Source organism: Billgrantia campisalis, assembly GCF_022341425.1.
Classification (GTDB): domain Bacteria; phylum Pseudomonadota; class Gammaproteobacteria; order Pseudomonadales; family Halomonadaceae; genus Halomonas; species Halomonas campisalis.
On record NZ_JABFUC010000001.1, the window covers coordinates 115,344 to 344,686 of the forward strand.

The 229,343-nt window shown below is 65.0% G+C and carries 211 protein-coding genes, 5 tRNA genes, 1 other RNA gene and 2 pseudogenes (2 of these 219 cut by a window edge); 69 read left to right on the top strand and 150 right to left on the bottom strand.

Going from position 1 to position 229,343, the window contains the following annotated elements; all coding sequences use genetic code 11:
* The 3 genes in view from fliP to fliR are tightly spaced (at most 42 nt apart) and all read left to right on the top strand, a layout consistent with a single transcriptional unit that may run on beyond the window.
* Positions 1-210: the 3' portion of a flagellar type III secretion system pore protein FliP gene (fliP, locus tag HOP52_RS00465; protein WP_238974856.1), read on the top strand. The gene continues 546 nt to the left of window position 1, outside the view; 210 of the gene's 756 nt are visible here — the last part of the coding sequence; its start codon lies off the left edge, out of view; it ends in the stop codon at positions 208-210.
* Between the two features lie 42 nt (positions 211-252).
* Positions 253-522, top strand: coding sequence for a flagellar biosynthesis protein FliQ (fliQ, locus tag HOP52_RS00470; RefSeq protein WP_238974858.1), 270 nt, complete (start codon positions 253-255; stop codon positions 520-522).
* 7 nt (positions 523-529) lie between these two features.
* Positions 530-1,324: a flagellar biosynthetic protein FliR gene (fliR, locus tag HOP52_RS00475; RefSeq protein ID WP_238974860.1), complete on the top strand. Its 795-nt coding sequence runs from the start codon at positions 530-532 to the stop codon at positions 1,322-1,324.
* A 141-nt stretch (positions 1,325-1,465) separates the two neighbouring features.
* Here fliR and flgL read toward each other — a convergent pair whose 3' ends face one another.
* The 11 genes from flgL to flgB all read right to left on the bottom strand — a co-directional run bounded on the left by flgL (position 1,466) and on the right by flgB (position 12,545).
* A complete protein-coding gene (gene flgL / locus HOP52_RS00480; protein WP_238974862.1) occupies positions 1,466-2,746 on the bottom strand; it encodes a flagellar hook-associated protein FlgL in 1,281 nt (426 codons plus the stop codon).
* Positions 2,747-2,766: 20 nt separating this feature from the next.
* Positions 2,767-4,713 carry a flagellar hook-associated protein FlgK gene (flgK, locus tag HOP52_RS00485; RefSeq protein WP_238974864.1) on the bottom strand — a complete coding sequence of 649 codons (1,947 nt, stop codon included), beginning with the start codon at positions 4,711-4,713 and terminating at the stop codon, positions 2,767-2,769.
* Between the two features lie 78 nt (positions 4,714-4,791).
* Positions 4,792-5,922 (bottom strand): flagellar assembly peptidoglycan hydrolase FlgJ, encoded by a 1,131-nt coding sequence (flgJ, locus tag HOP52_RS00490; protein ID WP_238974866.1) that lies wholly within the window; start codon positions 5,920-5,922, stop codon positions 4,792-4,794.
* Entirely contained in the window at positions 5,922-7,049 is a 1,128-nt protein-coding gene (locus HOP52_RS00495; RefSeq protein WP_422677671.1) for a flagellar basal body P-ring protein FlgI, read from the bottom strand. Before HOP52_RS00495 ends, flgJ begins: the two co-directional genes overlap by 1 nt.
* Before the next feature lie 26 nt (positions 7,050-7,075).
* On the bottom strand, positions 7,076-7,753 hold the full coding sequence (locus tag HOP52_RS00500) for a flagellar basal body L-ring protein FlgH (protein ID WP_422677672.1): 678 nt from the start codon (positions 7,751-7,753) through the stop codon (positions 7,076-7,078).
* Between the two features lie 17 nt (positions 7,754-7,770).
* Positions 7,771-8,553 (bottom strand): flagellar basal-body rod protein FlgG, encoded by a 783-nt coding sequence (flgG, locus tag HOP52_RS00505; RefSeq protein WP_238974868.1) that lies wholly within the window; start codon positions 8,551-8,553, stop codon positions 7,771-7,773.
* A gap of 26 nt (positions 8,554-8,579) precedes the next feature.
* The gene (locus HOP52_RS00510) at positions 8,580-9,335 is read right to left on the bottom strand and encodes a flagellar basal body rod protein FlgF (RefSeq protein ID WP_238974870.1); all 756 of its coding nucleotides are present in this window, start codon (positions 9,333-9,335) and stop codon (positions 8,580-8,582) included.
* Between the two features lie 125 nt (positions 9,336-9,460).
* Complete coding sequence (flgE, locus tag HOP52_RS00515; protein WP_238974872.1) at positions 9,461-10,969, bottom strand: flagellar hook protein FlgE; 1,509 nt, start codon at positions 10,967-10,969, stop codon at positions 9,461-9,463.
* Positions 10,970-10,997: 28 nt separating this feature from the next.
* A complete protein-coding gene (locus HOP52_RS00520) occupies positions 10,998-11,690 on the bottom strand; it encodes a flagellar hook assembly protein FlgD (protein WP_238974874.1) in 693 nt (230 codons plus the stop codon).
* A gap of 2 nt (positions 11,691-11,692) precedes the next feature.
* Positions 11,693-12,100 carry a flagellar basal body rod protein FlgC gene (gene flgC / locus HOP52_RS00525; RefSeq protein WP_238974876.1) on the bottom strand — a complete coding sequence of 136 codons (408 nt, stop codon included), beginning with the start codon at positions 12,098-12,100 and terminating at the stop codon, positions 11,693-11,695.
* Between the two features lie 31 nt (positions 12,101-12,131).
* Entirely contained in the window at positions 12,132-12,545 is a 414-nt protein-coding gene (flgB, locus tag HOP52_RS00530) for a flagellar basal body rod protein FlgB (protein WP_238974880.1), read from the bottom strand.
* 187 nt (positions 12,546-12,732) lie between these two features.
* Here flgB and flgA point away from each other — a divergent pair, with 187 nt between their 5' ends.
* From flgA to HOP52_RS00545, 3 genes are all read left to right on the top strand, one after another.
* Positions 12,733-13,440: a flagellar basal body P-ring formation chaperone FlgA gene (gene flgA / locus HOP52_RS00535; RefSeq protein ID WP_238974882.1), complete on the top strand. Its 708-nt coding sequence runs from the start codon at positions 12,733-12,735 to the stop codon at positions 13,438-13,440.
* 148 nt (positions 13,441-13,588) lie between these two features.
* Entirely contained in the window at positions 13,589-13,876 is a 288-nt protein-coding gene (flgM, locus tag HOP52_RS00540) for a flagellar biosynthesis anti-sigma factor FlgM (protein ID WP_238974884.1), read from the top strand.
* The gene (locus HOP52_RS00545; RefSeq protein WP_238974886.1) at positions 13,873-14,322 is read left to right on the top strand and encodes a flagella synthesis protein FlgN; all 450 of its coding nucleotides are present in this window, start codon (positions 13,873-13,875) and stop codon (positions 14,320-14,322) included. Before flgM ends, HOP52_RS00545 begins: the two co-directional genes overlap by 4 nt.
* Before the next feature lie 147 nt (positions 14,323-14,469).
* On the opposite strand, the gene HOP52_RS00550 is transcribed toward HOP52_RS00545, so the two are convergent.
* Complete coding sequence (locus HOP52_RS00550) at positions 14,470-16,479, bottom strand: sensor domain-containing diguanylate cyclase (protein WP_238974888.1); 2,010 nt, start codon at positions 16,477-16,479, stop codon at positions 14,470-14,472.
* Positions 16,480-16,873: 394 nt separating this feature from the next.
* Between HOP52_RS00550 and HOP52_RS00555 the strand changes: the two genes are divergently transcribed.
* A complete protein-coding gene (locus HOP52_RS00555) occupies positions 16,874-18,628 on the top strand; it encodes a diguanylate cyclase domain-containing protein (RefSeq protein ID WP_238974892.1) in 1,755 nt (584 codons plus the stop codon).
* Between the two features lie 165 nt (positions 18,629-18,793).
* Here HOP52_RS00555 and HOP52_RS00560 read toward each other — a convergent pair.
* A tRNA-Ala gene (locus tag HOP52_RS00560) sits at positions 18,794-18,869 on the bottom strand.
* Between the two features lie 256 nt (positions 18,870-19,125).
* Between HOP52_RS00560 and uvrY the strand changes: the two genes are divergently transcribed.
* From uvrY to nadB, 7 genes are all read left to right on the top strand, one after another.
* Complete coding sequence (gene uvrY / locus HOP52_RS00565) at positions 19,126-19,773, top strand: UvrY/SirA/GacA family response regulator transcription factor (RefSeq protein ID WP_238974893.1); 648 nt, start codon at positions 19,126-19,128, stop codon at positions 19,771-19,773.
* A gap of 50 nt (positions 19,774-19,823) precedes the next feature.
* Positions 19,824-21,638, top strand: coding sequence for an excinuclease ABC subunit UvrC (gene uvrC / locus HOP52_RS00570; protein WP_238974895.1), 1,815 nt, complete (start codon positions 19,824-19,826; stop codon positions 21,636-21,638).
* 69 nt (positions 21,639-21,707) lie between these two features.
* The gene (gene pgsA, locus HOP52_RS00575) at positions 21,708-22,256 is read left to right on the top strand and encodes a CDP-diacylglycerol--glycerol-3-phosphate 3-phosphatidyltransferase (protein WP_238974897.1); all 549 of its coding nucleotides are present in this window, start codon (positions 21,708-21,710) and stop codon (positions 22,254-22,256) included.
* 62 nt (positions 22,257-22,318) lie between these two features.
* A tRNA-Gly gene (locus HOP52_RS00580) sits at positions 22,319-22,393 on the top strand.
* Between the two features lie 112 nt (positions 22,394-22,505).
* Positions 22,506-22,579 (top strand) — tRNA-Cys (locus tag HOP52_RS00585).
* A gap of 34 nt (positions 22,580-22,613) precedes the next feature.
* Positions 22,614-22,700: transfer RNA gene (locus tag HOP52_RS00590), tRNA-Leu, on the top strand.
* Positions 22,701-22,784: 84 nt separating this feature from the next.
* Positions 22,785-24,374, top strand: coding sequence for an L-aspartate oxidase (nadB, locus tag HOP52_RS00595; protein ID WP_238974899.1), 1,590 nt, complete (start codon positions 22,785-22,787; stop codon positions 24,372-24,374).
* A 12-nt stretch (positions 24,375-24,386) separates the two neighbouring features.
* Here the strand turns inward: nadB and HOP52_RS00600 are convergent, their stop codons facing one another.
* Together HOP52_RS00600 and HOP52_RS00605 are read right to left on the bottom strand one after the other, a co-directional pair.
* On the bottom strand, positions 24,387-24,791 hold the full coding sequence (locus tag HOP52_RS00600; RefSeq protein ID WP_238974901.1) for a protein YgfX: 405 nt from the start codon (positions 24,789-24,791) through the stop codon (positions 24,387-24,389).
* Entirely contained in the window at positions 24,751-25,047 is a 297-nt protein-coding gene (locus tag HOP52_RS00605; RefSeq protein ID WP_238974903.1) for an FAD assembly factor SdhE, read from the bottom strand. The genes HOP52_RS00600 and HOP52_RS00605 overlap by 41 nt, the downstream gene beginning before the upstream one ends.
* Before the next feature lie 201 nt (positions 25,048-25,248).
* Between HOP52_RS00605 and HOP52_RS00610 the strand changes: the two genes are divergently transcribed.
* From HOP52_RS00610 to lapB, 3 genes are read left to right on the top strand one after another with little or no spacing between them, the layout of a single operon-like run.
* Complete coding sequence (locus HOP52_RS00610; RefSeq protein WP_238974905.1) at positions 25,249-25,545, top strand: integration host factor subunit beta; 297 nt, start codon at positions 25,249-25,251, stop codon at positions 25,543-25,545.
* Positions 25,546-25,574: 29 nt separating this feature from the next.
* The gene (locus HOP52_RS00615; RefSeq protein ID WP_238974907.1) at positions 25,575-25,880 is read left to right on the top strand and encodes a LapA family protein; all 306 of its coding nucleotides are present in this window, start codon (positions 25,575-25,577) and stop codon (positions 25,878-25,880) included.
* The gene (gene lapB / locus HOP52_RS00620; protein ID WP_238974909.1) at positions 25,881-27,068 is read left to right on the top strand and encodes a lipopolysaccharide assembly protein LapB; all 1,188 of its coding nucleotides are present in this window, start codon (positions 25,881-25,883) and stop codon (positions 27,066-27,068) included.
* Here the strand turns inward: lapB and pyrF are convergent, their stop codons facing one another.
* Positions 27,069-27,779 carry an orotidine-5'-phosphate decarboxylase gene (gene pyrF, locus HOP52_RS00625; protein ID WP_238975405.1) on the bottom strand — a complete coding sequence of 237 codons (711 nt, stop codon included), beginning with the start codon at positions 27,777-27,779 and terminating at the stop codon, positions 27,069-27,071.
* A gap of 163 nt (positions 27,780-27,942) precedes the next feature.
* On the opposite strand from pyrF, the gene cfa reads away from it, so the two are divergent.
* Together cfa and HOP52_RS00635 are read left to right on the top strand one after the other, a co-directional pair.
* Positions 27,943-29,094, top strand: coding sequence for a cyclopropane fatty acyl phospholipid synthase (cfa, locus tag HOP52_RS00630; RefSeq protein ID WP_238974911.1), 1,152 nt, complete (start codon positions 27,943-27,945; stop codon positions 29,092-29,094).
* 255 nt (positions 29,095-29,349) lie between these two features.
* On the top strand, positions 29,350-30,258 hold the full coding sequence (locus HOP52_RS00635; protein ID WP_238974914.1) for a GGDEF domain-containing protein: 909 nt from the start codon (positions 29,350-29,352) through the stop codon (positions 30,256-30,258).
* 15 nt (positions 30,259-30,273) lie between these two features.
* On the opposite strand, the gene HOP52_RS00640 is transcribed toward HOP52_RS00635, so the two are convergent.
* Complete coding sequence (locus HOP52_RS00640) at positions 30,274-30,888, bottom strand: hypothetical protein (RefSeq protein WP_238974916.1); 615 nt, start codon at positions 30,886-30,888, stop codon at positions 30,274-30,276.
* A gap of 145 nt (positions 30,889-31,033) precedes the next feature.
* Between HOP52_RS00640 and HOP52_RS00645 the strand changes: the two genes are divergently transcribed.
* Positions 31,034-32,221, top strand: a complete 1,188-nt coding sequence (locus HOP52_RS00645) for an amino acid aminotransferase (RefSeq protein ID WP_238974918.1) — start codon at positions 31,034-31,036, stop codon at positions 32,219-32,221.
* Between the two features lie 206 nt (positions 32,222-32,427).
* Complete coding sequence (locus HOP52_RS00650) at positions 32,428-33,957, top strand: NCS2 family permease (RefSeq protein ID WP_238974920.1); 1,530 nt, start codon at positions 32,428-32,430, stop codon at positions 33,955-33,957.
* 123 nt (positions 33,958-34,080) lie between these two features.
* Here the strand turns inward: HOP52_RS00650 and HOP52_RS00655 are convergent, their stop codons facing one another.
* The 22 genes from HOP52_RS00655 to leuC all read right to left on the bottom strand — a co-directional run bounded on the left by HOP52_RS00655 (position 34,081) and on the right by leuC (position 59,853).
* Positions 34,081-35,358, bottom strand: coding sequence for an MATE family efflux transporter (locus tag HOP52_RS00655; protein WP_238975408.1), 1,278 nt, complete (start codon positions 35,356-35,358; stop codon positions 34,081-34,083).
* Between the two features lie 321 nt (positions 35,359-35,679).
* Positions 35,680-36,264, bottom strand: a complete 585-nt coding sequence (locus HOP52_RS00660) for a YceI family protein (RefSeq protein ID WP_238974922.1) — start codon at positions 36,262-36,264, stop codon at positions 35,680-35,682.
* 75 nt (positions 36,265-36,339) lie between these two features.
* A complete protein-coding gene (locus HOP52_RS00665; RefSeq protein WP_238974924.1) occupies positions 36,340-36,894 on the bottom strand; it encodes a cytochrome b in 555 nt (184 codons plus the stop codon).
* 185 nt (positions 36,895-37,079) lie between these two features.
* Positions 37,080-38,276, bottom strand: coding sequence for an O-succinylhomoserine sulfhydrylase (locus tag HOP52_RS00670; protein ID WP_238974926.1), 1,197 nt, complete (start codon positions 38,274-38,276; stop codon positions 37,080-37,082).
* A 9-nt stretch (positions 38,277-38,285) separates the two neighbouring features.
* Positions 38,286-39,809, bottom strand: coding sequence for an amidophosphoribosyltransferase (gene purF / locus HOP52_RS00675; RefSeq protein ID WP_238974928.1), 1,524 nt, complete (start codon positions 39,807-39,809; stop codon positions 38,286-38,288).
* Between the two features lie 61 nt (positions 39,810-39,870).
* On the bottom strand, positions 39,871-40,443 hold the full coding sequence (locus HOP52_RS00680; protein WP_238974930.1) for a CvpA family protein: 573 nt from the start codon (positions 40,441-40,443) through the stop codon (positions 39,871-39,873).
* Between the two features lie 4 nt (positions 40,444-40,447).
* A complete protein-coding gene (locus HOP52_RS00685; protein WP_238974932.1) occupies positions 40,448-41,158 on the bottom strand; it encodes an SPOR domain-containing protein in 711 nt (236 codons plus the stop codon).
* Between the two features lie 90 nt (positions 41,159-41,248).
* A complete protein-coding gene (gene folC / locus HOP52_RS00690; protein ID WP_238974934.1) occupies positions 41,249-42,535 on the bottom strand; it encodes a bifunctional tetrahydrofolate synthase/dihydrofolate synthase in 1,287 nt (428 codons plus the stop codon).
* Positions 42,536-42,543: 8 nt separating this feature from the next.
* Positions 42,544-43,599, bottom strand: coding sequence for an acetyl-CoA carboxylase, carboxyltransferase subunit beta (accD, locus tag HOP52_RS00695; protein ID WP_238974936.1), 1,056 nt, complete (start codon positions 43,597-43,599; stop codon positions 42,544-42,546).
* A gap of 77 nt (positions 43,600-43,676) precedes the next feature.
* Positions 43,677-44,492, bottom strand: a complete 816-nt coding sequence (gene trpA, locus HOP52_RS00700) for a tryptophan synthase subunit alpha (RefSeq protein WP_238974937.1) — start codon at positions 44,490-44,492, stop codon at positions 43,677-43,679.
* A 9-nt stretch (positions 44,493-44,501) separates the two neighbouring features.
* Positions 44,502-45,716: a tryptophan synthase subunit beta gene (gene trpB, locus HOP52_RS00705; protein WP_238974939.1), complete on the bottom strand. Its 1,215-nt coding sequence runs from the start codon at positions 45,714-45,716 to the stop codon at positions 44,502-44,504.
* A gap of 81 nt (positions 45,717-45,797) precedes the next feature.
* Positions 45,798-46,448, bottom strand: a complete 651-nt coding sequence (locus HOP52_RS00710) for a phosphoribosylanthranilate isomerase (protein ID WP_238974941.1) — start codon at positions 46,446-46,448, stop codon at positions 45,798-45,800.
* A gap of 85 nt (positions 46,449-46,533) precedes the next feature.
* Complete coding sequence (locus HOP52_RS00715; RefSeq protein ID WP_238974943.1) at positions 46,534-47,574, bottom strand: phosphoenolpyruvate carboxykinase (ATP); 1,041 nt, start codon at positions 47,572-47,574, stop codon at positions 46,534-46,536.
* Positions 47,575-47,608: 34 nt separating this feature from the next.
* Positions 47,609-48,754 (bottom strand): PqqD family protein, encoded by a 1,146-nt coding sequence (locus HOP52_RS19685; protein ID WP_238974945.1) that lies wholly within the window; start codon positions 48,752-48,754, stop codon positions 47,609-47,611.
* 143 nt (positions 48,755-48,897) lie between these two features.
* The gene (locus HOP52_RS19750; RefSeq protein WP_422677674.1) at positions 48,898-49,071 is read right to left on the bottom strand and encodes a lasso RiPP family leader peptide-containing protein; all 174 of its coding nucleotides are present in this window, start codon (positions 49,069-49,071) and stop codon (positions 48,898-48,900) included.
* 134 nt (positions 49,072-49,205) lie between these two features.
* A complete protein-coding gene (locus HOP52_RS00725) occupies positions 49,206-51,074 on the bottom strand; it encodes an asparagine synthetase B family protein (protein ID WP_238974947.1) in 1,869 nt (622 codons plus the stop codon).
* Between the two features lie 240 nt (positions 51,075-51,314).
* Complete coding sequence (gene truA, locus HOP52_RS00730) at positions 51,315-52,229, bottom strand: tRNA pseudouridine(38-40) synthase TruA (RefSeq protein ID WP_238974949.1); 915 nt, start codon at positions 52,227-52,229, stop codon at positions 51,315-51,317.
* A 53-nt stretch (positions 52,230-52,282) separates the two neighbouring features.
* Positions 52,283-54,934 (bottom strand): FimV/HubP family polar landmark protein, encoded by a 2,652-nt coding sequence (locus tag HOP52_RS00735; RefSeq protein ID WP_238974951.1) that lies wholly within the window; start codon positions 54,932-54,934, stop codon positions 52,283-52,285.
* Between the two features lie 266 nt (positions 54,935-55,200).
* Positions 55,201-56,313, bottom strand: coding sequence for an aspartate-semialdehyde dehydrogenase (gene asd, locus HOP52_RS00740; protein ID WP_238974953.1), 1,113 nt, complete (start codon positions 56,311-56,313; stop codon positions 55,201-55,203).
* A 101-nt stretch (positions 56,314-56,414) separates the two neighbouring features.
* Positions 56,415-57,494: a 3-isopropylmalate dehydrogenase gene (gene leuB, locus HOP52_RS00745; protein WP_238974955.1), complete on the bottom strand. Its 1,080-nt coding sequence runs from the start codon at positions 57,492-57,494 to the stop codon at positions 56,415-56,417.
* Between the two features lie 250 nt (positions 57,495-57,744).
* On the bottom strand, positions 57,745-58,398 hold the full coding sequence (gene leuD / locus HOP52_RS00750) for a 3-isopropylmalate dehydratase small subunit (RefSeq protein WP_238974957.1): 654 nt from the start codon (positions 58,396-58,398) through the stop codon (positions 57,745-57,747).
* A 3-nt stretch (positions 58,399-58,401) separates the two neighbouring features.
* The gene (leuC, locus tag HOP52_RS00755) at positions 58,402-59,853 is read right to left on the bottom strand and encodes a 3-isopropylmalate dehydratase large subunit (protein WP_238974959.1); all 1,452 of its coding nucleotides are present in this window, start codon (positions 59,851-59,853) and stop codon (positions 58,402-58,404) included.
* Between the two features lie 303 nt (positions 59,854-60,156).
* Here leuC and HOP52_RS00760 point away from each other — a divergent pair, with 303 nt between their 5' ends.
* Together HOP52_RS00760 and HOP52_RS00765 are read left to right on the top strand one after the other, a co-directional pair.
* Entirely contained in the window at positions 60,157-61,065 is a 909-nt protein-coding gene (locus HOP52_RS00760; RefSeq protein ID WP_238974961.1) for a LysR family transcriptional regulator, read from the top strand.
* A gap of 48 nt (positions 61,066-61,113) precedes the next feature.
* On the top strand, positions 61,114-62,457 hold the full coding sequence (locus HOP52_RS00765) for a hypothetical protein (protein ID WP_238974963.1): 1,344 nt from the start codon (positions 61,114-61,116) through the stop codon (positions 62,455-62,457).
* On the opposite strand, the gene HOP52_RS00770 is transcribed toward HOP52_RS00765, so the two are convergent.
* The gene (locus HOP52_RS00770) at positions 62,439-62,954 is read right to left on the bottom strand and encodes a zinc ribbon-containing protein (protein ID WP_238974965.1); all 516 of its coding nucleotides are present in this window, start codon (positions 62,952-62,954) and stop codon (positions 62,439-62,441) included. The two genes, HOP52_RS00765 and HOP52_RS00770, sit on opposite strands and share 19 nt — an antisense overlap.
* Before the next feature lie 209 nt (positions 62,955-63,163).
* Here HOP52_RS00770 and leuS point away from each other — a divergent pair, with 209 nt between their 5' ends.
* The 8 genes from leuS to HOP52_RS00810 all read left to right on the top strand — a co-directional run bounded on the left by leuS (position 63,164) and on the right by HOP52_RS00810 (position 71,126).
* Positions 63,164-65,746 carry a leucine--tRNA ligase gene (gene leuS / locus HOP52_RS00775; RefSeq protein ID WP_238974966.1) on the top strand — a complete coding sequence of 861 codons (2,583 nt, stop codon included), beginning with the start codon at positions 63,164-63,166 and terminating at the stop codon, positions 65,744-65,746.
* Between the two features lie 26 nt (positions 65,747-65,772).
* Positions 65,773-66,255, top strand: coding sequence for an LPS-assembly lipoprotein LptE (locus HOP52_RS00780; protein ID WP_238974968.1), 483 nt, complete (start codon positions 65,773-65,775; stop codon positions 66,253-66,255).
* A gap of 57 nt (positions 66,256-66,312) precedes the next feature.
* Positions 66,313-67,371, top strand: coding sequence for a DNA polymerase III subunit delta (gene holA, locus HOP52_RS00785; RefSeq protein WP_238974970.1), 1,059 nt, complete (start codon positions 66,313-66,315; stop codon positions 67,369-67,371).
* A gap of 93 nt (positions 67,372-67,464) precedes the next feature.
* Positions 67,465-67,989, top strand: a complete 525-nt coding sequence (locus tag HOP52_RS00790) for a hypothetical protein (protein ID WP_238974972.1) — start codon at positions 67,465-67,467, stop codon at positions 67,987-67,989.
* A complete protein-coding gene (locus HOP52_RS00795; RefSeq protein ID WP_238974976.1) occupies positions 67,986-69,107 on the top strand; it encodes a GGDEF domain-containing protein in 1,122 nt (373 codons plus the stop codon). Before HOP52_RS00790 ends, HOP52_RS00795 begins: the two co-directional genes overlap by 4 nt.
* Positions 69,108-69,261: 154 nt before the next feature.
* Entirely contained in the window at positions 69,262-69,657 is a 396-nt protein-coding gene (locus HOP52_RS00800; protein ID WP_238974978.1) for a PA2779 family protein, read from the top strand.
* 76 nt (positions 69,658-69,733) lie between these two features.
* Positions 69,734-70,627 carry a PA2778 family cysteine peptidase gene (locus tag HOP52_RS00805; protein ID WP_238974980.1) on the top strand — a complete coding sequence of 298 codons (894 nt, stop codon included), beginning with the start codon at positions 69,734-69,736 and terminating at the stop codon, positions 70,625-70,627.
* A gap of 58 nt (positions 70,628-70,685) precedes the next feature.
* Complete coding sequence (locus tag HOP52_RS00810) at positions 70,686-71,126, top strand: DUF488 domain-containing protein (RefSeq protein WP_238974983.1); 441 nt, start codon at positions 70,686-70,688, stop codon at positions 71,124-71,126.
* On the opposite strand, the gene HOP52_RS00815 is transcribed toward HOP52_RS00810, so the two are convergent.
* On the bottom strand, positions 71,093-72,424 hold the full coding sequence (locus tag HOP52_RS00815) for an O-antigen ligase family protein (RefSeq protein WP_238974985.1): 1,332 nt from the start codon (positions 72,422-72,424) through the stop codon (positions 71,093-71,095). The genes HOP52_RS00810 and HOP52_RS00815 overlap by 34 nt on opposite strands.
* A 275-nt stretch (positions 72,425-72,699) precedes the next feature.
* Here HOP52_RS00815 and HOP52_RS00820 point away from each other — a divergent pair, with 275 nt between their 5' ends.
* The 4 genes from HOP52_RS00820 (at position 72,700) to HOP52_RS00835 (ending at position 76,959) form a co-directional block, all read left to right on the top strand.
* A complete protein-coding gene (locus HOP52_RS00820) occupies positions 72,700-74,718 on the top strand; it encodes a polysaccharide biosynthesis protein (protein ID WP_238974987.1) in 2,019 nt (672 codons plus the stop codon).
* A gap of 53 nt (positions 74,719-74,771) precedes the next feature.
* On the top strand, positions 74,772-76,058 hold the full coding sequence (tviB, locus tag HOP52_RS00825; RefSeq protein WP_238974989.1) for a Vi polysaccharide biosynthesis UDP-N-acetylglucosamine C-6 dehydrogenase TviB: 1,287 nt from the start codon (positions 74,772-74,774) through the stop codon (positions 76,056-76,058).
* A 94-nt stretch (positions 76,059-76,152) separates the two neighbouring features.
* Positions 76,153-76,662, top strand: coding sequence for a lasso peptide biosynthesis B2 protein (locus HOP52_RS00830; protein WP_238974991.1), 510 nt, complete (start codon positions 76,153-76,155; stop codon positions 76,660-76,662).
* A gap of 24 nt (positions 76,663-76,686) precedes the next feature.
* Positions 76,687-76,959 (top strand): PqqD family peptide modification chaperone, encoded by a 273-nt coding sequence (locus HOP52_RS00835; protein WP_238974995.1) that lies wholly within the window; start codon positions 76,687-76,689, stop codon positions 76,957-76,959.
* A 21-nt stretch (positions 76,960-76,980) separates the two neighbouring features.
* Here HOP52_RS00835 and HOP52_RS00840 read toward each other — a convergent pair whose 3' ends face one another.
* The 41 genes and pseudogenes from HOP52_RS00840 to HOP52_RS01025 all read right to left on the bottom strand — a co-directional run bounded on the left by HOP52_RS00840 (position 76,981) and on the right by HOP52_RS01025 (position 119,884).
* Entirely contained in the window at positions 76,981-78,801 is a 1,821-nt protein-coding gene (locus HOP52_RS00840; protein ID WP_238974997.1) for an ABC transporter ATP-binding protein, read from the bottom strand.
* A 22-nt stretch (positions 78,802-78,823) separates the two neighbouring features.
* A complete protein-coding gene (locus HOP52_RS00845) occupies positions 78,824-80,017 on the bottom strand; it encodes a nucleotidyltransferase family protein (protein ID WP_238974998.1) in 1,194 nt (397 codons plus the stop codon).
* A gap of 130 nt (positions 80,018-80,147) precedes the next feature.
* A complete protein-coding gene (locus HOP52_RS00850; protein ID WP_238975000.1) occupies positions 80,148-81,116 on the bottom strand; it encodes a D-2-hydroxyacid dehydrogenase in 969 nt (322 codons plus the stop codon).
* A 44-nt stretch (positions 81,117-81,160) separates the two neighbouring features.
* A complete protein-coding gene (locus HOP52_RS00855; protein ID WP_238975001.1) occupies positions 81,161-81,997 on the bottom strand; it encodes an aldolase/citrate lyase family protein in 837 nt (278 codons plus the stop codon).
* Positions 81,994-82,704 (bottom strand): sugar transferase, encoded by a 711-nt coding sequence (locus HOP52_RS00860; RefSeq protein ID WP_238975003.1) that lies wholly within the window; start codon positions 82,702-82,704, stop codon positions 81,994-81,996. The genes HOP52_RS00855 and HOP52_RS00860 overlap by 4 nt, the downstream gene beginning before the upstream one ends.
* Positions 82,650-83,807 carry a glycosyltransferase family 4 protein gene (locus HOP52_RS00865; protein ID WP_238975411.1) on the bottom strand — a complete coding sequence of 386 codons (1,158 nt, stop codon included), beginning with the start codon at positions 83,805-83,807 and terminating at the stop codon, positions 82,650-82,652. The genes HOP52_RS00860 and HOP52_RS00865 overlap by 55 nt, the downstream gene beginning before the upstream one ends.
* 12 nt (positions 83,808-83,819) lie before the next feature.
* A complete protein-coding gene (locus HOP52_RS00870; protein ID WP_238975005.1) occupies positions 83,820-85,058 on the bottom strand; it encodes a hypothetical protein in 1,239 nt (412 codons plus the stop codon).
* Complete coding sequence (locus HOP52_RS00875; protein WP_275298017.1) at positions 85,051-86,127, bottom strand: glycosyltransferase family 4 protein; 1,077 nt, start codon at positions 86,125-86,127, stop codon at positions 85,051-85,053. Before HOP52_RS00875 ends, HOP52_RS00870 begins: the two co-directional genes overlap by 8 nt.
* Positions 86,128-86,166: 39 nt before the next feature.
* The gene (locus tag HOP52_RS00880; protein ID WP_238975009.1) at positions 86,167-86,889 is read right to left on the bottom strand and encodes a hypothetical protein; all 723 of its coding nucleotides are present in this window, start codon (positions 86,887-86,889) and stop codon (positions 86,167-86,169) included.
* Positions 86,890-86,992: 103 nt separating this feature from the next.
* Positions 86,993-88,021 (bottom strand): glycosyltransferase family 2 protein, encoded by a 1,029-nt coding sequence (locus tag HOP52_RS00885; protein WP_238975011.1) that lies wholly within the window; start codon positions 88,019-88,021, stop codon positions 86,993-86,995.
* Between the two features lie 7 nt (positions 88,022-88,028).
* Positions 88,029-89,222 carry a glycosyltransferase gene (locus HOP52_RS00890; RefSeq protein ID WP_238975013.1) on the bottom strand — a complete coding sequence of 398 codons (1,194 nt, stop codon included), beginning with the start codon at positions 89,220-89,222 and terminating at the stop codon, positions 88,029-88,031.
* A gap of 137 nt (positions 89,223-89,359) precedes the next feature.
* Positions 89,360-89,479: pseudogene (locus tag HOP52_RS19755) on the bottom strand (IS30 family transposase); the annotation flags it as partial.
* Positions 89,480-89,499: 20 nt separating this feature from the next.
* Positions 89,500-89,721, bottom strand: a pseudogene (locus tag HOP52_RS19760) (helix-turn-helix domain-containing protein); the annotation flags it as partial.
* A gap of 174 nt (positions 89,722-89,895) precedes the next feature.
* Positions 89,896-90,906: a cyclase family protein gene (locus HOP52_RS00895; RefSeq protein ID WP_238975015.1), complete on the bottom strand. Its 1,011-nt coding sequence runs from the start codon at positions 90,904-90,906 to the stop codon at positions 89,896-89,898.
* Positions 90,903-92,267: a class-II fumarase/aspartase family protein gene (locus HOP52_RS00900; RefSeq protein ID WP_238975017.1), complete on the bottom strand. Its 1,365-nt coding sequence runs from the start codon at positions 92,265-92,267 to the stop codon at positions 90,903-90,905. Before HOP52_RS00900 ends, HOP52_RS00895 begins: the two co-directional genes overlap by 4 nt.
* Before the next feature lie 179 nt (positions 92,268-92,446).
* Entirely contained in the window at positions 92,447-93,286 is an 840-nt protein-coding gene (locus tag HOP52_RS00905; protein WP_238975019.1) for a hypothetical protein, read from the bottom strand.
* Positions 93,287-93,655: 369 nt separating this feature from the next.
* Complete coding sequence (locus HOP52_RS00910; protein WP_238975022.1) at positions 93,656-94,897, bottom strand: ATP-grasp domain-containing protein; 1,242 nt, start codon at positions 94,895-94,897, stop codon at positions 93,656-93,658.
* Complete coding sequence (locus HOP52_RS00915; RefSeq protein WP_238975023.1) at positions 94,894-95,862, bottom strand: 2-hydroxyacid dehydrogenase; 969 nt, start codon at positions 95,860-95,862, stop codon at positions 94,894-94,896. Before HOP52_RS00915 ends, HOP52_RS00910 begins: the two co-directional genes overlap by 4 nt.
* Complete coding sequence (locus HOP52_RS00920; RefSeq protein ID WP_238975025.1) at positions 95,862-96,749, bottom strand: hypothetical protein; 888 nt, start codon at positions 96,747-96,749, stop codon at positions 95,862-95,864. The genes HOP52_RS00915 and HOP52_RS00920 overlap by 1 nt, the downstream gene beginning before the upstream one ends.
* Positions 96,750-96,778: 29 nt before the next feature.
* A complete protein-coding gene (locus HOP52_RS00925) occupies positions 96,779-97,015 on the bottom strand; it encodes an MmgE/PrpD family protein (protein ID WP_238975027.1) in 237 nt (78 codons plus the stop codon).
* Entirely contained in the window at positions 96,991-97,311 is a 321-nt protein-coding gene (locus HOP52_RS19765; protein ID WP_422677675.1) for an MmgE/PrpD family protein, read from the bottom strand. Before HOP52_RS19765 ends, HOP52_RS00925 begins: the two co-directional genes overlap by 25 nt.
* A complete protein-coding gene (locus HOP52_RS00930) occupies positions 97,272-98,150 on the bottom strand; it encodes an MmgE/PrpD family protein (protein ID WP_238975029.1) in 879 nt (292 codons plus the stop codon). Before HOP52_RS00930 ends, HOP52_RS19765 begins: the two co-directional genes overlap by 40 nt.
* 2 nt (positions 98,151-98,152) lie before the next feature.
* A complete protein-coding gene (locus tag HOP52_RS00935) occupies positions 98,153-99,301 on the bottom strand; it encodes an HpcH/HpaI aldolase/citrate lyase family protein (protein WP_238975032.1) in 1,149 nt (382 codons plus the stop codon).
* Positions 99,298-100,389, bottom strand: a complete 1,092-nt coding sequence (locus HOP52_RS00940; protein WP_238975034.1) for a DegT/DnrJ/EryC1/StrS family aminotransferase — start codon at positions 100,387-100,389, stop codon at positions 99,298-99,300. The genes HOP52_RS00935 and HOP52_RS00940 overlap by 4 nt, the downstream gene beginning before the upstream one ends.
* Entirely contained in the window at positions 100,386-101,252 is an 867-nt protein-coding gene (gene rfbA, locus HOP52_RS00945) for a glucose-1-phosphate thymidylyltransferase RfbA (protein WP_238975036.1), read from the bottom strand. The genes HOP52_RS00940 and rfbA overlap by 4 nt, the downstream gene beginning before the upstream one ends.
* Entirely contained in the window at positions 101,249-102,055 is an 807-nt protein-coding gene (locus HOP52_RS00950) for a hypothetical protein (protein WP_238975038.1), read from the bottom strand. Before HOP52_RS00950 ends, rfbA begins: the two co-directional genes overlap by 4 nt.
* On the bottom strand, positions 102,052-103,119 hold the full coding sequence (gene rfbB, locus HOP52_RS00955; protein ID WP_238975040.1) for a dTDP-glucose 4,6-dehydratase: 1,068 nt from the start codon (positions 103,117-103,119) through the stop codon (positions 102,052-102,054). Before rfbB ends, HOP52_RS00950 begins: the two co-directional genes overlap by 4 nt.
* Before the next feature lie 16 nt (positions 103,120-103,135).
* On the bottom strand, positions 103,136-104,932 hold the full coding sequence (locus tag HOP52_RS00960; protein ID WP_238975042.1) for an ABC transporter ATP-binding protein: 1,797 nt from the start codon (positions 104,930-104,932) through the stop codon (positions 103,136-103,138).
* 198 nt (positions 104,933-105,130) lie between these two features.
* On the bottom strand, positions 105,131-107,404 hold the full coding sequence (locus tag HOP52_RS00965; RefSeq protein WP_238975045.1) for a polysaccharide biosynthesis tyrosine autokinase: 2,274 nt from the start codon (positions 107,402-107,404) through the stop codon (positions 105,131-105,133).
* Positions 107,405-107,443: 39 nt separating this feature from the next.
* Positions 107,444-107,881, bottom strand: a complete 438-nt coding sequence (locus HOP52_RS00970) for a low molecular weight protein-tyrosine-phosphatase (RefSeq protein WP_238975046.1) — start codon at positions 107,879-107,881, stop codon at positions 107,444-107,446.
* Positions 107,882-107,887: 6 nt separating this feature from the next.
* Positions 107,888-108,976 carry a polysaccharide export protein gene (locus HOP52_RS00975; RefSeq protein WP_238975048.1) on the bottom strand — a complete coding sequence of 363 codons (1,089 nt, stop codon included), beginning with the start codon at positions 108,974-108,976 and terminating at the stop codon, positions 107,888-107,890.
* Between the two features lie 497 nt (positions 108,977-109,473).
* A complete protein-coding gene (sthA, locus tag HOP52_RS00980) occupies positions 109,474-110,865 on the bottom strand; it encodes a Si-specific NAD(P)(+) transhydrogenase (protein WP_238975050.1) in 1,392 nt (463 codons plus the stop codon).
* Between the two features lie 128 nt (positions 110,866-110,993).
* Complete coding sequence (nqrM, locus tag HOP52_RS00985; RefSeq protein ID WP_238975052.1) at positions 110,994-111,251, bottom strand: (Na+)-NQR maturation NqrM; 258 nt, start codon at positions 111,249-111,251, stop codon at positions 110,994-110,996.
* 16 nt (positions 111,252-111,267) lie between these two features.
* Positions 111,268-112,065, bottom strand: a complete 798-nt coding sequence (locus tag HOP52_RS00990) for an FAD:protein FMN transferase (RefSeq protein WP_238975054.1) — start codon at positions 112,063-112,065, stop codon at positions 111,268-111,270.
* Positions 112,062-113,294 (bottom strand): NADH:ubiquinone reductase (Na(+)-transporting) subunit F, encoded by a 1,233-nt coding sequence (nqrF, locus tag HOP52_RS00995; protein ID WP_238975056.1) that lies wholly within the window; start codon positions 113,292-113,294, stop codon positions 112,062-112,064. Before nqrF ends, HOP52_RS00990 begins: the two co-directional genes overlap by 4 nt.
* 71 nt (positions 113,295-113,365) lie before the next feature.
* Positions 113,366-113,983, bottom strand: a complete 618-nt coding sequence (nqrE, locus tag HOP52_RS01000) for an NADH:ubiquinone reductase (Na(+)-transporting) subunit E (protein WP_238975058.1) — start codon at positions 113,981-113,983, stop codon at positions 113,366-113,368.
* A gap of 1 nt (position 113,984) precedes the next feature.
* Positions 113,985-114,653 carry an NADH:ubiquinone reductase (Na(+)-transporting) subunit D gene (locus tag HOP52_RS01005; protein WP_238975060.1) on the bottom strand — a complete coding sequence of 223 codons (669 nt, stop codon included), beginning with the start codon at positions 114,651-114,653 and terminating at the stop codon, positions 113,985-113,987.
* Between the two features lie 2 nt (positions 114,654-114,655).
* On the bottom strand, positions 114,656-115,474 hold the full coding sequence (locus HOP52_RS01010; RefSeq protein WP_238975061.1) for a Na(+)-translocating NADH-quinone reductase subunit C: 819 nt from the start codon (positions 115,472-115,474) through the stop codon (positions 114,656-114,658).
* Positions 115,474-116,697: an NADH:ubiquinone reductase (Na(+)-transporting) subunit B gene (locus HOP52_RS01015; RefSeq protein WP_238975412.1), complete on the bottom strand. Its 1,224-nt coding sequence runs from the start codon at positions 116,695-116,697 to the stop codon at positions 115,474-115,476. The genes HOP52_RS01010 and HOP52_RS01015 overlap by 1 nt, the downstream gene beginning before the upstream one ends.
* A gap of 4 nt (positions 116,698-116,701) precedes the next feature.
* Positions 116,702-118,051 carry a Na(+)-translocating NADH-quinone reductase subunit A gene (locus HOP52_RS01020; protein WP_238975062.1) on the bottom strand — a complete coding sequence of 450 codons (1,350 nt, stop codon included), beginning with the start codon at positions 118,049-118,051 and terminating at the stop codon, positions 116,702-116,704.
* 369 nt (positions 118,052-118,420) lie between these two features.
* Positions 118,421-119,884 (bottom strand): glyceraldehyde-3-phosphate dehydrogenase, encoded by a 1,464-nt coding sequence (locus tag HOP52_RS01025; protein WP_238975063.1) that lies wholly within the window; start codon positions 119,882-119,884, stop codon positions 118,421-118,423.
* 252 nt (positions 119,885-120,136) lie between these two features.
* On the opposite strand from HOP52_RS01025, the gene mfd reads away from it, so the two are divergent.
* Positions 120,137-123,586: a transcription-repair coupling factor gene (mfd, locus tag HOP52_RS01030; RefSeq protein ID WP_238975414.1), complete on the top strand. Its 3,450-nt coding sequence runs from the start codon at positions 120,137-120,139 to the stop codon at positions 123,584-123,586.
* Positions 123,587-123,801: 215 nt separating this feature from the next.
* Entirely contained in the window at positions 123,802-124,860 is a 1,059-nt protein-coding gene (locus HOP52_RS01035) for a L,D-transpeptidase family protein (RefSeq protein ID WP_238975416.1), read from the top strand.
* A gap of 116 nt (positions 124,861-124,976) precedes the next feature.
* Here HOP52_RS01035 and HOP52_RS01040 read toward each other — a convergent pair whose 3' ends face one another.
* The gene (locus tag HOP52_RS01040) at positions 124,977-125,240 is read right to left on the bottom strand and encodes an Lpp/OprI family alanine-zipper lipoprotein (RefSeq protein ID WP_238975064.1); all 264 of its coding nucleotides are present in this window, start codon (positions 125,238-125,240) and stop codon (positions 124,977-124,979) included.
* Between the two features lie 192 nt (positions 125,241-125,432).
* Positions 125,433-126,050 (bottom strand): L,D-transpeptidase family protein, encoded by a 618-nt coding sequence (locus HOP52_RS01045; RefSeq protein WP_238975065.1) that lies wholly within the window; start codon positions 126,048-126,050, stop codon positions 125,433-125,435.
* Between the two features lie 282 nt (positions 126,051-126,332).
* On the opposite strand from HOP52_RS01045, the gene HOP52_RS01050 reads away from it, so the two are divergent.
* A complete protein-coding gene (locus tag HOP52_RS01050) occupies positions 126,333-128,738 on the top strand; it encodes a phosphoketolase family protein (RefSeq protein WP_238975066.1) in 2,406 nt (801 codons plus the stop codon).
* 22 nt (positions 128,739-128,760) lie between these two features.
* On the opposite strand, the gene HOP52_RS01055 is transcribed toward HOP52_RS01050, so the two are convergent.
* The 11 genes from HOP52_RS01055 to HOP52_RS01105 all read right to left on the bottom strand — a co-directional run bounded on the left by HOP52_RS01055 (position 128,761) and on the right by HOP52_RS01105 (position 145,363).
* Positions 128,761-129,321: an ATPase, T2SS/T4P/T4SS family gene (locus HOP52_RS01055; protein ID WP_422677676.1), complete on the bottom strand. Its 561-nt coding sequence runs from the start codon at positions 129,319-129,321 to the stop codon at positions 128,761-128,763.
* Complete coding sequence (locus HOP52_RS01060; protein WP_238975067.1) at positions 129,275-130,018, bottom strand: ATPase, T2SS/T4P/T4SS family; 744 nt, start codon at positions 130,016-130,018, stop codon at positions 129,275-129,277. Before HOP52_RS01060 ends, HOP52_RS01055 begins: the two co-directional genes overlap by 47 nt.
* 221 nt (positions 130,019-130,239) lie before the next feature.
* Positions 130,240-130,671, bottom strand: a complete 432-nt coding sequence (locus HOP52_RS01065) for a hypothetical protein (protein WP_238975069.1) — start codon at positions 130,669-130,671, stop codon at positions 130,240-130,242.
* Between the two features lie 60 nt (positions 130,672-130,731).
* Positions 130,732-131,196 carry a 2-hydroxyacyl-CoA dehydratase gene (locus tag HOP52_RS01070; protein ID WP_238975071.1) on the bottom strand — a complete coding sequence of 155 codons (465 nt, stop codon included), beginning with the start codon at positions 131,194-131,196 and terminating at the stop codon, positions 130,732-130,734.
* A gap of 177 nt (positions 131,197-131,373) precedes the next feature.
* On the bottom strand, positions 131,374-134,637 hold the full coding sequence (locus HOP52_RS01075; protein ID WP_238975073.1) for an efflux RND transporter permease subunit: 3,264 nt from the start codon (positions 134,635-134,637) through the stop codon (positions 131,374-131,376).
* Complete coding sequence (locus HOP52_RS01080) at positions 134,634-135,770, bottom strand: efflux RND transporter periplasmic adaptor subunit (protein WP_238975076.1); 1,137 nt, start codon at positions 135,768-135,770, stop codon at positions 134,634-134,636. The genes HOP52_RS01075 and HOP52_RS01080 overlap by 4 nt, the downstream gene beginning before the upstream one ends.
* Positions 135,767-137,992 (bottom strand): TolC family protein, encoded by a 2,226-nt coding sequence (locus HOP52_RS01085; protein WP_238975079.1) that lies wholly within the window; start codon positions 137,990-137,992, stop codon positions 135,767-135,769. Before HOP52_RS01085 ends, HOP52_RS01080 begins: the two co-directional genes overlap by 4 nt.
* A gap of 302 nt (positions 137,993-138,294) precedes the next feature.
* Entirely contained in the window at positions 138,295-138,759 is a 465-nt protein-coding gene (locus HOP52_RS01090; RefSeq protein ID WP_238975081.1) for a DUF6586 family protein, read from the bottom strand.
* Positions 138,756-141,401: a type I DNA topoisomerase gene (topA, locus tag HOP52_RS01095; RefSeq protein WP_238975083.1), complete on the bottom strand. Its 2,646-nt coding sequence runs from the start codon at positions 141,399-141,401 to the stop codon at positions 138,756-138,758. The genes HOP52_RS01090 and topA overlap by 4 nt, the downstream gene beginning before the upstream one ends.
* A gap of 261 nt (positions 141,402-141,662) precedes the next feature.
* Positions 141,663-144,317 (bottom strand): DUF3141 domain-containing protein, encoded by a 2,655-nt coding sequence (locus HOP52_RS01100; RefSeq protein WP_238975085.1) that lies wholly within the window; start codon positions 144,315-144,317, stop codon positions 141,663-141,665.
* A gap of 158 nt (positions 144,318-144,475) precedes the next feature.
* Positions 144,476-145,363: an ATP-binding protein gene (locus tag HOP52_RS01105; protein ID WP_238975087.1), complete on the bottom strand. Its 888-nt coding sequence runs from the start codon at positions 145,361-145,363 to the stop codon at positions 144,476-144,478.
* A gap of 175 nt (positions 145,364-145,538) precedes the next feature.
* On the opposite strand from HOP52_RS01105, the gene HOP52_RS01110 reads away from it, so the two are divergent.
* Together HOP52_RS01110 and lipA are read left to right on the top strand one after the other, a co-directional pair.
* Entirely contained in the window at positions 145,539-146,528 is a 990-nt protein-coding gene (locus HOP52_RS01110) for a LysR family transcriptional regulator (protein ID WP_238975099.1), read from the top strand.
* A gap of 249 nt (positions 146,529-146,777) precedes the next feature.
* Complete coding sequence (gene lipA / locus HOP52_RS01115) at positions 146,778-147,833, top strand: lipoyl synthase (RefSeq protein ID WP_238975101.1); 1,056 nt, start codon at positions 146,778-146,780, stop codon at positions 147,831-147,833.
* Positions 147,834-147,853: 20 nt separating this feature from the next.
* On the opposite strand, the gene lipB is transcribed toward lipA, so the two are convergent.
* The 11 genes from lipB to HOP52_RS01170 all read right to left on the bottom strand — a co-directional run bounded on the left by lipB (position 147,854) and on the right by HOP52_RS01170 (position 158,355).
* Complete coding sequence (gene lipB, locus HOP52_RS01120; RefSeq protein ID WP_238975103.1) at positions 147,854-148,558, bottom strand: lipoyl(octanoyl) transferase LipB; 705 nt, start codon at positions 148,556-148,558, stop codon at positions 147,854-147,856.
* Positions 148,558-148,869 (bottom strand): HP0495 family protein, encoded by a 312-nt coding sequence (locus HOP52_RS01125; protein ID WP_238975105.1) that lies wholly within the window; start codon positions 148,867-148,869, stop codon positions 148,558-148,560. Before HOP52_RS01125 ends, lipB begins: the two co-directional genes overlap by 1 nt.
* A 111-nt stretch (positions 148,870-148,980) precedes the next feature.
* Positions 148,981-150,183, bottom strand: coding sequence for a D-alanyl-D-alanine carboxypeptidase family protein (locus tag HOP52_RS01130; RefSeq protein WP_238975107.1), 1,203 nt, complete (start codon positions 150,181-150,183; stop codon positions 148,981-148,983).
* A gap of 53 nt (positions 150,184-150,236) precedes the next feature.
* Positions 150,237-151,232, bottom strand: coding sequence for a septal ring lytic transglycosylase RlpA family protein (locus HOP52_RS01135; RefSeq protein ID WP_238975109.1), 996 nt, complete (start codon positions 151,230-151,232; stop codon positions 150,237-150,239).
* The gene (gene mltB / locus HOP52_RS01140) at positions 151,229-152,290 is read right to left on the bottom strand and encodes a lytic murein transglycosylase B (RefSeq protein WP_422677678.1); all 1,062 of its coding nucleotides are present in this window, start codon (positions 152,288-152,290) and stop codon (positions 151,229-151,231) included. The genes HOP52_RS01135 and mltB overlap by 4 nt, the downstream gene beginning before the upstream one ends.
* Before the next feature lie 52 nt (positions 152,291-152,342).
* On the bottom strand, positions 152,343-153,503 hold the full coding sequence (gene rodA, locus HOP52_RS01145) for a rod shape-determining protein RodA (protein WP_238975111.1): 1,161 nt from the start codon (positions 153,501-153,503) through the stop codon (positions 152,343-152,345).
* 3 nt (positions 153,504-153,506) lie between these two features.
* Entirely contained in the window at positions 153,507-155,414 is a 1,908-nt protein-coding gene (gene mrdA / locus HOP52_RS01150; RefSeq protein WP_238975113.1) for a penicillin-binding protein 2, read from the bottom strand.
* A 41-nt stretch (positions 155,415-155,455) separates the two neighbouring features.
* Positions 155,456-155,923 (bottom strand): 23S rRNA (pseudouridine(1915)-N(3))-methyltransferase RlmH, encoded by a 468-nt coding sequence (gene rlmH, locus HOP52_RS01155; protein WP_238975115.1) that lies wholly within the window; start codon positions 155,921-155,923, stop codon positions 155,456-155,458.
* Positions 155,920-156,282 carry a ribosome silencing factor gene (gene rsfS / locus HOP52_RS01160; protein WP_238975117.1) on the bottom strand — a complete coding sequence of 121 codons (363 nt, stop codon included), beginning with the start codon at positions 156,280-156,282 and terminating at the stop codon, positions 155,920-155,922. Before rsfS ends, rlmH begins: the two co-directional genes overlap by 4 nt.
* Before the next feature lie 67 nt (positions 156,283-156,349).
* Positions 156,350-156,979: a nicotinate-nucleotide adenylyltransferase gene (gene nadD, locus HOP52_RS01165; protein WP_238975422.1), complete on the bottom strand. Its 630-nt coding sequence runs from the start codon at positions 156,977-156,979 to the stop codon at positions 156,350-156,352.
* Between the two features lie 68 nt (positions 156,980-157,047).
* Positions 157,048-158,355, bottom strand: coding sequence for a glutamate-5-semialdehyde dehydrogenase (locus HOP52_RS01170; protein ID WP_238975119.1), 1,308 nt, complete (start codon positions 158,353-158,355; stop codon positions 157,048-157,050).
* A 90-nt stretch (positions 158,356-158,445) separates the two neighbouring features.
* Here HOP52_RS01170 and HOP52_RS01175 point away from each other — a divergent pair, with 90 nt between their 5' ends.
* The 3 genes from HOP52_RS01175 to HOP52_RS01185 are packed head-to-tail and all read left to right on the top strand — an operon-like array spanning position 158,446 to position 161,690.
* Entirely contained in the window at positions 158,446-159,333 is an 888-nt protein-coding gene (locus tag HOP52_RS01175; RefSeq protein ID WP_238975121.1) for a hypothetical protein, read from the top strand.
* Positions 159,320-160,255, top strand: a complete 936-nt coding sequence (locus tag HOP52_RS01180) for a GGDEF domain-containing protein (protein WP_238975123.1) — start codon at positions 159,320-159,322, stop codon at positions 160,253-160,255. Before HOP52_RS01175 ends, HOP52_RS01180 begins: the two co-directional genes overlap by 14 nt.
* A gap of 31 nt (positions 160,256-160,286) precedes the next feature.
* Positions 160,287-161,690, top strand: a complete 1,404-nt coding sequence (locus tag HOP52_RS01185; protein WP_238975126.1) for a bifunctional DedA family/phosphatase PAP2 family protein — start codon at positions 160,287-160,289, stop codon at positions 161,688-161,690.
* Positions 161,691-161,819: 129 nt separating this feature from the next.
* On the opposite strand, the gene HOP52_RS01190 is transcribed toward HOP52_RS01185, so the two are convergent.
* Positions 161,820-162,458 (bottom strand): flavin prenyltransferase UbiX, encoded by a 639-nt coding sequence (locus HOP52_RS01190; RefSeq protein WP_238975128.1) that lies wholly within the window; start codon positions 162,456-162,458, stop codon positions 161,820-161,822.
* A complete protein-coding gene (gene mpl, locus HOP52_RS01195) occupies positions 162,451-163,842 on the bottom strand; it encodes a UDP-N-acetylmuramate:L-alanyl-gamma-D-glutamyl-meso-diaminopimelate ligase (RefSeq protein ID WP_238975130.1) in 1,392 nt (463 codons plus the stop codon). Before mpl ends, HOP52_RS01190 begins: the two co-directional genes overlap by 8 nt.
* A 193-nt stretch (positions 163,843-164,035) precedes the next feature.
* Between mpl and HOP52_RS01200 the strand changes: the two genes are divergently transcribed.
* Positions 164,036-165,295: a 6-phosphofructokinase gene (locus tag HOP52_RS01200; protein ID WP_238975132.1), complete on the top strand. Its 1,260-nt coding sequence runs from the start codon at positions 164,036-164,038 to the stop codon at positions 165,293-165,295.
* A gap of 5 nt (positions 165,296-165,300) precedes the next feature.
* Here the strand turns inward: HOP52_RS01200 and HOP52_RS01205 are convergent, their stop codons facing one another.
* Complete coding sequence (locus HOP52_RS01205; RefSeq protein WP_238975134.1) at positions 165,301-167,028, bottom strand: bifunctional protein-serine/threonine kinase/phosphatase; 1,728 nt, start codon at positions 167,026-167,028, stop codon at positions 165,301-165,303.
* Between the two features lie 246 nt (positions 167,029-167,274).
* Between HOP52_RS01205 and ppa the strand changes: the two genes are divergently transcribed.
* The 8 genes from ppa (at position 167,275) to purH (ending at position 176,083) form a co-directional block, all read left to right on the top strand.
* Positions 167,275-167,805, top strand: coding sequence for an inorganic diphosphatase (gene ppa, locus HOP52_RS01210; protein WP_238975136.1), 531 nt, complete (start codon positions 167,275-167,277; stop codon positions 167,803-167,805).
* Between the two features lie 238 nt (positions 167,806-168,043).
* Positions 168,044-169,888 (top strand): protein-disulfide reductase DsbD, encoded by a 1,845-nt coding sequence (gene dsbD, locus HOP52_RS01215; protein WP_238975138.1) that lies wholly within the window; start codon positions 168,044-168,046, stop codon positions 169,886-169,888.
* A gap of 244 nt (positions 169,889-170,132) precedes the next feature.
* Positions 170,133-170,594, top strand: coding sequence for an acetyl-CoA carboxylase biotin carboxyl carrier protein (gene accB, locus HOP52_RS01220; protein WP_238975140.1), 462 nt, complete (start codon positions 170,133-170,135; stop codon positions 170,592-170,594).
* A gap of 29 nt (positions 170,595-170,623) precedes the next feature.
* Entirely contained in the window at positions 170,624-171,967 is a 1,344-nt protein-coding gene (gene accC, locus HOP52_RS01225; protein ID WP_238975142.1) for an acetyl-CoA carboxylase biotin carboxylase subunit, read from the top strand.
* Positions 171,968-172,053: 86 nt separating this feature from the next.
* Complete coding sequence (gene prmA, locus HOP52_RS01230) at positions 172,054-172,968, top strand: 50S ribosomal protein L11 methyltransferase (RefSeq protein WP_238975144.1); 915 nt, start codon at positions 172,054-172,056, stop codon at positions 172,966-172,968.
* A 76-nt stretch (positions 172,969-173,044) separates the two neighbouring features.
* Positions 173,045-174,100 carry a tRNA dihydrouridine synthase DusB gene (gene dusB, locus HOP52_RS01235; protein WP_238975146.1) on the top strand — a complete coding sequence of 352 codons (1,056 nt, stop codon included), beginning with the start codon at positions 173,045-173,047 and terminating at the stop codon, positions 174,098-174,100.
* A complete protein-coding gene (gene fis, locus HOP52_RS01240; protein ID WP_238975148.1) occupies positions 174,097-174,438 on the top strand; it encodes a DNA-binding transcriptional regulator Fis in 342 nt (113 codons plus the stop codon). Before dusB ends, fis begins: the two co-directional genes overlap by 4 nt.
* Positions 174,439-174,499: 61 nt before the next feature.
* Positions 174,500-176,083, top strand: a complete 1,584-nt coding sequence (gene purH / locus HOP52_RS01245; protein ID WP_238975150.1) for a bifunctional phosphoribosylaminoimidazolecarboxamide formyltransferase/IMP cyclohydrolase — start codon at positions 174,500-174,502, stop codon at positions 176,081-176,083.
* A 236-nt stretch (positions 176,084-176,319) separates the two neighbouring features.
* Here the strand turns inward: purH and HOP52_RS01250 are convergent, their stop codons facing one another.
* The 4 genes from HOP52_RS01250 to folE all read right to left on the bottom strand — a co-directional run bounded on the left by HOP52_RS01250 (position 176,320) and on the right by folE (position 179,316).
* Positions 176,320-177,777 (bottom strand): NAD-dependent succinate-semialdehyde dehydrogenase, encoded by a 1,458-nt coding sequence (locus HOP52_RS01250; RefSeq protein ID WP_238975152.1) that lies wholly within the window; start codon positions 177,775-177,777, stop codon positions 176,320-176,322.
* Between the two features lie 60 nt (positions 177,778-177,837).
* Entirely contained in the window at positions 177,838-178,158 is a 321-nt protein-coding gene (locus HOP52_RS01255; protein WP_238975155.1) for a hypothetical protein, read from the bottom strand.
* 112 nt (positions 178,159-178,270) lie between these two features.
* On the bottom strand, positions 178,271-178,681 hold the full coding sequence (gene folX / locus HOP52_RS01260) for a dihydroneopterin triphosphate 2'-epimerase (protein ID WP_238975158.1): 411 nt from the start codon (positions 178,679-178,681) through the stop codon (positions 178,271-178,273).
* 77 nt (positions 178,682-178,758) lie between these two features.
* Complete coding sequence (gene folE / locus HOP52_RS01265) at positions 178,759-179,316, bottom strand: GTP cyclohydrolase I FolE (protein ID WP_238975160.1); 558 nt, start codon at positions 179,314-179,316, stop codon at positions 178,759-178,761.
* 279 nt (positions 179,317-179,595) lie between these two features.
* Between folE and HOP52_RS01270 the strand changes: the two genes are divergently transcribed.
* Positions 179,596-180,159 carry a hypothetical protein gene (locus tag HOP52_RS01270; protein ID WP_238975163.1) on the top strand — a complete coding sequence of 188 codons (564 nt, stop codon included), beginning with the start codon at positions 179,596-179,598 and terminating at the stop codon, positions 180,157-180,159.
* A gap of 80 nt (positions 180,160-180,239) precedes the next feature.
* Here the strand turns inward: HOP52_RS01270 and HOP52_RS01275 are convergent, their stop codons facing one another.
* Positions 180,240-181,223 carry a serine/threonine protein kinase gene (locus tag HOP52_RS01275; protein ID WP_238975165.1) on the bottom strand — a complete coding sequence of 328 codons (984 nt, stop codon included), beginning with the start codon at positions 181,221-181,223 and terminating at the stop codon, positions 180,240-180,242.
* 45 nt (positions 181,224-181,268) lie between these two features.
* A complete protein-coding gene (locus HOP52_RS01280; protein ID WP_238975167.1) occupies positions 181,269-181,952 on the bottom strand; it encodes a ComF family protein in 684 nt (227 codons plus the stop codon).
* Between the two features lie 91 nt (positions 181,953-182,043).
* Between HOP52_RS01280 and bioB the strand changes: the two genes are divergently transcribed.
* The 7 genes from bioB to bioA all read left to right on the top strand — a co-directional run bounded on the left by bioB (position 182,044) and on the right by bioA (position 188,086).
* Positions 182,044-183,153, top strand: coding sequence for a biotin synthase BioB (bioB, locus tag HOP52_RS01285; protein WP_238975169.1), 1,110 nt, complete (start codon positions 182,044-182,046; stop codon positions 183,151-183,153).
* Between the two features lie 8 nt (positions 183,154-183,161).
* Complete coding sequence (gene bioF, locus HOP52_RS01290; RefSeq protein ID WP_238975171.1) at positions 183,162-184,325, top strand: 8-amino-7-oxononanoate synthase; 1,164 nt, start codon at positions 183,162-183,164, stop codon at positions 184,323-184,325.
* A complete protein-coding gene (locus HOP52_RS01295; RefSeq protein ID WP_238975173.1) occupies positions 184,322-185,056 on the top strand; it encodes an alpha/beta fold hydrolase in 735 nt (244 codons plus the stop codon). Before bioF ends, HOP52_RS01295 begins: the two co-directional genes overlap by 4 nt.
* The gene (locus HOP52_RS01300; RefSeq protein ID WP_238975176.1) at positions 185,053-185,844 is read left to right on the top strand and encodes a methyltransferase domain-containing protein; all 792 of its coding nucleotides are present in this window, start codon (positions 185,053-185,055) and stop codon (positions 185,842-185,844) included. The genes HOP52_RS01295 and HOP52_RS01300 overlap by 4 nt, the downstream gene beginning before the upstream one ends.
* 1 nt (position 185,845) lies before the next feature.
* Positions 185,846-186,547, top strand: a complete 702-nt coding sequence (gene bioD / locus HOP52_RS01305) for a dethiobiotin synthase (protein ID WP_238975178.1) — start codon at positions 185,846-185,848, stop codon at positions 186,545-186,547.
* Between the two features lie 44 nt (positions 186,548-186,591).
* Positions 186,592-186,676: transfer RNA gene (locus HOP52_RS01310), tRNA-Leu, on the top strand.
* 144 nt (positions 186,677-186,820) lie between these two features.
* Positions 186,821-188,086: an adenosylmethionine--8-amino-7-oxononanoate transaminase gene (gene bioA, locus HOP52_RS01315; RefSeq protein ID WP_238975181.1), complete on the top strand. Its 1,266-nt coding sequence runs from the start codon at positions 186,821-186,823 to the stop codon at positions 188,084-188,086.
* A gap of 77 nt (positions 188,087-188,163) precedes the next feature.
* On the opposite strand, the gene lpxC is transcribed toward bioA, so the two are convergent.
* The 17 genes from lpxC to rsmI all read right to left on the bottom strand — a co-directional run bounded on the left by lpxC (position 188,164) and on the right by rsmI (position 207,098).
* A complete protein-coding gene (gene lpxC, locus HOP52_RS01320; protein ID WP_238975183.1) occupies positions 188,164-189,075 on the bottom strand; it encodes a UDP-3-O-acyl-N-acetylglucosamine deacetylase in 912 nt (303 codons plus the stop codon).
* 111 nt (positions 189,076-189,186) lie between these two features.
* Positions 189,187-190,362: a cell division protein FtsZ gene (ftsZ, locus tag HOP52_RS01325; protein ID WP_238975185.1), complete on the bottom strand. Its 1,176-nt coding sequence runs from the start codon at positions 190,360-190,362 to the stop codon at positions 189,187-189,189.
* A gap of 33 nt (positions 190,363-190,395) precedes the next feature.
* A complete protein-coding gene (gene ftsA, locus HOP52_RS01330) occupies positions 190,396-191,679 on the bottom strand; it encodes a cell division protein FtsA (protein WP_238975187.1) in 1,284 nt (427 codons plus the stop codon).
* Between the two features lie 195 nt (positions 191,680-191,874).
* Complete coding sequence (locus HOP52_RS01335) at positions 191,875-192,591, bottom strand: cell division protein FtsQ/DivIB (RefSeq protein ID WP_238975190.1); 717 nt, start codon at positions 192,589-192,591, stop codon at positions 191,875-191,877.
* Positions 192,588-193,529: a D-alanine--D-alanine ligase gene (locus tag HOP52_RS01340; protein WP_238975192.1), complete on the bottom strand. Its 942-nt coding sequence runs from the start codon at positions 193,527-193,529 to the stop codon at positions 192,588-192,590. Before HOP52_RS01340 ends, HOP52_RS01335 begins: the two co-directional genes overlap by 4 nt.
* Positions 193,526-194,938: a UDP-N-acetylmuramate--L-alanine ligase gene (gene murC / locus HOP52_RS01345; RefSeq protein ID WP_238975424.1), complete on the bottom strand. Its 1,413-nt coding sequence runs from the start codon at positions 194,936-194,938 to the stop codon at positions 193,526-193,528. The genes HOP52_RS01340 and murC overlap by 4 nt, the downstream gene beginning before the upstream one ends.
* Positions 194,939-194,996: 58 nt before the next feature.
* Positions 194,997-196,052 carry an undecaprenyldiphospho-muramoylpentapeptide beta-N-acetylglucosaminyltransferase gene (murG, locus tag HOP52_RS01350; RefSeq protein ID WP_275298035.1) on the bottom strand — a complete coding sequence of 352 codons (1,056 nt, stop codon included), beginning with the start codon at positions 196,050-196,052 and terminating at the stop codon, positions 194,997-194,999.
* Positions 196,053-196,081: 29 nt separating this feature from the next.
* Entirely contained in the window at positions 196,082-197,296 is a 1,215-nt protein-coding gene (gene ftsW, locus HOP52_RS01355) for a putative lipid II flippase FtsW (RefSeq protein ID WP_238975199.1), read from the bottom strand.
* Positions 197,293-198,672 carry a UDP-N-acetylmuramoyl-L-alanine--D-glutamate ligase gene (murD, locus tag HOP52_RS01360; RefSeq protein ID WP_238975201.1) on the bottom strand — a complete coding sequence of 460 codons (1,380 nt, stop codon included), beginning with the start codon at positions 198,670-198,672 and terminating at the stop codon, positions 197,293-197,295. The genes ftsW and murD overlap by 4 nt, the downstream gene beginning before the upstream one ends.
* Positions 198,673-198,715: 43 nt before the next feature.
* The gene (mraY, locus tag HOP52_RS01365) at positions 198,716-199,798 is read right to left on the bottom strand and encodes a phospho-N-acetylmuramoyl-pentapeptide-transferase (RefSeq protein WP_238975203.1); all 1,083 of its coding nucleotides are present in this window, start codon (positions 199,796-199,798) and stop codon (positions 198,716-198,718) included.
* 9 nt (positions 199,799-199,807) lie between these two features.
* The gene (locus HOP52_RS01370) at positions 199,808-201,199 is read right to left on the bottom strand and encodes a UDP-N-acetylmuramoyl-tripeptide--D-alanyl-D-alanine ligase (protein WP_238975205.1); all 1,392 of its coding nucleotides are present in this window, start codon (positions 201,197-201,199) and stop codon (positions 199,808-199,810) included.
* Positions 201,196-202,707, bottom strand: a complete 1,512-nt coding sequence (locus tag HOP52_RS01375) for a UDP-N-acetylmuramoyl-L-alanyl-D-glutamate--2,6-diaminopimelate ligase (RefSeq protein ID WP_238975207.1) — start codon at positions 202,705-202,707, stop codon at positions 201,196-201,198. The genes HOP52_RS01370 and HOP52_RS01375 overlap by 4 nt, the downstream gene beginning before the upstream one ends.
* A 31-nt stretch (positions 202,708-202,738) precedes the next feature.
* Positions 202,739-204,391, bottom strand: coding sequence for a peptidoglycan D,D-transpeptidase FtsI family protein (locus HOP52_RS01380; RefSeq protein WP_422677679.1), 1,653 nt, complete (start codon positions 204,389-204,391; stop codon positions 202,739-202,741).
* Positions 204,392-204,444: 53 nt separating this feature from the next.
* Positions 204,445-204,774 carry a cell division protein FtsL gene (gene ftsL, locus HOP52_RS01385; RefSeq protein ID WP_238975211.1) on the bottom strand — a complete coding sequence of 110 codons (330 nt, stop codon included), beginning with the start codon at positions 204,772-204,774 and terminating at the stop codon, positions 204,445-204,447.
* Between the two features lie 8 nt (positions 204,775-204,782).
* The gene (gene rsmH, locus HOP52_RS01390; protein ID WP_238975213.1) at positions 204,783-205,739 is read right to left on the bottom strand and encodes a 16S rRNA (cytosine(1402)-N(4))-methyltransferase RsmH; all 957 of its coding nucleotides are present in this window, start codon (positions 205,737-205,739) and stop codon (positions 204,783-204,785) included.
* A gap of 80 nt (positions 205,740-205,819) precedes the next feature.
* Positions 205,820-206,187, bottom strand: an RNA gene (rnpB, locus tag HOP52_RS01395) — RNase P RNA component class A.
* Positions 206,188-206,240: 53 nt separating this feature from the next.
* Positions 206,241-207,098 carry a 16S rRNA (cytidine(1402)-2'-O)-methyltransferase gene (gene rsmI / locus HOP52_RS01400; RefSeq protein ID WP_238975215.1) on the bottom strand — a complete coding sequence of 286 codons (858 nt, stop codon included), beginning with the start codon at positions 207,096-207,098 and terminating at the stop codon, positions 206,241-206,243.
* 44 nt (positions 207,099-207,142) lie between these two features.
* Between rsmI and HOP52_RS01405 the strand changes: the two genes are divergently transcribed.
* The 4 genes from HOP52_RS01405 to HOP52_RS01420 are packed head-to-tail and all read left to right on the top strand — an operon-like array spanning position 207,143 to position 210,548.
* The gene (locus HOP52_RS01405) at positions 207,143-208,963 is read left to right on the top strand and encodes a penicillin-binding protein activator (protein ID WP_238975217.1); all 1,821 of its coding nucleotides are present in this window, start codon (positions 207,143-207,145) and stop codon (positions 208,961-208,963) included.
* Positions 208,947-209,315, top strand: coding sequence for a YraN family protein (locus tag HOP52_RS01410; protein ID WP_238975219.1), 369 nt, complete (start codon positions 208,947-208,949; stop codon positions 209,313-209,315). The genes HOP52_RS01405 and HOP52_RS01410 overlap by 17 nt, the downstream gene beginning before the upstream one ends.
* A gap of 55 nt (positions 209,316-209,370) precedes the next feature.
* Positions 209,371-209,964, top strand: coding sequence for a phosphoheptose isomerase (locus HOP52_RS01415; protein ID WP_238975221.1), 594 nt, complete (start codon positions 209,371-209,373; stop codon positions 209,962-209,964).
* Positions 209,965-209,969: 5 nt separating this feature from the next.
* Positions 209,970-210,548 carry a BON domain-containing protein gene (locus HOP52_RS01420; protein WP_238975223.1) on the top strand — a complete coding sequence of 193 codons (579 nt, stop codon included), beginning with the start codon at positions 209,970-209,972 and terminating at the stop codon, positions 210,546-210,548.
* An 87-nt stretch (positions 210,549-210,635) separates the two neighbouring features.
* Here the strand turns inward: HOP52_RS01420 and HOP52_RS01425 are convergent, their stop codons facing one another.
* The 8 genes from HOP52_RS01425 to zapE form a co-directional block, all read right to left on the bottom strand.
* Positions 210,636-211,115, bottom strand: a complete 480-nt coding sequence (locus HOP52_RS01425) for a ClpXP protease specificity-enhancing factor (RefSeq protein WP_238975225.1) — start codon at positions 211,113-211,115, stop codon at positions 210,636-210,638.
* 48 nt (positions 211,116-211,163) lie between these two features.
* Complete coding sequence (gene sspA / locus HOP52_RS01430) at positions 211,164-211,790, bottom strand: stringent starvation protein SspA (protein ID WP_238975227.1); 627 nt, start codon at positions 211,788-211,790, stop codon at positions 211,164-211,166.
* Between the two features lie 176 nt (positions 211,791-211,966).
* On the bottom strand, positions 211,967-212,734 hold the full coding sequence (locus HOP52_RS01435; RefSeq protein ID WP_238975229.1) for a cytochrome c1: 768 nt from the start codon (positions 212,732-212,734) through the stop codon (positions 211,967-211,969).
* A complete protein-coding gene (locus tag HOP52_RS01440; protein ID WP_238975231.1) occupies positions 212,734-213,993 on the bottom strand; it encodes a cytochrome b in 1,260 nt (419 codons plus the stop codon). Before HOP52_RS01440 ends, HOP52_RS01435 begins: the two co-directional genes overlap by 1 nt.
* On the bottom strand, positions 213,993-214,586 hold the full coding sequence (gene petA, locus HOP52_RS01445; protein WP_238975233.1) for a ubiquinol-cytochrome c reductase iron-sulfur subunit: 594 nt from the start codon (positions 214,584-214,586) through the stop codon (positions 213,993-213,995). Before petA ends, HOP52_RS01440 begins: the two co-directional genes overlap by 1 nt.
* 214 nt (positions 214,587-214,800) lie before the next feature.
* Entirely contained in the window at positions 214,801-215,190 is a 390-nt protein-coding gene (gene rpsI, locus HOP52_RS01450) for a 30S ribosomal protein S9 (protein ID WP_238975235.1), read from the bottom strand.
* A gap of 13 nt (positions 215,191-215,203) precedes the next feature.
* Positions 215,204-215,632 carry a 50S ribosomal protein L13 gene (rplM, locus tag HOP52_RS01455; RefSeq protein ID WP_238975237.1) on the bottom strand — a complete coding sequence of 143 codons (429 nt, stop codon included), beginning with the start codon at positions 215,630-215,632 and terminating at the stop codon, positions 215,204-215,206.
* A 150-nt stretch (positions 215,633-215,782) separates the two neighbouring features.
* Entirely contained in the window at positions 215,783-216,967 is a 1,185-nt protein-coding gene (gene zapE, locus HOP52_RS01460; RefSeq protein WP_238975239.1) for a cell division protein ZapE, read from the bottom strand.
* A gap of 209 nt (positions 216,968-217,176) precedes the next feature.
* On the opposite strand from zapE, the gene HOP52_RS01465 reads away from it, so the two are divergent.
* Positions 217,177-217,632 carry a Z-ring associated ZapG family protein gene (locus HOP52_RS01465; RefSeq protein WP_238975241.1) on the top strand — a complete coding sequence of 152 codons (456 nt, stop codon included), beginning with the start codon at positions 217,177-217,179 and terminating at the stop codon, positions 217,630-217,632.
* A gap of 28 nt (positions 217,633-217,660) precedes the next feature.
* Here the strand turns inward: HOP52_RS01465 and HOP52_RS01470 are convergent, their stop codons facing one another.
* On the bottom strand, positions 217,661-218,422 hold the full coding sequence (locus tag HOP52_RS01470) for a Nif3-like dinuclear metal center hexameric protein (protein ID WP_238975243.1): 762 nt from the start codon (positions 218,420-218,422) through the stop codon (positions 217,661-217,663).
* Between the two features lie 101 nt (positions 218,423-218,523).
* On the opposite strand from HOP52_RS01470, the gene HOP52_RS01475 reads away from it, so the two are divergent.
* Complete coding sequence (locus HOP52_RS01475; RefSeq protein ID WP_238975245.1) at positions 218,524-219,762, top strand: Do family serine endopeptidase; 1,239 nt, start codon at positions 218,524-218,526, stop codon at positions 219,760-219,762.
* Positions 219,763-219,863: 101 nt separating this feature from the next.
* Here HOP52_RS01475 and hisD read toward each other — a convergent pair whose 3' ends face one another.
* From hisD to HOP52_RS01520, 9 genes are all read right to left on the bottom strand, one after another.
* Positions 219,864-221,189 carry a histidinol dehydrogenase gene (gene hisD, locus HOP52_RS01480; RefSeq protein ID WP_238975247.1) on the bottom strand — a complete coding sequence of 442 codons (1,326 nt, stop codon included), beginning with the start codon at positions 221,187-221,189 and terminating at the stop codon, positions 219,864-219,866.
* A 58-nt stretch (positions 221,190-221,247) separates the two neighbouring features.
* Positions 221,248-221,910 carry an ATP phosphoribosyltransferase gene (gene hisG / locus HOP52_RS01485; RefSeq protein WP_238975249.1) on the bottom strand — a complete coding sequence of 221 codons (663 nt, stop codon included), beginning with the start codon at positions 221,908-221,910 and terminating at the stop codon, positions 221,248-221,250.
* Between the two features lie 46 nt (positions 221,911-221,956).
* Positions 221,957-223,219 carry a UDP-N-acetylglucosamine 1-carboxyvinyltransferase gene (murA, locus tag HOP52_RS01490; RefSeq protein WP_238975251.1) on the bottom strand — a complete coding sequence of 421 codons (1,263 nt, stop codon included), beginning with the start codon at positions 223,217-223,219 and terminating at the stop codon, positions 221,957-221,959.
* Positions 223,220-223,232: 13 nt separating this feature from the next.
* On the bottom strand, positions 223,233-223,502 hold the full coding sequence (locus HOP52_RS01495) for a BolA family protein (RefSeq protein ID WP_238975253.1): 270 nt from the start codon (positions 223,500-223,502) through the stop codon (positions 223,233-223,235).
* A gap of 127 nt (positions 223,503-223,629) precedes the next feature.
* On the bottom strand, positions 223,630-223,968 hold the full coding sequence (locus tag HOP52_RS01500; protein WP_238975255.1) for an STAS domain-containing protein: 339 nt from the start codon (positions 223,966-223,968) through the stop codon (positions 223,630-223,632).
* On the bottom strand, positions 223,965-224,618 hold the full coding sequence (locus tag HOP52_RS01505) for an MlaC/ttg2D family ABC transporter substrate-binding protein (protein ID WP_238975257.1): 654 nt from the start codon (positions 224,616-224,618) through the stop codon (positions 223,965-223,967). The genes HOP52_RS01500 and HOP52_RS01505 overlap by 4 nt, the downstream gene beginning before the upstream one ends.
* Positions 224,619-224,681: 63 nt before the next feature.
* Positions 224,682-225,146: an outer membrane lipid asymmetry maintenance protein MlaD gene (mlaD, locus tag HOP52_RS01510; RefSeq protein WP_238975259.1), complete on the bottom strand. Its 465-nt coding sequence runs from the start codon at positions 225,144-225,146 to the stop codon at positions 224,682-224,684.
* Between the two features lie 36 nt (positions 225,147-225,182).
* Positions 225,183-225,965, bottom strand: coding sequence for a lipid asymmetry maintenance ABC transporter permease subunit MlaE (gene mlaE, locus HOP52_RS01515; RefSeq protein ID WP_238975261.1), 783 nt, complete (start codon positions 225,963-225,965; stop codon positions 225,183-225,185).
* On the bottom strand, positions 225,962-226,774 hold the full coding sequence (locus tag HOP52_RS01520) for an ATP-binding cassette domain-containing protein (protein ID WP_238975263.1): 813 nt from the start codon (positions 226,772-226,774) through the stop codon (positions 225,962-225,964). Before HOP52_RS01520 ends, mlaE begins: the two co-directional genes overlap by 4 nt.
* A gap of 153 nt (positions 226,775-226,927) precedes the next feature.
* On the opposite strand from HOP52_RS01520, the gene HOP52_RS01525 reads away from it, so the two are divergent.
* The 3 genes in view from HOP52_RS01525 to HOP52_RS01535 are tightly spaced (at most 36 nt apart) and all read left to right on the top strand, a layout consistent with a single transcriptional unit that may run on beyond the window.
* Positions 226,928-227,878, top strand: a complete 951-nt coding sequence (locus HOP52_RS01525) for a calcium/sodium antiporter (protein ID WP_238975266.1) — start codon at positions 226,928-226,930, stop codon at positions 227,876-227,878.
* 27 nt (positions 227,879-227,905) lie between these two features.
* Positions 227,906-228,913, top strand: coding sequence for a KpsF/GutQ family sugar-phosphate isomerase (locus tag HOP52_RS01530; RefSeq protein ID WP_238975268.1), 1,008 nt, complete (start codon positions 227,906-227,908; stop codon positions 228,911-228,913).
* A gap of 36 nt (positions 228,914-228,949) precedes the next feature.
* Positions 228,950-229,343 carry the 5' portion of a KdsC family phosphatase gene (locus HOP52_RS01535; protein WP_238975270.1) on the top strand. Its footprint extends 164 nt past the window's final position, so 394 of the gene's 558 nt are visible here — the first part of the coding sequence; it begins with the start codon at positions 228,950-228,952; the stop codon falls past the right edge of the window.

A 229,343-nucleotide genomic window follows, 5' to 3' on the forward strand; every position in this document is an offset into this window, starting at 1 on the left:
AGCGAACTGAAGACCGCCTTTCAGATCGGCTTCACGATCTTCATCCCCTTTTTGATCATCGATCTGGTGGTAGCCAGCACCCTGATGTCGCTGGGCATGATGATGGTGCCGCCGGCCACTATCTCCCTGCCCTTCAAGCTGATGCTGTTCGTGCTGGTGGATGGCTGGCAGCTGATCATCGGCTCACTGGCCGAAAGTTTCTTTATCTAGCGATTGGATGCCGGGGCTTAGCGCCTCGGCAAGGAGGGAAGGATGACACCGGAAATGGTCATGGGCATCGCCTATCAGGGCATGCGCGTCACCCTCTTCCTGGCGGGCCCGCTGCTGATCACCGCCCTGCTGACCGGTCTGACCGTCAGTCTTTTCCAGGCTGCGACCCAGATCAACGAGATGACCCTCTCCTTCATCCCCAAGATCCTGGGGGTGTTTACCGTGCTGGTCTTCGCCGGTCCCTGGCTGCTCAAGCTGATCACCGACTTCACCCGCAACCTGTTTAGCAACATTCCCAACATGCTGATGTGAGGCACTGATGGTCGAGGTGACCTTCGCGCAGCTGCACGGCTGGCTGGTGGCGCTACTGTGGCCCTTCGTGCGCATCACCGCTTTTCTGGTCGCCTCGCCGCTGTGGGGGCACTCCAGCGTGCCCAATCAGGCCAAGATCGGCCTGGCCTTTCTGGTCACAGTGGTGATCGCCCCGGTGCTACCTCCGATGCCCGAGATTCCCATCGTTTCCTGGGCCGGCTTCGGTCTGGTGGTGGAGCAGATGCTGATCGGTATCGCCATCGGCCTGGTCATGCACGTGGTCTTTGCCGTGGTGCAGGCCGCCGGCGAGTTCATCGGGCTGCAGATGGGCCTGGCGTTCGCCACCTTCTTCGACGCCGGCAGCGGTACCAACACCGCCATCCTGTCGCGGATCTTCTTCATGATCACGCTGCTGATGTTTCTCGCCCTGGGCGGGCATCTGATGGTACTCGAGGCGCTGGTCACCAGCTTCTACGGCCTGCCGATCGGCATTGGAGCCTTCGATCCGGCCGCCTTCGAGATGCTGGTACGCTACGGCGGCACCATCTTCGTCTCCGGTATGTCGCTGGCGCTGCCGCTGGTGGGCTCGCTGCTGATCATCAACCTGGCGCTGGGGATTCTCAACCGCTCGGCGCCGCAGCTGACCGTCTTCAATATCGGCTTTCCCACCTCCCTGACCGTCGGCATCTTCCTGCTCGGGGTGCTGATGACCGATATGGGGCGTTTCCTCCAGCGCCTGTTCAGCAACGGCCTGAGCTTCATGCATCAACTCATCGAGGCGCTGGCACCCCTGGCGACCTGATTGGCCAGCCTCCAACAGGAACGTCAAAAATAAAAAACCGCCCTGGCAAGCCGGGGCGGGACAAAGGGTCCTGGTAGCACCAGGACCGGCAGGGAAGCGTTTCAGTCAACAAATCGGATAGAGATTAATCACAGAGATAAATCACATATAGTTGAACAGCGACAGCCCCTTGACGTCGACGAAGGCCTTTTGGGCCGCCTGGAGTCCTACCTGGCGCAGGCTGTATTCGGAGATCGCCTCGTTGTAATCCAGGTCGACCAAGTCTGACAGGGTGCGTTCATAGTTCATCATGCGATTACCGCCCACCGCATCGACCACGTCCAGCTCGTTGAGCCGCGCGCCCATGGAGGCACGCACGGTAAGCACGTTATCGAGGCTGTTATCGAGCTCGCGCATGACCGACGACAGGGTATTGCGGAAGTGGGCGCGGTTCTCGGGTTGACCCTGCTGATCCAGCTCCAGCACGTCGATGGCGTCCTTCAGCGATTTGAAGAGATCCTGGTTGGCGCCCTCGGCGTTGGCCGGGCGCAGCTGGATCTGATCGTCTTCCTCGGGCTCGCCCCGCAGGGTGATACTGATGCCACCGAAGCTGATGGTTTCACCAGACGTGTAAACCTCATCATATAAGTCACCGGGATTATTCGGATCCGCGACGCGCACTCGCATCTCACCGCCATCTTCTTCAAAACGAAGGGTGAAACTCTCACCAAATGCCGCGTTATCCGGATCAACGCGACTCGGGCCGCTAAAGGTCACAGAGCCTTCGTTTCGTAAATACCCCTCCTGGGTGCCGAGGCTGATATCGCCAGCCGCCGACTCACGCTCGGCCCGCGCCACATAGCCGGCCCCGCTGGGCACGCTCTGGAAGATGGTCTGACCGTTATCTGCCACCGGCATCAGCCGCGAGGCGTCGATACGCTGGGCGCGCACGTTGTCATCGCCGTTGTACTGCACCCCGGCCACACCGTCACCGCCGGTACGGGCGAAGGGGGGAGCATCGTCATTGTAGCCCCCAAACAGATAGCGGCCGTTGCCGTCGGTGGCATTGCCCTGGCCGATCAGCGTTTCGTAGATACCGCGCAGCTCCGAGGCCACCGATTGGCGATCCACGTCGCTGAGCGTATCGCTGGCCGCCTGGATCATCAGCGTCTTGGCACTGGTGACGGCATCGCTGACACTGTTGAGCACGCTTTCGGCCTGGGACAAGGTGTTTCGCGCCGAAACGCGAGCATCGGCATACTGCTGGGTCGCCGCCTTGGCCTGAGACACACCCACGGCCCTGGACGCCGCCTGGGGATCATCGGAAGGATTGACCACACGACGGCCGCTGGCAATCTGCTGGCTGACCTTGAGGAAGTCGCCCTGCTGGCGGTTCATGGATGTCATGCTCTGCTCGAACATGGTCACGGTGCTGATACGCATCGCTGGAGACTCCCTTCTAATCAGTTACGCAGGCCGAGGATGGTATCGAAGATGGTCGAGGCGGTGTCGATCACCCGGGCATTGGCCGCATAGAACTGCTGGTAGCGAATCAGGTTGGCCGCCTCCTCGTCCAGATTGACGCCGGATTCCGACTGCTGCACCGCTTTTAGCTGATCGGTCAGGCCCTGGCGCGCCTCCAGGTTGACCTGGACGATATTGGTGCGATTGCCTACGTCGCTGACCATAGCGCCGTAGAACTGGCTTAGCGTCGAGCGACCACCCACCGTTTGCACACTCTGAAGGTCCTGCATGGCCAAGGCGTTACGGTTATCGCCGGTGCCGGAAACCGCAAAAGATAGAGACACACTTGCAGTTTCCCCATCACCCGGCATGGCATTGACAACGAACTCGATGCCATCGAGGTTAATGGTATCTCCAACATTGATTTCGTCGCCAGCAGCATAAGCCTGACCGTTAACCGTGAACTCAGAAGGGTCAGGTGTGGAGACAAAAGTTTGGCCACCAGTGGTTTCAAGTGTAAATGTATGCTGAGCCAAGGCATCGCTTGGATCCAGAGAACTCAAAGCGCCCGCTTCGGCACGCAACCCGGAAACAGAGAGATCGCCAGATGATGCTACGAAGCTACCTGCCGCAATTTTATCCAGATCACTAATTTCTGAACTCATCCCCGCGGCGGCACGGCGCACCGGCTGCACCTCGAAGCGGTCGTTGTTGGCCAGGTTGCCGAGATCATCGAAGGTCAGGCTGATTCCGCCAAACGTCAGGGTGTTATCAGCCAGCTCTACCTTTCCCTGATATTCACGCCCGGTATCCTTACGGGTGATGGTAAAGGCAGTCTCGTCAGCCGGTGGCGCCGAATTGACCCGAATCTCGTAGTCGGTGGCCTGCAGCTGATCCAGGGTGGCGGGATCGAATTGCGTACTGTCAACGCTGGCGGTACCGGTATTGCGCTCGTTGAAGTAGGTCACCGGTTCACCCAGGCTGAACATGGCCTGGCCCTGCTCACCGTCCAGGTCGACCCCCAGTTGGTGCTGCTGGTTGAAGCTGGAGGCCAGCGACACGGCCAACTGACCGATCTGGTTCTGGGTCTTGTCCAGGGTCTCCGAGCGGAAGCTCATCAGCCCGCCCAGGGTGCCGCCCTTGATGGTGCTCTCGTCCAGGGCCGTCACATTGCCGTTACCGGAGGTACCTTCACGGTAACCGATCACGGTGCGCTGGGGATCGGTCGGTGACTGCATCGCTTCCAGCCGGTAGGCGTTGGTACCGGCGACCAGCGGCTGGCCGTTGGGCAGGCTGATATTGTAGGTCTTGCCATCCTGGATATTCAGGCGAACGTCCATGCGCTCGCTAAGCTCATGGACCAGCTGATCACGCTGGTTCAGCAGCCCGTTGGGCGCCTCGCCGTGCCGGGCCCTGGCCAGGGCAATCTCACGATTCAGACCCGCCAGCTGCTCGGTGGTGTTGTTGATCTGCTGAACTTCATCGGCAATCTGGCCGTTGATGCCGTTCTGCAGGTCCTGTAGGTAGCCATCGAAGGCACGGAACTGGGCCGTCATGGTATCGGCGGTTCCCAGCACCCCCTGGCGGGCGGCCGGGTCGGAGGGGGCGCCGGCCAGGTCTTCCAGAGACGAAAAGAAATTCTGCATCAGCGGCGCCAGGCCGGCCTCGCGGTCGGCGAGCAGGTTGTCGATCTGGCTGATCTGGTTCTCGTAGGTCTTCAGCGCACTGGAAGAGCTGGTCGCGGCATTGAGCTGCGACGCCACATAGTGGTTGAACTGGCGCTGGATGTCGTTGACACGAACGCCGCCATCGCCCCGCCCTTCACCGAGCACCGCAATCTCACGATTGTAGCCCGGCGTATAGACATTGCTGATGTTGTTGCTGGTGGTGTTCAGCGCATTCTGCGCGGCATTGAGACCACTCAGACCGATGGAAAACATGCTCATGTGTGTCGTTTCCTTTCGCCAATGGTCAATACATCGGCCTGAATCCCAAGAACTTTAGGCGCCCCGGTGCGATTTCTGTCAGTAGCGCAGGAAGACCAGCGAGTCGCTGCCCGTCTCGACCGGGCCCATGCTGTTCATGACCGCTATCAGCTTATCGGCATAGGCCGGGTCGGTGGCATAGCCGCCGGCCTGCAGCTCACGAGCGGCCTGCTCAGCGCTGCCCGCGGTGGTCACCGCCGCATAGCGGGGGTTATCGCCGATCAGCCGCGCATAGTCGGTGAAGGCCTCCTCGAAGGAGTCATAGACGCGGAAGGTGTCGACCAGGCGGGTGCGCTGGCCATTGAGGTATTCGTGAGTGACCACGTCGGTGGTCTTGCCGCGCCAGCTGCTGCCGGCCTTGATGCCGAACAAGTTGTGGCTGTTGCCGCCATCCTGGGTGGCAATCTCGTGGCGGCCCCAGCCGGTTTCCAGGGCGGCCTGGGCCAGGATCAGTTCGGCCGGCACGCCCGTGCGGCGGCTGGCGACCTGAGCGGGCTGCGCCAGGCGCTCCATAAAGCGCTCGATATGATCATGGCGCGCGGTATCCGGCCCCGAACGCGTCGTCGCATTCATTGACGCGCCGGGGGGGGATGAAGACCGCCCATCACCGCCCGATTTAGCCGAGGCCGTGGGCAGCTCGGCCATGAAGCCACCGAGGGCGGCAGCGTCGCTTCCCGTCAGCAGCTCGTCGAAGAAGCTCGCGGGCTGGGTCGGGCCAGCCTGGCCGAGCTCGTCCTGACCAGCCTCCTTTTCGCTAGCCTCCACTGGCTGCAGGGCATCCTTCAGCACCCTGGGGGTGCCGCGAGGAATTCCGGCAATCAGCTCATTGAGCTCGCTGTCGGCCACTGGGTCGGGGCGAGACGCGGCCGCCCCCTGCCCCTCCAGCTGGGCCACCAGATGATCGGCAAGGCCGATGCCGCGCCCGGCCATGGTCTGCGCCCACTGCTGGTCGAGCAGCGACTGGTAGAACTCCGTCTGCTGGCTGTCGAGCAGGCCAGTCGTCGGGATGGCATCGCGCATGCTCTTCAACATCATCTGCACGAACAGCGCCTCGAACTGCTGGGCGGTGTCCCGCAGGCCGGCCGACGGGTCCTGGCGAGCGGTGTGCTTGAGACGCTGCAGGCCCTGCATGTCCAGGGCAAACTGGCTGCTGAAGTCCTGGACGCTCATCAGATGATCTCCAAATCAGCGCGCAGCGATCCGGAAGCCTTGAGGGCTTCAAGTATCGCCATCAGGTCGCTGGGGGTGGCCCCCAGGGCGTTGAGCGCATTGACCACGTCCACCAGGTCGGCCCCTTCGACCACTCTGAGGAAGGCATCCTGCTCCTGGATCTCGATCTCGGTATCGGGCACCACCACGGTTTCCCCATCGCCGAAGGGCGGCGGCTGGCTGACCAGGAAGCGGGTATCGATCACGATGGACAGGTTGCCATGGGCCACGGCCGCCCGACGCAGCGTCACGGCGCTGTTCATCACCACCGAACCGGTGCGGGCGTTGAAGACGACCTTAGCGGGCGCATCCATGGGCGTGACCCGAATGTTCTCGACCTGGGCCATGAAATTGACCCGAGCGTTATCCGTGGCCGGCCCTTCCAGCGTGATCACGCGGCCGTTTCGCGCAGCGGCCACGGGCCTGCCGAACTCCTGGTTGATGGCGTTCACCACGCGCTGCGCCGTGCCGAAGTCGGACTCCTTGAGCTCGAGCTCGAGGAAACCACCGTTGGCGCCCAGATCCAGCGGGACTTCGCGCTCCACCATGGCACCCCCGGCGATTCGACCGCCCGCCTGCTGGTTGATCTGCACCGCGGCACCGCCGGCCTCCGCGCCCACGCCAGCCACCAGCAGGTTACCCTGGGCGATGGCATAGGTATCGCCGTCGGCGCCCTTTAGGGGGGTCATCAGCAGGGTGCCACCGCGCAGGCTGCGCGCATTGCCGATGGAGGACACATTGATGTCCAACCGCTGGCCGGGACGGGAGAACGGCGGCAAGTCAGCGGTAACCATTACCGCCGCCACATTGCGCAGTTGCATGTTGGTGCCGGGCGGAACCGTGATGCCCAGCTGAGAGAGCATATTGGTAAGGCTCTGGCCGGTGAACGGCGCCTGCATGGTCTGGTCGCCGGTGCCGTCCAGCCCCACCACCAGGCCGTAGCCCACCAGCACGTTGTCGCGCACGCCGGCGAAGTTGGCGATTTCACGGATACGCTCGGCCTGGGCGGGCAGCGCCAGCAGGCAGCTCAACACGACCACCAGCAGGGCAATGAGCGACCTGATCGAGAAAACCTTGGGGAACATCATGCGAGCGCCTCGATGACCGTCGACTATCAGTAGGGCGAAACGTTGAGGAAGAAACGCTGCAGCCAGCCCATGTGCTGCGCCTCGTTGATATAACCGTCTCCCACGTATTCGATGCGCGCATCGGCCACCGCCGTGGAAGGCACCGTGTTCTGCCCCGTAATAGTGCGGGGGTTGACCACGCCGGAGAAACGAATGAACTCGACCCCCTGATTGATGGCGATCTGCTTCTCGCCACGCACCCGCAGGTTGCCGTTGTGTATGACCTCGAGAACCGACACGGTAATGGTGCCCGACAAGGTATTGTTCGCCTGGGAGCTCCCTCCGCCGGAAAAGACGTTGTCTCCCGAGATGTCGAAGCCGAGATCCTCCAGAAAATCAATGGCATCGGGAATCTGTGCGACATCCAGGCTGCCAGAACCGCTGCGGTTGGCACTGCTCTGGGAGTTCTTGCTGGCGCTGACCTGCTCATCGAGCACGATGGTCAGGATATCGCCCACCATGCGCGGGCGACGATCCTCGAACAGCGGCTGCGAACCGCGGTGGGCCTGATAGATGGAGCCATTGGCCTGCCGGGGAGGTGGCTCGGCGATGCGAATCTGCTCCTGCTCGCCCACCACGGAGGCGCGCGGGATCTGCGCGCAGCCGCCCACCACCAGCAGGGCCAGAACGACCGCGCTACACCTGACTATCGAAATAGCTGCCACTTGATTCATCGCCCCAATCAGAGCTGGCTCAGCCGAGCCAGCATCTCGTCGCTGGTCTGCACGGCGCGGCTGTTGATCTCGTAGGCCCGCTGGGTCTGGATCATGCTGACCATCTCTTCCACCACGTTCACGTTCGAGGTCTCGACAAAGCCCTGAGAGAGTCGCCCCGCGCCGTCCATACCGGGAACCGCCTGGTTGGCAACGCCCGAGGAGGTGGTTTCCTTGTAGAGATTGCCGCCCATGGACTCAAGCCCGGTCGGATTGATGAAGGTGGTCAGGGTGATCTGGCCGATATCCTGAGCCTGAGCCACGCCGGGCTGCGTGATGGACACCGTGCCATCTTCACCGACGGTCACCGACAGGGCGGTTTCCGGAATGAAGATGGCCGGCTCAAGGGGGTAGCCGTTGGCGGTGACCATCTGGCCGTTTTCATCGATCTGGAAACTGCCGTCGCGGGTATAGGCGGAGGTGCCGTCCGGCATCTGAATCTCGAAGAAGCCGTTGCCGTTGATGGCCAGGTCGCGAGAGTTCTCGGTGCGCTCCAGGTTGCCCTGGGTATGCAGGCGTTCGGTGGCCACCGAACGCACCCCGGTGCCCACCTGCATGCCGGAAGGCAGGCGGTTCAGCGCATCGTTCTGGGCGCCCGGCTGACGCATGTTCTGGTAGAGCAGGTCTTCGAACACCGCCCGGGAGCGCTTGAAGCCGTTGGTGCTGACATTGGCCAGGTTGTTGGAGATCACATCCAGCTTGACCTGCTGGGACTCCAGGCCGGTCTTGGCCGTCCAAAGCGATTTGATCATGTCATGTTTCCTTGTCTGTCAGGCCATCAGCCCTGGATCGACAGCAGATTGTTGGCGCGCTGGGCGTTCTCGTCGGCGGTGCCGATCACTTTCATCTGCATCTCATAGCGGCGAGCCACATCGATCATCGACACCATGGCATCGATGGCCCCCACGTTGCTGCCTTCCAGGGCACCGGTCGCCACGCGGGCCTCTTCGTCGGCGGCCAACATCGCCACATTGCCTTCGGCATCGGGCCGCGGGCGAAACAGGCCGTCATCGCCGCGCACCAGATCCTCCTCGGGCGTGACCAGCTTGAGTCGCCCGACATCGGCAAGTGCGTCGGGCCCCTCCCCTTCGCCGATGGCGCTCAGGGTGCCGTCGGCGCCCATGAAGAGCTGCGAGCCCGGGGGCACCTGAATGGGGCCGCCATCGCCCATGACCGGGCGTCCGCCCACCATCAGCACGCCATCGCCGGCGATCTGCAGGTCGCCGCGCCGCGTGTAGGCTTCGGTGCCATCTTCGGTCTGCACCGCCAACCAGGCATTGCCCTGCATCGCCACGTCCAGCTCGCGACCGGTGGCGTTCATCGGCCCGGGGGTGAAATCGCTGCCCGGCGTGGTGCCCGCCACGGAGACGCGGGTGGGCAGGGCGCCGTCGCCCTGCACCGGCACCGCGCGCATGGCATGCAGCTGGGCGCGAAACCCGGCGGTGTCGAGGTTGGCCAGGTTGTGGCTGACCACCGCCTGCTGGTCCATGCTCTGCTTGGCGCCGCTCATGGCGGTATAGAGGATGCGATCCATCGTTGTGCCTGCTATCTGCTAACCAGGAAGAACGAACCCCGCTTGGGCGGTACCCAAACCGGGTGCCTGTCGTACAAGCCCGGGCTGGCGCTCCCAGCGGAGCGCCAGCCTGGAAGACGTCAGGCCTAGAGGTTGATCACGGTCTGCAGCAGCTCATCCTGGGTGCTGATGGAGCTGGAGTTGGCCTGATAGGCGCGCTGGGCAACGATCATATCCACCAGCTGCTTGGCCAGGTCCACGTTGGAGTTCTCCAGCACGCCGGACTCGATGGTGCCGAACACTCCTGTACCTGCCACGCCGAGGATCGGCAGCCCCGAGGCGTTCGTCTCACGCCAGGCGTTATCGCCTGCGGGTTGCAGCCCCTCCACATTGGCAAAGCTGGTCAGCACGACCTGACCGGCGTCGCGCCGCTCTTCATTGGTATAGTTGCGGATCACCCGGCCGTCGTCGGTCACCTCAATGCCGGCAAGGCTGCCCGAGCTATAGCCATCCTGGCTCAGGCTATTCTGAACAGAGTTATTGCTGAACTGAGTGGTGCCGGTCAAGATAAAATCGTGGTTGAGTGGATTGGCCCCCTCACCCACGGTGAAATTCAGCTCGGCTCGATCACGAGTCTGGGCAGCATCATCTACCGAGGCCTGTTCAAATGCAGTTTCTAGATCCGAACCAAGCGCTGAAGCATCAGCCACGTCGTAAATAGGATTTTCCCCGAAATCGAGCTGGTAGCCGGCTGCCGCAACACCCACAATATCATCGGCATTCCGTGCATTATTTCCATTTTCATCCAAATCGGAATACCTGGCAAGCTGCCCATTTTCGTTGAAACGCATCCAGAAGGCATTCTTCATGTCTTGTGCAGCACCGGCCTCCCCATCAAACTCAAGCTTTCCATCAACCGCCTGAAAAACTCGCCAGGCGTTTGTATCGTCATCAACCTTTTCAAAATAAACAGTTATATTCCGCGCATTACCCAACGAGTCGTAGGCAGTAAAGCTATTGGAAAAGTGGTAACTCACGTCCAGTTCAAGGGGCTCACCGTCAGCATCATAGTCACCATCATTGTCGACCGTTAGAGCATCACCGTTCTCATCCACTGCACCAAGAGAAATGGTTTGCAGTTGCTCGCCGGCCCTCGCACTGGAGTCGAGATTATAGGTGGCACTTACTTCTGTTGTAGCATTGGCTGGAATATCATCGGACGGCACCCGAATCGGCTGGGGGGCTCCACCCGCCACCACGGCAGAGAAGGGGTCGTTGGGATCGGTCAAGCCATAACCGGTCAGCCGCTGACCGCTAGCATTGACCATATAACCCTGATTATCGAGGTTGAACTGGCCGTTACGCGAGAACACGATCTCGCCACCGGGCTGCTCGAGGCGATAGAACCCTTCACCGGCAATGGCCAAGTCCAGGTTGCGGCCAGTGTTTTCCAGGTCGCCGGATTCGAAGTTCTGGGTCACAGCCGCGACGCGTGTGCCCAGACCAACCCGGCTATTGGCGCCGGCGAAGACGTCGGAAAAGGCCACGCCGCTGCTCTTGAAGCCCACCGTCTGGGAGTTGGCGATATTGTTGCTGACGACCTTCAAATTTTCGGACTGGGCGGCCAGGCCGCTAAGGGCTTGTGAAAAGCTCATTGAGTTATCCTCGTTCCCTGCTGCGCGATTACAGAATTTGTTTGATATCGTTGAGGCCAACCTGGCCATAGACGGCGCCGAGATCCAGGCGCACGTTCCCGTTACTATCCTTGGGCGTGACGCCACCCACCATGGCGTAGTTCAGCGCCTGGGCACTGATGGATTCACCATCGCGGTCGGTGGCCTCCAGCCTGACGCGATAGGAGCCGGGAGCGGCACTATCGCCCTCTGATGTCTTGCCGTCCCACTGGAACGACTCCACGCCAGCCTTCACGGAGCCAATATCGTAGCGGCTGACCACCTGGCCGCTCGCATTGGTAATCGTCACCCGCACGTTTTCGGCGGGCTTCTCCAGCTCGATACCGAAGGGCGTGGTGTGGGCCTGGCCGGCCTCACCCTGCTCGAGCAGCACGCGATCGCCTTTCACCAGCACGCCCTGCCCGATCAGGTGCGTGGCCTGCATAGCCTGGTTGGCATCCATCTGCGCCGTGATGCCCTTCAGGGTCTGATTGAGCTGCTCGATACCGCTGACCGTATTGATCTGGGCGATCTGTGAGGTCATCTCATGGTTTTCCAGGGGGTTGAGCGGATCCTGATTCTGGAGCTGCGTGGTCAACAGCAACAGGAAACTCTCTCTCAGCTCATCCGACTGGCTCTGGTTCAGCTTGGGTCCGCCGCCGTTGAGACTGGACAGCGCCGCGGGATCAATGCCTCCCACCATGATCAGCCCTCCCCTAGGGTCAGTGTCTTGAGCATCATCTGCTTGCTGGTGTTCATGACCTCGACGTTGGCCTGATAGGAGCGCGAGGCGGAGATCATATTGACCATTTCATGGACCGGCTCGACGTTGGGCATGGTCACGTAACCCTCCTCGTTGGCCAGCGGGTGTGCCGGGCGATACTCCAAGCGCATCGGCGAGGGGTCCTCGATGACCTCGCGCACCCCGACGCCGCCGATGCCGTGACCGCCCTGCAGGCGCGACTCGAACATGACCTGCTTGGCGCGATAGGCCTCCCCGTCCGGCCCGGCAACGCTGTCGGCGTTGGCCAGGTTGCTGGCGGTAACGTTCATGCGCTGCGACTGGGCGCTCATGGCCGAGCCGGAGATATCGAATACGGAAAACATCGACATGAATTAGCTCTCTCTGGTGACTCGCCCACGATCACTCGGGCTGCATGGCGCCTTTCAGCCCTTGAATGCGGCTGTTGAGGATGGTCAGTGCCGCCTGGTAGCGCACCGCGTTATCGGCGAACTGGGTACGCTCCCGATCCATGTCCACCGTATTGCCGTCCAGGCTCGGCTGGTCCGGCACCCGGTAGAGCAGGTCATGCCCCGGCGGCGCGAAGCCCTGGCCGGCCAGGTGCCGGTCGCTGGTTCGCGCCAGGGCCACGGCGCCGCCGGAAGCGCGGCCATGTTCCACCGCCTTCTTCAGCTCGCTGGCGAAATCCATGTCGCGCGCCTTGTAGTTCGGCGTGTCGGCATTGGCAATGTTGCTCGCCAGCACCTTGTGGCGCTCCTGGCGAAGCCCCAGTGCCTGCTGGTGGTAGTTGAAGGCGGACTCGAGCTGGTCGATCATCCCGGCGCTCCCGTGTGCGGAACCTGTAAAACGAATGCGGAACTTGTTGATGCTGAAGAATAGCCACGGAGGTGTCACCTCAATGGCAAGAACAGGAGGGTTTTCCGCGGCCATTTCTCATGTTTCACGCCCCGGGGCCGGGATAGAATCGTCTGACCCCCGTTACCAGCGGCATTGATCCACCCTCATGGCCTACTTCAGCCCCCAACGCCTGCCGATGCGCCTCAACGGATGCCTGCTTTCCCTCGCCCTGCTGCTGTCGAGCACGGCGATGGCGGACGATAACGCCGCACTGATGCAAGCGGTTCATGGCTTTCTGCATGATCGCGCCCAGGCTCTGGGCGATGAGATCATCGTCGAGCTTCACCCCCCGTCGGCCAGGCTTCCCGCCTGCGAGGCGCCGGAGCCTTTTCTGACCCGCGACGGCGAGCTGCCGCTGGGACGAGTCTCGGTGGGCGTGCGCTGCGGCAGCGATGGCAGGCAAGTGCGCTACCTGCAGGCCGAGATCGGGGTCATCGGCCACTACCCGGTACTCAACCGGGCCCTTGCCGCCGGCGAGAGCGTGCGGGAGAAAGACCTGGAACTGCGTGAGGGCAATCTGGCCGACCTGCCCAGCCGCGCCCTGCTGGACGGCGAGACGATCGTCGGCCAGGTCGCCACCCGCCCCCTGCGCGCCGGGGAACCGCTTCAGGAGCACCAGTTCCGGGCCCTGCCGCTGGTGGAGCGCAACCAGCGTGTCTCGATCGAGGCTCACGGCTCAGGCTTTCGAATCTCTCGCGAGGGCCAGGCGCTGGAGCCCGGCGGCCTTGGCGACAGGGTGCGGGTTCGGCTGAGTTCACGGGAGGTCATCACGGCGGAGGTCATCGGCGACGCCACGCTTGTCGTGGACTTCTAGCGCCAACTGCGGCAGCCTGAAGGGTGCGCCTGGAACGCGCCCGCATTCCAGTGTGCACAAGCTTTTGTGCATAAATTTGTGCCGTGCCGTAAAGTTCCGCCGTCAGCTGCCGATAGCATGAGAAAGCACCGGTCATGAGGCCCCCATCGTGAAGATCAACAGCCAGAACCCCCTGTCTCGCCCCACGCCGGCAACGCCGCGTGACGACACCCCCAAGGCGAAAGACAGCGACAAGGCGAACCAGCAGAGCGGCGGCCCCTCGGCAACGACGCACCTGCGCCAGGCCACTACCGATGCCTCACGCGATATCGATACCGTCAAGGTCGAGGAGATTCGCGACGCCATTCGCGAGGGACGCCTGGAGATTCACGCCGAGCGCATCGCCGATGCTCTGATCGAATCCCTTCAGCAAACGACAGGCAGCGACAACGCATGAGCCTCAGCCAACTGCTCACCGAACAGCAGCAACGCCTGGATGCACTGATCGCGCTACTTGAACGGGAACGCGCCCTGCTGACCTGCGCCAAGATTGACGGCGAGGCCCTCAAGGAGGTCGCCGAACGCAAGGGCGAGCGACTCGAGCAGTTGGAAGCCACGGAAACCCTGCGCCAATCCGTCCAGCGCCGCCTGGGCTATGCCGAGGGCCTTGAAGGCGCCAACCAGGCCGCCCGGGATGCCGGCTGCCAGCAGGAGTGGGCACAGACGCTTGAACGCACTCGAGAGGCACACCGCCTCAATACGCTCAACGGCCAGCTGCTCAGCCTGCGCATGTCCCAGAACAAGCGTCTGCTGGACTTCATCCATGACGCTGCCGAAAAGACTGTCTATCGCGCCAGCGGCCGTGTCGCCGCCCAGCCCGGACGCCTCAACACCTCGGTGTAGCCGCAACACCTCGACCGGGATACTGCCAGCGCTTCAGCTGCCCCTCGCCAACCGCCAACCCATCTCGACTACCACTGCCTGCCGACGCCGACCCTCGCCCAACGGGCTGACCGCCACGGGCAAGCCCTATCATCGTGATGCTTCGCCTCACAGGAACTCATCGAGCGAATGGTCGACCTCACCTCCCTCGCTGACCACCACCTCGTCACGCCCCGCCGACTTCGCTCGATAACAAGCGGCATCGGCGCGGGCAAGCACCGTCTCGATCGACAGGTCCCCCTCCTGCAGGGACGCCACACCGATACTCAAGGTAACGCGATACTCCCTGCCACCATGGGTGACACCGATCTCGGAAACCGCCTGACGCAGGGCTTCGGCAATCTTCGTTGCCTGGCGCAGCGTGCAGCTCGGCAGCAGAATCGCGAATTCATCTCCCCCCTGCCTCGCCACATGGTCGCTGCGACGCACCTCCCAGGCCACCACCTGGGCTATGCGCCGCAGCATCTCGTCGCCCAGGGCATGCCCGCCCTCGTCGTTGATGGGCTTGAAATGGTCGAGATCGAAGAGGATCAACACCGAAGGCGTGCCGGTCTTGGCATACTCGGCCAGGGCCTCTTCCAGGCGCCGCTCGAAGCCGCGCCGATTGAGCAGCCCCGTCAAGGGATCATGCTCCGCCTCCCAGCGCTGTAGCGCCTCCTGCTGACGACTCTCGGTGATGTCCTTGACCATACCGACAAAGCCCAGCGGCTGTTCGCTGCCCCGCACCTGGCTGGCATGCACTTCCAGCCACAGCGTCTCGTCACGCCCGTTGACAAAGCGCAGCTGGCGGACGAACTCGCTGCCTGTCGACAGGGTATGTCGCCACATGTCCTCGGCTCCCTGACGATCGGCGGAATGGATCCGCCCCCACCAGTCCCGGGCTCCGCTCACCCGACCAAGCCCCAGTAGCTCCAGCAGCGCCGGGTTCATGTAGGTCAGTCGCCCCTGCAGATCGGCGACGAACATGCCAAGCGGGGTGGAGCCCAGCACGGCATCGAGGAAGGCCTGGCGGTCCTTGAGATGCTCCAGCGCGGCGTGACGCTCATGCTCGAGGCGATTGAAGGTGTTGGCCACCTGCTGCAGCTCATCCATATGGGTCGACAGCGCCAAGTAGCGGCGCTCACCGGCAACCACTTCGCCGATCTGGCGCTCGAGCCGCTGCAGCGGCGCCAGCAACTTCTTGACCAGCCAGTACATGCTGGCCAGCAACAGCACCGCGACACCCAGCCAGGCCCACCACAACCTGGCCAGGAAACTGCCCAGCGGCTCATACACCTGAGACTTGGGGAGCACAGCCCCCACCACCCAGTCGGCCGGCCACACCTGCCGGTACGCGACCAGCGCCGGCTCGCCGTAGACGCCGCGAGCGACCGCCTCTCCCTGCCAGCCGCTTAGCGCAAGATCGAGCGTCACCAGGTCCTGCTGGTTCACCGCCTCAACCAGCTCTCGATCACGACGGGGATGAAACAGCAGCTCCCCGGACGCCGCGAACACCGATACATAGCCCACGTCACCGAGCCTGACGGCCTCCAGGCGTCGGAAAAGCCCTCCCTGGACCAGGTTGACCATGCCTCCCACCACGCCGCGAAATTCGCCGCGCTCACCGATTCGTGGCACCAGCATCAGCACCAGCGGCTCTCCGCTGGCCCGCCCCACGAAGGGGCGGCTGACATAGGGCCACGGCGAATGACGCACCATGCGAAAATATTCCGTCCCCGCCGTTTCCAGCCCCACCCGCCCTTCTACCATCGGCCAATCCGCCAGCACGCGACCATCGGGACCGGTCACCATGATGCCTTCAAACCACTCCAGCAGCGCCTGATTGTCTTCCAGCAGCGATTTCAGCTCCTCTGGCTCTCGCCCTTCCAACAGCGACGCCAAGCGCTCGAGAGAGGACAGCCGTCGATTCACATTGTCGGTGAGCCCATCGGCGATCAGCTGCGCATCGTAGCGAAGGTGCGCTACGCTGGCATCCTCAACCAACTCCTTGCCGAACAACCAGGCGAGCATCAACAGCAGCCCCACAATAGCCAGCCAGGTAGTGACCAACCCCACCAACAGTCGGCCCTGCAGCGAGCAGAGCCGTCGAATAGATGAGTTGAGCAGCGTGGATGCCATAGGGGACGGTATGCGCAATGCACTCCCTCTCAGATTGCGTGGCGACCGGTTGTAGCGATCGATGTTCTCGGCGCTGCGGCAAGCGCGACAGTGAAAGCGCCAAATGACCCACTCCAGTCAAGCAAAGCCGTGCCACAAGGGCGCCCGGAAGCCTGGGCAATGGCGCTTTAGGGGTTATATCGGCAGGACACACGCGGCCTTGAGGGTAAACTCTTGCCTGTCACCTGGAAAATGCCGGAAAACACCACCTGCTCAACGCCCGAAAAGAGGCAGGATTAGAATAAAAAAGCAAAGCACCCTAAAGTCATATTTGTCGCTGACGATAAGTTGAAGTGAATCCATCGGACAGCTTGTCGAAGGTGGAAACGATCAACAAGGCCTGATGCCGAGAGCGATGAACGAACACTCCCCACCCCCACCGCACGAACGGGTCAGCTCGCTGGCAACGCACCCCGCACGGCTCGTCCAGAAGGGCTTCGAGCAGGGGCAGACCGGCATGGTGATCACCGATGCCAAGGGACATATCGTGCTGGCCAATCCGGCATTCTGCCGCCTAACCGGCTGCGAACCGGCCACAGCCAGTGGCCAGCCGATCGAACACTTCTTCGCCTCGCTGCACGAACCGGCCAACTTGCCCGCTGCGACCAACCGCACCAACGCCTCCGCCGCAACGCCCTCCTGGCAGCAGGAGGTACTGTGTCGCCACCAGGAGGGCGAGTCGCAGCCTATCCTGATGACGGTTGATGCCCTGCTCGACGACAAGGGGCGCCCAAGCCATTACCTGCGCACATTCATCAACCTCGCCTCCCAGGACGGCAGCCGGATCGGGGGACGCCACTGGGTGCACGTCGACACCATGACGGGGCTACCCAACTGGCTGCTCCTGCGCGACCGACTCAACCATGCCCTGGCCCAGGCCGAGCGCGCCGATCAGGGCATGGCACTGCTGTTCATCGACATCGACCGCTTCAAGGCCATCAACGATACCGCCGGACACCTTGAAGGCGACCGCCTGCTCGGCGAACTGGCACGACGCTTGAATGGCTCGCTGCGCAGCAAGGACACCCTGGCCAGGCTGGGTGGGGATCAATTCGTCATTCTGCTCGAGAAGGACGCCACGGCCGACGCCGCCCAGGCCGTGGCGGAGCGCCTGCAGGAGGCCCTGGAGCCACCGTTTATCGCCAACGGACAGCGTCTGCTGCTGACTGCCTCGATCGGCATCGCGCTGTTCCCCAGCGATGCCCAGGACGAGGAGTCGCTGATCACCGGGGCACGCAGCGCCATGTACACGGCCCGCAAGCGGGGCCCCGGTCGACTGGCTTTCGTCAATCAGCGCCTGACCACGCAGCTCAAGGAGAAACATCGGCTGGAAAACCAGCTGAGCGAAGCCGCCCACCTGCCCGAGAAGTATTTCGACATTCACTACCAGCCGGAGCTGGCAACGACCAGCGGACGCTGCGTCGGCCTCAAGGCCGTGTTGCGCTGGCGTCAAACGCGTCGGGGGAAGCGCATGCCGGCGGATTTTCTGGATATCATGAACCGCCTGCGACTCGGCGTCCGCCTCGACCGCTGGGCCATTTCACGCATCATCGCCGACCGGCAGCGCTGGATTGCGGAGGGCCTGCCAAGCGGAAAGCTACCCGTCTCGGTTACGCTGAGCGAATCCCACCTGGCCCACGATACCTTTGACCGCCGGCCGCTGGATCACTTCCTGCGCAGCCAGGAAACGGCGCCACTGGAATGGCTGACACTGGAGGTGCCGGAGGGCGCCGTGACACAGCGCCTGGACGATGCCATCCACATGCTCAAGCGCATCGAGAAGCTGGGCGTACGCTTGGCGGTGAGCGGCCTTGGCACACAGCCGATTGACCTCGCGTGGCTCGCTCGCCTCCCTTTTCATCAAGCCAGACTCAGCGCAAGCCTCACCTCCCCCGCCAACGACAGCGAGCGCAACCTGGCCAAGGCGCTGTGCCATCTGCTCGATTCGCTGTGTATCGAACCGGTCATCACCGACATTGACGATGCCGCCAGCGCCGCCCTGGCGACCACTCTGCCCGCCGCCCGCGTACTGGGCGACCAGCTCTGCCCGGCACTGGCACCCGAGGCACTCGACAAGTGGCACGCCAGCCACCTTGCCGCCGAGCCGTAGCCTTGAGCGACGACCCACCATAGCCGCCATAGGCGACGTCGGGCGGTGGACTCGGGGCGCTACGCCGCCCATAGCAGCACTGCCTAAACACGCACACCATGGTACCGCACGCACGAAAAAGCCGCCTAGCGGGATGCGCTAAGCGGCTGATTCGATGTGTCTTGTTGGTGGAGCCTAGCGGGATCGAACCGCTGACCTCAACACTGCCAGTGTTGCGCTCTCCCAGCTGAGCTAAGGCCCCACGTGAACTCGCCTTGCGAGAACGAGGCGAATACTACCCAGCTGACGCAGGGCCGTCAACACCAGAAGGAAAAAACTTCTCATCCCGCGCCGGGCACGGCGCTAGATCTACCCAGGTCAATTTGCCTTGTTGACTGAGTGTGGCAAGCTTTGAACTTTGAAGCGCCACCGGCTCACCCCGTCTGGCCTGGGTTTTCAGAACAGTGGCCACGGAGCACCCTGTGGGATCCTTTCAGCAACGCCGAGGAACGTCAGCCTTGATCAAGGTTCTCATTGTCGACGACCATCAACTGGTCCGCACCAGCCTTGCCCGCCTGCTGGACAGCGAACAGGATATCGAGGTGGTCGGAGAGGCCGCCAGCGGTGAGCAAGCCATCACCCTGAGCCGCGCACTGAATCCAGACGTGGTGCTGATGGATCTGCGTATGCCCGGCATCGGTGGCCTGGAAGCGACCCGCAAGATCACCCGCACCAGCCCCGACGTGCGCGTTCTCGCCTTGACCGGATTCATGGAAGACAATTTTGCTCAGCGCCTGCTGGAAGCCGGGGCCAGCGGCTTCATCAGCAAGGACACTCAGCCTCCCGACATGGTCGATGCCATTCGCAGTGTCTTCGCCGGCCAGCGCTATATCGGCTCGGACATCGCCCAGCGCTTGGTGCTGTCGCGCTTCGAACCGGATGAAAATCCCTTCGACCAGCTGTCTCAGCGTGAACTGCAGGTGGCCATGATGATCGTCAACTGTCAGCGCGTCGCGGAAATTTCCGATCGCCTGTTCCTCAGCCCCAAGACCGTCAACACCTATCGGTATCGGATCTTCGAGAAGCTGGGGGTACAGACCGATGTGGAGCTCACCCACCTCGGCCTGCGCCACGGCCTGGTGGAGGGCTTCAGCACCGCCAACTGAGGCGCTCGATCTGGTACCCTGGGGCCCTACCGATCGCCACCCGACCCACCATGAGCTTCGATTCCCGGCAGTTCCTCGCCAACCTCACCCAGGCACCTGGCATCTACCGCATGCTCGATGCGCGGGGCGAGACCCTCTATGTGGGCAAGGCCAAGCGGCTGAAGGCTCGCCTGGCCAGCTACTTCCGCGGCACCCTGAATGCCAAGACCCAGGCCATGGTCGCCCGCATTGCCGACATCCAGGTCACGGTCACCCGTAGCGAGATCGAGGCGCTGCTGCTCGAGCAGACGCTGATCAAGGAACTGCGTCCGGCCTACAACATCCTGCTGCGCGACGACAAGTCCTACCCCTTCGTCTTCGTCTCCGACCGTCACCCCTACCCGGCGCTGGAGTACAAGCGAGCCAGGAAACGGCATGACGACGGGCGCTATCTGGGGCCCTACCCCAGCAGCGGCGCCGTGCGCGAGAGCCTCTCGCTGATGCAGAAGATCTTTCGTATCCGTAACTGCGAGGATAGCGTCTTCGCCCACCGCACACGCCCCTGCCTGCAGTACCAGATTCAGCGCTGCAGCGCCCCCTGCGTCGGCTACATCAGCGAAGCCGACTACCGCCGCGACCTGGAGCATGCCGTCATGTGTCTGGAAGGCCGCAGCGAGCAGGTGACCCGCGAGTTGACCGAGGCCATGGAGGCCGCCAGCCGCGACCTTGCCTTCGAGGATGCCGCGCGCCTGCGCGACCAGATCCAGCACCTGCGCCAGCTGCAGCAGCGCCAGTTCGTCGACACCGAAGGCGGCGATGCCGACATCTTCGCCCTGGCCAGCCGGCCAGGTGCGCTGTGCATTTCCGTGCTCGCCGTGCGCCAGGGACGACTGCTGGGAGCCCGGCACCATGCCCCGGAGAACGGACTCGACCTGGGCCCGGAAGCGCTGCTCGGCGACTTCATCAGCCAGTACTACCTGGGCCAGGGCCGCGTGATCCCCCAGGAAGTCATCACCAACCTGGCGCTTCCCGACAGCGATATCCTGGAGAGCGCCCTGAGCACCCGCGCGGAACGCCGCATCCGCTTGACCCACCGCGTTCGCGGTCATCGCAGCCAGTGGCTCGAGCTGGCCCGTACCAACGCCGAACAGCAGCTTGCCGGCCAGCTGGCCAGCCAGACCCAGCTGACACGACGCTTCGAGGCGCTGCGCACCGCCCTGAACCTGCCCGAAGCCCCCAACCGACTGGAGTGCTTCGACATCAGCCACAGCCATGGCGAAGCCACCGTGGCATCCTGCGTGGTCTTCGACCACGAGGGGCCGCGCAAATCCGACTATCGGCGCTTCAATATCGAGGGGGTGGCCGCCGGCGATGACTACGCCGCCATGCGCCAGGCCCTGGAACGCCGGTTTCGACGCCTGGCCGAGGGCGAGGGCCATGTGCCCGACATCCTGCTGGTGGACGGCGGCAAGGGGCAGCTTAACCTGGCCAGGGACATCCTCGCGGGACTCGAGCTGCCCGACATTCTGCTGCTGGGTGTCGCCAAGGGTGCCACCCGCAAGGCCGGGCTGGAGACCCTCTTCCTGGAAACCGTCGACCGACAGCTCGATCTGGACGCCACGTCGCCGGCGCTGCACCTGATTCAACACCTGCGCGACGAGGCCCACCGGTTTGCCATCACCGGCCACCGAACCCGGCGTGACAAGGCACGCCGCAGCTCGACCCTGGAGGGGGTTGCCGGCGTGGGCCCCAAGCGACGCCGCGAACTGCTGCGCTTCTTCGGCGGTCTGCAGGGGGTAAAACAGGCCAGCCGCGAGGAGCTCGCCCGTGTGCCGGGCATCAGCGCCACGCTCGCCGAGGCAATTCATCGCGCCCTGCATGGATGATGCCGTCACCTGCAGATAGAATAGTGCCCGTTACGGCATCCCAGACTTCCGGTAAGGACCCCGCCCATAATGAACATCCCCAACATCCTGACGCTGGCCAGAATCGCCTTCATCCCGCTGCTGGTGGTGTTCGTCTACCTCCCCTATACCTGGAGCATGCCCGTGGCGGCCGCCCTGTTTGCGCTGGCAGCGATGACCGACTGGCTGGACGGCTACCTGGCAAGACGCTGGGACCAGGCCACGCCCTTCGGCGCCTTCCTCGACCCGGTGGCCGACAAGCTGATGGTCGCCGTCGCCCTGGCACTGCTGATCGAGCGCTTCGACAGCGCCTGGCTGACGCTGCCGGCGCTGGTGATCATCGGCCGCGAGATCGTGATCTCCGCCCTGCGTGAGTGGATGGCCGAAATGGGCAAGCGTGGCAGCGTCGCCGTGTCCTGGCTGGGCAAGGTCAAGACCACCCTGCAGATGGTCGCCATTCTGCTACTGCTGGCCTTCGCCCCCGGCACCCCGCTGGCCATGGTGGGCGTGGCGACACTCTACGTGGCGGCGATCCTTACCTTCTGGTCCATGGCGCTTTATCTCCGCGCCGCCTGGCCGCACCTGAGTCGGTCGATGTAAGCCGGTGAACAACAAGCATTTGACAGCCGCGCATGCATCCGTATAATTCGCTCTCGAGTCGAGCGGGAATAGCTCAGTGGTAGAGCATCGCCTTGCCAAGGCGAGGGTCGGGAGTTCGAATCTCCTTTCCCGCTCCAGACTTGCAGAGTCAGATGCGTGACAGCGAGGGTCGCGAGCCGGTGCGCCGGTCCGATCGAATCTCCTTTCCCGCTCCAAGACTTGCATCGAGTCTGACCTACGACTCCTTGAGGCTGGATGGCAGAGTGGTTATGCAGCGGACTGCAACTCCGTGTACGCCGGTTCGATTCCGACTCCAGCCTCCACTATTCCCTTCAGCTCCCCGCTCGACACCGTGCCGCCCGGATGGCGAAATTGGTAGACGCAAGAGACTTAAAATCTCTCGGTGGCAACACCGTGCCGGTTCGAGCCCGGCTCCGGGCACCAGGCGCCTCGCCAGACTGATCTCCACCGGCTCGCCCGGTCTGCCACGCGGCGGGGCTGATGCAACGTGCTCCAGCGAGAACCCGCATGCTGCGAAGCGAACACGATGTTCTGGTGATCGGCGGCGGCGTGGCCGGGCTGACCCTGGCCCTGCATGCCGCAGAGTCGCGCCGCGTCACCCTGGTACGCCCCGCCAGCGATGACCAGGGGGCCAGTCGCTGGGCACAGGGCGGTATCGCCGCCGTACTCTCCCCCCAGGATGATTTCGATGCCCACGTGGCAGACACCCTGGTGGCCGGTGACGGCCTATGCGACGAGCGAGCCGTGCGCTTCACCGTCGAGCAGGGCCCTGCCGCGATCGAGTGGCTGCTGTCGCTGGGCGTTCCCTTCACCCGCGACCCCAGCCCCGATGCCGGCTACCCCTATCACCTGACACGAGAAGGCGGCCACGGCGCCCGGCGCATCATTCACGCCGAGGACGCCACCGGCCGCGCCGTGCTCGATACCCTGATGATTCATGCCCAGGCGCATCCGGCCATTACGCTGCGTGACGACCTCACCGCCATCGGCCTGATCGGCGACGCCCTCGGCCAGTGCCGCGGCGCTCGCTGCCTGGATGCCGACGCCCGGCCCGTCGAGCTGCTGGCCAGCGATACCGTACTGGCCACCGGCGGCGCCAGCGGACTCTATCGCCATACCACCAGCCCCCAGCCGGCCAGCGGCGAAGGCATGTTGATGGCCGCCGAGCTGGGTGCGGCACTGATGAACCTGGAGTTCCAGCAGTTTCACCCCACCTGCCTCTACGACCCGGAAGGCCCGCCTTTCCTGATCAGCGAAGCGGTGCGCGGCGAGGGAGGCAGGTTGCTCAATGCCCGAGGTGAGCGCTTCATGCCGGCGCTGGACCCCCGTGCCGAGCTTGCCCCGCGCGATATCGTCGCGCGCGCCATCGATGCCGAGATGCAGCGCACCGAGTGCGATCATGTCTACCTGGACATCCGCCACCTGGGCGACGCGGCCATCCGCCATCACTTCCCGACCATTCACGCCCACTGCGCCAGTCGCGGGCTGGATATCGTGGCGCAGCCCATTCCCGTGGTCCCCGCCGCCCACTACAGCTGCGGCGGCGTGGCCACCGACCTCGATGGCGCTTCGAGCGTGCCCCATCTCCACGCCGTTGGCGAAGTGGCCTGCACCGGGCTCCACGGCGCCAACCGCATGGCCAGCAACTCGCTGCTCGAATGCCTGGTATTCGCCCGCAGCTGCGCCGGGCGGCTCGCCGAGCGCCGTGAACCGGCCCAGGCCCCGCTCTCTCCCTGGCAGCCCGGGGCAAGCAGCGTGGACAGGGAACGACTCCGCGCGTGGCGACTGGGGATGCGCGACATCATGAGCGCGAGGGTCGCGATCGTGCGCCGGGATAGCGGCCTCGAGCAGGCGGCAGACGCGCTCGAGCAGCTGGCGAGCGAGGTGGCGCCGATGGTTCAGCAAGCCAGGCCCAGCGTCGCCCTGGCCAGCCTGTGGCACGCCCTGCGGCTGGCCAGGCTTACCGTGGCCAGCGCCCGCCACCGCCGGGAATCACGCGGACTGCACTACAACCCAGACTGCCCGCGGCATGACGACGGCAAGACTGCCCCAAAACCCTCGCGGATCCATCTTTCCAACCTTCCCGACGAAGCCTAGAGCCCCCCTTACTCAGCTATGCTGCACCAGCCAGCGCCGCAGCCGATGCAGCGCCTCGCGGCGGCTGCTGTCCGGCCACAGCCACAGGGTGCGCCCCTCGCCTCCCAGCTGCAGGGCGATCAGCCAGGGCCCCAGGTAGCGACAGTGCAGCACCACCTCGCGGCACTCACCCTCCGGCCAGGCGCGCCAGAACCAGCGCCCCTTTCCTTCCTGCTCGGGGACCAGCTGCAGCTCCCCACGCAGGGGACGATAGGCCAGATACCCCAGCATCAGCGCCACCCATGCCGCTGCCACCAGCGCCAACTGTGGAGAGCCGTAGCGCGCCAGCACGGCCAGCACGGCTACTCCCAGCAGGGCGTGGCTCCACCAGACCAGCCTAGACGGGACGACGGGTATCGTTATCGGGGTTGTCGGCATGGGCCTGAATCAGCTCCACGATGCGGCAAAATGCCGCGTCGGTCGGCGCCTCCCGGCGCATCAGCCAGGCGAACAGATCCTGATCCTCCTCCTTGATCAGCTCGCGATAAGCGGCCTGATCGACGTCGTCAAGGTCGTCATAGCAGTGCTCGAGAAAGGGAATCAGCAGCAGGTCAAGTTCCCACATGCCGCGGCGGGAGTGCCAGTAGAGCCGCTTGCGCAGGGCAGCGGCATCCGGGTTAGTCGCTTCGCTCAACGTCGGCCTCGAGTGTCCGGGTGAATGGACCGCCAGTATACCGGAGCCATCGATGCGGGGCAGCATACCGCCCCGCATTGCCCACACTGCTTGACCATGGTCGTAGTGCGTTGTTTTATCTCGATTTGAACAGTATGCTGAAGACAGAACAAGAATGCCGCCCATATCCACCCGGACCTGGGGACCGCCTGGAGATAGCCGATGACCAAATCCGAGTTGATCGAGCAGATCGCAATGCGACAGCCTGAGCTTTCGATCAAGGAGGTCGAATCCTCGGTTCGCCTCATTCTCGACGACATCACCGATACCCTTGCCGAAGGCGGTCGAGTGGAGATACGCGGCTTCGGCAGCTTCTCACTGCACTACCGGGAGCCCCGGGTCGGCCGCAACCCCAAGACCGGCGAGCCTGTCGCGCTGGAGGGCAAGTTCGTGCCACACTTCAAGCCCGGTAAGGAGCTGCGTGAGCAGGTCAATGCCAGCCGAGCGCTCGGCTACTAACGACTCCATCATTCACAAGGGATAGACACATGCGTTGGCTCAAAGGCCTGATCCTGGCCATCATACTGCTGGGGGTGCTGCTGGTCGGCATCCTGTTCGCCGTCAATAATCAGCACACGGTCCCCCTCAATCTGATCTGGGTCGAGCTGCCGCCAATCTCGCTCTCCGTGTGGCTGCTGGCATCGCTGGCCAGCGGCGTGGTGCTGGGCATGCTGGCCATGACCGGTGTATGGCTGAGGCTGCGCACCACGCTGTCACGCGCTCAGCGCTTGAATCGCCAGCAGCGCAAGGAGCTCGATCGACTCCGCGTTCAGGAGCTCAAGGAACTGCCGTAAATGCCCGATGCACTGCTGCTGACCCTGTTGGCGGCAGCCGTTGCCATCGGCTGGTGGCTAGGCCGCCGCGAACGACAGAGTCTTCGACATCCCGCGCGGCCCACTTCGCTGTCGCGGGATTATTTCGTCGGCCTGAACTATCTGCTCAACGAGCAGCCGGATCGCGCCATCGAAGCCTTCGTCTCGGCACTGGAGGTCAACAGCGAGACCATCGACACCCATATCACCCTGGGCAACCTGTTTCGCGCCCGCGGGGAAGCCGACCGGGCGGTCAAGATTCATCAGAACCTCCTGGCCCGCCCCACCCTGACCTCCGCGCAAAGCGATCAGGTCCAGCTCGAGCTGTCGCGGGACTTCCTGCATCTCGGCCTGCTCGACCGTGCCGAGCGGCTGCTCAAGCAGGTCATCCACGAAACGCACCATGACCCGACACGCCTGGCCGCCAAACGCCTGCTGGTGGACCTCTTCGATCGTGAAGGCGAGTGGCAGGCGGCCTTCGAGGTGGCCTACCCGGCCCTGGTTCGGCAGCACGAGGATATTCGCCGGGCCGCGGCCCACTGGCTGTGCGAACTGGCGCAGCAGGAGCGCCACTCGGCAAGCCCGGGGCTGGCCCGCAAGCACCTGCGCAAGGCGCTCTCCATCGACAAGCAGTGCGTTCGCGCCACCCTTCAGCTTGCCGAACTGGAGCAGGATACCGGCCACTACCGCGAGGCGATCCGCCTGTTGATGCGCATCCCCGATCAGGACAGGGACTTCGTGCCGACCCTGCTGACCCCGCTGCAGCACGCCTACGAGATGCTGGATGACGAAGCGGGGCTGGCCGACTGCCTGCAGCAGCTCCTGGATCGCGAGCCCTTCACCAGCCTGATCATCCGACTCGCCGAGGTACGCCGCAAGCGGGAGGGGCTCACGGCGGCCATCGACCTGGTCACCGAGCAGCTCGACCGCGAGCCCAACCTGGGGGCGCTGGACTATCTGCTGGACCTCTACCAGCACCAGCAACTCGAACAGGGCGAGCCGGACACCCGTATCCGGCTGCTCAAGCAGCATACCCATACCCTGCTCGCGGCCAGGCCCCGTCATCGCTGCAGGCGCTGCGGCTTTTCCGGCGAACCGCTCCACTGGCAGTGCCCACGCTGCCGCAGCTGGGGCACGACGCGGCCGATCACCGGCATTGAGGGGGAGTGATTATTCCGCTTGGTTTTTCCCTAGCTCTTGCTCGATGGCAGCTAGCGCCGCCATGGGATCCTTGGCCTGGGTCACCGGGCGCCCCACCACCAGATGGGTACTGCCGGCGTCCATCGCCTCGCGCGGGGTCATGATGCGCCGCTGATCCCCGGCCGCGGCAAAGCTCGGGCGAATCCCCGGGGTCACCTTGAGAAAGGCCTCCCCGCAAAGCTCGCGCAGCCGCGACGCTTCATGGGCCGAGCACACCACGCCGTCCATGCCGCTATCCAGGGCCAGCTGCGCCAGTCGCTCGACCTGAGTGGCCGGGTCCACGGTCACCCCCACCTCGGCGAGGTCCGCTGCCTCCATGCTGGTCAGTACCGTCACGGCGATCAGGTGAGTCGCCAGCGCATGACGCTCCAGGCGCTCACGGGCCGCCTCCATCATCCGCCGCCCGCCGCCGGCATGCACATTGACCATCCATACCCCCTGCTCGGCAGCGGCCTGCACCGCGCCCGCCACGGTGTTGGGAATATCGTGGAACTTGAGGTCGAGAAACACCTCGAAGCCGCGCCCATGGAGGGCCTCGACCACATCCGGTCCGCTGCGGGTGAACAGCTCCTTGCCTACCTTGAGCCGGCAACGGGCCGGATCCAGGCCGTCGGCCAGGCACAGGGCCGCGTCCAGGGAAGGATGGTCGAGGGCAATGATCAGCGGCGAGTCATGAGACACCATGCAAGCTCCAGTCGGCGATGGGATGAGATTGGCGCCACAGTATATCAGCCGCCCCGCTCATGCGTTGCCCGTGGCCTGGTCTATGCTCATCTTAACTAGGAACAAAATTCGCAGCCTCGGCGCGATACATGAGTAAAAACTGATGGACTGGGAGGTTTCCATGACCAGCGATCAACGCATCGGCCCTATCGCCCTGTCCAACATCCGCGCAAGAAGGGTACTCGACGCTCTCCTCGAAGGCTCCGGCGTCACCCTGAACGGCCCCGCCCCCTGGGACCCCCAGGTCTACCATCCCGACTTCTGCTCTCGGGTGCTTCGCCAGGGCAGCCTGGGTCTCGGAGAAGCGTACATGGACGGCTGGTGGGAGTGCGAACGCCTGGATGACATGACCTGCCGCCTACTGCTGCATGGTCTGGGAGAGCGCGCCCACACCCCCTCGGAGCGCATGATGTACCGGCTCCAGGCGGGGCTGATCAACCTGCAGAGCAAGGCCCGCGCCTATATCGTGGGCGAAACCCACTACGACCTTGGCAACGACCTCTTCGAGCGCATGCTCGACCCCACTCTCTGCTACTCCTGTGGCTACTGGAAGACGGCCAGCACCCTGCACGAGGCACAGCTGGCCAAGCTGGAGCTGGCCTGCCGCAAGCTCGAACTACGCCCGGGAATGCGCGTGCTGGATATCGGCTGCGGCTGGGGCAGCTTCGCCGAGCACGCCGCTCGTCACCACAACGTCAGCGTAACCGGCATCACCATTTCACGGGAACAGGCCGAGCTGGCACGCAAACGCTGCGCCAACCTGCCGGTGGCGATCGAGCTCAAGGACTACCGCGAGCTTGAAGGACGGTTCGATCGCATCGTCTCGATCGGCATGTTCGAGCACGTGGGGCATCGCAACTACCGCACCTACTTCGAAACGATAAGGCCACTGCTGGCCGAGGATGGTCTTCTGCTGCTGCACACCATCGGCTCCAACCGAACAGAGGTGAGCATCGACCCCTGGATCAATCGCTACATCTTCCCTAACGGCATGCTGCCCTCGATCAAGCAGATCGCCGATGCCAGCGAAGGCGTGCTGCTGATGGAAGACTGGCAGAATTTCGGGGCCGACTACGACACCACCCTGATGGCCTGGCTGCACAACGTCGATACCCACTGGCACGAGATCGCCAATCGCTACAGCGAGCGCACCCGACGCATGTTCCGCTACTATCTGTCGGTCTGCGCCGGCGCCTTTCGGGCCCGCGACCTGCAGCTGTGGCAAATCGTCTTCTCCCGGAGACGCCCGGGCCGCTATGACGCCCCTCGCTGATCCCGCTTTTGCCCCAGATCATGCCTTACAGGTTTTGTGGTCAATTTCTTACAGCGAAGGCACTCTATTTCACGATTCGATACATTGTATATTACTGCATTAGCCATAACATAAGCTGATCGTTTGCTTCCTCCAGGCTCGCCTCTCCGAAACGGCGCAGTTTCCCGACCGAACCAGGCCGCCGAACGCGAAGCCAACAGAATAATCAGCCCGGAACCACGGGCACATGCTTAGTAACACAACAGGAACACCCGCATGCCTGAGAACAATATCGTGCCGGGTGGGGGTCTGGATGAGTCGGCACACCTTCACGACTTTACCGAGCGACTGCCCGGCGTCATCTTCCAGTTCTACCGTGGCCACAACGGCCACATGCACTTCCCCTACCTGGCCGGCAGTGGCACCAGCCTGCTTGGCGTCGACCGCCGCCAGTTGGCCCACGACGCCCGCTACCTGCTGGACCGTCTGGACGAAGAGGACTTTCCGCGCCTGATGGCCGCCATCGAACGCTCCGCCCGCTACCGCTTGCCGATCGCCACCAAGTTTCGCTTTCGGCTGCCCGGTGGGCGCTGTCGCTGGGTCGCGCTGCGCGCCCAGCCTGAGGATGCCGACAGCGGCGTGCTCTGGCATGGACTGATGATCGACATCACCGAGCAGATGGCCGAGGAAGCGCGCCTGCGCAAACTCTCCGACACCGATCCCCTGACCGGGCTGCCGAACCGCCGCAAGCTGATCAACCGGCTCAATGAAGAGGTATCGCTGTGTAACCGCCACGGCACTCCCTTATCGTTCATGCTGCTCGACCTCGACCATTTCAAGCAGATCAACGATACCTGGGGCCACCTGCAGGGCGATCAGGTGCTGACCGAACTGGGCACCCTGTGTCGGCAAGTGCTGCGCGAGGAGGACACCGTCGGCCGCCTGGGCGGCGAAGAGTTCGCCGTGGTGCTGCCACTGACCCCCATGGTGCGCTGTCGGCCACTTGCCGAACGGCTACGCCAGCGGATCGAAGCGCACGACTTCGGCATCGAACCGGGGCAGATCACCGTTAGCATCGGCCTGGCCGAATACCGCCTGGGCGAGCCGCGCGATACGCTGATCGAGCGGGCCGACCGCAGCCTCTACGCCGCCAAGCATCAGGGCCGCAACCGGGTCGTGGCCTGACCCGAGCGGCATCGATCAGCGCAGTACACCGCGACGCTGCAGCAGCCGCATCAGGGCATGAACGGGCAGATAGAGCACCACCGGCCATGCCAGCATCAGGCCTACCAGATAGACCAGCGGATGGAGCATGTCCTGGGGCGACCCGAAGGGGCCGTGCACCCAGTTGATATTTCGCTCGGTCGCGGTGAACAGGAACGTCAGCGGCACCACCACCCAGGTCAGCACCGTCTGCCACAGCAGCGCACGGCGCACATAGCCAAGCCGCCATACCGCGAAACCGGCCACCAGCGGCAGCACCAGATGGTAGAACGAGAGCGCCTTGGCCAGCGTCGGGTGGTCGGGGTCGAACATATACTCGGTACCGCCGATGGGATGCACCCCGGTCAGCCAGGCGCCCAGCACATCCAGCCCCCACAGGGTCCCCACCAGCAGCACGGCCAGCAGCTGCATGGAGAGCAGCAACCGGTGCTCCCACCACAGCCCGACAAGGATCAGAAAGCTCGCCAGGTTACACAGCCAGAAATAGTTCTGGGCCCCCAGCATCACCGCAAAGGTCGGCGCCCACAGCACGATCCAGAGCGTGAACCCCAGCTTCAGCCATCGCGGCAGTGATACGTTCGACTCCCTCATGCGTGCTCTCCCGTGACGGTTCGCCTGTCACTGTAGCAAGTACTGTGGCAAGGCCGGCGAGTGGCAGTTCAGCGAGCGCAATGGCATCATGGGGGATGCTTGAGTATTCATTCTTGCCGCCAGAACCGACGAGGTTAGGAATTACATGTTCGAACACATTGAGCGGGTTCCCGGGGACGCCATCCTCGGTCTGATCGAGGCCTTCAAGAAGGACACCAATCCCCAGAAGGTCGATCTCGGCGTCGGCGTCTACAAGGACGCCCAGGGCAACACCCCGGTGATGCGCGCCGTCAAGGAAGCCGAGGCCCTGCTGCTCAAGAACGAGACCACCAAGACCTACATCGGCTCCCACGGGGCGCCGGCCTACGGCGAGGTAGTACTGCCCATGGTGCTGGGCGAGGACTCACCGGTCCTGACCGCCAAGCGTGCCAGCGCCACCCAGTCACCCGGCGGCACCGGCGCCCTGCGCCTGGCGGCCGACTTCATCGCCCACCAGCTGCCCGGCAAGGACATCTGGGTCTCCGACCCGACCTGGCCCAACCATCTGGGCATCTTCCCGGCCGCCGGCCTGACGCTGCACAAGTACCCCTATGTGGACGCCGACAACCGGCTGGACTTCGACGGTATGCTTGCGGCCCTGAAGCAGATCCCCGAAGGTGACGTGGTGCTGCTCCACGCCTGCTGCCACAACCCCACCGGCTTCGACCTCTCCCGGGAGCAGTGGCAACAGGTGCTCGAGGTGGTGCGTGAGCGCGGCCTGCTGCCGCTGATCGACTTCGCCTACCAGGGCTTCGGCGAGGGCCTGGACGAAGACGCCTACGGGGTCCGCCTGATGGCCGAGAGCCTCGACGAGGTGATCATCACCAGCTCCTGCTCGAAGAACTTCGGCATCTACTGCGAGCGGACCGGCTGTCTGATCATGGTGGCCAAGGACACCGAGCAGATGGAGAACGTGCGCTCCCAGATCGCCATCGTCGCCCGCGAGAACTACTCCAACCCGCCGGCCCACGGCGGCGCCATCGTCAGCGAGATCCTGCACTCCGCCGAGCTTGCCGCCGTGTGGCGGGAAGAGCTCACCGAGATGCGCGACCGCATCAATACGCTGCGTCGCGACTTCGTCGAGGCGCTCAAACCCTACGGCCTGGACCAGAAGTATGCCTGCGTCGCCGAGCAGCGCGGCATGTTCTCCTACACCGGCCTGACACCCGAGCAGGTCGACCGCCTGCGCGACGAGTTCGGCATCTACATGGTGCGCTCGGGCCGCGCCAACGTGGCCGGCTTCTCCCACGAGAACCTGCCCTACCTGGCCAAGGCGATCGCCGCCGTCAACTGATCGGCCATCCTTGCCAGACGCGATGCCCGGGCCCTGCCCGGGCATCGTCGTTTCGGGTAGAATGCCGCTCGATTTTCGATACTACAGCCGCCGGGGGCGCGGTGCGCCTCTGTGCGCGCAGGGCAACGCCAGACTTGACCGATCAGTCAGCTCAGGTCCAGACTGCTGGTTGCCTTGACGACAACCACACAACATAGAGGCTTACCATGGCGGCAACTCCCGACACCTCCCCCGTGCACTACCCCTGGTACAAGAAGGAGGATACCGACGCCTTCTTCGCGCTGTTCCAGAACAACATCGCCAACTTCGTGATCATCGCCATCACCATGCTGGGCATGGGCTTTCCCGCGTCCATCGTCTTCGGCCAGGTACTCCCTGGTGCGGCCGTGGCCGTCATGGTGGGCAACTTCTACTACGCCTGGAGCGCGGCGCGGCTCGCGCGCCGGGAAAACCGCACCGACGTCACCGCGCTTTCCTACGGGATCTCGACTCCGGTAATGTTCGTTTTCCTGTTCGGCGTGCTGCTGCCGGCCATGCAGCTCACCGGCGACGCCGAGCTGGCCTGGAAGGTGGCGGTGGCCGCCTGCTTCATCAGCGGTGCCATCGAGGCCGCCATCAGCCTGATCGGCCGCTGGGTCCAGCACCACCTGCCCCGGGCCGCGATGCTGGGGGCTGTGGCCGGTGTGGCGCTGACTTTCATCGCCGGCGAGATGCTCTTCAAGACCCTGGAAATCCCGGTCATCGGCCTGCTGGTGCTGGCGATCATCATCGTCGGCCTCGTGGGCCGGGTGGCAATGCCGTTTCGCATTCCCACCTCGCTGTTCGCCATCGTCATCGGCACCACCCTCGCCTACCTGATCGGCGCCACCGAAGATGGTCAGTTCAGCGACGCTTTCACCCACCTGGGCTTCTACCCGCTGCTGCCGACCCTGGCCTGGTTCGAGGGGCTTGGCCTGCTGCTTACCGGCATGCTGGCGGTACTCACCGTGGTGCTGCCGATCACCCTGTACAATGCCATCGAAACCATGAACAACGTCGAGGCCATGGAGGCCGCCGGTGACAAGTACGACGTCCGCGAGTGCCAGGCGGTGGACGGTGCCGGCACCATGATCGGCGCACTGTTCGGCGGCGTCTTCCCCACCACGGTGTACATCGCCACCGTCGGGGCCAAGTGGATGGGCGCCGGGCGCGGCTACAGCATCCTCAACGGCGCCGTCTATGCCATTGCCACCATGTTCGGGCTGATCGCCGCCCTGGCCGCCATCATCCCGGTCTCGGTGGTGGCGCCGATCCTGGTGTTCGTCGGCATGTCGATGATCGCCACCGCCTTCCAGAGCAACGACAGCCGCTACTACCCCGCCGTCGCGCTGGCCATGCTGCCCTATTTCGCCAACTACGTGATGACCCGCTTCAATCGCGGCGCCGGCGAGGTGGTCTCGGATATCTCCCCGGCCATCGTCTCGCTCGGCCAGGGCGCCATGTTCACCGCCATCCTGATCGGCGCCATGACAGTCTCGGTGATCGACCACCAGTTCCGCCGCGCCGCGGTCTTCGCCGCCGTGGCGGCCGGCTTCTCCTTCATCGGGCTGATGCACGCACCGGAGCTGGCCTTCCATGCCGCCGGAGACTACATGCTCGGCTACCTGGTGATGGGCGCTCTGTTCCTCTATTTCGCCTGGCAGCAGGAACGACTGGCCGCGCCGCGACCGGTCACCCCGCCCTCATCGGCCGATTAAGTCGTTCCGCTCGAGTACGCCAAGAGAGACAGGCCCTGCCAGGAAACTGAACTGCACCCCGACGCTTGGACCCACTATCCAAGCATCGGGGTGTTTCAATGAGCAAACTCTATAACGCGTGGTTCAAGCTGCTGGTTGCGCAGCGGCTCCAAGCTCTCGTCTGAGCAGCTGCCAGGCGGCCAGGCCCGCACAGAGATTGCCGAAGGCGGCACCGATGGCCAGGCCGGTCAAACCACCGAGCTGCGCGCCCAGCCAGAGGCACGGCAGATAGAAGAGAAACAGCCGCGCGCCGGACATCAGCATGGCGCGTAGCGGCCAGCCCAGCGCATTGCCGGCCGAGACCACCAGCATGCAGATCCCCAGCAAGGCATAGCTGGGCAGCAGGAACCGGATCAGCATCGTCAGCGCATCGCGCACCTCAGGGGTGCCGGACAGCACCAGCGCCACCCAAGGGGCGGCAAGGGCTATCACCACACCCAGCCCCAGCTGCCAGACCAGGACCACCCTGAGCGCGAGGCGCAGCAGCCGGCGAATCTGCTCCCAGTCGCCGGCCCCATGGCAGCGCCCCAGCCAGGGCGGCAGCGACATGGTCATGGCCAGCACCACCATCAGCGACAGGGTTTCCAGGCGGCTGGCGAGCCCCCAGGCCGCCACCTGCGCCTCACCCAGGCCCGCCACGACCGTGATCGCCAGCATCGCGGCCAGGGGCGGCATCAGCTGGCTGACCATGGCCGGCGCGGCGATGCCGACAAAGGGCCTTGCCGACTGTCTCAGCTCGGCACCCAGCCCCTCTCGGGCCAGCCAGTCGGTGTGGCGTAGCCGTCGGGCGAGCACCACCAGTCCGCAGCCGAAAGCGATCGCCGTGGCCCAGGCGGCCCCGGGCAGGCCCAGTCCCGACCAAGGGCCGACGCCGAAGATCAGCAGCGGGTCGAGCACCAGATTGACCAGGCTGGTCACCACCATCATCTTCCCCGGCAGGCGGGTATCGCCATAGGCGCGGAACAGGCTATAGCCGAAGTAGAGTGCCGCCCCCAGCCAGGCGGCCAGCAGCTGCGGCGCCCAGTAGCCGCGGATCAGCTCGCGAGTCGCCGCATCCGCTCCCAGGCTGTTGAACACCGGCTCCTGGATCGCCCACAGCAGCAGCGCCAGCAGGGCGATGGCGCCGGCCCCCGCCAGCAGCACCAGGCTACCCAGGCGCCTTGCCCGGGCCTGCTCCCCGGCGCCCAGGGCGCGGGAGATCAGCGCCGCGATGGCGATGCCGAGCCCCACCTGAATGCCGATGATCAGAAAGGAGAGCGGGAAGGTGAACGACTGGGCGGCCAGCGGCGCGGTGCCCAGCCGGGCGATAAAGGCGCTGTCCACCAGCTGGAAGCCGAGCAGCGCCAGCACCCCGATGGCCATGGGCCAGGTCTGACGCCACAGGGTCACGCCCAGCGGTGGGCTGTCGTTGAGTCGTCGGGTCACGGTCACTCCGTGGCGGGACAGGGGGCAGCCATTCTAGCCGGCCCCACCAGGCTATGTACGAAAAGTCGGCGAGCGAAGGTCAGGCAAGGCAAAAATCGGCGAAAAAGCGGAGTTTACGGGGTGTAAATGAGCATTTTGAGCCGATTTTTAACGCCGGATGGCCGAGCGCAGGCAGTTTGCGTGCAAAGCCGAACGTCGACACCCCCGGCAAGCCGGGGGTGTCGACACACTTCGGGTCTCAAACCAAGGCTTGCGGCCTTACTGGCGCACGCCCTCGAAGGTCACGTAGAGCTCGAGGTCATGCATCACCTCGGGGAAGTCGCTCATGTCGATACCGTAGTCGGCCAGGGCCAGGGTGGTGCTGCCCTCGAAGCCGGCACGATAGTTGCCCCAGGGGTCTTCGCCCTCGCCCATCAGGGTCACCGGCATCTCGATCTCGCGGGTCTCCCCCTTCAGGGTCAGGTCGCCGGTCAGCACGCCTTCACTGTCGCCGTTGGGCGTGAAACCGGTGGAGACGAAGGTGGCGGACGGATAGTCGCCGGCGCTGAGGAAGTCATCGCTGAGGAAGTGGCGGTCGCGCTCGGCGTGGTTGCTGTTGAGGCTGGTGACGTCGACTTCCATCTCGACGCTGGAGGCCTCGAGGTTGTCGGCAGCGTAGTAGAAGCGCCCTTCGAAGGACTCGAAGTTGCCCAGGATGTAGGAGTAGCCCAGGTGGTTGATCTTGAACTGGATAAAGGCGTGCTGGCCGTCGGTGTCCACCACATAGTCGGCGGCCTGGGCCTGGCTCACACCCACCAGGGCAGCGGTGCTCAGGGCGGTGGCGAGTGCGGTCTTCTTGAACATGGAGTTCTCCTTTCCAGATTGAGGTTCAGTGTTGTCAGTCGGGACTCGCTGAGCGAGCCGATGGGGCAGGCTCCCTCAGGAGCGACGGGAGCGCACCGGATTGAGCATACGCGTCAGGGTGTCGTGACGGTCGAGGAAGTGGTGCTTGAAGGCCGCCAGGGCATGGCCACCGGCCAGCAGTATCAGGGCCAGGGCGCTGTACCAGTGAATCTCCCCGGCGATGGACTCCTGGTTGGGCAGCCGGCTGATCAGCGCCGGCACCTCGAACCAGTCGAAGACGCTGATGCCGCGCCCCCGGGCGGTGGAGATCAGGTAGCCGCTGATCATGACCACCAGCAGCAGCCCATAGAGGGCGGTGTGGCCAAGATGCGCCGCCAGCCGCTCGAAGCGACTGCCCTGGACGGCAGGTGTCGGCTGCATGAAGCGCCACCCCAGGCGCAACAGGGTGGCGAACAGCAGCAGCATGCCGATGGAGCGGTGCCACCAGGGCGCCAGGTTGTACCAGGCGTGGAAGTAGCCGAGATCGACCATCCACCAGCCCAGCGCGAAGAGCCCGACGATGGTGACGGCGCTGAGCCAGTGCAGTGCGATACTGATCAGGCCCCAGCCGGAGCGGGTGTTACGCCACATGCGACATCCTCGTTCGAAAAAACGAATCGTTCGCAAGCTTACCCGAGGGTGACGCCGAGGTCCGCTGAAAAAATCTGCATATAACGTTCGGAAAAATCCCATGCTGCGGCGCAAGGCAGTGGGAACTAATTGAACATTTTGGAATATACAGATGGAGCCGGCCGGGGCAGCGCCCCAGCGCTGGCTCAGACCAAGGCGTCGAGGCCCCGGGCGAGATCGGTCCGAATGTCCTCCAGATTCTCCAGGCCAACGGCCACCCGAATCAGCCCCTCCGCGATCCCTGCCGCGGCTTTCTGCTCCTCGGAGAGACGCCCGTGGGTGGTGGTGGCCGGATGGGTGATGGTGGTCTTCACATCACCCAGGTTGCCGGTGATCGACAGCATGCGGGTGGCGTCGATCACCGACCAGGCGCCCTCGCGCCCCCCTTTGACTTCAAAGCCGAGCACCGCGCCGAAGGCGCCCTGCTGACGACTGGCCAGGGCGTGCTGGGGGTGATCGGCCAGGCCGCTGTAGTGCACCCGCTCGACCGCGGGGTGCGCCACCAGCCACTGCGCCAGCGCCAGCGCACTGGTGCAGTGGGCCTTCATGCGCAGGCTGAGAGTCTCAAGCCCCTTGGTGAAGACCCAGGCGTTGAAGGGGCTCAGGCAGGGACCGCAGGTACGCACCACTCCGAACACCTCCTCGAGCTCCTTGTCGCGGCCGACCACCGCGCCGCCGACCGCCCGGCCCTGGCCATCCAGGTATTTGGTGGCCGAATGAATCACCAGGTCGGCCCCCAGCGCGAGGGGTCGCTGTAGCGCCGGCGTCAAGAAGCAGTTGTCGATGGCCAGCAGAGCCTCATGACGGTGGGCGATCTCGGCCAGGGCGGCGATATCCACCACCTCGGACAGCGGGTTCGACGGCGTCTCAGCGAACAGCAGCCGGGTCGCCGGCGTGATCGCCGCCTCCCAGGCCGCGAGATCCGAGAGCTCGACATAGCGGGTGGTGATGCCCAGCTTGCCCAGATACTTGTCGAACAGGCTCACCGTGGAGCCGAACAGCGAGCGCGAGGCGACGATCTCGTCGCCGGCCGAGAGCAGCGCCAGGGCGGTGGCGAGGATGGCCGCCATGCCGGAGCTGGTGGCCACGCAGCGCTCGCCGCCTTCGAGTGCCGCCAGGCGGCGCTCGAAGGTGTGCACCGTGGGGTTGGTGAAGCGCGAATAGACGTTACCCGGCTCTTCGCCGCCGAACTTGCGCGCGGCCTCCGCGGCGCTGCCGTAGACGAAGCTCGAGGTGGGGAAGATCGGCTCGCCATGCTCCTGCTCATGGGTGCGGTCGTGCCCCGTGCGAATCGCCAGGGTATCCAGTCCCCAGGCCGCCTCCGGTCTCTGATCGTCGTGCATGGTCGGCCCTCAGTCGTCGATGTCGTCGTCCTGATTGTGCATCCCCACCAGGGCATGGTCACCGGCACTCTGCTGCTGCTTGGCCTCGTCGCTGCGCGACGCCTCCAGGTTGGCCAGGTAGCCGTCGTCGATATCGCCGGTGATGTACTGGCCGTCAAAGACCGAGCAGTCGAAGGCGTCCAGTGCCGGATTCACTTCACGGCAGGCGGCCTTCAGGTCCTCGAGGTCCTGGTAGAAGATGCGATCGGCGCCGATCAGCTCGCCCACCTCGGCCTCGCTGCGCCCATGGGCGATCAGCTCGATAGCCGCCGGCATGTCGATACCGTAGACGTTGGGGTAGCGCACCGGCGGCGCCGCCGAGGCGAAATAGACCTTGTTGGCACCGGCCTCGCGGGCCATCTGGATGATCTGCTTGCAGGTGGTGCCGCGCACGATGGAGTCATCCACCAGCAACACGTTCTTGCCCTTGAACTCGATGTCGATGGCGTTGAGCTTCTGACGCACCGACTTCTTGCGCTGGGTCTGGCCGGGCATGATGAAGGTGCGACCGATGTAGCGATTCTTCATGAAGCCCTCGCGATAGGTCACCCCGAGGTGCTGGGCAAGCTCCAGCGCCGAGGTGCGCGAGGTATCGGGAATTGGGATCACCACGTCGATATCGTGCTCCGGCCACTCGCTGCGGATGCGGTCGCCGAGTTTGCGGCCCATCTGCATGCGGGTGCCATAGACATAGGCGCCGTCGAGGATCGAGTCGGGCCGCGCCAGGTAGACGTGCTCGAAGATGCACGGCGCCAGGATCGGCCGGTCAGCACACTGCTGGGTGTGAATCTGGCCGTCCATGTCGACGAAGATCGCCTCGCCCGGCGCCAGGTCGCGATGCAGCTCGAAGCCACCCACGTCCAGTGCCACCGACTCGGAGGCGATCATCACGTCCTGACCCTGCCCCTCATCGCGGGTGCCGAACACCACCGGACGGATGCCGCTGGGGTCGCGGAAGGCCACCAGGCCCACGCCATTGATGATCGCCACCGCGGCATAGCCGCCGCGACAGCGACGATGCACCCGACGCACCGCATCGAAGATGTCGCCCGGCTCCAGGTGCGGCCCCTGCTTGCCCAGCTCGTGAGCGAAGACGTTGAGCAGCACCTCGGAATCGGAGCTGGTGTTGATATGGCGCAGATCGGAGGAGAACAGCTCCTGCTTGAGCTGGTCGGAGTTGGTCAGGTTGCCGTTGTGGGCAAGCGCGATGCCGTAGGGCGAGTTGACATAGAACGGCTGCGACTCCGCCTCGCTGGACGAACCCGCCGTCGGGTAGCGCACATGGCCGATGCCCAGATTGCCCTTGAGGCGGGCCATATGGCGAGTGTGGAAGACGTCACGCACCAGACCGTTGCTCTTGCGCAGCAAGAAGCGCCCCTCGTTCCAGGTCATCATACCGGCGGCATCCTGGCCGCGGTGCTGGAGCACCGTCAGGGCGTCATAGATCGCCTGGTTCACGGTCTGCTTGGCCAGTAGGCCCACGATACCGCACATTCCACCTTACCTCGCTTGCCTTGAGGAGACGCCACCGCGGGGTGGGTCCCGGATTGGTATGTCAGGGAGTTGTCGTCGACTCGCCGGCGCCATCGCCTTGGCGCTCGCTGCCGGGCAGCGAGATATCGCGCAGCGACTCGGGCAGTTCGGGAACCGTGCCTTCCCAGGTCTCGAGCTGGCTGACCGCCCAGTCGCGCAACTGCTCGAAGGTCGGCCTGAGCTCGGCGTCCTGCCAGGCCTCGAGCTGGGCCAGCGGCGTCAGGCTGATCAGTATGGTGGCCACCACCAGAATGGCCGCCCCACGGGCCACGCCGAAGCAGGCCCCGGCCACGCGGTTGAAGAAGCCCATGCCGACCCACTCCACCGCCGCATGCACCATGCGGATGACGATCCCGCACAGCAGCACCACGCCGAGAATCACCAGCACGAAGGCCAGCACCAGGCGCCCATCGGGGTTGTCGATGACCCCGCTGAGCATGTCGGCCACCGGCTCCGCCAGCAGCCGGGCCGCCAGCAGGGCGATGATCCAGGCCGCCAGCCCCAACCCCTCGCGGATCAGGCCGCGCATGAAGCCGGCCAGGGTGGAAACGGCCAGCACGGCGAGGAAGATCCAGTCGATCCAGGTCAAGGTCATGGCGTCACTCCCTCACCCTCACCAGCAGCCCCTGCAAGTTGGCCTCTTCCTTGAGCTCCGCCATGGCGCGCTCGCCGGCGTCCGAGCTCTCGTAGGGCCCCACGTAGACTGTGGTCAGGTTGTTGTCGCGCAGCCGACTATAGGCGCTGAAGCCCTGGTCGATCAGCTGCGCCTCGAGGCGCTCGGCGTTGGAGACTTCGCCGAAGCTGCCGACCTGCACGGCCCACTCGCCCGACGGCGCCGCCGCGGTAGGGGTCGGCGCCGACTCGGCGGGCGCGGAATCGGTCGCTCCCTGGCGATCCAGGCGCTCGGAGGCCGCCCGCGCCAGATCGGCGATCGGATCCTCGGCGGGCGGCTCGCTCGCCGGCGCCTCAGGCTCGGCGGGTACCGGCTCCCGGGCCGCCACATCGGGCTCAGCCTCGCGCTCCGGTCGAGCGAACATGGGCGCCACCTCGGGAATCGGCTGGACCGTCTCCGCGTCGGCGCCGGGCTCCTGCAGCGCCGTGCCCGGGGCTTCTGTCTGGCCCAGGCTGGCCGGCGGCTGGGGCTCGGGCACGTCACGGCGCTCGACCGGCACCGGCTGCTCGATGGTCAGCACCGGCTGGGGACGCTCGTCGCGGGGCGCCGGCTCATCGAACAGCATCGGCACGAAAATCACCGCCAGGGCGATCAGGATCACCGCCCCGCTGATTCGCTCGCGCATTCCATATTTCATCTTGCCCTCCTGCCCAGGCCCCGGGCGCTACCAGGCGGCTGTGGCTCGTCATTCAACAGTCAGACAGCCGTATCCCATTAGCCTATCCCGTCAGCCCGATGCCTGCTTCCACGCCAGTATGGCCGCCACGGTGAAAAAAGAGCCACACACCAGCACGCGATCCTCGGGCGCCAGCCGCGCCTCCAGCCATTCGGCGCCGGCCTGGGGCGAGTCGGCCCGGTGGACCACATCGCCCTGCCTCGCCGCGATCGGTTCGGCCAGCGCGGCGGCGCTGCGCGCCCGCTCGCCCTCCAGGCTCACCGTCACCCAGGCATCGGCGATCGGCGCCAGGGCCTCGATCACCCCCTCGGCATCCTTGTCACCGAGCATGCCCAGCAGCACCCAGGTACGCCCGGCGCATGGCCGCTCAAGCAGACGCTTGGCCAGGTAGCTCGCCGCGTGGGGATTGTGGCCGACGTCCAGACACCACTGCCCCAACCACTGCATGCGCCCCGGCAGCCGGACCTCGGCCAGCGCCCGCCGACAGGCCGCCGGCGCCAGCCCCACCCCGGCCAGGGCCAGCGCCTGCAGCGCCGTTGCGGCATTGTCCAGGGGCAGCCCGGGGTCGGGCAAGCCAGCCAGTGACAGGGGCTTGCCCTGCGGGCCCCGCCCCTGCCAGCACCAGCCCTCGGCACCGGGTTCACTGCGCTCAAAGGCTTCGTCCAGTGCGACCACCTCGGCACCGCGCTCGGCGGCCACCTCGCGCACGCTGATCGGCAGGTCCAGCCCCCCCAGCACCGCCGGTCGACCGCCACGCAGGATACCGGCCTTCTCGCGGCCGATCTGCATGAGGTCGTTGCCCAGGAAGGCCGCATGGTCCCGGGCGATGGTGGTGATCACCGCCACGTCCGGGTCGATGACGTTCACCGCATCCAGCCGCCCGCCGAGGCCGACCTCGAGGATGGCCAGGTCGGGCTGGCGCCGGGCGATGGCGTGCAGCGCCCCCAGGGTGCCGACCTCGAAATAGGTCAGGCTGACCGGCTCGCCATCGAGCCGCGCCGCTTCGACCGCCTCGAACCCGGCGATCAGCGTCGCGTCGTCGGCCTCTTGACCGTCCAGGCACAGCCGCTCGTTGTAGCGCAGCAGGTGCGGCGAGGTGTAGGTGGCGGTGGAAAGCCCATGCGCCCGTGCCAGCGCCTCGAGCATGGCCACGGTAGAGCCCTTGCCGTTGGTGCCGGCCACGGTGATCACCCGGGCCGCCGGGCGGCCATCGAGCAGGCCCATGCGGCGGGCGACCTCGGCCACCCGCTCGAGGCCCAGCTCGATACCCACCGGATGCGCCGCTTCGAGCCGGGCCAGCCAGGCACCCAGGCTGGCAGGGAGTGAGGGAGAGGTCACGGGCGGCGTCAGCGTGGCGTGTCGGAGCGCTCGGCGGCGTCATCCGACTGGGTCGCCTCGGCGTCGTCCGGCGCCGGGGCAGCGTCGCGCTCGGCGGGAGCGGGCTCTCGGGGCTCCGCCTCCGCCGGCTCTGCCGGGGCGGGTTCGGCCTGCTCGACGGCATCCACCAGGTCCGGCTGGAGGAGCCTCTCCTCATCCACGCCGCTGGGCGGCTGATGGGTCAGCTTGCGCAGCAGCCGGCCGAGTCGATCGCGCATCTCGCCACGCGACACGATCATGTCCACGCTACCGTGCTCGAGCAGGAACTCGCTGCGCTGAAAGCCCTCCGGCAGTTTCTCGCGCACGGTCTGCTCGATGACCCGGGGGCCGGCGAAGCCGATCAGGGCGTTGGGCTCGGCCACGTTGATGTCCCCGAGCATGGCCAGCGACGCCGAGACGCCGCCGAATACCGGATCGGTGAGCACCGATACATAGGGGACACCGGCCTCGCGCAGGCGCTCCAGCGCCGCCGCCGTCTTGGCCATCTGCATCAGCGAGAACAGCGCCTCCTGCATGCGCGCTCCGCCGGAGGCGGAGAAGCAGATCAGCGGGATCCGCTCTTCCCGGGCCAGGGTGGCGGCACGCACGAACTTTTCGCCCACCACGGCGCCCATGGAGCCGCCCATATAGGTGAACTCGAAGGCCACGACCACCACCGGCAGGCCGTCGAGGGTGCCGCGCATGGCCACCAGGGCATCCTTCTCGCCGGTCTCCTTCTGGGCCGCATGGAGGCGGTCCTTGTACTTCTTGGAGTCGCGGAACTTGAGGCGGTCGACGGGCTCCACCTCGGCGGCGAGCTCCTCGCGACCCTCCTTGTCGAGGAACCAGTCGAGACGCTTGCGGGCCGTCAGGCGCAGATGGTGGTCGCACTTGGGGCAGACGTTGTGGTGCTTCTCGAGCTCCGGGAGATAGAGCACTGCCTCGCACTTGGGACACTTGCGCCACAGGCCGTCGGGGACGCTGGCCCGGCGGTCCTTGCGCTGGATGCGGCCCATGGAGGGGACAATCTTGTCAAGCCAGCTCATGTCAGAAAGGCTTCCGTATGCTGTTGTGCCCGGCAGCGGCCGGGCATCATGAATCGAGTCGGGTCGCGAGGGTTATCTCAGCGCTTGCTCAGGGCATCCAGGGCGGTGCGCATCTCGCCCAGCACCGCCTTGAGCTCGCCGGCAATGACCTCCGGCGTCTCGGCGTTGGCGGCGATGCGGCTGACCAGGGCCGAACCGACGATCACGCCGTCGGCCACCTTGCCCACCTCGGCCGCCGAAGCGCCGTCGCGGATGCCGAACCCCACGCACAGCGGCAGCTCGGTCTGCTCGCGCAGCGGGGCCAGATGGCTGGCCACGTCCTCGGCGTTGAGGGTCGCCGCCCCGGTCACGCCCTTGAGCGCCACATAGTAGAGATAGCCCTCGCCGTGGGCGCATATTGTAGCGGCCCGTTCATGGGAAGTGGTAGGGGCGACGAGAAAGATCGAGGCTAAACCGCGGGCCTTGAGAATGGGGCCGAACTCATCGGCCTCCTCGGGGGGCATATCCACGGTGAGCACGCCGTCGATCCCCGCCTCGGCGGCCTGATCGGCGAAGGCCTCCAGGCCGATGCGCTCTACCGGGTTGAGGTAGCCCATCAGCACCACCGGAGTGTCGCGATCGCGGCTGCGGAACTCGCGGACCATCTCGAACAGGTGACTCAGGCGCGTGCCGTGCTTGAGCGCCCGCTCGCAGGCCTTCTGGATCACCGGACCGTCGGCCATGGGGTCGGAGAACGGCACGCCGAGCTCGATGATGTCCGCGCCGGCCTCCACCAGGGCATGCATGAAGCCCACGGTATGCTCAGGCGCCGGATCGCCGGCGGTGATGAAGGGGATCAGCGCCCGACGGCCCTCGGCCTTGAGCGTGGCAAAACGTTGGTCGATACGGTTCATTTGAGCCCCTTAGAATTCGATTCCGTCGATCTTGGCGACTGTCATGATGTCCTTGTCACCGCGCCCGGAAAGATTGACGACGATGTTCTGGTCGGCTCGCAGGGTGGGCGCCAGCACCTTGGCATAGGCCAGGGCGTGGGCGGACTCCAGCGCCGGCATGATGCCCTCGACGTGGGTCAGCTCGCGAAACGCCTCGAGCACGGCGTCGTCGTTGGCGGCCACGTAGTTGACCCGGCCCACGTCCTTCCACAGGGCGTGCTCCGGCCCCACGCCCGGGTAGTCCAGGCCGGCGGAGATCGAATGGGTGTCGGAGACCTGGCCGCCCTCGTCGGACATCAGGTAGGTGCGGTTACCGTGCAGCACCCCGCGCGGCGCACCGGAGGCCAGGGGCGCGGCGTGGCGCCCGGTCTCGACGCCGTCACCGCCGGCCTCGACGCCGTACATGGCGACCTCGTCGTCCTCGACGAAGGGGTAGAAGAGCCCCATGGCGTTGGAGCCGCCGCCCACGCAGGCGATCAGCGCATCGGGCAGCTTGCCGAACTCCTCCAGCGACTGGCGACGCGCCTCGCGGCCGACCACCGAATTGAAGTCGCGCACCAGCATCGGATAGGGGTGCGGGCCGGCCACGGTGCCGATGATGTAGAAGGTGTCGTCGACATTGGTGACCCAGTCGCGCAGGGCCTCGTTCATAGCATCCTTGAGGGTGCGGGTACCCGACTCCACCGGGATGACGTTGGCACCGAGCAGGCGCATACGATAGACGTTGAGCTTCTGGCGCTCGACGTCCGCGGCGCCCATATAGACGTCACACGCAAGCCCCAGGCGGGCCGCCACGGTGGCGGTGGCCACGCCGTGCTGGCCGGCGCCGGTCTCGGCGATCACCCGCGGCTTGCCGCTCTTCTTGGCCAGCAGCGCCTGACCGATGGTGTTGTTCACCTTGTGCGCGCCGGTGTGATTGAGGTCTTCGCGCTTGAGCCAGATCTGCGCCCCACCCAGCTGCTTCGACCATCGCTCGGCATGATAGAGCGGTGAAGGCCGGCCCACGTAATGGGCCAGGTCATAGTCGAATTCCGCCTGGAAGTCGGGATCGTCGCGAAGACTCAGGTAGGTCTTCTCCAGATCGTCCAGGGCGAAGCTCAGGGTCTCCGAAACGAACCGGCCGCCGTAGGGACCAAAATGGCCGCGGGCATCCGGCAGTCGGGTCAGGTCACTGAACTTGCTCACTAAGACACCTCGTCGGGTCGTCAGAAGGGACAGGGATGGATGAACATAGGGTAACCCGGGGGTGCGGTCGATACCGGCGGCTCAGCCACGCCCGGCATCGGCACCTCGCACCGCCGCGATAAAGGCCTCGAGCCGCTCGGCGTCCTTGCGGCCGGGAGCCGCCTCGACGCCGCCCGACACATCCACCGCAAAGGGGTGCACGGTGGCGATGGCATCGGCCACATTCTCCGAGCGCAGGCCCCCGGCAAGGATAACAGCTTTCGCCAGGTTTTCGGGGATTCGCGACCAGTCGAAGGTCTCACCGGTGCCGCCGGGAACCCCCGGCCGATAGGCATCCAGCAGCAGCGCCCCGGCGCCGCGATAGGCCTCGGCCGCGGCGTGCAGGTCGAGGCCCTCGCGCATGCGCAGCGCCTTGATCCAGGGACGCGAGAAGCCGGCACAGAAGGCCGGCGCTTCATCGCCGTGGAACTGCAACAGGTCGAGGTGGCGCGCGCAGCGCTCGATCAGCGCCGGCTCCTGGTCGACGAACAGCCCCACCCGGGTGACGAAGGCCGGCACCCGGGCGCTGAGCTCGGCCAGCCGCGCCTCGTCCACCGCGCGCTTGCTGCCCGGCCAGAGCACGAAGCCCAGGGCATCGGCACCGGCCGCCACCGCGGCATCGACATCCGCCTCGCGGGTCAGGCCACAGATCTTGATGCGGGTACGAGAGCAGGGAAAAGGCGTGTCGGCCAAGGAAACACTCCAGAGACATTGTCATACGGGTGGAAAAAACTAGCGAGGCCACCTGGCTCCAGGCCCTAGCGATCCCAGCAATATTTTACGGGTTCACCGTCGACGCATGAAGGTCCAAGCGAACGGCCTCATGCACCGCCGGCAAATGCGCATAGCCGCTAGGATACCATAAGCGCTTGATGGGAATGGATTGGGCGATACGGGCCAGGCGCTGGAAACGGCTTGCATGCAAGCGGCTTTCACCCTCCTCCGACGCCTCAGCGAATACGGGCCATTCGGCATGCGCATCGAAAAGGTGCACCAGGAAGGAGTGCCTGACCAGCTGGATCATGGCCTCCCCCGCCGCCACCGGATCGATTCGCACCGCGCCATCCGCCGCGTCGATATCGCCAGCCAAACGGCGCTCCAGCAGATAGATGCAGGCCACCGGCAGGGTCGCCGACGCTACCCTGCCGACCCGCCCCGCCGGCACGCTGAGCTTTGCAAAGGCCGGATGCACCAGGGGAAAAGTGTCCGTCTCACCGACAAATCGCCCCGCCTGCTCCGGCGTCAACTTCATCTGGGGGAAGCCATGTCGGCAAACAACGCTGCCATCGTGATAATGCAGCGCAGAAATATCATCGGCGAGCAGCGGGATCCCCGCCTCGACCAGCGAGGCTACCAGGGTACTCTTGCCCCCGGTGCGATCGGCGGCGAACAGCACCGCCCGGTCGTCAACGACCACCGCTCCGGCATGAATGGCCGCCACGCCCGACAGCTCGAGGTAGTAGGCCATCACATGCCCCAGCAGGCAGATCTCGACCATGTACTCGAGCGCTGGGGCGTGGAGCTCGCAGCGGATCTCCCCCGCGCTCAGCCAGAAGTCCGCGATCCGCGGAAAGCGCATCACAATACCGGCCGGTGCGGCATAAGCCTGCACGACCCTTTCCCCGAAGCGGTTCTTGTCGGGGCTCTGGTAGAGCGAGGTCTCTTCCAGCAGCGTTGGCGGCGGGGTCACATGCGTTAGATGAAAACGCAAGTCGGGCTGCATGTCCGAAGGCGCGGCGGTCATCGGGGTGCGGAAGGGGTAATCGGTTTCCAGACAGTAACCGAACAGGAGATGCCGATGGAAAGAAACGATCGCCACGCGCCACACTCCTTCGTCGCCGATACAAAATAGGTTAACGGTATATCAAGAGTCCGTTTTTCTCGAGTTCCGCCACGAAAACGGCAAGGTCATGGCCCAGGGTGGACGGGGCAATGTCGTAGCGCTCCAGCAGCGCTGCCTCGGCAGCCTCCAGGGTGCCGTGCTCTAGCACGTAGCGCCACATCTCGGCTGCCGAGCCCTCCAGGCGGAAGCAGGGAGCGGTATGGCCTGAATCCTCCGGCATCCTCGCCACCGCAACGGCCGAGTCGATCTCGGCCCAGAGGACGCGATCGGCTGGCCTGATCGGGCCCGGGCAATTGGGGAGCAGCATGACGTTTCCCTCGATACCGGCGACAGCGGGCTCACACCGCAATGTTTCCGCCGCAATACGCCGCTTGAGGCACAGGTGGGAGGGCATGAGATGCCAGCCAGCCTCAAAGCGCCGGGCATCGGCATTCCAGAACTTTGAGTCGGGCTCGCTCCAGGCGAAGGCAAAATAGGCGACAACCCCGATCCAGTACCCCTGCTCGCCCGTTCGCGACTGCTGCTGACTGCACCATTCGGCATAGCCCTCCCCATAGCGTCGCGGCCCCAAGTCGCGCAGGACCTCGGCACTCAAGCAGTCGATAACCCGCGCTTCACGAGACATCAGTGCTTCCCGAAAGCCCTCGGGAGCCAGCAAGGAGGCAAACACGACCTGATGCTTTCCCGCATGCTTCAGGTATTGCTGCAGCCTCAGCCCGGAAATGGCACAGTCGTCCACGATCACGATCGGAGCACTGGGTCGCTCACTCCGGAGCGTGCCGATATCCCGAAGCTGATCGGGCCGTAGGTCGAGCGCATAGGCCAGCATGCCCAGCACTATATGCCCCCCACGAGGGATGGTAGCGAAATGAAAGGAGCTTAGCTCCTCACGGCTGAAGCGCTGCCTGAGGCGCAGGGCCAAGCGCTCAGTCAGCTGCTCGGCATCTTGATAGTCGATATAGCGGTAATGCTCGGTTGCCTCGTCAAGCAAGGTTGCCAGGTTCTGCAGGCGCTCATGTTCAAAGGCAGAGAAGTTTCCGAAGGCAGCGATCAGCGGTACCGGGTGGCATCTGGCGACCTGCCTGACATTTGGCAACTTTCGCCATAGCGGATTGCTGGAAATCGTCGCCAACAAGGAAGAGAGCGCGGTTTCCACCGCGCTCTCCTGCATAAAAGACAGTAGATGTGAGATACGACCACCACCATCCCACAGCAGCACACTTCCAATGGATACCGGCGACATTATCCACCCATCCAAAAAGTAGTTATTATTTTCACTTTAGCTATAGACTATTAAGTTCAAAGGCCAGGATTATCCTCATGGCCTCCTGGATCGACACTCCCCTGCCTCAGGTCACCTCCTGGGTTAGTCAGTCCCACTTGGGTAATGTCACTGACGCTTCCCCACTGCTTTAGCTGTGGGGGTTCATAGTGACGGAGCGTTTCTTGCTGCCTTTCTTCATTACGGCTCATTTTCAATACTCCCGAATTCCGGCACACAATTAATTACAGTACCGCATCACAAGCATACAAACCTGGGGCCATAACGGCAAAATGATTTTCATAACCCATCAATCAAATGTTTCTCATGCTTCGACACGCAAGCCTCACCAGAATTCACGCAACCAAAGCTCTAACGAGAGAGTTGACCATAGGTCAAACATCTTCCTTTCCCCATTAACGTAGGCGTTGAAATCATGGAGCAGTCGATCACCATCAATATAGCCTAGGCTGGCGCAGCGGCTGTCCTTGATCAACGCCATGACATTTGTGTAAGCCTCCTTGCGCAAGGCACGCTCATACAAGGGCTCTGGTGACACCTTCCTTGCCGACTCAATGGCCTCAGAAGGCATGATGCCGCGCATGGCGCGCCGGGGCAGGCGCTTAAAATCGCTGCGCCGGGTAAGCTGATGCTGAGGGCACGCCAGCACGAAGCTCGCCAGCCGTCGATCGCTCCAGGGGTCCAGCACTGACATGCCGTGAGCAGCCGCAGCACGGGCATCGTTAATCAGCCCTCGAGTGACGAAGGAGGAAAAGACGAGCTCATAGCGCTGCCGGCCGGCAAGATGGACACTGTCCGGCAGCTCGCCGTGGATGGAGATCCCGGGTACGACCCCATGCTGGGTGAGAAACGCCTGCCGAACATGAGCAGCCCCCAGCGGCGAGGGGCTGGCCGCCCACCCCAAGCGCTGAGCCAGCTGCTTCACCGCCGCCAAGGGCGCGGCCGACTGCGGCAATGATGGCTTGAGTAGTGTCGCAACCAGCAAGCGCGCAGCCGAGCTCCGCGATGAACGGCGCAGCGAGCGCCACTCATCCAGCGCTTCTTGCCAGCGCCGCGCTGACACCAGCCCATGGAGCGCATTGACGTTGTCCCCGCACATCACGTCGCCACGATTTCCGGATATCATCGATCGCGCCCCATCCCGCCGTGCCGCTTCCAGGCTCTTATGAACGAATGCCTGGTACATGGTCATGAAGGGGTCGTCAGGATGTGGCACATGCAGAGCGAGATCATGCAGGGGGTATGTCAGTGAGGCATCGATCTCGGTGACGGGAATTTGATAGGCAGACGCTATACGATAAATATTGGCGCGCTCATCGCACTGCGGAAAATCGTTGAATGCCAAGCTATATGCTCGCAGTGTTGCAACGGGCTCGCCTTGCTGCCTAAGCCAGCCGGCCACGGAAGCCACCGAGCCAGAATCCATACCACCACTCAGGCTGATAGCAGCGGGAGAATCCATTGACTGTAGTCTACAGCGAACCGTTTCCAGTAGAATGTCGCGCAAATGCTCTACATAGTCGCCATCGTCGCGGTATATAAGCGTCTCACTTGGTACTGCCTGCCAGAATCGACGCCGCCGACACTGCCCTTGCAGGTTGACCGAAACGTGCTGTGCAGGCTCCAGTTCTTCTATACCGTCATAAAACGAGATGCCTGCCGGGGTTTGCATGCCCGCCAAGTGCCAGGCAACGGCTCGCTCATTGATCCGCTTAGGCACACGGCTTGCCGCCAGTAGCTGATGTGCTTCACTCGCGAACAGCAGGCAGTCGGGTTCAAGACGGTAGTAGAGTGTGCACATCCCCATGGCATCGCGTACAAGGTGCAGCTGCCGACGCTGACAATCCCACCAGGCGAACGCGAAATCGCCTAGCAGTTTATCCATCGCCTGCTCGCCACGCCGCTGCATGAGCGAAAGTATCGCGTCAGCATCGGAGTCTCTATCTGAGCACCGACCATCCAGCAGTTCCCGGCGATTATCGAGTCGCGCACAGGCCACCAGTGCATGGGCGCTATTTCCGGAGACGGCAAGTCCGTCGACTGACCTATCACGCCTACCGCTGTCACGTAACAAGCAGGCGATGCCCAGCGGGCCCTGGTAGTGGTAGCGAATGCCATCAGGGCTTAGGTGAGCCGCACGGGCTGCCATGGATTCAAGCACCAGCGGTGATACCGGCTGGCCATCGAAGCGCAAGATTCCGCAAATTCCGCTCACGACACGCTGAGCCTCCCGCCCTTCAAACGCCAAGGAGTCAGGCGATGAAGCCGCGGGTCGGGCTCAAGACCCCGCCTCCAGCGATGTTCAACGCCACTGCGACGCGCTGTCGACACTACACTCCGACCGACAGTCACTTACATAATGTAGCAGAAAACAACCTAGGAGTTACTTTTTGGGGGGGGCGGAGACGTGGCGTGCCAGGCTGATCCGCCGCGCTCAGTCGACGGACGCCGCCACCGGCCTACCCCGCCGGAACTCGACCATGGGGCAGTCGGGCAGCGCCCTCTCGCCGGTCCATTCGCCGAGAAACGCCAGCAGGTTCGGACCCAGCGGCTCGGCCGGCAGTCCCCAGGCCTCATCGTAGAGCGAATCAACGAAGTGCAGGCCGCAGGCCGGGGCGGTGACGTCGGCCAAGGTACGATCCTTCAGCGCCATCAGCTCGGCCAGATAGTCATCGCCGCGCTCGCCGCGTCCCACGGTGACCAGTGCACCGACGATATTGCGGATCATATGGTGCAGGAAGGCGTTGCCCTGGACATCGACCACGACCAGGGGGCCGTGGCGATGCACTTCGATGAAATGCAGATGGCGCCAAGGGGTCTTCGACTGGCAGCCGCCGGCGCGGAAGCTCGAGAAGTCGTGCTCACCCACCAGCGCCTGGGCGGCACGGTGCATGGCGTCGGCATCCAGCGGGTCGCGACACCAGGTGACGTTGGCGCGCTCCAACACCGGACGGCTGGGCTGGTTGAGGATCACATAGCGGTAGCGACGCGCCAGGGCCTTGAAGCGGGCGTGGAAGGTATCCGGCACCTCGTGCACCCAGCGCACGGCGACATCCCGCGGCAGATTGGCATTGACGCCGAACACCCAGGCCTTCTGGGAGCGCGGCACCGGCGGGTCGAAGTGGACGATCTGGCGAGTGGCGTGCACGCCGGAGTCGGTACGGCCGCTGGCATGTACCGTTATCGCGTGGTTGGCCACCTTCGCCAGGGCCGCTTCCAGCGCCCCCTGCACCGAAGGCGCATGCTTGAGCCGCTGCCAGCCGCAGTAGGCGCTACCGTCGTATTCCACGCTGAGGGCCAGGCGGCCGCTCAGCGGTCGGCGTTCATCGAGAGGTTGGAACAGGGTCATTCGGCCGTCAGCTTCGCTTGTATCGAGAGTGGGTCGTATCGGACTGGGCAGCTTCACAGCCGATAATGGTCGATCAGTTCCCGGGCCTGCATCCGCAGCCGGGGATCCTCGGCGCTGTCCAGCAACGGCTCGAGCAGCCTCCTGGCCCGCTCGGTCTCGCCAACCTCCAGCAGGCGGCGGGCCTCGTCGAGGTCGTCGAGGTGGCCAGGGCTGACGCGCAAGCCGTCATTATCCGGATCCAGAGGCGGAAAGGCCACCTCCTCCACGTCCCACTCTCCGTCGTCTGCCCCCTCGGGCACGCGGCCGGGAATATCTTGGCTTTCGCTTTTGATCTCAGGCTCCGGCACTGGCACATCCTCGGAGCCGCTGTCGCCGCTGGTGAACTCTATGCTGGGCTGCATCGGTGTCTCCTGACGTGCGGCGGGCTCAGGGTCCAGAGGCGGCGGCTGATAGTCGATTACCTCTGGGGCCGATTGCTGGCGGCCAAGCGGGGGCTGCTCCGCTTCCCCTTCGGCGGCCTCGCCACCCCGTACCCCCTCGCGGGTGGCGTACTCACCGGCCGTCTGGGCATCATCGGGCTCAGGCGTCTCCCCGTGATCGGCGTCTTTCTCGCCGTAAAGCGCCTCAGGTGGCTCCGGCGCCAGATGCTCACTCTCCCCCTCGACGGGGAAACGGGCGTGATCGCGCTCCAGCCCGGAAGAGGCCTGTGCCATGACATCCGCGGCATCGTGCGCCGGCTCATCGGCAATGGGGGGACCATCCTGGTCTGCGCTGCCCTGGCTTGCGCTACCCTCGTCTTCAGACTCTGGCCGGCGGCTTGCCATCAGGCGGTCGACCTCGGCGCGGATTGCCGGGTCGTGACTCTCGCGCAGCCGTTCGGCCTGGACCTGTGCCGCCTGCCAGTCTCCCTGCTCCTGGTAGGCAATCAGCAGCTTGAGCCGCAGATCCTCACGCCCCGGCTCCCTGGCCAGCCCGGCAAGCAGCACATCCCGAGCCTGATCATAGCGACCGTAGGCCATGAAGATATCCGCCTCGCTGATCGCCTCGGCGCGGGGCATGGCGCTCGAACCGGGTGCGGCGGCAATCATCCCGGGCACCACCGGCGGCTCGACTGTCGACGTCGAGGCGCTCGCAGACGAGACGCCAGGTGCCGCCTGGGTAGGCGCCGATACCGTGGTCGGCGTCGCCCCGTGCGCCCCATGCGGCATGGTCGCAAAATCGGCAGCGTGGTGGGTTTCACCATGACGGCGACGCCTGATCAGCAGCCACAGGCCTAGCAGACCCGCCACGCCGGCTGCACCAAGCACCAGGTTGCGATCCATCTGGGCCGGGTAGACGGCCCCCCACCAGGGCGCGTCGGCGTCGTCGGCCGGCGCACTGCCGGGCGGCACCACCCCGCCGGTGCCGGGCCCATCCTCTCCCGCGCCGCCGGCCAGCAGTGCCACCAGCTGGTCGCGCAGGATGTCCACCTCCTCACGCAGTCCACTCACCTGGTCCTGCAGTGCATCCCGCTCCTGCTGCACCGCCTCAAGCGCCTCGCGACTCTCCAGCCAGCGCCGTTCGAGACGCGCCAGCCGATGTGCTTCATCCGGCTCGATCAGCCCCTCGGCCCCCAGGGAGGCCAGCACCTCGGGGTCCAGTCCCACGCTGCCCGGCGCATCGCGCTCCGGGGCCGTCGTGTCGGCCACCACCGACTCGGCCGTCTCGGCGGCCACCTGAGCATCGGTGAGCAGCGTCAGACGCGGGGACTCCCCGCCGTTCGCTTCGGCGATCTCCGGATCCGCGCCGCCGGCAACCGGCGCATCGGCCTGGGTAGCGGCCCCAGTCGCGCGAGGTTCCGTCTCTATCGGTACGCTGGCCACGGCGGTTGGCGGCTCGGCACCGGTATCCAGCGGTACCCGGGCCGGGGCGCCGCTGCCGCGATTCGCCCAGGCCCGGTTCATGGCCTGCACGGTCGACGCCGCCTCCTCGGCGCTGCGCGCCGCGATAGCCTCACGCGAGGGCACCGTCAGGGTATGGCCGGCGCGCATGGCATTGATATTGCCGGAGGGGAAGACGTCCGGATTGGCCTGAACCAGCGCCACCATCATCTGGTCCATGCTGATCGAGCTGTCGGGTCGCAGGCGGCTGGCCACCGACCAGAGGGTATCGCCGCTGCCTACCCAGGCCTCGCCGCCACCCTGCCCCCTCGCCGTCGGGCGTTCCGCCGGACGTGCCGGCGCCGCCAGAGTCGGCGATGATGGCGGCGACGTAGCCTGCGACGCGGCGGCACGAGTGGCCGCCGCCGCGCCGGCCAGCACCGGCAGCTGATCATAGTTGGGGGGATCGAGCAGCAGCGTGACCTCTCGCAGCGACTGGCCGCCGGGCCAATCGAAACGCAGCATCAGATCCAGCCAGGGCTCGCGAATGGCGCGACTGCTGGTGAGATCGAGCATCAGTTGGCCTTGATGCTCACGGACCGCCAGCCCCACGCTGGCCGCCAGCGGCGTGCGGCTAAGGCCGGCCGCCTGGAACGCACCCGCCTCGGCCACCGAGACATTGAGCCGGTCCGGCTCCATCCCGGCAGTGTCGGTCAATGGAATGGTGGCACGCAGCGGCGCATTGAGCGACGAGTGCACCTCGACCTCCCCCAGCCCGAGCGACACTGCCTGCGGACTGACAGCAGACAGGGTAAGCAGCATGGTGAGTGTCAGCTTGCGTCTCATGGGGTTCCCTTGCGTTACCGGCGCACAGGCCGCCGATCATCGATTGATGTTGTCATAGTGTGCCGACGTAGGCCGTTACGAAATATGTACCACATCTGTCTGCTCCCCGCGCCCTACCGGGGTCAAACCCGAGGCATTTCGTTCAACGCCTGCCCCCGGTCCGGCCGGGCCCCGCACCGCTCGCACAAAGCGAAGCGGGGCACCTCCACCCTGGTGGAGATGCCCCGCTTCAGGTCAGCGCACCCCGGAAGGCACGCTTGGCACGCTTACTGCTCGCGCAGAATCTTCAGCATCCGCTTGAGGGGCTCGGCGGCGCCCCACAGCAGCTGGTCGCCGACGCTGAAGGCGGAGAGGTACTCGCCGCCCATGGCCAGCTTGCGCAGTCGACCCACCGGCACGTCCATGGTGCCGGTCACCGCGGCCGGGGTCAGGCCGGCGACGGTGGCTTCCTTGTCGTTGGGAATCACCTTGACCCAGTCGTTGTGCTTGGCGATGCGATCCTCGATCTCATCGAGGGGCACGTCCTGCTTGAGCTTGATGGTGAACGCCTGGCTATGGGAACGCATGGCGCCGATGCGCACGCAGAGGCCGTCGATGGGGATGGGATTGTCCTGCAGGCCGAGGATCTTGTTGGTCTCCACGGTGCCCTTCCACTCTTCCTTGCTCTGGCCGTTGTCGCGCTTGACGTCGATCCAGGGCAGCAGGCTGCCGGCCAGCGGCGCGGTGAAGTTCTCGGTCGGGAAGTCGCCCGAGCGCATCGCCGCGGTCACCTTGCGGTCGATGTCCAGGATAGCGCTGGATGGGTCGGCCAGCTCGGCGGCGGTGCTGTCGCGCAGCGCACCCATCTGGTTGAGCAGCTCACGCATGTGCTTGGCACCGGAGCCGGACGCCGCCTGATAGGTCATCGAGGTCATCCATTCGATCATGTCGGCCTCGAAGAGCCCGCCCAGGCCCATCAGCATCAGGCTGACGGTGCAGTTGCCGCCGACGAAGGTGCGGGCACCGCGCGCCAGCTGATCGTCGATCACCTTGCGGTTGACCGGGTCGAGGATGATGGTGGCCTCATCCTCCATGCGCAGGGTGCTGGCGGCATCGATCCAGTAGCCCTTCCAGCCGCTGGCGCGCAGATCGCCATAGACCTGCTTGGTGTAGTCGCCGCCCTGGCAGGTGATGACCACGTCGAGCACCTTGAGCGCTTCGATGTCGGTGGCATCCTTGAGCGGAGGCACTTCGACACCCACGTCGGGGCCCGGCTGGCCAGTCTGGGAAGTGGTGAAGAAGACCGGCTCGATGCCCTTGAAATCCCCATCTTCCAGCATGCGCTGCATCAGCACGGAACCAACCATGCCGCGCCAACCGACGAAACCGACTTTCAACATGTGAAGTCCTCCAGCAATCGAATGTGGGACATATTATACAGGAAGCAGGGCCGAGGGCCGAGGGACGAGGAATCTCGAACCTCGAACCTCGAACCTCGAACCTACTGAGCTTCGAAGGCGGCCAGCACGGCGTCGCCCATCTCGGCGGTGGAGACGGTGCGGGTGCCCTCTGAAGCAATATCGGCGGTGCGCAGGCCGTCGTCCAGCACCTTGCCGACCGCGGCTTCGATGCGGCTTGCCAGCGCCGGTTCGTCCAGGGAGTAGCGCAGCATCATGGCCACCGAGAGGATGGTCGCCAGGGGGTTGGCGATGCCCTGGCCGGCGATGTCCGGGGCGCTGCCGTGGCAGGGCTCGTACATGCCCTGGCCGCTCTCGTTGAGCGAGGCCGAGGGCAGCATGCCGATGGAACCGGTCAGCATGGCGGCGGCGTCGGAGAGGATATCGCCGAACATGTTGCCGGTGACCATGACGTCGAACTGCTTGGGCGCGCGCACCAGCTGCATGGCGGCGTTGTCGACGTACATATGGGAGAGCTCGACGTCCGGGTACTCCGGCGCCAGGCGCTCCATCACTTCGCGCCACAGAATGGTGACCTCGAGCACGTTGGCCTTGTCGACGCTGCACAGCTTCTTGCCGCGTTTCTGGGCCATCTCGAAGGCGACGCGGCCGATCCGCTCGATCTCGCTCTCGGAATACACGTAGGTATTGAAGCCGACCCGCTCGCCGTCGCGCTCCTCGATGCCGCGGGGCTGGCCGAAGTAGATGCCGCCGGTGAGCTCGCGCACGATCATGATGTCGAGCCCGGCCACCAGCTCGGGCTTGAGGCTGGAGGCGGAGGCCAGCTGCGGATAGGTGATCGCCGGACGCAGGTTGCCGAACAGGCCGAGGTTCTTGCGCAGGCCGAGCAGGCCCTTCTCGGGGCGCTTGCTGAGGTCCTCGAGCGTGTCCCACTTCGGCCCACCCACGGCGCCGAGCAGAATGGCGCGGGCGGCCTTGGCCTTGTCCAGGGTCTCGGCGGGCAGCGGCTCGCCATGGGCGTCATAGGCGCTGCCGCCGACCAGGCCCTCTTCCACTTCGACGTCGAGGCCCTGGGCCTGACAGGCGGCCAGGATGCGGCTGGCCTGGGCGGTGATCTCGGGGCCGATGCCGTCGCCCGGCAGTACCAGAATCTTCTGAGTCATCTTTTCATCAATCCTTGTCGAGTCTTGAGCCGAGACGAAGCGACCGACCATCCCGGCACCGGGGCTGATCCGGGGCAGGCCCTTCGCGGAGGCGCTGTGAACCCATCCCTGGGCGCTACATTTGCCTTCCCTGGCAAATGACCTCCGCTACGGGCCTCCCCCGGCGCCCCTCATGTCGTCAAACCGAACCTGCTCGCAGGCCTGCCGCCGGAACAGCCCCGCACCACCGACGGATGCAAAGTAAGAGCGGTCAGGCTTGAGCGGAATCGCGGAACAGCCAGGGGCGCGCGGCGCGGTGCTTGGCCTCGAAGGCGCGAATGGCGTCCTCGTCCTTCAACGTGATACCGATGTCGTCGAGCCCCTCGAGCAGGCAGTGCTTGCGGAAGGCGTCGACCTCGAACTCGAGGATCTCGCCGGAGGGCGTGATCACCCGCTGGTTCTCGAGGTCGACGTCCAGGGCGTAGCCCTCATTGGCCTCCACCTCGGCGAACAGACGGTCGACCGTCTCTTCGGGCAGGGTGATCAGCAGCAGGCCGTTCTTGAAGGCGTTGTTGTAGAAGATATCGGCGAAGCTCGGGGCGATCACCACCCGGAAGCCGAAGTCCTCCAGGGCCCAGGGGGCATGCTCGCGGGAGCTGCCGCAACCGAAGTTGCGCCGGGCCAGCAAGACGCTTGCGCCCTGATAGCGCGGCTGATTGAGCACGAAGTCGGGGTTCTTCGGGCGCTGGGAGCAATCCTGGCCGGGCTGCCCCTCATCCAGGTAGCGCAGTTCGTCGAACAGGTTGACGCCGAAGCCGGTGCGCTTGATCGACTTCAAGAACTGCTTGGGGATGATCAGGTCGGTGTCGACGTTGGCCCGGTCGAGTGGCGCCACGAGCCCTTCGGTGCGTTCGAATTTCTTCATGATTCAGGCCTCCTGTACCTGGGCATCGTCATTGGCGGCGAGCTGCCTCACGTCCACGAAGTGGCCGGCGATGGCGGCGGCGGCGGCCATGGCCGGGCTCACCAGATGGGTGCGCCCGCCATAGCCCTGGCGCCCCTCGAAGTTGCGGTTGGAGGTGGAGGCGCAGTGCTCGCCGGCACCCAGCTTGTCGGCGTTCATGGCCAGGCACATGGAGCAGCCCGGCTCACGCCATTCGAAGCCCGCCTCGATAAAGATCTTGTCGAGCCCTTCGGCCTCGGCCTGGCGTTTCACCAGACCCGAGCCCGGCACCACCATGGCGAGCGCGATGGAATCGGCGACCTTCTTGCCACGGGCGACCTTGGCCGCCTCGCGCAGATCCTCGATGCGCGAGTTGGTGCAGGAGCCGATGAACACCTTGTCGAGGCGGATATCGGTGATCTTCTGCCGGGGCGCGAGCCCCATGTACTCCAGCGCCCGGGTGTAGCCGCGCTGCACGGTCTCGTCGGGGGCCTCGGCGGGGTCGGGCACCTCGCCGGAGATCCCGGTGACCATCTCGGGGCTGGTGCCCCAGCTGACCTGCGGCTCGATCTCGGCAGCGTCCAGGGTCATCACCTTGTCGAACTGGGCATCGTCATCGGAGACCAGGCCGCGCCAGTCGGCCACGGCGGCGTCCCACTGCTCGGCGGTGGGCGCATAGGGGCGGTCGTGTAGGTAGTCGATGGTGGTCTCGTCCACGGCGATCAGGCCCACCCGGGCACCCGCCTCGATGGCCATGTTGCAGACCGTCATGCGACCTTCCATGGAGAGGTCACGGATGGCGCTGCCGGCGAATTCGATGGCATAGCCGGTGCCGCCGGCGGTGCCGATCTTGCCGATGATCGCCAGCACGATGTCCTTGGCGGTGACGCCGGTGCCCAGCTTGCCTTCGACGCGCACCTGCATGTTCTTCATCTTCTGGGCGAGCAGGCACTGGGTGGCCAGCACGTGCTCCACCTCGGAGGTGCCGATACCGTGGGCGAGCGCCGCAAAGGCCCCGTGGGTGGCGGTGTGGGAGTCGCCGCAGACCACCGTCATGCCCGGCAGGGTGGCGCCCTGCTCGGGGCCGACCACGTGGACGATGCCCTGGCGGGCGTCGTTGATCTTGAACTCCTCGATCCCGAAGGCTTCGCAGTTGTCGTCCAGGGTCTGGACCTGGATCAGCGACACCGGGTCCTTGATCCCGGCGTTGCCCTCGGCGCGCTCCTTGAGCGTGGTGGGCACGTTGTGATCCGGGGTCGCCAGGTTGGCATCCAGGCGCCACGGCTTGCGTCCGGCCAGGCGCAGCCCCTCGAAGGCCTGGGGCGAGGTCACTTCGTGGAGCAGCTGGCGGTCGATATAGATCAGCGCGGTGCCGTCGTCGCGCTCCTTGACGAGGTGCTGTGACCACAGCTTGTCGTAGAGTGTCTGGCCTGCCATATCGTTTCTCCCGGGCTCTTGGGCCCTTTGCGTGTCCGGTCTATCTCAGTGCCGCACTAGCATCGCGGCTTTCCCGGCGACAGGCCTATGAGGAGGCGCTGTGAATACTTCCCTGTACGCTACCGATTCCTTCCCTGGAATCGGACCTCCTCTTCGGCCTGTCCCCGGCGCCGCTTACTCATGCAGCGACTATCAATCGCGGCCCTTGGCCCTTGATGTCATCAAGTCTCACGCGGCTCGCCCATAAAATCAATTCATGTTATTTATCCATTGGATTCCAAATGGGAATAGATAGGAGCGCGCGTGGATACCCAGAGCCTGCAGGCCTTTCTCGCCGTGGCCGACAGCGGCAGTTTCTCGCGGGCCGCCGAGCAGCTGCACCTCACCCAGCCGGCGGTCAGCAAGCGCATCGCCGTGCTCGAGGAGCAGGTCGGCGCCCGGCTGTTCGACCGCATCGGCCGGCGCGTCGGCCTCACCGAGGCGGGACGCGTGCTGCTGCCGCGGGCGCGCCAGATCCTGGTGATGGTCGACGACAGCCGCCGGGCGCTGGGCAATCTCACCGGCAATGTCGGCGGTAGCCTGACACTGGCCACCAGCCACCATATCGGCCTGCACCGCCTGCCGCCGCTGCTCAAGGCCTACACCCGCGACCACCCGGAGGTGCGCCTGGATCTGCATTTCCTCGACTCCGAGCAGGCCTATCAGGGGGTCCTCGACGGCGAGCTGGAGCTAGCCGTGGTGACCCTCGCCCCCCGGCCGGACCCGCAGCTCGAGGCGGTGCCAGTATGGGTCGACCGGCTCTGCTTCGTCTGCGCGCCGGACCATCCCCTGGCCGCCCGCGGTCGGCTGGCCCTGCACGAGCTGTGCGCCTTCGACGCCGTACTGCCCGGCCCACTGACCTTCACCCGCACCCTGATCGAGGCGCGCTTCGCCGCGGCCGGGCTCTCGCTGCCGGTGGCGCTCTCCACCAACTACCTGGAGACGCTGAAGATGATGACCGCCATCGGGCTGGGGTGGAGCCTGCTGCCGGAGCGCCTGGTCGCCGGCGAGCTGCATGAACTGGACGTGGAGCATCCCCCCATTCATCGCCCGCTGGGCTACCTGGTCCACCACAGCCGTACCCTCTCCAACGCCGCCCGGGCCATGCTGGCACTACTCGACGAGGCGCGCGAGCCGGGGGCGAAGGCTCCATCCAGCGACGATATTGGTTAGACTGCTTATTTTGTCGTCCGCCGACCGCCCTGCTGGAGCCCACCTGCCGTGACACGATCCGACACCGACTCGCCAACGCCGCATCGCCGCCACGCTCTGGCCGGGGCGCTGCTGCTGCTGGGCCTGGTGGCACAGATCGCCGGTTTCGCCGGGGTGTCACTCCTGCCGCACCTGGTCGGCTACGCGCTATGGCTGGCCACGGCGCTGCTGTGGCGCGATATACCGCGCCGCACCCGCTGGCAGGCCGGGGCACTGGCCGGGATCGGGCTGGGGCTGCTGGTCATCGCCCAGCTGCGCTATGATGCCGCGATCGAATGGCCGGCGATCCTCGACGGCAACACCTATGTGGTGGCCATGCTGCTGGGGGTAAGCTTCATCGGCCTGATCGGCAACCGCAGCGGCTCCACGCGACCGCTGGGACGGGCGATAACCGGGATACGCGGCACGGCCGGTACCTGGCTGGGGGTGCACCTGCTGGGCACCATCCTGAATCTCTCGACGGTGTTCATGATCGGCGACCGGCTGGCCCGGCGCGCCCCACTGACCACGCCCCAACTGCTGGCGCTGAACCGCGGGCTCTCCAGCGCCGCGCTCTGGTCGCCCTTCTTCGCCTCCATGGGCGTGGTGATGACCCTGGCCCCGAGCATGCAGTACACCCAGGTGTTGGCCGCGGGGCTGCCGCTGGCACTGATCGCCGGCCTGCTCACCACGCTGGAGCTATCGCGCCGCTTCGATCTCAGTGAAACCGCCGGCTTTTCGCTGTCACCGCGCAGCCTGCTGATGCCGGTAATCATGGCCGCGCTGGTCATGCTGTTTCACTACCGCCTGACCCCGACGCTCTCCATCGTCAGCATCATCACCTTCCTGCTGCCGGCCGTGGCGCTGGTCAGCAACCTGCCGTCCGGACCGCGCTGGACCCTGCATCGGGTGCGTCAGCACACCCTGGTGCGCCTGCCCGCCATGCGCGGCGAGGTCGCCCTGTTTCTCTCGGCGGGGCTGCTGACCCTGGGATTATCGAACCTGATCGCCGCCGCCACCGGCAGTGAGTGGACGCTCTTCGCGCACTTCGGCGCCGGACAGGCGATTATCAGTTTCCTGGCCATCGTCGCCAGCGCCGTGGTGGGCCTGCACCCGATCATCGGCGTCTCGGTGCTCGCCTCGATGCTCGACCTCGCCCCCGACCGGCAGACGCTGTTCGCCTTCACGGCACTGGCCTCCTGGGCGGTGGGCACCTCGGTGGGGCCGCTGTCCGGCATCAACCTCTCGCTGCAGGGGCGCTACGGCATCAGCGGCTATCGCATGATGCGCCACAACCTGGGCTATGCGGCCGTGATGACCGCGCTGGTGGTGGTGGCGATCATGGTGCTGGAGGCCTACTCCGACACTCGATAGAAGTAGCGGTGCCCGCACTTGTGGCAGGGCTCGATGCGCGCCACCTGCTCGAGCTGGACCACGGCATCGCAGTGCACGCAGGCCATGCGCCCCGGCACCGCCATTTCGCCTTCGCAGTAGTCGGCGCGGGACGCTTCCAGGTCCTCTTCGAAGCGCAGCCGCTCGACCTTGCTGCGATCGGCGATGGAGAACAGCGCCTCCACCACCTTGCGCGACAGCTGATCCAGGTCGATGCCCAGCCAGGTGGCGACGCTGTGCCCGCCGGCATTCAGGTAGCGGCGCATGTCGACCAGGTCACGCTCCACCCAGGCACGCAGCAGGGACAGCTCGTCCTTGGTGAACTCCTCCAGCTCGGCCTCGAACTCCACGGCGTCGTCGAGTTCCTGCTGCAGGTTTTCCCAGGTCAGCTCCTTGGCGCCATCGCGCAGTCTGTCCAGCATGCGCTCGTAGCCTTCGCGCAGCCGGTGTTCGCGATGCGGGTCGGGACGTTCACTCATGGCGTTCTCCTTGCAACAAGCTTGCTCGCGGGACGGGCATGGCCGGCCCCGCCGGTCTGGGGTATCCTTGGGTACCATTTAGACGACATGTCGCCGTCAGTTCAACGTTTTATCGCTTTCAAGCGATCAACGACTGACGCCGGACGCCTCATTCGACCCGCGCAGCGTCCAAGTGCTGCGCCCGACGCTCAAGGTACTCTCGAAAACCGATGGACGCACAGTACAAGCCCTTCGATATCGAACGCGACGCCCAGCAGTACTGGGACAAGAATCAGTGCTTCAAGGCGGTGGAAGACGCCAGCCGCGAGAAGTTCTACTGCCTGTCGATGTTCCCCTACCCCAGCGGCAAGCTGCACATGGGGCATGTGCGCAACTACACCATCGGCGACGTGGTATCGCGCTATCAGCGCATGCAGGGCAAGAACGTCATGCAGCCCATGGGCTGGGACGCCTTCGGCATGCCGGCCGAGAACGCCGCCATCCAGAACCAGGTACCGCCGGCCAAGTGGACCTACGCCAACATCGACTACATGCGCGACCAGCTCAAGGCGCTGGGCTTCGCCTATGACTGGAGCCGCGAGTTCGCCACCTGCGACAGCGACTACTACCGCTGGGAGCAGTGGTTCTTCACCAAGCTGGTGGAGAAGGGCCTGGTCTACAAGAAGATGGCCACCGTCAACTGGGACCCCGTCGACCAGACGGTGCTGGCCAACGAGCAGGTGATCGAGGGGCGCGGCTGGCGCTCCGGCGCGCTGGTCGAGCGCAAGGAGATCCCGCTGTGGTTTCTCAAGATCACCGACTACGCCGAGGAACTGCTCGCCGACCTGGATAAGGTCGAGTGGCCCGAGCAGGTCAAGACCATGCAGCGCAACTGGATCGGCAAGTCGAAGGGCGTGGAGATGGACTTCGCGATCGCCGACCATAACGGCGAGGCCCTCGAGCCGCTGCGCATCTACACCACCCGCCCCGACACCCTGATGGGCGTGACCTACATGGCCGTCGCCGCCGGCCACCCGCTGGCCAGGGCCGCCGCCGAGGGCAATCCCGAACTCGCCGTCTTCTGCGAGGAGTGCGCCCACGGCGGCACCTCGGAGGCCGAGCTCGCCACCATGGAAAAGAAGGGCATGGATACCGGCTATCAGGCCATCCATCCCATCAGCGGGCGCCGCGTGCCGGTCTATGTCGCCAACTTCGTGCTCATGGAGTACGGCACCGGCGCGGTGATGGCGGTACCCGGCCATGACCAGCGGGACTGGGAGTTCGCCACCCAGTACGGCCTGCCCATCGAGGCGGTGATCGCCGACGAGAACGGCCAGGCGCCGGACCTCTCCGAGGGCGCCTACGTCGAGTACGGCACCCTGATCCACTCCGGCGAGTTCGACGGGCTCGACTTCCAGGCGGCCTTCGACGCCATTGCCGAGCGGTTGCGCCAGCAGGGCCATGGCGAGGTCAAGACCAACTTCCGCCTGCGCGACTGGGGCGTGGCCCGCCAGCGCTACTGGGGCGCGCCGATCCCGGTCAAGTACGGCCCGGAAGGCCAGACCGTGCCGCTGACCGACGAGGAGCTGCCGGTCGCCCTGCCCATGGAAGTGACCGTCGACGCCACCGGTTCGCCGCTCAAGAAGATGCCCGAGTTCTTCGAGCTGGGCGACGGCTGGACCCGCGAGACCGACACCTTCGACACCTTCATGGAGTCCTCCTGGTACTACGCGCGCTTCTGCTGCGCCGACAACCACGAAGCCATGCTCGACGAGCGCGCCGACTACTGGCTGCCGGTGGACCTGTACATCGGCGGCATCGAGCACGCCATCCTGCACCTGCTCTACGCGCGTTTCTTCCACAAGCTGATGCGCGACTTCGGCCTGGTCAACTCCGACGAGCCCTTCCAGCGCCTGCTCACCCAGGGCATGGTGATCGCCGAGACCTATTACCGCCCACAGCCGGGCGGTGGCAAGGAGTGGTTCAACCCGGCCGACGTCGAGGTCAAGCGCGACGACAAGGGGCGCCCGCTGAGCGCGGTGCTGATCACCGACGAGCAGCCGGTCGAGATGGGCGGCATCGAAAAGATGTCCAAGTCCAAGAACAACGGCGTCGACCCCCAGTCGATGATCGACCGCTTCGGCGCCGACACCGTGCGCCTGTTCATGATGTTCGCCGCCCCGCCGGAGCAGTCGCTGGAGTGGTCCGACGCCGGTGTGGAGGGCGCCCACCGCTTCCTCAAGCGCCTGTGGCGCCTGGTCAACGACCACCTGGCCGCCGGCGAGCCGGGCGAGCTCGACGTGGCCGCCCTGAGCGAGCCCCAGCGCGAGCTGCGTCGCAAGACCCACGAGACCATCAAGAAAGCCAGTGACGATATCGGGCGGCGCACCACCTTTAATACGGCCATCGCCGCGGTGATGGAGCTCTCCAACGCCCTGACCCGCTTCGACGACCCCTCGCCGCTGGGCCTGGCGGTGGCCCGCGAGGGGATCGAGGCCTGCGTGCTGCTGCTGGCGCCGATCACCCCCCACGCCTGCCACGCGCTGTGGCGCGAACTGGGTCACGCCGAACCGGCCATCGATGCCACCTGGCCCAGCGTCGACGAAGCCGCCCTGGCCCGCGACACCCTCGAGCTGGTGGTCCAGGTCAACGGCAAGCTGCGGGCGCGCCTCGAGGTCGCTGCGGATGCGCCCAAGGCCGATATCGAGGCCCAGGCACTCGCCGCCGAGAACGTCCAGCGCCACACCGAGGGCAAGACGGTGCGCAAGGTGATCGTGGTCCCCGGTAAGCTGGTCAATATCGTGGTGGCGTGAGTCCACCACGGCACAGGGAGCCACCCATGCAGCGACGCACCTTGCTTAGCCTGGGCCTGGCCGGCGCCGCCGGCCTCGCCCTCTCCGGCTGTGGCTTTCGGCTACGCGGCTTCGACACCCCCGACACGGGGCTCGAGGAACTCAGCCTGGCCGGCCCCGACAGCGAGCTGGCGCGGCGGGTCGCCGAGCGGTTGGAAGCCGCCGGCACCCGGGTGCATGACCAGGCCCCGCTGATACTCAACCTCGGCGCCGAATCCTTTGGCGAACGTCGGCTCAGCGTGCTCGACAGCGGCCCGCGTGAGATCGAAAGCATCCTGACGGTGCCCTTTTCGGTGCAGAGACGCACCGATGGCGCCTATCGGCTATCCCAGCAAACCCTCGAGGTCAGCAACCGCTTCACGATCAGCGACGCCAACCTGCTGGCCCAGGAAGAGATCCGCGAGGACGCCCGTGAGCGCCTGCGCCGCGAGGCCACCCGTCAGCTGCTCGACCGCCTGCGCTCTCTATAAAATAAACTCTCAATTCAAGGGCTTCCGGATCACCCCGATGGTAAGAGGACGTGCTCGTTGAAAGTCTTTCCCGACAAGCTGCCCGAAGCGCTGAGCCGTAAGCTGCCGCCGGTGGTGATCGTCGCCGGCGACGAGCCCCTGCAGCACATGGAGGCCTGCGACGCGGTGCGCGCAGCAGCCCGCGCCCAGGGCATCGAGGAGCGCGAAGTCCTCCACGTGGAGGCCAACTTTGCCTGGGGACGGCTGCGCGAGTCCGCGGCCAGCCTGTCGCTGTTCGCGTCAAGCAAGCTGATCGAGCTGCGCCTGGGCAGCAACAGCCTCGGCCAGGAAGGGGCCAAGGCGCTCAAGGAACATGCCGAGCAGCTGCAGGGCAGCGACGATGTGCTGCTGATCAGCATGGGCAAGCTCGACTACCGCCAGCAGAAGAGCGCCTGGTTCAAGGCATTGGACAAGGTCGGCCTGTTCGTCCCCGTCTGGCCGGTGGATATCGCGCGACTGGGCTTCTGGCTGCGGGACCGCGCCGGCCGCCACGGCCTCAACCTCGACCTCGACGCCGCCCGCCTGCTCGGCGAACGCACCGAGGGCAACCTGCTGGCCGCCGACCAGGAGCTACAGAAGCTGGCGCTGCTGCTGCCACCCGGTGCGCGGGTCGGCCCAGCGCAGATCGCCGGCGGCGTGGAGAGCAGCGCCCGCTACGATGTCTTCACCCTGATGGACGCCTGCCTCAAGGGCGAGCGGGCGCGAGTGTCGCGCATCATGGCCGGGCTGCGCGGCGAAGGGGTCGAGGCGCCGATCGTGCTCTGGGCGCTGGCCCGGGAGCTGCGCACCCTGCTCTCCCTGCACCAGCACCTGGACCAGGGCCAGAGCTTCGAGCACGCCTGCAAGGCCCAGAAACCGGCCATCTTCGACAAGCGCCGCCCCGCCTACCAGCAGGCCATCAACCGCCTGCCGCTCAAGCGGCTGCACAAGCTGCTGCTGTTTGCCCAGCGCCTGGACCTGGCGATCAAGGGCGCCAGTCCCCTCCCCGCCTGGGATGGCCTCCACGACTTGGCGCTCACCCTGGCCGGGGGCCGCGGGCTACTCGCCGAACTTCCCTCCTCATACCGAGTAGGGTGACTGCTCTGATATAAAGCGTTAACTCTGCGTCATATAATCGGCTTAGAATCCTGCCAATATCCCACTGAAGATCACAGCCCGGGAGTTACCCGCATGCGCCGCCTCTTTCGTCTAACGCCTTCACGGGCCGCCCTCTTGACCGGCCTGCTAGTGATGTTCGCCATGACGGCCGCCCAAGCTGCGGCTACCCCCAGCGCGCTCACCCCGTCACAGGATGACACGCCGATACTCACGCTACACAGCGACAACGAGCGCCGGTCGGTCAGCCGTGCCGAGATCGAGTCATCACCCCTCTACGAGGTGACGCTGCAGCACTTCGAAGGTATACAGGGGAGCTTCGCGGGCGTCTGGCTGGACGATTTTCTCGATGCCCAGGGCCTCGGCGACGCCGGCACGCTGCGGTTTATCGCTCATGACGACTATACCGTCTTTCTGAGCCCCGAAGACCGCGATGCGAGGCGTTACCTGCTCGCTACACGCTTGGATGGCGAACCGCTCACCCTCACGGAGTTCGGCCCCAGCATGCTGATCGTTCCCGCCGATGCCGAGGCCGTTGAAGCCGGCACGGCGAGTATGACCCACTGGATCTGGTCGATTCGAGACATCCTGGCCCAATGAGTGAACGCCAACACCTGGCCCTAAGGTGGCAGCTGGCCCTGGGGTTCACCCTGTTGGCGGGGGTCTGCGCCCTGGCGATCGGCCTCTACGTGGCCAATGCCCGCCAGCACGTGGGGGCCAACTACACGGCGCTGGTGGCCGACGTGGTGCGCGCTCAGCAGCACCCCGTATTGCTTCGAGATGCTCTGGACAGGCTGCACGAACCATCCCCACAGGCGCATCAAGAGCGCCTCGACAATCTGCTGTGGCGAATACCGCAGCATATTGAAGGCGTCACCCATGGCCTCGAAAGAAGCCAGCTTGATCCGGCCGACTATACGGCACCGCTCGACAGGTTGCGTGGCGTGAAAGAACAGCTGCCTGAACTGCAACGGCGAGTCGACGAGATGCTGGCCGGTGTCCCCCCGGACGAGCTGAGGCGACTCGGTTACCTCATCGAGAACGACCTGGCTCGTGCCTATAGCGAGCTCAATGAGCTCATCCACACCGCCGCCGGGGAACAGCGCCTCATCATGGAGCGCCTGACACTTGCCATCGGGGTGCTCGTACTGCTGTCCCTGCTGGTGGTCGGCGCGCTGATGCTCGCCCTGCTGCGCCTGAATCACCAGCGGGCCGCCGTGGCACGCCTCAGCCAGATGGATGAACTCACCCGGCTTGGCAACCGCCGCCACCTGCTGGAAGCCGCCGAGGTGCTGCACCAGCAGAGCCGCCGCAACGGCCAGCCGCTGAGCCTGGCACTGCTTGACCTGGACCACTTCAAGCGGCTCAACGATACCTACGGCCACCCCGCCGGCGACCGCGTGCTGGTAAGATTCGCCGAGGCACTGAGGGAAGAGACACGCCAAGCCGACGTTATCGCTCGCATGGGCGGGGAGGAGTTCTGCGTGCTGATGCCCGACACCCCCGCCAGCGGCGCCCTGGAGCTGGCCGAGCGAATCCGAAAGCGGATCGCCGCCCTCTCCCATCAGGAACTCGGCATACCGACCTCGATCAGCGTTAGCCTCGGCGTGGCCACAGGGGATGGCGAAAGTTCCAACTTCGACAGCCTCTACTCGCGCGCCGACCACGCCCTCTACCTGGCCAAGGCCAACGGCCGCAACTGTACGCAGGTGGGGTGAAGGGAAAATCGCCTGCAAGGGCATGAAATTTCACGCCATTTCCGCCTATACTGCATGGGCATCGTGAGCACACCTCCTTTCAGCTCGGGAAGGATACCGAGTGGGGATCATTCAGGAGCCGGAAGATCATTCGACCAAAGTAAGGAACCCAACGATGAAAAAGCTCTGCCGTATTCTCAGCCCGCTGCTAATTCTTGCCCTGGTGCTGGGCAGCCTGTCGGTGTCCGCCGCCCCGCTTGCACCGGGCAGCGATCTGATCTCCACCCAGGCAGCGCTCTCCGCCGAGCGTGCCGATAGCGACCGCGAGCGGATTCATGAGGTCCTGGCCCGTGACGACGTTCAGGCGCAGCTGGTGGCCCAGGGCGTGGACCTGGACGAAGTGGAGGCTCGCGTGGCGGCGTTGTCCGATGCGGAAGCCCGCCAGATGGCGGACCAGCTTGAAGAGATGCCCGCGGGAGCCAGCGTGGTCGGCGCCCTGTTTGCCGTCTTCGTGATCCTGCTGGTTACCGACATCCTCGGCCTGACCAACGTCTTCCCCTTTACGCGCTGAAGCCGTACGCATGCCTGATGCAATCCCTCAGCGCATCGCTCGACTTATCAACGCCCGCCTAGCGGGCGTTATCGCATTGGCGTTCGCTTTTCTACTGATAACCGGCTGTGCCACATCGCCAGCGTTAAGCGAAACCGCCCAGCAGCAGCTGCCGCGCCAGTCACAACTGAGCGATGTCCCCTTCCACGCCCAGCGCGACTACCAGTGCGGCCCGGCCTCCCTGGCCATGGTACTCCACGCCGACGGCGTCGACGTGGAGGTCGACACCCTGATCCCACAGGTCTTTCTGCCCGGGCGCGAGGGTAGCGTCCAGCCGGAAATGCTGGCCACCGTGCGGCGCCACGGCCGCATTCCCTTTGTGCTCGACACGAGCTTCGAGGCTCTGGTGACCGAGTTGGCCGCCGGTCGGCCGGTGGTGGTGATGCAGAACCTGTCGCTGCCCGCCTGGCCGCTGTGGCACTACGCCGTGGCGATCGGCTACGACCTCGACACCCGGGAGATGACCCTGCACAGCGGCGAGGAAGCGGCGCGCATCGAGTCCTTCCGCCGCTTCAATGCCACCTGGGCCCGCAGCGATCGCTGGGCCTTCGTGGCATTGCCACCGGGCGAGCTTCCCGAGGGAGTAGCGGAGGATCGCGCCCTGGAAGCAATCGCCGATTACGAGCAGGTTCAGGGAGCGGCAGCCGCCCTGCCCGCCTGGGAGGCCCTGGTTGGCCGCTTCCCCGATTCGGCCCTAGGGCACTTCGCGCTAGGCAACGCCCGCTACGAACTGGGAGACATCGAAGGCGCCATCGAAGCGTTCGAACATGCAACGGACATCCACCCCGACCTCGCCGTCGGCTGGCTGAATCTGGGGCTGGCACTGCAGGAACAGGGCCAACGGGACGCCGCGCAAGAGGCGCTGACACGCGCCGCTACCCTGCCGGGACGCTGGCAGGCTAAGGCCGAAGCCGCCTTGGGTGCACAATGAGCCGTGTCCGTTTATGGTAAGTCTCAAGCGCTAGAAGGAATGGGGAAAGGAGCAAACCATGGCTTACGATATCGTCCTGAAGCGGGTCTACAGCGAACCGAGCCCGGAGGATGGGGCCCGCGTACTGGTCGACCGCCTGTGGCCCCGCGGCAAGCCCCGCGAGAGCCTGGCGCTTACCGACTGGTACCGGGACGCCTCCCCATCGCCGCTGCTGCGACGCCAGTATCACCAGGGCGAGATCAGCGGCGCGGTGTTCGCCGCGCGCTATCGCGGCGAGCTGCGCGACGCCCCGGACAGTCTCCTGCCACTGATGCGCCACGCCCGCCGCGGCCGGCTGACGCTGCTCTCCGCCGCCCGCAATCTCGACGACTCCCACCTGCCGATCCTGCATGACATGTTGATTAAGGCCCTGCGCGAGGAGGACGCCGCCGATCTCGAGCCGGCCTCGCCGCCATGTTTTGGCCATCAGCTCGACGATTCCGGTGCGGCCCGTTCATGAGGGAGTGACAGCCGGCGCTCATGGGCCCGCAGCGCCACCCAGCAGGCCACGCAGAGCCCCAGATAACCGCTCAGTCCACGCACGTCGCGCAGCATCGACTGGGTCAGGCCAAAATCGATGAAGGCTACCGGCACCATCATGCCCGCCGCCGCCAGCACCTGAGTGCCCGGGTCCGCCCCGGGGCGGCGTAAACGTCGCCAGCACAGCCAAAGCGGCACACCGTAGAGCATCAATAGCCCGGTCAGCCCCACCACGCCTCGCCTCGCCATAGTATCGATCACATCGCTGTGCAACTGATCGTGTCGCTCCACCGCCGCTGGCAGCCTTCCTTCTAACACCAGGTCGTGGATGGCCATCTCCATCCGCCCTTCTCCCCAGCCCAGCCAGGGCCTTTCCCGAACCAGCAGGATGCCACCGCGCCACATCTCCAGGCGCGCGCCCACCGAATTCGCGCGCGTTTCTCCCTGCCAGTATTGCTGAACATTGGTCACTGCCTGCACTATTCGATGACTCACTCCGGTGTGGGGTACAGCCGCGGCCACCAGCAGCACCAGCACGACTAAACCCGCGAGCCCATAGCGCCAGCGCGACGGGACCAGGTCTCGCGCCGCGCGGTAGGCCAGCAGCAGCAGGAACGGCACCGCGATCCAGCCTCCTCGTGTGCCTGAGAGCAAAGAGCCCAGCATGCCGCTCACCGCAGCCAGTAACGCAGTCCCGAGCAGCACCCGGCTACGCGGATACCCGCGACGCAGGCACCAGAGCGCTGCCAGCAGCGAAAGCGTGCCCAGCAGCAGGGATAAATTGCCGAAGGGGATGGCGTTCATCGCATTGCTGGCCCGGGAACGTCCCAGCACCAGCCGCTCATAAAGCGCAATGCTGCCCGCTCCCAGAGCACCCGAGCACACCGCCCACCACAGCAGCCTCGGGCTGGGCGGGTAGCGAAGCAGCCATACCAGCAGCGCCGTCGCCAACAGCGGCCATAGCGGCAGCAGCACTCTCTGGTTACCCTCTCCCACCGGCCAGTGCCCGGTACGCCAAACATCCAGCAGCCAGAGTCCGCCATAGGCCAGCAACACCAGCACCAGCCAGGCATCGTCCCCCGCACGGAGCAGGCTACGGCGTGCCCTGCTTGTGCCATGGTCTTCGCCGGTCAGCCACAGGACACCGCTGCCTAGCACCATCACGGCCAACGCCAGCAACGGCACCACCGCATAGGCCATGTGAACCACGATCAGCAGTGCCACAAATGCGAACAGGAGCACCCCGTTGAGGCCTTGCCAAATCTCCCCATGCCGCATTAGCGACTCCTACAGTGTCAGCACTTTTTTATGAAAAGATATCAGGCTTTTCCTGAGATTTATCCCCTATCCATGTTATCTAAAGTCATTACGACAACGGCATAAAAACCATCTTGGTCAACACCTCAACATCTCTTACTATCAACTTATATCAATTACATAAAATTACACAGCTTTAACATATACGATCAATTACGGCAAAAATCAAGAATCCAGGAAAAGAAACAAACAGAACGGAAATCAATCCCTCTACATGGACTAATTGAGGAGAAAACATGGGACGGCTACTTGCGCAAGCCTTTCGCTTGAATCGCAGGATCAAGCGCATGATACAGATCATGGCCGACATATTTCTTCTATCGGCTAGTTTCATATTGGCCCTGATTCTAAAGACCGATAGTGTGTCAGCGCTGGCAGAACCTCAAGCCTGGCTCGCTCTGCTGCTGGCCCTTCCCATTACGCTATTAATTTTTATTCGTTTGGGTTTCTATCGCGCCGTCATCCGCTATATGAGCCTGCGCGCCCTACATACACTTGCATTCGGAATTGGCCTCTCAGTAATCCTGTTACTGATCGCCGGGCAGCTCACGGGCCTTAGTCTTGCGCCTTCATTCCTGGTCATCTATGGAATTCTTGCCATGCTAATGGTTGGCGGAGTACGCTTTTTATTGCGCAGTCTTTACCGCAATCAACTGATTCGTTACAAGACGCGGGTCATCATCTATGGGGCTGGCGCTGCAGGCTCTCAACTGGCCAACTCGCTACGGCAGGGCAGTGAATATGTACCCGTCGCCTTCGTTGACGACTGGCGTGGCATGCATGGCACTCAGGTGGAAGGACTGTGGGTCTATCCGACCAGCAAGCTGCCGGAGCTTATCGACAACTACGCAGCCGAACGCGTTCTGCTCGCCATGCCCAGCGTACCGCGCAGCCGACGCCGTGACATTCTCCAAGCGCTGGCCCCCCTGAACGTCCCCATTCTGACCGTTCCCGGCGCCGAGGATGTGGTCAGTGGACGCGCCCATATCCAGGATATCCGTGACGTGGCCGTCGAGGACCTGCTCGGCCGCGACCCGGTGCCGCCGCAGCAGGAGCTTCTGGATGCCAACATCCGGGACAAGGTGGTCATGGTCACCGGCGCCGGCGGCTCGATCGGCTCGGAGCTCTGCCGCCAGATCCTGCCGCTGCAACCCCGTCGCCTCCTGCTGGTGGACAACTGCGAATACTCGCTTTACACCATCGAAGCAGAGCTAAAGCAGCTTGCCACCCTGGAGGGCCTGCCCAGCGTCATCGAACCCTTGCTCGGTTCGGTGCAGCAAAGAGGCCAGCTAGAGAGTGCCATGCGCGCCTTCCGCGTGCAGACGCTCTATCACGCCGCCGCCTATAAGCACGTGCCCATGGTCGAGTACAACGTTCTCGAAGGCGTGCGCAACAATGTCTTCGGTACCCTGGAAACCGCCCGCGCCGCCCTATCGGCCGGCGTCGAGACCTTTGTGCTGATCTCCACCGACAAGGCGGTCCGCCCCACCAATGTAATGGGCACGACAAAACGCCTGGCAGAGCTGATCTGCCAGGCATTATCTCACACCCAATATGTAACACGTTTCTGCATGGTGCGTTTTGGCAACGTGCTGGGATCATCGGGCTCGGTCATTCCGCTTTTTCGAAAACAAATCGCTCAGGGCGGCCCCATAACCGTGACCCATGAGGCAATCACTCGCTACTTCATGACCATTCCCGAGGCCGCCACGCTGGTACTTCAGGCCGGCGCCATGGGCAAGGGTGGCGATGTCTTCGTTCTCGACATGGGCAGCCCGGTGAAGATAGCCGATCTGGCCCGAGAAATGGTACGACTTTCCGGCCTGAAAGTGAGGGATGATGCCAACCCAGAAGGGGATATCGAGATCCATTTCACCGGCCTGCGACCCGGGGAAAAGCTATATGAAGAGTTGCTGGTGGGTGAAAATGACACCGCCACCACGCATCCACGCATCCTTACCGCCCGCGAGAGTTGTTGGGAATGGCCACGCCTCGAGGCACTTCTCGATCGCCTCAAAGCGGCAACCGAAAGAGGCGATCTAGCCGAAATTCGCCAGATCATGCTCGAGGCCCCCACATCTTATGCACCACAAAGCCCTATCGTCGACCTGATCTGGCTCGAACATGACAAGAACCCGGTAACTGCTCTACAAGCCCCGGTCTCGCCCAATTTTCAGACACATTCCCACACCGAGTCCAAGGCACTGGAACGATTAAAAGCCGCCACGTTTTCTCTCTTAAAGGGGCCCCTCTAGGATCTTTTCCACGCAAGAATAACTCACGCGATTTCGGTTGAGGACGGGCACTGATGAGCATCAAACTCAGCGTTAAAAACGCCAAGGTGGCCATCATCGGCCTGGGGTATGTAGGCCTGCCGCTCGCCGTGGAGTTCGGCAAGCGCTACCCCACCCTAGGTTTCGATATCAATGCTCAGCGCATTGTCCAACTGCATGATGGCATCGATACCACCCTGGAAGTAGAATCCAGCCAACTACGCCAGGCCAGTCAGCTTCGCTTCACAAGCGACGTGGAAACACTGCGTGACTGCAATGTCTATATCGTCACCGTGCCTACCCCCATTGACCATCAGCACTGCCCGGACCTAACGCCTCTGATCAAGGCCAGCGAGACCATCGCGAGTGTGATATCCCGGGGGGATATCGTCATCTACGAATCAACGGTGTATCCAGGCGCCACTGAGGAAGAGTGCATTCCGGTGATCGAAGCGGCCACGGGCCTGACCTACAACGTCGACTTCTTTGCCGGCTACAGCCCCGAGCGCATCAACCCCGGCGACAAGGAACATCGGGTCACCGCTATCATAAAGGTGACCTCGGGGTCGACGCCCCAGGTGGCGGATTTTGTCGATGAACTCTATGCCTCGATCATCACCGCCGGCACCTTCAGGGCGAGTTCCATTCGTGTGGCCGAAGCGGCCAAGGTCATCGAGAATACCCAGCGGGATGTCAATATCGCCCTGATCAATGAGCTGGCGATGATATTCAATCGCCTGCATATCGATACCGAAGAGGTCCTGCAGGCAGCGGCGACCAAGTGGAACTTCCTTCCCTTCCGACCCGGCCTGGTGGGCGGCCACTGCATCGGTGTCGACCCTTACTACCTGACCCACAAGGCGCAGCAGGTCGGGTACCATCCAGAAGTAATCCTCTCGGGGCGGCGCATCAACGACGGCATGGGCGCCTATGTGGCCGGCCAGCTGGTCAAGCAGATGATCAAGCAGTGCATTCAGGTGCAGGCCGCCAGGGTGCTGCTGATGGGGTTGACCTTCAAGGAAAACTGCCCGGATCTGCGTAATACCCGGGTCATCGATATCATCCACGAATTGGCTGACTTCAATGTCACGGTAGATGTCTTCGACCCACACGCAGACAAGGACGAGGCTTTGCTGGCCTATGGTATCCGACCCCTGGACCAGCCCGACGAGGGCGTTTATGACGCCGTGATCCTGGCCGTGGCCCATCGTGAGTTTGCGGACCTTGGCACCGCGCGGATTCGCAGTTGGGGAAAACACCAGCATGTGCTCTATGATCTGAAGTACATGCTACGCAATGGCGATGCCGATTTGCGGCTATAACGCTAGCTGTTTCACCGCAGTTAGAGCGCTAGGAACGGAAGCTTGAGCGACGGGGCGCTACTTTGCCTATACTGCCTTAAGTGGTCAAAAAGCCATGAAACAAGCCAACAGCTCTGGACGAACCATGCACTCGGTTGTCAAATTCCGTCGGCTCACCGGGAACCGAAAACAGCTGCTAGGTGAGGCCGCTCTGCTGCTGCCGGCCGCGTGGTTTCTGGTCCGCGCCCTACCGTTTCGCTGGTGGTCGAGCCGCCTGGGCACCTCGGTCCCCGGAGAAGTCGACCCTGCCCAGGCCGCTTTCGATGCCCGTTCCCTTGATATTACCTGGGCGCTCAAGGCCATCAACCGCCGCGTCGGTGGTCGCTTTACCTGCCTGATGCTGGCCATGGCGGCGCAATGGATGCTGAATCGACGCGGCATTTCCAGCAGCCTGGTGTTGGGCACCTGCAACGAGCTCAACGACCGCCAGGAGCTGGACTTCAAGGCACACGCCTGGCTGCGGGTAGGAAGCCACACCGTGCTGGGCCAGCACGGTGGCCGGTTCACTGCCGTCACCAGCTTTATCAAAACACCCGGCCACAACGCCTCCGGCCACTCGCCATAACAACCTCACTCTGAAGGACCGACCATGAACCTGGACACCCGAGTCAAGCGCCAAGACGAGCCGCTCTCTTCCCACGTCGACGATGAGCTGGTCATTTTCAGCGCCAGAAAAGGCATGTACTACGGCACCCAGGCCGTTGGCAAGCGTATCTGGTCGCTGATCGAGCAGGAAACCACCATCGCCGAGATCCGTGATCAACTCCTGGAGGAGTTTGACATAGACCGCAATACCTGCGAGCGTGAATTGTTAGCCTTTCTCGGCCAGCTGCAGCAGGAGGATCTGATCAGAGTCAGTTAACGCCGCTGTTCAAGCACCCGCTCAGGCATCCACTTCCCGGTAATGGTGTGCCTGTCGGCTGAACAGATCACAGTACATGCCCTGCTGCCGGATCAGCTCGTCGTGAGTGCCCCGTTCTCGAATTACACCTTGGTCCAACACATAGATATAGTCCGCCATGCGCACCGTCGACAGCCGATGGCTGATCACCAGAGCGGCCCGATGATCGATGCGTTCACGGAAGTTATCGAACAGATCGAACTCCGCCCCCGGGTCCAGGGCGCTGGTCGGCTCGTCGAGAATGATCACGTTGGAACGATGCATAAAGGCCCGTGCCAGGGCGATCTTCTGCCACTGCCCGATGCTGATCTCCTGGCCACCGTCGAACATCCGGGTGAGAGGTGTGTCGTATCCCGAAGTGAGCTCCTGAATAAACGGATCGGCACCGGCCTTGACCGCCGCCGCCTCGACCGACGGCGTGTCGACCGGCTGGCGAATGTCTCCGAAGCGGATATTCTCCCGGGCCGTGGCAGCAAAACGACCATAGTCCTGGAAGATCACGCTGAACACACGGCGGTACTCTTCAAGGCCATACTCACGGATATCCACACCATCCAGGGTGATCCGCCCGGAGGTCGGATCGTAGAGGCGACATAGCAGCTTGATCAGCGAGGTCTTGCCGGAGCCGTTGGCACCCACCAGGGCCACAATCTGGCCGGGGCGGATACGCAGATTGATATCACGCAGCACCGGCTTGTCGGTCCCCGGATAGTGAAAACCGACCTGCTCGAAGCGGATCCCCTCATGCATTGGCTCCGGCACCGGCAGTGGGCGCACCGGCTCGGCGATTGCCGGGCGGATATCGAGAAACTCGAACAGCAGCCCCACGTACAAATGATCCTCATAGAACTGTGACAGCTGCCTTACCACCTCTTGCCCCATCGCCTGGGCGCGCTGGAAGATCAGCAGGAATAGCACCAGATCACCGACGCTGTTGTGCCCCAGCGAGGTCTGCCACGCCAGGTAGGCCAAGGCGCCAAAGAACGCGAGAGTGGCGATACTCGCCACGGCCAGCTCGACCTGTGTGCGCCTCTGAGTGATGCGCATGCGTTCACGGCGTATCACGCCACGCAGATCGGAATAGCTCTCGCGCAGGTAGTCCCCCAACTGGTTGAGGCGTAGCTCCTTGGCATTGATATCGGACGTCATCAACCAGTCGAGGTAGCCGGCCCGCCGCTCCATCTGCGTGCGGTGGCGCTGCCATTCATAGAGGTGGCGGGTAAAGTGCAAGCGCACCATTAACGCCGGCACGATGGCGATCAACAGTACCGGCAACAGTAGCCAGTTGATGGTGATGATCAACACCACGATGGCGGCCAGCATCAGGCCGTTCTTGATCAGCATCATCAGGTTGCCGACGACCTGCACCGGGCGCTGGTTACCCGCCTGGCGTGCCCGCTGCAGCGTGTCGTAGTAGCGTGGGCTTTCGTAGAAGGCCAGGTCGGCCCTCACCGCCCGGGCATGGATTTCCCGGTCGATATGGTCTGCCACCAGAAGCCCTTGCGCTTCCCTGGCCAGGCCCGACATGGCCCGCGACGCCAGATAGGCCAGGGTACACCCGCCGGTGAGGGCCACGTACCGCAGCACCGAGCGGATGCCTTCGACGGGCGCGTCGCTACCCAACTGCTGGGTGACCACATCCACCAGTTGCTTGAGCATAAACAGCACCGCCAACCCGAAGGCCACTTCAAGGGCCATCAGCAGGGCGCCGAGAATCGTCCACTTCCGGCTGCTTTCCCACAAGAGTGGCAGGATGCGGCGCAGGGTGTATAGCGGCGCAATGAGTGCTTGGACCCTTGACATGGCCATTCCTTTGCTTGTTTCGCTATGCCTTGGACAGACCAAGGCGGCGTATCGCTTCGCGAAATGGGCGAACAGGACGATATACCCATTGCCAGCGGTTCGGAAGTGGCCAATTTCGATAATCCGTATAGCTAGGGCGAAAGATTCGTACCCAACCAAAAAACTTCCAGCGCAACCAATGCCAGCGGTTCGCTTGCCAAGCGAAAGAAAAATCAGGAGTGGCTCTAGACCTACTCAACGCCTGCTCCACCGCATAGTCCCCCTGAAGTGCCGTCAGACAAGCCTCTAGCAACTGTCTACCCTGAGCCGACATCGGCTGACTGCCTGGGTTTGGAGACGCCAACGCTTCGTACAATTCCAGCGAGGCTTTGACAGTTTCAGTCAAGTTCCGCTTTTCTGCACAGGCATAGACATCATTCAAATCAAAAGAGGGATGCCGTTTAACCGCATCAAGATCCACCAGCCAGTGCAAATGCGACCAGTGGTGCTTGGTATGATGTAAACAAATATAGACAAACAGCTCAGCCGTAGGCATGACGGGAATTTCAATATCTTCAAATACAATGAATTCGGCAGTCGACAGTAGCTCTTCAGTTTTGTAAACCGTCCCGGTGTAATCAATGCGTTGATGAAATTCCACTACGACTCCCTGAGGTGTCATCAGGGTGATAACCCCTTGTACACGAGCCAAAAACTCTAGGCTGGTACGATCGGTTTCCAGCTGCTTGGGGTCACACGGGATATAGCCCTTCTTCAAGGCGGCCTCAAGCAGCTCGACCATTCGTTCATGAGGCACGAGGACATCAATATCACGGGAAAAACGCATCGCGGGCTCATCGTAGTAACGTGCTGCCAAACTGTGCCCCTTGAAGAAGATCGGGAGAATCCCAAGTGGCTCAGTAAGCTCTTTAACCAGTTTGCGCTGTGTGGAAGCGACCAAAAGGTAATGTTGCGCTACTGTCAGACACTGATACTTCATATCCTCAAATTCATTCGGCGAGATATTCTCCGGCGCAAGCTGCCACAGGTGCCGATAAACCAGCGGCAGCACGAAGCGCTGTCTCGCTTGATCCGTTAGCTTCGCCCAGTCGTCAATGCGGCTACATAAGGCCAACACAGCCTTCTCCTGCTCAATCGTAAGTTCCAGCCGAGACAGCAAAAGAAGAAGCTGAGATGAAGGATCAATTTGAGAGAATTCTTTGGAGATGGCCGACATACAGAGGCTTTCCTCACTTTACTTTCCTTGATGAAGCAGATGACTCAGAAAACTTTAGCAGGCGATATGGCATCGGATGTGTTCTGGTCGCCACCGTTAGAAATCGCGAAATCATGTAGAACAAGTCTGGCTAATACCCTGCCTTCACATCAATCTGGTTTGATATTGGCCTTCCTGCCATCTGGTCATGTAAAGACTGAAGGAACACGTCCAGCGCCCGCTTCAGATAGTGCGGCGTGGTGCCCGCAACATGCGGTGTGATCAACACATCCTCGCGCTGCCACAGCGGTGAATCTTTTGGCAGCGGCTGCTGCTCGAACACATCCAGCGCAGCCCCCTTGAGGGTGCCTGCATTCAGCGCCTTGAGCACCGCATCGCCCTTGACCACGCCCCCGCGGGAGATATCGATCAGCACCGCGCCGGGCTTGAGCCTGCCCAGCAGCTCGTCATTGACCAGCCCCCGGGTTTCCTCGGTCAGCGGCAGGCAGCAGATCAGGAAGTCCGTGCGGGCAAGCTCCGACTCGATCTCGGCCAAGGACACCACGCGGTCCACCTGCTCCACCGGGCGCAGGTTTCTCAGGGTGCCGGCCACCTGCATATCGAAGGCCTTGGCGCGCCGGGCCAGGCTCTGTCCGACATGCCCCAGGCCCAGCACGGTCAGCTGTTTGCCAGTGAGCCCATCCAGCCAGAGGTGCTGCCACTCGGCGTGACGAGCCTGCTGGTGAAAGCGTCCGAATTGCTTGGTGAAGTAGAGCATGGCCCCAATGGCATATTCGCTCATGGGCGCCCCGTGCACGCCACTACTCTTGGTCATAATCGGCCGGGTCTTGTCGAAATCCATGGCCCAGATCTTTTCCACGCCGGCGGAGAGAAAGTGAACCCAGCGGTAGTCGGTAAGCCGCCCCAGGGCCTGGGGTAGCCAGGGCAAGGTGGGCGCAATCACCACATCGAACACGGCCCCTTCCGGCACTGCCTCCGCGCTGCCGGCGAACTCAATGCTGGCCTGGGGTAGCGCCGCGCCCAGTTGGGCAACAACCCAGGCCTTCTGCTGCTCGAGCACATCGGCCTTCTGCAGGAACAGCAGACGGCGCACCTGCATGGGCTTTCTCTGCGTGGGCTGTATTGAAGGGCCACTGAGTATCGTCATGTATCCACTTCCCGACTTCCTAGACGGAAGGCGCTGCGTGCCAGCTGCTGCTGGTTGGCCAGCAGTTCCCCAGGCGTGGCCTGCCGCCAATGGGCCTCGGCCTCGCGCAGCCTGCCCAGCTCAGCGGGAAAGTCCAGCGACTCGAGCAATTGCTGAGCCGAACTGGCCCCCTGGTGAAAGGCGCGGGAAAGAATTACCCACTGCGAGCCCAGGCGTACATGTTCGCCGAGCACCGTTTCTGCGGGCAATTCGCCCTGGCCAATCCGTGCAATGCCCCCAACCCCCCAGCGAATGCCGGTTGACGTTAACAACTCTGCGGCAGGGTCTAGCAGTCGACCGGCCATTGGCTCGAACAGGAAATTGAGGCCCATGCCCAGGGAAAGATCGTTCAACCCGATATGCACCTCATCGCGGCCGGCCTGCAGCATCGGCAACCAGTGGGGCAGACGCACCAAGGCCTGCGGGGTTTCGGCTAGGAAGGTAACAGGAGCACGGCCATCAACCAGAGACAGAAAGCGCTCCACCTCGCGTCGGCTGGTGAACATCGGCAGCATCAGGCGCTGCGCCCCGCAGTCAAGCGCCGCCACGATTTCCTCGCTGCTATGGGGATTCAGCGGATTCAGACGCACCATGAGTTCAGCCTGGCGCAGCACTTTAGCTACCGCAGAGATCTCCTCCAATGAGTGGGCGGCCTGGTGGGTATCCAAATCCCTTTGGCGTTCCGCCTTGCCCAGTACTTCCTGGTCAAGGAAGATGCGCGCAACACCGTGATGCTCAATGAAAACCGCCACCTCCGGGCTGGCGGTGATCATCATGAAGTGGAGCTGACTCACGAATGCCCCTCCTCAACCTTTTCAGGCTCCGGCTCATGGCAAGCCAAGGCGGCGGTGACGTCTTCATCCAACGGAGGGCGACCGCCGAGGCTATCACGATAGGCGCGCCAGTTGAGCCCTTCCCCGCCGTAGATGCCGCTACCCAGCAGCACTACCTTTATAGTTTGCAGGATGATGCCCAGATCGTAGAGGAAGTGATGGTTCTCGACGTATTCGGCATCATAGGCCAGCTGCTGCAACCAGCCCAGGCTGCGCCGCCCACGCACCTGAGCCAGGCCGGTGAGCCCCGGGCGCACAGAGAAACGCTTCATATAGCCCGGTGGTACCACTTCCTTCTGCTCCATCAGCACCGGTCGCGGGCCGACCACACTCATGTCGCCTTTAAGGATATTGATCAACTGGGGCAGCTCATCGAGGCTCGTGGCACGAATAAATTGCCCGGTACGAGTGATACGAAGGTCGCACCCAGTACTGAGTACCTGCTCGGAGTGTTGGTCGATCTCGTCAGAAGCGCGATGAATCATGGTACGGAATTTGACGATGCGAAACGGACGTCCTCCCAGCCCGGCGCGTTGCTGCATGAAGAACACCGGGCCGCGGCTGTCGACCTTGATCCACAGCGCTATCGCCAGCAGCAGCGGCCCCAGGATAATCAGCGCCGCGGCGCTGGAGACGATATCGAAGAGGCGTTTGGCCAGGTTCTCCATGTTGTCAGCTCCATGGCGTCGAGAATCACACGATTAACCTTGTGTACATCGTAGTGGCGCTCCGCCAACTGCCAGGAGGCCTCGCCCATTGCCGCGATGTGCTCGGGCTCCTCCAGGAAGCGACGCATCGCCTCGGCCAGCGGCTGGCTGGTGCGCGGTGGCACCAGAAAGCCGTTGACCCCCTCCTCCACGGTTTCCCGACAGCCGGGGGCATCACTGGTGATGATGGCACGGCCCATACTCATGGCTTCTAGCACCGAACGCGGCGTGCCTTCCCGATAAGAGGGCAGTACAAAAACGGAGCACTCCTTGATCCACGGACGCACATCACTCACCCCACCGACGAACTCCACCACTCCCTCGGCCTTCCAGCGTTCCAGGTCCTCCGCCGCACAGGAGTGCGGCAAATTTGCGTCATGGGGGCCCACAGCGATAAAGTGCGCATCCGGGTAATCGGCCTGGACTTGGCGGGCCGCCTCGCAGAACTCGGCTATGCCCTTCTCGGTCAGCAGCCGGCCGATGAACAGGAAAATGGTTGCCTCTTTCGGCAGCGGCTCCCGAGCAAAGCGCTGCATATCGACACCCGAGCCATAGGTACGTACCGCCTTGCCTTGATCCTTGAGCATTCCTCGATCCATAAATTCCTGAAGATCATCGGGGTTCTGGAAGAACACCTTGCGGTTGCAGGCGATTCCTAGCCGATAGAGCACACCGATGATCTTCTGTAGCCGCCTATTGCGGGCATTCTCGGTAGTAAAGACATGTCCCAGGCCGGTGATCATGGAATAGATGCGCGGCACGCCGGCCAGACGCGCCGCCAAGCTGCCGTAGACCACCGGCTTGATGGTATAGCCGAACACCGCCCGAGGCCGCACTCGACGTAGCAGTGTGCGCAGTGCTAGCAGGTACTTCAGATCGTGCAGCGGATTGATGCCAGTACGCCCCATCTCCACCGGATAGATCGTAATCCCCAACTCCTTCACTTCAGGAAGATAATCGACCGTCGGCACCGCAGCGGCCACACTCAGACCGGCAGCGCGCATATCACGAATCAGGTCACCGCGATTAGCGATCAGGGAGCGGGCGTTCCCAGCGAAAATCATCACATCCAAGAGTCACTTCCTTCTGAATCGTATCCGAACACTATTGAACGAAGAAGCAGCCAGAATCACGAACAGACCCAACAGTTTCGTCTTGTGGCGTATCGCCGTACCGATATTAGTGACGCCAATGGCAAACACAACCGTGAGGGCACCAAATATGAACAGCAGCGCCACGCACTCCTCTCGCGACTTTAGCTGAGGCCAGCCACGGTAAACCCGCCAGGCTAGGAACCAATACAGCCCCGCTGAGACAAGACCCAGCAAGTGCCTTGGGCTGCGTATATCCCAGGGAAAGGGGGAAAAGTGAAAGTAGGCTATTCTCGCCGGTATCAGCCAGGGTTGCGTGTACGGATTGCCCTGGGCGACAAAGCCGGGATAAGCAGAACCGCCCGAGGGTTCTCGAGAGAAACGCCCTTCGATAGCACTGCCCAAACCACCCTCTTCCCCTTCACCACCAATCTCAATGCCCTTACCCAGGTAGACACCTTCACTGGCCATTACCATACCTAGTGAAAAAGCCAGCATGCCGATGGAGAGAAGCATCTTGAATGCATATAGCCGACTGACGAAGCGAGGACGATCGATAAATAAGTTGCGATAGAGAAAATAGACCAAATAAGCCGCTACGCCGATAAAGGCCGCCACCCAACCTGGATGGAAGAGCACGGCCACGCCAAACAGCAGCCCCCCCCACAACAAGCCCAAGGTGGATTTCCCGGCTACCCAACGGATATAGAAATAAAGCCCCATCAGAAAGAACATGATGGCGACCTCTTCGCGCATCGCGAGTATTGAATTGAACGCTGCAAAAGGATACAGCGCCATGATGATGGCAGCAAACACGGCGGCGCGCTTACCCCATAGCTGGTAGCAGATGATGCCTGTCACGACAACGACGACGTGCCCAAAGAAAAAGCTTGCTGAAATCAGGAAGAGCTCTGACTCTCCTACCGCCTTCTGGATGACCCCCCCCGACCAAGGGTAGAACCTGGAACTAAATAATGGAGCGCTATCTAAAAGAGAGGACCAATCACGAGATGCGTATTCGAAAGATATTCGCGTAAAACGGGATGCATCTTCAGTGGCGCCAGGTGGCCGGAAAATTCGCGCATAGTCCAGAAAAAAAAGAAACAGGCGGAACAAGTAAGCAAGAATCAGCGGCATCAGGAGCCAGCGATGGCGTGTGCCCATCCAAAGGCAATAGACACCGGTGAGAACGAACAGCAGAAAAACAAAGGTGACCTCAGGCATGAGCAGCCAACCTATGAGTCAAGCGTTCGTACAAGGCAAGGTGACCGTCAACCGCATTATCCACTGTGTAGTGGCCGGCATTCTCCAGGGCACTCTGGTGACAACTCAAGCGCAGAGCCTCATCGACAATCAGGCGTTTCAGCTTCTCAGCGTAATCGTCCAGTTCGACCTCAGCCACCAATCCGTTACCCACCTGCTGGACAATTTCCGCACAGCCACCGACATTCGTGACCAGCACCGGCAGCCCAGTCAAAGTAGCTTCGATCTGGGCAATAGGCAGGCCCTCCCATGCAGAGGACATGACAAAAAGGTCGGAATCATGAAGCAACTGTTTGACGTTATTGAAGTTACCGATAAAGGACACCTTATTATCTATACCAAGTGCGAGAACCATTTCCAGAAGCTCGTTTTTCTTGGCCCCCTCACCCGCCACTGTCAACGTAAAATCGAGATCAGGAAGCCTCGCCAAGGCGTTAAATAATAGTGAATGATTCTTCTGTTCACCAAGTGTGCCGACACAAACCAACTTGACTGATGAGCCGAACTTATAATCACGCTTCTTGATGATACGCGTCAATGATACACCATTATCGATTCTGATCACTTGCCTGCGAGTGACCTGGCTCAGGAGCGTCTCGCATGCCTGACAGATACCCACATACGCCTTGGTTCTAATATCCAGGAGCCGATAGAGCCAACGAGAAGTCTTAAGTTTTATATTATGATGGGTATACACATGGGGAACGCCAAGTTGGAGAAGTGAAAATACTGCGCCATAGTAAAGATGAGAGTGAATCACATCAGGCCTGAACCGACGCCGGAATCTCGCTAGGGCTAAACAACCTTTCAAGGGGTTTTTACGGCAGGCGCGCCCTAAGAAACCATAACCGACTCTATATTGATCCAACTCAGCAAGAAATGACGATTCGAACTCCGCATCACGACCCGATTCCGAGGCCCTGTCCAGGAACACAATGAAAAGGTTATTGCCACGCACGGCCATCTCCTTACAGAGATCCTTGACATAAACTTCAGCTCCCCCTGAAGCCGCAGAGGAGACAATATGCATTATATTCAAAATAATATTCTAAACAGCCAAAATAATTGATTATGCAAACGGTCGCCAATGTCGCTTTATCGATTCGACAAGAGCGTGAATTTGCGTGTTTAAGCTATCTGAGACTGAGTTGGGACAATGGTACTTAACGTCGAATATCTCTTCCCGATCATTTATTTTTATAATGATGTACGGAATATTGGCAATATCACATAACTCATACCTCACTGAATCTAACGCTTTCTGATCCACCAGTCGCTCAAGCACACCAGCAAAGCCAAGTGACTTTGCCTTTTCTTCCCATTTTTGAAAATCTCCTCTTCGATGAAGCTTTTCAACAACAACAAGTGGCGGCATATCAATAAACACAACGGCATTTGGCATTCCGCCAATGTCATCAAGCACTTTCAATAAAGTAGCAGGGTTTCTTTTCATATTAGGTGGTACCCAGTCACCTAGTTGGAAATAACCTTGATCACGCACATACCACGACTTTCGTCTTTTTAAAACATTGGTTTGTGCGGCAATAAAGGCTGAAATCAATTTCCTCCTGAATGAAAGCCCCGTGTAGTTTGACAAAAAAAAGAAGAACCGATGCACAAAAGCATAAACAAAGGCCGGTGAGAGTAATAATTTTGCATAAAACGACGCCCTTCCGGCCCCTGTAATAGCACCATGCGTAGATCGGCGGAAAAGTTTGTACCCATCCTCACTCAACGCTTTCGCAATGGAAGACTTACCAGAGGCGGGAGGAGCGGAAAATTCAACTAGCACTTACAAACCCCTCTGATAATTGTAATAAATTCCGAATAACGCATGTCATTAAAAATGATGATTGGTTAAAAACGGCGGAGCTTGATTTACCCAGACTACAAAGCTAGCGACCAAATATGCCCATTATCGAGGCTGCAGCAATATAAAATATAGCCGAAACTCTCCCAGAAATGGGCAAGGCACTATGACTTTCTCGGTAAAACACAACTTTATCTTTAAGAGGAATATTGCGTTCTTTTAAAATTCCAAAAATCCTCGTGCGATTGTCATGTTGCAGAATGGAAGAGAACTTTAACCCTGTGTATTCGTCTAATTCACGATAAGACTTAATTCTTGCTCTGATGGCTCTCATTCTATACTTGTAGCTTGTCTGATTCTTAAGAGTCCATGAACCTGGCAGCTTGGCACGATATAGCGACATGTTGCGGTCAATATATAGACCGCCTCCTCTCATTGACCCGAAGAAGAATAGATAAATATCACCTACTTCCAGGTAACTCCTGCCTTCACGAAATGCCCGTAAGGCAGTGAGAACTTTGCGACGAATCACAATTGATGCCGTCGGAATAAGCCCATAAGGTCTGAGCACGATTTGGTCAATAGGCACAATCGCACACGACATGTCTGCGTAGCGGCCAATCAGTGTAGTTGCACCATTCTTGGAATAGTCCACCTTGGTGGCACAGTGAAAACAGATATCAACACCGGGATGATCAAGCAATGCATCAATTTGGCGCTGAAGCTTTGAGGCATCCGTCCAGCAATCGTCCCCCTCACAGAGCGCAATAAAATCTCCCAGAGCCCGCTTGCGATTCATTCCACCAGGCTTATTTCCCTGTGAATATTGGTTTTCGACCTGCAATATCGGTTTGATGATATGCGGATAGCGCTCATGGTACGCCCGAATAATATTTGCAGTAGCGTCAGTGGAGGCGTCATCATGAACGAGTATCTCGAAAGGAAAGTTAGTTTCCTGGACAAGGAAGCCTTTTAGGGCAGTCTCGATATAGGCCTCATGATTGAAGGCAGTGCAACTGATGCTGACAAGCGGCTCGTCCGGCCCGCGATCCCACGCCGACATGATCTCAGCCTCGGAGCGTAACGCCATACTCTGCAGCTCGGTAACATCCATGTTTACCTCAATTCGACTCCAGCAACGCATCCCATCGTCCAGTCCCTGGGGCAGTATCAAAGCACCAAGCACGTTGGCTAGCCGCAGAAGACATACTTTTCCTCAGTACATCATCCTGTAATACTCGAAGCAGGGCGTTGGCCATGTCGCTTTCGACAGTAGTTGGTATTTTGGTTTCCATATCACAAGTTTCATCAAAAGCCGGCACCAGGAATCCAGCTGGGTATTGTTCGATGCACTGGGCCTTGCTGTGGAAATCCGTCTCCGGGGCCAGGATCTCCCTGGGGCCCACATCGCAGTCGCAAGCGACTGCTGGCGTGCCACAGGCGAGCGCCTCCCCAAGCGCATTACCAAAACCTTCAATGAGCGACGGAAACGCGAAGACGCTTGCAGAACTAATATATTTAAAAGGATTATTGCAGTAACCCATGAAGTGAATATCATCTGAGTATCCGGAACGACCAGCTAGATGCTTGAGATCTGCTTCCATTTCTCCACGACCAAGGATGACCAGTACGGCGTCAGGAATCTCGGCTTTAACAAGTGAAAATGCCTTGATGAGATGCCACTGCCCCTTGTCATAAGTCAGCCGGCCTGCGGTGATAATCACCGGCTTAGAGAAGACGCCATGCCACTCGTCCTCGATCAATTCCTGGCTTTTCTTTTGTATTTCTGCTACGTGAAAATAAGGATAAATCACTTCAATTTTGTTTGGATTAACACCATAATAATCAACAAGGTCTTTTCTCACCCCTTCACAAATTGCCACCACTTTATCAGCTCGGTTATAAACCTGATAAACTAACTGTTTCTGTAAAAAATGCTTAATGAAATTTGGAGATCGCCGCATATAGGTACGCACGGAAATAACACAAAATTCACCTTGGCGAGACAGTACATTGGTCAGGTTAGGATGGCCAATTAGGCTGATGCAGGCGACAGGCATTACTGTTTTCTTATAATGCCTGACTTTCATGACGGCTTGCCACAACATGTAGAGCCGCTGAATGATACCCGTGACTTTTGGCAACGCCAAATCTACCATAGTACCGGCATATTCGTAATCAGTTCTCAAAGTGTCGAAAGCTAAGACACTGACATCATAATTCTCGTGGAAATGCCGTGACAAGTGAGCCGCGACATTTTCAGCGCCGCCGTTATAGGTTTTTGGCGTCAAAATTGCCAAGGGTTTTTTGGGCATAAAATCACACAGAGACTCAGTGTAAAAAATGAGTTCAACTAAATTAAAAAATGAAGATCAACAAGCACTTATATCAACAGTGTTTTTGACCATTTTTTTCATAACAACATCTTGGGCCATCATCATTAGTCCTGAATTCAAGCAATAAGCGCAGCACCTGCGGTGTTCAGGGCTCCTGAGTATTCCCCCAAAAACACCTGTGCCGGCGTCCGATAACCGAGTCGCTTTCGAGGGCGGCCATTCAGCTTCCTGACCAACTAGCTTGACAGTGGGGGTTCGTCCACTTCCAGGAGGTGCGTCGCCGGTGATTACTGCGGGACTGCGCCTGCTCGGGATCCTCGGGATCGTAGCCACCAGAAGTGGCGTTGCGGCGAAGCTCACGGCTGATCGTGCTGCTGTGGATGCCCAGCTCTCTGCCGATTTGGCGCTGGCTCACACCCAAGTCATAACGGGCGTGGATCTGGTATCTTTGGGTCTGGATCAGCTGTCGGTATCCCATGCTCTGCTTCACTTTGGTCGGTAAAGCTGGAAGGGTACCGGCGCTGGCCCTCCTGCTTCTACCGGGTGGTCCAAAGCGCTGCGGTTATTCTATGAATCCAGGACCTCATGAATGAGGCGGGTTGATTACATTCAGTATTTGCCGTGACTGACATGATCATCATACTCAAATAAATTACACCGTGGCAATCGGCGTTACGGGTGACCCAACGGCGCCAGTCAAGCGCAAAGGCGGCGCGGTAAGCATGAAGCGCGAGCGCCCATTGGCCTTGAGCCACTGCGCGAGCTCGGCCAGGTGCCAGAGTTCGCCGAGGTGAATGCCTAACTTGAACAGGCAGTGCTCATGCAAGGGCAGCGTGGTCGTGCAGCAGTCGGGCACGGCCTTACCGACGTTCTCGACGGCTAGGTTATCGGATGCGATGGCGGCGATACCGGAGTCGCTGATCCACTGCAACAGACGCTTGTCGTGGCCATCCAGGACGGCGCAAGCTTCTTTCAGGGAGGCGTCGGGCTGCTTGTTCATTCTGAGGATCATGCGGTCCAGTCCGGTCCAGAGGCAGAGTACATCGCCCTTTTCCACCTGCACGCCGTCCGTCTCGAGGATACCCATCAACTCGTCATAGCCCACTTCACGGCGGGGAAACTCGCCGCAATGGCTGAACAGGTCGACCATCACACCTCGACCCTGCACCCCGTGGACGGCCATCTGCTCGATGCCCAGCGCGGCCGCAAAGGAGGTGTTGTCATCGGCAAGGGCAATATCACTGCCCGCCATAAAACCGTTGTAATACAAAGGCTCGGGATCGCCATCACCATCTGCGTCAAAGAGTGAACCGCGATGGGCCAGAGAATCCCACTGGGTGGAATACTGGGTGTGCAGCAATACGGCATCGTCCGACGCGATATCGGTGAGCTTGAGGTTTTTCTTGCGCCACTCGTAATTGTAATAGGGTTCGTCGTTACGGATCACAGGACGTAACTGGGGGGGAAAGCGAACGGGGCTCAGGAGGTTGCCCCCGGGGTAATCCAAAGGCAAGCTCAGGCAGAAGGTCTTGCCCACCCGTATCTCGACGGCGCCTTGCAATACCTTGGCTTCATCCATGAGGTTGAGGCGACCGATCTGGTCGTCCTCACCAAACTCCCCCCAGTTGGCCCCTTCAGGGCGGTTTCTCCAGCGCTTGCTCATGCCCTCTCCTTCATTGCTTCCCACTTGGCTAACACGGCATCCACCATGGCGCCGGCAGAACCGGTGTAGTTGGCGGGGTCCAGCAATACGTCCAACTGCTCCACCGTGACGTGTTCCATGATGGCCTGGTCCTCGATAAGTGTTTCCCGCAGGGTCTGGCCGGCATCGTTGGCGCGACCCGCGGCGGTAAAGACCAGATCGTGGGCCTGGTTACGGCCTATCAACGGGGCGATCCCCATCATTACGGCCTCGGCCATGAGCAAGCCACCTCCCAGATTCAGGTTGGCGCGCATCTGAGCGGCATCCACCTCCAGATCACCCAGTATGTCGAGGCTTTGGGAAAGGCTGCCAGAGGCCAGCATGAATGCCTCGGGAATGACCATCCATTCGATGGGCATGGCCCCCACTGCCCGCTCGTGCTCCTGGATCATGGCGGAGAACTGGGCCGCCGAGAATTCACGCATGCGATGGGCGATGGCGATGATGCGCGGGCAGGCGATAGGATTACGCTTCTGAGGCAGGGTGCTGCTGGCCCCACGCCCTGTCTGATAGGGTTCACGCACCTCATTGACCTCGGTACGCATCAAGGTGGCAATTTCTGTCGCCACCTTGCCCAGGGTGCTGGTGACCAACACCAACCAGTTCACCATCTCCGCCCAGCTGTCTCGTGCGGTGTGCCAGGTCACAGTGGGCGCTGCTAGGTCCAGCTCCGCCATCATCGCCCGCTGAACGGCCAGGCCATCCTTGCCGAGAGTGGCCAGCGTGCCCACAGCACCGGCACACTGCCCCACCAGCACACGCGTCTTCACCTCGGCAAGGCGCTCCTTGTGGCGCAGCATCTCATCCAGCCATACCGCAACCTTATAACCGAAGGTGATCGGCGCGGCCTGCTGCTGAAAGGTGCGCCCTGCCATCACGGTATTGCGATGCGTCTCGGCCAGTTTGGCCAAGGCCGCGATCAGGGCATTGAGATCCTGCTCCAGCAGCGCAATGCCCTCGCGCATCTGCAGCACCAGGCCGGTATCGAGGATGTCCTGGGTGGTGGAACCCCAGTGGACCCAGCGCCCCGATTCGGGATCGCAGGCCTTGGCTAACTGGTGCACCAACGGCATGATGGGAAAGCCAACTCGATTAAACTCAACCTTCATGGCCTGCAGATCGAGATTCTCCAACTTGGCCGCCTCGGCAATGGCATCCGCTGCCTGCTGAGGAATCACGCCGACACGGGCCTCTCCTTTGGCGAGAGCGACCTCGGCAGCCAGCCAGGCGTTGATGCGGCCCTCGTCAGAGAAGACGTTTGTCATGGCCGAGGTACCATACATGCCTTTATAATAAAAAGAGTCTAATATAGAGGAAGCCATACTGCCTCAACTAAAAATGATATAGCTAAAAATTTATACTCTCAGGAAACAATTAATCAATCAACTGAGAGATCTTGTATCTTCACAAGTATTTATTTCAGCGCACAACCTTAACTTTCTTACCAACTTAAGTGGTCAAATAGTACAGCTGAGGCAACGAACGGGCAGCGTCGATAGCATCAGCCGCCTAAAGCTGAGTTTTTTAGCCTCTCCCCTTGCGGGCTATTCCTCTGACTTTTGATAAACTCATACGCCTTCCACGCATTATCACGTGTGTTTTCTGCCGCATCGACTTCCAGGCAAGGTACCCCATGCTGTCGAGCTGCTTCAACAAAGTGCATTCGTTCAGATCGGTAGATTTCTATGTGGTCCTTAAGACTATTTTTGTCCAACCCCCAGTGACTGGGGATGACCTTCCCACACTTTTTACGCAGATCAATACGGGATAATATGGTATCCATGTCCCCTACGCAATGAACAATGATACTATTTTCAACGAGTTTTGAAAAAGCGCCGGGATCTGCGCGGTGCAGAATAAGCAACTCAGGAGCGAAATGCTGAAGCAGGCCAGAATCAACTAGTTTTACCCTATTGAAACTAAGCTTGGTAAGCCATACATGATTTGTAACTAACATGTATATGAAATAAAGATGGCGAAGCTTAGCATGTACTGTTCTTCGCTTATCCTCTGATATTGACTTCAACTTTAATTCAAGTAACTTTTCAAAGCTCGACGGCATTTCATCAAACCCAAGAATCCAGCCACGACCTGGCGGTTCAATGCGGGTGTACCCGTAAAGCAAATCAACGCCATTGTTACTCGTTCGCAAGATTTCTTGACAAATGGTCGATTTCCCCACACCTTGCGCCCCAAGAACATGGACCATAAGAGGTGGTGCCGCCTGGTGAGAGACGGTAGGCCTCTCCCTTGATTTAGCGGACCGGTATCGAACTACATCGAAGCCCATGGCATGGAAGCCCGAGCGCGATATTCGTTTTGCGTAGCTGATGAAATTCATTGGCGAGATTCCTAAGCCACTCAATCGTTTATTATCATTAAATGAATACGACCCATGAGTCTACAGAAAAGTGTATTAAAATCAGCCCAAGAAGCAGTCACCAGCACTCGCTTGATGAAACACCGACCATGTGTATCCACAGCATCGAAGCGATCATGGCGGAGGTAGTACGCTGACCGAGAGTCAATTGCCCCTTTTCTTTTACCTCTGGCATGCATAAAATATGCTGCAACACTTTAGGCTATCAAGTGGAAGCTGGAGGACAAGCGCCGGGACCCACTCCCTGCTTTACCGACCAAGACACAAAAATGCTGCACTTACTGCTTGAATTCAGGCTCAGAGTTACATACTTTCTTCCAGGCATATCTATTAATTAAAAACATCTCTTCTAAGTACATCTTCGCCGCATTTTGAAACTACCTTTAACCGTAAAAGAGTAGCACTTATCTTTAAATCAAGGTCGCTTGGTTCATTAAATTTAACTATCAAACCCATTACACGGTTCCGGCTGGCGAGGTCATCACAACTCATGGGCATACCCGGCGTCTTGTGTAGGAAGAAATCTTCGACAGTGCCATCTTCAAGCAGGCTCTCCATGCCTTCAACATGATCGAAGATTCCTCCTGTTCCGTAAAGATGAACGACTGAAACCTTTTCAAATGGCTCTTTCACGAAGGAAGTGTCGACCTCATTACCCAGATAAGAGTCTATAACCGCATCAATCAGGTCAAAACTTGTCAAAATCTTTATTTCTCTAAAAACGAGTCCTCCGCTCACTCTAGGCGCAAATTCAATCACCTTAATATTTTCGCCATCGATGTTGGCCTGCACTAGGATTGGTGTATTCTTTAGCCCAAAGCCTTGAGCGATTTTTTTGACAGCGTTATTGAAGTTAATCTTAGTGGACTCTGGCAGTATTTCTGGTCCGATTGACATGAATGACTGAAGTGCTTCACTCCCTTGTCTCGATGGCAAGCTTTTCCGCTTTATATGGATCTCTGACACTTCATCACTGCCAATAAAGAAATAGCCGCTCACCTCAAACCCATGGTTAAAATCTTCTACAATGGCCTTGCCTGCCCGGGAAAATTCACAAGCAGCCTTTAGCGCGGCCTTCAACTCCTTATCGTTATCTACCTTACGCACTCCTTTTGAGCCGTTGCAATCGCAGGGTTTTACGACTTTCGGGAAGTGCTCGCAGCAGGGGAAGGAGGAAACTTGATCCGCAGTGACGATATCATACGATGCAGTTGGGACACCCGCATGTAGCATCCCCGCTTTCATGAGAGCTTTGTCCGTTACCCTTAGTGACGTCTCATAGGAATAGGGTGCTGGCAAGCCCAGCTGCTCTGCCACGTAACAGGCAGTCACGTTGGCTTGATCCACGCAGCCAGATATCACTAGCGATGCATTTTCGTGCCTCGCTATATCAAGAACAGCGTCAAGGTCCAGTGTGCTTTCGCGGATGTGTCTATCTGCAGAAGGGGCAGCCGGTGGATTTTCATAGTAATCGACCAGAATGGTCTGATAGCCACGATCCCGAAGGTTTTCGATCAAAAACTTGTGGGGGATAGTTCCCCCAAGCACAATTGCAACAGGCTTATTCATCATTTAATTTCTTTCGCCGTCATTATTTCAAGGTTTCTGGCATCAAATAGCGCAATATTACTGAATGCCTTCCTGATTAATTCGCCAAACGTTTCAGCCGTGATACCACCAATATGTGGCGTCATCACGATATTATTCATGCCCTTGAAGGGATGGTCTGATGGCAGCGGCTCTTTAGCGAAGGCATCCAAACCCGCACCGGCAACGTGTCCTGATTGTAGTGCGCCCAGCAGGGCAGCTTCGTCTATCAATGCCCCCCGGGAAGTATTGATCACCACGGCCCCCGGTTTCATATCGGCCAACTCGGCCTCGCCGATAAGGTTGCGGGTATCTGCGGTTAGCGCACAGTGCAGGCTGATGATGTCTGAAGTGCTCAGCAGTTCTTGCAGGGGCAGGTAGCGTACACCGAGCCGCTGCTCCTGGTCGGCTGAGAGGCGATGGCGCTTGTGATAAACCGTATGAACACCAAACCCCTTGAGCATCTCGGCAACGTAGCTGCCGATGTTGCCCAGGCCAATCAGGCCAACCTGTTTGTCAAATAGATCATGGCACCTTATTCCCACGTCGTGTTTGACCCACTGCCCGCCGTGGGTCATGGCGTTGACCTCACCCAGTTTCCGCAGGGTGCCCAGCATTAGCATGGCGGTGTGTTCGGCCACGCTGCGGGAATTGACCCCTTCATTCACGTACAGCGGAATTCCCCGCTGGCGAATGGCGTCCAGATCCAGTGAATCGAGCCCCACCCCGGATCGCTGGATCATTTTCAGTCTCGGTGCTGCCTCGAGTACCTTGGCGTCAACGCGTGTACGCCCGCCCGCCAGCAGGTAATCCGCCTGGGGGGCCTGGCGAATCACCTCCTCCTGGCCCGGCTGGTCGAGGGCGAGCAATTCAAACCCCTCCGGCACCAGCCTCTTGACAAAGCTCAGGGGCTCTGGACGGTAATAATTGGTCAGCAGAATCTTCGGCATCAGCTTTCCTGGTCTGACCAGATAGCTTCCGGGTAGTACTGGTCGATCATCCGCTTGACCAGCAGCACCTGCTTGGCCCGCGCCCGTGCATCGGCCTCGGTCGTGTCCCAGCTATGGGTCTTGGCGACCGACCCGCCGGTTTTCAGATAGATGGGTGCGGCTACCCGGATCATCTCCGGTACTTCGTAGTGGCGGATAAAGCCCCCCGTGGACGCAGGATTTTCGGTATGGATGTCGAGGGGGATATCAATGGCCTGGCGCATGGCCGCGAGCATCTGCAGTTGGATATCGCGGACGGGGTTGAGGGAGTCGGCCCCAGTCTGCTCCAGCAGTTTGGCCGCGCAGGGGTTGCCGTGGCCGCAGTGGGCCGACACCTTGAACCGGCACTCCGTCGGGATTTCTCCGGCCTTTCTGGCCTCATTGAGCACCCAGAGGCAGCCTTCGTCGTAGACGAGAAATGAGCGACAGCCCAGTCTGGCGGCGCGCTTAACGTCTTCCAACGCCCGCACGATCTGCTCCTGGCCCCGCAGGCGGTACCCCATTCGCTGGCCTTCGGGGGTATTCACCGAGGCGCTGGTATCGGTAGTGGCCCGGGGGCCTATCGCCAGTATCAGTTCCACCTGGTACCGCTCGGCCATGGCAGCCATGGCCTGGATTTCTTCATTTGTCAGGGACATGATGCCTTTGGTCTGGGTCACCCGGTGTATAGGTAAACCGTATTTTTCCAGTTCAACCAGCAGCGCTTTCATGGCGCCGGGACCCTGGATGCCGGGCACTTCGAAGCGGTATTGGCCGCCGTCGGCGAAACGCTTGGTCGAGGTAGGCAGGTCGTAGCGATCCCCTTCGGGGAGTCCGAGGCGGGCAAGGAAGGCGCGGGTCTCTTTCATCGGTGGATTCCTTTTGCTGGGCAAAACACTTAAGGCGATTCGCGGCTCAAACGGGGCCACAGCGACGAGAGGTCGCCATCGAGCTGGTCGATCTGTTGCAAGAGGCTTCGGGCATGGGGCCGATCGTGACCGGCGAATGCCATCAATTCGATGAATTTGGCTTCCATTTCATCCGGGCTGAGTGGCGTCTCCGGCTCGCCCTTGGGCAGTTCTAATGTTGCCTCACGTTGGGTGCCGTCATTCAGGGTGATCTCCACCCGTGCCATGCGCTGTGCGGTACCCGCTGTGTCATGCCAGGATCTTCCACGACTCGCACCTTGCGGGTGAGGGCCTGGATAACGGGATTGGCCAGCCGCTCCTTGGAAAAGGCGGCCATACCCGCCTCCCCGGTGACCAAGGCTACGGCCACACTATAGGGAATACTCATTTTTCCCGATGCCGGGCTGGGTATGTCCCGGTGATCGTGAAGGTGAACCGCGTAACGGTGAGTGGTGACGGTAATGGCTTCCACCACCTCCGGTGTCAGCTTGTGCTCTGCCCGCAGGGCGAGGGTGGCTTCCATGGGGGCATGACAGTGGCGGCAGGCGGCGTAGGGTTTGATGTAGATCTCATGGGCCAATGCCCCCCGCTAGGCCACCGCTCCATCAGGGTTTCGCCGGGTATGCCAGTGATCATCTGCACGAAACCCAGTTCGCCCTCGAGCACATCTTCGGGGCCGTTGAGCCCGGTCTGGGCGATGGTAGCGGCGTTATAGCCCGCAAGGGCCGCCTGCCCGGTGTTGTAAGGCTTGAGCTGGGACGCCCCCCTGATCACCTTGAGGCTACCCGCCGCACCCGTGACAGCCGCACTGAAGGCGACCTTCATCTGCTCTCGGGACAAGCCCAAGAGAGTGGCCACGCCCATGGCGGCGCCGATCGTGCCGCACACCCCGGACGCATGGTAACCGCGCTCTTTCAGTTGTGGCTGAAGCCACCGCGCCATGCGCAAGGTGGACTCATAGCCGGTGAGGATTGCGCGCCATAGATCCATGCTGCAGAAGGAACGCCCGGGGGGCGGTGAACAAGCGGCAGCGAGGATGGCCGAGATCACCGGGGCGCCTGGGTGAACCATGCCGTGGCGCTCCCCATCGTCCAGCTCGGCGGCATGGGCGCTCATGCCGTTGCACAATGCCGCCGTGCGGGGATCGCTAGTGGCGGCCAGGCCAATAAGAGGGGCGGTGCCATGGCCCGTGTGGTGTGCCAGCAGGGCACGCAGCTCGCACTCCAGTAACCGTGCCCCGGCAAAGGTCACGCCCAGATAGTCGATGAGCCGCCCGCGGCAGAATGTGATGTCCTGAGCCTGGAGGGGCTGAATGGACGTAGCGTAAAGTTCATCGACAATGCGGTCGGTCAGGGTGGCCATGCTCAGTCTCCACTCTGAAACAACTTAAGGTATTCGTCTTCATCGGCGATGACGCCATAGGCACGGGCGCGCAACTCAACTCGGGTGGCCCAGCTGCGATGGGGTCCGATTTCATTCATCTTGTTGGCATTGCCGCTTTTGATTACTCCGCCTCCGGCATCCAGTATCTGCATGGCATCGTTGTATTCTTCCTCAGTAACAGCCTGCATGGCATTGACATATCGAAGGTGGGAGGGATGGATAACCGTCTTGCCAACGAAACCATTGGTCTTGTCTATCAGCAGCTCCCGTAATAGGCCATCAACAGCGTCATTAAGAATGGGCGTTTTGGTCATCAGTGATCCATGCAGGTTATGCTTGAGCAACTCATCCATGTCGTCTTGCTTGTAGGCCAGGAAATACTCCCAGACCGGAGCCGAAACGGTATAGCCATCTTCTACACGATTGAAGAAATTCAGAATCTCGGACAGAGCGTCGCGCACGGGAAGGATGTCGTAAATTGAGGAGTTGATGCTTCTTCGTACTCCAAATAGAGACGAGAAATCCGTACCGCCAACCCGAATGTTAAGAATGAGCGACTTGTGAGGATGCAGGATCTCTCTTAGGCGACACAGCTCTCCCGACCTGGTTTCTTGATAGGCGATGGCCTTGCCCTCCAGGATCGGCATGCCGTAAAGGGTAACGCCCAAGCGGTCGTTAATATCCTGCAACTTCTCCAGGTAAATGTGAGCATTGCTACTATAGAATTTGGGAAAAACAAAGCCACTGAGCACCTGCGCCTGTTCGGCGCCAATTTTCTCGGCAAAACGAATAAATTGTTCAGCGGTACGCACGCGTAGAAAAATCAAGGGCAAGTCATTCCAGGAAAGCTCGTCCGCTTCGACAGCGGCAGCCAGCCGTTCAAGATGTTGGAGTACATTTTGCTCAGCTTGTCCAACATCCTCTTCGCGGATGGCGTCTTCAAAGCACATCACCATCGACTTGAGTTCGGACAATGACTTGTCAAGCAACTTGTCGACGATAACCCGTGTACCGGGCATATAAAGCGTACCGCCCAAGCAGTATTGGAGAAAAGCCTTCTCTGTCCATTTATTGAATGCTGTCGGCGAATGACAAAACGGGAAGGTAGCATTGTGCTGATTATGCTTCATAGAGAATTACCGTCGAAAGAATCGAGAATAACGTTGACGATAGCGGATGCGGGAACCCCCGAGTAAAGCGGCAGGCAAAGAATCCGCTTGGCGATATCTTGCGAGACACAACATTCACCCGGACCATAAAGCTGCGTCGCATCCAAGGATGGCGAAAAATATCGTCTTGGCATTATACCCTGAGTGTTCAGCTGGGCGATGAGACTTGACACTTGCGTTTCGCTCTCCAGCACCACCGGCACGTAAGCGTAATTGTTGGTTACGAATGCTGCCCGTCGCTGGGCCACTACCCGATCCCCCATTGCGGTCATGTAGAGGTCCCATGCCACTTGGCGTGCCGCCATGTTCTCTTCTATCTCATCCAACACACAGAGCCCCATTGCCGCCTGGAACTCATTCATCTTGGCGTTGATACCGATCTCTTCGATGGTCTCAGGGCCGGTGATACCAAAATTGATCATCTGTCTGGCGCGCTCCAGGTCTCCCTTGCGCTTGAAGAAGATGGCGCCCCCCTCGATGGTGTGAAACAGTTTGGTAGCGTGAAAACTGAGCGTGGCGGCATCGCCGTGCTTGAGCAGGCTCTCCCCCTTGTAGGTCACGCCAAAAGCGTGAGACGCGTCGTAGACCACCTTCAAGCCGTGCCGGTGGCCAATCTCGTCGATGGCTTCCACCTCGCAGGCGTTGCCGAAGACATGCACGGGCACAATGGCCCGGGTGTGCGGGGTGATGGCGGCTTCGATCAGCGCCGGGTCCAGGCACCAGGTGCCCGCGTCGATATCCACGAACACCGGCTCCACCCCTTCCCACTTAAGCGAACTAGCGGTGGCCAAGAAGGTAAAGGGCGTGGTGATCGCCTCTACAGGTAGTGCCTGGCCACTGATTCCCAGCGCCCGGTAGGCAATCTGCAGCGCCAGGGTACCGTTGCAGACTAGCAGCAGATTCTCGACGCCCAAGTACTCCTCCAGACGACGCGTCAACTCCCTTACCAGCGGTCCGTCGTTGGTGAGCCACTGGCGTTCATAGATACCGTCGATATAGCGATCCAGCTTTTCCCGACTGGGCAGGTAGGGCTTGGTCACGGGAATCATGAGTCAACGATATCCAGCAGGTATTTGCCATAGCCGTTCTTGGCAAGCCGATCGCCGGCTTCGATCACCGCGTCGGTGGTCAACCAGCCGTTGCGCCAGGCGATCTCTTCCAGGCAGGCGATCTTGTAACCCTGGCGCTTCTCGATGGTTTCCACGAACTGGGCGGCTTCCAGAAGGCTTTCGTGGGTGCCCGTGTCAAGCCAGGCAAAGCCCCGGCCCAGCTGTTCCACGTTCAGATCACCCCGCTCAAGGTAGGCCTGGTTGATACTGGTGATTTCCAGCTCACCGCGGTGGGAGGGCTGCACCTGCTTGGCGATCTCGATGACATCGTTGTCGTAGAAGTAGAGGCCAGTCACGGCGTATTGAGACTTGGGTTTCGCCGGCTTCTCCTCGATTGAGATGACACGCTTTTGTTTATCGAACTCCACTACGCCAAAACGCTCGGGGTCTTTCACCTGGTAGCCGAATACCGTGGCCCCGCTAGGGCGCGCTGCCGCCTGCTTGAGCTTGGGCGAAAAGCCCTGTCCGTAAAAGATGTTGTCGCCGAGGACCAGGCAGACGCTGTCGTCACCGATGAACCGCTCGCCGACGATGAATGCCTGGGCCAGGCCGTCGGGGCTGGGCTGCTCAGCGTAGCTCAACGAGATGCCGAACTGGCTACCGTCGCCCAGCAGGCGCTCGAAGCTGATAAGATCCTGCGGCGTGGTGATCACCAGCACATCCCGCAAGCCCGCCAGCATCAACACCGAGAGCGGATAGTAGATCATCGGCTTGTCATAGATGGGTAACAGCTGCTTGGAAACGCCCATGGTGATCGGATAAAGGCGAGTGCCGGAGCCGCCGGCGAGGATGATGCCTTTCATATCGCTTGCTCTCCCTGAGCTCCCAGAAAATCGAATACCCGCTGCTCATTAGCGACCAAGCCGTCACTTGCTTCAAGCGTTAATGTAGGCACCCCCAATGAAGTCACTACTGCTATCCATCTTTTCTTAATTTGTTTGGATCGACTAATCATTTCAAATGCCTCTCTTTCACTCATATAAGAGAGCCAATCGTTTTGCGCCCCACTGGATTTCTCGGAGTTTCTTCGCTTGAGATTACTCATGATATAGTCTTCAGGCGCATCAACAAGAATGATGAGGCGTCTGTGCAGGAAAGACGATAACGCATCGACATTATCTTCGTGCCTCATCTCATACCACTGCAATAACTCTCGAGTAAAATTATGAGTAACTCCCTCATCAGAAAACATACCGCAGGATGCCAACAGTTTCTCTTTGGCTATTACATCCGCAGCCATTTCCTGAACAAAAAAATCATATAGCCTGACTTTTCGCCATAGCGGAATGTCGCGACACCATATATTTCCACTCTTCCACTTTAAAAGCACCTCAACAATGGGATTGTTGTCAACATTGCATTGAGTGAAAGACCCTTGACGTTTTGAATATGCTCTGGCACCACTCCGCGAGTGCCAATCCCTTTTTATTTTAGGAAATAGGGTACGATACAGATGTGTCTTTCCAACACCTGAAGGCCCTATCAACTCCACCAGCTTACCTGCTGTCGATGGCACATTTTTTCCCAGGTCTTTCATGGTCGGCACACGATGTATCTGGATACCACCCAGCGTCAGAAAGTTATTCACTTTCTCCACAAGACTCACTTCATGTCTCCTACCAGTTGTCCCAACCGCTCGCGTTGGTAGCTGCCATTCTTAACCCGGCGGCACCACGCCTGGTTTTCCAGGTACCACTGTACGGTCTTGCGGATGCCGGATTCGAAGGTTTCCTGTGGGCACCAGCCTAGTTCGCGGTCAATCTTGTCGGCGTCGATGGCGTAGCGCAGATCGTGGCCGGGGCGGTCGGGAACATACGTGATGAGCGATGAGTGAGGCGTGAGGTGTGAAGGTGTGAGCTCATCCAGCAATTCGCAGATGGTACGCACCACCTCAATATTCTGCTTCTCATTGTTGCCACCGATGTTGTACGTCTCCCCAACCCTGCCTGCGGTCACTACCTGGTAGAGCGCCCGGGCGTGGTCTTCCACATAGAGCCAGTCGCGGACCTGTTCCCCCTTGCCATACACCGGCAAGGCCTTGCCCTCCAGCGCGTTGAGGATCATCAGCGGGATCAGCTTCTCCGGGAAGTGGTAGGGTCCGTAGTTGTTCGAGCAGTTGGTGATCAGGGTGGGCAGGCCATAGGTGCGCTGCCAGGCCCGAACTAGGTGGTCAGCACTGGCCTTGCTGGCCGAATAGGGCGAGCTGGGGGCGTAGGCCGTCTGTTCGGTGAACAGTCCCTGCGGGCCCTCCAGGTCGCCGTAGACCTCGTCGGTGGAGATATGGTGCAGGCGGAATGCCTTGTGACGCTGGGCATCCAGGCCATTCCAGTAGCTCCGAGCCACTTCCAGTAGCGTATAGGTACCCACGATATTGGTCTGGATAAATTCCGCCGGGCCATCGATAGAGCGGTCCACATGGCTCTCGGCGGCCAAGTGCATCACCGCATCCGGTTGGTGCTCGTCAAACACGCGCTCCAGTTCGCTGCGATGGCAGATATCGGCCTGCTCGAAGGCGTAGCGAGGGTTACCCGCAACGGACTGCAGCGTCTCAAGGTTACCCGCATAGGTCAACTTGTCGACGTTGACCACGCTGTCGGCGGTTTGCTGGATAATATGGCGAATCACGGCCGAGCCGATGAACCCCGCGCCCCCTGTTACAAGTAGTTTCATCGCGGAGCTCCTTTCCTTACGCATGTTCCGCCATTCGCTGAAATATCTGATTGCTGGCCGCCAATTCTTCATAGGTACCTTGGTCCACGATCTTGCCGGCCTCCAGCAGGAAGATCCGATCGCACTGTTTAACCGTGGCGAGGCGGTGGGCGATCATGATGATGGTTTTCTTACCGGAAAAATCGTGGATGGCGTCCATCACCAGCTTTTCGGTGATGCCATCCAGAGAGCTCGTCGCTTCATCCAGGATCAGCACCTCTGCGTCGTCGTAAAGTGCTCGGGCAATGCCAATGCGCTGGCGCTGGCCCCCAGACAGTTGGATTCCACGCTCGCCCACACGTGTTTCCAGCCCATCGGGCAGGCGTTCGAGCAGTTCATCCAGGTGCGCCATCTGCGCGGCGCGCTGCACGCTCGCTTCATCGATCTCGCCAGGCGGAAGACCAAAGGCAATGTTTTCGCGGATACTTGCATCCGCCAGGAAGATGGCCTGGGGCACAAAGCCGAGGCTGTTTTGCCAAGCGCGCAGGCGCTCGCCGCTGAGCGATTCTCCGTCAACTTTTAGTGCACCCTGCTGTGGCGGCATTAGCCCGAGCAGCACGTCGATGGCCGTAGATTTACCCGAGCCCGAAGCCCCTACCAGACCAATCACATGATTTCGCGGTATCTCCAAGGTCAGCCCAGAAAGGGCTTTCTCATCCTTCCCGGGATACTGAAAGTGAATATTTTCCAGGGTAATGTTCTGCTGCAGTGAATATTTTCCAGCCTCAGCGGCTGGCTTAGCAGGTGTGACGTCGTGGCTAGCGATAAGGTCGGCTTCGAGGCTGTCGAAGGCGGCGATGTTGCCCTTGACCTTGGCCAGACTCGTGTAGATCTGCTGGAAAGCCGGCAGCAGTTTGAAGCCCGCCAGCGCATACACAGAAAGCACCGGCAGAATTTGACCAAGGTTCCCGTCATAAGTGGCGAGCAAATAGAGTATCAGGAAGATCACTGCGCCAAAGGCGAGCAGTTCCATGGCGAAGCGCGGTACCTCAGACAATCCGGACGTGACACCCTTGGCACGTCCAAGCTTCGCGCTGGCCTGAGCGAACCGCTGATTAAAATTCGCCTGGCGTCCCAGTAGCAGGGTGTCCTTGATGCCCCCAAACCCTTCGTTCATCAGCTTGAATCGCAACCGATTGGTCCTTGAGATTGCCTTACCGTTGCGAGCCAATTGTCGGCGAACGGTACGGAATAGCAAAAAATAAGCCGTGCCAAACAGGATTAAGCCAGTAATGGCTACCAGCGGGTTGAAAATAAAGATCGCCGTTACCATGACCAGCGCCATTACAGCCTTGGCATTCATCTTCATCAGCGGTTGGATGACACTGGTGGTGATACGATTTGTTTCCTGGGAAATCTTGCTGGTGAGTTGGCTGCTGCTTCCACCGGCATGGAACAGCCATGGCTGCTGCATGTAATGTCGATAGAGCCGGGTGGAAAGCTCCGCGCCGATCTGATGAGCGTATAGCGCTAGGCGCCAGGTAACATACATGGAGATCAGGGCCGCACCGGTGAGCACGACCAGCACGCCAATACCGAGCCACATAAGAAGCTGGCGCGGGGTTTCCAAGCCGCTGGCCTGGTAGAGCTGTGCCAATGTTCCCTCGCCTTCCAGGCGGCTGATGTCGCCCACCACGGCCATGAAGGGACCAATAGCGACCACGCCCGCAACCTGAGCAAAGGCCATCAAGATGACCAGCACCTGGAGGCTGAGAAGTTTCTTGCGCTGTTCGGAAGTTAGCAGGCGGTAGAGCTGTTTAAGGCGCTGAAACATAAAAATAGTACCAATTATTGGTGAAATTTTTTTAGGCTGCAGCACTCAAAATCTAATCGAACACCCGGAGAACTCTGAAGTTTTTCTCTTAAATATTTCAAGACTTGATAACCATATTCTTGATGTGAAAGCCTTCCCAATTGGCGTGGGAGTTCTTGCCAGGTGTTGCACTCGGTCATTGAGACTGACAAGTTTCCCTCAGCGATACTGATAGTGGTAGTGACCATAGTAGCTGGACGCAGTCGATGCTTTACGCTCTATCGCATTGAGAATTACACCCTGAACGTTCAACCCATTGCTTTCCAAACGCCGCTTGGCCGCCAGGATCTCGCGAACCGGATTTTTCTCGAAGCGTGCAACAAGCAGCGAGGTTTCGCAGTGCTTGCCGACCACGCAGGCGTCCGTTACGGCCAACACGGGGGGGGTGTCGAGGATGATCAGGTCATAGCGTTTGTCGAGCTGTACCAAGCCTTCAATGAATCGGGGTTGCATCAACAGCTCAGATGGGTTGGGTGGCACACTGCCCCGGGGAATCAGTGACAGGTTATCGATTCTGGTTTCTTTAATGATATCGTCCAGTTCCAACTGCTTGGCCAGATAGTCGGCAAGCCCCTGCTCGCCGCGCATGCGAAAGGCATGATGGATATGCCCCTTGCGCAGGTCCGCATCGATCAGCAGTACCTTCATGCCGGCCTGTGCCGCCACGGCCGCCAGATTAATGGAAACGAAGCTCTTGCCCACACCGGGGCTGGGACCGGAGATCATCAGGCGATGGTTGCGTCCCTCGAGCATGGCGAAATGCAGGCTGGTTCGCAGGCCTCGTATGGCCTCCACGGCGCTATCTGTCGGGTCACGCTCAGCCAGTACGCCGACCATAATATCCCGCCCCGAGTTGCGCCTGTTCTTCCAGCGCTTGACCCGCCGCGCCAGGCGCTGCTGCTGGCTCGACAGGGGAATCGTGGCATAGACGGGCATACCCGCTGATTCGATCTGATCCGGAGTTTCCACGCCGCGCTTAAACAGGGCGCGTAACAGCACGAGACCAACCGCCAAGGTTAGTCCCAGCAGAGTGGCTAACACCGTGATCCGCGTCCTCTGGGGGGCGATCATCCCCCGGATTTCGGCCCGGTCGATGATACGGATATTGCCGATGGTGCCCGCCTTGGCGACCTGAAGTTCCTGCACCTTGTTAAGCACATTGACATAGATCGCCTGGGTCACCTCGACATCCCGCGTCAGTCGCAGCACTTCCTGTTGAGCCGCCGGCAGTTCGTTGACCCGCTCGTTGAGCTGAGCTTTCTCTCCCTGCAAGTGGCGTTTCTGGCGCAGCAGGGCGCGGTAGCTGGGATGGCTGGGGGTATAGCGCTGGGCCATTTCGGCCTCCTGGAACTCCAGCTCGTTGATCCGGCGCTCGATGTCGATATAGCGCTGGACGGCCGCCTGCGCCTCGCTGGACAGATCGACGCTATCCAACTCCGCCCTGTAGCGGTTGAGGCGTTCTTCGGCGGCAGTCAACTGATGGCGGAGTTCCGGTGTTTGCTCTTCCAGAAATGCCAGGCTCTGCTCGGCCTGGGCCGATTGACGCTCGACATTCTGCGTCAGGAACGTATCGGCCACTGCGTCCAGGGAGCGCACGATCTCCTGGGTGTCAGGGCCTGTCATGGTGAGACGCAACACCCCGGTTGATGAACCACGCCCTCCGCCTACTTCGGTAATCTGCAGCCTGCCGCCCAGTGAACGGATATCCCCGTTACGATTGCGTTTCGCCAACCGGAACTGGGCGCCTGGCGCGACATTGAACTCGTCGATCAGTAGCTCTATTTCGCCATCGAGAAAGCTGTGATGCTGTCCGATATGGCCATCGCCAATGTGATGGTCATTGACCATGACACGGTAGCGATCTTCGTAATCTCGCTCAACGACCACGACATGGCCGCGCCGATGCTCTGCCAGCACGAAGCGCGCGACTTCGATGTTTTCGCCGCCCCATACATAGGGCTGGCGCTCCATGAAGGAGGGCTGCGGGATGCCACTACTCAGCACAAAGTCGCCGATATAGGGCAGCATGATCGGAAAATCTGGGCGCCGAATACCTTGACGCACGATATAGTCACCGATGATCGGCAACGTCATCGGGCGGATAATGTTCTCCTGGCCCAGTCGGTCGACGGCATGGCCAAGCACCATGCGCGACTGGAGGATCTGGATCTCTGCCGAGGTATTATTGAGATCACCAGCCCCGCCCAGGGCGTGGCTCAGATCGCCCAGCGGGCTAACGGTGGAGCGGCGTTCTACCTGTACAAGTGAATCCCCCTGGTAGATCGGGGTTGCCAGCTTGCCCTGCACGATGCCAAAGAGCATGAAGAGTACCGTGACGATGGCAATAAACCACTTGTGATCGAGCAGCACGCCAAACAGGCGGCCCAGGTCGATTACCTCTTCGGCGGGAGGCTGAGGGGCTGTATCAGACATAGGGGTATCATTGACCTCTAATGTATCGGCAGGAAGGCCCTACAACTTATCTATCCAGGTATGCGCTGCCTGCTTGATGAGCTCGTGTACGCGCCGGAAAACCGTGGGGTCTTGTCTATACGGGTCCGGAATGTCCACCCCGCAGCCATTTTCCAGCCAGTGTCCCAGGCGTAACGTCTTGCCTAGGGCTTCCGGCCACTGCTTGGCGATATCACGCCGCTGCTGGCTGCTCATTACCAGTACCAGATCCGCTTCGGCGAGCAGTTGGCTATCGAGCTGGCGTGCGCTATGCCGGCCGACATCTATGCCCTCGGCTTCAATCAGCTGGCGTGCCGTTAGGTCAACGCCTTCCCCTACACAGGCCGACAAACCCGCGGAGGCCACCCGGTGAGTCGGCAATCCATCTGCCAGCATCGCAGCGGCTACCGGGCTACGGCAGATATTGCCGCGGCAGACCACCAGTATGGTGTCGAACATCGGCGATTAAAGCTCCCCGATATCGGTTAATGACCGAGATAGTCTGCCCGGTAGGGCGAACGAGGGCAGCAATTGGCTGATCACGCTGTTCCAGCGGGATATCGGGGCCGTGGTGACGTAGATCACATCTTGCGGTTGGAGCGGGAAATGGGTGCCCATGGTCAGGGCCGTGGCGTTATTGACATCCAACTGATAGACAGTCGCTATCTTGTCACTCTCTTCCGGCTGAACGCGAATTACAAAGATACCCGAGGGCCTGGCGCGAATTTCATTGATCCCCCCCGCTCTTGCTAGCGCATCGGTGAGGGTGATTCGCTCGTTGCCAAGGTTCAGGTTGCCCGGCGAGCGCACCTGACCGAGCACCGCGACATTCTGGGTCACTCGGGTGGGTACATGTAGCACGTCGCCGTCGCGCAGTAGCCGGTTCTGGGTTTGATCGCCATCGCGCAGCAGAGCAAACAGCGACAACGTCTCCTTGCGGCCACCACGATTGAGAATCACGTTGTGCCAGTCGCCATTGTCGGAAGCCCCACCCACCTCGCTGATGGCATCGAGGACGGTCAAGGGCACACTGGTAATCGGCAGCGTCCGGGCAGAGCCGATTGCACCGCTCACATAGAGCTTCTGGGAGCGATAGGCCGCCACATTGACATCGAGCTGGGGGTTGGTAATGAAACCGGAGAGGCGGCGCGTCAGGAGGGTGCGGATCTCATCCGTTGTTCTATCCCCGACCTGCACGCGGCCAACATAAGGATAGAAGATGGTGCCATCCGGGCGCACGGTATTCCCCGCATCCACCGCACTGCGCTCGGCACCGGCTGGAATGGTCAACTCCGGATGGTCATAGACGATGATGCTCAGCACGTCACCGGGGCCGACCCGATACTCGTACTGTTCGATCTCGTTACGCAGGCTAGCGGGCATCAGGCTGGCCACCTCGCCATTGAATTCACGGCGATACTGTGCCACTAGCTGGGGTGTAATGGCCTGTATATCCACCAGATGATCAATATCCGGCGTCTCAGCGCTGTAAGTGATATGCCCCCCCGGTGCCATGACACAGCCGGATAGCGTGCCGACCAGCAGCATCACCATTATTCCGTTTTTTCCGTTTTTCCTGTGTAGATGTGACATTTTGTCATCCCTATCTCATGTCGTTGCATGAGACTTGTTATGATATTCCCAGAACGTTTTCCAACACTTTACTTACAACACTATTTTTTTCACGCTACCGCCCGGGAGTCGTTATTTGGCATTCTCCGGAGCCGATACCACTCGCCGTATACACTCGCCAAGCGCAAGTGAACACGATTTAAGAAAACATAAGACCTGTTTCCGACTACATAAGATTACATTGCATAGCGGTATCGTGCGCTCATCATTTTTCTCATGCTATTCTGTTTACAGCTTTCAAGAACTGCAAAAACAAATAGATCCAGCATTATCGGCTGCATTTTTTCTATTGACCGGCAATATCAGCGGGAAAACAAGAGATAGGGGAAGGCGTGGCGAATCAGGCACACGAAAAAGCCGGTCGAACGACCGGCGCAAGGTGAAATACCTAGTACTTTAACTCGTACTCTGGAAGGAGATCAGAACACCCGATTGAGGCCATTCTGCGCCGCCACGCGATAGGCCTCGGCCATGGTGGGGTAGTTGAAGGTGGTGTTGACGAAGTACTTGAGGGTATTGGCCTCGCCCTTCTGCTGCATGATCGCCTGGCCGATGTGGACGATCTCCGAGGCCTGGTCGCCGAAGCAGTGGATGCCGTAGATCTCCAGGGTGTCCTGGTGGAAGAGGATCTTGAGCATGCCTACGGTGTCACCGGTGATCTGGGCCCGGGCGGTGTCCTTGAAGAAGGCCTGGGCCACCTCATAGGGCACTTTGGCTTCGGTGAGCTCGCGCTCGGTGCGCCCGAAGGAGCTGATCTCGGGTATGGTGTAGATGCCGGTGGGCACCTCGCTAACGTAGCGGTAGTCGCGGTCGAGCAGCTCGTCGCAGGCGTTGAGGCCCTGGTCGTAAGCGGCGCTGGCCAGGCTGGGCCAGCCGATCACGTCGCCGGCAGCGTAGATGTGCGGGATAGCGGTGCGGTAGTGCTCATCGACCGAGAGCTGACCGCGGCTGTTGGCCTCCAGACCGATGTTTTCGAGCCCCAACTGGTCGGTGTTGCCGGTGCGGCCGTTGGCCCATAGGAAGGCGTCGGCGCGCAGCTTCTTGCCCGACTTGAGGTAGACCGTGACGCCGGACTCGTCGCCCTCGACGCGCTCATACTCCTCGTTGTGGCGGATCAGCACCCCATGCTTGCGCAGGTGGTAGGACAGCGCATCAGAAATCTCGTCATCGAGGAAGGAGAGCAGGCTGTCACGGTTGTTGATCAGGTCTACCTTGACCCCGAGCCCGGAGAAGATCGAGGCATATTCGCAGCCGATAACGCCCGCGCCAAAGATGATCAGGGTGCGCGGGGTATGGTTGAGGCTGAGGATGGTGTCGGAGCAGTAGATCCGCGGGTGGCGAAAGTTGATGTCCGCCGGGCGATAGGGGCGCGACCCCGTGGCCACGATGATCTTCTGGGCGACCAGCTCCTCGAGGCCCTCCTGGCGATCGCGGATCAGCAGGGTGTGCTCATCCTTGAAGCGCGCCACACCGCTGAACATATCGATACGGTTGCGGGCATAGAAGCGGGTGCGCATCTCCACCTGCTGGTCGATGGTGATACGGGAGCGCTCCATCACCTTGGGAAACGAGAACCAGCGCGGCTCGCCGATATCACGGAACATGCGGTTGGTATTGAAGGCCATGATCTGCTTGACCTGGTGGCGTAGCGCCTTGGAGGGGATGGTGCCCCAGTGGGTGCAGTTGCCGCCCACCATCGGCTGCTTCTCCACCACCGCGACTCGCTTGCCGTGCTTGGCGGCGTTGATGGCCGCACTTTCGCCGGCGGGCCCGGTTCCGATCACCACCACATCATAGTTGTGAACTGCCATGAACTCTTGCGTCTCCTTGTTCAAGATCAGTTACGAGGCGCGAAGGACGAGGTTTGAGGAACCCCACCTCTCTTGCTCCTCGCCACTTGCTCCTCGCCACTTGCTCGTCGCCCCTGCGCGCCAGCCCCTCAGCGCTTGGTGGCGTCGTAGCCGAGGTCGGCGCCGCGGCTCTCATCGCTCTTGCGACGGGCGCTGGTGTTGTTCTTGCGGTTCTCTTCCTCGCAGATTTCATCCTTGCCGCCGCACACCTCGCAGCCGTCCTTGAGGCCGAGGTTGTTAAGGCCCCCGCAGGAGCCGGCGATGGGCTTGCGCCCCATGATCACACCGACCGCCATGGCGGCCATGATCAGCAGCATAAAGCCGAGCACGATGAGAAAGGTAGTCATCTGGATCTCCTTGCGGCTAGTGTACGAGCCATGGCTCGAGGGCCGAAGTGTTATGAGTTTCAATACCTTGTGGGGTTTCGACAACGAGTCTCGCGGCACTATCCCGGCTCGGAAGCCCCTTGGCGGCCGTGACATTCACGCCGCCGCTGCCCGTGGCCAGCCACAGCGCCCGCTGCTGGGCCTCGCTGGCGCTTGACGCCACTACGCTGACGCCGAGGACTCGGTGGCCATTGAGCACCTCGCCGCCGCTGCGGATGGCCGGTCGCTGGACCAGCGCGGCATCGCGCAGCCGCACAAGCGGCGCCTCACCATTGCCCGGTAGGCCGACATGCTCGAGCGACAGCCGCCATTCGCGACCGGGCGGAGCGCCGCGGGCGCGTACCAACCCACCGACTTCGACCATAGCGTTGCCGATGTCGAACTCGGCCAGTCGTTCCGTCAAACGATCCACCGCCAAAGCATGCAGCAGCCGGACAAGCTCGTCCAAGAGCGGCTCGGGCGCTCTCGCAAGCCACCCCGGATAGGGTCCGAAGGCGGCTGTCAGTGTGGCCAGCAGCAGGTCACCCTGCCGCTGGATGTTGGCCAATTCACCTTGTATGCCGGCCTCCAGCGCCTCCCGCTGGCGCTCGCCGAGGTCGGCATACAGGGTGAGATGGTAGCCCGTTCCCAAAACACTACCCTGGAACTGGTGCTCCTGCAGCTGGTTGCGGCAGGCGCTGAGCAGCCCCATGGGCAGCAGCATCAGAGCCAACATGAACAGGGCCGGCCCGCGATGGGCCAGCCCTGGAAACCGCCTTGCGGCGAGGTGGATCATCCGCCGAAGTCGTCCAGCAGGATGTTCTCGGGTTCCACGCCCAGATCAATGAGCAGCTTGATCACCGAGGCGTTCATCATGGGCGGCCCGCACATGTAGTACTCACAGTCCTCGGGAGCCGGATGGTCCTTGAGGTAGTTTTCGTACAGCACGTTGTGGATGAAGCCGGTGGGGCCGGTCCAGTTATCTTCGGGCAGCGGGTCGGACAGTGCCAGATGCCACTCGAAGTTGTCATGCTCCTCGGCCAGCTTGTCGTACTCGTCATTGTAGAAGGTCTCACGCCAGGAGCGTGCGCCGTACCAGAACGAGATCTTGCGCTTGCTGTTGAGGCGCTTGAGCTGGTCGAAGATGTGGCTGCGCATCGGCGCCATGCCCGCACCACCGCCGACGAAGATCATCTCGGCATCGGTGTCCTTGGCGAAGAATTCGCCGAAGGGCCCCATTACCGTGACCTTGTCACCCGGCTTCAGGCTGAAGACGTAGGTGGACATCAGGCCCGGCGGGTGGTTGGTGTTGGGCGGCGGCGTGGCGATACGGATGTTGAACTTGAGGATGCCCTTCTCTTCCGGGTAGTTGGCCATGGAGTAGGCGCGGATGACTTCCTCATTGCTCTTGTGGGAGAGCTTGAACAGATCGAACTTCTCCCAGTCGCCCCGGTACTCCTCTTCGATATCGAAGTCGGAGAACTTGATGTCGTAGGGCGGTGCCACCAGCTGCACGTAGCCGCCGGCGCGGAACTCGACGTTCTCGCCTTCGGGCAGCTTGAGGTTGAGCTCCTTGATGAAGGTGGCGACGTTGGGGTTGGAGATGACCTCGCACTCCCACTTCTTGACGCCGAACACCTCTTCGGGGACCTCGACCTTCATGTCCTGCTTCACCGGCACCTGGCAAGAAAGACGCCAGCCGTCCTTCTTCTCGCGCATGGTGAAGTGGGACTCTTCGGTGGGCAGGATGGCGCCACCGCCCTCCTCCACGCGGCACTTGCACTGGGCGCAGGAACCGCCGCCGCCGCAGGCCGACGACAGGAAGATGCCGTTGGCGGCCAGGGTGTCGAGCAGCTTGCCCCCGGCCTGGGTGGTCAGGGTGTGCTCGGGGTCGCCGTTGACCTCGATGGTCACGTCCCCGGTGCTCACGAGCTTGCTGCGAGCGGCCAGGATCACCCCGGTCAGACCGATGACGATCAGGGTGAACATGAACACACCGAGCAAGATGACAGATGTTGCAACCATGTCGGTTTCCTATTTGCTGTGAGTAACCTGATTCCCGGCGGCGCCAAGCACCGCCGGAAACGCGCCTTGGCTCAGAGCTGAATGCCGGAGAAGGACATGAAGCCCAGCGACATCAGACCCACGGTGATGAAGGTGATGCCCAGGCCTTGCAGGCCACCGGGCACGTCGCTGTACTTGAGCTTCTCGCGCAGACCCGCCAGGGCGGTGATCGCCAGCGCCCAGCCAACCCCGGAGCCGAAGCCGTAGACCACCGACTCGCCGAAGTTGTAGTTACGCTCGACCATGAACAGCACACCGCCGAGGATGGCGCAGTTCACGGTGATCAGCGGCAGGAACACGCCCAGGGCGTTGTAGAGCACCGGCACATACTTGTCGAGGAACATCTCGAGGATCTGCACCAGGGCGGCGATAACGCCGATATAGCTCAGCAGGCCCAGGAAGGAGAGATCGACGTTCTCGGTACCGCCGATCCCGGTCCAGGTCAGCGCCCCTTCGGCCAGCAGGACGTTATAGATGACGTTGTTGACCGGCACCGCGATGGTCAACACCACGATGACCGCGATCCCCAGGCCGAAGGCCGCCGAGACCTTCTTGGAGACCGCCAGGAAGGTACACATGCCCAGGAAGAAGGCCAGGGCCAGATTTTCGACGAAGACCGAGGCAACGAACAGGCTGATATAGTGTTCCATGTTACACGGCCTCCTTGGGTTCGGTGTTGTGCTTCATCTTGAACTCGTTCTCTTCCACCTGCTCGGGGTGAGTTTCACGAATCACCCAGATCAGCAGACCGATAATGAAGAACGCCGACGGCGGCAGCAGCAGCAGGCCGTTGGGCACGTACCAGCCGCCGTCCTGCACCGGCTGCAGCACGGTGAAGCCGAACACGCTGCCGGAGCCGAACAGCTCGCGCACGAAGCCGACGATCATCAGCACCAAGCCGTAGCCCAGGCCGTTGCCGATGCCGTCGATGAACGACATCTTCGGCGTGTTCTGCATGGCGAAGCCTTCGGCGCGGCCCATGATGATGCAGTTGGTGATGATCAGACCGACGAACACCGAGAGCTGCTTGGACATCTCGTAGGCGAAGGCCTTGAGCACCTGATCGACCACGATCACCAGCGAGGCGATGATGGTCATCTGCACGATGATGCGGATCGAAGAGGGAATGTGGCGCCGAATCAGCGACACGAACAGGTTAGAGAAGGCGCAGACGAAGATGACCGCCAGGGTCATGACCAGCGAGACGCTCATGCTGGTGGTCACCGCCAGCGCCGAGCAGATGCCGAGCACCTGCAGGGCGATGGGGTTGTTCTTCGTCAGCGGCGCCGTGAGTACACTCTTGGGAGTTGCATCCGCCATGATCAGGCTCCTTCCGATTCGAGTTCGACGTCGGCTTCCTGAGCCTCTTCCGGGTCGATTCCTGCGCGGAATTTCGCCAGGTACTCACCGAAGCCTTCCGGGCTCAGCCAGAAATGCAGCATGTTGGTAACGCCGTTGGCGGTCAGCGTCGCACCGGAGAGGCCGTCGACCTCATGCTCGCCGGTACCGGTACCGCGGGCCACGCGAATCGCCGGGGTCAGGCTCTCTTGATCGGCGAAGATCTGCTTGCCTTCCCACTGAGCCTGCCAACGCGGGTTGTTGACCTCGGCCCCCAGGCCCGGCGTTTCGCTGTGCTCGTAGTAGGTGATACCCACGATGGTGTTGCCGTCGCCTTCGATGGCCATATAGCCGCGCATCAGGCCCCACAGTCCCTGGCCACGGATCGGCACGATGAGCTGCTCGGGGTTGTCGGGGTCATCCCCCACCAGATAGACGGTGGCAAAGTTCTCGACCCGAGACAGGCCGGCGATATCGCGTCCCCCGGACAGGGTGCGGCCGGTGGCCGGGTCGCGGGCGGCCTGGAAGTGGTCGAAGGTTTCCGGGTCGAACTCGTCGGTGTACTCGCCGGTGCGCATGTCGACCACGCGGGGCGTGATCTCGGCGAAGGCGGCTTCCACGTCGATGCCACGCTCATAGAGGCCGGCCACACGCAAGACGTTGGTCTTGCGGTCGAGCTCCTCGTTGAGCATCTGCATGGGACGCAGGGCCACCGCGGCGGTAGAGACGATGACCGAGCACACGATGCAGAGTGCAAAGGCCACCGTCAGGATCTTCTTAATGGAGTCGTTGCTCTGTGCCATCAGGCAGTCTCCTCGGCCGGGACACCGGTGCGCTGCAGGCGGCGCTTGATGTTGGCCTCAACAAAGAAGTGATCGATCAGCGGGGCAAACAGGTTGGCGAACAGGATCGCCAGCATCATGCCTTCCGGGAAGGCCGGGTTGACCACGCGGATCAGTACGACCAGGACCCCGATCAGGGCGCCGAAGAGCAGCCGTCCCTGGTTGGTCATGGAGGCCGACACCGGGTCGGTGGCCATGAACACCATGCCGAAGGCGAAGCCGCCGATCACCAGGTGCCAGTACCAGGGCATGGCGAACATCGGGTTGGTGTCGGAGCCGATCAGGTTGAACAGCGCGCTGGTGGCCACCATGCCCAGGAACACGCCGAGCATGATTCGCCAGGAGGCGATCTTGGTCCACAGCAGTACCGCCGCGCCGATCAGGATCGCCAGCGTCGAGGTCTCACCGATAGAGCCCGGCATAAAGCCGAGGAAGGCGTCCCACCAGCTGAGCTGGGCGGTCAGCGCGGCCATGCCCTCCTGATAAGCCAGCGACAGGGCGGTGGCGCCGGTGAAGCCGTCGGCCGCCACCCAGACCGCGTCGCCGGAGATCTGCGCCGGGTAGGCGAAGAAAAGGAAGGCGCGGCCGGTCAAGGCCGGGTTGAGGAAGTTCTTGCCGGTGCCGCCGAAGATCTCCTTGCCGATCACGATACCGAAGGTGATCCCCAGGGCCACCTGCCACAGCGGGATATCCACCGGCAGGATCAGCGCGAAGAGCACCGAGGAGACGAAGAAGCCTTCGTTGACCTCATGGCCGCGCTTGATCGCGAACAGCACTTCCCAGAAGCCGCCGACCACGAAGGTGACCAGATAGATGGGCAGGAAGTAGGTGGCGCCGAGCACGAAGTTGGCCCAGAGGCTGCCCGGGTCGTGACCGCTGGCGAGGGTCATCATGATCGCTTCGCGCCAGCCCGCCATGGAGGCGTAGCCGTCGGCGATGGCCATGTTGGCCTGCCAGCCGGCGTTCCACATGCCGAAGAACATCGCCGGGAAGGTGCACAGCCAGACGGTGATCATGATGCGCTTGAGATCGACCCCGTCGCGCACATGGGCGGTGGTCTTGGCCACGCTGGGCGGCGAGTAGAAGATGGTGTCGACCGCCTCATAGAGCGGGTACATCTTCTCGTACTTGCCGCCCTTGTGGAAATGCGGTTCGAGATTGTCGAGTGTCTGTCGGATACCCATCACATCAGGCCTCTTTCTCGATAAGGGTGAGGTTGTCACGCAGGATGGGACCGTATTCGTACTTGCCCGGGCACACATAGGTGCACAGCGCCAGGTCCTCTTCATCCAGCTCCAGGCACCCGAGCTGCATGGCCACCTCGATGTCGCCGACGATCAAGGAGCGCAGCAGCTGAGTGGGCAGGATGTCCAGCGGCATGACTTCCTCGTACATGCCCACCGGCACCATCGCCCGCTCGGAGCCGTTGGTCGAGGTGGTCGGCGCATAGTCCTTGAGCCCGGTAAGCTTCGACAGGTAGATGCCCATCACCGAGTGGCGGTTGGCGCCAGGCGAGAGCCAGGCCATCCACTCACGCTTGTTACCCTCTTCGAGCAGGGTGACCTGGTTGCCGAAGCGACCCAGGTAGCGCAGCGCGCCTTCACAGGTGAAGCCGGAGAACACCGAACCGGAGATCACCCGGGTATCGTTGGGCTCGATCACCTCGCCGTCGAGCAGCTCCTGGGTGCTGGCGCCGATGCGCGTGCGCAGCAGGCGCGGCTTCTCGGCGCGCGGACCACCCACGGCGACCACCCGGGACGTTTCGATCTTGCCTTCCACGAACAGCTTGCCGAAGGCGATCACGTCCTGGTAGCCGATGTGCCAGACACGCTTGTGCAGGGCGACCGGCGACAGGTAGTGGATGTGGGTCCCGACCAGACCGGCAGGATGCGGGCCGCCGAAGGTCTCGGTCTGCACGCCCTTGACCTCCCCGCCGGGGATCTTGGCGCCCGGTGCGGTACACAGGAACACCTTGCCCTGGGTCAGGCGGGCCAGCACCTTGAGCCCATCTTCGAAGGCATCGGCCTGCTCGTTGATGATGCTTGCCGGATCGGCGCACAGCGGATGGGTGTCGATGGCGGTGACGAAGATATCGGTGGGTTCGCTGTCGATGGCCGGGGTACGCGAATAGGGCCGCGTGCGCAGCGCGGTCCACATGCCGGATTCGACTAGCTGGTCGACCACCGCCTGGCGCTCCAGGCCCTCGAGCTTGTCACGCCCGTGGGTCTTGAACTCGACGGCTTCCTCTTGTTCGTCGACCTTGATCACCACCGACAGCAGCTTGCGCTTCTCGCCGCGGTTGATGGCCACCACCTCCCCGGCGGCCGGTGCCGTGAAGCGTACGCCTTCGATCTTCTTGTCGGTGAAGAGCAGCTGGCCTAGCTTTACCTTGTCCCCCTCCTGAACCTCCATGGTCGGCTTCATGCCAACGTAGTCGGTACCCAGGATGGCCACGTGACGCACCGGCCGCGCATCCTCGATGCGCTGCTCGGGCGCCCCCGTGATGGGGAGATCCAGGCCTTTCTTGACTTCGATCATAGTCTCGCCCAGTTGATGGATCGGATATACGAAGGAAAGGGGTTCGAATGGATTCGAATTCTTATTTGCGTCAGTACGTTACCAGTCAGGCCCGAGCAAGCTCGGACCACCCCGAAAAATCCACCGCATTATAATGACAAGCGCGACCAATGGCCACACGACCTATGGTCGCAAAACGTCTAGGGCGAGCGTGACGGCGCTCGGTCGCGAGGGTCGAAGAGGCGTTGAAAGCGGCTCCCCAGGCGGCCCGGCGAGCGCTTCGCGACAGCGCCCCCGCCCCCTTTAAGGGCGGTGCGCTATCGAGTGACATGATCTAGATCAGAAAATTCCCGACCCTGACGGTCGGGAATGGCGTAGCGGCGTGCTCGCTCAGGCCTGGGCCCGCGGCAGCTTGAGGAAGTGCACGTTGGAGATGTGCTGCAGGATGCGTACCACCTGGCAGCTATAGCCGAACTCGTTGTCGTACCAGACGTAGAGCACCGCGTGCTTGCCGTTGGCGATGGTCGCCTTGGCGTCGACGATACCGGCATGGCGATTGCCGACGAAATCGGACGACACCACCTCAGGAGAATCGACGTAGTCGATCTGCTTCTGGTAGGCGGAGTCGATCGACATGCGACGCAGGTAGTCGTTGAGCGACGCGGCGTCGGTCTCCGTCTCCAGGGTGAGGTTGAGGATCGCCATGGAGACGTTGGGGGTGGGCACGCGGATAGCGTTACCGGTCAGCTTGCCGCCGAGTTCGGGCAGCGCCTTGGCCACCGCCTTGGCGGCACCGGTCTCGGTGAGCACCATGTTGAGCGGCGCGCTGCGGCCACGGCGGTCGCCTTTGTGGTAGTTGTCGATCAGGTTCTGGTCGTTGGTATAGGCGTGCACCGTCTCCACGTGGCCATTGCTGATGCCATATTCGTCGTTGAGCACCTTGAGCACCGGCACGATGGCGTTGGTGGTGCAGGATGCCGCCGAGAGGATGGTGTCCTCGGCGGCGATATCACCGTCGTTGATACCAAAGACGATGTTCTTGATCTCGCCCTTGCCCGGCGCGGTGAGAATCGCCTTGGCAGCGCCCTTGCACTGCAGGTGCTGGCCCAGGCCGGCCTCATCGCGCCAGATACCGGTGTTGTCGACCACCACAGCGTTGTCGATCCCGTAGGCGGTATAGTCGACCTCGGCCGGAGAGTCGGCGTAGATCACCTGGATAACGTTGCCGTTGGCCGTCAGGGTGCGGGCCTCGACGTCCACCTGGATGGTGCCGTTGAAGGGGCCGTGGACCGAGTCGCGGCGCAGCAGGCTCGCCCGCTTCTCGAGATCCTTGGCGATGTCGCCACGGCCGCGTACAACGATGGCGCGCAGGCGCAGCAGGTTGCCGCCGCCGGCCTTCTCCACCAGCACTCGCGCCAGGATGCGGCCGATTCGCCCGAAGCCGTAGAGCACCACGTCCTGAGGCTCGCCGTTGGTGCCCTCCGGGTCGTGCCGGCCAACGATATCCGCAAGCTCTTTCTCGAGGAAGGCACGGGCATCCCCGCCGCCCTGCTTCTTGAACGCCACCCCCAGCTTGCCCACGTCGACGTGGGCGGGCCCCAGGTCGAGCTCGGTCATGGCCTTGACCAGCGGATAGGTGTCCTGCACGGAGAGCTCGGTTCCCTCGACCTTTCTGACGAAGCGGTGGTCCTTCAGGATGCGGATCACGCTGCGGTTGAACAGCGAACGCCCGTAGAGGGTGGTGACCACGTTGTTGCGACGGTAGAGCAGGCCGATCAGCGGGATCAGTTGTTCGGCGGTCGCCTGGTTGTCGTGCCATTCCTGGAAGACGGTATCGAGGGGTTGCTGACTCACGAGAGGCCTCTCTGGTGGTGATCGGGGATTCATGTGCATTATCCCGCCAGGCATTCGGCGGGGCAATCGCAGGATGGTCGCAGGCGCTGTAAGCGGATTACAGGACGCCGCTCTTGACTACAAGCATCGCGGCGGGCTGGTATGATGCTCTGCCAAGCGAGGCCGACCCCGCAGCCAGCCGTCACCCCTGCGCCGTGACCGAGACGACGGCCCGACCCTAGCGCCTACACCATGACCGTGCCTGACGACACCATGCCCAATTTCTCGCCGCTTGACCCACCGCGCCCCGAAGGGCTGCGTGACACCCGCTACTGGCTCAGCCCCCCCGGCAGTGCCGCCGCCCTGGCGCTGGCGCAGCTGGCCAACGACGCCCCGCTGCTGGTGATCACCCCCGACACCGCCGGCGCCCAGCGCCTGGAGAACGACCTGCGCTTCTTCGCAAGCGCCCCGGTGCTGCCCTTTCCCGACTGGGAGACGCTGCCCTATGACAGCTTCTCGCCGCACCAGGATATCGTCTCGGAGCGCCTGCGCACGCTGCGCCGGTTGCAGCTCGGTGAACACGGCATCGTGCTGGTACCCATCAACACCCTGATGCAGCGTCTGCCGCCGGTGGACTATATAGCCGGGCGCGTGATGACCCTGGAGGTTGGCCAGCGCCTGGATCGCGAGGGCTTCCGCGACAGCCTGTCGCGAGCCGGCTATCGCGCCGTGGAGACGGTCTATGAGCCCGGCGAGTACGCGCTGCGCGGCGCGCTGATCGATCTGTTCCCCATGGGCTCTGATCTGCCGCTGCGCATCGACTTGTTCGACGACGAGATCGACACCCTGCGCCACTTCGACCCCGACACCCAGCGCAGCCGCGACAAGGTCGAGCGGGTGGAGCTGCTGCCGGCCCACGAGTACTCGCTGTCGCGCGGCGCCATCGCCTGCTTCCGCGAAGGCTTCGAGACACTCTTCGACGTCGACCCGCGCCAGTGCCCGCTCTACGTCGACGCCCTGAAGGGCATTCCCTCCCCGGGCCTGGAGCAGTACCTGCCGCTGTTCTTCGAGCAGACGGCCACGCTGTTCGAGCATTTGGCCGAGGGCACTCGGGTGGCGCTGCTGCCCGGGGTCTTCGCCGCCGCCGAGCACCACTGGGCGGCCATCGAGAGCCGCTATGAAAACCTCGGCGTCGACCCCACCCGTCCGCTGCTGCCGCCGAGCCGCGCCTTCGTGCCGGTGGCCGAGGTGTTCGGCGCCATCAAGCGCCACCCGCGGGTCGAACTCACCGACGATGCCGAGCATCGCCACGCCCTGCCCCCCGCCGCCAAGGCGCCGCCGAGCGTGGCCATCAACGCCCGGGCCAAGGCGCCGCTGGCCGCCCTGGAGGCCTTTCTCAGCGCAAACGACGACACCCGGGTGCTGTTCGTCGCCGAGTCCCGCGGGCGGCGCGAGGCGCTGGAGGAGACCCTGGCACCGCTGCAGCTGAGCCTGCCCCACGTCGAGGGGTTCCGCGACTTTCTGGCCGCTGACGCGGCCATGGCGATCACCGAGGGGGAGATCGACGCCGGCCTCTGGCTGGAGAAACCCGACCTCGCAGTGATCAGCGAGACCGAGCTCTACGGCGAGGTGGTGCGCCAGAGTCGACGCCGCGAGAAGGCCACCGATGCCGACGAACTGGCGGTCCGCCACCTCGCCGAGCTGCGCCCCGGCGCCCCGGTGGTCCACCAGACCCACGGGGTGGGCCGCTACAAGGGGCTCGAGACACTCGAGGCCGGCGGCCAGGCGGCGGAGTTCGTGACCCTGGAGTACGCCGACGGCGCCCGACTCTATGTGCCGGTGGACAGCCTGCATCTGATCTCGCGCTATGCCGGCGCCGACGACGAGCTGGCGCCGCTGCATCGGCTGGGCTCCGAGCAGTGGGACAAGGCGAGACGCAAGGCGGCCGAGAAGATCCGCGACACCGCCGCCGAGCTGCTCGACATCTACGCCCGCCGCGAGGCCCGGGAGGGCTTCGCCTGTGCCCCGCCGGACGCCGAGTACGCGCGCTTCGCTGCCGCCTTCCCCTTCGAGGAGACTCCCGATCAGCGCAGCGCCATTGAGGCGGTGATCGGTGACATGACCGCCCCCCGTCCCATGGACCGAGTGGTGTGCGGGGACGTGGGCTTCGGCAAGACCGAGGTGGCCATGCGCGCCGCCTTCCTGGCGGTCCACTCGGGGCGCCAGGTGGTGGTGCTGGTCCCCACCACCCTGCTGGCCCGCCAGCACTTCGAGAATTTCCGCGACCGCTTCGCCGACACCGCGGTGCAGGTGGAGCTGATCTCGCGCTTCACCGCCGGCCAGGGCCAGGCCGCCTCGCTCAAGCGTATCGAGGCGGGCCAGGCGGATATCGTCATCGGCACCCACAAGCTGCTGTCGAAGTCCATGAAGCTGCCCAACATGGGCCTGCTGATCATCGACGAGGAGCACCGCTTCGGGGTCGCCCAGAAGGAGCGCCTCAAGAGCCTGCGCGCCGAGGTGGACATCCTGACGCTGACCGCCACGCCGATTCCGCGCACCCTGAACATGGCCATGAGCGGGATTCGCGATCTGTCGATCATCGCCACCCCGCCGGCGCGGCGCCTCTCGGTGAAGACCTTCGTCCAGCAGCGCGACGAATCGGTGATCAAGGAGGCGCTGCTGCGCGAGATCCTCCGCGGCGGCCAGGTCTACTTCCTGCACAACGAGGTCAAGACCATCGAGACCGCCGCCGAGACGGTGCGTGCGCTGGTGCCCGAGGCCCGGGTGGCGGTGGCCCACGGCCAGCTGCCCGAGCGCTCCCTGGAGCGGGTGATGTCGGACTTCTACCACAAGCGCTTCAACGTGCTGGTCTGCTCGACGATCATCGAGACCGGCATCGACGTGCCCAGCGCCAACACCATCATCATCGAGCGCGCCGACAAGTTCGGCCTGGCCCAGCTGCATCAGCTACGCGGCCGGGTGGGCCGCAGCCACCACCAGGCCTACGCCTATCTGCTCGCCCCGCCGCCGCGGGCCATGACCAAGGACGCCGTCAAGCGCCTGGAGGCGATCGCCGGGGCCGAGGACCTGGGTGCCGGCTTTACGCTGGCCAGCCACGACATGGAGATTCGCGGCGCCGGCGAGCTGCTCGGCGATGAGCAGAGCGGTCAGATGGAGGCGATCGGCTATGGGCTCTACATGCAGATGCTCGACCGGGCGGTGGCGGCGATTCGCCAGGGCAAGACGCCCAATATCGAGGCGCCACTGGACCAAGGCGTGGAAGTGAGCCTCAACCTGCCCGCGCTGATCCCCGACGACTACCTGCACGACGTCCAGCAGCGCCTGGTGATGTACAAGCGCATCGCCAGCGCGCAAGACGAGGCCGAACTCAAGGAGCTGCAGGTGGAACTGGTCGACCGCTTCGGCCTGCTGCCGGCCCCGGTCAAGACCCTGCTGCGCCAGACCAAACTGCGCCAGCGCGCCGAGCGGCTGGGCATCGTGCGGCTGGAGGCAGGGCCGGAGCGCGGCCGGGTGATTTTCGGCGGCCAGACCCACGTCGATCCCATGACCCTGGTCGAGCTGATCCAGCGCGCCCCGGAGCGCTACCGCCTTGACGGCGCCGACACCCTGCGCTTCGAGGCGGAGATGGCCAATGAGGAGGCGCGCTTCCAGGCGGTGGAGCAGCTGCTCGATGCGCTCAACCGCAAGGTGGAGGCGGCTTGATAGGGGCGAGGGGCGAGGGACGAGGGGCGAGGCAAAACCTGAGTCGCCACTGGAGTTTTATGGTGGCGAACCGCTGGGCCGTCGGGCACTCTATACTGACAGTATCGCGTTTCATCGCCACCGACCCCAAGGCGCCGGGCAAGGACCGCCACGCGCCAGACACCATGGTTGCGTCGACCCTCCGTCGACGACCCGCACGAGACGACATGACGTTGATGAACACCGCATCTCTGGCAAGACGCACCGCGCGCTGCGCCATCATCCTGGGGCTGGGCGCCCTGCTCTCCACCGCGGCACTGGCCAACGCTGAGGAACGGGAGTGGCCGCGCGGCCACTACCCGCTGCCCGAATACGGCAACGTGATCGGTGAGGTCTACACCGTCACCGTGGATGAGGGGCAGACCCTGATCGATATCGCGCGCCGGCACAACGTCGGCTATGAAGAGATTCGCATGGCCAACCCGGACATCAGCCTGTGGGCACCCTTCGAGGGCACCGAGGTGACGATACCCGCCCAGCATATCCTGCCCGATGCGCCGCGCGAGGGCATCGTGATCAACCTCTCGGAGCTGCGGCTCTACTACTATTCCGAACCCGGCGTCGTCGAGACCTACCCGATCAGTGTCGGCCGTGACGGCTTCGCCACCCCGGTGGGAATCACCAGGACCACGGTCAAGGTCAAGGACCCCGCCTGGTCACCCCCGCGCTCCATGCGTGAAGAAGCCGCCGCCCGGGGCGACCCGCCGCCCGCGGTGGTGCCGCCGGGCCCGGACAACCCCCTGGGGCGCCACGCCATCCTGCTCGGCCTGCCGAGCTACCTGATCCACGGCACCAACATGCCCGATGGCGTCGGCATGCGCGCCAGCCGCGGCTGCATCCGCATGTTCCCCGAGGACATCGAATCGCTCTACGAGCGGGTGCCCAGCGGCACCAAGGTCAATATCCTCGATCAACCCTTCAAGGCCGGCTGGTCGGAGGACGGCGTGCTCTACGCCCAGTCCTTCCCGCAGCTGGAGGAAAACCAGGGCGCCTTCGAACCGATCCTCAATGCCATCGAAGTGGTCACCAAGGCGTTCGGCGAGGAGCACCCCCCGGTGGACTACAAGCGGCTGCGCAGCCTGGTAGAGAACCCCGATGGCCTGGTGGTGTCGCTGCTGCGCGCCGCCGAGCCGGAGCCAGAGCCCCAGCCGACTCCGCAGAGCGACGGTCTCTATCAGGAACTGGTCGACCAGGACAGGCTCTACCAGGAGCTGGCCGCCACGCGGCTGCGGTGAACCCCCGGCCGGGCTCCCCGGCCCTAGACCACACAACGAGAAAACCCCGCCGTGGCGGGGTTTTCTCATGCAATCCTCTGCCATCGCCCGGAGGCGATGGCAGCGCGCCAGCAGAATTACTTCTGCATGGTGCGCTGGAACATGCGGTTCATTTCCTCACGGTTCTGCTCGGACATCTGCAGAGCCGCCTGGGCGTCACGCTGTGCCTGGTTGGCGGTGTTCTGCGCCTGCATGGCGATGCTGCGTGCCTCGGCAGCGTCGGCCTGAGCAGATTCAGCGGTCTGGCGCACTTCGTCCAGGGCCGCATTGGTGGCACAACCCGCCAGAATTGCCATGGAGGCAGCAGCGGCGGTCAGCTTCAGGGTGGTCTTCAGAGTCATGGTGTTCTCCTTGAGTCTTCCTTGGTACTACACGCCATTTCGCGTGCAGAGGCGTTGATGTTGCCTGAGGTCAGGCATCCTGCTCATGCAGGTTCTTGCAGCGACTGCTGCCAAGCACAGGAGTCAAACGCTGTTTTATAATAGCCAACGGCGCTTGTCCATAGCTCGAAACGTCCCTTGCGCAATTTGAGCCTAGCGGATCACGACACGTGTGCCAACATTGATTAGTTCGGCAAGCCGTTCGATCTGCTCGTTGGTCACCGCCACACAGCCCTGGGTCCAGTGAAAGCTGGCATGCACGTCGGGGTCGGCGCGACCCAGGCCATGGATGCCAATGGCCCCGCCCAGCGCGGTGGTCTGGGGCGGGTAGCCGTGACGGCGATAGTAGGCGAAATAGTCCTCGTAATCCTGCTCGGAGTAGAGCCCTGATTCCAGCGCCATCCGCGCATGAGCCGGCGTCGGGTAGTCGATGCCGATGAAGATATTCCAGTCGCTCTCCCAGTTGAACCGGTTGACGCGAAACTCGCCCAGCGGCGTCACATTGCTGCCGCGCAGGCGGGCCGTCTTGGCGCCGCCGCGCCCCAGCGAGACCGGTGCAAATCTCTCGACCAGGCGGTTGCCTTGGAAGACGCTGAGGGTGGCCTCGGCATCCTCGACCAGCACCCAGACCTCGTCGTCGTGGCGCGGCAGATGTGCCCGGCTCAGCAGGGTTTGAATCAGATCGGCCCGGGCATGCTCGCCTGCCGCTAGCAGCGCTAGCGGGGAAGAGAGAGCCAACAGACCGAAACGGCGGCGGGAAAGGGATGGCATCGTACTGTGACTCGAAAAAGAGAGTGAGAAGGAGTCATCGGAAATCTGGGTTGTTATAGCGCATCTACCCCACCCCTGTCAGTCGAAAACCGCAACGCACTGTCAACATTCCGCCCCCCTGTCCCCGGCACGCCTTGTCCCGCCCCCGCCAGGGAGCGCCCTCGAGGCGCTTTCAGCCGCGCCGCAGACGCTCGACATTGCGGACCTCGGCCCTTCCCCCCTAGGCTTGTGGCCATGCCCGGTTCGATTGTCGGACCCGATGCTGATCAAGGAGCTATCTGCATGTCACCGACCGACGACAAGCCATCGCCATCCCCTTCCGAGCGCCTCGCCGGCGACCCGGAGTTCAGCGCCTGGGCCGAGGGGCAAGGGGTGATCCGCCATGACGCGACGACACGGGAGCGCATCGCCGACCTGCTGCAGCGTCACGCCCCCGAGCCGCAGCGGCGCCGCGAGTGGCTGCAGCGCCTGCGCGCCGCCGATCAGCTGGCCAATATGGGCATGTGGCTGGTGGCCCATATGACCTATGCACGCCGCGTACGCCTGGACGGCGCGCCCCTGGGCGCCGAAGACTTCAAGCCCTCCCCCGAAGGCCATACCGGCGGTGCGCTGAACATGGTGCCCGCCTATGTGGGCTACCTGGTCGCCAATAGCCTGACCGGCATGACCCGTAGCTGGACCATGGGGCAAGGGCACTGCGTGGCCGCCGTTGACGCCCTCAACCTGCTGGTGGACAACATGGGACCGGGCCATGCCGAACGCTACGGCCTCGACGACACGGGCCTGACGCGACTGGTCAACGACTTCTACCACTGCGGTGTGGATGCCAGCGGCCGACCGCAATCCCCCCTCGGCAGCCATGTCAACGCCCACACCGCGGGTGGCACCGGCGAGGGGGGCTACCTCGGCTTTGCCGGCCTGCAGTACGTGCACATGCCGCTGCCCGGCCAGCATCTGGTGGCCTTTCTCAGCGACGGCGCCTTCGAGGAGCAGCGCGGCAGCGACTGGGCGGCGCGCTGGTGGCGCGCCGAGGACAGCGGCCCGGTGGTGCCGGTGATGATCGCCAACGGTCGGCGCATCGACCAGCGCACCACCATGAGCCAGTCCGGCGGCACCCGCTGGTTCGAGGAGCACCTCACCCTCAACGGCTTTACACCCCTGACCCTCGACGGACGCGACCCGGCGGCCTTCGTCTGGGGCATTCTCACCGCCGAGGCGCGGCTGGACGAGCAGGTGGAGGCGCTCACAGCCGGTCGCGACCGCTACCCGCTGCGCCTTCCCTACCTGATCGCCGACACAATCAAGGGCTTCGGCTTTCCCGGCGCCGGCACCAACGCCGCCCACAATCTACCGCTGGGGGGCAACCCGGCCCACGACGAAGACGCTCGCGCGGGTTTCCACGAAGGGGCTGCTGCCCTGCATGTGCCCCTGGAGACCCTGCAGACGGCGATCGAGCGGCTTAACAACCACGCAGAGAGCGGCCGCGTCAGGGAGCGCGATCATCCGCTGGCCGCCCCCCGGCCAACGCGACCCCAGCTGCCGCCCACCGCCGCCTACCCCCTCGGCGAGGCGGTCTCGCCCATGGCGGCCATCGACGACGCTTTCTGCGCGCTGGTGGCAGCCAACCCAGGGCTGCGCGTGCGAGTCGGCAACCCCGACGAGATGCGCAGCAACCGCCTCAACCACACCCTCGACCGGCTGTTGCACCGGGTTACCGACCCGGAGCCCGGCACCGCCGAGGCGCTGAACGGCAGCGTGATCACCGCGCTCAACGAGGAGGCGGTGGTCAGCGCGGCGCTGGCCAACAAGCAGGGGCTCAATCTGGTGGCCAGCTACGAGGCCTTCGCCGTCAAGATGCTCGGTGCCATGCGTCAGGAAATCCTGTTCGCCCGGCACCAGCAGGAAGTGGGGCGCGAGCCGGGCTGGCTGACGGTGCCGGTGCTGGCCAGCTCCCACACTTGGGAGAACGGCAAGAACGAGCAGTCCCACCAGGACCCCACCCTGTGCGAGGCGTGGATGGGCGAGATGGATGACGTGGCTCCCACCCTGTTCCCGGTCGACGCTCCCAGCGCCGCCCTGGCCCTGCTCGGCCTCTACGGCAGCCGCGGCCGCGTGGCGGTGATGGTGGTGCCGAAGAACCCGCTGCCGGTGGTGCTGACCGCCGACCAGGCCGCCAGGCTCGGTGAAGACGGCATCCTCTGCCTGCACGAGGCCCCCGCCGCCCGGGTCCAGCTGTTCGCCATCGGCGCCTATCAGCTAATCGAGATGCGCCGGGCGCTGGGCCGGCTGAGCGATGCGGGTGTCGCAACGAGCCTGTTCGTCATCCAGGAGCCCGGCAAGCTGCGTGAGGCCCGCGACGAACAGGAGGCCCAGGCCACCCTGAGCCAGTGTCGGCTGAGCACCCTGGTGCCCGAGGTGAGTGCCCGGGTCTTCCTCGGCCACTGCCGCCCCGAAGCACTATGCGGCGTGCTGCGCCCGCTGGATAGCGGCGCGGGGTCGCGCTTCCTGGGCTATCGCAACCGCGGCGGCACCCTGGACACCTTCGGTATGCTCTACGCCAATCGCGCCACCTGGGCCCATGTTTTGGAGGAAGCCTGCGAGGCGGCGGGGCTCGACCTGGAGACGCTGCTCGACGAGGCCGAACGACTGGCCCTGGCCGGCGAAGGCGATCCGGAAGCCCTGCGCTAGCGGCACCGCCCCAGCGCAGGGCTCAGGCTGCCAGGATGGCTCCCATGCGAAACACCTCGCGCAGCGTGGTGGTTCCCGCCTCGGCCTTGGCGATGCCCTCCGCGAACATCAACCGCTCGCCGCGCTCGAGCAGGGCACGGCGCAGCATGGCTTCATCGGCGTGATTAAGGATACGCGTGTGATCCTCGGGCTCGGGCTGCCAGATCTCGAATACCCCGGTCCGCCCCCGATAGCCCAGGCCATCGCAATGGGGACAGCCAACCGGCGCCCAGGCACGCTCGGGCACGGGCAGCCCGACCGCCTCCAGCCACTCAACATCGGTGGGCGCAACGTCACGCCGCTCGCGGCACTGCTCACAGAGGCGCCGCACCAGCCGCTGGGCCACCACCAGGCCCAGGTTGGTGCTGATCTGGGCATCCGTGACCCCCAGATGACGCAGCGCCGATACCACGCCTACCGCATCACGGCTGTGCAGGGTGCTCATCAGCGAACGCCCGCTGCTCGCCACGCCTACCGCCGCCTGAGCCGATGCGGGATCACGCAGCTCGCCGATCAACAGATAGTCCGGGTCGAGTCGCAGCATGGCCCGGATGCCGCCGGGGAAGTCGAGACCGTTGGCCGTGTCGACCTGCACCTGAGTTGATGCCGGCAAGCTCGTACTCCACCGGATCCTCCAGCGTCATGACATGGCTATCGGTCAACTTCAGCTGGTCGAGCAGGGTGTAGAGCGTGGTGGTCTTGCCGGCCCCAGTGGGCCCGGCCACCAGCAGCATGCCGGCGGTGGCGTCCATCCAACGACGAATTCCCTGGGCACCCTCGCGCCCGATGCCCAGCGACAGCGGATCGTCGAAGGCCCGTGGCCGCTCGAGAAATCGGACTGCCAGCTTCTCGCCGGCCACGCAGCTCACCGCCGAGACTCGCAGGTGGCTCTCGTCACCGCCTGCCTCGGAAAAGTCGTAGCTGAAGCTGCCCTCATCGGCGGTCAGCGCCCGCACCGGATTGAGCCCGGCTAGCACCTTGAACTGATTGGCCAGGCGCCCTCCAACGCCCCTGTCGATCCGCTGCGCGGTGAGCACCCGCCCGTCGATACGCAGCCGGATGCGCCACCCCCCCTCATCCGGGTCGAGGTGGATGTCCGTGGCCCGGGCCCGTCGCGCATCATCGAGCAGGGCATGGACTTCCAGGGTATCGTCCTCGGGCCCCGGCGGGGCCTCGAGCAGCGGTTGCAGGGACATCAACAGCTGCGGGTGCGTCCTGTCGAGTCGCTCATCGGCCGTCATGACCACCTCCGGAAGTCGACTGCGTCACGGTGACAATAGTTACAGGCTAAACGCTATCGGCGCTGAGCGCCGCAAAGGAGGCTTTGGCTGTTCCAGAACGCCTTCGCCCCGGCAGTGAGACTGCCGGGGCGAAGCAAGTGCACTGGCGGAGACCGGGCCAGCGATGGGTCTCGCAACCCGGGGGACAGGCGCCGCCCGGGCTCAGGGCCTGGGGGCCGACGTCACTCCTGGGTCTCCACGGTGAAGATACTCTGCAGCTTGTTCTTCTTGCCGTAGATATGCACCGTGGTCTCATCGAAGGGGAAGTGATCGCGATACTGGCTGTCGTTATTGAAGCGCGGCTTGTGGGCGTTGATCATCGCCGCCGCCAACCGCTCGCGATTGGCATGGCCGGCCAGGCCCACGGCGTACCACAGCTCCTCTCCCGGCTGCAGGAAGGCCTGCCACTTGTCATGCTCCCCATGGTGTTCCAACCCATAGCGCGCACTGCGGTGCTCACCGACGTAGAGCAACTCCTGAACGTCCATTTCCTCGGTCTCGGGATCCTTGGCGGCACGAAAGACACAGTAGATTCCGGATTCATCCGGCGTGTCATGCAGCTGCTCGCGGGTCCAGTAGCCCAGCATCTTGGGGGATAGAATCAGATCCGTCATGGCACGCTCCTTGGTTTCCTCGGACTTTTGACAACGATTACCCCCAGCTTATCGTAAAGTTCAGTAATCCTCGAGACGCTGAATGTCACGGGCGACCCGCCGAACCTCCGCCTCATGGCCGGCGGCCAGCGCCTCGAAGAACTGCTTCTCGTCGCGGCCACTGGCCAGCTCGCCGCGGTGGGCGTAGAGGTCCTGCAGCATGCGGTGGGCGGTCAGGGCCGTGGCCAGCACGCCCTGCACGCTGTCACCGTCACCGGCCTCGGGCAGTCGCTCGAGCACCGGCGGGTGGGGAAAATCGGCCGGGTCGTCGAACCAGGTCTCCAGCACGCTGCTGTGATCGCTGCCGTCGTCGAGATAGCCCTCGAGGTCGGCCTGCAGCTTGCGTTCGCGCTCGGCGAGATAGTCGAGGGCCATACGCACCCGGTCCTCGACGCCGCTGGCCGCCCTTTCGCCATAATAGTCGGCCATGCGGCGATGAAAATCGGCCGCCCAGCTCACCAGTTCCTTTACTTGATGAAAGCGCATCGTCGCTCCTCCCCGCCATGGACCCATCCGGATTCGCCGTCCCACCGCTCGGCTGTCATTGCCTACTCATAGCGTAGCCAAACCACGGGAGAGACGAGTTGATGCACATCAACGGACGGACAACATCCCGAAGCGCGAACTCCCGATCCTGCCCACAACCCCGTTCCCACGACAGGCTCAGGCAGAAGCGCTCGGCGTCCGGCCATCCTGGCGCTCAGCATCGCCGCCCTGGGTGGCCGAGTCACGGTCGTCCTGAAAGGGCACCCGCATCAGCAGCGAGTAGAGCACCGGCACCACGCACAGGGTGATCAACGCCGCGGCCAACAGGCCGAAGATGATGGTGATCGCCATGGGCGCCCACAAAAGCCCGCCTCCCAACCACAGCGGCAGCAGGCCGCCGCTGGTGGTCAGGGTCGACATCAGCACCGGACGCAGGCGCCGCCGCCCCGCCTCGAGGATCGCCTCCTGGGGCGAGTGCTGCTCGCGCTCCAGGTCGATGCGGTCGATCAGCACGATGGCGTTGTTGATCACGATGCCCGCCAGGGACACCACCCCGAGGAAGGTCATGATGCCGAAGTGGGAGCCGGTGATGGTCAGCCCGAAGATCACCCCGATCAGCGACATGGGGATGGTGGCCAGGATGATCAGCGGCCGGCGCAGGGAGTTGAACTGCACCACCAGCAATAGCAGGATCGCCATGGCGCCGATGGGCAGCTTTTCGGCAATGGAGTCGGTGGCCACGCGCGACGACTCCACCTCGCCGCCGAACTCGAAGAAGACGCCGTCCGGCCAGCTCGCCTGCTGTGCTTCGAGCCAGGGGCGCAGCTCGCCGGCCACCCCGGCGGCAGTGACGCCAGGGGCCAGCTCGGCCTCCACTGAAATGGTGCGGAAGCGGTCCCGGCGCAGGATCCGCGCCGGGCCCCAGTCGAGCGCCACCTCGGCCACCTGGGCGAGCGGCACCCCCGCGCCGCCGCCGGCGGGCAGCACGGTGAGGCCCTCCAGGTCATCCGGCGTGCGCGCCTCGCCGCGCTCGTTGCGCAGTTGGATCGGCACCAGGGTGTCGCCGTCGCGGAAGGTGCCCACGGTCATGCCGGAGAGCGCTGTCTGCAGGCTGAGCGCCACATCGCGCTCGGTGACCCCGGCGCGCAGCGCCCGGGCCGGGTCGACGTCGACGCGCAGCCGCTTGGTCCACTCGCCCCAGTCGTCGCGCACGTTGCGGGTGCCCGACACCTCGGCCACGCGCTGGCGAACCTCCTCGGCGATGCGCCGCAGGGTCGTCTCGTCGTCGCCGGAAAGGCGCACCGCGAGCGGCACCGTGACCGGCGGGCCGAAGCTGGTCGCCGCCACGCTGGCCTGCAGGTCGGGGAAGCGCTCGGCGAGCCAGCCGTCCAGGCGCGCGATCACCTCGTCCACCGCCTGCCAGCGGTTGGCCTGCAGCAGCAGGAAGGCGTACTCGGGGCTCGGCGGCTCGGGGGCGTGATTGATGATGTAGCGATCGCCCCCGAAGCCGATGAAGCTGCCCCAGCGCTCGACGCCGTCGCGGATCCAGTCGCCCGCCTCGTCGCGCTCGGCGGCAAGCTCCTCGGCGAGGAAGGCCTCGATCTCCTCCACCACCGCCCGGGTGCGCTCGATGGGCGCGGAGAAGGGCAGGCGCAGCTCGGCGGTGACGATGGTGCGCTCCGCCTGGGGAAAGAATATCTTGGGCAGGGGCCCGAAGCCCAGCCAGGCCAGCGCCAGCAGGCCGCCCACCGCGGCCAGGGTCAGGGTGCGGTGGCGCAATAGGGCCAGCAGCAGGCGACGGTAGCCAGCGTAGACCCGCTCGGCCAGGCGCGCCGAGAGCCCGGGGTGCGACTCGCCCTCCTTCTCCTTCTCCTTCTCCTTCTCCTCATCACCATCGCCGCTGCCGTTATCGCCCCGCCCGGCATCCACCAGCTTGTCGTCGTCCTGCTTGGCATCGTCCGGCGTGGCCTTGACCCGGATAAAGGCCACGCAGAGCAGCGGGATCATGGTCAGCGACAGCAGCCAGGAGGAGAGCAGCGTTATGGTGACCACCTGGAAGAGCGAGCGGGTGTACTCGCCCACGTCGGAGACAGCCAAAAACTGAGGCAGGAAGGCCGCCGCGGTGGTCAGCGAGGCGGTGAGCAGCGGGAAGCGCAGCTGCTTGGCCGAATCGAGCGCCGCCTGGCGCACCGTCTTGCCCTCCCGGGCCGCCACCTGGATCGACTCCACCATGACGATTGCGTTGTCCACCAGCATGCCCAGCGCAATGATCAGCGCCCCCAGCGAGACCTGGTCCAGGCCGATGTCGAAGAGTCCCATGAAGGCCAGGCAGGCGAGTATCGCCGAGGGCACCAGGCTCGCCACGATCAGCCCGGTGCGTAGCCCCAGGAAGAGCAGCATCACCAGGCAGACCAGCGCCACCGCCTGCAGCAGGTTGACCAGGAACTCGTTGATGCGCTCCTCGACCCGATCCGGCTGGTTGGCCAGCACCTCGAACTCGATGCCCAGGGGCAGCTCGCGCTCGAGCTGGGCGATGGCGCCTTCCACCTGTTCGCCCAGGTCGAGGATATTGCCCCCGTCGCGCATGGCGACGGCGATGGCCAGGCCCTGGACGCCGCTGGCGTGATAGCGGGTCATGGGCGGGTCGGCGTAGCCGTGGCGCACCTCCATCAGCGAGCCAAGCGGCACCAAGGCGCCGTCGGGCAACGGCAGCAGGGCGCGGCGAATGTCGTCGATATGGGTGAAGTTGCCGGTGGGCTCCAGTATCAGGCGCTCGTCGTCGGTGCGGATCGCCCCGCCGGGCAGCACGATATTGCGCGCCGCCAGCAGCTGGGCCAGCCCCTGGGGCGAGACGCCGAGCTCGGCCAGGCGCGCCTCGCTGTACTCCAGGAAGATGCGCTCCTCGGCGAAGCCGTGGATGTTGACCTTGGCCACGTCGTCGAGCATCAGCAGCCGGTCGCGGACGTCGTCGGCGACCGCCTTGAGCTCCGACTGGGCATAGCCCTCGCCGGTGAGCGAGAGCATGATGCCGAAGACGTCGCCGAACTCGTCGTTGATGATCGGCGCCAGCGCCTCTTCGGGCAGCTGGCGTCGGGCATCGTCGATCTTGCGGCGCAGCTTGTCCCAGCCGGCCCGGACATCCTTGACGTCGGGGCGCAGCTCCACCCGGATGATCGAGACGCCGGCCCGGGAGGTGCTCTCGACAAAGTCAAGCTCGGGCATCTCCATGATGGCGGTCTCCAGCGGGTCGGTGACCAGCTGTTCGACCCGCTCCGGCGTGGCGCCGGGCAGGTAAGTGACCACCTGGGCCACCCGCACGGTGACCGCCGGGTCCTCGGCCCGGGAGATGGAGAGGTAGCTGATCACCGCCCCCAGCAGCACCACCAGCAGGCCAGCGATGGTCACCCGGTTGTAGCGCAGGGCAGCCTCGGTCAGGGTCACGGTGCCTGCTCCCGGTGCTTGTCCATCAGCCGCACCCGCATGCCGTCATGCAGCCGGCTCATGCCGGCCACGATCAGCTGTTCGCCGGGCGCCAGGCCCGCCACCACCTCCAGGCGCTCACCGTGGCGCCCGCCCAGGGTCACGCTGTGACGACGCACCGTCGCCTCGCGACCGTTAGTGACGCCATCCTCCTGCGCCTCACTGGCGTCGTCTGCCTCGGCCACGTAGACAAAGTGACCATCGATATCCTGCTGCACCGCCGCCATGGGCACCCAAATTCCACTGCCAGGACCGTCCAGCGGCAGCGTCAGCTCCGCCGCCATGCCAGGGCGCAGCCGCTTACGTTCGTCGTCGCTCAGCTTGACCAGCCTGACTCTCAGCGGCCAGGTGGCCTGACGCGGATCCACCGGCAGGCCGATCTCGGTGATCTCCCCGGCCAGGGTGAGGTCGGCCAGCGGCAGCCTCACCTGTAGCGGCGCGCCGGCCACCAGCTTGCCCAGCAAGTCCTCGGAGAGGGCCGCGCGCACCTCCAGGTCGTTGCCGCAGGCCAGCACCAGTACCGGCTGGCCGGCGCCGACGTTTTCGCCAGCCTCGGCCAGGCGGCTGGCCACCCGGCAGTCGTCGGGCGCCTCCAGATGGGTGAAGCCCAACTGGCGCTCGGCCAGGGCCAAGGCGTCCCGGGCGCCGTCGCGCTGGGCGCGAGCCGCCTCCACCTGGGCCCGGGCGGCGTCGAGATCCCGGGCCGGGGCGCTGCCGGCCTCATAGAGGCGTCGGGCACGCTGCCACTCGGCCTCGGCGTTGGCCGCCGCCGCTTCACTGCCGGCCAGCGCCGAACGGGCCCGGTCGCGCTGCAGGCGCAGGTCGGTGGCCTCGAGGCGGGCCAGCGGCTGGCCGGCGGCGACCTCATCGCCGGGCGCCGCCGTCAGGGACTCGAGCCGCCCCGCCACCCGGAAGCTGAGGCGCCGGTTGGCGGCCGCCTCCAGGCGGCCCGGCAGCTCCCGTTCGGCCGCGGCCCCGCTGGCCTCCACGGTGAGGATGCGCACCGGCCGCAGCGGCGCCTCGTCCACCGGCTCGTCGGCACAGCCGGCCAGCAGCAGCACCAGCCCCGTCAACAGGGCTCCCCGCATGATCATCGCTCCTCTCCTCTGGATTCCCTCTCCGTGGCACCGACCAGCAGCCGGTCGCGGGCCTGGGACGCCATGGGGCCCGGCGTGATGCCCAGGGCACGCTGCAGGTGCACCAAGGCCTGCAGGGCCTGCCAGCGCGCCTCGGCGGCGGCCAGCCCCGCCTGGCGGGCGCTGGTGCGAGCGTCGAGCAGCGCCACCTGGGGCAGAGCCCCCTCCTGCCAGGCCACCTCAGCAAGCTCCAGCGCCTCTTCAGCGTGGCCTTGCGCCTCGTCGCGCAGGCCGATGCGCCGCCAGGCAGCGGCGAGCTCGACGCTGGCCGCCCGTAGCCGGGCCTCCAGGCCGAGGCGGGCGTCGGCGTCCTCCAGGGCCACCTGCTCCAGGCGTGCGGCAGCCCGGTCGCGTTCGATACTGCGCCGCCCCCCGCCATAGAGGGGCAGGCGCGCCGAGACACCGAGGCTCCACTGGTCGCGACCGGTCCTGGGCAGACGCACGCCAAGCGCTTCCACTTGACCCACAGGGCCCTGCACGGCCGGATTGGCAGACTCCCAGGGTGCCCGCTCGCCCTCCCCGCCCCGGGAGAACTCGGTGGTGTAGCGGGCCTCGAGACCCACCTCGGGCAGCCAGAAGGCGCGCCGCCGCGAGGTGAGCTCACGACTTGCCGCCTGGCGCAGCTCACTGAGCGCGGCGAGCTCGGCGGAGTCGTGCAGGGCGCTCTCCGCCAGCCGCTGCTGCCAGGCGGTAAGGCTCGCCGGGCTCGCCAGGACCGCGGCGAAGCGGGCGTCGCCGCCCAGCCATTCGGCGCTCGTCAGGTCCGGTTCGGCCGGCGACAGCGGCGCGGCGGGGTCGCGGCCGAGTCGGCGGTTCACGGCGATGCGCAGCCGCTCGCGATCCGCCACCAGCTGCTCCAGGCGTTCCCGGGCCTGGGCCAGTTCCGCCTCGAAGCGCGCCACCTCGCCGCGCCCCACGGCGCCGGCGGCCTCACCGCGCAGCGCCTGGTCGCGCTGAGCCCGGGCCAGTTCGAGGTCGGCTTCGAGCACCTCGCGGCTGGCATCGAGCCGCAGCAAGTCCAGGAACTCCCGTGACACCTCAAGGGCCAGGTCCAGGCTCTCCACCTCGAGCTCGGCGCGCCGGGCGCGGTCGAGACTGTCGGCGATGCCGATGGCGGCCAGGGCAGGTTCGGAGAACAGCAGCTGCTCGAGCACCACCCCGCCGCTGGCCAGTCGCTCCGGCTCCTGGCCAAGGGCCGCCCGGGCACGGCTCTCGTCGATCATCCGCCCGGTGGCTTCCAGGTAGAGGTTGGGGCGCAGCCGCGAGCTCGCCAGATCGCGGCTAAAGCTCTCCACGTCGACTTCCTGGCGTGCCGCCGCCAGACCCAGGTTGTCGGCCAGCGCCAGGGCCACCGCCTGATCCAAGCGCAGGCGCTCCCTTCCGGGGGCATCGGCGTCGACCTCGCCCAGCAGGCGTGAACGGCTGAGCAGCGCAAAGCTGGGCGACCCGTCGAGCCGGGCGGCGGTTTCGAGGTTGAGCCAGGAGCGGCCCAGGCCAGGACGCGCGCCGAGGGGTTCAGGCGAACGTCCGGCGGCAAGGTCATCCAGGCGCAACGCCAGGCGGCGCAGGTAGGCCTCATGATCCAGGGCCTGCGGTGAAGAGAGCAGCGCCCCACGGGCTACCTGACGGGCATCGGTCAGCGCCACGCTGGGCACGCCGGCATCGGCAAGCCCCGCCAAGAGCCGGCGCTGGGCCGCCTCATCGAGCTCGGGCTGGGCCAGCAGCAGGACGGCATCGGCCCCGCGCAGATCGGAATCGCCAGGATAGCGGGAGGGACCAACGGCCAGGGGCTTCAGGGTGATACCCCGGGCACTGGCCTGGGCGGTCAGCGCCTCGGCGGCGGACTCGACCGCACCGGCCGGGCCGAGCAGCAGCACCCGGGAGGCACCGTCAAGCGGCTCGAGCTCGAAGGGCTCCGTGGAAGCGAGAAACTCGGGCGTTTCCAGGGCCTTAAGGCCTGGAAGACGGACGCCGGCGCCGGGGGCTGCCGGCACGACCACGGGCGTGGACCGCCCGGCGGAAAGCCGCGCCAGCTCCTGGCGCAGGGCGGGCAGGTCGGCCTCGCCGCCCGGCAGCAGACGCGGGTCCAGGGCGAGCTGGGCTGCCTGGGCGGCGGCCGGGGCCAACATCAGCGCCAGCAGCGGGAGAATGAACAGGCGCGTCCATGCGGTAGCGTTCATATCGGTGGGCCGGTCGATGAGAGATGGCACCGAGTATAAACGACTGTTTGAAACTTGCCAGGTGCATTAGCACAGTGCTCGAAGCTGTTCCGTCGACAGGCCTTCAAGTGGGCGCTGTGAACCCATCCCTGGGCGCTACCGATGCCCTGCTGCGCTCTCGCGTCCCGCTCCGCTTGCAGTTCCGGTGCTGGCCATCCATGGCCAGCCCGTTCGGAGCAGTGCTCCTCACCCCTGGCATAGGACCCACTTTCCGGCCTGTCCCCGGAACTCCTCGCTTTGCAAGACTTGCAAGTAGTGGAGGCCTACCACTCCTGGCTGGTTTCGCGCAGGGCGGCGATCTCCGCCTTGGCCTCGCGCAGGCAGGCGTGCAGCTCATCCCCCAGGGCGGCGGCGCTGCCCACGGCGATAAGGCCGGCGCCGGCGCCGCTGCGACGTCGTGCCGCGCCGTCGCTAGCGTGCAGCGCCTCGAGCTTGCCGATCAGCCAGGAAAGCCAACTGCCCTGCCGAGCGGCCAGCTCACGCAGCCGCTGCAGCTCGGCCACCGACTCGCCCTCGGGACCGAGCAGCTCGCGCCAGTCATGCCGCTCCAGGGCGGCATGCTCGGTGACCTCGCGCAGCAGTGACTCCAGCGCCAGCTCGGTGAGCGCCAGGGCACCCTCCTCGGCGGCCATGCGCCGCGCCTCGGCGTGCTCGTCGCTGCCCGGCGCCACCTGCAGCAGCAGTTCGGCCTGATAGAGCAGCTGGTTGGTACGGGATCGCGGGGTCACTTGCGCTTATCCTCCACCTGCCACTTGCCGTTGTCGAAGATGGCCTTCCAGCCGGTGGCCTTGCCGCCCTCGTCGGTCATCACGTACTGGGACTTGGTCTTGCGCGAAAAGCGAATCTGCGCCGGCCGTCCGTCCGGGTCCTCGCTCGGCGCCTTGAGCAGGAAGCGGTACTTCTCCGGCAGCTCATCGGCATGGGCCTTGAGCTCGCGCACCAGGGGCGGGCGGGTCTCGCGGTTCTTGGGGAACTTGCTGGCGGCGAGGAACAGGCCGCTGGCGCCGTCGCGCAGCACATAGTGGTCCTCGACCTTCTGGCAGGCCAGCTCCGGCATGGGGATGGGGTCCATCTTGGGCGGCGCCACCTCGCCGCTCTTGAGCAGCTTGCGGGTGTTCTTGCACTCGCTGTTGGTGCAGCCGAAATACTTGCCGAAGCGACCGGACTTGAGCTGCATCTCGCTCCCGCACTTGTCGCACTCGATGGTGGGGCCGTCGTAGCCCTTGATGCGGAACCTGCCCTCCTCCACCTCATGACCGTCACAGTCGGGGCTGTTGCCGCAGATGTGCAGCTTGCGGGTCTCGTCGATCAGGTAGCTGTCCATGGCCGTGCCGCACTTGGGGCAGCGGTGCTTGGCACGCAGCGCCTCGGTCTCGGCCTCCTCGTCGGCGTCGGCGGCCACCGCCTCCTCGCCCGGCAGCAGGTCGATGGTGGTCTTGCAGCGCTCCTTGGGCGGCAGGTTGTAGCCCGAACACCCCAGAAAGACGCCGGTGGAGGCGGTGCGAACCTGCATCTTGCGCCCACAGGTGGGGCAATCGATGTCAGTGGGCACCGGCTGATTGGGGCGCATGCCCGCCTCGCTCTCGGCCTCCTCGAGCTCCTTTTTGAACTCGGCGTAGAAGGCATCGAGCAGCGCGCGCCAGTTGCGCTCACCTTCGGCCACCTCGTCGAGGCTGTCCTCCATGCGCGCGGTGAAGGAGAAGTCCATCAGGTCGGGGAAGGACTCCTTGAGGCGCTCGGTGACGATATCGCCGAGTTTCTCGGCGTAGAAGCGGCGGTTCTCCAGCTTGACGTAGCCGCGGTCCTGGATGGTGGAAATGATCGAGGCGTAGGTGGAGGGGCGGCCGATCCCGCGCTTCTCCAGCTCCTTGACCAGGCTCGCCTCGGTGTAGCGCGCCGGCGGCTTGGTGAAGTGCTGACGCGGGTCGAGGGCTTCGAGGTGCATGGGAGTGCCCTCGGCGAGATCCGGCAGCGCCTGGTCCTCGTTCTTGCCGGCCGGCTTCATCACCCGGGTGTAGCCGTCGAACTTGAGCACCCGCCCCTTGGCCCTGAGCTCGAAGCCGTTCGCCTCCACGGTCAGGGTACTGGACAGATACTCCGCCGGGGTCATCTGGCAGGCCACGAACTGGCGCCAGATCAGCTCGTAGAGCCGCTCGGTGTCGCGCTCCATGCCAGCCAGGTCGCCCGCCTTGCGCTGCACGTCGGTGGGGCGGATCGCCTCGTGGGCCTCCTGGGCGCCCTCCTTGCTCGAGTAGCGGTTGGGCGACTCCGGCAGGTAGCGGGGGCCGAACTCGCTACCGATATACTCCCGTGCGCTCTCCAGGGCATCATTGGAGAGGTTGGTGGAGTCGGTACGCATATAGGTGATATAGCCCGCCTCGTAGAGGCGCTGGGCGAGCGTCATGGTCTTCTTGACCGAGAAACCCAGCCGGCCGCTGGCGGCCTGCTGCAGTGTCGAGGTGATAAAGGGCGCACCGGGCTTGGAGCGGGTCGGCTTGTCCTCGCGAGAGGTGATCGCGAGCCGCGCCGTGCGCAGCGCCGCGATGCGCTCCAGGGTCTCGGCTTCGGAGGTGGGGCGGAAGGGCTTGCCGTCCTGGCGCACCAGCTCGAAGCGGATCGGCTGCGCCTCCCCGCTGCCCGCTTCCGGCTCCGGCATCAGCTCGGCGTGGACGTCCCAGAACTCTTCGGGCACGAAGGCGCGGATCTCGCGCTCGCGCTCGACGATCAGCCGCACCGCCACCGACTGGACGCGCCCGGCGGACAGCCCGCGGGCGATCTTGGCCCACAGCAGTGGCGAGAGCATGAAACCTACCACCCGGTCGAGGAAGCGCCGTGCCTGCTGCGCCTCGACCCGGGGAATATTGAGGCTGCCGGGCTCCTTGAAGGCCTCCTGGATGGCGTTCTTGGTGATCTCGTTGAACACCACTCGCTTGTAGCGCTCGCCGTCGCCGCCAATGGTCTCCTTGAGGTGCCAGGCGATCGCCTCCCCCTCGCGGTCAAGGTCGGTAGCGAGATAGACGGCATCGGCCTTCTCGGCGAGCTTCTTGAGCTCGGCGACCACCTTCTCCTTGCCGGGCAAGATCTCGTAGTGGGCCTCCCAGCCGTGTTCGGGGTCGATGCCCATGCGCCGAATGAGCTGCTCGCGAGACTTGCGCTTGCGGTATTCGGCCTTCTCGTCGGGGGACATCTTGCGTGTCGCCGCGGCCTGGCGCGCGCGCTCCTTGGGGTCGGAGGCTGCCTTGCCCGAGCCGCTGGTCGGCAGGTCACGGATATGACCCACGCTCGACTTCACGATGAATTCGTTGCCGAGGTACTTGTTGATCGTCTTGGCCTTGGCCGGCGACTCGACGATGACCAGTGACTTGCCCATAGTGCTCCACTTTCTGCACGGTACCGACCCGATGGCCGGCGCCTGACGGTTCTGTCCCGGCGCTCGCGCTGGGCGGCCTGCCGGGTGAAAAATCCGCTTACCCTACCCCAGCCTTCGCTGTCACGCCAGTCACGCCGGGACGGACGGCGCTACGCCGGTTCTCTGAACCTAGACGGCCGACCCCGCATCCGGCAAACCCCGGCCCCGAAAAGCAGACGCCTCCGGCGACGAATCGACGGAGGCGTGCAAAGGAGCGCGGGCTCAGCGTTTGCGCGGCTTGCGGGGAGTCTGCCCGGCCTTGCCGGTCCCGCGACGCTTGGGCTTATTCGCTGTTGCCTCGGGCTCGGCACTGCGCTCGGCGGCCGGCGCCATGGCTGTAGTGTCGCTGGCCTCAGGCTCGGACTTGGTGGCCGGGGCTTTGGCTTCGGGCTCTGCTGCCGGGGCCTTGGCTGTCGCGTCGCCGGCCTTGGCTTCGGGCTCGGCGGCCGGGGCCTTGGCAGCAGGATCGCTGGCCTTGGCTTCGGACTTGGCGGCCGGGGCCTTGGCAGACGCTTCCACAGACCGAGGGGCTTGCTGGGGCTCGGCATCGGCCCGATCGCGGGCGGGCGCCGGCGCATCAGCGAAGTGCTTCTCGACCTCGCTCAATGCCGCCGACTGGGCCTTGGCGTCGCTCTCGACCTCCGCCTGCAGTTCGGCCATGGCCTGGCGCTGGTCGGCGGGCTCGACGCGCTCCAGCGCCACCCCGAACAGCTCGCGAATGTGCCGGTAGCGGTCCTGGGCGTGCGGGGGCAGATCGCCGCTGGCGGCCAGGACGTGGTCGATGTGTTCCAGGTGGCCGCGGATGGCCTCGGCACTCTCGCCCTCGAGCAGTTCGGGGATCGCCGCCAGCGCCGCCTCGCGGTCGAGCTTTAGGATGAAGAACTGCTCGCGCACCAAGTGCTTGAAGTCAGCAAGGGTGCTGCCGGGCTCCAGCTCCGCCCGTGAAGCGCGCAGCCGCTTGAAGTTACGCTCATCGGTGGTGGGCGAGCCGCCCAGCACGTGGATGACCGCCCGCATCACCGCTTCATGGCTGCCACCCTCGGCCACCTGCTCACGCAGCCGGGCCTGGCGCTGTTCGATGAAGCGGCGATGCTCGGGCTCGCTGCCGGGCCGGCGGCGATGCACATGAGCGTCGCCGCCCAGTCCCACCATGGCCTGCAGCAGCGGCTGCCCGTAGAGGTCGAGGAACAGCCGCTCGGTGGCCTGGTCGCGCAGATCCCGCCAGGCATTCAGCCCGCGAGTAACCTGGTCAGACACGATACCCTCCATCAGGTGGTAGACATTGTCGTCGCCGACCGGGTGGCGGTTGCGGCGCACCCAATCGGCCAGCACCGGCAGCGGCACGGAGAGCGGATTGCGGTCGGAGAGCAGCTTGTAGCCCAGCCGGATCGGATGGGCGCGCCGAATCCATTTTGCCGCCTCGGGGGTGATAGCAGCGCGAACCCAGGGCTGCACGAACAGCCGGTAGAGCCCCAGGTTGATCTCCGAAATCCTCGCCACGGCGGCAAAACGAGTATCGTCCTCGGGACGATGGTCGATGACGTCACGGTTGAGCCCCTCGATGGAGCGCGGCTTGAACTCCAGCAGGTAGTCACGCTCGAGCAGCTCGGCGTCGCTGCGCTCGGCGGCCGAAGTCACGGTAGTCTCGTAGAGGCCGGGGGGCAGCACATCGATGTAGTCGATGTTGGCGGTAAACTCGGCGTGCTCCTTGCGCGACACGCTGCCCGACACGAAGATGCCCAAATGCCCGGTGGTGTCGTGGACGCAGTAGACGATGGTCTGATCGCTGGCAATGATGTCCTCGACCCCGTCGTAGAGGTCGCGCACCCAGCCCAGCGCCTGGGGCGGTGGGGTAATATCGTCACCCTGCGAGCAGAACACCACCACCGGCGAGCGGACATTGCGCAAATCGATGCGCCGCCCGTCGGAGGTGACCAGCTGCGCGGTGGAGAGACGATTGCCGACGAAGAGGTTGTCGACGATGTACTGGATCTCCTGGCCACCCAGCACCACGTGGCCGCCCCACCAGCGCTCGAACTCCAGGTAGCGCTCGGCCTCGCTGTCGACGTTGGCGAACAGCCGGTACTGCTTGCTCCAGTAGGTGTTGGCCGGGTTCAGGCGCTCGAAGTTCTGTACCAGCCAGGCGCCGTCGAACTCGCCATCGCCGATGTCGCTGAGCAGCGAGGTCATCCAGCTGCCGCCGCTCATGCCGCCGGCGTAGCGCATCGGCGCGCGGCCCCGCTCGCCGGCCCAATAGGAGAGCGGTGCGCCGGCGATCAGGATCGGCCCGAAGAGGTCGGGTTCCAGGGAGGCCGCCATCATGATCTGCCAGCCGGCCTGGCAGTTACCCACCACCATGGGTTTCTCCGACGAGTCCGGGTGGCGCTCGGCCACGCGGCGCAGGAAGGCGATCTCGGCCTCGACGACGTCCTCCACCGTCTGCCCCGGCTCGGGATAGGGCAGAAAGCCGATAAAGTAGCAGGGGTGACCGGCACGCAGCGCCACGCCGATCTCGCTGTCGGGCTTGAAGCCGCCAATCCCCGGGCCGTGGCCAGCGCGCGGATCCACCACCACGAAGGGTCGGGCCTGGAGATCGATCTCCACGCCCTGGGGCGGCAGGATGCGCATCAGCTCATAGTTCACCGGCCGCGGCAGCTCGCGCCCATCCATGACCACCTCGGCGTCGAAGCCCAGCACATTGGGCTTGGTCTTCTCGATGTGCTCGAGGTACTGGTTGCCACGCTGTCGCATCACATCCATGTAGAGCACGCTGCGCTCGACGGCGTCTCGCCAGTAGTCGAAGGCGGCACGGCCGAAACCGAAGGGATCCAGAAAACTCAGCGCCTCTGCGGGCGGTGTCGGCATCAGGGGTTTCATGTGTGGCTCCTTGGTTCGCTGGGCCGGGTTGCCGGCACCAGGAGGGAGAATCTATGCTGCATTGCAATATAGCAAGGATACGCCTAACGCCGCCAATGCGCAGCCGTTGCTGGCGATTTTTTTAAGCTCATCAAACTCAGTCTCATCGCACTTTGAGCTCATCGCACTTTGGCATGAGCCGTACCGCCGTCATGCCACTCCGCCAGGGCCCGGCGCAGGCGTCGCCTGGCCTCGGCGGCATCACGCCCCCATACCAGCAGCCGCGCCTCGCCGGCCTGCGACGACTGGTCGAGGCGCACTCCGGGGCCGCCGCTGATGCGGCCCGCGCCACCATGAAGCGGCACCAGCAGCGCCTGGCCGGGGCGCCCCGGGCCGTGCCCCATGGGGCCAACCCGCGGCCGCTTGAGCCGCTCACCGGCCACCAGGCGCAACTGCTCGACGGCCAGGTCGAGCCCTGTCAACGCCTCGGCGAGGCCTTCCTGGCCGGTCAGTCCGGGATGCATGCCGGCAAAGCCCAGCCGGCTGCCCTCGAGGGTAAAGCTGAGGGTTGCGAGCCCTACCAGCCCCACCGCCCGTGCGCCCTGCATCGCGAGCTGACCCAGATAGGCACGCTGCTCCGGGGTCAGGCGCTCACTGGGGGCTCGCCCCTGGCCGTCGGCAGCGACCTCGTGTTCGACCAGCGCCAGGGCGCGCTGCTCCCGGTCGACCAGCACTGGCAGCTGAAGCCGGGGCGAGGCGTCCGGGGCATCGCTCAGCGGCAGCTGCGCTTCGCGCATCAGCTGGCGGATGGCCGGGGCATCGCACATGGCCGCCACCAGCGACTCGCGCGGGCCGATGAAGATGAGTCCGGCACCCCGGCAGGCCTGCGCCAGGGCAAGCTGGGTCGGGGCAGTCGCCTCGCCGGGGTGCAACGCCTCGCAGCCGTACCGCTCGGCCCTGGCGATCAGGGCGTCCCCCAACTGACCGTCGCCGGGGTGCCAGGTGAGCGCCAGTTCCCGGCAGGCCTGCACGGCGCGCAGCGACGCCAGCCCCGTCGAGGCCATCATGATTCCCTGCCACGACCCCGCGTGTGCAGGGGGCGGGCCCGCGTCTTGCATGGGCTGTCTCCTGGATGGCCGCCAGTGGCGGACATGGCCGCTGCCGGCGGCCGGTGTTAGCATGAAAGGGAGTGCTGCGACCAGCTTTGCAGCCTGCCTGCGACTCTACCCAGCGGAACGACCGATGACCACGCCAAGGCTGCTCAATCGCCTGACCTTTCGCCAGCTGCAGGTCTTTCAGGCCGTGCATCGCCAGCAGTCCTACTCGCGGGCAGCCGAACAGCTGGGCCTGACCCAGCCGGCGGTCAGCGCCCAGATACGCCAGCTGGAACAGGCCCTCGGGCAGCCGCTGTTCAAGTATGCCGGCAAGACGCTGCACGTGTTGCCGGCGGCCGATGCCCTGGCCGCATCGACCCAGGCGATCTTTGGCCAGGTCTCGCGGCTGCAGATGGCCCTGTCGGACATGGCCGGCACCATCTCGGGAGAACTCAATCTGGCGGCGGTCTCCACCGCCCAGTACGTGGTACCCCATATGATCGCGCGTTTTCGCGCCCACTACCCCAACATTCAGGTGCGCCTGCAGGTATGCAATCGCAGCCAGGCCCTGGAACGGCTGGCGGCGCGTCGCGATGACCTGGTGATCATGGCCATGGTACCCGAGGACGATGACAACCTGGTGTTCATGCCGATCCTGGAGAACGAGCTGATCCCGGTGGTCTGGCCCGGCCATCCGCTGCTGGCCGAGCAGGCGCCGACCCTGGAGGATCTGGCCCAGCACTATCTGCTGATGCGAGAAGCGGGCTCGGGGGTGCGCACGGCCTTCGAACAGCTGGCCGCCGAGCAGGACGTGAGCCTGGCGCACACCATGGAGCTGGGCACCAACGAGGCGATCAAGCAGGGCGTGATGGCTCACCTCGGCGTAGCCATCCTGCCCCGGCTGGCGGTCAAGCTGGAGCTGGCCTCCGGCCTGCTCGACGAGTTGCCGCTGCCGGGCTTCCCGCTGCGCCGCTCCTGGTGCACCGTCTACCCCCGCGACCGCTTCCCGACCCCGGTCACCGAGCTCTTCCTGCGCTTCGTGCGCGATCGGCTCGGCGAGTTCAGCGCCCACTTCAAGGCCCCGGCGCGTCCCATCCCCGACCACGGGGTGGTGTGCCTGCCGATCTCGCCGTCCTGACCGCCGACGGCTGGCGGATCTGGCCAGGGCTATCGCAGTTACGTAAAGTGAGGCTTGCCACCAGCGCCCCTCTCTTTGTGTTACCCCGATAGCCCTGCGAACCAGCCCCCTGCCTGTCACCTGGCGATGCGACTGTGGTAGATTACGAGCCTGCGACCATCGTATCAATTTGCCTGCCCTGCGCCCCCGGAGCGTGCTCGCCTATCGCGCAGGGCCCTGGCAGCCGCCGAGTGGAGGGGCTCACACCCTATGAGCGACAGCACCTCAAAACGCATCCCCAGCGGTGAGAAATTCCGCAACGAGCACGGCATGGCCGTGATCAAGGATGGCATCAAACAGGGCAAGCAGGACGAGGAGCGTCCCGAGCCGGGACGCAAGCCGCAGTGGCTGCGCGCTCAGATCCCCGGTGGTGAGCGCTTCGAGGCGGTCAAGAAGAACGTCAGCACCCATCGCCTAAGCACCGTCTGCGCCGAGTCCCACTGCCCCAACATGGGTGAGTGCTGGAGCAACGGTACCGCCACCATCATGCTGATGGGCTCGGTGTGCACCCGCGCCTGTCGCTTCTGTGCCGTGGATACCGGCAATCCCAAGGGCTGGCTGGATAGCGAGGAGCCGGCCAATACCGCCAAGTCGGTGGAGTTGATGGGGCTGCGCTACGTGGTGCTGACCTCGGTGGACCGCGACGACCTCGACGACGGCGGTGCCGCCCACTATGCGGCCTGCATCCGCGCCATCAAGACGCACACCCCCGAGGTGGTGGTGGAGGCGCTGACCCCAGACTTCGACGGTGTGCACTCGGCCATCGAGCAGGTGGTCGACTCAGGCCTCGAGGTGTTCGCCCAGAACGTCGAAACCGTGGAGCGGTTGACCCAGCGGGTGCGCGACCCCCGCGCCGGCTATCACAAGACCCTGGACGTCCTGGCCCATGCCAAACGCCACAAGCCCCAGGTGCTGACCAAGACCAGCCTGATGCTGGGCCTAGGTGAAACCGAGGCGGAGATACTGGCCACCTTCGATGACCTGCGCGAGATCGGCGTGGACATCGTCACCCTCGGCCAGTACCTGCGCCCCACCCGCAACCATCTGCCGGTGGAGCGCTGGGTGACGCCCGCTGAATTCGAGCGGTATCGCCAGATCGGCCTGGAGAAGGGCTTCATGGAAGTCGCCTCGGGGCCGCTGGTGCGCTCCAGCTACCGCGCCGACCGGGTGTTCGAGAAGAACAACCTGGGCCTGGCCGCCCCCGCCGAGGTGCCCGGCCAGACGCCCGAAGACCCCAACCGGATCGACGCCATCAACGTGGGATAACAGGTACGAGGAACGAGGGGCTAGGAACGAGGGTTTCCTCGCTTACTCGTGTCCTCGGCCCTGACTATCTTCCTTCGCAGTTCCCGGGCCAGGCACTGGGCCAGGCGCTCGCCCATGGCCTCGACCGGGGGACAGTCGGCAACATGATCCGCCAGTCGCGTCATCGCCATGCCCGCATAGCCGCAGGGGTTGATGCGCTGGAAGGGGGACAGGTCACCGTCGACGTTGAGGGCCACCCCATGGAAGCTGCCGCCGCGGCGGATGCGCAGCCCCAGCGAGGCGATCTTGGCCTCGCCGACGTAGACGCCCGGTGCGTCGGGACGCGCCCGCGCCTCGACGCCCAGCTCGGCGAGCAGCGCGATCACCGCGTTCTCGAGCCCAGTCACCAGATCACGCACGCCCAGGCGCGAGCGGCGCACATCGATGAGCGGATAGAGCACCACCTGACCGGGACCATGATAGGTCACCTGGCCGCCGCGGTCGGTCTGCACCACCGGGATGTCGCCTGGCATCAGCAGGTGCTCGGGTTTGCCGGCCTGCCCCTGGGTAAATACCGGGTCATGCTCCACCAGCCAGAACTGATCCGGCGTTTCGGCGTCGCGCGAATCGGTGAGGTCACGCATCGCCTGCCACACCGGCGCATAGGGGCGACGGCCCAGGCGATGGAGCTCGATGGGCGGCAACGGCTGGGGCTGAGAAACCGGCTGAGCGGCGCTTGCCCCCATCACACCACCATATGCACGCGGCCGGTGGCCTTGAGCTCGTCGAACAGCGCCTTGAGCTGCGCCTCGCCGGTGGCGCGCAGCGTCAGGCGCACCGACAGGAAGCGGGCGTTCCGGCTTGCCACCACCTGCAGACTCGCGGCATCGAAGCCGGGATCGTGGCGGTTCACCACCTGGCAGACGACGGCGGTGAAATCCTCGGCCGCGTCGCCCACCACCTTGATCGGGTAGTCGCAGGGGAAGGTGATCTTGGGCGGCTTGCCACCGGCCGGCCGGCTCGGCTGGCGCAGGTCGCGCAGGGACTTGTCGGTCATGGGGATTCCAGCGGGTCGTGGATATCCGAGCATTTTACCAAACTTGCGCAAAGAGACTACCGAGGAGCAAGGGCATTCCTCGCCCCTCGCTCCTTATGACTGACCGAAGGTCTACCCAAACCAGCGACCGACCAGGTTGCTGAAGAAGCGCCGCACCTCGTCGAACAGGCGCTTGAACATGCCGCCCTCCTCGATCGCTTCCAGCGCCACCAGCGGCTGCTCGCCGACCACCTCGTCGCCGAGCAGCACTTCCAGGGTGCCCAGCCGCTCACCCGAGGCGATCGGCGCCGCGATATCGCCGCGGATGTCGAGCCGAGCGCTGAGCTCCTGGTTGCGGGCCCGCGGCACGGTCATGTGGACGTCTTCATCCACGCCGAGGCGCAGGTCGTTCTTCTCCCCGCCCCACACCCTCGGGGTGCTCAGCACGGAGCCCTGGTCGTAGAGCTTGAGCGTCTCGTAGTAGCGGAACCCGTAGCTGAGCAGCTTCTGGGTCTCCTGGGCCCTGGCCTCTTCGGAGCTGGTGCCCATCACCACCGAGATCAGACGCATGTCGTCACGCTTGGCCGAAGCGACCAGGCCATAGCCCGCCTCGGTGGTCCAGCCGGTCTTCAGACCATCAACGGTGGGGTCGCGCCACAGCAGGCGGTTGCGATTGGGCTGGCGGATGTCGCTGTAGGTGAAGTACTTCTCGGCATAGACGGCGTAATGCTCGGGATAGTCGTTGATGATGTAGCGCGACAGCAGGGCCATGTCGCGGGCCGAGGAGTACTGCTCGGGATGCGGCAGTCCGGTGGCATTGGTGAAGTTGGTGTTGTGCAGCCCAAGACGAGTGGCGTGCTGGTTCATCAGGTCGGCGAAGGGCGCCTCGCCGCCGGCCAGGTGCTCGGCCACCGCCACGCTGGCGTCGTTGCCCGAGGAGATGATGATGCCGTAGAGCAGGTCGCGGATCGACACTTCGGTATCGACCTCGATGAACATCTTGGAGCCGCCGGTCCGCCAGGCGTTCTCGCTGACCCGCACCATGTCATCCATGCTGATATTGCCCCGGTCGAGCTCGCGCTCCACCAGGTAGGCGGTCATCAGCTTGGTCAGACTGGCCGGCGGCAGGCGTTCATCGGCGTTGTGCTCGACCAGCACACGGCCACTGTCGGCATCCATGAGAAACCAGGATTTGGCGGCGATCTGCGGCGGCGCCGGGATCATGGTCTGCGGCGTGGGTACGCCCTGGGCCAGAGCCTGTGGAACCGCCAGCACCAGGCTCAACAGCATCACCGGCAGCAGCCGTGGGCGAAGATAACGGAACAGCACTCTCATGGGCATGGGTCTCACTGAAAACATCGAAAGGGTCAGGGGGATAGAGGGGCCGATCATTCGGCACCGTTGACGATAAAGGCCTGGCCGAAGCCCGCACGGCGCAGTTCATCGCGCAGCGGTTCGACCTGACCGGCATGGGCCAGGGGCCCAATCTGCACCCGATGCATGCCGGTGGCACTGGCCACCCGCACCGGATGGGACAGCTCGCTCTCGAGCCGCGCCTTGAGCGCCCGGGCGCTATCGGCCGAGCCCAGCGCGGCGATCTGCACGTATATGGGCGAGCCCTCCGCCGGGCGCTCCTGGACCGAAGCGCTCGCCGCGCTGCCGTTGGCGGACGCCGAAGGCCCCCCCGCCGTTGGTGCCGCGGCCAGCTCACGGGCCGAGGCCTCGGCGGCATCGGCGACGGTCTCAGCGCTGCGGGCGCCGCTTGCACGGCGCCCGCCGTCCTCGCCGTGCTCGGCCAGCCAGCGCTCGGCGTCGATCGCCTCCACCTTGACCCGCCCGGTACCGCGATCGAGGATATCCAGGCGCGCCGCGGCGGCGTAGGAGAGATCGATCTCACGGTCGTTGTGGAAGGGCCCCCGGTCGTTGACCCGCACGATCACCGAGCGGCCATTATCGAGGCTGGTCACCCGGGCATAGGTGGGCAGCGGCAGGGATCGATGGGCGGCGGTCATCTTGTACATGTCGTAGATCTCGCCGTTGGAGGTGGCGTAGCCGTGAAACTTCTCGCCGTACCAGGAGGCGGTACCCCTGCGCGCATAGCCTCGGGCATCCGGCAGCACCCGATAGGTCTTGCCCCATACCTCGTAGGTGGGCCGGTTGCCGCCGCGCGAGAGCGCCTCTACCCGGGGCACGGCATCGGGCACCCGGCTGACGTCGGGGGGATCCTCCGGGTAGGCGTCCCCGGACATGGCGTAGCGCTGCCCGCTGGGCGCCGCCGCCGGCGCCTTGGCGGTGTCGCGCCGGGTGTCCGTTGGCGAGCTACCGCCGCCGGCACAGCCGGCCAGCAGCGCTGCCACCATCAGGCCCGGCGCCCAGCCCTTCATGCGTCGTCTCCCGAAACGGCATCCGCCTCGAGGGGATGGTGGGCGAGCTCCCGCGTCGCCGCGATGGCCTCTGCCAGCTCGGTCACCGCCATCGCATAGAGATGGCTGTGGTTGTAGCGGGTGATGACATAGAAGTTGTGGTGCCCGACACGGTAGCGCCAGCTCTCCCCGGCGTAATCCAGCGCCAGGGGAATCACCGCGGCATCGGCGTCGAGTGCCTCCCGGGGATGGATTCCGGCGGCCGCCAGTTTCTCCACCGCCGCATAGGGCGACGACGTGCGGTTGAAGTCGATCTCATCGGGAGGGGCATCGGGGCCTTGCGCCTCGGCGTAGATCGGCGCCCCCGCCCGCCAGCCATGCTCGGCAAAGTAGTTGCCGACGCTGCCGATGGCATCCACCGGATTGGTCCATAGGTCGCGCAGGCCGTCGCCGTCGAAATCCACCGCATAGGCGCGATAACTGGTGGGAATGAACTGCGGATAGCCCATGGCGCCGGCATAGGAGCCCTTGAGCGTGCCGGGGTCGACCTCCTGCTCACGGGTGATCTCCAGGAAAGCCGCCAGCTCACCGCGGAAGAAGTCGCCGCGCACCGGATGGTGAAAGGCCAGGGTCGACAGCGAGTCGAGGACCCGGTGGCGCCCGGTGAAGCGGCCATAGCTGGTCTCGACCCCGATGATGGCGGCGATCATCTCCGGCGGTACGCCGTACTCGGCCTCGGCGCGGGCGAAGGCCTCGCGGTGGGTCTCGATGAAGGCCACGCCGCGCTCGACCCGCTCCGGCTGCAGGAATATCTCGCGGTATTCGTCCCAGCGCAGGCGGCGCTCTGCGGCACCCTCCATGGCATCGAGCACACTTTGCGCAAAGACCGCGTCGCGCATGGCGCTTTCCAGCCAGTCGCGGGCGATGCCGCGTTCGGCCAGCTCGTCGACCAGCTGCCGCGCCCCCTCATGGTCGGCGGGGTCGAAGTCGGCGGCACTGGCCAGCGCCGGCAAACACCACAGGGCCATCACGGCGGCACCCGTCAGGGCGCCCCTCTTCCACTTGCTGGCTGGCGTCATCCGCATGCCACTCCCTGACGTTACCCTCATCGAATTTGCTACCCCTGATCACCTAGCGCGGCAGCAGCCGACGATGACCATGAATCGACATGAGAATACCGAAACCCGCCAGCAAGGTCACGCTGGAGGTGCCCCCGTAGCTCACCAGCGGCAGGGGCACCCCGACCACCGGCAGGATGCCGCTGACCATGCCCACGTTGACGAACACATAGATGAAGAAGGTCAGGATGATGCTGCCGCCCAGCAGCCGGCCGAAGGAGTCGTGGGCGGCGGCCGCCAACCACAGGCCACGGATGACGATCAGCAGGAACAGCGTCAGCACCACCAGCATCCCCACCAGGCCAAACTCCTCCCCCAACACCGCGACGATGAAGTCGGTATGGCGCTCGGGCAGGAACTCCAGCTGCGACTGGGTCCCCTGCAGCCAGCCCTTGCCCCAGAGCCCGCCGCTGCCGATGGCGGTGGTCGACTGGATGATGTTCCAACCCGCCCCCAGGGGGTCGCTCTCGGGATTGAGGAAGGTCAGCACCCGCTGACGCTGATAGTTGTGCAGGTTCATCCACACCAGCGGCAGCGCCGCCGCCGCCAGCACGGCGAGAAAGGCGATGAAGCGCCAGGAGAGTCCCGCCAGCAGCACCACGAACACCGCCGCCGAGGCGACCAGTAGCGAAGTCCCGAGGTCCGGCTGGCGAGCGATCAGCAGCACCGGAACGCCGATCAGCGCCCCACATACCGCCAGGTCCCGCCAGCGTGGGGGAAGTTCCCGACGACTCAAATAGGCCGCCACCATCAACGGCATGGCCAGTTTCATCAGCTCCGAGGGCTGGAAGCGCAGCACGCCTGGAATGCTTAGCCAGCGCTTGGCGCCCATGCCCACGTCACCCACCAGCTCCACCGCCACCAGCATCAGCAGTCCGCCACCATAGACCAGCGGGGCCCAGCGCAGCAGCGTCGAAGGGGTAATCTGAGCGATCGCCAGCATCACCACCACGGCCACCAGGAAGCGTGACCCTTGGGCGATGACCGCCTCGATACGCTGCCCGCTGGCGCTGTAGAGCACCGCCAGCCCCGCCACCATCAGCACCAGCAGCATGAGCAGCAGCCAAGGGTCTAGGTGGCTGCGCTCCCAGACACTCTTGCGCCGCGACATGCCGCTCTCGGGTGGGCGCACCGGATAGCCGCGCAGGCCTCTTGCCAGATCCATCCATGCCATGGGTCAGTTACCTGCCACGCTGCCGGTGTCGTTGTCCATGGCCTCGCGCAGCTCCTCGACGTCTGGTGCCTCATCGTCAAGCAGCCAGCGATCGGTCATGGCACGGGCCAGGTGGGCGGCATGAGTGCTGCCGCCACCGGCGTTCTCGACGATCACCGACACGGCGATCTGCGGGTCCTCGAGGGGGGCGAAGGCCATGAACAGCGCATGGTCGCGCAGGCGCTCGGCGAGCTCGTCGGCGTTGTAGCGCTGATCCTGCCCCAGCGAGAAGACCTGGGCCGTGCCCGACTTGCCGGCCATGCGATATTCGAGGCCCGCGCCGGTTCGCCGAGCGGTGCCCTCGTGCCCGCTGAGCACCTTCTCCATGCCGGAGAAGACCCGGTCCCACCAGCCGTCATGTTCCACCACGATATCACGCTGGGTATCCGGCAGCGTCCCCTCGACCGGCTCATCGCCGATCCGGCTGGCCAGGCGAGGTTTGACCCACTCGCCACGGTTGGCCAGCACCGCGGTGGCGGTGGCCAGCTGCAGCGGGGTGACCTGCCAGTAGCCCTGGCCGATACCCACCGAGAGCGTCTCTCCCGGGTACCAGGGCTGGCCGAAGCGCCCGCGCTTCCACTCCCGCGACGGCATCAGCGCCGCGCTTTCGCCGAAGACGTCGTGGGCCACGCGCTGGCCGAAACCGAAGGCGCTCATGCTGCTGTGCACCCGATCGATGCCCAGCTCGTGAGCCAGGGAGTAGTAGTAGGTGTTATTTGACACCGCAATGGAGCGTTCCATGTCCACCCGACCATGCCCCCAGCGCAGCCAGTTGCGGTAGCGCCGAGAGTCGTTGGGCAGCTGATAGTAACCGGGATCATTGATGGCACGGTCCGGGGTGATGACGCCCTCGACAAGCCCCGCCATGGCCAAAAACGGCTTGATCGTCGAGCCTGGCGGATACTGGCCGCGGATCGCCCGGTTGAACAGCGGCAGGTCGATATCGTTCTGCAGCGCACGATAGGAGGCCACGTCGATGCCGGTGACGAACTGGTTGCTGTCGAAGCCCGGTGCGGAGACCATCGCCAGTATCTCGCCGGTCTTGGGGGCAATCGCCACGATGGAGCCGCGGCGGCCATCGAGCAGCTCATAGGCCAGGGTCTGCAGCTCCTTGTCCAGGGTCAGGGTCAGGTCCTGGCCCGGCACCGGATCGGTGCGACCCAGCTCGCGCAGCACCCGCCCCCGGGCGTTGGTCTCGACCTTGCGCAGCCCGGCCTGGCCGTGCAGGACATCCTCGTAGAAGCGTTCGACGCCGGTCTTGCCGATGAAGTGGGTGCCGGCATAGCGGCCGGTGTCCAGGCGCTGCAGCTCCTCGGCATTGATTCGCCCCACATAGCCCAGGGCGTGGGCCATGATCTCGGCGTCGGGGTAATAGCGCAGCAGCTGGGCCTCTACCTCGACCCCGGGCAGGCGATGCCGATTGACCGCCAGCCGAGCGATCTGCGTCTCGTCGAGGTCGCTCATCAGCAGCGCCGGCTGGAAGGGCCGCTGGCGCTGACGGGAACGCACGTGAAACGCCTCGCGCTCCTCGTCGGAGATCTCCAGCAGCTCCACCAGCAGGGCCAGGGTCGCATCCAGGTCGACCACCCGCTCGCGGATCAGGGTAAGGTTGTAGGTAGGCCGATTCTCGGCCAGCAATACGCCGTTGCGGTCGTGTATCAGCCCGCGGGTCGGCGGCAGCGGCTCGACCCGCACGCGGTTCTTCTCCGAGCGGGTACTGTAGACCTCATGCTGGACGACCTGCAGATAGACCAGCCGCCCCATCAACAGGCCGGTCAGGGTCACCACCAGCACCACCGCCAGCAGCGAGCGCATCCGGAAGATACGCAGCTCCTGCTGGGGGTTCTTGAGGGTGTCACGGCGATCGCGCATGCCGGCAAGAGCCTCGAAAAAGGGACACGAACAGGCGTCGGTCAGCGGTGATAGGGATGGCCCACCAGCAGGGTCCAGGCGCGATAGAGCTGCTCGGCCAGCATCACCCTGACCAGCGGATGCGGCAGCGTCAGCGGCGACAGCGACCAGCGCTGGTCGGCACCCGCGGAAAGCGCCGGGGCCAGCCCGTCCGGACCGCCCACCAGCAGCGCCACATCGCGCCCCGCGAGCCGCCAATCCTCGGCCTGCCGGGCCAACTGCTCGGTGCTCCAAGGCTTGCCGTGGACTTCCAGGGCCACGGTAATCTCGTCACCGCGCAGACGCTCACGAATGCGCTGCGCCTCGAGCGAGACGGCGCGCGCCACGTCGGCGTTCTTACCCCGCTGCCCGGGAGCGATCTCCTCGATCTCCAGGGCAAAGTCCCGGGGCAGCCGCTTGCGGTACTCCTCGACGCCTTCGTTCACCCAGGCGGGCATTCGCGTTCCCACCGCCAGCAGGCGAACCCTCATGCCCCGCCGCGCTCCTGTCCCATCTCGCCATCGCTGGGCAGGTCGGCCCACAGCCGCTCAAGGTCGTAGAGCTGGCGCGTCTCGGGCAGCATGATGTGTACCACCAGATCTCCCAGATCCACCAGCACCCAATCGGCGCCGGCCTCCCCCTCGACGCCAAGCGGCTGCAGCCCCTCGGCTTTCGCTACTTCGACAACATTGTTGGCCAGCGCCGCCACATGGCGGGTGGAGGTGCCGCTGGCCACGACCATCAGGTCGGTGACACTGGTCAGGCGCGACACGTCCAGCATCGCCACGTCCTTGGCCTTGAGCTGCTCCAGCGCGTCCACCACCAGAGTCCTGAGCGAATCGATGTGCATAGTCCCTCGTCAACGGGAAGTCATGGTCGGCAACCATTGTAACGCCTTGCGCCACGGCTGGCAGCGTTCAACGCTGTCGATAGAGGCCATCTCGCCGGATTCTCGCCTCCACCGCCTCGGGCAGCAGGTAGCGAACGCTGGCGCCACTCGCCAGTCGCCGCCGCACGGCGGTGGCGGAGATCGCCATCCGCGTCGGTAGCCGCAGCCGAAGCAGCCCGCCCGCCGGGCGCTGCATCAGGGACTCTACGCTATCGACCTCGCGCCCCTGAATCAGTTCGGCCAGGGCCGCGGATAGCGGGGCCTCGTGGTCGGGGCGGTCGATCACCACCAGATGGGCCAGCTCGAAGAGTCGCTGCGGGGAGCGCCAGTCGGCCAGGCGCAGGAAGGCATCATGGCCCAGCGCCATCACCAGACGCGCCTCCCGGCCATAGTCCCGGCGCAGGGCGGCCAGGGTATCGGCACTGTAGGAGGGGCCGTCGCGGCGGAGCTCACGAGGGTCGGCGACAAGCCCTGGCGTATCGCCGATGCCCGCCTCGAGCAGCGCCAGGCGCGTCTCGGGGGGAACCCAGGGCTCGCCGCGCAGCGGCGGCATGGCGGCCGGTATCATGTGCACCCGGTCCAGCGCCAGCGCCTCATGCAGCTCCACGGCGCTGCGCAGGTGCCCCAGGTGCACCGGGTCGAAGGTGCCGCCGAGCATGGCGATGCGCGCCACCGCGGCATGGCGCGGCGCGCCACCGACGGGCAGCGTGGGCGTCGCGCCTTCGCTCACCGGCGGACCTGGCCGTCGCCGTAGACCACGTACTTGCGGGTGGTGAGCCCCTCTAGGCCCACCGGCCCCCTGGCGTGGAGCTTGTCGGTGGAGATGCCGATCTCGGCGCCCAGGCCGTACTCGAAGCCGTCGGCGAAGCGGGTCGAGGCGTTGACCATCACCGAGCTGGAGTCGACCTCCGCCATGAAGCGCCGGGCCAGACCGTAGTGCTCGGTGACGATGGCATCGGTATGGTGCGAGCCGTAGCGCTCGATATGCTCGATCGCCGCCTCGATGCCGTCCACCACGCGAATCGCCAGCACCGGGGCCAGGTATTCGGTGGCCCAGTCCTCCTCGCTGGCCACGGCGGCCTGGGGCAGAATCACGCGGGTGCGCTCGCAGCCGCGCAGCTCGACGCCGTGGGCGGCATAGGCCTCGGCCAGGCGCGGCAGCAGCGTCTCCGCCACCGGGGCATCGATCAGCAGCGTTTCCATGGTGTTGCAGGTGCCATAGCGCTGGGTCTTGGCGTTCACGGCGATCATCAACGCCTTGTCCGGGTCGGCGCTGGCATCGATGTAGACATGGCAGACCCCGTCCAGGTGCTTGATCACCGGCACCCGCGCCTCGCGGCTGATGCGCTCGATCAGCGACTTGCCACCGCGGGGAATGATCACGTCGACGAACTCGGGCATGGCGATCAGCCGCCCCACGGCGGCGCGGTCGGTGGTCGCCACCACCTGCACCGCCGCCTCGGGCAGGCCGGCATCGCGCAGGCCGGCATCGATGCAGGCGGCAATGGCGGCGTTGGAGGCGCGCGCCTCCGAGCCGCCGCGCAGGATGGCGGCGTTGCCTGACTTGAGGCACAGGCTCGCCGCCTCCAGGGTAACGTTGGGGCGCGACTCGTAGATGATGCCGATCACTCCCAGCGGCACGCGCATCTGACCCACCTGGATGCCGCTGGGCCGCGCGCGCAGGCCGTCGATCTCGCCCACCGGATCCGGCAGCGTCGCCACCTGCTTGAGGCCCTCGATCATGGCGTCGAGGCGGCCCTCGTCGAGGGCCAGGCGATCGAGCAGCGCCGCGTCGAGGCCGCCTTCACGCCCCCGCTCCAGGTCGCGGGCATTGGCCGCCAGCACCTCCTGTCGCGCCTCATCGAGCCTTGCCGCCATGGCCAGCAAGGCCGCGTTCTTGTCGGCGGTGGCAGCACGCCGCATACGACTGGCGGCCTGGCGGGCGGCCTGACCGAGACGCGTCATGTAGGCCTCGACATCGCCGACAGCCTGATTTTCGGCGGAATCTTGAGTGTGAGTGAGGTGAGCAGACATGCGGTAATAATCTCCTTGGCCGCGGCGCCATAACGGCGCGGCGGGCATTATACTGGCGCGACTCCGAGTTGATCTCCATAGTAAGGCACCATGCAAAGCAAGTACAAAGTCGGGCGGATGCGCCTGAACCTGCTGGCGGCGGCACTGCTGCTGGCCATTCTGGCCTACCGTTCGGAGCTCGCCTCCAGCGCCCTGCTGCTGTGGCTGGCGGTGGCCTGGCTGACGGTGACGGCGGCACTGCTGGAATTCAGCCACCGCCGTCCGGCGTCGCTCCCGTGGCAGTTGCTCCCCAGCCTGCTGCTGGCCAGCCTGCTGTGGACGGATCCCCATCGCCATGCGCTGTGGATCTGGGTCTGGCCGGCACTCCTGATGCTTCCGCAGCCCGGTTGGATGCTGGGGCTCAGCGTGGCGCTGGCGGGGCTGACCTGGTGGTCGCTGTACGATCTCTGGGGCTTCGAGCAGGCGCTGCTCTCGGGGCTGGTGCTGCTGACGCTGATGCTGCTGGGGATGGCCCACAACCGCGAGTTCCAGCCGCTGCGGCTGGCCGCCCGCCAGCGGGCCAGGCTGATTCCCGGACTGGCGCTATGGTCGGCCCAGCAGCTCAGCGCTGACCTGCAGCGGGAGCGCGCCCGCTGCCAACGCGAGGGGGTCCATGGCGAGCTGCTGTTGCTCAGGACACCGCGCCATCTGCTGTGGTCTTCGGCCCAGGAGCTCTGCCGCCAGACACACGACTTCGAGAACTGCTATCGCCTCGACCATCACACCCTGGCAGCCCTGCTGCTGAGCCGGGACCGCGAGCAGGCTGCCGGGCGCCGTCAGGCGCTGCTGGAACGGTTGCGAGCACCGGCCAAGGCTCGCTTCGTCAGCCTCAATGCCGTCGGCCGCCTCGACGAGCAGCTGCACCGCCTCGAGCACCAGTCCCGCTCGCTGGATATCGAGCCTCCCAACGATACAGAGATCGGCCATGGCGGAGGATAATCAGTGGTCGGCCAGGCGCTTCGCCGCCGCCTACGCCGCCGGCGCCCTGCTGGTGGCCGGCTACGCCTTCTGGCACTACCTGATGGGCGACTACCAGCGCATCCTGGTGCCCGCCGTGTTGGCACTGCTGATGCTGTTCGCGTCCCTGCTGCGCCTGGCACTACCCGGCCGGACCAGGCTCTCGGCCTACCTGGTCTTGATTGCCGGCTACCTGATGCTCGGCCTGGAGCTGCCGAACATCGGGGACGCCGGAGCGCTGTGGATCGGCCTGGCACCGCTGCTGACCCTGCTGCTGCTGCCGCTGGCCTCGGCCATGCTGCTCAACGTGGTGATGGTGCCGATCTGGCTGGTGCTGCTGGGCGAGGGTCAGCTCGATACCGAATTGGCGCTGGGGTTTCTGGCCCTGATGGTGGTCGCCACCCTGATTCCCTGGGAGCAGCACCGCCAGCAGGCGCTGTTCGAAGCGACCGACCCGCGCGACCCCCACTGCAGCGCCCTCACCCAGGATGCCCTGCGTGAGCTGCTGGCCAGCGAGTTCCAGCGTACCGAGCTGCTCCATCAGCCGCTCGCCGCGCTGGTCATTCATCTGCCGCAGCTGGAAATGGCCGGCGAGCAGTTCGGCCCGCGGTCACGCCAGACGCTGATCGATGCCCTGTGTCGAGAAGCCAACCGCTGCTCCCGCCGCCACGACTTCCTCGGCCGTCAGGGCCCGGCCAGCTTCTGGCTGGTGCTGCCGGACACCAGCGAGAGCGGGGCGCAGCTGGTGCAGCAGCGCATCAAGCAGGCCGTGGAGCAGACGGTCCTGGTGGACACCGGGCCGCTGCAGGCGCCCATGACGCTGTGCCAGCGGCTGCCCGGCGAGACCTGGCCGCGCTTCGAGCAGCGCCTGCTGGCCGCGACCCGACGCCTCGCCGACGCCTGACATTTCCCTCGTCAGCCCAAGGAGCCGACGCTTGAGCCTGACCGACACCCTCTACCAGCTCACCCCCTCCCCCGGCGTGCTGCTGCTGATCATCGGCATCATCGCGCTGCTCGAGTCGCTGGCCGTGGTCGGCCTGCTGATTCCGGGCGTGGTGCTGATCACCGCGGCGGCCTCCCTGGCCGGCCACCAGGACCTGGCCATTCCCGCCGTGCTGCTGGCCGCCTTTGCGGGCGCGGTGATCGGTGATGGCCTGAGCTTCGCGCTGGGCTACACCCAGCGCGAGCGGGTGCCGCAGCTATGGCCGTTCCGGCAACACCCAGAGTGGCTGGCCCGAGGCGCCCGCTTCTTCCAGCGCTACGGCAGCCTATCGGTGTTCTTCGGTCGCTTCGTCGGTCCGGTGCGACCGGTGATCCCGCTGATCGCCGGCATGCTGCAGATGTCGCCGCGGGCCTTCACCTGGGCCAACGTCGCCTCGGCGCTACTGTGGGCGCCGGCCTATGTGCTGCCGGGCTATCTGCTGGGCCAGACCTGGCAGCAGTTGCTCGACCTGCCCCCCGGCCTCGAAGTCTGGCTGATCGGCCTGGGACTGCTGGTGATCGCCCTGGCGCTGGCCTTCTCCTGGCTGCGCTACCAGGTGACCCGCGCCGGCGCCACCTACCGCGGCCTGGCCCGGCTGGCCGGCCGCCATCCCGCCACCCGGCGCCTGTGGCTGGCGATGAGCCGAGGCGAGCGTAGCGAGGTGCCGCTGGCCTCCTGGCTGCTGCTGATCGTGGCGCTGGCGACGCTGTCCGGCTTGACGATCGCGGTGATTCGCCAGGATGGACCCTTCGCGATGGACCTGGTGGTCACCGGCCTGTTCGCCGAGCTGTCGGCCGGCTGGCTCGAGGCCATCGCCCAGGCGCTGGCACGAATCGGCGATACCTACGGCATTCTGGCGCTGATCCTGCCCTGGGCGCTGTGGCTGCTGGCCAGGCGTCGCCTGGACGCCCTCCTGCATCTCGGCGCGGGGCTGGGGGGCATCGCCCTGCTCAACACGCTGGGCAAGGCGCTGATCGGCCGCCCGCGCCCCGACACCCCGGACTACCTGACCGGCTCGCTGGCCTACCCCAGTGCCCACGCCTCCACGGCCGTGGTGCTCTACGGGCTGGCCGCCGCCTTTATCGCCCAGGAGCTCCCCCACCGTCAGCGCTTCTGGGCCTACTGGGCGGCCATCGCGGCGGCACTGCCCATGGCCCTGTCGCGCCTGGTGCTCGGCGTGCACTGGTTCAGCGATCTGATCGGCGGTGCGCTGCTCGGCCTGGTGGTCTGCGCCCTGGTGCGCCTGGCCTGGCTGCGCCGGGCGCGACCCAACCTGGCCCCCTGCCCCTGGGCGCCGCTGGCCGCCGCCTCGCTGGTGCTGGTCGCCGCCCGGGTGGCCTGGCTACCGCCTGTATAGGCACGAGGTACGAGGTACGAGGTACGAGGTACGAGGTACGAGGTACGAGGTACGAGGTACGAAGCCCTTGCGCCTTGTCTCTCCCGGGGGTTCCTCGCCCCTCGCCCCTCGCCCCCTCGCTCCTAGGCCCTACCCTTCCCCCCAGCGCGGCATCAGGCGGTGCTCGATGCCCAGCTGGTTGAGGATGCGCGCCACGATAAAGTCGACCAGATCCTCGACGCGACGGGGCCGGTGGTAGAAGCCCGGCGCGGCGGGCAGGATCACCGCGCCCAGCCGGCTCAGCGCCAGCATGTGCTCCAGGTGGATTGCCGAAAGCGGCGTCTCACGGGGCACCAGGATCAGCCGGCGGCGCTCCTTGAGCGCCACGTCGGCGGCCCGCTCGATCAGGTTGTTGCTGGCCCCGGTCGCCACCGCCGAGAGGGTACCGGTGGAGCAGGGGCAGATGACCATCGCCGAGGGCGCCCCGGAGCCGGAGGCCACCGGGGCCATCCAGTCCTCGCGCCCGAAGCAGCGGATCTGCCCCGGGGCGGCACCGCTGCGCTCGGCGAGCGCCTCGGCCAGGCGCTCGGGGCGCGCCGGCAGCGCGGCGTCGGTTTCGGTGGCCATCACCAGATGCGCGGCCTTGGAGATCATCACCCACACCTCATGGTCGGCCACCACCAGCGCCTTGATAAGGCGCAGGCCGTACTGGGCGCCCGAGGCACCGGTCAGCGCCACGGTGACCGGCTCGCGCCAGGCGGCAGGGGCTTGGTGCCGGCGATCAGCCATGGGCCACCTCCAGGGCGGCAATCAGCTTCTCATGGATGCCACCGAAGCTGCCGTTGGACATCACCACAATGCGATCGCCGGGCCGCGCCTCGGCGACCAGCGCCGCCACCAGGGCCTCCAGGTCCTCGATGAGCCGCGCCGGCACCGGACTCGCCTCGACCACCTGGGCAAGCGACCAGTCAAGCTCCGACGGCTGATACCAGAAGGCCGCATCGGCGGCGGCGACGCTCTCGGCCAGACGCGCGCTCAGGGTACCCAGACGCATGGTATTGGAGCGCGGCTCGATGACCGCCAGCAGCCGGCCCCGGGCGGTGGCCGCCCGCAGTCCCGAGAGGATCGCGGCGATCGCCGTGGGGTGATGGGCGAAGTCGTCGATCACCTGGATGCCGTTGATCTCACCGCGAACCTCCTGACGCCGGCGGGGGGTCTCGAAGCGTGCCAGGGCCGCACAGCCCCGCGCCAGGTCGACGCCGCAGAGATCCGCCGCCGCCAGCGCCGCCAGGGCGTTGCGCGCGTTGTAGCTGCCGGTCAGCGGCCAGTCGACCACGGCGTCCTCGTCGATGCGTTCATCGCCCTGCCCCTGCTGGTGAATCACCCGGAAGCGACTGGCGTCCTCGCGCTCCAGTTCGAACCGCCAGGGACTGGTCGGCTCGCTGCCGAAGCGCACCACCGGCGTCCAGCAGCCCTGGTCGAGCACCCGCGCCAGCGCCGGCTCGCCATCGGCCACCAGCAGCCTCCCCTTGCCCGGCACGGTGCGCACCAGGTGGTGGAACTGCCGCTCGATGGCGGCAAGGTCGGGGAAGATATCGGCATGGTCGAACTCGAGATTGCCGAGCACGGCGATCTCGGGGCGGTAGTGAACGAACTTGGAGCGCTTGTCGAAGAAGGCGGTGTCGTACTCGTCGGCCTCCACCACGAAGGGGGCCCCCTCGGCGCCGAGCCGCGCCGAGACACCGAAGTTGCGCGGCACCCCGCCGATCAGGAAACCCGGCGAGAGCCCGGCGGATTCGAGCAGCCAGGCGATAAGGCTCGCCGTGGTGGTCTTGCCGTGGGTGCCGGCGACGGCGATCACCCGCCGCCCGGGCAGCACCTGCTCGGCCAGCCACTGGGGGCCGGAGACATAGGCGAGCCCCTGGTCGAGCACCGCCTCTACCTCGGGGTTGCCGCGGGAGAGCGCATTGCCGATCACCACCAGGTCCGGGCGCGGGCTCAGGTTCTCGGCAGCATAGCCTTCGCACAGCGCGATGCCGGCCGCCTCGAGCTGGGTGCTCATGGGCGGGTAGACGCCCGCATCCGAGCCGCTGACCGTGAAGCCCCGCTCACGCGCCAGCAGCGCCAGGCTGCCCATGAAAGTGCCGCAGATACCGAGTATGTGAAGGTGCATGCCGTCCGACCTTGTCGCCAGGGAAGCTGGCGGGCCGTCGCCCGCCGTGGAAGGAAGCGGCAGACTAGCACGGCCGGGCAAGCCCCCTCCACTTGGGTGCAGGGTGCAGCGCTTTCGGCTAGACTATGGCGCCGTTTCACCGACCGTGAAAACCGCCCATTCCCCTGCACGCGACCCGGAGCAAGCAAGCCCCATGGCCCAGCATAACGCCTTCTATGCCCAGTCTGGCGGTGTCACCGCCGTGATCAATGCCAGCGCCTGCGGCGTGATCGAGGCCTGCCACCGACATTCCGACCGCATCGGCAAGGTCTATGCCGGACACAACGGCATCATCGGCGCCCTGACCGAGGATCTGATCGATGTCAGCCAGGAGTCCGAGGCGACCATCGCCGCCCTGCGCCACACCCCCGGCGGCGCCTTCGGCTCCTGTCGCTACAAGCTCAAGGACATCGAGACCCACCGTACCCAGTATGAGCGGTTGATCGAGGTGTTCCGCGCCCATGATATCCGCTACTTCTTCTATAACGGTGGCGGCGACAGCGCCGACACCTGCCTCAAGGTCTCGCAGCTCTCCGAGAAGCTGGGCTACCCGCTGACTGCCATTCACGTGCCCAAGACCGTCGACAATGACCTGCCGATCACCGACAACTCGCCGGGCTTTGGCAGCGTGGCCAAGTACATCGCCACCTCCACCCTGGAGGCGTCGCTGGACATCGCCTCCATGTGCGCCACCTCCACCAAGGTCTTCGTGCTGGAGGTGATGGGCCGCCACGCCGGCTGGATCGCCGCCGCCGGGGCACTCGCCGGCCAGGGCGAGGGCGAGCCGCCCCACCTGGTGATCTTCCCCGAGGTGGCCTTCAACCGCGAGGCGGTGATGGCCCGGGTCGAGGAAGCGGTCACGCAGTACGGCTACTGCGTCATCGTGGTATCGGAGGGCGCCCGCTACGAGGACGGCACCTTCCTGGCCGACTCCGGCAACACCGACGCCTTCGGCCACCGCCAGTTGGGCGGCGTGGCCCCGACGCTGGCCGGCATGGTCAAGCAGGACCTGGGCTACAAGTACCACTGGGCGGTGGCCGACTACCTGCAGCGCGCCGCCCGTCATCTGGCCTCCAAGACCGACGTCGACCAGGCCTACGCCGTGGGCGAGAAGGCGGTGGAGCTGGCGATCGCCGGCAAGAACGCCATGATGCCGGCGATCAAGCGCGTCAGCGACAGCCCCTATGAATGGACCATCGAGGCCGCTCCCCTGGCCGAGGTCGCCAACCGCGAGAAGTTCATGCCCCGCGAGTTCATTCGCGAGGACGGCTTCGGCATCACCGAGGCGTGCCGCCAGTACCTCTCGCCGCTGATCCAGGGCGAGGATTACCCGCCGTTCGAGAACGGACTCCCCAAGGTGGCCCGACTCGCCAAGCGGCGCGTCGAACGCAAGCTGCCAGAATTCAAGATTTAACGGGGCTATCTCAGCAACCAGGACAGCACCAGCAACAGCAGCAGGATCCCGGCCACGCCCTGCCAGAAGTTGGCCGGCTCCCGCAGCCGCCGCGCGCCGCCGGGCGGGTCCGCCTTCTGGCCGTCGTGATAGCGCAGCGCGTAGAGCAGCTCCGACATGCGCCGGAAGCGCAGCGAGCGCTGCGGGTCCAGGGCCCGACGCAGGGTGTCATCCAGCGACGGCGTCACCTCGGGGTTGAGGGTGCGCGCACTGCGGTAGCTCAGCTGCTCCAGATCGGTATGGCTGCGCAGCCGATTGGGCGTCAGGGCATAGGGCAGCTCCCCGGTCAGCAGCCAGTAGATGGTCGAGGCGAGCGAATACTGGTCGCTGCGTCGCCCCACGCTATCATCCAGCGCATACTCCGGCGCACTGTGCTCGCTGAGCCCCACCTGGCGCGCCAGCTCACGGGAGCGCCGATGGCCGTCCACGTCGCGCATATGGCAGGCGCTGAAATCGGTCAGCACCACTTGGCCGTGGGCGTCGATCAGCACGTTGTCGGGGTGGATGCGCTGGTGCAGCAGGTCCCGGTGGTGCAGCGCCTGCACCGCTTTGCCCAGCTGGACGGCGATATCCAGGCGTTGGGCCAGGTTTGCCTGGGGGTGCCGCCGCGCCCAGTCAGTGAGGGTCTCCCCCTCGACGTAGACCATCAGGTAGTAGAGGTAGCGACGCGGCCGCGAGGGCTCCATGACCCGCGCCACGAAGGGCGACTTGACCCGCTCCACCACCCACTGCTGAAGCAGGAAGTGCTCGAGATAGGCATTGCGGTTGGAGAGCTCGGGACTCGGCGCCTTCATCACCATTTCGCGCTCGGTACGGGTATCGCGAACGCGATAGACACGCGACTGGGCGGTGCGCGACAGCACCTCCTGGATCTCCAGCCCGTCGATGCGCTCCCCCGGCGAGAGCTCGGGGGGAATCGGCAGGTCACCGTAGATACGCCCGGGATGGTCATGCTCGGCCTCGGGCAGCTGGTCGATGCGCACCAGTTGGAAGCAGAACTGGTCCGCCCCGTAGCCGCGGGACTGGGCGCGCTCCCGCGCCGCCTGGGCAAGGCGCTCACAGGCCGCATCCAGGTCACTGGCATCCTGGCGAATCAGCTGCACATAGTCCGACGGCATCAGCGTCCCGCGCACCGCCTGGGTGGTAAACAGGAAGAGATCGCCCTGCTTGAGGGGCAGGTGCAGATAGTCGATGTCGATGCTGCCGTCGAGTCCCAGCGCCCGCGAAGGGTAGCGGTAGCCGCCCAGGTCGGTGATGTGGTCCCGGGAGAGCTGCTCGAACTCGGCGCCGCGCAGGCGAAACACCAGGGTATCGCCCATATGAAAGAGGTGGGCGTCATGGCCGCGGTAGACCATGGCCGACAGCGCGGCAACGTAGCTGCCGTTCTCGACGAAGTGGCTCTGGCTGTAGCACCAGCCGTTGAGCGAACGCAGCACGCGGGTCGCCGAGGTCTTGACGTCCCAGTGGTCCGGAGTCGAGAAGTAGTCGGCGAGAAAGCCGCGCACGCTGAGGTCGCCGGCCTGCTTGGCGATGGCGTTGCGCGAGCTGGTATCGCTGATCAGCGCGCAGGCGCCCTTGGCCGCCAACTGAGTGCCGTCATCGGGAATCCGCACCGACATGGAGCTGCGGTGGTGACGCCGGTCGGGTGCCACGAAGGCCTGACCAACGCTCAATGCCAGCTGGGAAGATGCCAAGACACGCTCCTTATGATTCCGCGGATTACCCCGCCCGCCGCAGCGCGGCCGGGCGCTCCCTCGCGCGGGCCATGATACACCCTTGGCGCGCGCCCAGCCTGTCAACCAAAGCCGCAGCCGCCCCTCACCTATCGCCGCTCACCTTTCACCCCTCACCTATGTCGCATTGGTAATCCCCAGGCCGGCTCCGTATAATTCTGGCCAATTTCCGGCCCACTCCCCTTTCGCCAACCGAAGGAAGCGACCATGAACTTCGACAAGATTCCCGCCGGCCAGGATCTGCCCAACGATGTCTATGTGGCGATCGAAATTCCCGCCAACCACTCGCCGATCAAGTACGAGATCGACAAGGACATGGGCACGCTGCTGGTCGACCGTTTCCTGGCCACGCCGATGTTCTACCCGGCCAACTACGGCTTCATCCCCCACACCCTGGCCGACGACGGCGATCCCCTGGACGCCCTGGTGGTCACCCCCTGCCCGGTACAGGCCGGCGCCATCATTCGCGCGCGTCCGGTAGGCATCCTCAACATGACCGATGAGGCCGGTGAGGACGCCAAGCTGGTCTGCGTGCCCTACGCCAAGCTGTCCAGCCTCTACGACGACGTCCACGAGATCACCGACCTGCCCGAGCTGCTGCGCCAGCAGATCGCCCACTTCTTCGAGAACTACAAGGATCTCGAGAAGGGCAAGTGGGTCAAGGTCGAATCCTGGGAGGGCGCCGAGGCGGCCCGCAAGGCCATCGAGAAGGCGGTCGCCGCCTACGAGAAGGCCTGAAGCACCGCACCCCCTGATAAACGCATCGCAAGACTGGCCGCCCCCGGGCGGCCAGTTTGCGTTGATGCCATGGCCGCTGACCGCCGGCGCGACAAAGCCGCGCACCCAGGGCACCGGGTGATCAACAGCGCCCTGCTTCTGGGGTATCCTTGAAAGCAACGTCCTCGTGCGCCACCCGCCGCTGAACTCGACCCGCCTCCGGGGGTCACAGGGGCGCACCGGTTCTGCTTCGAAAAGGATGACCGTCTTGACCGCTCGCCATCTCGCCCGCCTCTGCGCCCTGCTGCTGATTCTGCTGCCCCTGGCCGCTCACGCCCAGTGGTTCTCCTCCTCGAGCAACCAGAGCCAGTTCCTGCCGGTCATGGAGGCCTTCCAGCCAAGCGCCTGGCATGACGGCGACACCCTCTACATCGGCTTCGAGAACGCCGAGGGCTACTACCTCTATCGCCATCGCCTCGACGTGGAGGGCCTCGATGGCGAACTGGCGCTGGGCGAGCCGAGCATCCCGCCGGGTGAATTCAAGTCCGACGAGTTCCTGGGCGACGTCTACGTCTTCTACGACCGGGTGGTCTTCGAGGCGCCCATCGACAGCGGCGCCGCAGGCCCGCTGGACATCCGGGTCAGCTTCCAGGGCTGCGCCGATGCCGGACTCTGCTACCCGCCCGAACAGGTCGACCTGCAGGCCCCGGAGGGCGCCATGCCGGCGGCCTTCGTCGGTTGGCGCGACTCGGGCGACGGTGGCGAAGCGGGCGCCGCTGCCCCTCTGGCCCCGCAGAGCGAAGACGGCCGCTTCAACACCCTGATCCGCGAGGCCAGCCTGCCGCTGGCGCTGGGGCTGTTCTTTCTGGCCGGGTTGGGGCTGACCTTCACGCCCTGCGTGCTGCCGATGGTGCCGATTCTCTCCTCGATCATCGTCGGCCAGAATCCCAGCCGACCGCGCGCCTTCGTGCTCTCGCTCAGCTATGTGGCCGGCATGGCCCTGACCTACGCGGCCGTGGGGGTCCTGATGGGCCTGTTCGGCGCCGGGCTGAACCTGCAGGCCCACCTGCAGTCGCCGCCAGTGCTGATCGTCTTCGCCGTGCTCTTCGTGCTCTTCGCACTGGCCATGTTCGGCACCTTCAACCTGCAGCTCTCGCCGCGCCTGGCCGGGCGCGTGGACGCCTGGCAGGCCCGCGCCCAGCAGAGCGGGCCGGCTGGCCTGGCCCTGGCCGGCGCCCTCTCGGTGCTGGTGGTCTCACCCTGCGTCTCGGCGCCGCTGGCCGGCGCGCTGGTGTTCATCTCCACCACCGGGGACGCGGTGATGGGCGGCAGCGCCCTGCTGGCCCTGGGGCTGGGCATGGGCGTACCGCTGGTGCTGGTCGGCACCTACGGCACCACCGCCCTACCGCGCACCGGCGCCTGGATGAACGGCGTCAAGATCGCCTTCGGCATCCTGATGCTGGGCGTGGCAATCTGGCTGGTCGAGCGCCTGGTACCGGCACCGGTGGCGCTGCTGCTGTGGGCGGCACTGGCCATCGCTAGCGCCCTCGCGCTGGGTGCGCTGACGCTGAACCTGCCCCAGGGCTGGCCGCGGGTTCGTCAGGCCGCCGGCCTGCTACTGCTGGCCTGGGGTATCGCTCTGGTGATCGGCGCCGCCCGGGGCGCCCACGACCCGCTGCGCCCGCTCGCTCCCCCCCTCGCCCAGCAGGGCGGCGCGGAAAGCGTCGAGATCACCACCGTGACCCAGCTCGAGGAGCTGGAAACCGCGCTGCTCGCCAGCCGCGACCAGGACCGCCCCGCCTTCGTCCACTTCACTGCCGACTGGTGCATCTCCTGCAAGCAGATGGAGCGCAACGTCTACCCGGCCCCCGGCGTGGCCGAGCCGCTCTCCGAGTTCGCCCGCATCAATGTGGACGTGACCCAGAGCAACGCGGCGACCCGCGAGCTGCTCGACCACTTCGGGCTGTTCGGGCCACCCAGCCTGATGTTCTTCGAGGGCGACGAAGAGATTCGCGAGGCGCGCATTCAGGGAGAAGTGCGTGCCAGCGAATTTGCCGGCCATCTCACCGGCGTGCTCGACTGGCTGAACGACCGTCGCAGCTGAGCCGGCCCTTCAGCCGGCCCTCCCCGACCTCCGCCTGCCCCGCCATGGACGTTCGCCGGGTGTCCTCGAACAGCGTTCCCGGACCGCTGGACATAGCCGGCGATTTTAGGCAAACTCCGCCAACAGCGCGTATTAAAGGCCGATAGCGTCGGCAATGTTCACCATCTTGCCGGTATCTATCGCAATCAAAGCCGGGTTAACAGCACCCGGCGGCCGCCATCTACCCACCGATCGAGACACAGTCATGGATATCCGCAAGGTCAAGAAACTGATCGAGCTGCTAGAAGAATCCAACATCAGTGAAATCGAGATTCAGGAAGGCGAGGAGTCGGTGCGTATCAGCCGTCACCCCAACGGCGCCGGCTGGCAGCAGCCGCCGATGCCGCAGCCCCTGGCCATGGCCCAGCCCGCCGCGGCCGCTCCCAGTGCCCCGGCCCGCGAGCCGGCCGAAGAGGCACCCGCCGCCCACCAGGGGCATGCGGTCACCTCGCCGATGGTCGGCACCTTCTATCGCAGCCCCGCGCCCGGCTCCAAGCCGTTCGTGGAGGTGGGCTCCAGCGTCAAGAAGGGGGACACCATCTGCATCATCGAAGCCATGAAGATGATGAACCAGATCGAAGCCGATCGCGACGGCGTGATCGAGGCGATCCTGGTCGAGGACGGTGAGCCGGTCGAGTTCGACCAGCCGATGCTCGTCATCTCCTGATCTTTCCACTGATACTGGCGGACCCCATCATGCTGGACAAGGTTCTCATTGCCAATCGCGGCGAGATCGCCCTGCGCATCCTGCGCGCCTGCAAGGAACTGGGCATCAAGACGGTCGCGGTCCACTCCAAGGCCGACCGCGAGCTGATGCACGTGCGCCTGGCCGACGAGGCCGTGTGCATCGGGCCGGCACCCTCGGCCCAGTCCTACCTCAACATTCCGGCGCTGATCAGCGCCGCCGAAGTCACCGATTCCAGTGCCATCCATCCCGGCTACGGCTTTCTCTCCGAGAACGCCAACTTCGCCGAGCAGGTCGAGCGCTCTGGCTTCACCTTCATCGGCCCCCGCGCTGAGACCATCCGTCTGATGGGCGACAAGGTCAGCGCCATCGAGTCGATGAAAAAGGCCGGCGTGCCCACGGTGCCCGGTTCCGACGGCCCGCTGCCCGAGGATGACGAGGGCGAGATCGTCGCCATCGCCAAGCGCATCGGCTACCCGGTGATCATCAAGGCCGCCGCCGGCGGCGGCGGGCGCGGCATGCGGGTGGTGCACACCGAGGCCCACCTGCTCTCGGCGGTCACCGTGACCCGTACCGAGGCCCACTCGGCCTTCGGCGACGGCACCGTCTACATGGAGAAGTTCCTCGAGAACCCGCGCCACGTGGAGGTCCAGGTGCTGGCCGACGGTCAGGGCAACGCCATCCATCTCTATGACCGCGACTGCTCGCTGCAGCGCCGCCACCAGAAGGTGATCGAGGAGGCGCCAGCGCCGGGCATCGACCCCGCCGCCCGCGCCGAGGTGCTCGAGGCGTGCCGCCAGGCCTGCCTGACCATCAACTACCGGGGGGCCGGCACCTTCGAGTTCCTCTACGAAGATGGCCAGTTCTTCTTCATCGAGATGAACACCCGCGTCCAGGTGGAGCATCCGGTCACCGAGATGGTCACCGGCGTGGATATCGTCCGCGAACAGCTGCGCATTGCCTCTGGCCTGCCGCTGTCGGTCAGCCAGGACGAGGTAAAGCTCAACGGCCACTCCTTCGAGTGCCGGATCAACGCCGAGGATTCCCGCACCTTCATGCCCTCGCCGGGCAAGGTCACGCTCTACCACCCGCCGGGCGGGCTGGGCGTGCGCATGGACTCCCATCTCTACACCGGCTATACGGTGCCGCCCCACTACGACTCGCTGATCGGCAAGCTGATCACCTGGGGCGCCGACCGCGAGACCGCCCTGACGCGCATGCGCAACGCCTTGGACGAGCTGCTGGTGGAAGGCATCAAGACCAACACCGACCTGCACAAGGACCTGGTGCGCGACGGCTATTTCCGGCAGGGTGGCGTCAATATCCACTACCTGGAGAAGAAGCTGGCCTCCTGAGCCGCTGAGACACTGCACCCGAACGGGGCGGCCAAGGCCGCCCCGCTTGCGTTGTTCCCCCACCGTTGTCCCTATGCGAGGCCCCCATGCCCTGGCTGCAACTCAAGGCCCATATCGCCCCCGAGCAGGCCGAGATCCTGGAAGAGCTGCTGATGGCTGAAGGCGCCACCGCCATCACCCTGCAGGATGCCCATGACGAACCGGTCTTCGAGCCGGAGCGCGGCACCACCCCGTTGTGGAACGAGACGGTGCTCACCGGCCTCTATGACGACCTGACGGGCGTCGAGGCGATGCTCGAACGACTCGCCGCCGCCTGGGCCGAGACCATGCCCGGCGAGCCCTGCCCCGAGATCGACTACGAGCTGCTCGCCGACCGCGACTGGGAGCGGGAGTGGATGGAGGATTTCCAGCCGCTGCGGATGGGCGAGCGACTGTGGATCGTCCCCAGCTGGCACCGACCTCCCGACCCCGAGGCGGTGAACCTGCACCTGGACCCGGGGCTTGCCTTCGGCACCGGCACCCACCCCACCACGGCACTCTGCCTGGCCTGGCTCGACGACCTGGCGGTAAAGGGTGAGCTGGCCGAGCGCCGGGTGCTCGACGTAGGCTGCGGATCGGGGATCCTGGCCATTGCCGCCCTCCGGCTCGGCGCCAGCGTCGCCACGGGCACCGATATCGACCCCCAGGCGCTCACGGCGAGCCGTGACAACGCCGAGCGCAACACCATCAAACCGACCGCCCTGCGCCTGTGCTACCCCGAGCAACTCGACACCGACGGGTCCTTCCCGGTGGTGGTGGCCAATATCCTCGCCGGGCCACTGGTGGAGCTGGCGCCGATGATCGCCGGGCATGTCGCCCCAGGCGGGCGCCTGGCGCTCTCCGGTATTCTCGAGCCCCAGGCCGAGGCGGTGCTTGACGCCTACCGCGCCCAGGGGCTGATCATGGACGATCCCGTCGTCCGTGAGGGCTGGGTCCGCCTCAGCGGGCAGCGCCCGGCGTGAATCCACCCGGCCGGCGCCTTCACCATCACCCGGCAGAGGCGTATGATATGCAGCCTCCAAGCCAGCTGACCCGACCATGACCGCGACTCGCCCCCTGCCCCAGATCGGCCGCCACCGCCTGCGCAACCGGATGATCCTGGCGCCCATGGCCGGCGTGACCGACCGCCCCTTCCGGCAGCTCTGTCGCCGCCAGGGAGCCGGCCTGGTGGTGGGCGAGATGGTCACCTCGGACCCTGCGCTGTGGCATACCCGCAAGTCCCGGCAGCGCATGGACCATCGCGGCGAACCCGGCCCGCGGGCGGTGCAGATCGCCGGGGGCGATGCGACCATGCTGGCCGAGGCGGCGCGGCTCAACGCTGCCCACGGCGCCGAAATCATCGACATCAACATGGGCTGTCCGGCCAAGAAGGTCTGCAACAAGGCCGCCGGTTCCGCCCTGCTGCGCGACGAGGCGCTGGTGGGAGAGATCCTCGATGCCGTGGTCGCCGCCGTCGAGGTGCCGGTCACGCTGAAGATCCGCACTGGCTGGTGCGCCGAGAGCAACAACGGCGTGCGCATTGCGCGACTGGCCGAGGCGGCCGGTATCCAGGCACTGGCGGTGCACGGGCGCCACCGCCAGCAGCGCTTCGGCGGCACCGCGGAGTACGACACCATCGCCGCCATCAAGTCGGCGGTGAAGCTGCCGATATTTGCCAACGGCGATATCGACACCCCCCAGAAGGCCGCCTACGTTCTCGACTATACTGGTGCGGATGCCGTGATGATCGGCCGCGGCGCCCAAGGCAATCCCTGGATATTCCGCGAGATCGACCACTACCTTCGCCACGGTCAGCTGCTGCCCGCCCCCGACGATCGTGAGCGCTCCGAGGTGCTGCTGGGGCACCTGGAGGCGCTGCACGATTTCTACGGCATGCCGATGGGGGTGCGCATCGCACGCAAGCACCTCGGCTGGTACCTGGCCGCCGATCAGCGGCTTTCCTCCGACCGACAGCGTGAACTGCGAGGCATCTTCAACGGCCTCGAACACCCGGACGAGCAGTATCGTTTCGTCGACGAACTCTTTTCCCCCGGGGCAGGACCGGCAGCCTGCCGCTCCGGCTCCGGGGCAGCGAATGGAATCAGTGCCGCATGAACCGACACGTCTTCAATCCCAACCCCGACCTGTCGGGTCTCGACGCCGGCCCCTGCAGCGAGCTGGCCGACCCCGACGGCCCCGCATCCCTGGCCGCCACCCGGCCCGGCGAGCAACCCCTGCGCGAAGCCGTTGACGCCGCCATGCGACGCTACTTCGACCACCTGGACGGCGGCACGGCCACCGATCTCTACGCCATGGTCATGGCCGAAGTCGAAGCGCCGCTGCTGGCCGCCGTACTGGACTACACCCAGGGCAACCAGACCCGCGCCGCCGAGCTGCTCGGCCTCAACCGCGGCACCCTGCGCAAGAAGCTAAAGCAGCATGACCTGATCTGACCGTGGTCGCCCTTGCGCGGCCGCCACACCCCTTCCCGTCACCTTCAGCAAGAGTTCCACCATGGCCGATACTCCCTCACTCCAGCCGGTTCGCCGCGCCCTGATCAGCGTGTCCGACAAAACCGGCATCGTCGACTTTGCCCGCGGCCTTAGCGCGCACGGCGTCGAGCTGCTCTCCACCGGCGGCACCTTCCGCCTGCTCCAGGAGAACGGCGTCGCCGTCACCGAGGTTTCCGAGCATACCGGCTTCCCGGAGATCATGGACGGCCGTGTCAAAACCCTTCATCCGAAGATCCACGGCGGCATCCTCGGCCGCCGCGGCGAGGACGATGCGGTAATGGCCGAACACGATATCGCCCCCATCGACATGGTGGTGGTCAACCTCTATCCCTTCGCCCAGACCGTGGCCAAGCCCGACTGCTCCCTTACGGATGCGATCGAGAACATCGATATTGGCGGCCCCACCATGGTGCGCGCCTGCGCCAAGAACCACGCCTACACCACCATCGTGGTCAACGCCGGCGACTATGCCCGGGTCCTCGAGGAGATCGCCGAACACGCCGGCGCGGTGAGTGACGCCACCCGCTTCGACCTGGCGGTGAAGGCCTTCGAACACACCGCCGGCTATGACGCCGCCATCGCCGACTACCTGGGTCAACGCGTCGCCGGCGGCGAGGACGGCTTCCCGCGCACCTACAACCTGCAGTTCGAGAAGAAGCAGTCGATGCGCTACGGTGAGAACCCGCACCAGAGCGCGGCCTTCTACGTCGAATCCGGTGCCGCCGAAGCCAGCGTGGCCACCGCCACCCAGCTGCAGGGCAAAGCGCTGTCGTTCAACAATGTTGCCGACACCGACGCCGCCTTCGAGTGCGTCAAGGCCTTCACCGATACCGCCTGTGTGATCGTCAAGCACGCCAACCCCTGCGGCGTGGCAGTGGGCGCCAATGCCCGGGAAGCCTACGACAAGGCCTTCGCTACCGACCCCACCAGCGCCTTCGGCGGCATCATCGCCTTCAACGTGCCGCTTACTGCCGACACCGCTCGGGCGATCATCGAGCGCCAGTTCGTGGAGGTGATCATCGCCCCCGGAGTCGCCGAGGACGCCCTGTCGATCGTTGCCGAGAAGCCCAACGTGCGCCTGCTCGACGTGGGCGAGCACTGGCCCGGCAGCCGCGAGCACGCCCACGACTTCAAGCGCGTGACCGGCGGCCTGCTGGTGCAGGATCGTGACCTGGGCATGGTCGGGCGCGACGAGCTCACCGTGGTCAGCGAGCGGGTGCCCACCGAGCAGGAGATGCGCGACCTGGCCTTCGCCTGGAAGGTGGCCAAGTACGTCAAGTCCAACGCCATCGTCTACGCCAAGGGCGGCCAGACCATCGGCGTGGGGGCCGGCCAGATGAGCCGCGTCTACTCGGCGAAGATCGCCGGCATCAAGGCCGCCGACGAGGGCCTCCCGGTGCCTGGCTCAGTGATGGCCAGTGACGCCTTCTTCCCGTTCCGCGACGGCATCGACGCCGCGGCCGCGGCGGGCATCACCGCGGTGATCCAGCCCGGCGGCTCGATGCGCGACCAGGAGGTGATCGACGCCGCCAACGAAGCGGGTATCGCCATGGTGTTCACCGGCATGCGGCACTTTAGGCACTAACGCCTGCGGCGAGGCGCGAGGCGCGAGGCGCGAGGCGCGAGGCGCGAGGCGCGAGGATGATATGCCCTTAGCCTTGCCAACCAAGACAGATTCTTTGCACTAAACAAAGACCCCCACCGGGCCATAGGCCTCGGTGGGGTTTTTCGTTGCTGGAATCACGGCCCGTCAGCGAGCCCGCTTATCCCTCGAACCTCGAACCTAGAACCTCGTCCCTAGAACCTCGAACCTCGTCCCTCTTATCCCAGATCAATACAGAGGTACTTGGTCTCCAGGAACTCCTCTAGCCCCTGATGGCCGCCTTCGCGGCCGAGGCCAGAAGCCTTGACCCCGCCGAAGGGGGCGGCGGCGTTGGAGATCAGCCCGGTGTTGATGCCTACCATCCCGTACTCCAGGGCATCGGCAACGCGCCACACGCGAGCCAGGTCACGGGAATAGAAGTAGGCGGCCAGGCCGTATTCGGTGTCGTTGGCCAGTCGCACGGCGTCCTCCTCGTCTTCGAAAGGAAACACCGCCGCCAGTGGCCCGAAGGTCTCTTCCCGGGCGACCTTCATCTGGTCGTTGGCGAAGCTGATCAGCGTGGGGGTGAAATAGCTGCCGCCCAGCGGATGGGGGTGGCCCCCCAGCAGCAGCTCGGCCCCCTTGTCCACCGCATCCTGCACGTGCTCGCTGACCTTGGCCACCGCCTTCTCGTCGATCAACGGGCCGATATTGATACCCGCCTGGGTGCCGTCGCCTACCTTGAGCTCGCTGTTCATGGCCACCGCCAGCTTCTCGCAGAAGGCGTTGACCACGCTGCTCTGGACCAGGAAGCGGTTGGTGCACACGCAGGTCTGGCCGGCGTTACGAAACTTGGCGGCCATGGCGCCCTCCACCGCGGCATCCAGGTCGGCATCCTCGAAGACGATGAAGGGGGCGTTGCCGCCGAGCTCCAGGGAGATCTTCTGGATATGCCGCGAGGCGTTGGCCATCAGCTCCCGGCCCACCTCGGTGGAACCGGTAAAGGTGATCTTGCGAACCGCTGCCGATTCGGTCATGGCCGCGGCGATTTCGCTGGCCCGTCCGGGCACCACGTTGAACACGCCGCGGGGTACGCCCGCGCGCTCGGCCAGCAGCGCCAGCGCGGTGGCCGAAAACGGCGTCTGGCTGGCCGGCTTGACCACGATGGTACAGCCCGCGGCCAGCGCCGCACCGGCCTTGCGGGTGATCATCGCCGCCGGAAAGTTCCAGGGCGTGATGGCACCGACCACGCCCACCGGCTGCTTGGTCACCAGGATGCGCTGGTTGGCCTTGGCCGCCGGGATGGTCTCGCCGTAGATGCGCCGGGCCTGCTCGGCGAACCAGCGCAGGAAACTCGCCGCGTAGACGATCTCGCCGGCGGCCTCCTTGAGGGGCTTGCCCTGCTCATGGGTCATGATCATGGCCAGGTCGTCCTGATGCTCGAGCATCAGGTCGTGCCACTTCATCAGGATGTCGGCGCGCTCGAGTGCCGACAACGCCTTCCAGCCCGACAGGGCCAGTTCGGCGGCGGAGATGGCACGCTCGGTCTCGGCACGCCCCAGCCGCGGCACGTTGCCGAAGGACTCGCCGGTGGCGGGATTGATGACATCGATCTGTTCACCGCTGTCGGCGGCGACCCAGCTGCCGTCGATGTAGGCAAAGGGACAATAGAGCTGCGTTTCCTTGAGGGCTTCCATGGTCGTCTCCCGGCCGCTCGGCGGCCTAGTTGTCAGTTGGGCTGGGCATGGCGGATGGCATCACGTTTGGGCATCGGCAAGCTGGCCCGAAACCGGGTTGGCCCCGCCCCCCACTTGGGGCTGGGGCTGGACCATGGCCGTCAGTATGGCCAGTATCAGCGCCAGCGCGATGGCCAGCCAGCAGAATGCGCGACCGATATAGCGTTCGGGCATACGCCGAATCTGGCGCAGCCCCATCAGGGCGAAGATGGCCGCCGCGATGGTCACCGGCGGCAGGCTACCCTGTAGCAGCAGCGCAAAGAGCGCGGTAACGATCGCTGTCAGGGCCCAGGGGGAGTAGCGTCGACGCGATGACGCCTGCGGGGAACTGTCACTTTCCAACGACTGACTCTCTCTACGGCGGCGGTCACTGTCATCCCATGCTACGCCCAAAGCCGGCTGCGCTCAAAGCGCGGGCAGAGCGTAGCCGCCCCCTACCGACTCGAGGCGCCGATCAGCGGGGACGGCGTGGCTCGCGGGACGCCGAGAGCGTCACGGAGACGGAGTCGGCAAAGCGCAGCGCATGGGGCTTGTCGATCTCCACCTGGGCCGTCAGCACCTGCTCATGGGCCATGATCAGATCGAGCACCTCACGGGTCATGCGCTCGAGCAGCAGGAAGCGATGGTCTTCCACATGGGCAATCACCTGCTTGGTGATGGTGCGGTAGTTGAGCGCCTGCTCGATGTGATTGAAGGCGACGGCCTTGTCGGCCCGATAGCGGATCACCGCATTGATGACCACATCCTGGCGGTTGTTGATTTCCTCTTCCTTGATGCCGATATGGGTACGCAGACGCAGGTTCTTGATACGAATGGTGGCCAGATCATGATCGAAGTGCTGATCATCCAGGGCGTGCAGCGGCATGGTCGGGGCTCCAGAGTGATAGGAAGGGCCGGTGATCGCAGGCTACCCGATCCCTTTCCGGCCCGTCGTCGAAGTCGTCAACGCCCGTTGACCAGGGTCAGGAACTCCTGACGCGTCGGCTGGTTCTCGCGGAAGGCCCCCAGCATCACCGACGACGTCATGCTCGAGTTCTGCTTCTCCACGCCGCGCATCATCATGCACAGGTGGCGTGCCTCGATGACCACCGCCACGCCGCGCGCATCGGTGACCTGCAGCACCGCCTCGGCGATCTGGCGGGTCAGGTTCTCTTGGATCTGCATGCGGCGGGCGAACATGTCGACGATGCGCGCGAACTTGGAGAGCCCCAGCACCTTGCCGCTGGGCAGATAGGCGATATGGCACTTGCCGATGAAGGGCAGCAGGTGGTGCTCGCACATCGAGTAGAGCTCGATATCCTTGACCAGCACCATCTCGTCGGTCTCGGACTCGAAGACGGCACCGTTGATGATCTCCTCGAGGGTCTGGGAGTAGCCTCGGGTGAGAAACTGCATGGCCTTGGCCGCCCGCTTGGGGGTATCCATGAGGCCCTCGCGATCGGGGTCCTCTCCCAGCTCCAGGATGATCCTGCGGTAGTGGTTGGCGAGTTCTTCGGTCATGATCGGGCCCCGTGCCGGTCTCCATTAGGCGTCGCATCGGTGATGGAGCAGCCATCACTTAATGTACAAAATATATACACGAACCAGCATTTGTACAACATAGAAATGCATGAAACGCCCATTCTAGCGCAAGCCGCGCCTCGCCGCCCATGCTCGTGCCCATGCTCGTGCGCATGCCCGGGCAAGGCGGGCAGCGCTGCCGACCTGGGGGAGCTGTGATAAAATGGCGGCCATCACTTCACTGCGCCGTAGCGCAGCCGTCTTCATCGAGAGCTCGACATGATCAAGAACCCTACCGCGATGCTGACTGCAGCCGGGCTGGCCCTGCTGATCCTTCCCACCGCAGCCACCGCCGCCACTCTGACGCTGCCCGCCGATGCCCGCGTTGCCGTTCAGGTGATCGACGACCTGCTCCTCGGCGACGACAGCGACCGTCGCGACGATATCCTGATGCGCCCGGTGAGCGATGACGCCGATGCCACGCACGAGCTGCCGGAGTATTGCGTGCTGGTCGGCAATGCGCGACTCGACGGCGAACGCCTGCGCATCACAGCCTCCTACCTGACCTGTATCGAAGCCGAGGGGGGCGACAGCGAGATCTTCAGCGGCGAGATCTCCGCCGCCGCCTATGAGGCCGATGGCAGCTATGGCGTGGATGCCTGCCAGGAAGGACGCTGCGAGCTCACCCCGGCACATGTCTTCCAGCTGCAGCTGGCCAGCGAGCTGGCCATCGAGGAGCAGGAAAACCCCGCCGAGCAGATCAATATCCAGCGCCGCCAGGCGGAGGGCACCGGTGTCGCCAACCCCCTACCCGCCGAGCGCCCGACTCCCAACGGCGACTGACGTCGCAAGCGGCCGCTCTGCCCCACGCCCCTGTGGCGTGGCAGCGGTAGCCCAACACCTGGCTGCCAAGCGGGGCAGGCTCAGGCCAGCCAGCGCGGCGCCCGTGTCAGCACCTGGCGCTGCTGCTCAAGCAGCCGGATATGCCCCTCCCAGTAGCCGGCATCCGCCAGCCACGGAAAGGCCGGGGGAAAGGCCGGATCCGACCAGCGCGCCACCAGCCAGGCGCTGTGGCGCATCAGCCGCAGGGTACGCAGGGGCTCCATCAGCGCCAGCTCCCGGCGATTGAAGTCACGATGCTGCTCATAGCCTTCGAGCACCTCGGAGAGCTGCATCTGCAGTTCATCGTCGCGCTCGGCGGTGAACAGCATCCACAGGTCCTGCACCGCCGGGGCCATCAGGCAATCGTCGAAGTCGACCAGCGCGAACCGCTCATCGCGCCCCAGGATATTGCCCAGGTGGCAGTCGCCCTGTACGCGGATTGCCTGCTCCGCCGCCCAAGCATGGGGCGCCAGGTCATCGTGCAGCGCTGCGGTGATCCGCTCGTAGGCCCGCCGCTGGTGGCGATCCAGCCAGGGGCTCGACAGCACCCGCTCCCGCGCCTCGGTCACCATGACGTCCAGGTCCATACTGCCGCGATGCACGAAGCGGGCGCACTCGCCCACCGCATGCACCGCCCCGATCAGCTCGCCCAGGGTGAAGAGGTGGGCCGGGTTCTCGAGCTCCGGCGCCTGCCCCGGCAGCTGGGGAAAGAGCGTGAACCGAAAGCCCTCGGCATGGTGCAGGCTGCGGCCGTCCTCGTCTCGCCAGGGCGCCGCGACCGCCACGCCGGCGGCCACCAGTTCCGCCAGGAAGTCGTGCTCCTCCTGGATCTGGGCATCGCTCCAGCGCTCGGGACGGTAGAACTTGACCACCCAGCGACGGCGCTCGTCATCGTGGACCAGATAGACGCGGTTCTCGTAGCTGTTGAGCGCGAAGGGCTCGCCCGGCAGCCACATACCCAGCGACTCCACGGCCGCCACGATCCGCGCCGGTTCGAGCCTGGCAAAGGGGTGGGTCGCCTGCATGCTCCCTCCGATGTTGAGGTGAATGTCGGCATGCTAACAGAGTTGTCACCCCGGCGTACGCGCCATGGCCCAGGCCTCGATGTCTTGGGCACCGGCCCGTCGGCAGGCCACGGCCAGCGCATTCAGGGTCGCCCCCGTGGTCATGACATCATCCACCAGCGCCACCCGGAGGGGCAGCGGGCGATCTACCACGAAACCGTCACGCAGATTGCGACTACGCTCACGGCGATCCAGGCCGCGCTGGGAGCGGGTGTCGCGCCGGCGTCGCGCACGGATCAGCACAATTCCCAGTCGCCGCGCCAGCCGGCACGCCAGCCAGTCGGCCTGATCGAAGCCGCGCGCACGCGCTCGCCGAGGGTGCAGCGGCACCGCCAGCAGCGCCTGCGGAGGCGCCTCGAGGGTCAGCCGTGCGGTGAACAGCGCTAGCAGCACGCTGCCGGCCCGCGGTGAGGCGTGAAACTTGAAGCGCCGCATCAGGGCCGCCACTTCGCCCTGATAGCGCAGCGGCGCCCGGGTGCGGTCGAATCCCGGCGGCTCGACGAGACAGCGACCGCAGCGGCGGCCGGCCAGCGCCCCCGGCGGTTGCGGTTCGGCGCAGCAGGGGCAGGCCGGCAGGTTCCAGGGCAGCGTCTCGAAGCAGGCCGAACACCAGGGCTGCCCCGCTACTCCCGGCGCCAGGCAGAAGGCGCAGCGGCCCGGCAGGGCCAGGCGCAGGGCATGGTCAACCACCCTCACCCCCAGGGTTGACAACACCCCACCAGGCCCTATGCTGTTCGTCAACCCAGTTACACGTCCCATGTTGACCTTAAGCGAGCCCGCCATGACCTCAGCCTCCCGTGCTTCCGCCGCACCTGATCTGACCCTAGCCGGCAATGCCGGCGTTCGCCATGACTGGTCCCTGGCCGAGATCGAGGCGTTGTTCGCGCTACCGTTCAACGATCTGCTGTTCCGCGCCCAGCAGGTGCACCGCAGCCACTTCGATGCCAACGCTGTGCAGGTCTCGACCCTGCTGTCGATCAAGACCGGCGCCTGCCCCGAGGACTGCAAGTACTGCCCTCAGTCCGGCCACTACAACACCGGGCTGGACAAGGAGAAGCTGCTGGAGATCGACAAGGTGGTCGAACAGGCCAAGGCCGCCAAGGAGGCCGGTGCCAGCCGCTTCTGCATGGGGGCCGCCTGGAAGAGCCCGCGGGAGCAGGACCTCGAGGTGGTGCTGGCGATGGTCGAGCGGGTCAAGGCGCTGGGTCTCGAGACCTGCATGACGCTGGGCATGGTCGATGCCGGCCAGGCCAGCCGCCTGGCCGAGGCTGGCCTGGACTACTACAACCACAACCTGGACACCTCCCCGGAATACTACGGCGAGATCATCACCACGCGCACCTACGCCGACCGCCTGGAGACCCTGGGCAACGTTCGCCAGGCGGGCATGAAGGTCTGCTCCGGCGGCATACTGGGCATGGGCGAGGCCCCCCGGGACCGCGCCGCCCTGCTGCAGCAGCTGGTCAAGCTCGATCCGCACCCGGAATCGGTGCCGATCAACATGCTGGTCAAGGTGCCCGGCACGCCGCTGGCCGACGTGGAGGATTTGGACCCTATCGAGTTCATCCGCGCCATCGCCGTGGCACGCATCCTGATGCCGAAAAGCCACGTGCGTCTCTCGGCCGGCCGCGAGCAGATGGAGGAGTCCACCCAGGCGCTGGCCTTTCTGGCCGGGGCCAACTCGATCTTCTACGGCGACCGCCTGCTGACCACGGGGAACCCCCAGGTGGAGCGCGACCGGGCGCTGTTCGCCAAGCTCGGCCTGCATCCCGAGCGTCGTGAGACCTGCGCGGACGATGACCATCAGCAGGCCAGCCTGGAGAGCGCCATGGCCCACCGGGCCGGCCAGGCCCAAGCCGCCGAACTGGCCTACGACGCCAGCGGGGCCTGAGGCGAACCATGGACGTCGATAACAGCCGCTGGCCGCTCCGCCTTGCCGAGCACGCCGCCGCCCGACGCGAGAGCGGGCTGTGGCGGGCGCGCCGACTCCATTCCCATGACGGACCGCTGAGCGACTTCGCCGGCAACGACTACCTCGGCCTGGCCCGGGACCCGCGCCTGGCCGAGGCTCAGGCCGAAGGCGCCCGCCGCCACGGGGCCGGCGCCGGGGCCTCCCATCTGGTCAGCGGCCATCTCGCCGTCCACGAGGCCCTGGAGAGGCGCCTGGCCGAGCTCACCGGCCGGCCGGCGGCGCTGCTCTTCTCCACCGGCTACATGGCCAACCTGGGCACCTTGCAGGCGCTCTGCGACGGCCATACCCAGGTGTTCCAGGACCGACTCAATCACGCCTCGCTGCTCGACGGCGCGGCCTTGGCCGGCGCCCGCTCGCGGCGCTTCCACCACGGCGACCTCAGCGACCTGAGCCGGCTGCTGGAGCGTGCCCCACGGGATGCCCTCCGGCTGGTGGTCAGCGACGGTGTCTTCAGCATGGACGGCGACGTGGCCGACATTGCGGGGCTCAGCGCGGTTTGCGCCGACCACCGCGCCTGGCTGATGATCGACGATGCCCATGGGCTCGGCGTGCTCGGCGAGCACGGCGACGGCTGCGTCGGCCGCGCCCACGGCATCGACGAAGTTCCGGTACTGGTCGGCACCCTGGGCAAGGCGCTGGGCACGGCCGGCGCCTTCGTCGCCGGCAGCCGCGAGCTGATCGACCACCTGATCCAGTTCGCCCGCCCCTATGTCTATACCACCGCCCAGCCCCCGGCGGTGGCGGCTGCCACGCTACGAGCCCTGGACATCCTCGCCGCCGAACCCGAACGGCGACACCGGCTGCATGACCATGTGGCGCGTTTTCGGGTCGAGGCCGCCCGCCTGGGCCTGCCGCTGGCGCCCTCGACCACGCCCATCCAGCCGCTGGTGCTGGGCGACAGCGCACGCGTCATGCGCTGGGCGGCTGCGCTACACGAGGCCGGCCTGCTGGTCGGTGCCATTCGCGAGCCCACGGTACCGCGCGGTCAGGCCCGCCTACGCCTCACCCTCTCCGCCGCCCACTCGGACGCCGAGCTCGACCGACTGCTGGCGGCGCTGGCACGGCGTCAGGACGCGGAGAACGCCGCATGACGCCGCTGGTGCTGCTGTCGGGCTGGGGCATCGATGCGCGCATCTGGCAACCCCTGGCGCCCTACTGGCCGCCAGAGCTGGCGGTCAGCGCCCCCGATTGGCCAGGCTACGGCAGCGCCGCAGAATCCCTCGACGCCTCCGATGACCCAGAACGGCTGGCCGCGCGCATGGCGACATCGTTGCCCGCGGAGGCCGTCTGGGTCGGCTGGTCGCTAGGCGCCCTGCTGGCCACCCGCCTGCTCGCGCAGCTGCCGACGCCGCGGGGGGTGGTGCTGCTGGGCATGGGGGGTCGCTTCTGTAGCGAAGGCGGCGTCACCGCCACCGAGCTGCGCGCCTTTCGCAACGCCTTCCGCCGCTCGCCCACCGCCACCTGGCAGCACTTCCTGCGCTGGCAGCTGCAGGGGGAGCCCGCTCCGCGACCCGCTCTGCGCCGTCTGCAGGAACTGATCGGTCGCCGGCCAAGCGCAACCCCGGCGACGCTCGAGCGCGACCTGGCCCAGCTGGCCGCCCTGGACAACCGTGCCATTCTGGCCTCGCCCCCCTGCCCGGTACACCGCCTGGCCGGCAGCCACGACCCGCTACTCGGCGACAGCGACCGCCGGGCACTCGATCATGCCTTCGAAGCTGCCGGCCACTGCCCGATGCTGTCGTGTCCCGCCGAGCTGGCCACCCGGCTGACCGAGATCGCCCGGGTGGCCAGCCGGTCCGCAACCCCGGAGAGTCAGCCATGAGTGCCTCAAGCGCTTCCCCCCTGACGACACCGCTCCCCGACTGGCAGCGTCGGGTGGCGCGGGCCTTTTCCCGCGCCGCACCGCACTACGCGCGACTGGCCAAGGCCCAGTTGGCGATGGGCGAGACGCTGTGGACTCGGCTGCCGCTCCACGCCGAGCGCCTGGTCGATCTGGGGTGCGGGCCCGGTCACTGGAGCGCGAAGCTGGCCGGGCACTACGGCCCCGGCTGCCGGGTGGTCGGTCTGGACCTGGCACCGGGCATGCTCCAGACCGCCCGTGCCACCCACGGCGACAGGGCTAGCTGGCTGTGTGGCGACGCCGCCGCGCTGCCGCTGCCCGACGCCGAGCAGGACCTGGTGTTCTCCAACCTCGCCATTCAGTGGTGCCCCGACCTGGACAGCGTCCTCGCCGAGCTCTATCGGGTGCTGCGCCCCGGCGGTCGCGCCCTGATCAACAGCCTGGGCCCCGGCACCCTGGCCGAAGTGGGCCAGGCCTGGGCCAGCCCGGAGGCGCTGCTCGACTTTCGCTCCCGCGAGCGCCATCTGGCGGCGGCACGGCTGGCGGGTTTCACCCAGGTCGAGGTCGAGGCGCGACTCGAGCGCTTCCACTATCCGGACCTCGCCGCCGTGATGGCCTCCATCAAGGGCGTCGGGGCCCAGACCGCCCGCCCCGGCGCCCGGCTCTCCCGCGCCGACCTGGCGCGGGCCGTGCGCCGCTACGAGCGGCAGCGCAGCGCCGAGGGTCTGCCGGTCACCTACCACCTGCTGACGCTGGAGCTTACCCGCTGAGATGCCTGCCTATTTCGTCACCGGCACCGACACCGATGCCGGCAAGACCCTGGTCACCGCCGGCCTGCTGGCGTGCGCCCGGCGCACCGGCCTGACCACCCTCGGCCTCAAGCCCGTTGCCTCGGGCAGCGAGGCGACACCCGCGGGGCTGCGCAACGCCGACGCCTTGGCCCTGCAGGCCCAGAGCCACCCCGAGGCGGCCTACGAGCTGGTCAACCCCCATGCCTTTGCCCCCGCCATCGCGCCCCACCTGGCCGCCCGGCGAGCGGGGAGCCGCCTCGGGCTCGATGCCCTGGCCGACCGTGTGCAAGCGGGGCTGGCACTGGAGCGAGATCTGACGCTGATCGAGGGGGCCGGTGGCTGGCGGGTACCGCTCAACGACCACGAGGACCTGGCCGGCCTGGCCGTGCGCCTCGAGCTGCCGGTCATCCTGGTGGTGGGCCTCAAGCTTGGCTGTCTCAACCATGCCCGCCTCAGCGCCGAGGCGATCACCGCCGACGGCCTGCGCCTGGGGGGCTGGGTGGGCAACCTGCTCGACCCCGGCTTCGCGGCGGACCCGGACCTATACCGGGACAACCTGACCACCCTGGCACGCCGGCTGCCCGGCCCCTGCCTGGGGGTGATCCCCCGCCTCACGCCAGCGACTCCCGAGACGCTGGCCGAGACCGCCGCCGATCATCTGGTGCTCCCCGATGCCGATTGACTTGCGAAGCGGCGTCCGTACAATGTGGACGCCTGCCCGTTCGTGCGGATGTGGTGGAATTGGTAGACACGCCAGATTTAGGTTCTGGTGCCTTCGGGCGTGGGAGTTCAAGTCTCCCCATCCGCACCATCTCGTTGTCGCTTCGCTGACCGCTTTTGCTGCCTTCGCGCGCCCGTGCGTTTCTACGCCGAGTCGCGGCGCCTTGCCGTGCCCGCTGCGTCTCTGGCAGCGCCAGCCCCACCACCCCACCCATCGTTACCCAACGGAGGCCCCATGACGTCCCCCGTCTGGCACCCCTATGCCCATCTCAAGACCCAGTCGCCGGCACCCAAGGTGGTCGGTGGTGAAGGGCCACGCTTCACCCTGGAGAGCGGCGAGTCGCTGCTCGACGCCACCTGCTCCTGGTGGTGCATGATCCACGGCTACCGACATCCGCGACTGGTCAAAGCGATCCAGCGGCAGGCCGATGAGCTCTGTCATGTGATGCTCGGCGGCCTGACCCACGAGCCCGCCGACCGCCTGGCCCGAGAGCTGGTTCGCGTCACGCCGGAGGGCCTCGATCATGTCTTCTACTCCGACAGCGGCTCGGTGGGCATGGAGGTGGCGATGAAGATGGCGGTGCAGTACCACCAGCTGCGCGGCAGGCCCGCCAAGCATCGCCTGCTGTCGCTGATGAAGGCCTATCACGGCGACACCGCCGGCTGTATGGCCGTCTGCGACCCCGAAGAGGGCATGCACTCGCTGTTCTCCGGCTATCTGCCCCGCCACCACTTCGCCCCGGCACCCACCGCCCCCTTCGATGCGCCGCCCGAGGCGGTGGAGCAAGACCTGGCCGCCCTGCGCGCGGTGCTGGAGCGCCACCATGAGGAGATCGCCGCGCTCTTGATGGAGCCGCTGCTGCAGGCCGCCGGCGGGCTCAACATGACCTCGCCCCACTATCTACAGGGAGCGCGAGCGCTGTGCGACGAGTTCGACGTGCTGCTGGTCTTCGACGAGGTAGCCACCGGCTTCGGCCGCACCGGCAAACTCTTCGCCGCCGACCACGCCGCGGTGACGCCGGATATCATGGTGCTCTCCAAGGGCCTCACCGGCGGCTACCTGGGCCATGCGGCGACGCTCGCCACCGACCGGGTGCACGACGCCTTCATCGGCGACACTCCCGAGCACGCCTTTATGCACGGCCCCACCTTCATGGGCAACCCGCTGGCCTGCCGGGTCGCGATGGAGAGCCTGGCGGTGTTCGAGGAAGAGGACTACCTGGGCAAGATCGCCCGGCTCAACGGGGTGCTCCGCGAGGAACTGCTCGACGACCCGGACCTGACCGCCCACCCCGCGGTAACGGACGTGCGCGTGCTGGGCGCCACCGCGGTGATCGAGACCCGCAGCGCCGACATCCTCACCGGCGTAGGCGCCTGGGCCCGCGAACAGGGCGTCTGGCTGCGCCCCATCGACCGCTGGCTCTACACCATGCCGGCCTACATCACCGACGACGCGGACATGCGCCGGATCACCGAGGTGATGAAAGGCTGGTTTCGATAAACCTTCGTTCGGCTTGCAGATGAAAATGCCGCCCTCCTGGGAGGGCGGCAAGCAATCAAGCGGGGTGCGCGGTATGCCTAGGCCATGGCGGGGGCGGCGTAGGAGATGGGCGCCACCTGCCGTTCATCCTCGAAGGTGACGATCTCGTAGGCATCCGGTTGAGCGAGCAGCTCACGGCACAGCCGATTGTTCAGCGCATGGCCGGACTTCACCCCACGGAACTCGCCGATCAGGCTGTATCCCAGCTGATAGAGGTCACCGATGGCGTCCAGGACCTTGTGCTTGACGAACTCGTCGTCATAGCGCAGACCACCCTCGTTGACGATACGGTAGTCGTCGATCACGATGGCGTTGTCCAGGCTGCCGCCCAGCGCCAGGTTGTTGGCACGCAGGTGCTCGAGGTCGCGCATGAAACCGAAGGTGCGGGCCCGGGAGACCTCCTTGACGAAGGAGGTGGTGGAGAAATCGACCACCGCGGTCTGCTTCTGTCCCTCAAACACCGGATGGTCGAACTCGATGGAGAACGAGACCTTGAAGCCCTGATGGGGCAGGAAGCGCGCCTCCTTGTCCTCTTCAGCGACCGCCACTTCCCGCTTGATGCGAATAAACTTCTTGGGCGCTTCCTGCTCGGCGATGCCCGCCGACTGGATCAGGAACACGAAGGGCCCGGCGCTGCCGTCCATGATCGGCACCTCGGGCGCGCTGACATCCACGTAGGCGTTGTCGATACCCAGGCCCGCCAGCGCCGACATCAGGTGTTCCACGGTGGCTACCTTGACGCCGTTCAGGGAGAGCGCGGTACACAGGGTGGTGTCGGTGACCAGGGCGGCGCTCGCCGGCACCTGCACCTCGGGGTCAAGGTCGGTACGTACGAAGACGATGCCGGTGTCCACCGGCGCCGGACGCAGCGCCAGATAGACCTTCTTGCCGGAGTGAAGACCGACGCCAGTGGCGCGAATGGTATTCTGCAGAGTGCGTTGTCTGATCATGGGAAGTGGCCAGGCGGTTGTAAGTTATCAAACACCGTTCACTATAACACCGAACGCGCGTTTCAACAAAAAAACATCTCCTGGCCTTGCCTATTCACCGAATAGCCACACTCAATCGGCCTGACGTCGCAGGAAGGCCGGGATGTCGAGATAGTCGTCCATCTCCTGTGGCGAACGACGCTTCTCCGGCTGCGGTTTGGCCGCCTCCTGGGGCTCGGCCTTGGCCGCTGCCGACTGCTGGCGCACCGCGGCCGGCTGCTGCATCCGACTGCGATACTCGCCGCCTTCAGTGCGCTTGGCCGTCTCCCGGCCGGCGCACTTCTGCGCCTGCCCTTCCAGGCCGGCGGCGACCACGGTGACGCGCAGCTCGTCAGACATCTCCATGTCGATCGACGTACCCACCACGATGGTGGCGTCCTGGGAGGCGAATTCCTGAACGGTGGCCCCCACGTCGTTGAACTCGCCGATGGAGAGGTCGGGGCCGGCGGTGATGTTCACCAGGATACCGCGAGCGCCGTGGAGGTCGATATCCTCGAGCAGCGGGCTGCGGATCGCCTTTTCGGCGGCCTCACGGGCACGGTTCTCGCCGGTAGCGCCGCCGGTGCCCATCATCGCCATGCCCATTTCGGACATCACGGTGCGCACATCGGCGAAGTCGACGTTGATGATCCCGGGGCTGGTGATCAGTTCGGCAATGCCCTGAACGGCACCCAGCAGCACATCATTGGCGGCGCTGAAGGCGGTGAGCAGGCTCGCATTCTTGCCCAGCACCGAGAGCAGCTTCTCGTTGGGAATGGTGATCAGGGAGTCGACGTGCTCGGAGAGCTCCTTCATGCCCTCTTCGGCGACCCGCATGCGCTTGGGCCCCTCGAACGGGAAAGGCCGCGTGACCACCGCCACGGTGAGGATGCCCAGCTCCTTGGCCACCTGCGCCACCACCGGCGCACCGCCGGTGCCGGTGCCACCCCCCATGCCGGCAGTGATGAACACCATGTCGGCGCCGCTGATCAGCTCGGCGATGCGGTCGCGATCCTCCATGGCCGCCTGGCGCCCCACCTCGGGGCTGGCCCCGGCGCCAAGTCCTTTGGTGATCTCGTTGCCGAGCTGGAGCACGGTCTTGGCCGACACCCGCTTGAGCGCCTGGGCATCGGTATTGGCGCAGATGAACTCCACGCCCTCGATGTTGCTTTCCACCATGTGGTTGACGGCATTGCCGCCGCCGCCGCCCACGCCGACGACCTTGATGACCGCACTGCTCGAGGGTGCGCTATCTACCAGTTCGAACATAAGCCCCGTCTCCTGGACCGCGCCGCGGCCCTGTCAGAAATTTCCTTTGAACCAGCCCTTGATTTTTGCCAACGCCGGAATCGCCTCCTGGATTCCGCGCTGGGAGACGTCGTTACGCCTGGGTTGCGCCGTCACCACTCTGCCCTCTCGACCATGCCCCTGACGGGCCTCCTGCAGGGCGTAATGTAGCAAACCGACGCCGGTGGAATAAATCGGATTGCGCACCACGTCGGCGAGCCCCCGAACGTTGTGGGGGCAGGCGATGCGTACCGGCATATGGAAGATCTCCTCTGCCAGCTCCACCACACCCTCCATGCGCGAGGTACCGCCGGTCAATACCACTCCCGCCGCCACCAGATCCTCGTAGCCGCTACGCCGCAGTTCGTCCCGCACCAGGGTAAACAGCTCCTCGTAGCGGGGCTCGACCACCTCGGCCAGCGACTGGCGCGACAGGTCGCGTGACGGCCGGTCACCGACGCTGGGCACCTTGATCATCTCGTCGCTGGCGGCCAGCTGGGTCAGCGCGCAGGCATACTTGACCTTGATCTCCTCGGCGTGCTGGGTCGGAGTGCGCAGCGCCATGGCGATGTCGTTGGTGACCTGGTCGCCGGCGATGGGAATCACCGCCGTGTGGCGAATGGCCCCTTCGGTGAACACGGCGATATCGGTGGTGCCGCCGCCGATATCCACCATGCACACGCCCAGTTCGCGCTCGTCCTCGGTGAGCACCGCCATGCTGGAGGCCAGCTGCTCGAGGATGATGGCGTCGACCTCAAGACCGCAGCGGCGCACGCACTTGTCGATGTTCTGCACCGCATTGAGCGCGGCCGTGACCAGATGCACGCGCGCCTCGAGACGCACGCCGGACATGCCCAGCGGCTCGCGAATGCCGCCCTGGGTATCGATGGAGTACTCCTGAGGCAGCACATGCAGCACCCGCTGACCCTCGGAGATGGCCCGGGCACGCGCCGAGTCGATGACCCGGTCGATGTCGGAGGGGGTGACCTCGCGCTCCTTGATGGCCACCACGCCGTCGGAGTTCATCGAGCTGATATGACTGCCGGCGACACCCACGTAAACGGAGTGGATGTCACAGCCGGCCATCAGCTCGGCCTCTTCCACGGCACGCTGAATGGACTGAACCGTGGACTCGATATTGATGACGACACCCTTTTTCATGCCGCGCGAAGGGTGTGAGCCGATGCCGGCAATCTCGATGCCGCCGTCATCGGTCGGCTGGCCGACGATCGCCACCACCTTGGATGTTCCGATATCCAGCCCGACTACCATGCCGGATGCGTTGGAAGTGACTGCCATGAGCCGGGGTATCTCCTAAAACTTGACCCGCTGGAAAGTCCATTAAGCATGCAAATGGCCGTAGCGACCATTATAGGAACAACTAGCGTTGGACCACCAGTCCAATGGGAAAAACAGAGTTCACGATACGGGGAAATGTCCCTAAAAGGAACACCGCGAGCCCGCTTGCTGCCTGGACAGGCGCCAGAAATCACCTTATTCACTATTCTCTGCCTCGACCTCGGTTTCACCGTGCCAGGCCACGGCGACGCCATTGGGATAACGCAAATCGATGTAGCGAATATGCGACGCGCGGGACCCCAGCTCGCGCTCCCAGGCGGCTGCCAGCCTCGCCAGGCGCGCCTGGCGATCGTTGCGACCCAGCATCACCCAGACCCCGTCGTCGAGCTGGAAGCGCCAGGCCCCGCGCGGCTCCAGCCTTAGCTGGGTGATCTCAAGCCCCAGGGCCGCGAAGTGCGGCACCAGGCGATCATGGTAGGCCAGCACTTCAGCCCCGCTGTCGGCCGGGCCGGCCAGATCCGGCAGGTCGCCGGGCGGCGACACCGGGGCGAAGGCGAAGGGCTCCCCGTCGGGATTGAGCAGGTAATCATCGTTCCAGCGCGCCACCGGGACCTGCTCCACCAGCTCGAAGCTCAGCGCATAGGGCCATTCCCGGGCGAGGCGCACCTCCGCCAGCCAGCCGATCTCGCGCGCCCGACGACGCAGCGCCGGGAGATCCGCCGACAGCCAGGTCTCGTCGCGCACCAGCGGGGCCAGCTGCTCGCGCAGGTAGTCGGCGGTCACATGGCTCAGCTCACCGCTGATCGAGACCCGCTCGATGGGGCGGTCCAGCCACAACCACAGCGCCCGGCCGCCGGCCAGCAGCAGGATCCCCAGCAGCAGCACCCCCAGCAGCGAACCGCGGCCGGTCATGCCCGGCTCGACTGCCGTGCCGACTCCAGCCCGGCCGAGGCGAGAATGCGCAGCACCAGGGTGTCGAAATCGATCCCGGCGTGGGCCGCGGCCTGGGGAACGAGGCTATGGTCGGTCATGCCCGGCACGGTATTGACCTCGATCAACCAGAAGCGGCCGTCGCCGTCGCGCATCACGTCCACGCGCCCCCAGCCCTCGCCGCCCACGGCCTCGAAGGCCCGCCGGCACAGCTCGCCAAGCGCCGCCTCGTCGGCCTCGGACAGCCCGCAGGGCAGATGATAGAGGGTGTCGTTGGCGACATACTTGGCCTGGTAGTCGTAGAAACCGCCCGGCACCTCGACGCGAATCGCCGGCAGCACCGCGTCGCCGAGCAGCGACACCGTATACTCCTCGCCCTGGATATAGCGCTCGGCCATGACCCGCGCATCGAAGCGCGCCGCCTCACGGTAGGCCGCCTCCAACGAGGCGCGGCTGTCGACGATACTGATGCCCAGGGTCGAGCCTTCATGCACCGGTTTGACGATCAGCGGCAGCCCCAGCCGCGCCACCACCGCATCCCAGTCGGCAGCGGCGTCGAGCATCAGCGATTCGGGGGTGGGCAGCCCCACCGCCTGCCAGATCTGCTTGGTGCGCTGTTTGTCCATGCCCAGCGCCGAGGCCAGCACGCCGCTGCCGGTGTAGGGGATGCCCAGAAGTTCGAGGGCGCCCTGCAGGGTGCCGTCCTCGCCGCCGCGCCCGTGCAGCGCCACGAAGACCCGGTCGGGGGCGAGGGCCTCGAGGCCAGTCAACCCGGCCGTGGCGGGATCGTAGCCCGAGGCATCGACCCCACCACGGCGCAGCGCGGCGAGCACCGCCGCGCCGCTCTTCAGCGACACTTCGCGCTCGGCGGAGTGCCCCCCGTAGAGCACCACCACCCGTCCCTGTGCCGAAACCGTCATAGCCTCACCTCGTCGAGCTTCAGTTGACTGGAGGCCAGGCCGAGGGCGATACCACCCACGTCGCCGGCCCCCTGGGTGATCAGAATATCGTCGGGGCGCAGCACCCGTGCCAGCAGGCCGGGCAGCTCCGACTTGTGCTGCACGAAGATGGGGTCGAGCTCGCCGCGCTGGCGGATCGAGCCGGCCAGGGTGCGCCCGTCCGCCCCGGGGATCGGCGCCTCGCCGGCGCTGTAGACGTCCAGCAGCAGCAGAGTGTCCACCTCGGCGAGCACTCGCACGAAGTCCTCGTAGAGATCGCGGGTACGCGAATAGCGATGGGGCTGATAGACCATCACCAGTCGCCGCTCGGGCCAGCCGGCGCGCACCGCCTTGATCACCATCTCCACCTCGCGCGGATGGTGGCCATAGTCGTCCACCAGCATCACCTCGCCATCGCCGCTGGGCGACGGGAAGTGGCCGTGGACCTGAAAGCGGCGCCCCACACCGGCGAACCCCGCCAGGCCACGCAGGATGGCGGCATCGTCGACCCCGGCATCGGTGGCGACGACGATGGCGGCGAGGGCATTGAGGGCGTTGTGGCGCCCCGGCATCGCCAGGCGCACCGCCAGCGGCGCGAGCCCGTCGGGCCGCTGCGCGGTGAAGCGCACCTCGCCGGCCTCCTGGACGAAGTCGCTGATCCGGTAGTCGGCATCCTCGCTGAAGCCGTAGGTGACGAACTGGCGGTGTACCCGTTCCAGCAGGCCGCGGACATGGTCGTCATCGATGCACAGGATCGCCAGACCGTAGAACGGCAGGTTGTGCAGGAACTCGATGAAGGTGCCCTTGAGCCGCTCGAAATCGCCGCCGTAGGTGCTCATGTGGTCGGCATCGATATTGGTGACGATCGAGACCATCGGCTGCAGGTGCAGGAAGGAAGCGTCGGACTCGTCGGCCTCGGCCACCAGGTAGTCGCCCTCCCCCAGCCGCGCATTGGTGCCGGCGCTGGTGAGTCGGCCGCCGATCACGAAGGTCGGGTCCAGCCCGCCCTCGCCAAGCAGGGTGGCGGTCAGGCTGGTGGTGGTGGTCTTGCCGTGGGTGCCGGCCACGGCGATGCCGTGGCGAAAGCGCATCAGCTCGGCGAGCATCTCGGCGCGGCGCACCACCGGCACGCGATGCTCGTGGGCCCAGCGAATCTCCGGGTTGCCCTCGTCCACGGCGGTGGAGACCACCACCACGTCGGCGTCGACCACGTTCTCGGCAGCGTGGCCGATGGCCACCCGGATGCCCTTCTCGCGCAGCCGAGCCACCACCGGCGAGGCCTTGAGGTCGCTGCCGCTGACCTCGTAGCCCTGGTTGGCCAGCACCTCGGCGATGCCGCACATCCCGGCCCCGCCGATACCCACGAAGTGAATGCGCCGGATACGGCGCATGCCCAGGCCACGCCCATGCCGGGGTGGCGTTGCCTGACCGGGGACCGGTCCCAGAGTGCTATCGCTCACGCGCTGTCTCCATGCAGCCGGCCACCAGGCGCTCGACGGCGTCGAGGTGCGCACACCCGCGGGCGTGCGCCGCCATGGCGGCGAGAGTGTCGGGGTTGAGCAGCGCCGTCAGGCGCTCGGCCAGCCGCGCTGCGGTCATGTCGTGCTGCGGCAGCAGATCCGCCGCCCCCGCCGCCACCAGGGCGCGGGCGTTGGCGGTCTGGTGGTCGTCCACCGCATGGGGGAAGGGCACGAACAGAGCCGGCTTGGCCGCCGCGGCCAGCTCGGCTACGGTCAGGGCGCCGGCCCGGCACACCACCAGGTCGGCCCAGCCATAGGCCGCCGCCATATCATCGATGAAAGCGCTCACCTCGGCGTCGACGCCGTGCTGGCGGTAGCCCTCCCGGGTGGCGGCATCCTTGTCGCGGCCGGCCTGGTGGCGTACCTCGGGGCGGCTCTCCGGCGGCAGCGCCGCCAATGCCTCGGGCAGCCGTTGATTGAGCGCCAGGGCGCCCAGCGAGCCGCCCACCACCAGCAGGCGCAGGCGACGTCCGCGCATGGCATCGACCTCCCGGGGCGACTCGCCCAGGGCGGCGATCGCCTCGCGCACCGGATTGCCCACCACCTCGCCGCGCCCGGCAAAGGCCTGGGGAAAGGCGGCATAGACGCGCCGCGCCAGCCGAGCCAGCACCCGGTTGGTCAGCCCGGCCACGGCGTTCTGCTCGTGGATCAGCAGCGGCCGGCGCAACAGCCAGGCGGCAAGCCCGCCGGGGCCGCTGGCGAAGCCGCCCATCCCCACCACCAGTGCCGGGTCGAGGCGGCGAATGATCGCCCTCGCCTGCCACACCGCCCGGGTCAAGTTGAAGGGGGCCGACAGCCAGCCCGCCAGGCCGTTGCCGCGCAGCCCGCTCACGGCGATACGGTGCAGCGGAATATCGGCCTCGGGCACCAGGCGGTTCTCGATGCCCCGCGGGCTGCCCAGCCAGTGTACCTCGACGCCCTGCTCCTGGAGCCCCCGGGCCAGGGAGAGGGCCGGGATCACGTGCCCCCCGGTGCCGCCGGCCATGATCAGGGCGCGTCGGGTCTCGTCCTTGCTCACTTGCTCACTCCTTGTTCCCCCAGGCGCGCGCCGTGCGAGGCTCTCGGGGCGACCGGGCTTGAGCGTCGCACGGCCCGGCGGGTTTCGATATCGGCCCGCAGCAGCAGCGCCATCATCACCGCGCTGATCAGCAGGCTGGAACCGCCGTAGCTGAGCAGCGGCAGGGTCAACCCCTTGGTCGGCAGCATCCCGGTGCTCACGGCGATGTTGATGAAGGCCTGAGCCCCGACCACCAGGGCGATGCCGTAGCTGAGGTAGGCGGCGAAGGCGAGGCCCGCCAGCTCGGCGCGCCGCCCCACCGCCATGGCCCGATAGATCAGCAGGCCGAACAGCCCGACCACGCCGACCGCGCCGAACAGTCCCAGCTCCTCGGCCAGCACCGCGAAGACGAAATCGGTATGCGCCTCCGGCAGATAGAAGAGCTTCTGAACGCTGTTGCCGAGCCCCATCCCCAGCCAGTGCCCGCGGCCATAGGCGATCAAGGCCTGGGTCAGCTGATAGCCGCTGGCAAACTGGTCCGCCCAGGGGTCGGCGAAGCTGGTCAGACGCGCCAGGCGATAGGGCTCGGCGATCGCCACATAGAAGCCCAGCAGCCCCACCGCGCCGAGGATCAGCACGAAACGCCCCCAGGGCGCGCCGGCCATCAGCAGCATGCCCATCACGCAGCCCACCATGACCACCGCGGCGCCGTAGTCGGGCGCCAGAATCAGCAGCACGGCGATCAGCCCCACCACCAGCAGCGGGCGCAGGAAGGCGCCCCACTGGCGCCTCACCTGGGGCAGGAAACGCTCCAGGTAGCCCGCCATGTAGGCGATCAGGCACAGCTTGGCGACTTCCGAGGCCTGCAGGTTGAATGGAATGCCGGGAATCGACAGCCAGCGCTTGCTGCCGTTGACCTCGCGACCCACCAGCAGCACCAGCCCCAGCAGCGCGATGCCAACCAGCAGCAGCAAAGGCCCGTTGGCCCGCCACCAGGCCAGCGGCACGCGCAGGGTCACCGCCGCGGCCAGCAGCGCCACGCCCATGAACAGCGTATGGCGCTGGCTGAAGTACCAGGGGTTGCCGGTGAGACCGGCCGCCACCTCGGTGGACGCCGAGGTGACCATGACCCAGCCGATCAGCATCAGCGCCAGGGCGGCAAACAGCAGCCAGCCATCGTAGGGCTGGTCGCGGGTCGACAGCCGCTGGCGGAGAGCCGCGAGGCGCTTCATGCCTGCACCTCCGCCGCTTGCCGGGTGACCCAGCGCCGGAACACCTCGCCGCGCTCCTGGTAGTTGGCGAACTGGTCGAGACTGGCGCAGGCCGGTGACAGCAGCACGCAGTCGCCGGGCTCGGCGATCTCCCAGGCGCGCTCCATGGCGGCCTCCAGGTCGTCGACCTGGGTCAACGGCAGCCGGTCGCGCAGGGCGCGGGCCAGTCGCTCCCCGTCCAGGCCGAACAGGATCGCCTCGCGGCCGAAGCGACTCAGCGGCTCGGCCAGCGGCCGAAAGTCGGCCCCCTTGCCCACGCCCCCGGCGAGCAGGATCAGGCGCCCGCTCAGTGCCGGGCCCAGCCCGGCAATGGCGGCCAGGGTGGCCCCCACGTTGGTGCCCTTGGAGTCGTTGATCCAGCGGACCCCCTCGATCTCGGCCACCAGCTCGCCGCGATGCGGCAGGCCGGCGAAGCGGCGCAGCACCCGGCACATGGCCTCCCGGGGCAGCGCCAGCCGCGTGCCCATGGCCAGCGCCGCCAGGGCATTGGCCTGGTTGTGGCGCCCGGCCAGGCGCACCTCGTCGGCGGGCATCAGCGGCGTCTCGCCGTGCATCAGCCAGTCGCGCCCCTCGCGCCGGGCGATGCCCCACTCCCCGCAGTCGGGCGCCTGGGTGGTGAAGCTGTCCTGGGCCGGCAGGCGCCACTCGGGCCAGGTCATGGGATCCTCGGCGTTGACCACGCCGTGGTGGGCGCCGCGAAAGATGCCCAACTTGGCGGCGCGGTAGCCGGCCATGTCGCCGTGGCGGTCCAGGTGATCCTCGGACAGGTTGAGAAAGGCGGCGGTCTCGGCACCCAGCCTGGGAGTGGTCTCGAGCTGGAAGCTGGAGAGCTCGAGCACGTAGAAATCGGCATCCGGCTGGTCGGCGAGCAGGTCCAGCGCCGGGGTACCGAGGTTGCCGCCCACGGCGACGCGCCGCCCCGCCTCACGGGCCATCTCGCCGAGCAGGGTGGTCACCGTGGACTTGGCATTGGAACCGGTGATCGCCGCGATGGGGGCATGGCAGGCGCGCACGAAGAGCGCGATCTCGCCCACCACCAGCGGCTCGCCGGTGGCCTCGCGCCGCCGGCCGGCCAGGGCGTTCAGCCCCGGCGTGCGCGGGTCGATGCCCGGGCTAAGCACCACCTCCTCCACCTCGCTGAGATCGAGCCCCGTCAGCGAGCCACAGTGGATGGCCACCCCGGGATGGGCGGCGTGGAAATCATCGACCCCCGGCGGCACCGCGCGGGTATCGGCCACCATGTAGCGAACCCCCAGGCGGCTCAGGTGTCGGCAGATGGCCCGGCCCGAGACCCCGAGCCCGACCACCAGCGTGGTTCCCTTCGGCACCTTGATCATCGCATCTCCTGTGGACGGCATCGACGCGCCTCGCCGAACGCGCTCAGCGCACCTTGAGTGTGGCCAGGCCGACCAGCACCAGCACCACGGTGATGATCCAGAAGCGCACGATGACCCGCGGCTCCGGCCAGCCCTTGAGTTCGTAGTGGTGATGCAGCGGCGCCATGCGGAAGATCCGTCGTCCGGTCAGCTTGTAGGAGCCCACCTGGAGGATCACCGAGATGGTCTCCATGACGAAGATTCCGCCCATGATGAACAGCACGATCTCCTGGCGCACGATCACCGCCACCACGCCGAGTGCGGCGCCCAGGGCCAGGGCCCCCACGTCGCCCATGAACACCTGGGCCGGATAGGTGTTGAACCACAGAAAGCCCAGGCCGGCGCCGGCGATGGTCGCGCAGAACACGGCGAGCTCGCCCGCGCCGACGATGTTGGGAATCTGCAGATAGTTGGCGAAGACGGCGTTGCCGCTGGCGTAGGCGAACACCGCCAGGCCCATGGCCACCATCACCGTGGGCATGATGGCCAGGCCGTCGAGGCCATCGGTGAGATTCACCGCGTTGGAGCTGCCGACGATCACCAGGTAGGTAAGCACGATGTAGAACACGCCCAGCGGCAGCACGATGTCCTTGAACAGCGGCACGATCAGGCTGGTCTCCACCGGGTTGCCGGCGGTCGCATAGAGCACCACCGCCGCCAGCAGCCCGATCACCGACTGCCAGAGATACTTCCAGCGCGCCGGCAGGCCGCGGGGATTCTTCTCCACCACCTTGCGGTAGTCATCGACCCAGCCGATCGCCCCAAAGCCGAGCGTCACAGTGAGCACGATCCACACATAGTGGTTGGCGAGATCGGCCCACAGCAGGGTGCTGACGGCGATGGCCATGAGGATCATCGCCCCCCCCATGGTCGGCGTGCCGGCCTTGGAGAGGTGGGACTGGGGGCCGTCGTCGCGCACCGCCTGGCCGATCTGGCGCTCGACCAGCCGACGAATCATCCAGGGGCCCAGCCACAGGCACAGCAGCAGAGCGGTCAGGGTGCCCAGGATCATGCGCAGGGTCAGATAGTTGAAGACGTTGAAGGCGCTCTGGAATTGCGCCAGAAAATCGGCCAGAAAAAGCAGCATGTGTTCCGTTCACCTTGATGCGTCGGCGCTCAGCGCCGCCACGACCCGTTCCATGCCGGCGCTGCGCGAGCCCTTGATCAGCACGCTTGCCCCTGCAGGCAGTTGGTCCAGGACATGGCGCGTCAGCGCCTCGCGGTCGTTGAAATGGCACCCGCCTTCCCCGAAGGCGTCGCTGGCCGGCTGCGCCAGCGCCCCGCAAGTGCCGAGCACGTCGATTCCCAGTTCCCGTGCGTAGCGGCCGGCCTCGGCGTGCAGCCGATCCGATGCCGCACCCAATTCGCCCATAGCGCCCAGCAGGCACCAGCGCGGCCCCGGCAGTTCGGCAAGCAGCGCCAGCGCCGCCTTGACCGCCCCGGGGTTGGCATTATAGGTATCGTCCAGCAGGCGGGCGCCACGGACGCCGGCCAGGGTGCTGAGCCGGCCCGGCATCGGCAGCGCCGCCGCGAGCCCCTCCGCCAGGCGCTCGGCCGGCAGCCCCAGGGCCAGGGCCGCCGCCGCCGCCGCCAGGGCGTTGGCCACGCTGTGGCGGCCGAGCAGCGCGAGCTGCACCCTGCCCGCCTCGCGCCCGTCCACGACAAGCGTGAAAGCATAGCGTCCCAGGGCGTCACAGGCCAGCGCTGTGGCGCCGACCCTGGCGCCCCCGCCCAGCCCGAAATCGATCACCTCCCGGGGCGCGGCCAGCCGCGACCAGAGCGGGAAGTAGGCATCGTCGCGGTTGAGCACCGCCACCCCATCGGCGGGCAGGCCGGTGAGGATCTCTGCCTTGGCCTGGGCGATGCGGCCCATGCCTCCGAACTCGCCGACGTGGGCACCGGTGACGTTGGTGATCACCGCCACCTGCGGCTCGGCCAGGGCCGTGGTCCAGGCGATCTCGCCCAGGTGGTTGGCGCCCAGCTCCACCACCGCCTGGCGGTGCTCGGCACCCAGCGCCAGCAGCGTCAACGGCGCGCCGATATCGTTGTTGAGATTGCCGCGGGTGGCGAGCGTCGTTCCGCAACGACCGAGCAGCGCGGCGAGGATCTCCTTGACGCTGGTCTTGCCGCTATTACCGGTCACGGCCACCAGCGGCCGCCCCCAGGCGCGGCGCCGCGCGCGTCCCAGCAGCCCCAGCGCCAGCCGGCTATCCGGCACCACCAGCTGGGGCAATGGGTCATCCGCCGGGCGCTCCACTCTTCTCTCCACTACGGCCGCCACGGCACCGGCCTGGCGGGCCTCGCCGATGAAGTCATGGCCGTCGAAACGCTCGCCGACCAGCGCCACGAACAGCGCCCCGGGACGCAGCCGGCGGCTATCGGTGACGATCTCGCCCACCGCCAGGTCGCCGCTGCCGGGGGGGAGCCCGGCCGAGACGCCCAGCGCTTCGGCCACGGCGGCGAGGGTCTCCAGACCGACGCCGCTCATGGCCGCGCCTGCGCGCGGTCGGTCAGCACACGCTCAGCCTCGGCGGCATCGCAGAAGGCGTGGCGCACGCCAGCGATCTCCTGGTAGCTCTCATGGCCCTTGCCGGCGATCAGCACCGCGTCCTCCGGCGCCGCGGCCGCAAGGGTGCGGGCGATGGCCGCGGCCCGCCCCTCGACGTTCCAGGCCCGGGCCCGGCCCTCGGACGACAGCCCGGCCAGGATCTGGTCGCGAATGGCCGCCGCGGCCTCGCCGCGGGGATTGTCGTCGCTGATCACCAGGCAGTCGGCATGGCGCTCGGCGGCCGCCGCCATCAGCGGCCGCTTGCCGGCATCGCGCTCGCCCCCACAGCCGAACAGACACCACAGCCGGCCGTCGCCGGGCAGGTGGGCACGCAGCGCCAGCAGGGCATTCTCCAGCGCATCGGGGGTGTGGGCGTAATCGACGATCACCGCCGGACAGCCCGGGTGAATCAGCGGCTGCAGGCGCCCCGGCACCGGCGACACCCGCTCGGCGGCGGCGAACAGCGCGGGCAGCGGCTCCCCCAGCCCGTAGAGGGTGGCGATGGCCAGCAGCAGGTTGTCGAGGCTGAAGCGGCCGAGCAGCGGCAGCTCCAGGCGCATCTCCCCCTCGGGGGTGGCGACCAGGGCCAGCTGGCCGTCCGCTTGCGCCTGCCAATCGAGCACCCGCAGCGTCGCCGCCGGGTCATCCCCCACCGCCAGCACCCGCACCCCCGGCGCCACCCCGGCCAGCATCAGCTTTGCCAGTGGGTCGTCGGCATTGACCACCGCCAGGGAGAGCTCCGAGCGGCGAAACAGGCGCGCCTTGGCCGCGGCATAGGCGGCCATGCTGCCGTGGTAGTCGAGATGATCGCGGCTGAGGTTGGTGAATACCGCCGCGGTCACCTCGCAGCCCTCCAGGCGATCCTGCTCCAGGGCATGGGAGGAGACCTCCATGGCCACCCGCTGCAGCCCCGCGGCGGCCATCTCGCCGAGCGCCGCCTGCAGCATCAGCGGCCCCGGGGTGGTCAGCTCCCCACCGCGCAGCGCGCCCGGCCGCCCATGCCCGAGGGTGCCGACCACGCCGGCGTCGCGGCCCAGGGCGGTGCTCAGCTCGGCGAGATAGTGGGTGACCGAGCTCTTGCCGTTGGTGCCGGTCACGCCGATCAGCTCCAGCTCAGCGGGCACTGCGAAGAGCGCATGGCCCAGCTCGCCGAGTCGCTGGCGCAGAAAGGGCAGGCCCAGCACCCGGGGATCCCGTGCCCGCTCGGGAACCGTCTCATTGCGATCGAGGTGATAAAGCACGCAGGCGGCGCCCCGGTCCAGCGCGGCGGCGAGAAAATCGCGACCGTCGACGGCCACGCCAGGCACGGCCAGGAACACATCACCCTCGGTCACCCGGCGGCTGTCCAGCACCAGGCTGACGCTGCCCTCCAGAGCGACGGCCGCCTCGGCCAGGTTGGGCCAGTAGCGGTGGATCGCGGCCTGGAGATGGGAAGCACTCACCTGCATGGGCATACCTCTGTCAGGAGTTGAAGGACGCTCAGCGCGAACGCTGGTCGGGCGGCACATCGAGCAGCCGCAGGGCACCGCCGGTGACCCGTGAGAACACCGGGGCCGCCACGGCACCGCCGAAGAAATCACCGCCGCGCGGATGGTCGATCATCACGATGGTAACGATGCGCGGGTCGGAGACCGGCGCCACCCCGGCGAAGAGGCTGCGGTAGGCTTCCCGCTCATAGCCCCGCGCCGAGGTCTTGCGCACCGTGCCGGTCTTACCGGCAACGCGGTAGCCGGGCACCCCGGCGCGGCGCCCGCCGGTGCCGGGCTGCACGGACTCCTCCATGATGCGCAGCAGATCATGGGCCACCGCCGAGTCGATGACCTGGGTGCCGGGCGGCGCCTCGGGCAGCTTGAGCAGCGACGGCGGCAGGCGCACCCCGCCGTTGGCCAGGGCGGTGTAGGCGCTGGCCAGCTGCAGGGCCGACACCGACAGTCCGTAGCCATAGGAGAGCGCCGCCCACTGGCTGCGCGACCAGCGCACCGGCGCCGGCAGGTTGCCGACCGCCTCGCCGGGAAAGCCGGTCTCGGTGCTCTGGCCGAAGCCCAGGCGCCGGTAGAGCTCCGGCACCAGCGGCTCGTCGAGCTCCAGCACCAGCTTGGACATACCGATATTCGATGACTTCTCGAGGATACCGGCCAGGTCCAGCTCGCCGTAGTTGCGAATGTCCCGGATGGTGAAGCGGTCGAGCATCATCCAGCCCGGCGAGGTATCGACGACCACATCGCGGTCGAAGCGGCCGCTCTCCATGATCGCCGCCATGGCCAGCGGCTTGACCACCGAGCCGGGCTCGAAGACATCGACGATGGCCTGGTTGCGCAGCCCGCGAGGGTCGAGGCCGGCACGGTTGTTGGGGTTGTAGGAGGGCTGGTTGGCCATGGCCAGCACCTCGCCGGTGCGGGCGTCCATCATCACCACCACGCCACCATCGGCCTGGTGCTCGGCCACCGCCGCCTTAAGTTCACGATAGGCCATGTACTGCAGGCGCTGGTCAATGGCCAGGGTCAGCTCGCCGCCCGGCTGCGCCTCGCGCAGCAGCGCCAGGTCGCGCACCAGGCGGCCGCGGCGGTCCTGCATCACCCGCCGCTGCCCCGGCGTGCCGGCCAGGTAGGGCTGGTAGGCAAGCTCCAGCCCCTCCTGGCCCTTGTCGTCGACGTTGGTCACCCCCAGCAGCTGGGCGGCCACCTCGCCGGCCGGGTAGTAGCGTTTGTACTCGTGCTGGGCATAGACGCCAGGCACGCGCAGGTCGACCACCCGCTGGGCGGCGGCGGGGGTCAGCTGACGGCGCAGGTACATGAACTCCCGGGACGCGAAGCGCTCGAGGCGGGCATCGAGATCGTCCAGGGAGAGATTCAGCGCGTGGGCCAGCTGCAGGCGCTGGATCGGATCCTCCGGCACCTCCTGGGGATTGGCCCACAGGGTCACCACCGGGGTCGAGATGGCCAGCGGTTCACCGTGGCGGTCGCTGATCATGCCGCGATGGGCGCTCAGCGCCTGGGTCCGCAGGATGCGCGCATCGCCCTGCCCCTGCAGAAAGGGACGGTCGATGACATGCAGGGTGACGATGCGTCCGGTCAGCAGCAGCAGGCCGATCACCACCAGCCCCAGCACCAGCAGATAGCGTGCCTGCCCCATGGGCGCCGAGGGGGGGCGTCGACGCGGCGTCACGCCGCTGCGCGGCTCGGCCCTCATGGGCGGATCACCTCGACCTCGTCGACCCCGGGCAGGCGCATCTCCAGCCGCTCCACGGCCAGGCGCTCGATCCGCGCCGGCGATGACCAGGCGCTCTCCTCCAGCAGCAGCTGCCCCCATTCGGTCTGCAACTGGTCGCGCTCGCGCTCGAGCTGCTGCAGGCGAGCGTACTGCTCGCGGGTCAGGTGGCTGGTGCCGACCGCGGCCGTGGCTGTGACCAGGCAGGCCAGCACCAGCACCGCCACCAGCAGTAGCCGGGGGTCGATCAACCGGCTCAAGGAGCCGCCGAAGCGGAAGGAAGCGGGGGTCGGTCGTCCGTGAGTCATGCCGTGCCTCAGGCCAGCTTGCGCGCCACGCGCATTACCGCGCTGCGGGCACGCGGATTGGCATCGACTTCGGCGGCGTGAGGACGCTGCGCCTTGCCCAGGGCCTCCAGCCGCCGCTCGATCTGATCTTCACGGATCGGCATGCCGCGCGGCAACCCGGTGTCGCCACGCACATGCTCGCGAATGAAGCGCTTGACCCGGCGATCCTCCAGGGAGTGGAAGCTGATCACCACCAGGTGGCCGCCCGGCGCCAGCGCCTCCAGCGCCGCCGCCAGGGCCGCGTCGAGCTGATCCAGCTCGCCGTTGACCTGGATGCGCAAAGCCTGGAAAACGCGGGTCGCCGGATGCTTGCCCTTCTCCCAGGCCGGGTGGGCGGCCTTGATCACCTCGGCCAGGTCGGCGGTGCGCTCGAAGGGGCGCTCGCCGCGTCGCGCCACCACCGCCCGGGCCAGGCGCCGGGCATAGCGCTCCTCGCCGTAGCGCTTGAAGACCTCGGCGATCTCCGCCTCCTTGGCGCGGGCCAGAAAGTCCGCGGCGCTCTCCCCACGGCCGGGGTCCATGCGCATGTCCAGCGGCCCGTCACGCAGGAAGCTGAAACCGCGCTCGGGGTCATCGAGCTGCGGCGAGGAGACGCCCACGTCGAGCAGCACCCCGGACAGGCGCCCGTGCAGCCCCTCGCGTCGGGCGAGCTCACCCAGCCGGGCGAACTCGTCCTGGGCGATCGCAAATCGCGGGTCATCGATGGACGCCGCCTCGGCGATGGCCTGGGGATCGCGATCCATGGCCAGCAGGCGCCCCTGGGGCGCCAGGCGCGCGAGAATCGCCCGCGAATGCCCGCCACGCCCGAAGGTGCCGTCCAGATAGATGCCGCAAGGATCGTGCACGAGTGCCTCGACGGCGCCGTCGAGCAGCACACTGGCATGGCGAAAGCCGCGAGGGGCCGTTTCAGGGGCGGATGACGACATGCGCTTCTCGGTTCAGGATCATGGTGCGCCACGCTCCGGCGAGCCAGGTAGCGATAGCCGAAACGCGACGCGAACATTACGGAGGGAGTCGGCCGATAAGCCGGGTTCTGTCGAGGACAGTCATTCATCTAGGAGCCACGTCACCGCGGCCCTCAAGCAACCTACCCGCCCCCAGTGCGGGCCACACCGTCGGGGGCCTATTTGGTCTTGCTCCGGGTGGGGTTTACCTTGCCACGCACTGTTACCAGGCGCGCGGTGCGCTCTTACCGCACCCTTTCACCCTTGCCGGCCTCCCAAAGGAGACGTAGGCGGTCTACTCTCTGCTGCACTTTCCGTCGGCTCGCGCCGCCCAGGCGTTACCTGGCACCCTGCCCTATGGAGCCCGGACTTTCCTCCCCCGGCACCGATCGCGAGGACCGACGCCAGCGGCGACCGTCTGGCCGACTCCGAGCGCAAGAATACCAGTGCACCCAGGCCCCCTCAACGTCTTTCCGCGCCAGTTCAACGCCGCTCCTTGAGGGCCTGGGCCCGGGCGTACCAGGTTTTCTTCGTTCCCCCCAGCAGCCGGGCGGCCACGGCGGCGGCCTGCTTGACCCCGACCCCTTCGTCCAGCAGGGCGCCGAGCAACGCCTCGGCCTCCACCGCCGCCGTCTCCTGATCGGGCCGCGGCTCGGCACCCGCCACCATGATGACGAACTCGCCGCGGGCCTGGTCCGGATCGTCGGCCAGGCGCGCCAGCAAGGCCGCCGGTGTGCCGTCGAGGAAGGTCTCGAAGGTCTTGGTCAGCTCGCGGGCCAACACCAGGCGGCGCGCCCCGAAACAGGCCTCGAGGTCGGCCAGGGTGTCGCGAATACGATGGGGCGACTCATAGAACACCAGCGTCTCCTCGCGCCCCGCCAGCCCCTCCAGGCGGGACCGGCGCCCGCCCCCCTTGGCCGGCAGGAAGCCCTGGAACAGGAAGCGGTCGGTGGGCAGCCCGGCGGCACTCAGGGCCGCCACCAGCGCACAGGGACCGGGCAGCGGCACGATACGCCGCCCACGGGCACGCAGTTCGCGCACCAGCACGAAGCCCGGGTCGCTGATCAGCGGCGTGCCGGCATCGGAGACCAGAGCGATATCCTCGCCGGCGGCCAGCCGGGCATCGAGCTGGTCGACCCGCGCCGCCTCGTTGTGCTCGTGCAGCGACAGCATCGGCACCGAAAGCCCCAGGTGGCGCAGCAGGCGCGCGGTATGCCGCGTATCCTCGGCGGCGACCAGCGCCACCTCGCCCAGCACCCGGGCGGCCCGCGGGCTCAGGTCGTCCAGATTCCCAATCGGCGTGGCGACCACGTACAATGAGCCTGAGCTCGAGTCTGACATTGAAGGGCTCCCGGCAAGCGAAGACGACGAAGGGAAATGTATCCATGGACAAGACGCCACGCGGCCTGCTGGCCGCTGCGTTCGCAGCCCTGCTGCTCGGCGGCTGCGCCTACCAGCCCGGGCCGGTCGAGCGCCTCCCCGACGATCCGGGCGCGCTGCTCGAGCAGGCCCGCCAGCAGGAGCCCGAGCGGGCGGCCATCAGCCGGCTCGAAGCGGCCGATATCCTAGCACGCCAGGGCCAGCGCACCCAGGCGCTGGCGATTGCCGCCGAGCTCGACGACCGCCGACTCCCCGACGATCAGCGCCTGCGCTGGGCCATGCTGCTCTCCGAGCTCGGCGAGGCCGAGGGCGATCCCTCCGCGGTGATCCAGGCCGGCCAGCTGCTCGGCGAGATCGACCTGCCGCGAGACGCCGGCCTGATCCTGCGCGAGCGCCAGGGCAAGGCACTGGCCGAGATCGGCGAGCACCGTGCCGCCGCCGAGTCGCTGATGCGAGTGCAGTCGCATACCGACCGGGATGTCCTCAACGAGACGATCTGGGCCTCGCTGACCCGCCTGGAGCGATCCGAGCTCGATGCCATGCGCGATGGCGCCGATGAACTGACGCTGGGCTGGCTCACGCTGGCCGGACTGGTGCGCGACAGCGGCGGCGATGTGCAGCGTCTGTCCGAGCGCCTGGAGACGTGGCGCGAGCGCAACGTCCGCCACCCCGCCGCCCGACGGGTCCCAAGCGATCTCGCGGCGCTGCGCGAGCTGCGTGGCCAGCAGGTCCAGCATATCGCCGTCTTCCTGCCCGAATCGGGCCCGCTGGCCAGCGTGGCCGAAGCGATCCGCGACGGCATGCGAGCCCACCACCAGGCCACCGCCGAGCGCAACGGCGGGGTGCGCCTGACCTTCCTCGACGCCAGCCATGGCAATCTCGACATGCTCTACGAGGAGGCGCGCAGTCGCGGCGCCCAGGTGGTCATCGGCCCCCTCGACAAGGATCAGATCACCGAGCTGGAAAACCGCGACCAGGTCCCGCTGCCGACCCTCGGCCTCAACTACGGGCATGGCGAGACCAACCGTGCCCGGGGACTCTTTCAATACGGCCTCTCCGCCGAGGACGAGGCCCGCCAGGTGGCGCGCCGCGGCCGCGAAGACGGCCACCGCCGTAGCGCCCTGCTGATACCCGACAACGAGTGGGGCAACCGGGTCGGCCGCGCCTTCGAGCGCGAGTGGCGACGCCTCGACGGCACCGTGACCAACGTGGTGGCCTATAACCCGGGGGGCTCGGCCACCGAGAGCACCCGGCGCGCCCTGGCCGGCGGCAGACCCGACATGCTGTTTTTGCTGGCGCTGCCCAGCTACGCTCGCCAGGTTCCGCCCACCCTGGAGTACTACGACGCTGCCGGCCTGCCGATCTATGCCACCTCCCACCTCTTCGAAGGGCGCCCTCAGCCGCTGCTGGACCATGACCTGGACGCCGTCAACTTCCTCGACATCCCCTGGCAGATCCCCGATGCCGCCGTGGGCGGGGTGGAAGCCCTGCCCTATGCGGACAGCTATCGCCAGCTGCGCAGCGACGCCGACCCCTCGGTGTTTCGCCTGATGGCCATGGGCGTGGACGCCTATGAGCTGGCGCGGCGCCTGCCGCAGTTCCAACTGATGCCCGACAGCCAGCTGTTCGGCGCCACCGGCACCCTGGTGCCCGCCGCGGACGGCCGCATCCAGCGGCATCTGCCCTGGGCGCGCTTCGAACGGGGGGTGCCGCAGCCGATCCTCACCATCGACCTGTTCGGCAGCGACCCGCTGGGCAACGGCGGCGCCCACCTGCCCAACGGCGAGCTGATCGAGGATGGCCGTCTCGATGCCCCGGTCGACTGACGCCCGGGCCCGCGGCGAGCGAATCGAACGCCTCGCCGCGCAGTGGCTCACCGCTCGCGGCCTGACCCTGGAGGCGGCCAACCAGCATGCCAAGGGCGGTGAACTGGATCTGGTGATGCGCCACGGCGACACCCTGGTGTTCGTCGAGGTGCGCCACCGAGCCGACTCGCGCCACGGCCATCCGCTGGAAACCATCACCGCCGCCAAGCAGCGCCGACTGATCCGTGCCGCGCGTTTTTATCTCGCCCGCAACCGGCTATCATGTCCCTGCCGCTTCGACGCCCTGGCCGTGACCGGCACCCCGCCCGAGCTCGATTTCGAGTGGGTGCAGGGCGCCTTCGAAGCGTTCTGACAGGCGTGACCCTCCCAGGATCAGAGCGACAGGCCCCCAGGATCAGGACGACAGAATGGATTTCCAGCAGCGCATACTCGGTCACTTCAACGCCAGCCTCGATACCAAGACCTACGCCAGCGAGGTGCTGCCCCCCTTCATCGAGGTGGCCAGCCAGATGATGGTGCAAACCCTGGTCAACGAGGGCAAGATTCTCGCCTGCGGCAACGGCGGCAGCGCCGGCGACTGCCAGCACTTTTCCTCCGAGCTGCTCAACCGGTTCGAACGCGAGCGACCCAGCCTGCCGGCCCTGGCCTTGACCACCGACACCTCGACGCTGACCTCGATCGCCAACGACTATAGCTACAATGAGGTATTCTCCAAGCAGGTTCGCGCCCTGGGCCAGCCCGGCGATATCCTGCTGGCGATCTCCACCAGCGGCAACTCCGCCAATGTCGTCCAGGCCATCCAGGCGGCCCACGACCGGGACATGGCGGTGGTGGCCCTGACCGGCCGCGACGGCGGCGACATGGCCTCGCTGCTCGGCCAGGACGACTGCGAGATCCGCGTTCCTGCCACCTCTACCGCCCGTATCCAGGAGGTCCACCTGCTGGTGATCCACTGCCTGTGCGACCTCATCGACGAACAACTCTTCGGCAGCAGCGAGTAACCCCCATGCCCTTCAAGACACTGTCCCTGCTTCTTCTTGTTTCTGCCGCGCTGGTCCTGGGCGGCTGTACCACCGTCGCCGGCGTGACCAACCCCGGCGCCATCGAGGAGAACTACGGCAAGCGCACCCTCGGCGCCCAGGTCGAGGACGAGAGCATCGAGACCAAGATCGCCCACAATCTGCGGCGCCGTGACGCCCGCCTGGGGGATGCCCGCATCAACGTCGACAGCTACAACGGCGTGGTGCTGCTCACCGGCCAGGTGCCCAGCCAGGAGCTCAAGCAAAAGGCCACCGAGGTAGCCAGCGAGGTGCGCAACGTGCGCGACGTGCACAACGAGCTGGCCATCGCCGCCAACCTGCCCGCCAGCCAGCGCCTCTCCGACACCTGGCTCAACACCCGCATCCGCACCAGCCTGGCCACCGACGAGACCATCGACACCGGCCGCTTGCGCTTCATCACCGAGAACGCCAGCGTCTATGTGATGGGGATCGTCACTCGCGCCGAGTCCGACCGCATCGTCGATGCCATCTCACGAATCGGCGGCGTCCAGCGCATCGTCAAGGTATTCGACTACCTGGACTGACCTCGAGATAAGCAACCGAAACGACGACGGCAGGCCCCGGGGCCTGCCGTCGTCGTTGGATGACGCCGCCAAGCGGCGCCTAACCGGCTACTTGATCACCCGCAGCGACGGCCGACCCTTGGTGGGCGGCGCTTCATCGCCCGCCTCGCCCTCTTCGCCAGGGGCGTCCTCGGCGCTGTCACGCTCCACGCTGGCGAGCCCGGGACGCTCGGATGAGACCTCCTCCTCCGGCTCCTGGGCCGCGGGCGCCGGCATCACCGGCTCATGGCCGAAGACCATGCCCACGCCGTTCTCGCGGGCATACAGCGCCACCAGCGCCGGCATGGGCACGACCACCTGCATCGGCTGACCGCCGAAGCGGGCATGGAAAGTGATGGCATCGTTCTCGATATGCAGATCGCGCACCGCGGTGGGACCCACGTTGAGCACGATCTGGCCGTTCTGCACGAACTGCCGGGGCACCCTGACACCGGCCTGCTCGGCATCGACGACGATGTAGGGGGTTTGCTCGTTGTCCAGCAGCCACTCATAGAGGCCACGGGCAATGTAGGGACGGCTCGATAGCATCAGTGCCCTCCTCCGTGTCTGGGCGCCGGGCTGGGCCCGGCGCCGCTTTCAGGTGCGCATCTCGCGCTCGTTCTCGCTGAGCGAGGCAATAAAGGCGTCGCGCTCGAACAGCCGCTCCATGTACGTCATCAGCGGCTTGACCTGCTTCTCGGGGAGCTCGATGCCAAGCACCGGCATCCGCCAGAGAATCGGCGCGATGCAGCAGTCCACCAGCGAGAACTCCTCGCTCATGAAGTACGGCATGTCCTCGAAGATCGGCGAAATGCCGACCAGGCTCTCGCGCAGCTCCTTGCGCGCCTTCTCGGCCTCCTTCTTCGACCCCTGCTCGATCTGCTCGACCAGCGGGCACCATTCACGCTCGATCCGGTGCATCCACAGCCGGCTCTGGGCCCGTGCCACCGGATAGACAGGCAGCAGCGGCGGATGAGGGAAGCGCTCGTCGAGATACTCCATCATCACCTTGGACTCGTAGAGCACCAGCTCCCGGTCGAGCAGCGTCGGCACGCTGTTGTAGGGGTTGAGATCGGCAAGCTCTTCGGGGCGCTGGTCGCCATTGACCTCGACGATATCCACCGCCACGCCTTTTTCGGCGAGTACGATGCGCACGCGATGACTGAAGTGGTCATCGCTTCCAGAGTAGAAGATCATCGACGACCGCTTGGCCACTACACCCATGAAACAATCCTCGCATCAAATCGAACCGGGATGATAACACGCCCCCGCTCGGCGGGGCGCATCCACTTGCGCCGCCAGGCGCAGCATACGACACAGGGGGCGCATGGCCCGCGGCCATGCGCCCCCTGCTGCACGATACATCACACTAAGTCAGTGACACCGTCTCAGTCACACTCTCAGTGAATGTCGCGCCAGTACTCACGCTTGAGCAGATAGGCCAGCACACCGAAGATGAAGAGGAAGATCAGCACCTTCGGCCCCAGGGTCTGGGCATGCAGTCTGGAGGGCTCGCCGACATAGACCAGGAAGTTGGTCAGGTCATAGACCGCTTCCTCGAACTCGTCGGGCTCCATGGCGCCGGGACGGGTGATCTGCAGCACCTCGCAGGACTGGTACTTGCCGGTCAGGGGGTCGAGCTCCGCCCCCTCGATGGGCCGGTCAGTCTCGGCGCACACCATCTCCTGCACACCCTGCAGTGGCTCGAGCACGTTGGGCATGGCCGGCGCCTCCAGCACGATGTTGTTGACACCGAGCAACTGGTCAGGATCTCGGTAGAACCCCAGCAGATAGGAGTAGATGTAGTCCGGTCCCTTTACCCGGTTGAACAGCGTCAGATCAGGCGGCGCCACGCCGAACCAGTTTTCGGAGTCACCCGGCTGCATGGCGATGTGCATCTGGTCATTGAAGGCCAGGTCGGAGGAGAAGATCAGGTTCTCCTCCACCAGATCCTGGGGCATGCCCAGATCTGTCGCTGCACGTGAGAAACGCTGATGCTCCAGCGCATGACAGCTCATGCAGTAGTTGACATAGAGCTGCATGCCCCGCTGCAGGGACGCCTGATCGTTGATATCCGGCGTCATCGAGAAGGGCTGTTCAGGCAGCGGCGCCGCCATGGCCGTGAACGGCACCAGCGCGAAGAGCAGTGCGAACAGTTGCTTTTTCATTAGCCAGTCACCCTTTCCGGAACGGGTTTGGACTTCTCCAGCTTGGTGTACAGCGGCATCAGCAGGAAGAAGGCGAAGTAGAGCACCGTGCACAGCTGTGCCACCGCGGTACGAATCGGCGTGGCCGGAATGGCCCCCAGGATCCCCAGGATCACGAAGCTGATTGCGAAGAGCAGCAGCGCCACCTTGGACATCCACCCCTTATAGCGCATGGAGCGTACCGGGCTGCGATCGAGCCAGGGCAGCACGAACAACACCGCAATGGCACCGCCCATGAAGACCACGCCGAGGAACTCGGCCTGCAGGGGGCCAATGTCGAAGGTGATCGCACGCAGGATGGCGTAGAAGGGCGTGAAGTACCACACCGGGGCGATATGGTCCGGGGTCACCATCGGGTTGGCCGGTTCGAAGTTGGGCCGCTCGAGGAAGTAGCCGCCACCCTCGGGGAAGTAGAAGATCACCATTGCGAAGACGAACAGGAACACCGCCACACCGAAGATGTCTTTTACGGTGTAGTAGGGATGGAAGGGAATGCCGTCCAGCGGTTTGCCGGATTCGTCCTTCTTCTCCTTGATGTCGATGCCGTCGGGATTGTTGGACCCGACTTCATGCAGGGCGATGATATGCAGCACCACCAGCGCCAGGATCACGATGGGCAATGCCACCACGTGCAGGGCGAAGAAGCGGTTCAGGGTAATGCCGGAGATCAGGAAGTCGCCACGAATCCACTGCGCCAGATCGGGACCGATGAACGGAATGGTCGCGAACAGCGAGATGATCACCTGGGCGCCCCAGTAGGACATCTGGCCCCAGGGCAGCAGATAGCCCATGAAGGCTTCTGCCATCAGCAGCAGGTAGATGGCCATGCCGAAGATCCACACCAGCTCGCGCGGCGCCTTGTAGGACCCGTACAGCAGGGCGCGGAACATGTGCAGATAGATGACCACGAAGAAGGCCGATGCGCCGGTGGAGTGCATGTAGCGGATCAGCCAGCCGTACTCCACGTCGCGCATGATGTACTCGACCGACGCGAAGGCGCCCTCGCCGGAGGGGTTGTAGCTCATGGTCAGCCACACCCCGGTGAGGATCTGGTTGACCAGCAACAGCATCGCCAGCGAGCCGAAGAAGTACCAGAAATTGAAATTCTTGGGGGCGTAGTACTTGGAGAGATGATCCTGCCACATCTGCGTGGCGGGGAAGCGATCATCGACCCAGCGCATGATGCCGCTTTCCGCCTTGACCCGATTCGGATTACCCATCACGCAACCTCCTCGTCTTCACCGACGATGATGATGTCGTCGGTCTCAAAGCGGTACGGCGGCACCTCCAGGTTGGACGGCGCCGGCACGTTGCGGAATACGCGGCCCGAGAGGTCGAAGTAGGAGCCGTGACAGGGGCAGAAATAGCCGCCCGGCCAGGCCGCCATGTCCACGTCGTCGGGCTCCGGGCGAAAGAGCGGCGAACACCCCAGGTGGGTACAGATGCCGATCAGCACCGAGATATCGGGCCTGATGGAACGCAGCGGGCCGGTGACATACGGCGGCTGCTGTGGAGCCGTGGAATCGGGATCGACCAGGCGAGCAGGGTCGAAGTTTTCGGTACGCTCGATCATGTCCTGGGTGCGCTTGACGATCCACACCGGACGGCCGCGCCACTCCACGGTTATCCGCTGCCCCGGTTCCAGCTTGGAAATATCCGCCTGGACCGGCGCCCCCGCCGCTCTTGCCCTGGCACTTGGCTGCCAGGAAGCCACAAAGGGAACCGCCACTCCCACGGCACCCACCGCACCCACAACGGTGGTGGCACCCAGGAGCAGACGGCGCCGCCCTTTGTTTACGCCGTTATCTGCCATTTTCTGGTTTCTCCCATCAGCTTACCCGTTGATCCATCACGGGGGTTGGTGTCCCGCGACCACGGATACCAAATCCGCCACATCTTAAGGAATCACACGGCGAGGCACAAGGCAAAGAGGGCCTGACCAAGGTGTAATTCTCAATGCAATTCACTGATAAAAAAGAAAAAAGCCCAGGCAATGGCCCGGGCTTTTTTTGCCAACAAGCGCTGAATCAGCGCTTGGAGAACTGCGGGCGACGACGCGCCTTGCGCAGACCGACTTTCTTACGCTCGACCTGACGGGCGTCACGGGTCACGTAGCCCGCGGCCCGCAGCGCAGGACGGAAGTCCTCGTTGTAGGCCATCAGGGCACGGGTGATGCCGTGACGAATGGCGCCCGCCTGGGCGGAGCCACCGCCGCCCTTGACGGTCACATAGACGTCGAACTGACCGAGGGTCTCGGTGAGCTCCAGCGGCTGGCGCACCACCATACGGCCGGTGACGCGACCGAAATACTGGTCCAGCTCACGGCTGTTGACGGTGATCTTGCCGGTGCCCGGCTTGAGGAAAACGCGAGCGGTGGACGTCTTGCGGCGCCCGGTACCGTAATAGTGCTGTGTCATGGCGATGACCCCCTCAGATGTTCAGTTCTTGCGGCTGCTGGGCGGCGTGCGGATGCTCGGCACCCGCGTAGACCTTCAGCTTGGAATACATGGCGCGACCCAGGGGGCCCTTCGGCAGCATGCCCTTGACAGCGGACTCGATGACCCGCTCGGGAGCGTGAGCGATCATCTTTTCGAAATTCATGGAACGCAGCCCACCCGGATAGCCGGTGTGGCGGTAGTAGGTCTTGGCCTGGGCCTTGTTGCCGGTCACCTTCACCTTCTCGGCGTTGATCACGACGATATAGTCGCCGGTATCGACGTGGGGGGTGAACTCCGGCTTGTGCTTGCCGCGCAGGCGACGAGCGATTTCGGTGGCCAGGCGGCCGAGCGTCTTGTCCGCAGCGTCGACGACATACCAGTCGCGCTGGACGGACTGCGGCTTAGCAGTGAACGTCTTCATGGATGAAATCACCACAATCGATGTATTGGATCCTGCCGCCGGCCGAGCCGACGAGGGATCATCCCTATTTTTCTTGGTTGCCGGCGAGCGCCGACAACGTTCGAGCGAGGCGGCATTCTACACGACTCCCGCGCCCAGGGTAAGAGGCAATCACGGCTTGTGGGGCAGCGCCAGGTACTCGTGGGACTGCATCTCCTGCAGCCGCGACAGGGTGCGCTGGAACTCGAACGTGAGGCGCCCATCGGCATACAGCTGCTCGGCCGGCGCCTCCGCCGACATCAGCAGCTTGACGCCGCGATCGTAGAACTCGTCGACCAGGTTGATGAAGCGCCGCGCCTGATCGTCGGTCGCACCGCTCATGCGGGTGACGTTGGAGACCAGCACGGTGTGATACTCCCGCGCCAGCTCGATGTAGTCGTTCTGGCTGCGCGGCCCGTCACAAAGCTCGCGAAACTCGAACCACACCACGTCGTCATGAAGGCGGCGGGCATGCAGCACCCGGTGGTTGATCTCGATGGGCACCTCTTGCTCGCCCGCCTGGCCGGCGATCTCGCGAAAGCTACGCGCCAGCTCGACTTCGGCCGCCTCGTCCAGCGGCGCATGGAAGATCTCGGCGCGCTCCAGGGCCCGCAGCCGATAGTCGATGCCGCTATCGACGTTGACCACCTTGCAGTGGCGATTGAGCAGCTCGATGGCAGGCAGGAAGCGCGCCCGCTGCAGGCCGTCCTTGTAGAGCTCGTCCGGCACGATGTTGGAGGTCGCCACCAGCACCACCCCGCGCTGGAACAGCGCCTCGAGCAGGTTGGCCAGGATCATCGCATCGGTGATGTCCTTGACGAAGAACTCGTCGAAACAGATCACCCGCGCCTCGGCGGCAAACTTGCCAGCGATCAGCGTCAGCGGATTTTTCTCGCCTTTGTAGTGCTCCAGCTCGTTATGCACCCGCTGCATGAAACGGTGAAAGTGGGTGCGCATCTTGTCCGGAAAGGGCAGCGACTCATGAAAGACGTCCATCAGGTAGGTCTTGCCGCGCCCTACCCCGCCCCACAGGTAGAGACCCTGGATATCGGGGAGCACCGGCTCGTCGGCCGGACTGGTCCGACGCCCCAGCAGACCGGCGACCCGCGACTTGAGGCCGCGGCCGGTGGTCACCGCGCGGGGCTCGGTGCGCGGCGCCGCCAGCAGGGCGTCGTGAAGGCGCTGGAGGTGTTCGATGGCCCGCTCCTGGGCCGGATCATGCTGAAAGTCATCGCGTTCGAGATCGGCGCGGTAGCGCTGCAAAGGCGTGCTACCGACGACCTCTGAGGACCCCACAGGGGGCACAGTCGCGCACATGGCTATTCCTGGCTCGCTTGGCTCGAAGGTTCGCAAGCCAAGTATTATACGCATCCACACCGCCAGGCACAGGAAAGTCACCCACGCGTTGACCGAGCGGACGCCGCCACCCCTATAATGGGCCGCCGGACAGCGCCAGCGGCGCCCTGCACTGTCGGTCGCTAATCCCGGTCACGGACACGAGCACTCGGTCGCGGACACGAGCACTAATGGAGAACCAAGTGGAATACGGCAACATCAACTGGATACTGGCGATTGCCAGCCTGCTGGCCGGAACGGGCATCGGCGCGGTGGGCTATCGGCTGCTCAGCGGCGGGGCCGGCCAGGTACAGCAGCTGCGTCAGCGGCTCGCCGAACGCGAGCGGGAGCTGAGCGAGACACGCAGCCACCTGGGCGACCACTTTGCCGCCATCGGCGCCATGGTGAGCAATATTCAGCGTGAGGCCCGCGCCCTGGAACACCGCCTGACCGAGGACGCCACCGACCTTGGCGGCAAGCCTCGCCCCACCCGCGGCCTGGACATCGGCAGCCTGCCCACCCCGGACGCCGAGGGCGACGAGGTGCCCGCGCCCCGGGACTATGCCGACGGCACGCGCGGCACCCTATCCGAAGACTTCGGCCTCAAGGGCGAGGACGCCGACGCTCCCCAACCGCCACGCTACTGAGCAGATTGCCGACCGCCGCGCCGGCTCGTCAGGCGGGGTTGTCGATATCCACGAAGCGGTGTTCGATGCCGAACTCCCGAGACAGCCACTCACCCAGCGCCTGGACCCCATAGCGTTCGGTAGCGTGATGCCCCGCGGCCAGGTAGTGAATGCCCAGCTCCCGGGCCAGATGGGTGGTTCGCTCGGAGATCTCCCCGGAGATGAAGGCATCGGCGCCGCTCTCCCAGGCCAGGGTGATCATGTCCTGGGCACCGCCGGTACACCAGGCGACGCGGCGGATCTCCCCGCCCTCCGGCGCCTCGATCAGCAGCGGCTCCCGCGCGAGAGTCTCACCGAGACGCGCCGCCAGGCTAGCCGGGCTCAGCGGACTCGCCGGCCGCCCCAACCACACCAGCCCCTCGCCGAGCTCGCCGTCGGCACAGCCATCGACCTCGAAACCCAGCCGGCGCCCCAGCTCGGCGTTGTTGCCCAGCCGGGCATGGGCATCCAGCGGCAGGTGGTAGGCGAGCAGGCTGATGTCGTGGAGCAGCAGGGTGCGCAACCGCCGCTGCTTGATGCCGGTGATGGCCACCGGCTCGTTCTTCCAGAAATAGCCGTGGTGCACCAGCAGCAGGTCGGCCTGCCAGGCCACCGCTTCGTCGAGCAGCGCCTGGCAGGCGGTGACTCCGCTCATCACGCGGACCACCCCCTCCCGGCCGGCCACCTGCAGGCCGTTGACGGTGTAGTCCTTGAAACGGGCAGCGTCGAGCAGCGTATCGCACGCCCTTGTCAGCTCATCGCGGGAAATCATCCAGGCCTCCGGACAGTGGTTTATCGCCAATGTTACACTGGCCCCATCATAACGACTGCGCGGGAGACCAGCGAGGCCCCCGCCAACCAGGAAAACGCTCCATGCGCCGTTCGCTCGCCGCCTACGCATGGCCCGTCATCACCGGTGTGCTGCTGGCCATTGTACTGCTCAACACCTTTCCCCAGCTGATAGGCCGCTCGGCTTCGCCGCCGCCGGCCGTACAGCCTCCGGCGGTACCGCCCGCCCAGCCGCTGGTCGACCCCAGCGCCTCGCGCGAGGCAGCCACGCGCCCCACTCCGGATGTGCGCCAGGCCGCCCCCCTGAGCCGCGACCAGGGACCGGCAAGCTACTCCAGGGCGGTGGAAAAAGCCGCACCGGCGGTGGTCAACGTCTACTCTTCACGGGTCGTCGAGCACGAACAGCACCCGCTGATGTCGGACCCCTTCTTCCGCCAGTTCTTCGCCGATGACCTGCCCAGCCAGCAGCGCCTGCTCTCCAGCCTCGGCTCCGGCGTCATCGTCAGCGCGGACGGTTACGTGCTGACCAACCACCATGTGATCGACGGCGCCGACGAGATCCAGGTCGCCCTACGCGACGGCCGCGAGACCCTGGCCGAGGTAATCGGCACCGATCCGGAAAGCGATCTCGCGGTGCTGCGCATCCAGCTCGACGACTTGCCGGTGATCGAGCTCTCCGACACCACCGACGTGGCCATCGGCGATGTGGCCCTGGCCATCGGCAATCCTTTCGGCGTCGGCCAGACGGTGACCATGGGGATCATCAGCGCCACCGGCCGCAGCCACCTCGGCCTGACCGCCTATGAGGACTTCATCCAGACCGATGCGGCCATCAACCCAGGCAACTCCGGCGGCGCCCTGATCAACGCCGAGGGCGCCTTGGTGGGCATCAACACCGCCATCTTCTCGCGCTCCGGCGGCTCCCAGGGAGTGGGCTTCGCCATCCCCACCCGGCTGGCCCACAGCATCCTCGATGCGCTGGTGACCCAGGGCCGGGTAATTCGCGGCTGGCTGGGCATCGAGGCCCAGGAGATGACCCCGGAGCTGGCTGCCTCCTTCGGCCTCCAGGCCCCGCGCGGGGTGGTCATCGCCGGCGTGGTCCCCGACGGCCCCGCCGCCCGGGCCGGCCTGCGCCCCGGCGACGTGCTGCTCGAGGTCGACGGACGCCCCATCGTCGACGCCCGGGTGGCGATGAGCGACATTGCCGCGATCCAGCCCGGCGCCACTCTGCCGCTGACCGTGGTGCGCAGCGGCGGGCGACTCGACATCGACCTGGAAGTGGGCGAGCGGCCGCAGCCCGAGCGGCGCCTCCCCAGCCGCTGACCGCTGCCCCCCAAAATAACGCAGCCGACCCCGCCACATGGCGGGGCCGGCTGGTTCAGCGCAGGGCCACAGCTAGTGTCACCGCAGTGCGGCGAGCGCCCTCAGGCCTTGGGCGGAATGCGATACTCCGCGGAGCGGGCGTGGGCCGTCAGCGCCTCGCCGCGAGCCAGCGTTGATGCCACTTCCCCCAACGCAGCGGCACCCTCCGGCGAACAGTGGATGATCGAGGAGCGCTTCTGGAAGTCGTAGACGCCCAGCGGGGAGGAGAAGCGCGCCGTACCCGAAGTGGGCAGCACGTGGTTGGGGCCGGCGCAGTAGTCGCCCAGCGCCTCGGCGGTGTAGCGCCCCATGAAGATGGCCCCGGCGTGGCGCACCTCGGGCAGCAACGCCTCCGGGTCGCCCATGGAGAGCTCCAGATGCTCCGGCGCGATGCGGTTGATCAGCGCCACGGCTTCTTCACGGTCACGGCAATGGATCAGCGCCCCACGACGCGCCAGCGATTCGCGCACGATGGCCTCGCGCTCGAGTGTCGGCAGCAGGCGCTCGATGGCGGCCTCCACCGCCTCCAGGTGCGCCGCATCCCAGCTCACCAGCAGGGCCTGGGCATCCTCGTCGTGCTCGGCCTGGGAGAACAGATCCATGGCCAGCCACTCGGGGTCGGTGCCGCCGTCGGAGACCACCAGGATCTCCGAGGGACCGGCGATCATGTCGATGCCCACCTGGCCGAACACGGCGCGCTTGGCGGTCGCCACATAGATGTTGCCGGGCCCGACGATCTTATCGACCCGGGGCACGCTTTCGGTACCGTAGGCCAGCGCCGCCACCGCCTGGGCACCACCGACGGTGAAGACGTGATCCACCCCCGCCAGATGGGCCGCCGCCAGCACCAGCTCGTTGAGCACACCATCGGGCGTGGGTACCACCATGACGATCTCGCGCACCCCCGCCACATGGGCGGGAATGGCGTTCATCAGCACCGATGACGGGTAGGCGGCCTTGCCGCCCGGCACGTAGATGCCGGCGCGGTCCAGGGCACTGACCTGCTGCCCGAGCACGGTGCCGTCGGCCTCGGTGAACGACCAGGACGCCGACTTCTGGCGCTCGTGGTAAGCGCGGATGCGCTCGGCGGCCTGCGCCAGGGCCTGGCGCTGGGCCTCGGGCAGGTTCGCATAGGCCTGCTCCAGGCGGGCCGGCCCCAGGGTCAGGTCGGCCATGCTCGTTGCCGACAGCCGGTCGAAGCGGTTGCTGGCCTCGACCAGGGCGGCATCGCCACGGGTTCGGACGGCAGCAATGATCTCGTCCACCCGCTGCTGCACCGCGGCATCGGAGACGCCTTCCCAGGCCAGCAGTGCATCGAGACGCGCATCGAAGTCGGCATCGCCGGTGGAGAGCCGTGCCAGTTCAACGGCCTCTAGAATTTCGCTCATGCTTGGTTCCGCCTCTGTCAAGATGAAAGCAAAGGGTGTCGCCGGCGCGATGGCGGCATCAGGGGGTCGCAACGGCCTCGCCGACCCGGCGCTTGCGCACCGCCTCACCGAGGCGTGCGATCAGCGGCTTGAGCCGGGCATGCTTCATGGTCATGGCCGCCTTGTTGACCACCAGCCGGGTGCTGATCGGTGCGATCAGCTCGCGCGGCGCCATGCCGTTGGCCCGCAGGGTATTGCCGGTGTCGACGATATCGACGATCTCGTCGGCCAGGTTCATCAGCGGCGCCAGCTCCATGGCGCCGTACAGCTTGATCACCTCGGCCTGAATGCCCTGTTCGGCGTAGTAGCGCCGCGCCACGTTGACGAACTTGGTCGCCACCCGGCGCCGAGCCCTGGCCGGCTCGGCGCCGTTGATACCCGCCGTCATCAGCTTGCACTTGGCGATCTCGAGATCCAGCGGCTCGTAGAGCCCTTCGGCCCCGTGCTCGAGCAGCACGTCCTTGCCGGCCACGCCCAGGTCGGCCGCGCCCAACTGGACATAGGTGGGCACGTCGGTGGCCCGCAGTATCACCAGCTTGACGTCGGCCAGGTTGGTGTCGAACAGCAGCTTGCGGCTCTTGCCCAGGTCCTCGGCGGGGGTGATCCCGGCATCGGCCAGCAGCGGCAGGGTCTCGTCGAGAATACGCCCCTTGGAGAGGGCCAGAATCAGTTGCTTGCTCATGGTTTCGCCTATGGTCGGGGAAGCTGAAGCCGTCGCGAGACGCCGATCAGCCGGGAATCCGGCGGATGCGCGCGCCCAGCAGCTGCAGCTTCTCCTCGATGCATTCGTAACCGCGGTCGATGTGGTAGATACGATCCACCAGGGTCTCGCCCTCGGCCATCATCGCCGCCACCACCAGCGAGGCGGAGGCGCGCAGGTCGGTGGCCATCACCGGTGCCCCGGAGAGGCGCTCCACGCCCTCGATCACCGCCGTATTGCCTTCCAGGGCGATCTTCGCGCCCATGCGGTTGAGCTCCTGGACATGCATGAAGCGGTTCTCGAAGATGGTCTCGACCACCCGCGAGGTACCCTCGGCCACGGCGTTCATGGCCACGAACTGGGCCTGCATGTCGGTGGGAAACGCCGGATAGGGCGCGGTGCGCACGTTGACGGCACGTGGCCGGCGCCCCTGCATGTCGAGCTCGATCCAGTCTTCGCCAACGCTGACCTTACCGCCGGCCTCCTCCAGCTTGGCCAGCACCGCCTCGAGGATATCGGCACGGGTCTTGCGTACTCGCACCCGCCCGCGGGTCACCGCGGCCGCCACCAGGAAGGTGCCGGTCTCGATGCGGTCGGGCATCACGTCATGATAGGCGCCGTGCAGCCGCTCGACGCCCTCGATGACGATGGTGTCGCTGCCGTGGCCGCGAATCTTCGCCCCCATCTTGATCAGGCACTCGGCAAGGTCGACCACCTCGGGTTCCCGGGCGGCATTCTCGAGCACGGTGGTGCCGGAGGCCAACGTCGCCGCCATCAGCAGGTTCTCGGTGCCGGTCACCGTCACGGTGTCAAAGAAGATGGTGGCACCCTTGAGCCGACCGTCGACCCGTGCGCGGATATAGCCGCCCTCGACGTGGATCACGGCCCCCATGGCCTCGAGCCCGCGGATATGCAGGTCGACGGGGCGCGAGCCGATGGCGCAGCCCCCCGGCAGCGAGACGTCGGCATGGCCGAAGTGGGCCAGCAAAGGTCCCAGCACCAGGATCGAGGCGCGCATCTTCTTGACCAGCTCATAGGGCGCATGGCAATCCTTCACCTGGGCCCCATCGAGCTGGATGCTCATCCGCTCGCCCATCACCGGCTCGACGCCCATACGCCCGAGCAGCTCCAGGGTGGTGGTGATGTCCTGGAGATGCGGCAGATTGCCGATGGTCACCGGCTCATCGGCCAGCAGCGTCGCGCACAGGATGGGCAGCGCGGCATTCTTCGCGCCGCTGGCCCAGACTTCGCCGTCGGCAGCGCCGTTGCCGGTAATGATCAACTTGTCCATGGTGTCTCGCCCGTCAGGCATCCTGGTTCCGTGCCGAACCGTTCTCCGGCGCGCTGGCCCACTGCGTCGGCGTGTAGGTCTTGAGGCTCAGCGCATGGACCGCCCCGGAGGCGATCTCCTCGGAGAGCGCGCCATAGACCAGCTGCTGACGCTTCACCGGCGACAGGCCGTCGAACACCTCGCCCACGGCGATGACCTGGAAGTTGCAGCCTTCGCCCTGGATATAGAAATCGCAGCCCTCGATGCGGGCCTCGAGCAGCGCCTTGACGTCACTGGGTTGCATGGAAACCGGAACTCCTGTGATACGAAAATGGGCGGCACGCGCCTCGAAATCGGGCGGTACCGGGTCAGGGAATCTTCCCATGGTAATGAAAAGCGCCGCGCTTGGCGATGGCGGCGCGAATGGCGACTCAGGCGCCGGGGGAGTCCGCGACCGGCAGCAGGGCATCGAGGCCGGCGACACGGGTCAGCCGTAACAGGGGGGAAGAGAGCAGTACCCGCTCGATCTGAACGCCGGCGACGCGGGCGCGCCGGGTCCACTCCAGCAGCACGCTCAGGGCGGCGCTGCTGACACGGTCGACGCCGCGGAGGTCCAGCGTCACCCGGGTGCCGGCCGGCTGCTCGGCCAGCCAGGCCGTTCCCGTCTCGGCCAGCAGCGCGGCCACGTCGAAGTCCACCTCGCCGCTCACCGCCAGCCCCTCGGGGCCGGCGGTAAGACAGACGCCGTTGCGGTCGAGCAGACGACTCATGCGTCGCCGCCCTCCTCGAGCTCCTCGACGGCCAGCTCTGGCGCCCAGTTGTCGATCACCGCGTCGTAGTCGCGGCCGTGGTCGCGCATGGCCTGATCGAACTGGTTGCGGAAGGTCAGCCCCAGGTTGATGCCGTTGACGATCACGTTGACCACCCGCCACTCGCCGTTGCTGAGCCGCAGGGTGTAGCTGACCGGATAGACGCTGCCGTCCACTGCCACCACTTCCATGGCCACGCTGGCCTGGTCCTCATGACGCGGTGGTCGCTGGCTGTCCAGCACCCGCAGCTCCCGATAGTCGAACGTCACCAAGCCTTTGGTATAGGTATCAATGAGTGTCTGGCGGAAGGTTTTGGCGAACCGCGAGCGCTGCTGGGGCGTAGCGTTCTGGAAGTAGCGCCCCATCACGCTGGCGCCGATATAGCGAAAGTCGGCGATCTCGTCGAGGCTGTCGTCGACCAACGCCTTGAGCTTATCGAGGTTGTTGGCGTAATGATCCTCACGCCCCTCGAGCTGACCCATCATGGTGTCGACGCTGTCGCGAATGACCTGTTCGGGGCTGCGCTCCGGATCGGCCTGGGCCGGCAGGGAGATCAGCGCCAGACACAGCGCCAGGATCAACAGGCGGAAGGAAGCAAGGTAGTGGGTCATATTACGTCCTCAGGCGGTACGGATAGCCCTTACGGGTAGACAGGGGCGCGGCGCGGCTGGCACTCAGTCGCTGATCATATTGGACACGAATTGCTGGATGAGTTCTTCAAGCACCACCGCCGACTGGGTATCGCGGATGGTATCGCCATCGCCCAGCGTCTCCGGGTCGCCGCCCACGGTCAGCCCCACGTACTGCTCGCCGAGCAGGCCGGCAGTGAGAATGGCCGCGGTGGTATCCCGCGACAGCCGATCCTCCAGAGCGCGGTCGATCTCCAGGATCACCCGGGCGTCGTACCAGTCGGTGTCCAGCTCGATCGAACTGACCCGCCCCACGGTGACGCCGGACATGGTGACCCGCGCACGCGGCTTGAGGCTGCCGATATTGGCGAAGTTGGCCTCCAGGCGGAAGGTGTCGCCGGGCGGCGAGAAGGCCAGTCCGCTGACCCGCAGGCCCAGAAACAGCAGGCCCAGGATACCGGCCAGCATGAACAGGCCAACGCCCAGCTCCATCGTCTTGCTGCGTTTCATTGCAAGTCTCCAAACATCATGAAAAGCCTCCCCCGGTCAGGAGAACTCGCCGAACATCAGCGCGGTGAGCACGAAATCCAGCCCCAGCACCGCCAGCGAGGAGTAGACCACCGTGCGGGTGGTAGCACGGGAAATGCCTTCCGAGGTGGGAATCAGGTCATAGCCCTGGAAGACCGCGATCCAGGTCACCACCAGGGCGAACACCAGGCTCTTGACCATGCCGTTGCCCACGTCGCCAACGAAGTCAACGCTGGCCTGCATATTGCCCCAGTAGGAGCCCTCGAAGACGCCCAGCCACTCCACGCCCACCAGATAGCCGCCGTAGATGCCCACCACGCTGAAGCCGATGGTCAGCAGCGGCAGGGCAACGAAGCCGGCCCAAAGGCGCGGCGCCACGACCCGGCGCAGCGGGTCGACGCCGATCATCTCCATGCTGGTGAGCTGCTCGGTGGCCTTCATCAGGCCGATCTCGGCAGTCAGCGCCGACCCCGCCCGGCCGGCGAACAGCAGCGCCGCCACCACCGGGGCCAGCTCGCGCAGCAGCGACAGCGCCACCATCTGGCCAAGCGCCTGCTCGGCGCCGAAATCCACCAGGATGGTGTAGCCCTGCAGCGCCATCACCATGCCGATGAACAGTCCCGAGACCAGCACGATGGCCAGCGACAGCACGCCGACGAAGTGCATCTGGCGCAGCCACAGGTACCAACCCTCCCGGGAGGGCACGCCCACCGCCGACTGCAGCAGGAACTGGCCCGAGCGCCCCAGGGCCTCGAGCAGCTCGCAGCCGCGGCGCCCCAGCCGCCAGATACGCTGGATCATTGACGGCCTCCCGAGTCGAGGATATCGGTGAAGAAATCCGACGCCGGATAGTGGAAAGGCACCGGCCCGTCGGGCTCGCCGTGCACGAACTGGCTGACCCGGGGGTCGTCGTCCACGTCCAGCGTGGTCGGCGTACCGTGGGCCATGACCTGCCCATCGGCAATGACGTAGACATAGTCGGCGATGGACAGGGTCTCCTTGATATCGTGGGAGACCACGACCGCGGTCAGCCCCAGCGCCTCGTTGAGCCGCTTGATCAACTGCACCAGCACGCCCATGGAGATCGGGTCCTGGCCGACGAAGGGCTCGTCATAGAGGATCAGCTCCGGGTCCAGGGCGATGGCGCGAGCCAGCGCCACGCGACGGGCCATGCCGCCGGACAGCTCGGCCGGCATCAGATCCCGGGCGCCGCGCAGCCCCACCGCCTGCAGCTTCATCAGCACCACATCGCGGATCATGGCACCGGGCAGGTTGGTGTGCACCCGAAGCGGAAAGGCCACGTTTTCATAGACGCTGAGATCGGAGAACAGCGCTCCGCTCTGAAACAGCATGCCCATTCGGCGCCGCAGGACGAACAGCGCCTTGCGAGACAAGGCATGCACTTCGTGTCCGTCGATCCAGATGCGCCCAGCGTCGGGGACCAGCTGCCCGCCGATCAGCTTGAGCAGGGTGGTCTTGCCGGTGCCGCTTGGCCCCATGATGGCAGTGATCTTGCCACGTGGTACGCGCAGGTCGATACCGCTGAAGATATCCTTGTCACCGCGCGAAAAAGAGAGCCCTTCCACCACCACGAAGGGGGAGTCGCTCATGCAGCACCATTCCCGTCCAGAAGATTGTCGAACATCGTATCCTAACCCCCGCAGGCAACGCCAGCGCGACGGGGTCCGCCTTGCACCGCGGCCGTCCAGCACGTTTAATGGGCGCCCTTTCGTTGCCGACACCCCCTTGCCTGTGCCCACCCTATGCTGCTGCCCCTGTTACTGGTTCTGATCGGCCTTGTCGGTCTGCTGTGGAGCGCCGACCGCTTCGTCGTCGCCGCTGCCGCCACCGCCTATCGCTCCGGCTTCAGCACCCTGCTGATCGGCATGACGGTGGTCGCTCTGGGCACTTCGGCCCCGGAGATGGTGGTCGCCCTCTTCGCCGCCCTCGACGGCCTCCCGGACCTGGCCATCGGCAACGCCCTGGGCTCCAACATCGCCAATATCGGCCTGGTCCTCGGCATCACGGCCCTGGTGGCGCCGATTCCGGTGCGCTTCTCACTGGTGCGCCGCGAGCTGCCGCTGCTGCTCGGCGCCACCGGCATGGCCGGCTACGCCCTGGCCAACGGGATCCTGGGACGCTTCGATGCGCTGTTCCTGGTCCTGCTGCTGGGCTTCAGCCTGTGGTGGCTGCTGCGCGCCGACACTCCCGATACCGACCCGCCCGCCGCCGCCCCGGGCATGACACTGCTCCCGGCACTGGGCTGGCTGGCGGCAACCCTGGTGCTGCTGGGGGTGAGCTCCCGGGCGCTGGTGTGGGGCGCCGGCGAACTGGCGCGTGGCCTGGGGGTCAGCGAGCTGGCCATCGGCCTGACCGTGGTCGCCATCGGCACCAGCCTGCCGGAGCTGGCCGCCTGCGTGGCCAGCGCCCTGAAGCGCCACCACGACCTGGCCATCGGCAACATCATCGGCTCCAATCTGTTCAACCTGCTGGCGGTACTGCCGATTCCCGCCCTGCTCGCGCCGGGCCCGGTCAACCCGGCGGCCGCCAGCCGCGACTTCCCGGTCATGCTGCTGCTGACCCTGGGCATGGCCATGCTACTGCTATGGCAGCGCCATGGTCGCCTGGGCCGCCTACCCGGCGGCATCTTCCTGGCAATCTATCTGGGCTACCTGGGCTGGCTGGCCCTGGGCGGGAGCGCCCCCCTTGAGTGAAACCACGCGACGGGCAACAATCACCTCATGAACACCGACACCCTCCCTTCCGGCACCCAGTCCACCGGTGACTCGCCGCTGCGCGACAGCGCGCGGCGCACCCTGAAGGTGGAGGAGCAGGCCATCGCCGCCCTCGCCGAGCGCCTGGACAGCCACTTCGACCGCGCCTGCGAGCTTATCCTGGCCTGCCGGGGGCGGGTCATCGTCACCGGCATGGGCAAGTCCGGCCATATCGGTGGCAAGATCGCCGCAACGCTGGCCAGTACCGGCACACCGGCCTTCTTCGTGCATCCCGGCGAGGCGAGCCACGGCGACCTGGGGATGATCACCCTGGGCGACGTGGTGCTGGCGCTGTCCAATTCCGGCGAGACCGCAGAGGTCAATGCCCTGCTACCGCTGCTCAAGCGCCTGGGCACCCCGCTGATCGGCATGACCGGCCGGTCCGACTCGACCCTGGCCCGGCACGCCGACGCCCACCTGAACGCCGGCGTCGCCCGCGAGGCCTGCCCGCTGGACCTGGCCCCCACCGCCTCGACCACCGCGGCCCTGGCCCTGGGCGATGCCCTGGCGGTGGCGCTGCTGGAGGCGCGCGGCTTCACCGCCGAGGACTTCGCCCGCTCCCATCCGGGTGGCAGCCTCGGCAAGCGGCTGCTGCTGAGCGTTGGCGATCTCATGCACGGCGGCGACCGCCTGCCCAGCGTGCCGCTGGGCAGCCCCCTGCGTGACGCCCTGCTGGAAATCACCCGCCAGGGGCTCGGCTTCACCTGCGTGGTGGATGAACACGGCCGGCTGGCCGGCGTCTACACCGACGGCGACCTGCGCCGCACCCTGGACCAGCACCGCGACCTCAGCCGGCTTCGGGTCGACGACGTCATGACCCGCCCCGGCAAACGCATCGCCCCCGACCTGCTGGCCGCCGAGGCCGTGCGGGTCATGGAAGACAACCGCATCACGGCGCTGGCCGTGGTAGACGACGAGGGGCACCCTGTCGGCGCCCTGCATATGCACGATCTGCTGCGCAGCGGCGTGATCTGACCCCCTGCACGACGACCCCCTACTCAAGGAGCGCCCATGGCCCTGGTAACCCCGCCCATCGACCCCCGTCTTCTCGACCGCCTGCGCCAGGTTCGCCTGCTGGCCCTCGACGTGGACGGCGTGCTGACCGATGGCCGTCTCTATTTCCAGGCCGACGGCGTGGAGATCAAGGCGTTTCATACCCAGGATGGCCTGGGGATCCAGCTGCTGCGCCGGGCCGGCCTGCAGGTCGCCCTGCTCACGGGACGCGACTCGCCGATGGTCAGCCACCGCGCCGCGGCGCTGGGCATCGACCACGTCTTCCAGGGCTGTGGCGACAAGCTCGCCACCCTGCGTGAGCTGTGCCGGCGCCAGCAACTCAGCCTCGAGCAGGTGGCCTACTGCGGCGATGACCTGCCCGACCTTTCGGCCATCCACCGCGCCGGCATCG

Coding starts and splice junctions, on each gene's coding strand:
- fliQ (WP_238974858.1), top strand. CDS start 253: ATGACACCGGAAATGGTCATGGGCATCGCCTATCAGGGCATGCGCGTC.
- fliR (WP_238974860.1), top strand. CDS start 530: ATGGTCGAGGTGACCTTCGCGCAGCTGCACGGCTGGCTGGTGGCGCTA.
- flgL (WP_238974862.1), bottom strand. CDS start 2,746: ATGCGTATCAGCACCGTGACCATGTTCGAGCAGAGCATGACATCCATG.
- flgK (WP_238974864.1), bottom strand. CDS start 4,713: ATGAGCATGTTTTCCATCGGTCTGAGTGGTCTCAATGCCGCGCAGAAT.
- flgJ (WP_238974866.1), bottom strand. CDS start 5,922: ATGAGCGTCCAGGACTTCAGCAGCCAGTTTGCCCTGGACATGCAGGGC.
- HOP52_RS00495 (WP_422677671.1), bottom strand. CDS start 7,049: ATGATGTTCCCCAAGGTTTTCTCGATCAGGTCGCTCATTGCCCTGCTG.
- flgG (WP_238974868.1), bottom strand. CDS start 8,553: ATGATCAAATCGCTTTGGACGGCCAAGACCGGCCTGGAGTCCCAGCAG.
- HOP52_RS00510 (WP_238974870.1), bottom strand. CDS start 9,335: ATGGATCGCATCCTCTATACCGCCATGAGCGGCGCCAAGCAGAGCATG.
- flgE (WP_238974872.1), bottom strand. CDS start 10,969: ATGAGCTTTTCACAAGCCCTTAGCGGCCTGGCCGCCCAGTCCGAAAAT.
- HOP52_RS00520 (WP_238974874.1), bottom strand. CDS start 11,690: ATGGTGGGAGGCATTGATCCCGCGGCGCTGTCCAGTCTCAACGGCGGC.
- flgC (WP_238974876.1), bottom strand. CDS start 12,100: ATGTCGATGTTTTCCGTATTCGATATCTCCGGCTCGGCCATGAGCGCC.
- flgB (WP_238974880.1), bottom strand. CDS start 12,545: ATGATCGACCAGCTCGAGTCCGCCTTCAACTACCACCAGCAGGCACTG.
- flgA (WP_238974882.1), top strand. CDS start 12,733: ATGGCCTACTTCAGCCCCCAACGCCTGCCGATGCGCCTCAACGGATGC.
- HOP52_RS00545 (WP_238974886.1), top strand. CDS start 13,873: ATGAGCCTCAGCCAACTGCTCACCGAACAGCAGCAACGCCTGGATGCA.
- HOP52_RS00550 (WP_238974888.1), bottom strand. CDS start 16,479: ATGGCATCCACGCTGCTCAACTCATCTATTCGACGGCTCTGCTCGCTG.
- HOP52_RS00555 (WP_238974892.1), top strand. CDS start 16,874: ATGAACGAACACTCCCCACCCCCACCGCACGAACGGGTCAGCTCGCTG.
- uvrC (WP_238974895.1), top strand. CDS start 19,824: ATGAGCTTCGATTCCCGGCAGTTCCTCGCCAACCTCACCCAGGCACCT.
- pgsA (WP_238974897.1), top strand. CDS start 21,708: ATGAACATCCCCAACATCCTGACGCTGGCCAGAATCGCCTTCATCCCG.
- nadB (WP_238974899.1), top strand. CDS start 22,785: ATGCTGCGAAGCGAACACGATGTTCTGGTGATCGGCGGCGGCGTGGCC.
- HOP52_RS00600 (WP_238974901.1), bottom strand. CDS start 24,791: ATGCCGACAACCCCGATAACGATACCCGTCGTCCCGTCTAGGCTGGTC.
- HOP52_RS00610 (WP_238974905.1), top strand. CDS start 25,249: ATGACCAAATCCGAGTTGATCGAGCAGATCGCAATGCGACAGCCTGAG.
- HOP52_RS00615 (WP_238974907.1), top strand. CDS start 25,575: ATGCGTTGGCTCAAAGGCCTGATCCTGGCCATCATACTGCTGGGGGTG.
- lapB (WP_238974909.1), top strand. CDS start 25,881: ATGCCCGATGCACTGCTGCTGACCCTGTTGGCGGCAGCCGTTGCCATC.
- cfa (WP_238974911.1), top strand. CDS start 27,943: ATGACCAGCGATCAACGCATCGGCCCTATCGCCCTGTCCAACATCCGC.
- HOP52_RS00635 (WP_238974914.1), top strand. CDS start 29,350: ATGCCTGAGAACAATATCGTGCCGGGTGGGGGTCTGGATGAGTCGGCA.
- HOP52_RS00640 (WP_238974916.1), bottom strand. CDS start 30,888: ATGAGGGAGTCGAACGTATCACTGCCGCGATGGCTGAAGCTGGGGTTC.
- HOP52_RS00645 (WP_238974918.1), top strand. CDS start 31,034: ATGTTCGAACACATTGAGCGGGTTCCCGGGGACGCCATCCTCGGTCTG.
- HOP52_RS00650 (WP_238974920.1), top strand. CDS start 32,428: ATGGCGGCAACTCCCGACACCTCCCCCGTGCACTACCCCTGGTACAAG.
- HOP52_RS00655 (WP_238975408.1), bottom strand. CDS start 35,358: ATGGCCATCGGGGTGCTGGCGCTGCTCGGCTTCCAGCTGGTGGACAGC.
- HOP52_RS00660 (WP_238974922.1), bottom strand. CDS start 36,264: ATGTTCAAGAAGACCGCACTCGCCACCGCCCTGAGCACCGCTGCCCTG.
- HOP52_RS00665 (WP_238974924.1), bottom strand. CDS start 36,894: ATGTGGCGTAACACCCGCTCCGGCTGGGGCCTGATCAGTATCGCACTG.
- HOP52_RS00670 (WP_238974926.1), bottom strand. CDS start 38,276: ATGCACGACGATCAGAGACCGGAGGCGGCCTGGGGACTGGATACCCTG.
- purF (WP_238974928.1), bottom strand. CDS start 39,809: ATGTGCGGTATCGTGGGCCTACTGGCCAAGCAGACCGTGAACCAGGCG.
- HOP52_RS00680 (WP_238974930.1), bottom strand. CDS start 40,443: ATGACCTTGACCTGGATCGACTGGATCTTCCTCGCCGTGCTGGCCGTT.
- HOP52_RS00685 (WP_238974932.1), bottom strand. CDS start 41,158: ATGAAATATGGAATGCGCGAGCGAATCAGCGGGGCGGTGATCCTGATC.
- accD (WP_238974936.1), bottom strand. CDS start 43,599: ATGAGCTGGCTTGACAAGATTGTCCCCTCCATGGGCCGCATCCAGCGC.
- trpA (WP_238974937.1), bottom strand. CDS start 44,492: ATGAACCGTATCGACCAACGTTTTGCCACGCTCAAGGCCGAGGGCCGT.
- HOP52_RS19750 (WP_422677674.1), bottom strand. CDS start 49,071: ATGAGCCGTAATGAAGAAAGGCAGCAAGAAACGCTCCGTCACTATGAA.
- truA (WP_238974949.1), bottom strand. CDS start 52,229: ATGACCCTGTTCCAACCTCTCGATGAACGCCGACCGCTGAGCGGCCGC.
- HOP52_RS00735 (WP_238974951.1), bottom strand. CDS start 54,934: ATGAGACGCAAGCTGACACTCACCATGCTGCTTACCCTGTCTGCTGTC.
- asd (WP_238974953.1), bottom strand. CDS start 56,313: ATGTTGAAAGTCGGTTTCGTCGGTTGGCGCGGCATGGTTGGTTCCGTG.
- leuB (WP_238974955.1), bottom strand. CDS start 57,494: ATGACTCAGAAGATTCTGGTACTGCCGGGCGACGGCATCGGCCCCGAG.
- leuD (WP_238974957.1), bottom strand. CDS start 58,398: ATGAAGAAATTCGAACGCACCGAAGGGCTCGTGGCGCCACTCGACCGG.
- leuC (WP_238974959.1), bottom strand. CDS start 59,853: ATGGCAGGCCAGACACTCTACGACAAGCTGTGGTCACAGCACCTCGTC.
- HOP52_RS00770 (WP_238974965.1), bottom strand. CDS start 62,954: ATGAGTGAACGTCCCGACCCGCATCGCGAACACCGGCTGCGCGAAGGC.
- leuS (WP_238974966.1), top strand. CDS start 63,164: ATGGACGCACAGTACAAGCCCTTCGATATCGAACGCGACGCCCAGCAG.
- HOP52_RS00780 (WP_238974968.1), top strand. CDS start 65,773: ATGCAGCGACGCACCTTGCTTAGCCTGGGCCTGGCCGGCGCCGCCGGC.
- HOP52_RS00790 (WP_238974972.1), top strand. CDS start 67,465: ATGCGCCGCCTCTTTCGTCTAACGCCTTCACGGGCCGCCCTCTTGACC.
- HOP52_RS00795 (WP_238974976.1), top strand. CDS start 67,986: ATGAGTGAACGCCAACACCTGGCCCTAAGGTGGCAGCTGGCCCTGGGG.
- HOP52_RS00800 (WP_238974978.1), top strand. CDS start 69,262: ATGAAAAAGCTCTGCCGTATTCTCAGCCCGCTGCTAATTCTTGCCCTG.
- HOP52_RS00810 (WP_238974983.1), top strand. CDS start 70,686: ATGGCTTACGATATCGTCCTGAAGCGGGTCTACAGCGAACCGAGCCCG.
- HOP52_RS00815 (WP_238974985.1), bottom strand. CDS start 72,424: ATGCGGCATGGGGAGATTTGGCAAGGCCTCAACGGGGTGCTCCTGTTC.
- HOP52_RS00820 (WP_238974987.1), top strand. CDS start 72,700: ATGGGACGGCTACTTGCGCAAGCCTTTCGCTTGAATCGCAGGATCAAG.
- tviB (WP_238974989.1), top strand. CDS start 74,772: ATGAGCATCAAACTCAGCGTTAAAAACGCCAAGGTGGCCATCATCGGC.
- HOP52_RS00830 (WP_238974991.1), top strand. CDS start 76,153: ATGAAACAAGCCAACAGCTCTGGACGAACCATGCACTCGGTTGTCAAA.
- HOP52_RS00835 (WP_238974995.1), top strand. CDS start 76,687: ATGAACCTGGACACCCGAGTCAAGCGCCAAGACGAGCCGCTCTCTTCC.
- HOP52_RS00840 (WP_238974997.1), bottom strand. CDS start 78,801: ATGTCAAGGGTCCAAGCACTCATTGCGCCGCTATACACCCTGCGCCGC.
- HOP52_RS00845 (WP_238974998.1), bottom strand. CDS start 80,017: ATGTCGGCCATCTCCAAAGAATTCTCTCAAATTGATCCTTCATCTCAG.
- HOP52_RS00850 (WP_238975000.1), bottom strand. CDS start 81,116: ATGCAGGTGCGCCGTCTGCTGTTCCTGCAGAAGGCCGATGTGCTCGAG.
- HOP52_RS00860 (WP_238975003.1), bottom strand. CDS start 82,704: ATGGAGAACCTGGCCAAACGCCTCTTCGATATCGTCTCCAGCGCCGCG.
- HOP52_RS00865 (WP_238975411.1), bottom strand. CDS start 83,807: ATGATTTTCGCTGGGAACGCCCGCTCCCTGATCGCTAATCGCGGTGAC.
- HOP52_RS00870 (WP_238975005.1), bottom strand. CDS start 85,058: ATGCCTGAGGTCACCTTTGTTTTTCTGCTGTTCGTTCTCACCGGTGTC.
- HOP52_RS00875 (WP_275298017.1), bottom strand. CDS start 86,127: ATGCATATTGTCTCCTCTGCGGCTTCAGGGGGAGCTGAAGTTTATGTC.
- HOP52_RS00885 (WP_238975011.1), bottom strand. CDS start 88,021: ATGGATGTTACCGAGCTGCAGAGTATGGCGTTACGCTCCGAGGCTGAG.
- HOP52_RS00890 (WP_238975013.1), bottom strand. CDS start 89,222: ATGCCCAAAAAACCCTTGGCAATTTTGACGCCAAAAACCTATAACGGC.
- HOP52_RS00895 (WP_238975015.1), bottom strand. CDS start 90,906: ATGAGCAAGCGCTGGAGAAACCGCCCTGAAGGGGCCAACTGGGGGGAG.
- HOP52_RS00900 (WP_238975017.1), bottom strand. CDS start 92,267: ATGGCTTCCTCTATATTAGACTCTTTTTATTATAAAGGCATGTATGGT.
- HOP52_RS00905 (WP_238975019.1), bottom strand. CDS start 93,286: ATGAATTTCATCAGCTACGCAAAACGAATATCGCGCTCGGGCTTCCAT.
- HOP52_RS00910 (WP_238975022.1), bottom strand. CDS start 94,897: ATGATGAATAAGCCTGTTGCAATTGTGCTTGGGGGAACTATCCCCCAC.
- HOP52_RS00915 (WP_238975023.1), bottom strand. CDS start 95,862: ATGCCGAAGATTCTGCTGACCAATTATTACCGTCCAGAGCCCCTGAGC.
- HOP52_RS00920 (WP_238975025.1), bottom strand. CDS start 96,749: ATGAAAGAGACCCGCGCCTTCCTTGCCCGCCTCGGACTCCCCGAAGGG.
- HOP52_RS00925 (WP_238975027.1), bottom strand. CDS start 97,015: ATGGCACGGGTGGAGATCACCCTGAATGACGGCACCCAACGTGAGGCA.
- HOP52_RS19765 (WP_422677675.1), bottom strand. CDS start 97,311: ATGGAAGCCACCCTCGCCCTGCGGGCAGAGCACAAGCTGACACCGGAG.
- HOP52_RS00930 (WP_238975029.1), bottom strand. CDS start 98,150: ATGGCCACCCTGACCGACCGCATTGTCGATGAACTTTACGCTACGTCC.
- HOP52_RS00935 (WP_238975032.1), bottom strand. CDS start 99,301: ATGAAGCATAATCAGCACAATGCTACCTTCCCGTTTTGTCATTCGCCG.
- HOP52_RS00940 (WP_238975034.1), bottom strand. CDS start 100,389: ATGATTCCCGTGACCAAGCCCTACCTGCCCAGTCGGGAAAAGCTGGAT.
- rfbA (WP_238975036.1), bottom strand. CDS start 101,252: ATGAAAGGCATCATCCTCGCCGGCGGCTCCGGCACTCGCCTTTATCCG.
- rfbB (WP_238975040.1), bottom strand. CDS start 103,119: ATGAAACTACTTGTAACAGGGGGCGCGGGGTTCATCGGCTCGGCCGTG.
- HOP52_RS00960 (WP_238975042.1), bottom strand. CDS start 104,932: ATGTTTCAGCGCCTTAAACAGCTCTACCGCCTGCTAACTTCCGAACAG.
- HOP52_RS00965 (WP_238975045.1), bottom strand. CDS start 107,404: ATGTCTGATACAGCCCCTCAGCCTCCCGCCGAAGAGGTAATCGACCTG.
- HOP52_RS00970 (WP_238975046.1), bottom strand. CDS start 107,881: ATGTTCGACACCATACTGGTGGTCTGCCGCGGCAATATCTGCCGTAGC.
- HOP52_RS00975 (WP_238975048.1), bottom strand. CDS start 108,976: ATGGTGATGCTGCTGGTCGGCACGCTATCCGGCTGTGTCATGGCACCG.
- sthA (WP_238975050.1), bottom strand. CDS start 110,865: ATGGCAGTTCACAACTATGATGTGGTGGTGATCGGAACCGGGCCCGCC.
- nqrM (WP_238975052.1), bottom strand. CDS start 111,251: ATGACTACCTTTCTCATCGTGCTCGGCTTTATGCTGCTGATCATGGCC.
- HOP52_RS00990 (WP_238975054.1), bottom strand. CDS start 112,065: ATGATCCACCTCGCCGCAAGGCGGTTTCCAGGGCTGGCCCATCGCGGG.
- nqrF (WP_238975056.1), bottom strand. CDS start 113,294: ATGGTTGCAACATCTGTCATCTTGCTCGGTGTGTTCATGTTCACCCTG.
- nqrE (WP_238975058.1), bottom strand. CDS start 113,983: ATGGAACACTATATCAGCCTGTTCGTTGCCTCGGTCTTCGTCGAAAAT.
- HOP52_RS01005 (WP_238975060.1), bottom strand. CDS start 114,653: ATGGCGGATGCAACTCCCAAGAGTGTACTCACGGCGCCGCTGACGAAG.
- HOP52_RS01010 (WP_238975061.1), bottom strand. CDS start 115,474: ATGGCACAGAGCAACGACTCCATTAAGAAGATCCTGACGGTGGCCTTT.
- HOP52_RS01015 (WP_238975412.1), bottom strand. CDS start 116,697: ATGGGTATCCGACAGACACTCGACAATCTCGAACCGCATTTCCACAAG.
- HOP52_RS01020 (WP_238975062.1), bottom strand. CDS start 118,051: ATGATCGAAGTCAAGAAAGGCCTGGATCTCCCCATCACGGGGGCGCCC.
- mfd (WP_238975414.1), top strand. CDS start 120,137: ATGCCCAATTTCTCGCCGCTTGACCCACCGCGCCCCGAAGGGCTGCGT.
- HOP52_RS01035 (WP_238975416.1), top strand. CDS start 123,802: ATGAACACCGCATCTCTGGCAAGACGCACCGCGCGCTGCGCCATCATC.
- HOP52_RS01040 (WP_238975064.1), bottom strand. CDS start 125,240: ATGACTCTGAAGACCACCCTGAAGCTGACCGCCGCTGCTGCCTCCATG.
- HOP52_RS01045 (WP_238975065.1), bottom strand. CDS start 126,050: ATGCCATCCCTTTCCCGCCGCCGTTTCGGTCTGTTGGCTCTCTCTTCC.
- HOP52_RS01050 (WP_238975066.1), top strand. CDS start 126,333: ATGTCACCGACCGACGACAAGCCATCGCCATCCCCTTCCGAGCGCCTC.
- HOP52_RS01055 (WP_422677676.1), bottom strand. CDS start 129,321: ATGCTGCGACTCGACCCGGACTATCTGTTGATCGGCGAGCTGCGTGAT.
- HOP52_RS01060 (WP_238975067.1), bottom strand. CDS start 130,018: ATGACGGCCGATGAGCGACTCGACAGGACGCACCCGCAGCTGTTGATG.
- HOP52_RS01065 (WP_238975069.1), bottom strand. CDS start 130,671: ATGACGGATCTGATTCTATCCCCCAAGATGCTGGGCTACTGGACCCGC.
- HOP52_RS01070 (WP_238975071.1), bottom strand. CDS start 131,196: ATGCGCTTTCATCAAGTAAAGGAACTGGTGAGCTGGGCGGCCGATTTT.
- HOP52_RS01080 (WP_238975076.1), bottom strand. CDS start 135,770: ATGATCATGCGGGGAGCCCTGTTGACGGGGCTGGTGCTGCTGCTGGCC.
- HOP52_RS01085 (WP_238975079.1), bottom strand. CDS start 137,992: ATGAACGCTACCGCATGGACGCGCCTGTTCATTCTCCCGCTGCTGGCG.
- topA (WP_238975083.1), bottom strand. CDS start 141,401: ATGGGCAAGTCACTGGTCATCGTCGAGTCGCCGGCCAAGGCCAAGACG.
- HOP52_RS01100 (WP_238975085.1), bottom strand. CDS start 144,317: ATGAAACCCCTGATGCCGACACCGCCCGCAGAGGCGCTGAGTTTTCTG.
- HOP52_RS01105 (WP_238975087.1), bottom strand. CDS start 145,363: ATGATGGCCTCGACGGGGCTGGCGTCGCTGCGCGCCGTGCAGGCCTGC.
- HOP52_RS01110 (WP_238975099.1), top strand. CDS start 145,539: ATGACCACGCCAAGGCTGCTCAATCGCCTGACCTTTCGCCAGCTGCAG.
- lipA (WP_238975101.1), top strand. CDS start 146,778: ATGAGCGACAGCACCTCAAAACGCATCCCCAGCGGTGAGAAATTCCGC.
- lipB (WP_238975103.1), bottom strand. CDS start 148,558: ATGGGGGCAAGCGCCGCTCAGCCGGTTTCTCAGCCCCAGCCGTTGCCG.
- HOP52_RS01125 (WP_238975105.1), bottom strand. CDS start 148,869: ATGACCGACAAGTCCCTGCGCGACCTGCGCCAGCCGAGCCGGCCGGCC.
- HOP52_RS01130 (WP_238975107.1), bottom strand. CDS start 150,183: ATGAGAGTGCTGTTCCGTTATCTTCGCCCACGGCTGCTGCCGGTGATG.
- HOP52_RS01135 (WP_238975109.1), bottom strand. CDS start 151,232: ATGAAGGGCTGGGCGCCGGGCCTGATGGTGGCAGCGCTGCTGGCCGGC.
- mltB (WP_422677678.1), bottom strand. CDS start 152,290: ATGACGCCAGCCAGCAAGTGGAAGAGGGGCGCCCTGACGGGTGCCGCC.
- rodA (WP_238975111.1), bottom strand. CDS start 153,503: ATGGCATGGATGGATCTGGCAAGAGGCCTGCGCGGCTATCCGGTGCGC.
- mrdA (WP_238975113.1), bottom strand. CDS start 155,414: ATGCGCGATCGCCGTGACACCCTCAAGAACCCCCAGCAGGAGCTGCGT.
- rlmH (WP_238975115.1), bottom strand. CDS start 155,923: ATGAGGGTTCGCCTGCTGGCGGTGGGAACGCGAATGCCCGCCTGGGTG.
- rsfS (WP_238975117.1), bottom strand. CDS start 156,282: ATGCACATCGATTCGCTCAGGACTCTGGTGGTGGACGCGCTGGAGCAG.
- nadD (WP_238975422.1), bottom strand. CDS start 156,979: ATGCTCGGCGGCACCTTCGACCCGGTGCACCTGGGGCACCTGCGCAGC.
- HOP52_RS01170 (WP_238975119.1), bottom strand. CDS start 158,355: ATGTCTGCTCACCTCACTCACACTCAAGATTCCGCCGAAAATCAGGCT.
- HOP52_RS01175 (WP_238975121.1), top strand. CDS start 158,446: ATGCAAAGCAAGTACAAAGTCGGGCGGATGCGCCTGAACCTGCTGGCG.
- HOP52_RS01180 (WP_238975123.1), top strand. CDS start 159,320: ATGGCGGAGGATAATCAGTGGTCGGCCAGGCGCTTCGCCGCCGCCTAC.
- HOP52_RS01190 (WP_238975128.1), bottom strand. CDS start 162,458: ATGGCTGATCGCCGGCACCAAGCCCCTGCCGCCTGGCGCGAGCCGGTC.
- mpl (WP_238975130.1), bottom strand. CDS start 163,842: ATGCACCTTCACATACTCGGTATCTGCGGCACTTTCATGGGCAGCCTG.
- HOP52_RS01200 (WP_238975132.1), top strand. CDS start 164,036: ATGGCCCAGCATAACGCCTTCTATGCCCAGTCTGGCGGTGTCACCGCC.
- ppa (WP_238975136.1), top strand. CDS start 167,275: ATGAACTTCGACAAGATTCCCGCCGGCCAGGATCTGCCCAACGATGTC.
- dsbD (WP_238975138.1), top strand. CDS start 168,044: ATGACCGTCTTGACCGCTCGCCATCTCGCCCGCCTCTGCGCCCTGCTG.
- accB (WP_238975140.1), top strand. CDS start 170,133: ATGGATATCCGCAAGGTCAAGAAACTGATCGAGCTGCTAGAAGAATCC.
- accC (WP_238975142.1), top strand. CDS start 170,624: ATGCTGGACAAGGTTCTCATTGCCAATCGCGGCGAGATCGCCCTGCGC.
- prmA (WP_238975144.1), top strand. CDS start 172,054: ATGCCCTGGCTGCAACTCAAGGCCCATATCGCCCCCGAGCAGGCCGAG.
- dusB (WP_238975146.1), top strand. CDS start 173,045: ATGACCGCGACTCGCCCCCTGCCCCAGATCGGCCGCCACCGCCTGCGC.
- fis (WP_238975148.1), top strand. CDS start 174,097: ATGAACCGACACGTCTTCAATCCCAACCCCGACCTGTCGGGTCTCGAC.
- purH (WP_238975150.1), top strand. CDS start 174,500: ATGGCCGATACTCCCTCACTCCAGCCGGTTCGCCGCGCCCTGATCAGC.
- HOP52_RS01250 (WP_238975152.1), bottom strand. CDS start 177,777: ATGGAAGCCCTCAAGGAAACGCAGCTCTATTGTCCCTTTGCCTACATC.
- folX (WP_238975158.1), bottom strand. CDS start 178,681: ATGCCGCTGCACGCCCTGGATGATCAGCACTTCGATCATGATCTGGCC.
- folE (WP_238975160.1), bottom strand. CDS start 179,316: ATGACCGAAGAACTCGCCAACCACTACCGCAGGATCATCCTGGAGCTG.
- HOP52_RS01270 (WP_238975163.1), top strand. CDS start 179,596: ATGATCAAGAACCCTACCGCGATGCTGACTGCAGCCGGGCTGGCCCTG.
- HOP52_RS01275 (WP_238975165.1), bottom strand. CDS start 181,223: ATGCAGGCGACCCACCCCTTTGCCAGGCTCGAACCGGCGCGGATCGTG.
- bioB (WP_238975169.1), top strand. CDS start 182,044: ATGACCTCAGCCTCCCGTGCTTCCGCCGCACCTGATCTGACCCTAGCC.
- bioF (WP_238975171.1), top strand. CDS start 183,162: ATGGACGTCGATAACAGCCGCTGGCCGCTCCGCCTTGCCGAGCACGCC.
- HOP52_RS01295 (WP_238975173.1), top strand. CDS start 184,322: ATGACGCCGCTGGTGCTGCTGTCGGGCTGGGGCATCGATGCGCGCATC.
- HOP52_RS01300 (WP_238975176.1), top strand. CDS start 185,053: ATGAGTGCCTCAAGCGCTTCCCCCCTGACGACACCGCTCCCCGACTGG.
- bioD (WP_238975178.1), top strand. CDS start 185,846: ATGCCTGCCTATTTCGTCACCGGCACCGACACCGATGCCGGCAAGACC.
- bioA (WP_238975181.1), top strand. CDS start 186,821: ATGACGTCCCCCGTCTGGCACCCCTATGCCCATCTCAAGACCCAGTCG.
- lpxC (WP_238975183.1), bottom strand. CDS start 189,075: ATGATCAGACAACGCACTCTGCAGAATACCATTCGCGCCACTGGCGTC.
- ftsZ (WP_238975185.1), bottom strand. CDS start 190,362: ATGTTCGAACTGGTAGATAGCGCACCCTCGAGCAGTGCGGTCATCAAG.
- ftsA (WP_238975187.1), bottom strand. CDS start 191,679: ATGGCAGTCACTTCCAACGCATCCGGCATGGTAGTCGGGCTGGATATC.
- HOP52_RS01335 (WP_238975190.1), bottom strand. CDS start 192,591: ATGACCGGCCGCGGTTCGCTGCTGGGGGTGCTGCTGCTGGGGATCCTG.
- HOP52_RS01340 (WP_238975192.1), bottom strand. CDS start 193,529: ATGACGGTTTCGGCACAGGGACGGGTGGTGGTGCTCTACGGGGGGCAC.
- murC (WP_238975424.1), bottom strand. CDS start 194,938: ATGCGCCGTATCCGGCGCATTCACTTCGTGGGTATCGGCGGGGCCGGG.
- murG (WP_275298035.1), bottom strand. CDS start 196,052: ATGGCCGGCGGCACCGGGGGGCACGTGATCCCGGCCCTCTCCCTGGCC.
- ftsW (WP_238975199.1), bottom strand. CDS start 197,296: ATGAAGCGCCTCGCGGCTCTCCGCCAGCGGCTGTCGACCCGCGACCAG.
- murD (WP_238975201.1), bottom strand. CDS start 198,672: ATGATCAAGGTGCCGAAGGGAACCACGCTGGTGGTCGGGCTCGGGGTC.
- mraY (WP_238975203.1), bottom strand. CDS start 199,798: ATGCTGCTTTTTCTGGCCGATTTTCTGGCGCAATTCCAGAGCGCCTTC.
- HOP52_RS01370 (WP_238975205.1), bottom strand. CDS start 201,199: ATGAGCGGCGTCGGTCTGGAGACCCTCGCCGCCGTGGCCGAAGCGCTG.
- HOP52_RS01375 (WP_238975207.1), bottom strand. CDS start 202,707: ATGCAGGTGAGTGCTTCCCATCTCCAGGCCGCGATCCACCGCTACTGG.
- HOP52_RS01380 (WP_422677679.1), bottom strand. CDS start 204,391: ATGGGGCAGGCACGCTATCTGCTGGTGCTGGGGCTGGTGGTGATCGGC.
- ftsL (WP_238975211.1), bottom strand. CDS start 204,774: ATGACTCACGGACGACCGACCCCCGCTTCCTTCCGCTTCGGCGGCTCC.
- rsmH (WP_238975213.1), bottom strand. CDS start 205,739: ATGTCGTCATCCGCCCCTGAAACGGCCCCTCGCGGCTTTCGCCATGCC.
- rsmI (WP_238975215.1), bottom strand. CDS start 207,098: ATGTCAGACTCGAGCTCAGGCTCATTGTACGTGGTCGCCACGCCGATT.
- HOP52_RS01405 (WP_238975217.1), top strand. CDS start 207,143: ATGGACAAGACGCCACGCGGCCTGCTGGCCGCTGCGTTCGCAGCCCTG.
- HOP52_RS01410 (WP_238975219.1), top strand. CDS start 208,947: ATGCCCCGGTCGACTGACGCCCGGGCCCGCGGCGAGCGAATCGAACGC.
- HOP52_RS01415 (WP_238975221.1), top strand. CDS start 209,371: ATGGATTTCCAGCAGCGCATACTCGGTCACTTCAACGCCAGCCTCGAT.
- HOP52_RS01420 (WP_238975223.1), top strand. CDS start 209,970: ATGCCCTTCAAGACACTGTCCCTGCTTCTTCTTGTTTCTGCCGCGCTG.
- HOP52_RS01425 (WP_238975225.1), bottom strand. CDS start 211,115: ATGCTATCGAGCCGTCCCTACATTGCCCGTGGCCTCTATGAGTGGCTG.
- sspA (WP_238975227.1), bottom strand. CDS start 211,790: ATGGGTGTAGTGGCCAAGCGGTCGTCGATGATCTTCTACTCTGGAAGC.
- HOP52_RS01435 (WP_238975229.1), bottom strand. CDS start 212,734: ATGAAAAAGCAACTGTTCGCACTGCTCTTCGCGCTGGTGCCGTTCACG.
- HOP52_RS01440 (WP_238975231.1), bottom strand. CDS start 213,993: ATGGGTAATCCGAATCGGGTCAAGGCGGAAAGCGGCATCATGCGCTGG.
- petA (WP_238975233.1), bottom strand. CDS start 214,586: ATGGCAGATAACGGCGTAAACAAAGGGCGGCGCCGTCTGCTCCTGGGT.
- rpsI (WP_238975235.1), bottom strand. CDS start 215,190: ATGACACAGCACTATTACGGTACCGGGCGCCGCAAGACGTCCACCGCT.
- rplM (WP_238975237.1), bottom strand. CDS start 215,632: ATGAAGACGTTCACTGCTAAGCCGCAGTCCGTCCAGCGCGACTGGTAT.
- zapE (WP_238975239.1), bottom strand. CDS start 216,967: ATGTGCGCGACTGTGCCCCCTGTGGGGTCCTCAGAGGTCGTCGGTAGC.
- HOP52_RS01465 (WP_238975241.1), top strand. CDS start 217,177: ATGGAGAACCAAGTGGAATACGGCAACATCAACTGGATACTGGCGATT.
- HOP52_RS01470 (WP_238975243.1), bottom strand. CDS start 218,422: ATGATTTCCCGCGATGAGCTGACAAGGGCGTGCGATACGCTGCTCGAC.
- HOP52_RS01475 (WP_238975245.1), top strand. CDS start 218,524: ATGCGCCGTTCGCTCGCCGCCTACGCATGGCCCGTCATCACCGGTGTG.
- hisD (WP_238975247.1), bottom strand. CDS start 221,189: ATGAGCGAAATTCTAGAGGCCGTTGAACTGGCACGGCTCTCCACCGGC.
- hisG (WP_238975249.1), bottom strand. CDS start 221,910: ATGAGCAAGCAACTGATTCTGGCCCTCTCCAAGGGGCGTATTCTCGAC.
- murA (WP_238975251.1), bottom strand. CDS start 223,219: ATGGACAAGTTGATCATTACCGGCAACGGCGCTGCCGACGGCGAAGTC.
- HOP52_RS01495 (WP_238975253.1), bottom strand. CDS start 223,502: ATGCAACCCAGTGACGTCAAGGCGCTGCTCGAGGCCCGCATCGAGGGC.
- HOP52_RS01500 (WP_238975255.1), bottom strand. CDS start 223,968: ATGAGTCGTCTGCTCGACCGCAACGGCGTCTGTCTTACCGCCGGCCCC.
- HOP52_RS01505 (WP_238975257.1), bottom strand. CDS start 224,618: ATGACCCACTACCTTGCTTCCTTCCGCCTGTTGATCCTGGCGCTGTGT.
- mlaD (WP_238975259.1), bottom strand. CDS start 225,146: ATGAAACGCAGCAAGACGATGGAGCTGGGCGTTGGCCTGTTCATGCTG.
- mlaE (WP_238975261.1), bottom strand. CDS start 225,965: ATGATCCAGCGTATCTGGCGGCTGGGGCGCCGCGGCTGCGAGCTGCTC.
- HOP52_RS01520 (WP_238975263.1), bottom strand. CDS start 226,774: ATGAGCGACTCCCCCTTCGTGGTGGTGGAAGGGCTCTCTTTTTCGCGC.
- HOP52_RS01525 (WP_238975266.1), top strand. CDS start 226,928: ATGCTGCTGCCCCTGTTACTGGTTCTGATCGGCCTTGTCGGTCTGCTG.
- HOP52_RS01530 (WP_238975268.1), top strand. CDS start 227,906: ATGAACACCGACACCCTCCCTTCCGGCACCCAGTCCACCGGTGACTCG.